Origin of the sequence: Brevibacterium picturae (assembly GCF_900105045.1) — a bacterium.
GTDB classification, from domain to species: Bacteria; Actinomycetota; Actinomycetes; order Actinomycetales; family Brevibacteriaceae; genus Brevibacterium; species Brevibacterium picturae.
Map to the genome: position 1 here is coordinate 3,435,636 of NZ_LT629739.1, position 230,686 is coordinate 3,666,321.

212 protein-coding genes and 3 tRNA genes (2 of these 215 only partly in view) are annotated in these 230,686 nt (G+C 64.4%); 168 read left to right on the top strand and 47 right to left on the bottom strand.

Features of this window, described 5'->3' with window-relative positions; translation table 11 throughout:
* From BLT92_RS15695 to orn, 3 genes are all read right to left on the bottom strand, one after another.
* Positions 1-1,635, bottom strand: partial view of a SulP family inorganic anion transporter gene (locus BLT92_RS15695; RefSeq protein ID WP_092107044.1) — the 5' portion only. Its footprint begins 60 nt before the window's first position; 1,635 of the gene's 1,695 nt are visible here — the first part of the coding sequence; it begins with the start codon at positions 1,633-1,635; the stop codon falls past the left edge of the window.
* On the bottom strand, positions 1,632-2,048 hold the full coding sequence (locus BLT92_RS15700; RefSeq protein ID WP_092107046.1) for an ArsR/SmtB family transcription factor: 417 nt from the start codon (positions 2,046-2,048) through the stop codon (positions 1,632-1,634). The genes BLT92_RS15695 and BLT92_RS15700 overlap by 4 nt, the downstream gene beginning before the upstream one ends.
* A 110-nt stretch (positions 2,049-2,158) precedes the next feature.
* Positions 2,159-2,728 carry an oligoribonuclease gene (gene orn / locus BLT92_RS15705; RefSeq protein WP_231939166.1) on the bottom strand — a complete coding sequence of 190 codons (570 nt, stop codon included), beginning with the start codon at positions 2,726-2,728 and terminating at the stop codon, positions 2,159-2,161.
* Between the two features lie 226 nt (positions 2,729-2,954).
* Between orn and BLT92_RS15710 the strand changes: the two genes are divergently transcribed.
* From BLT92_RS15710 to BLT92_RS15720, 3 genes are all read left to right on the top strand, one after another.
* A complete protein-coding gene (locus BLT92_RS15710) occupies positions 2,955-4,574 on the top strand; it encodes a DUF8094 domain-containing protein (protein WP_092107050.1) in 1,620 nt (539 codons plus the stop codon).
* Positions 4,575-4,725: 151 nt separating this feature from the next.
* Positions 4,726-5,670 carry a tetratricopeptide repeat protein gene (locus BLT92_RS15715; protein ID WP_092107052.1) on the top strand — a complete coding sequence of 315 codons (945 nt, stop codon included), beginning with the start codon at positions 4,726-4,728 and terminating at the stop codon, positions 5,668-5,670.
* 53 nt (positions 5,671-5,723) lie between these two features.
* Positions 5,724-7,457 carry a hypothetical protein gene (locus tag BLT92_RS15720; protein ID WP_092107054.1) on the top strand — a complete coding sequence of 578 codons (1,734 nt, stop codon included), beginning with the start codon at positions 5,724-5,726 and terminating at the stop codon, positions 7,455-7,457.
* Positions 7,458-7,491: 34 nt separating this feature from the next.
* Here BLT92_RS15720 and BLT92_RS15725 read toward each other — a convergent pair whose 3' ends face one another.
* Both BLT92_RS15725 and BLT92_RS15730 read right to left on the bottom strand, forming a co-directional pair.
* The gene (locus BLT92_RS15725; RefSeq protein WP_092107056.1) at positions 7,492-7,959 is read right to left on the bottom strand and encodes a hypothetical protein; all 468 of its coding nucleotides are present in this window, start codon (positions 7,957-7,959) and stop codon (positions 7,492-7,494) included.
* Positions 7,956-8,306 (bottom strand): hypothetical protein, encoded by a 351-nt coding sequence (locus BLT92_RS15730; protein WP_092107058.1) that lies wholly within the window; start codon positions 8,304-8,306, stop codon positions 7,956-7,958. Before BLT92_RS15730 ends, BLT92_RS15725 begins: the two co-directional genes overlap by 4 nt.
* A 124-nt stretch (positions 8,307-8,430) precedes the next feature.
* Between BLT92_RS15730 and BLT92_RS15735 the strand changes: the two genes are divergently transcribed.
* From BLT92_RS15735 to BLT92_RS15780, 10 genes are all read left to right on the top strand, one after another.
* The gene (locus BLT92_RS15735) at positions 8,431-9,642 is read left to right on the top strand and encodes a cysteine desulfurase family protein (RefSeq protein WP_092107060.1); all 1,212 of its coding nucleotides are present in this window, start codon (positions 8,431-8,433) and stop codon (positions 9,640-9,642) included.
* Positions 9,639-10,832: a tRNA 2-thiouridine(34) synthase MnmA gene (mnmA, locus tag BLT92_RS15740; protein ID WP_092107062.1), complete on the top strand. Its 1,194-nt coding sequence runs from the start codon at positions 9,639-9,641 to the stop codon at positions 10,830-10,832. Before BLT92_RS15735 ends, mnmA begins: the two co-directional genes overlap by 4 nt.
* 75 nt (positions 10,833-10,907) lie before the next feature.
* On the top strand, positions 10,908-12,902 hold the full coding sequence (locus BLT92_RS15745; RefSeq protein ID WP_092107064.1) for a prolyl oligopeptidase family serine peptidase: 1,995 nt from the start codon (positions 10,908-10,910) through the stop codon (positions 12,900-12,902).
* Positions 12,895-14,043: a uroporphyrinogen decarboxylase/cobalamine-independent methonine synthase family protein gene (locus BLT92_RS15750; protein ID WP_092107066.1), complete on the top strand. Its 1,149-nt coding sequence runs from the start codon at positions 12,895-12,897 to the stop codon at positions 14,041-14,043. The genes BLT92_RS15745 and BLT92_RS15750 overlap by 8 nt, the downstream gene beginning before the upstream one ends.
* Positions 14,040-16,229, top strand: a complete 2,190-nt coding sequence (ligA, locus tag BLT92_RS15755) for an NAD-dependent DNA ligase LigA (protein ID WP_092107068.1) — start codon at positions 14,040-14,042, stop codon at positions 16,227-16,229. Before BLT92_RS15750 ends, ligA begins: the two co-directional genes overlap by 4 nt.
* A gap of 111 nt (positions 16,230-16,340) precedes the next feature.
* Positions 16,341-16,898 carry a hypothetical protein gene (locus tag BLT92_RS15760; RefSeq protein WP_157691477.1) on the top strand — a complete coding sequence of 186 codons (558 nt, stop codon included), beginning with the start codon at positions 16,341-16,343 and terminating at the stop codon, positions 16,896-16,898.
* A gap of 169 nt (positions 16,899-17,067) precedes the next feature.
* On the top strand, positions 17,068-17,373 hold the full coding sequence (gene gatC, locus BLT92_RS15765) for an Asp-tRNA(Asn)/Glu-tRNA(Gln) amidotransferase subunit GatC (RefSeq protein ID WP_092107072.1): 306 nt from the start codon (positions 17,068-17,070) through the stop codon (positions 17,371-17,373).
* Complete coding sequence (gatA, locus tag BLT92_RS15770; protein ID WP_092107074.1) at positions 17,373-18,875, top strand: Asp-tRNA(Asn)/Glu-tRNA(Gln) amidotransferase subunit GatA; 1,503 nt, start codon at positions 17,373-17,375, stop codon at positions 18,873-18,875. The genes gatC and gatA overlap by 1 nt, the downstream gene beginning before the upstream one ends.
* Complete coding sequence (gatB, locus tag BLT92_RS15775) at positions 18,872-20,353, top strand: Asp-tRNA(Asn)/Glu-tRNA(Gln) amidotransferase subunit GatB (protein ID WP_092107076.1); 1,482 nt, start codon at positions 18,872-18,874, stop codon at positions 20,351-20,353. Before gatA ends, gatB begins: the two co-directional genes overlap by 4 nt.
* 168 nt (positions 20,354-20,521) lie before the next feature.
* A complete protein-coding gene (locus BLT92_RS15780) occupies positions 20,522-21,604 on the top strand; it encodes a hypothetical protein (RefSeq protein ID WP_092107078.1) in 1,083 nt (360 codons plus the stop codon).
* A gap of 25 nt (positions 21,605-21,629) precedes the next feature.
* Here BLT92_RS15780 and def read toward each other — a convergent pair whose 3' ends face one another.
* Complete coding sequence (def, locus tag BLT92_RS15785) at positions 21,630-22,202, bottom strand: peptide deformylase (RefSeq protein WP_092109501.1); 573 nt, start codon at positions 22,200-22,202, stop codon at positions 21,630-21,632.
* 517 nt (positions 22,203-22,719) lie between these two features.
* Between def and cysK the strand changes: the two genes are divergently transcribed.
* From cysK to BLT92_RS15825, 8 genes are all read left to right on the top strand, one after another.
* A complete protein-coding gene (gene cysK, locus BLT92_RS15790; RefSeq protein ID WP_092107080.1) occupies positions 22,720-23,646 on the top strand; it encodes a cysteine synthase A in 927 nt (308 codons plus the stop codon).
* Between the two features lie 125 nt (positions 23,647-23,771).
* The gene (gene epsC / locus BLT92_RS15795) at positions 23,772-24,452 is read left to right on the top strand and encodes a serine O-acetyltransferase EpsC (RefSeq protein ID WP_092107082.1); all 681 of its coding nucleotides are present in this window, start codon (positions 23,772-23,774) and stop codon (positions 24,450-24,452) included.
* A 292-nt stretch (positions 24,453-24,744) separates the two neighbouring features.
* Positions 24,745-25,923 (top strand): LLM class flavin-dependent oxidoreductase, encoded by a 1,179-nt coding sequence (locus tag BLT92_RS15800; protein WP_092107084.1) that lies wholly within the window; start codon positions 24,745-24,747, stop codon positions 25,921-25,923.
* The gene (locus tag BLT92_RS15805) at positions 25,923-26,612 is read left to right on the top strand and encodes an NAD(P)H-dependent oxidoreductase (protein ID WP_092107086.1); all 690 of its coding nucleotides are present in this window, start codon (positions 25,923-25,925) and stop codon (positions 26,610-26,612) included. Before BLT92_RS15800 ends, BLT92_RS15805 begins: the two co-directional genes overlap by 1 nt.
* Positions 26,613-26,614: 2 nt before the next feature.
* Entirely contained in the window at positions 26,615-27,079 is a 465-nt protein-coding gene (locus tag BLT92_RS15810) for a MarR family winged helix-turn-helix transcriptional regulator (protein WP_092107088.1), read from the top strand.
* Between the two features lie 66 nt (positions 27,080-27,145).
* On the top strand, positions 27,146-28,093 hold the full coding sequence (locus BLT92_RS15815) for a 2-hydroxyacid dehydrogenase (RefSeq protein ID WP_092107090.1): 948 nt from the start codon (positions 27,146-27,148) through the stop codon (positions 28,091-28,093).
* A gap of 182 nt (positions 28,094-28,275) precedes the next feature.
* Entirely contained in the window at positions 28,276-29,988 is a 1,713-nt protein-coding gene (ilvD, locus tag BLT92_RS15820; protein WP_092107092.1) for a dihydroxy-acid dehydratase, read from the top strand.
* A 141-nt stretch (positions 29,989-30,129) separates the two neighbouring features.
* Positions 30,130-31,071: a D-2-hydroxyacid dehydrogenase family protein gene (locus tag BLT92_RS15825; protein ID WP_092107094.1), complete on the top strand. Its 942-nt coding sequence runs from the start codon at positions 30,130-30,132 to the stop codon at positions 31,069-31,071.
* 92 nt (positions 31,072-31,163) lie between these two features.
* Here the strand turns inward: BLT92_RS15825 and BLT92_RS15830 are convergent, their stop codons facing one another.
* Together BLT92_RS15830 and BLT92_RS15835 are read right to left on the bottom strand one after the other, a co-directional pair.
* Positions 31,164-31,985, bottom strand: a complete 822-nt coding sequence (locus tag BLT92_RS15830) for an aldo/keto reductase (RefSeq protein ID WP_092107096.1) — start codon at positions 31,983-31,985, stop codon at positions 31,164-31,166.
* A 141-nt stretch (positions 31,986-32,126) separates the two neighbouring features.
* Complete coding sequence (locus BLT92_RS15835) at positions 32,127-33,500, bottom strand: PTS transporter subunit EIIC (protein WP_092107098.1); 1,374 nt, start codon at positions 33,498-33,500, stop codon at positions 32,127-32,129.
* Between the two features lie 173 nt (positions 33,501-33,673).
* Here BLT92_RS15835 and BLT92_RS15840 point away from each other — a divergent pair, with 173 nt between their 5' ends.
* On the top strand, positions 33,674-33,907 hold the full coding sequence (locus tag BLT92_RS15840) for a PTS sugar transporter subunit IIB (RefSeq protein WP_092109505.1): 234 nt from the start codon (positions 33,674-33,676) through the stop codon (positions 33,905-33,907).
* 25 nt (positions 33,908-33,932) lie between these two features.
* Here the strand turns inward: BLT92_RS15840 and BLT92_RS15845 are convergent, their stop codons facing one another.
* Complete coding sequence (locus BLT92_RS15845; RefSeq protein WP_092107100.1) at positions 33,933-35,951, bottom strand: HPr family phosphocarrier protein; 2,019 nt, start codon at positions 35,949-35,951, stop codon at positions 33,933-33,935.
* 122 nt (positions 35,952-36,073) lie between these two features.
* On the opposite strand from BLT92_RS15845, the gene BLT92_RS15850 reads away from it, so the two are divergent.
* Positions 36,074-36,997, top strand: a complete 924-nt coding sequence (locus BLT92_RS15850) for a MurR/RpiR family transcriptional regulator (protein ID WP_197679629.1) — start codon at positions 36,074-36,076, stop codon at positions 36,995-36,997.
* Complete coding sequence (locus tag BLT92_RS15855) at positions 36,994-37,446, top strand: PTS sugar transporter subunit IIA (RefSeq protein ID WP_092107104.1); 453 nt, start codon at positions 36,994-36,996, stop codon at positions 37,444-37,446. Before BLT92_RS15850 ends, BLT92_RS15855 begins: the two co-directional genes overlap by 4 nt.
* A 29-nt stretch (positions 37,447-37,475) precedes the next feature.
* On the opposite strand, the gene BLT92_RS15860 is transcribed toward BLT92_RS15855, so the two are convergent.
* Positions 37,476-37,994 (bottom strand): adenine phosphoribosyltransferase, encoded by a 519-nt coding sequence (locus BLT92_RS15860; RefSeq protein ID WP_092107106.1) that lies wholly within the window; start codon positions 37,992-37,994, stop codon positions 37,476-37,478.
* Between the two features lie 31 nt (positions 37,995-38,025).
* Here BLT92_RS15860 and BLT92_RS15865 point away from each other — a divergent pair, with 31 nt between their 5' ends.
* From BLT92_RS15865 to BLT92_RS15875, 3 genes are all read left to right on the top strand, one after another.
* The gene (locus tag BLT92_RS15865; RefSeq protein WP_331712211.1) at positions 38,026-38,673 is read left to right on the top strand and encodes a protein-L-isoaspartate O-methyltransferase family protein; all 648 of its coding nucleotides are present in this window, start codon (positions 38,026-38,028) and stop codon (positions 38,671-38,673) included.
* Positions 38,674-38,849: 176 nt separating this feature from the next.
* Entirely contained in the window at positions 38,850-39,353 is a 504-nt protein-coding gene (locus tag BLT92_RS15870; RefSeq protein WP_092107108.1) for a GyrI-like domain-containing protein, read from the top strand.
* A gap of 39 nt (positions 39,354-39,392) precedes the next feature.
* Positions 39,393-40,214, top strand: coding sequence for a MerR family transcriptional regulator (locus BLT92_RS15875; protein WP_092107110.1), 822 nt, complete (start codon positions 39,393-39,395; stop codon positions 40,212-40,214).
* 182 nt (positions 40,215-40,396) lie between these two features.
* Here BLT92_RS15875 and BLT92_RS15880 read toward each other — a convergent pair whose 3' ends face one another.
* Together BLT92_RS15880 and BLT92_RS15885 are read right to left on the bottom strand one after the other, a co-directional pair.
* Complete coding sequence (locus tag BLT92_RS15880) at positions 40,397-42,271, bottom strand: ABC transporter ATP-binding protein (RefSeq protein ID WP_092107112.1); 1,875 nt, start codon at positions 42,269-42,271, stop codon at positions 40,397-40,399.
* Positions 42,268-44,058 (bottom strand): ABC transporter ATP-binding protein, encoded by a 1,791-nt coding sequence (locus BLT92_RS15885; RefSeq protein ID WP_231938878.1) that lies wholly within the window; start codon positions 44,056-44,058, stop codon positions 42,268-42,270. Before BLT92_RS15885 ends, BLT92_RS15880 begins: the two co-directional genes overlap by 4 nt.
* A gap of 368 nt (positions 44,059-44,426) precedes the next feature.
* Here BLT92_RS15885 and BLT92_RS15890 point away from each other — a divergent pair, with 368 nt between their 5' ends.
* The 5 genes from BLT92_RS15890 to serA all read left to right on the top strand — a co-directional run bounded on the left by BLT92_RS15890 (position 44,427) and on the right by serA (position 51,297).
* Positions 44,427-46,364, top strand: coding sequence for an acetolactate synthase large subunit (locus tag BLT92_RS15890; protein ID WP_092107114.1), 1,938 nt, complete (start codon positions 44,427-44,429; stop codon positions 46,362-46,364).
* Positions 46,361-46,873 (top strand): acetolactate synthase small subunit, encoded by a 513-nt coding sequence (ilvN, locus tag BLT92_RS15895; protein ID WP_092107116.1) that lies wholly within the window; start codon positions 46,361-46,363, stop codon positions 46,871-46,873. Before BLT92_RS15890 ends, ilvN begins: the two co-directional genes overlap by 4 nt.
* Before the next feature lie 141 nt (positions 46,874-47,014).
* Positions 47,015-48,046, top strand: a complete 1,032-nt coding sequence (gene ilvC, locus BLT92_RS15900) for a ketol-acid reductoisomerase (RefSeq protein ID WP_092107118.1) — start codon at positions 47,015-47,017, stop codon at positions 48,044-48,046.
* 217 nt (positions 48,047-48,263) lie between these two features.
* Positions 48,264-49,556 (top strand): GNAT family N-acetyltransferase, encoded by a 1,293-nt coding sequence (locus BLT92_RS15905; RefSeq protein WP_092107120.1) that lies wholly within the window; start codon positions 48,264-48,266, stop codon positions 49,554-49,556.
* Between the two features lie 148 nt (positions 49,557-49,704).
* Positions 49,705-51,297 carry a phosphoglycerate dehydrogenase gene (serA, locus tag BLT92_RS15910; protein ID WP_092107122.1) on the top strand — a complete coding sequence of 531 codons (1,593 nt, stop codon included), beginning with the start codon at positions 49,705-49,707 and terminating at the stop codon, positions 51,295-51,297.
* Between the two features lie 35 nt (positions 51,298-51,332).
* Here serA and BLT92_RS20515 read toward each other — a convergent pair whose 3' ends face one another.
* Both BLT92_RS20515 and BLT92_RS15920 read right to left on the bottom strand, forming a co-directional pair.
* A complete protein-coding gene (locus BLT92_RS20515) occupies positions 51,333-52,085 on the bottom strand; it encodes a phosphatase PAP2 family protein (RefSeq protein WP_157691479.1) in 753 nt (250 codons plus the stop codon).
* Between the two features lie 10 nt (positions 52,086-52,095).
* Positions 52,096-52,947, bottom strand: coding sequence for an HpcH/HpaI aldolase/citrate lyase family protein (locus BLT92_RS15920; protein WP_092107124.1), 852 nt, complete (start codon positions 52,945-52,947; stop codon positions 52,096-52,098).
* A 188-nt stretch (positions 52,948-53,135) separates the two neighbouring features.
* Here BLT92_RS15920 and BLT92_RS15925 point away from each other — a divergent pair, with 188 nt between their 5' ends.
* From BLT92_RS15925 to BLT92_RS15985, 13 genes are all read left to right on the top strand, one after another.
* Positions 53,136-54,173, top strand: coding sequence for a 3-isopropylmalate dehydrogenase (locus BLT92_RS15925; RefSeq protein ID WP_092107126.1), 1,038 nt, complete (start codon positions 53,136-53,138; stop codon positions 54,171-54,173).
* 151 nt (positions 54,174-54,324) lie between these two features.
* Positions 54,325-55,416: a branched-chain amino acid aminotransferase gene (locus BLT92_RS15930; RefSeq protein ID WP_092107128.1), complete on the top strand. Its 1,092-nt coding sequence runs from the start codon at positions 54,325-54,327 to the stop codon at positions 55,414-55,416.
* Positions 55,417-55,599: 183 nt separating this feature from the next.
* On the top strand, positions 55,600-57,108 hold the full coding sequence (locus BLT92_RS15935; protein ID WP_172802610.1) for an MFS transporter: 1,509 nt from the start codon (positions 55,600-55,602) through the stop codon (positions 57,106-57,108).
* Between the two features lie 168 nt (positions 57,109-57,276).
* Positions 57,277-58,779 carry an HNH endonuclease gene (locus BLT92_RS15940; protein WP_092107130.1) on the top strand — a complete coding sequence of 501 codons (1,503 nt, stop codon included), beginning with the start codon at positions 57,277-57,279 and terminating at the stop codon, positions 58,777-58,779.
* Between the two features lie 132 nt (positions 58,780-58,911).
* Positions 58,912-59,550, top strand: coding sequence for an N-acetyltransferase (locus BLT92_RS15945; protein ID WP_092107132.1), 639 nt, complete (start codon positions 58,912-58,914; stop codon positions 59,548-59,550).
* A 51-nt stretch (positions 59,551-59,601) separates the two neighbouring features.
* Positions 59,602-61,815, top strand: coding sequence for a prolyl oligopeptidase family serine peptidase (locus BLT92_RS15950; RefSeq protein ID WP_092107134.1), 2,214 nt, complete (start codon positions 59,602-59,604; stop codon positions 61,813-61,815).
* Between the two features lie 46 nt (positions 61,816-61,861).
* On the top strand, positions 61,862-62,950 hold the full coding sequence (locus BLT92_RS15955; RefSeq protein ID WP_092107136.1) for a lipoate-protein ligase small subunit: 1,089 nt from the start codon (positions 61,862-61,864) through the stop codon (positions 62,948-62,950).
* Positions 62,929-63,408 (top strand): hypothetical protein, encoded by a 480-nt coding sequence (locus tag BLT92_RS15960; RefSeq protein WP_231938879.1) that lies wholly within the window; start codon positions 62,929-62,931, stop codon positions 63,406-63,408. The genes BLT92_RS15955 and BLT92_RS15960 overlap by 22 nt, the downstream gene beginning before the upstream one ends.
* Before the next feature lie 56 nt (positions 63,409-63,464).
* Entirely contained in the window at positions 63,465-64,205 is a 741-nt protein-coding gene (locus tag BLT92_RS15965) for a Type 1 glutamine amidotransferase-like domain-containing protein (RefSeq protein ID WP_231938880.1), read from the top strand.
* 16 nt (positions 64,206-64,221) lie between these two features.
* Positions 64,222-64,635 carry a hypothetical protein gene (locus BLT92_RS15970; RefSeq protein ID WP_092107142.1) on the top strand — a complete coding sequence of 138 codons (414 nt, stop codon included), beginning with the start codon at positions 64,222-64,224 and terminating at the stop codon, positions 64,633-64,635.
* Positions 64,636-64,735: 100 nt separating this feature from the next.
* Positions 64,736-65,521 (top strand): FAD-dependent thymidylate synthase, encoded by a 786-nt coding sequence (gene thyX / locus BLT92_RS15975; RefSeq protein ID WP_092107144.1) that lies wholly within the window; start codon positions 64,736-64,738, stop codon positions 65,519-65,521.
* Position 65,522: 1 nt separating this feature from the next.
* On the top strand, positions 65,523-66,101 hold the full coding sequence (locus tag BLT92_RS15980) for a maltokinase N-terminal cap-like domain-containing protein (RefSeq protein ID WP_092107146.1): 579 nt from the start codon (positions 65,523-65,525) through the stop codon (positions 66,099-66,101).
* A gap of 7 nt (positions 66,102-66,108) precedes the next feature.
* Entirely contained in the window at positions 66,109-66,543 is a 435-nt protein-coding gene (locus tag BLT92_RS15985) for an HIT family protein (RefSeq protein ID WP_092107148.1), read from the top strand.
* A gap of 9 nt (positions 66,544-66,552) precedes the next feature.
* On the opposite strand, the gene BLT92_RS15990 is transcribed toward BLT92_RS15985, so the two are convergent.
* The 3 genes from BLT92_RS15990 to hrpB are packed head-to-tail and all read right to left on the bottom strand — an operon-like array spanning position 66,553 to position 71,443.
* On the bottom strand, positions 66,553-67,626 hold the full coding sequence (locus BLT92_RS15990; protein WP_092107150.1) for an alcohol dehydrogenase catalytic domain-containing protein: 1,074 nt from the start codon (positions 67,624-67,626) through the stop codon (positions 66,553-66,555).
* Between the two features lie 47 nt (positions 67,627-67,673).
* The gene (locus BLT92_RS15995) at positions 67,674-68,627 is read right to left on the bottom strand and encodes a 3-methyladenine DNA glycosylase (RefSeq protein WP_092107152.1); all 954 of its coding nucleotides are present in this window, start codon (positions 68,625-68,627) and stop codon (positions 67,674-67,676) included.
* Complete coding sequence (gene hrpB / locus BLT92_RS16000) at positions 68,624-71,443, bottom strand: ATP-dependent helicase HrpB (protein WP_092107154.1); 2,820 nt, start codon at positions 71,441-71,443, stop codon at positions 68,624-68,626. The genes BLT92_RS15995 and hrpB overlap by 4 nt, the downstream gene beginning before the upstream one ends.
* 73 nt (positions 71,444-71,516) lie before the next feature.
* On the opposite strand from hrpB, the gene BLT92_RS16005 reads away from it, so the two are divergent.
* The 5 genes from BLT92_RS16005 (at position 71,517) to BLT92_RS16025 (ending at position 75,477) form a co-directional block, all read left to right on the top strand.
* The gene (locus tag BLT92_RS16005) at positions 71,517-72,323 is read left to right on the top strand and encodes a fumarylacetoacetate hydrolase family protein (protein ID WP_092107156.1); all 807 of its coding nucleotides are present in this window, start codon (positions 71,517-71,519) and stop codon (positions 72,321-72,323) included.
* Positions 72,324-72,390: 67 nt separating this feature from the next.
* A complete protein-coding gene (gene gltX / locus BLT92_RS16010; protein ID WP_092107158.1) occupies positions 72,391-73,857 on the top strand; it encodes a glutamate--tRNA ligase in 1,467 nt (488 codons plus the stop codon).
* The gene (locus BLT92_RS16015) at positions 73,854-75,149 is read left to right on the top strand and encodes an alpha/beta fold hydrolase (RefSeq protein ID WP_231938881.1); all 1,296 of its coding nucleotides are present in this window, start codon (positions 73,854-73,856) and stop codon (positions 75,147-75,149) included. Before gltX ends, BLT92_RS16015 begins: the two co-directional genes overlap by 4 nt.
* A 146-nt stretch (positions 75,150-75,295) precedes the next feature.
* Positions 75,296-75,367 (top strand) — tRNA-Gln (locus BLT92_RS16020).
* 37 nt (positions 75,368-75,404) lie between these two features.
* Positions 75,405-75,477: transfer RNA gene (locus BLT92_RS16025), tRNA-Glu, on the top strand.
* A gap of 213 nt (positions 75,478-75,690) precedes the next feature.
* Here the strand turns inward: BLT92_RS16025 and BLT92_RS16030 are convergent.
* Together BLT92_RS16030 and BLT92_RS16035 are read right to left on the bottom strand one after the other, a co-directional pair.
* Positions 75,691-76,554, bottom strand: coding sequence for a DUF4282 domain-containing protein (locus BLT92_RS16030; RefSeq protein WP_092107160.1), 864 nt, complete (start codon positions 76,552-76,554; stop codon positions 75,691-75,693).
* Between the two features lie 86 nt (positions 76,555-76,640).
* The gene (locus BLT92_RS16035) at positions 76,641-77,597 is read right to left on the bottom strand and encodes an aldose 1-epimerase family protein (protein WP_092107162.1); all 957 of its coding nucleotides are present in this window, start codon (positions 77,595-77,597) and stop codon (positions 76,641-76,643) included.
* A gap of 180 nt (positions 77,598-77,777) precedes the next feature.
* Here BLT92_RS16035 and galT point away from each other — a divergent pair, with 180 nt between their 5' ends.
* Positions 77,778-78,914 carry a galactose-1-phosphate uridylyltransferase gene (gene galT, locus BLT92_RS16040; RefSeq protein ID WP_092107164.1) on the top strand — a complete coding sequence of 379 codons (1,137 nt, stop codon included), beginning with the start codon at positions 77,778-77,780 and terminating at the stop codon, positions 78,912-78,914.
* Positions 78,911-80,191, top strand: a complete 1,281-nt coding sequence (galK, locus tag BLT92_RS16045) for a galactokinase (RefSeq protein WP_092107166.1) — start codon at positions 78,911-78,913, stop codon at positions 80,189-80,191. Before galT ends, galK begins: the two co-directional genes overlap by 4 nt.
* An 11-nt stretch (positions 80,192-80,202) precedes the next feature.
* Here the strand turns inward: galK and BLT92_RS16050 are convergent, their stop codons facing one another.
* The 4 genes from BLT92_RS16050 to BLT92_RS16065 all read right to left on the bottom strand — a co-directional run bounded on the left by BLT92_RS16050 (position 80,203) and on the right by BLT92_RS16065 (position 83,874).
* A complete protein-coding gene (locus tag BLT92_RS16050; protein ID WP_197679630.1) occupies positions 80,203-80,511 on the bottom strand; it encodes a hypothetical protein in 309 nt (102 codons plus the stop codon).
* 17 nt (positions 80,512-80,528) lie between these two features.
* Positions 80,529-82,226, bottom strand: a complete 1,698-nt coding sequence (locus tag BLT92_RS16055) for a sodium:solute symporter family protein (protein ID WP_092107168.1) — start codon at positions 82,224-82,226, stop codon at positions 80,529-80,531.
* A gap of 162 nt (positions 82,227-82,388) precedes the next feature.
* Positions 82,389-83,147, bottom strand: coding sequence for a DeoR/GlpR family DNA-binding transcription regulator (locus BLT92_RS16060; RefSeq protein WP_092107170.1), 759 nt, complete (start codon positions 83,145-83,147; stop codon positions 82,389-82,391).
* A gap of 10 nt (positions 83,148-83,157) precedes the next feature.
* Complete coding sequence (locus tag BLT92_RS16065; protein WP_009882470.1) at positions 83,158-83,874, bottom strand: IclR family transcriptional regulator; 717 nt, start codon at positions 83,872-83,874, stop codon at positions 83,158-83,160.
* Positions 83,875-84,087: 213 nt separating this feature from the next.
* Here BLT92_RS16065 and leuC point away from each other — a divergent pair, with 213 nt between their 5' ends.
* The 7 genes from leuC to BLT92_RS16100 all read left to right on the top strand — a co-directional run bounded on the left by leuC (position 84,088) and on the right by BLT92_RS16100 (position 91,161).
* On the top strand, positions 84,088-85,578 hold the full coding sequence (gene leuC / locus BLT92_RS16070; protein ID WP_092107172.1) for a 3-isopropylmalate dehydratase large subunit: 1,491 nt from the start codon (positions 84,088-84,090) through the stop codon (positions 85,576-85,578).
* A gap of 13 nt (positions 85,579-85,591) precedes the next feature.
* Positions 85,592-86,191 carry a 3-isopropylmalate dehydratase small subunit gene (gene leuD, locus BLT92_RS16075; RefSeq protein WP_092107174.1) on the top strand — a complete coding sequence of 200 codons (600 nt, stop codon included), beginning with the start codon at positions 85,592-85,594 and terminating at the stop codon, positions 86,189-86,191.
* A 109-nt stretch (positions 86,192-86,300) separates the two neighbouring features.
* Positions 86,301-87,617, top strand: coding sequence for a UDP-N-acetylglucosamine 1-carboxyvinyltransferase (murA, locus tag BLT92_RS16080; RefSeq protein ID WP_092107176.1), 1,317 nt, complete (start codon positions 86,301-86,303; stop codon positions 87,615-87,617).
* Entirely contained in the window at positions 87,614-88,402 is a 789-nt protein-coding gene (locus BLT92_RS16085; protein WP_092107178.1) for a lysophospholipid acyltransferase family protein, read from the top strand. Before murA ends, BLT92_RS16085 begins: the two co-directional genes overlap by 4 nt.
* The gene (locus tag BLT92_RS16090) at positions 88,399-89,412 is read left to right on the top strand and encodes an NAD(P)H-dependent glycerol-3-phosphate dehydrogenase (protein WP_092107180.1); all 1,014 of its coding nucleotides are present in this window, start codon (positions 88,399-88,401) and stop codon (positions 89,410-89,412) included. The genes BLT92_RS16085 and BLT92_RS16090 overlap by 4 nt, the downstream gene beginning before the upstream one ends.
* Before the next feature lie 45 nt (positions 89,413-89,457).
* Entirely contained in the window at positions 89,458-89,991 is a 534-nt protein-coding gene (locus BLT92_RS16095; protein ID WP_092107182.1) for a YbhB/YbcL family Raf kinase inhibitor-like protein, read from the top strand.
* Between the two features lie 54 nt (positions 89,992-90,045).
* The gene (locus tag BLT92_RS16100) at positions 90,046-91,161 is read left to right on the top strand and encodes a D-alanine--D-alanine ligase family protein (RefSeq protein WP_092107184.1); all 1,116 of its coding nucleotides are present in this window, start codon (positions 90,046-90,048) and stop codon (positions 91,159-91,161) included.
* A gap of 118 nt (positions 91,162-91,279) precedes the next feature.
* Here BLT92_RS16100 and BLT92_RS16105 read toward each other — a convergent pair whose 3' ends face one another.
* Entirely contained in the window at positions 91,280-91,825 is a 546-nt protein-coding gene (locus BLT92_RS16105; RefSeq protein WP_092107186.1) for a DUF3515 domain-containing protein, read from the bottom strand.
* 32 nt (positions 91,826-91,857) lie between these two features.
* Here BLT92_RS16105 and thiL point away from each other — a divergent pair, with 32 nt between their 5' ends.
* From thiL to BLT92_RS16125, 4 genes are all read left to right on the top strand, one after another.
* Positions 91,858-92,898, top strand: a complete 1,041-nt coding sequence (thiL, locus tag BLT92_RS16110) for a thiamine-phosphate kinase (protein WP_092107188.1) — start codon at positions 91,858-91,860, stop codon at positions 92,896-92,898.
* Position 92,899: 1 nt separating this feature from the next.
* Entirely contained in the window at positions 92,900-94,528 is a 1,629-nt protein-coding gene (locus tag BLT92_RS16115) for a DAK2 domain-containing protein (protein ID WP_092107190.1), read from the top strand.
* Positions 94,525-96,672, top strand: a complete 2,148-nt coding sequence (locus BLT92_RS16120) for an ATP-dependent DNA helicase RecG (RefSeq protein WP_092107192.1) — start codon at positions 94,525-94,527, stop codon at positions 96,670-96,672. The genes BLT92_RS16115 and BLT92_RS16120 overlap by 4 nt, the downstream gene beginning before the upstream one ends.
* A 69-nt stretch (positions 96,673-96,741) precedes the next feature.
* Positions 96,742-97,455, top strand: coding sequence for an RsmD family RNA methyltransferase (locus BLT92_RS16125; RefSeq protein ID WP_092107194.1), 714 nt, complete (start codon positions 96,742-96,744; stop codon positions 97,453-97,455).
* A 92-nt stretch (positions 97,456-97,547) separates the two neighbouring features.
* Here BLT92_RS16125 and ehuA read toward each other — a convergent pair whose 3' ends face one another.
* The 4 genes from ehuA to ehuB are packed head-to-tail and all read right to left on the bottom strand — an operon-like array spanning position 97,548 to position 100,693.
* Entirely contained in the window at positions 97,548-98,366 is an 819-nt protein-coding gene (gene ehuA / locus BLT92_RS16130; RefSeq protein ID WP_092107196.1) for an ectoine/hydroxyectoine ABC transporter ATP-binding protein EhuA, read from the bottom strand.
* Positions 98,353-99,012 carry an ectoine/hydroxyectoine ABC transporter permease subunit EhuD gene (gene ehuD, locus BLT92_RS16135; RefSeq protein WP_092107198.1) on the bottom strand — a complete coding sequence of 220 codons (660 nt, stop codon included), beginning with the start codon at positions 99,010-99,012 and terminating at the stop codon, positions 98,353-98,355. The genes ehuA and ehuD overlap by 14 nt, the downstream gene beginning before the upstream one ends.
* Positions 99,009-99,785, bottom strand: a complete 777-nt coding sequence (ehuC, locus tag BLT92_RS16140) for an ectoine/hydroxyectoine ABC transporter permease subunit EhuC (protein ID WP_092107200.1) — start codon at positions 99,783-99,785, stop codon at positions 99,009-99,011. Before ehuC ends, ehuD begins: the two co-directional genes overlap by 4 nt.
* Positions 99,786-99,808: 23 nt before the next feature.
* Positions 99,809-100,693, bottom strand: a complete 885-nt coding sequence (gene ehuB, locus BLT92_RS16145; protein WP_092107202.1) for an ectoine/hydroxyectoine ABC transporter substrate-binding protein EhuB — start codon at positions 100,691-100,693, stop codon at positions 99,809-99,811.
* A 104-nt stretch (positions 100,694-100,797) separates the two neighbouring features.
* Here ehuB and BLT92_RS16150 point away from each other — a divergent pair, with 104 nt between their 5' ends.
* From BLT92_RS16150 to mutM, 8 genes are all read left to right on the top strand, one after another.
* Complete coding sequence (locus BLT92_RS16150) at positions 100,798-101,571, top strand: GntR family transcriptional regulator (protein WP_092107204.1); 774 nt, start codon at positions 100,798-100,800, stop codon at positions 101,569-101,571.
* Positions 101,568-102,056 (top strand): pantetheine-phosphate adenylyltransferase, encoded by a 489-nt coding sequence (gene coaD / locus BLT92_RS16155; RefSeq protein WP_092107206.1) that lies wholly within the window; start codon positions 101,568-101,570, stop codon positions 102,054-102,056. Before BLT92_RS16150 ends, coaD begins: the two co-directional genes overlap by 4 nt.
* Before the next feature lie 3 nt (positions 102,057-102,059).
* Complete coding sequence (locus BLT92_RS16160; protein WP_092107208.1) at positions 102,060-103,247, top strand: MFS transporter; 1,188 nt, start codon at positions 102,060-102,062, stop codon at positions 103,245-103,247.
* A gap of 121 nt (positions 103,248-103,368) precedes the next feature.
* Positions 103,369-103,887 carry a YceD family protein gene (locus tag BLT92_RS16165; protein ID WP_092107210.1) on the top strand — a complete coding sequence of 173 codons (519 nt, stop codon included), beginning with the start codon at positions 103,369-103,371 and terminating at the stop codon, positions 103,885-103,887.
* Between the two features lie 2 nt (positions 103,888-103,889).
* Positions 103,890-104,093, top strand: coding sequence for a 50S ribosomal protein L32 (rpmF, locus tag BLT92_RS16170; RefSeq protein ID WP_092107212.1), 204 nt, complete (start codon positions 103,890-103,892; stop codon positions 104,091-104,093).
* A 3-nt stretch (positions 104,094-104,096) separates the two neighbouring features.
* On the top strand, positions 104,097-104,801 hold the full coding sequence (gene rnc / locus BLT92_RS16175; protein ID WP_092107214.1) for a ribonuclease III: 705 nt from the start codon (positions 104,097-104,099) through the stop codon (positions 104,799-104,801).
* 10 nt (positions 104,802-104,811) lie between these two features.
* On the top strand, positions 104,812-105,807 hold the full coding sequence (locus BLT92_RS16180) for a DNA-formamidopyrimidine glycosylase family protein (protein WP_092107216.1): 996 nt from the start codon (positions 104,812-104,814) through the stop codon (positions 105,805-105,807).
* Positions 105,800-106,639 carry a bifunctional DNA-formamidopyrimidine glycosylase/DNA-(apurinic or apyrimidinic site) lyase gene (mutM, locus tag BLT92_RS16185; RefSeq protein WP_092107218.1) on the top strand — a complete coding sequence of 280 codons (840 nt, stop codon included), beginning with the start codon at positions 105,800-105,802 and terminating at the stop codon, positions 106,637-106,639. The genes BLT92_RS16180 and mutM overlap by 8 nt, the downstream gene beginning before the upstream one ends.
* A gap of 327 nt (positions 106,640-106,966) precedes the next feature.
* Here mutM and BLT92_RS16190 read toward each other — a convergent pair whose 3' ends face one another.
* Complete coding sequence (locus BLT92_RS16190; protein ID WP_092107219.1) at positions 106,967-107,356, bottom strand: heavy metal-responsive transcriptional regulator; 390 nt, start codon at positions 107,354-107,356, stop codon at positions 106,967-106,969.
* A 104-nt stretch (positions 107,357-107,460) separates the two neighbouring features.
* Between BLT92_RS16190 and merA the strand changes: the two genes are divergently transcribed.
* From merA to BLT92_RS21065, 6 genes are all read left to right on the top strand, one after another.
* The gene (gene merA, locus BLT92_RS16195) at positions 107,461-108,882 is read left to right on the top strand and encodes a mercury(II) reductase (RefSeq protein ID WP_092107220.1); all 1,422 of its coding nucleotides are present in this window, start codon (positions 107,461-107,463) and stop codon (positions 108,880-108,882) included.
* 49 nt (positions 108,883-108,931) lie between these two features.
* On the top strand, positions 108,932-109,594 hold the full coding sequence (gene merB / locus BLT92_RS16200) for an organomercurial lyase MerB (RefSeq protein WP_092107222.1): 663 nt from the start codon (positions 108,932-108,934) through the stop codon (positions 109,592-109,594).
* Positions 109,595-109,623: 29 nt separating this feature from the next.
* Positions 109,624-109,920 (top strand): hypothetical protein, encoded by a 297-nt coding sequence (locus BLT92_RS16205; RefSeq protein WP_092107224.1) that lies wholly within the window; start codon positions 109,624-109,626, stop codon positions 109,918-109,920.
* Entirely contained in the window at positions 109,917-110,444 is a 528-nt protein-coding gene (locus BLT92_RS16210) for a TlpA family protein disulfide reductase (RefSeq protein ID WP_092107226.1), read from the top strand. The genes BLT92_RS16205 and BLT92_RS16210 overlap by 4 nt, the downstream gene beginning before the upstream one ends.
* A gap of 3 nt (positions 110,445-110,447) precedes the next feature.
* Positions 110,448-111,341 carry a cytochrome c biogenesis CcdA family protein gene (locus tag BLT92_RS16215; protein WP_092107228.1) on the top strand — a complete coding sequence of 298 codons (894 nt, stop codon included), beginning with the start codon at positions 110,448-110,450 and terminating at the stop codon, positions 111,339-111,341.
* Between the two features lie 546 nt (positions 111,342-111,887).
* On the top strand, positions 111,888-112,136 hold the full coding sequence (locus BLT92_RS21065; protein ID WP_269457372.1) for a zinc finger domain-containing protein: 249 nt from the start codon (positions 111,888-111,890) through the stop codon (positions 112,134-112,136).
* A 42-nt stretch (positions 112,137-112,178) separates the two neighbouring features.
* Here BLT92_RS21065 and BLT92_RS16230 read toward each other — a convergent pair whose 3' ends face one another.
* Positions 112,179-113,096 carry a LysR family transcriptional regulator gene (locus BLT92_RS16230; protein WP_092107234.1) on the bottom strand — a complete coding sequence of 306 codons (918 nt, stop codon included), beginning with the start codon at positions 113,094-113,096 and terminating at the stop codon, positions 112,179-112,181.
* 124 nt (positions 113,097-113,220) lie between these two features.
* On the opposite strand from BLT92_RS16230, the gene BLT92_RS16235 reads away from it, so the two are divergent.
* Positions 113,221-113,913 carry an SDR family oxidoreductase gene (locus BLT92_RS16235; RefSeq protein WP_231938882.1) on the top strand — a complete coding sequence of 231 codons (693 nt, stop codon included), beginning with the start codon at positions 113,221-113,223 and terminating at the stop codon, positions 113,911-113,913.
* Between the two features lie 123 nt (positions 113,914-114,036).
* On the top strand, positions 114,037-114,102 hold the full coding sequence (locus BLT92_RS21300) for a zinc finger domain-containing protein (protein WP_092109520.1): 66 nt from the start codon (positions 114,037-114,039) through the stop codon (positions 114,100-114,102).
* A gap of 40 nt (positions 114,103-114,142) precedes the next feature.
* Here BLT92_RS21300 and BLT92_RS16245 read toward each other — a convergent pair whose 3' ends face one another.
* From BLT92_RS16245 to BLT92_RS16255, 3 genes are all read right to left on the bottom strand, one after another.
* On the bottom strand, positions 114,143-114,778 hold the full coding sequence (locus tag BLT92_RS16245; RefSeq protein ID WP_157691480.1) for a hypothetical protein: 636 nt from the start codon (positions 114,776-114,778) through the stop codon (positions 114,143-114,145).
* Between the two features lie 102 nt (positions 114,779-114,880).
* A complete protein-coding gene (locus tag BLT92_RS16250) occupies positions 114,881-116,719 on the bottom strand; it encodes a BCCT family transporter (RefSeq protein WP_231938883.1) in 1,839 nt (612 codons plus the stop codon).
* 262 nt (positions 116,720-116,981) lie between these two features.
* Positions 116,982-117,054: transfer RNA gene (locus tag BLT92_RS16255), tRNA-Asn, on the bottom strand.
* Positions 117,055-117,140: 86 nt separating this feature from the next.
* Here BLT92_RS16255 and smc point away from each other — a divergent pair.
* The 18 genes from smc to BLT92_RS16345 all read left to right on the top strand — a co-directional run bounded on the left by smc (position 117,141) and on the right by BLT92_RS16345 (position 135,526).
* The gene (gene smc, locus BLT92_RS16260; RefSeq protein ID WP_092107239.1) at positions 117,141-120,722 is read left to right on the top strand and encodes a chromosome segregation protein SMC; all 3,582 of its coding nucleotides are present in this window, start codon (positions 117,141-117,143) and stop codon (positions 120,720-120,722) included.
* 199 nt (positions 120,723-120,921) lie between these two features.
* The gene (locus tag BLT92_RS16265; RefSeq protein WP_092107241.1) at positions 120,922-121,323 is read left to right on the top strand and encodes a hypothetical protein; all 402 of its coding nucleotides are present in this window, start codon (positions 120,922-120,924) and stop codon (positions 121,321-121,323) included.
* 181 nt (positions 121,324-121,504) lie between these two features.
* On the top strand, positions 121,505-122,647 hold the full coding sequence (ftsY, locus tag BLT92_RS16270) for a signal recognition particle-docking protein FtsY (RefSeq protein WP_092107243.1): 1,143 nt from the start codon (positions 121,505-121,507) through the stop codon (positions 122,645-122,647).
* A 131-nt stretch (positions 122,648-122,778) separates the two neighbouring features.
* Positions 122,779-123,999, top strand: a complete 1,221-nt coding sequence (locus BLT92_RS16275) for an ammonium transporter (RefSeq protein WP_092107245.1) — start codon at positions 122,779-122,781, stop codon at positions 123,997-123,999.
* A 165-nt stretch (positions 124,000-124,164) separates the two neighbouring features.
* Positions 124,165-125,763 carry a signal recognition particle protein gene (gene ffh, locus BLT92_RS16280; protein WP_092109526.1) on the top strand — a complete coding sequence of 533 codons (1,599 nt, stop codon included), beginning with the start codon at positions 124,165-124,167 and terminating at the stop codon, positions 125,761-125,763.
* A gap of 160 nt (positions 125,764-125,923) precedes the next feature.
* On the top strand, positions 125,924-126,346 hold the full coding sequence (gene rpsP, locus BLT92_RS16285; RefSeq protein WP_092107247.1) for a 30S ribosomal protein S16: 423 nt from the start codon (positions 125,924-125,926) through the stop codon (positions 126,344-126,346).
* A 1-nt stretch (position 126,347) separates the two neighbouring features.
* Positions 126,348-126,578 (top strand): RNA-binding protein, encoded by a 231-nt coding sequence (locus BLT92_RS16290; protein WP_092107249.1) that lies wholly within the window; start codon positions 126,348-126,350, stop codon positions 126,576-126,578.
* A gap of 237 nt (positions 126,579-126,815) precedes the next feature.
* Complete coding sequence (gene rimM / locus BLT92_RS16295; RefSeq protein ID WP_092107251.1) at positions 126,816-127,316, top strand: ribosome maturation factor RimM; 501 nt, start codon at positions 126,816-126,818, stop codon at positions 127,314-127,316.
* 8 nt (positions 127,317-127,324) lie between these two features.
* Positions 127,325-128,131 carry a tRNA (guanosine(37)-N1)-methyltransferase TrmD gene (gene trmD, locus BLT92_RS16300; RefSeq protein ID WP_092107253.1) on the top strand — a complete coding sequence of 269 codons (807 nt, stop codon included), beginning with the start codon at positions 127,325-127,327 and terminating at the stop codon, positions 128,129-128,131.
* A 175-nt stretch (positions 128,132-128,306) separates the two neighbouring features.
* Positions 128,307-128,648 (top strand): 50S ribosomal protein L19, encoded by a 342-nt coding sequence (rplS, locus tag BLT92_RS16305; RefSeq protein WP_092107255.1) that lies wholly within the window; start codon positions 128,307-128,309, stop codon positions 128,646-128,648.
* A gap of 34 nt (positions 128,649-128,682) precedes the next feature.
* Positions 128,683-129,306: a signal peptidase I gene (gene lepB / locus BLT92_RS16310; protein WP_092107257.1), complete on the top strand. Its 624-nt coding sequence runs from the start codon at positions 128,683-128,685 to the stop codon at positions 129,304-129,306.
* 107 nt (positions 129,307-129,413) lie between these two features.
* Positions 129,414-130,118, top strand: coding sequence for a signal peptidase I (gene lepB / locus BLT92_RS16315; RefSeq protein WP_092107259.1), 705 nt, complete (start codon positions 129,414-129,416; stop codon positions 130,116-130,118).
* Positions 130,118-130,849: a ribonuclease HII gene (locus BLT92_RS16320; protein WP_092107261.1), complete on the top strand. Its 732-nt coding sequence runs from the start codon at positions 130,118-130,120 to the stop codon at positions 130,847-130,849. Before lepB (BLT92_RS16315) ends, BLT92_RS16320 begins: the two co-directional genes overlap by 1 nt.
* On the top strand, positions 130,846-131,163 hold the full coding sequence (locus tag BLT92_RS16325) for a DUF2469 domain-containing protein (RefSeq protein WP_092107263.1): 318 nt from the start codon (positions 130,846-130,848) through the stop codon (positions 131,161-131,163). The genes BLT92_RS16320 and BLT92_RS16325 overlap by 4 nt, the downstream gene beginning before the upstream one ends.
* A gap of 194 nt (positions 131,164-131,357) precedes the next feature.
* Complete coding sequence (locus tag BLT92_RS16330; RefSeq protein WP_092107265.1) at positions 131,358-131,756, top strand: YraN family protein; 399 nt, start codon at positions 131,358-131,360, stop codon at positions 131,754-131,756.
* The gene (locus BLT92_RS16335) at positions 131,753-133,303 is read left to right on the top strand and encodes a YifB family Mg chelatase-like AAA ATPase (protein ID WP_092107267.1); all 1,551 of its coding nucleotides are present in this window, start codon (positions 131,753-131,755) and stop codon (positions 133,301-133,303) included. The genes BLT92_RS16330 and BLT92_RS16335 overlap by 4 nt, the downstream gene beginning before the upstream one ends.
* A complete protein-coding gene (gene dprA, locus BLT92_RS16340) occupies positions 133,300-134,514 on the top strand; it encodes a DNA-processing protein DprA (RefSeq protein WP_092107269.1) in 1,215 nt (404 codons plus the stop codon). Before BLT92_RS16335 ends, dprA begins: the two co-directional genes overlap by 4 nt.
* Positions 134,515-134,566: 52 nt before the next feature.
* Complete coding sequence (locus tag BLT92_RS16345; RefSeq protein ID WP_092107271.1) at positions 134,567-135,526, top strand: tyrosine recombinase XerC; 960 nt, start codon at positions 134,567-134,569, stop codon at positions 135,524-135,526.
* Positions 135,527-135,549: 23 nt separating this feature from the next.
* Here the strand turns inward: BLT92_RS16345 and BLT92_RS16350 are convergent, their stop codons facing one another.
* On the bottom strand, positions 135,550-136,500 hold the full coding sequence (locus BLT92_RS16350) for a D-alanyl-D-alanine carboxypeptidase family protein (protein ID WP_231938884.1): 951 nt from the start codon (positions 136,498-136,500) through the stop codon (positions 135,550-135,552).
* A gap of 700 nt (positions 136,501-137,200) precedes the next feature.
* On the opposite strand from BLT92_RS16350, the gene rpsB reads away from it, so the two are divergent.
* The 9 genes from rpsB (at position 137,201) to BLT92_RS16395 (ending at position 145,369) form a co-directional block, all read left to right on the top strand.
* The gene (rpsB, locus tag BLT92_RS16355) at positions 137,201-138,166 is read left to right on the top strand and encodes a 30S ribosomal protein S2 (RefSeq protein ID WP_092107275.1); all 966 of its coding nucleotides are present in this window, start codon (positions 137,201-137,203) and stop codon (positions 138,164-138,166) included.
* 33 nt (positions 138,167-138,199) lie between these two features.
* Positions 138,200-139,027, top strand: coding sequence for a translation elongation factor Ts (gene tsf, locus BLT92_RS16360; protein ID WP_092107277.1), 828 nt, complete (start codon positions 138,200-138,202; stop codon positions 139,025-139,027).
* A gap of 174 nt (positions 139,028-139,201) precedes the next feature.
* Positions 139,202-139,954 (top strand): UMP kinase, encoded by a 753-nt coding sequence (pyrH, locus tag BLT92_RS16365; protein WP_092107279.1) that lies wholly within the window; start codon positions 139,202-139,204, stop codon positions 139,952-139,954.
* 167 nt (positions 139,955-140,121) lie between these two features.
* Entirely contained in the window at positions 140,122-140,679 is a 558-nt protein-coding gene (frr, locus tag BLT92_RS16370; RefSeq protein WP_092107281.1) for a ribosome recycling factor, read from the top strand.
* A complete protein-coding gene (locus BLT92_RS16375; RefSeq protein ID WP_092107283.1) occupies positions 140,679-141,701 on the top strand; it encodes a phosphatidate cytidylyltransferase in 1,023 nt (340 codons plus the stop codon). Before frr ends, BLT92_RS16375 begins: the two co-directional genes overlap by 1 nt.
* A gap of 122 nt (positions 141,702-141,823) precedes the next feature.
* Entirely contained in the window at positions 141,824-143,131 is a 1,308-nt protein-coding gene (locus tag BLT92_RS16380; RefSeq protein WP_092107285.1) for a radical SAM protein, read from the top strand.
* 82 nt (positions 143,132-143,213) lie between these two features.
* Positions 143,214-143,774, top strand: a complete 561-nt coding sequence (locus BLT92_RS16385) for a DivIVA domain-containing protein (protein ID WP_092107286.1) — start codon at positions 143,214-143,216, stop codon at positions 143,772-143,774.
* Positions 143,767-144,492, top strand: coding sequence for a hypothetical protein (locus BLT92_RS16390; RefSeq protein ID WP_092107288.1), 726 nt, complete (start codon positions 143,767-143,769; stop codon positions 144,490-144,492). The genes BLT92_RS16385 and BLT92_RS16390 overlap by 8 nt, the downstream gene beginning before the upstream one ends.
* A 28-nt stretch (positions 144,493-144,520) precedes the next feature.
* Positions 144,521-145,369 (top strand): methyltransferase, encoded by an 849-nt coding sequence (locus tag BLT92_RS16395; RefSeq protein ID WP_092107290.1) that lies wholly within the window; start codon positions 144,521-144,523, stop codon positions 145,367-145,369.
* Positions 145,370-145,414: 45 nt separating this feature from the next.
* Here BLT92_RS16395 and BLT92_RS16400 read toward each other — a convergent pair whose 3' ends face one another.
* Complete coding sequence (locus BLT92_RS16400; protein ID WP_092107292.1) at positions 145,415-146,614, bottom strand: acyl-CoA dehydrogenase family protein; 1,200 nt, start codon at positions 146,612-146,614, stop codon at positions 145,415-145,417.
* Positions 146,615-146,713: 99 nt separating this feature from the next.
* Here BLT92_RS16400 and dxr point away from each other — a divergent pair, with 99 nt between their 5' ends.
* Together dxr and BLT92_RS16410 are read left to right on the top strand one after the other, a co-directional pair.
* Positions 146,714-147,967, top strand: a complete 1,254-nt coding sequence (gene dxr / locus BLT92_RS16405) for a 1-deoxy-D-xylulose-5-phosphate reductoisomerase (RefSeq protein ID WP_092107294.1) — start codon at positions 146,714-146,716, stop codon at positions 147,965-147,967.
* A gap of 1 nt (position 147,968) precedes the next feature.
* Positions 147,969-149,474, top strand: a complete 1,506-nt coding sequence (locus tag BLT92_RS16410) for a M50 family metallopeptidase (protein ID WP_092107296.1) — start codon at positions 147,969-147,971, stop codon at positions 149,472-149,474.
* A gap of 46 nt (positions 149,475-149,520) precedes the next feature.
* On the opposite strand, the gene BLT92_RS16415 is transcribed toward BLT92_RS16410, so the two are convergent.
* Positions 149,521-150,984 carry a serine hydrolase domain-containing protein gene (locus BLT92_RS16415; protein ID WP_092107298.1) on the bottom strand — a complete coding sequence of 488 codons (1,464 nt, stop codon included), beginning with the start codon at positions 150,982-150,984 and terminating at the stop codon, positions 149,521-149,523.
* Positions 150,985-151,172: 188 nt separating this feature from the next.
* Between BLT92_RS16415 and ispG the strand changes: the two genes are divergently transcribed.
* Both ispG and BLT92_RS16425 read left to right on the top strand, forming a co-directional pair.
* Complete coding sequence (gene ispG / locus BLT92_RS16420) at positions 151,173-152,321, top strand: flavodoxin-dependent (E)-4-hydroxy-3-methylbut-2-enyl-diphosphate synthase (protein WP_092107300.1); 1,149 nt, start codon at positions 151,173-151,175, stop codon at positions 152,319-152,321.
* Positions 152,322-152,378: 57 nt separating this feature from the next.
* The gene (locus BLT92_RS16425) at positions 152,379-153,257 is read left to right on the top strand and encodes a GNAT family N-acetyltransferase (protein WP_092107302.1); all 879 of its coding nucleotides are present in this window, start codon (positions 152,379-152,381) and stop codon (positions 153,255-153,257) included.
* 184 nt (positions 153,258-153,441) lie between these two features.
* Here the strand turns inward: BLT92_RS16425 and BLT92_RS16430 are convergent, their stop codons facing one another.
* Positions 153,442-153,858 carry an RNA-binding S4 domain-containing protein gene (locus BLT92_RS16430; protein ID WP_092107304.1) on the bottom strand — a complete coding sequence of 139 codons (417 nt, stop codon included), beginning with the start codon at positions 153,856-153,858 and terminating at the stop codon, positions 153,442-153,444.
* Between the two features lie 18 nt (positions 153,859-153,876).
* Complete coding sequence (locus BLT92_RS16435) at positions 153,877-154,590, bottom strand: NUDIX hydrolase (RefSeq protein ID WP_092107306.1); 714 nt, start codon at positions 154,588-154,590, stop codon at positions 153,877-153,879.
* Positions 154,591-154,823: 233 nt separating this feature from the next.
* Between BLT92_RS16435 and BLT92_RS16440 the strand changes: the two genes are divergently transcribed.
* Both BLT92_RS16440 and BLT92_RS16445 read left to right on the top strand, forming a co-directional pair.
* Positions 154,824-156,716, top strand: a complete 1,893-nt coding sequence (locus BLT92_RS16440) for a proline--tRNA ligase (protein WP_092107308.1) — start codon at positions 154,824-154,826, stop codon at positions 156,714-156,716.
* A gap of 13 nt (positions 156,717-156,729) precedes the next feature.
* Positions 156,730-157,536 carry a TSUP family transporter gene (locus BLT92_RS16445; protein ID WP_092107310.1) on the top strand — a complete coding sequence of 269 codons (807 nt, stop codon included), beginning with the start codon at positions 156,730-156,732 and terminating at the stop codon, positions 157,534-157,536.
* Between the two features lie 91 nt (positions 157,537-157,627).
* Here the strand turns inward: BLT92_RS16445 and BLT92_RS16450 are convergent, their stop codons facing one another.
* Both BLT92_RS16450 and BLT92_RS16455 read right to left on the bottom strand, forming a co-directional pair.
* Positions 157,628-158,647, bottom strand: a complete 1,020-nt coding sequence (locus BLT92_RS16450; RefSeq protein WP_092107312.1) for an aminoglycoside phosphotransferase family protein — start codon at positions 158,645-158,647, stop codon at positions 157,628-157,630.
* Positions 158,644-159,621, bottom strand: coding sequence for a hypothetical protein (locus BLT92_RS16455; protein WP_092107314.1), 978 nt, complete (start codon positions 159,619-159,621; stop codon positions 158,644-158,646). The genes BLT92_RS16450 and BLT92_RS16455 overlap by 4 nt, the downstream gene beginning before the upstream one ends.
* 130 nt (positions 159,622-159,751) lie before the next feature.
* On the opposite strand from BLT92_RS16455, the gene BLT92_RS16460 reads away from it, so the two are divergent.
* From BLT92_RS16460 to BLT92_RS16565, 22 genes are all read left to right on the top strand, one after another.
* On the top strand, positions 159,752-160,216 hold the full coding sequence (locus BLT92_RS16460; RefSeq protein WP_092107316.1) for a ribosome maturation factor RimP: 465 nt from the start codon (positions 159,752-159,754) through the stop codon (positions 160,214-160,216).
* 83 nt (positions 160,217-160,299) lie between these two features.
* Positions 160,300-161,262, top strand: a complete 963-nt coding sequence (gene nusA / locus BLT92_RS16465; protein ID WP_092107318.1) for a transcription termination factor NusA — start codon at positions 160,300-160,302, stop codon at positions 161,260-161,262.
* A 149-nt stretch (positions 161,263-161,411) separates the two neighbouring features.
* Positions 161,412-161,609 carry a YlxR family protein gene (locus BLT92_RS16470; protein ID WP_231938885.1) on the top strand — a complete coding sequence of 66 codons (198 nt, stop codon included), beginning with the start codon at positions 161,412-161,414 and terminating at the stop codon, positions 161,607-161,609.
* A 133-nt stretch (positions 161,610-161,742) separates the two neighbouring features.
* A complete protein-coding gene (infB, locus tag BLT92_RS16475) occupies positions 161,743-164,793 on the top strand; it encodes a translation initiation factor IF-2 (RefSeq protein ID WP_092107322.1) in 3,051 nt (1,016 codons plus the stop codon).
* A 247-nt stretch (positions 164,794-165,040) separates the two neighbouring features.
* A complete protein-coding gene (gene rbfA / locus BLT92_RS16480) occupies positions 165,041-165,469 on the top strand; it encodes a 30S ribosome-binding factor RbfA (RefSeq protein WP_092109529.1) in 429 nt (142 codons plus the stop codon).
* Positions 165,470-165,670: 201 nt separating this feature from the next.
* Entirely contained in the window at positions 165,671-166,564 is an 894-nt protein-coding gene (locus tag BLT92_RS16485; RefSeq protein ID WP_092107324.1) for a VldE C-terminal domain-containing protein, read from the top strand.
* A gap of 13 nt (positions 166,565-166,577) precedes the next feature.
* Positions 166,578-167,495, top strand: a complete 918-nt coding sequence (gene truB, locus BLT92_RS16490; protein ID WP_092107326.1) for a tRNA pseudouridine(55) synthase TruB — start codon at positions 166,578-166,580, stop codon at positions 167,493-167,495.
* A gap of 80 nt (positions 167,496-167,575) precedes the next feature.
* Positions 167,576-168,169, top strand: a complete 594-nt coding sequence (locus BLT92_RS16495) for a hypothetical protein (RefSeq protein WP_092107328.1) — start codon at positions 167,576-167,578, stop codon at positions 168,167-168,169.
* Positions 168,159-168,530 carry a hypothetical protein gene (locus tag BLT92_RS16500; protein WP_092107330.1) on the top strand — a complete coding sequence of 124 codons (372 nt, stop codon included), beginning with the start codon at positions 168,159-168,161 and terminating at the stop codon, positions 168,528-168,530. Before BLT92_RS16495 ends, BLT92_RS16500 begins: the two co-directional genes overlap by 11 nt.
* A gap of 121 nt (positions 168,531-168,651) precedes the next feature.
* Positions 168,652-169,590 carry a bifunctional riboflavin kinase/FAD synthetase gene (locus tag BLT92_RS16505; protein ID WP_092107332.1) on the top strand — a complete coding sequence of 313 codons (939 nt, stop codon included), beginning with the start codon at positions 168,652-168,654 and terminating at the stop codon, positions 169,588-169,590.
* A 93-nt stretch (positions 169,591-169,683) separates the two neighbouring features.
* Entirely contained in the window at positions 169,684-169,953 is a 270-nt protein-coding gene (rpsO, locus tag BLT92_RS16510; RefSeq protein WP_092107334.1) for a 30S ribosomal protein S15, read from the top strand.
* A 415-nt stretch (positions 169,954-170,368) separates the two neighbouring features.
* A complete protein-coding gene (locus tag BLT92_RS16515; RefSeq protein WP_092107336.1) occupies positions 170,369-172,588 on the top strand; it encodes a polyribonucleotide nucleotidyltransferase in 2,220 nt (739 codons plus the stop codon).
* A gap of 68 nt (positions 172,589-172,656) precedes the next feature.
* On the top strand, positions 172,657-173,949 hold the full coding sequence (locus tag BLT92_RS16520) for a M16 family metallopeptidase (RefSeq protein ID WP_092109533.1): 1,293 nt from the start codon (positions 172,657-172,659) through the stop codon (positions 173,947-173,949).
* A gap of 161 nt (positions 173,950-174,110) precedes the next feature.
* Positions 174,111-174,740, top strand: coding sequence for a TetR/AcrR family transcriptional regulator (locus tag BLT92_RS16525; RefSeq protein WP_092107338.1), 630 nt, complete (start codon positions 174,111-174,113; stop codon positions 174,738-174,740).
* 106 nt (positions 174,741-174,846) lie between these two features.
* Positions 174,847-176,028 carry a Glu/Leu/Phe/Val dehydrogenase dimerization domain-containing protein gene (locus BLT92_RS16530; RefSeq protein WP_092107340.1) on the top strand — a complete coding sequence of 394 codons (1,182 nt, stop codon included), beginning with the start codon at positions 174,847-174,849 and terminating at the stop codon, positions 176,026-176,028.
* A 4-nt stretch (positions 176,029-176,032) separates the two neighbouring features.
* Positions 176,033-178,147 carry an acetate--CoA ligase family protein gene (locus BLT92_RS16535; RefSeq protein WP_092107342.1) on the top strand — a complete coding sequence of 705 codons (2,115 nt, stop codon included), beginning with the start codon at positions 176,033-176,035 and terminating at the stop codon, positions 178,145-178,147.
* Positions 178,144-179,841 (top strand): thiamine pyrophosphate-binding protein, encoded by a 1,698-nt coding sequence (locus tag BLT92_RS16540; protein ID WP_092107344.1) that lies wholly within the window; start codon positions 178,144-178,146, stop codon positions 179,839-179,841. Before BLT92_RS16535 ends, BLT92_RS16540 begins: the two co-directional genes overlap by 4 nt.
* The gene (locus BLT92_RS16545; RefSeq protein ID WP_092107346.1) at positions 179,838-181,004 is read left to right on the top strand and encodes an acyl-CoA dehydrogenase family protein; all 1,167 of its coding nucleotides are present in this window, start codon (positions 179,838-179,840) and stop codon (positions 181,002-181,004) included. The genes BLT92_RS16540 and BLT92_RS16545 overlap by 4 nt, the downstream gene beginning before the upstream one ends.
* Positions 181,005-181,234: 230 nt before the next feature.
* Entirely contained in the window at positions 181,235-181,861 is a 627-nt protein-coding gene (locus BLT92_RS16550; protein ID WP_092107348.1) for a superoxide dismutase, read from the top strand.
* Positions 181,862-182,032: 171 nt separating this feature from the next.
* Complete coding sequence (locus BLT92_RS16555; RefSeq protein WP_092107350.1) at positions 182,033-182,620, top strand: GNAT family N-acetyltransferase; 588 nt, start codon at positions 182,033-182,035, stop codon at positions 182,618-182,620.
* Positions 182,621-182,659: 39 nt separating this feature from the next.
* On the top strand, positions 182,660-183,409 hold the full coding sequence (gene dapB / locus BLT92_RS16560) for a 4-hydroxy-tetrahydrodipicolinate reductase (RefSeq protein WP_092107352.1): 750 nt from the start codon (positions 182,660-182,662) through the stop codon (positions 183,407-183,409).
* A complete protein-coding gene (locus BLT92_RS16565; RefSeq protein ID WP_092107354.1) occupies positions 183,409-183,867 on the top strand; it encodes a hypothetical protein in 459 nt (152 codons plus the stop codon). Before dapB ends, BLT92_RS16565 begins: the two co-directional genes overlap by 1 nt.
* Here BLT92_RS16565 and BLT92_RS16570 read toward each other — a convergent pair.
* Entirely contained in the window at positions 183,864-185,189 is a 1,326-nt protein-coding gene (locus BLT92_RS16570) for a heparan-alpha-glucosaminide N-acetyltransferase domain-containing protein (protein WP_092107356.1), read from the bottom strand. The genes BLT92_RS16565 and BLT92_RS16570 overlap by 4 nt on opposite strands.
* A gap of 126 nt (positions 185,190-185,315) precedes the next feature.
* On the opposite strand from BLT92_RS16570, the gene BLT92_RS16575 reads away from it, so the two are divergent.
* The 4 genes from BLT92_RS16575 (at position 185,316) to BLT92_RS16590 (ending at position 190,840) form a co-directional block, all read left to right on the top strand.
* Positions 185,316-187,316 carry an oxidoreductase gene (locus tag BLT92_RS16575; protein ID WP_092107358.1) on the top strand — a complete coding sequence of 667 codons (2,001 nt, stop codon included), beginning with the start codon at positions 185,316-185,318 and terminating at the stop codon, positions 187,314-187,316.
* Between the two features lie 39 nt (positions 187,317-187,355).
* The gene (locus BLT92_RS16580) at positions 187,356-188,000 is read left to right on the top strand and encodes a TetR/AcrR family transcriptional regulator (RefSeq protein WP_092107360.1); all 645 of its coding nucleotides are present in this window, start codon (positions 187,356-187,358) and stop codon (positions 187,998-188,000) included.
* Between the two features lie 235 nt (positions 188,001-188,235).
* A complete protein-coding gene (gene dapA / locus BLT92_RS16585) occupies positions 188,236-189,159 on the top strand; it encodes a 4-hydroxy-tetrahydrodipicolinate synthase (protein ID WP_092107362.1) in 924 nt (307 codons plus the stop codon).
* Positions 189,160-189,193: 34 nt separating this feature from the next.
* Entirely contained in the window at positions 189,194-190,840 is a 1,647-nt protein-coding gene (locus BLT92_RS16590; RefSeq protein ID WP_092109536.1) for a ribonuclease J, read from the top strand.
* A 394-nt stretch (positions 190,841-191,234) separates the two neighbouring features.
* Here BLT92_RS16590 and BLT92_RS16595 read toward each other — a convergent pair whose 3' ends face one another.
* Entirely contained in the window at positions 191,235-193,076 is a 1,842-nt protein-coding gene (locus BLT92_RS16595) for an L-lactate permease (RefSeq protein ID WP_092107364.1), read from the bottom strand.
* A 316-nt stretch (positions 193,077-193,392) separates the two neighbouring features.
* Here BLT92_RS16595 and aceB point away from each other — a divergent pair, with 316 nt between their 5' ends.
* From aceB to BLT92_RS16615, 4 genes are all read left to right on the top strand, one after another.
* Positions 193,393-194,997: a malate synthase A gene (gene aceB, locus BLT92_RS16600; protein WP_092107366.1), complete on the top strand. Its 1,605-nt coding sequence runs from the start codon at positions 193,393-193,395 to the stop codon at positions 194,995-194,997.
* 160 nt (positions 194,998-195,157) lie between these two features.
* Positions 195,158-196,618 (top strand): FAD-linked oxidase C-terminal domain-containing protein, encoded by a 1,461-nt coding sequence (locus tag BLT92_RS16605; RefSeq protein WP_172802611.1) that lies wholly within the window; start codon positions 195,158-195,160, stop codon positions 196,616-196,618.
* Positions 196,615-197,766 carry an FAD-binding oxidoreductase gene (locus BLT92_RS16610; protein ID WP_157691481.1) on the top strand — a complete coding sequence of 384 codons (1,152 nt, stop codon included), beginning with the start codon at positions 196,615-196,617 and terminating at the stop codon, positions 197,764-197,766. Before BLT92_RS16605 ends, BLT92_RS16610 begins: the two co-directional genes overlap by 4 nt.
* 107 nt (positions 197,767-197,873) lie before the next feature.
* Positions 197,874-199,289, top strand: coding sequence for a heterodisulfide reductase-related iron-sulfur binding cluster (locus BLT92_RS16615; protein WP_231938886.1), 1,416 nt, complete (start codon positions 197,874-197,876; stop codon positions 199,287-199,289).
* A 33-nt stretch (positions 199,290-199,322) separates the two neighbouring features.
* On the opposite strand, the gene BLT92_RS16620 is transcribed toward BLT92_RS16615, so the two are convergent.
* Positions 199,323-199,784: a universal stress protein gene (locus BLT92_RS16620; RefSeq protein ID WP_092107372.1), complete on the bottom strand. Its 462-nt coding sequence runs from the start codon at positions 199,782-199,784 to the stop codon at positions 199,323-199,325.
* Positions 199,785-199,797: 13 nt separating this feature from the next.
* A complete protein-coding gene (locus tag BLT92_RS16625) occupies positions 199,798-201,324 on the bottom strand; it encodes a CitMHS family transporter (protein WP_092107374.1) in 1,527 nt (508 codons plus the stop codon).
* Between the two features lie 142 nt (positions 201,325-201,466).
* Here BLT92_RS16625 and BLT92_RS16630 point away from each other — a divergent pair, with 142 nt between their 5' ends.
* Both BLT92_RS16630 and BLT92_RS16635 read left to right on the top strand, forming a co-directional pair.
* The gene (locus tag BLT92_RS16630; protein WP_092107376.1) at positions 201,467-203,335 is read left to right on the top strand and encodes a sensor histidine kinase; all 1,869 of its coding nucleotides are present in this window, start codon (positions 201,467-201,469) and stop codon (positions 203,333-203,335) included.
* Positions 203,335-203,991, top strand: a complete 657-nt coding sequence (locus BLT92_RS16635) for a response regulator (RefSeq protein WP_092107378.1) — start codon at positions 203,335-203,337, stop codon at positions 203,989-203,991. Before BLT92_RS16630 ends, BLT92_RS16635 begins: the two co-directional genes overlap by 1 nt.
* 398 nt (positions 203,992-204,389) lie before the next feature.
* Here the strand turns inward: BLT92_RS16635 and BLT92_RS16640 are convergent, their stop codons facing one another.
* Positions 204,390-205,748 carry an MFS transporter gene (locus BLT92_RS16640; protein WP_009882954.1) on the bottom strand — a complete coding sequence of 453 codons (1,359 nt, stop codon included), beginning with the start codon at positions 205,746-205,748 and terminating at the stop codon, positions 204,390-204,392.
* Positions 205,749-205,881: 133 nt separating this feature from the next.
* Here BLT92_RS16640 and BLT92_RS16645 point away from each other — a divergent pair, with 133 nt between their 5' ends.
* The 13 genes from BLT92_RS16645 to dapF all read left to right on the top strand — a co-directional run bounded on the left by BLT92_RS16645 (position 205,882) and on the right by dapF (position 218,742).
* Positions 205,882-206,445, top strand: a complete 564-nt coding sequence (locus BLT92_RS16645) for an ArsR/SmtB family transcription factor (protein ID WP_092107380.1) — start codon at positions 205,882-205,884, stop codon at positions 206,443-206,445.
* Positions 206,442-207,197 (top strand): class I SAM-dependent methyltransferase, encoded by a 756-nt coding sequence (locus BLT92_RS16650; protein WP_226829790.1) that lies wholly within the window; start codon positions 206,442-206,444, stop codon positions 207,195-207,197. Before BLT92_RS16645 ends, BLT92_RS16650 begins: the two co-directional genes overlap by 4 nt.
* Positions 207,198-207,455: 258 nt before the next feature.
* A complete protein-coding gene (locus BLT92_RS16655; protein ID WP_092107384.1) occupies positions 207,456-210,212 on the top strand; it encodes a DNA translocase FtsK in 2,757 nt (918 codons plus the stop codon).
* 111 nt (positions 210,213-210,323) lie between these two features.
* Complete coding sequence (gene pgsA / locus BLT92_RS16660; RefSeq protein ID WP_092107386.1) at positions 210,324-211,058, top strand: CDP-diacylglycerol--glycerol-3-phosphate 3-phosphatidyltransferase; 735 nt, start codon at positions 210,324-210,326, stop codon at positions 211,056-211,058.
* Between the two features lie 4 nt (positions 211,059-211,062).
* A complete protein-coding gene (locus tag BLT92_RS16665) occupies positions 211,063-211,584 on the top strand; it encodes a CinA family protein (RefSeq protein WP_231938887.1) in 522 nt (173 codons plus the stop codon).
* A 196-nt stretch (positions 211,585-211,780) separates the two neighbouring features.
* Positions 211,781-212,110: a helix-turn-helix domain-containing protein gene (locus tag BLT92_RS16670; RefSeq protein WP_092107390.1), complete on the top strand. Its 330-nt coding sequence runs from the start codon at positions 211,781-211,783 to the stop codon at positions 212,108-212,110.
* Positions 212,110-212,337, top strand: a complete 228-nt coding sequence (locus BLT92_RS16675) for a DUF3046 domain-containing protein (RefSeq protein ID WP_092107392.1) — start codon at positions 212,110-212,112, stop codon at positions 212,335-212,337. The genes BLT92_RS16670 and BLT92_RS16675 overlap by 1 nt, the downstream gene beginning before the upstream one ends.
* A 391-nt stretch (positions 212,338-212,728) precedes the next feature.
* Positions 212,729-213,835, top strand: a complete 1,107-nt coding sequence (gene recA / locus BLT92_RS16680) for a recombinase RecA (protein ID WP_092107394.1) — start codon at positions 212,729-212,731, stop codon at positions 213,833-213,835.
* Positions 213,816-214,544, top strand: coding sequence for a regulatory protein RecX (locus tag BLT92_RS16685; RefSeq protein ID WP_092107396.1), 729 nt, complete (start codon positions 213,816-213,818; stop codon positions 214,542-214,544). The genes recA and BLT92_RS16685 overlap by 20 nt, the downstream gene beginning before the upstream one ends.
* A 39-nt stretch (positions 214,545-214,583) precedes the next feature.
* Positions 214,584-216,080, top strand: a complete 1,497-nt coding sequence (gene miaB / locus BLT92_RS16690) for a tRNA (N6-isopentenyl adenosine(37)-C2)-methylthiotransferase MiaB (RefSeq protein WP_092107398.1) — start codon at positions 214,584-214,586, stop codon at positions 216,078-216,080.
* A 1-nt stretch (position 216,081) separates the two neighbouring features.
* The gene (locus tag BLT92_RS16695; protein WP_092107400.1) at positions 216,082-216,735 is read left to right on the top strand and encodes a hypothetical protein; all 654 of its coding nucleotides are present in this window, start codon (positions 216,082-216,084) and stop codon (positions 216,733-216,735) included.
* 12 nt (positions 216,736-216,747) lie between these two features.
* Positions 216,748-217,680, top strand: a complete 933-nt coding sequence (gene miaA / locus BLT92_RS16700) for a tRNA (adenosine(37)-N6)-dimethylallyltransferase MiaA (protein WP_092107402.1) — start codon at positions 216,748-216,750, stop codon at positions 217,678-217,680.
* Between the two features lie 66 nt (positions 217,681-217,746).
* Positions 217,747-218,742 carry a diaminopimelate epimerase gene (gene dapF, locus BLT92_RS16705; protein WP_092107404.1) on the top strand — a complete coding sequence of 332 codons (996 nt, stop codon included), beginning with the start codon at positions 217,747-217,749 and terminating at the stop codon, positions 218,740-218,742.
* Positions 218,743-218,763: 21 nt separating this feature from the next.
* Here the strand turns inward: dapF and BLT92_RS16710 are convergent, their stop codons facing one another.
* Positions 218,764-219,378 (bottom strand): class I SAM-dependent methyltransferase, encoded by a 615-nt coding sequence (locus BLT92_RS16710; RefSeq protein WP_092109542.1) that lies wholly within the window; start codon positions 219,376-219,378, stop codon positions 218,764-218,766.
* Positions 219,379-219,490: 112 nt separating this feature from the next.
* Between BLT92_RS16710 and hflX the strand changes: the two genes are divergently transcribed.
* On the top strand, positions 219,491-220,966 hold the full coding sequence (hflX, locus tag BLT92_RS16715) for a GTPase HflX (RefSeq protein ID WP_092107406.1): 1,476 nt from the start codon (positions 219,491-219,493) through the stop codon (positions 220,964-220,966).
* Positions 220,963-222,930: an ATP-dependent DNA helicase gene (locus tag BLT92_RS16720; protein ID WP_092107407.1), complete on the top strand. Its 1,968-nt coding sequence runs from the start codon at positions 220,963-220,965 to the stop codon at positions 222,928-222,930. The genes hflX and BLT92_RS16720 overlap by 4 nt, the downstream gene beginning before the upstream one ends.
* A gap of 108 nt (positions 222,931-223,038) precedes the next feature.
* Here the strand turns inward: BLT92_RS16720 and lexA are convergent, their stop codons facing one another.
* Positions 223,039-223,794 carry a transcriptional repressor LexA gene (gene lexA, locus BLT92_RS16725; protein ID WP_092107409.1) on the bottom strand — a complete coding sequence of 252 codons (756 nt, stop codon included), beginning with the start codon at positions 223,792-223,794 and terminating at the stop codon, positions 223,039-223,041.
* A 234-nt stretch (positions 223,795-224,028) separates the two neighbouring features.
* Between lexA and BLT92_RS16730 the strand changes: the two genes are divergently transcribed.
* From BLT92_RS16730 to BLT92_RS16770, 9 genes are all read left to right on the top strand, one after another.
* Positions 224,029-224,361: a LysM peptidoglycan-binding domain-containing protein gene (locus BLT92_RS16730; RefSeq protein ID WP_092107411.1), complete on the top strand. Its 333-nt coding sequence runs from the start codon at positions 224,029-224,031 to the stop codon at positions 224,359-224,361.
* A 9-nt stretch (positions 224,362-224,370) separates the two neighbouring features.
* The gene (locus BLT92_RS16735; RefSeq protein WP_092107413.1) at positions 224,371-225,504 is read left to right on the top strand and encodes a histidinol-phosphate transaminase; all 1,134 of its coding nucleotides are present in this window, start codon (positions 224,371-224,373) and stop codon (positions 225,502-225,504) included.
* Positions 225,505-225,605: 101 nt separating this feature from the next.
* On the top strand, positions 225,606-226,202 hold the full coding sequence (gene hisB, locus BLT92_RS16740; protein ID WP_092107415.1) for an imidazoleglycerol-phosphate dehydratase HisB: 597 nt from the start codon (positions 225,606-225,608) through the stop codon (positions 226,200-226,202).
* Complete coding sequence (locus tag BLT92_RS16745) at positions 226,199-226,801, top strand: hypothetical protein (RefSeq protein WP_092107417.1); 603 nt, start codon at positions 226,199-226,201, stop codon at positions 226,799-226,801. Before hisB ends, BLT92_RS16745 begins: the two co-directional genes overlap by 4 nt.
* Entirely contained in the window at positions 226,798-227,427 is a 630-nt protein-coding gene (hisH, locus tag BLT92_RS16750; RefSeq protein ID WP_092107419.1) for an imidazole glycerol phosphate synthase subunit HisH, read from the top strand. Before BLT92_RS16745 ends, hisH begins: the two co-directional genes overlap by 4 nt.
* Positions 227,428-227,503: 76 nt before the next feature.
* The gene (priA, locus tag BLT92_RS16755; RefSeq protein WP_092107421.1) at positions 227,504-228,241 is read left to right on the top strand and encodes a bifunctional 1-(5-phosphoribosyl)-5-((5-phosphoribosylamino)methylideneamino)imidazole-4-carboxamide isomerase/phosphoribosylanthranilate isomerase PriA; all 738 of its coding nucleotides are present in this window, start codon (positions 227,504-227,506) and stop codon (positions 228,239-228,241) included.
* A gap of 4 nt (positions 228,242-228,245) precedes the next feature.
* A complete protein-coding gene (locus BLT92_RS16760; RefSeq protein ID WP_092109545.1) occupies positions 228,246-229,028 on the top strand; it encodes an SseB family protein in 783 nt (260 codons plus the stop codon).
* 96 nt (positions 229,029-229,124) lie between these two features.
* Positions 229,125-230,471 carry a M20 family metallopeptidase gene (locus BLT92_RS16765; protein ID WP_092107423.1) on the top strand — a complete coding sequence of 449 codons (1,347 nt, stop codon included), beginning with the start codon at positions 229,125-229,127 and terminating at the stop codon, positions 230,469-230,471.
* 120 nt (positions 230,472-230,591) lie between these two features.
* Positions 230,592-230,686, top strand: the 5' end (the start) of a protein-coding gene (locus BLT92_RS16770) for an AbgT family transporter (protein ID WP_092107425.1). It continues 1,543 nt past the right edge of the window; the window shows 95 of its 1,638 coding nt (coding positions 1-95); its start codon is at positions 230,592-230,594; its stop codon lies off the right edge, out of view.

The following is a 230,686-nucleotide window of genomic DNA, read 5'->3' on the forward strand; positions in this document are numbered from 1 at the left end:
CAGGTCATCGAAGAGATGCCTGTTGTCCCTGAGCGCACCAAGGACGCCGACGTGCCGGAACAGGTCGACGTGGGAGTCCTTGACTCCCTTGATGAGCACCGTGATCCCGCGACGTTCGAAAGCATGCACCACCTCGGCGAGGATGCGGGCACCGGAGGCATCGACGAGTTCAAGCTGGGACATCCGCAGGATCACCACCACGATCCCGTCCAGCTCCATGACTTCGTCGAAGATGCGGTCGGATGAGGCGAAGAACAGCGGCCCATCGAAGCGCACGATCGAGATCGAGTCGTCGCCGGGATGTGCTGACTCTCCGGCGGAGACCTCTTCGATCGTGACTCCGGTCGCCCGGGAGAGGTTGCGCAGAGCAAAAGCGGCGGCCACGACCATTCCGATTCCGACGGCGATGATGAGGTCGAAGGAGATCGTGATCAGAGCGGTGATGATGAAGCCGACGGCATCGGAGCGCGTCGAGCGCATGATGGCACGCACCGTGGTCAGGTGAACCATCCGCACGGCGGTGACGAAGAGGACGCCGCCGAGAGCCGCGAGGGGAATCTGCCCCACCGGCGCGGCTGCGGCGAGGACGATGGCCAACAGGACGAGGGCATGGACAATCGATGCCAGCCGGGTGCGGCCACCGGCACGGATGTTGACCGAGGTGCGGGCGATCGCGCCGGTGGCAGGCATGCCGCCGAAGAGCGAGGAGCCGATGGACGCGACTCCCTGTCCGACGAGCTCCCGGTCAGGACGGTAGGCACCGGAATCCGACATTGAGGAGGCCACCCGTGCAGAGAGCAGCGATTCGATAGCGGCCAGCGCGGCGATGGTTCCCGCAGCCGGCAGCAGCCCGCCGATGGCACCGAGGTCGATGTCGGGGACGCTGGGCACCGGCAGCGAGCGTGGAATCTCTCCGATGGTCGCCAGGGGGTTTGGAACGAGTGCGGCGAGGACCGTGACTATGATGATGCCGACGAGCGATCCGGGGATTGAGGGGTGGATCTTCGGAGCGATGAGCATGCATGCGACGACGATCGCGACCGCCGTGAGCGAGTAGGGCAGATAGGACCAGTCGGCCTCGCCGATGAGCTGACCGGCTGCAACGAGTGCATTGGTGCTGTGCTCACCGGGTGCAGAATCGACCGGTGTGGTCACGAACGGGACCTGCTGCAAGAAGATGATGGCAGCGATTCCCAGGGTGAACCCCTCGAGCACGGGCCAGGGGATGAACGAGACGGCACGCCCCAGACGCAGAAGTCCGTCCGCGACCACGATGAGTCCGGCGATCAGCGTCACTGCCACCACGGCTTCGGCGCCCTGGATGGCGACGATGGGCACGAGCACGACGGCCATGGCGCCGGTGGGTCCCGAGATCTGAACATGCGAACCGCCGAAGACCGCTGCGAGGAGTCCCGCCACGATCGCAGTGATCTGGCCCTGCTCTGCGGTGAGTCCTGAGCTCACACCGAAGCCGAGCGCCAGCGGAAGTGCGACGATGCCGACGGTGGCCCCGGCGAGAAGGTCCTTCGGCCAGGACCGGCGGGTCTCGCTGTAGTCGGCGACGCCAGGCAGCAGTGAGCGTGCCCGTCTCAGGGCACTGAGCATGGCCGCCGAGGTGGTGGGCGACGAACTCATGACGCGGACTCGCCTGCGGACGCGGACCTGTTCGGGCTGCTCGTGGGCGCGGAGCCGCCTGGAATCCGTGGCAGCGTCTGGGCCTCGGCCAGGCGACCTTCGTCGTCTTCGAGCATCGACAGCAGCAGCGACCTGGCCACGGAGAGCAGCTCGGCGGTGCGCCGGTCGGCCAGGCGGTAGTAGACATGGCTGGCCCGACGCTCGGATTCGACCAGGCGATGCTTCCGCAGCACCGCAAGATGCTGGGACAGGTGGGAGGCTTCGAGCTCGGTCTCGGCCTGCAGCTCTGTGACGCTGACCTCAGGAGCCCCGGCGAGAAGTTCGAGAATCCGAATTCGATAGGGATGGGCCAGACCCTTGAACAGGTTTGCTTTGACCTCGTAGAGAGGGCGCTGAAGGTGACTTAACGGCATGATGAAATCATCATTTCACATGAAAGCGAACCTCAGCGATTGAACCTCAGCAAAGAAGATTGCAAATGCGCCCGGCTGCTGGTTCAGGGCGGGCGCCGGACGAAGCAGGCTCAGCGGGAAATGCTTGAGCCCACCTCGGCGGCGATGGACTTCGCCTCGTCGGACGTCGGCCCTTCGGCGGAGAACACGGCCTTGCGGTAGTACTGGAGCTCGATGATCGAGTCGAGGATGTCGCCGAGGGCGCGGTGGCCGCCGTGCTTCTCAGGGGACTGGAAATAGGCGCGGGGGAACCACTGCTTGCTCAGTTCCTTGATCGAGGAGACGTCGATGATCCGGTAGTGGAGGTGATCGACGAGCTCGGGCATCTGCTTGTTCAGGAACACCTTGTCGGTGCCCACCGAATTGCCGCCCAGGGGCGCCTTGCCCGACTCCGGGACGTGCTGCTTGATGTACTCGAGGACCTGCGTCTGCGCATCTGCAACCGTCGTACCGTCATCGAGTTCGGTGATGAGTCCGGAGCTCGTGTGCATCTGGGTGACGAAGTCGTTCATGTTCTCCAGCGCCGCGGCGGAGGGTCTGATGACGATGTCGATGCCCTCGTCGAGGGGGTTGAGGTCGAAGTCGGTGATGACAGCCGCCACTTCGATGAGCTCATCCCTGACCTCGTCGAGGCCGGTCATTTCACAGTCGATCCACACAATTTTGTCGTTGCTCACGGGTCCAGCTTAAGGCAGAGGGGCCGTCCTGAGCATTTCGGTCGGCTGTGCGCACCGACACACGCTGAGTACACGCACAAAACCAATACGCGCGCAGTGACTTAAACTTGGATAGTCCCATGGTTCGATAGGAACCTCCGATGGTTCGACGTGGGACGCGAAGAAGATTTGCTGAGGGAAGGGTTCGTACGTGCGTTACACACTTGCTGTGATTCTCATGGTGGTGGGTCTCGTTGTCGGGGGCCTCGGAATTCTGCAGAAGACTCTGTGGGCGCCGGATGACCAGATCACCGCCACCACGAAGATCGATGCAGAGGCACCGGCCGTCGTCGTCGACCCCGGAATGCTCAATCTCTACGAAACCCCCGCGACTCTCGAGGTCGAGGGATCGGGCGAACTCACAATCGCCCAGGCCCCGATCGAGAACGTCGACGCCTGGGTCGGAAACTCCGCCTCCGCTCGCGTGACCGGTCTGGCCCCCGAAGGGGGACTGACCGTCAAGAAGCAGGACGGCGAGGCCGAGGTTCCCAATCCGGCCGGTGCCGACCTCTGGACGTCCGAGGTCACCGGAACCGACAAGGTCAGCCTCGACTGGACCGATGACGCGAACCGGACAGGGTTCCTCATCGCCGGCAGCGGTGAACCCGGCGACGTCAAGACCGTCACCATCTCCTGGCCCAACCATGCCGACACCCCCTGGGCCATCCCGTTGATGGTCATCGGCGGAGCACTGTTCGTCGGCGGCATCGTCGTTCTGTTCTTCAACCGCAACAGTGCGAAGAAGGAGAAGGACCGGCGCACGGCCCGCCAGGAACGCCGCCGCAAGCTGGCGGAATACGGCACCGCTTTCGCGATCGTCCCGGTTCTGGCGCTGAGCGCCTGTGGACCCGAGGAGCTGCCGAAACCGGAACCATCAGAGGCCCCGAGCTCAGCCGGCGCCGGAGTCAACGGCGATCAGGCCGAGCGGATCCTCGACTCCGTGGCTCAGGGCATCAAGGCCGCTGACAAGGACACCGACGCCTCCGAGCTGAAGAAGCGCGCCACCGGACCTGCCCTGCAGCAGCGCGAGGACGCCTACAAGGTGAAGAAGAAGATCGAGAAGCACAAGCTGCCGCCGGCAGTGGCCAACGAGAAGGTCGTGGTCAACTACACGGCAGCCACCGACTCCTGGCCGCGTATGACCAGCCTCATCACCTCGTCGGGCGATGACACCCAGCTTCTGGTCCTGACTCAGGAAGATCCGCGCGCGGACTACAAGCTGTGGGCACAGACCCAGCTGGTCCCGGGCACCGAACTGCCGGAGATCCCCGACGCCCGGAAGGGTTCAGCGCTGCTCGATCCGAAGACCAAGGACTATGTCGTGACTCCGGAGAAGGCCGTCTCCAACTACGCCAAGGCACTGGAATCGGGCAAGGATTCGAAGGAAGCGAAGAAGTTCGAAGCCGATGACTTCTCGAAGTCGATTTGGAAGAACCAGGCGGCACAGAAGGAGAGCGCAGAAGAAGGCAAGGCCGAGGTCGAGTACAAGTACACGCCGGGCAAGGAGATCGTCGCGCAGGGAACTGCAGGTGACGCCGCCGTCGTGACCGGAGTCGTCGAGGCCGAGTCCACGATCTCTCCACAATCCGTCGACGGCCGTACCGGAACCCTGACGCTGTCCACACCGCAGAAGGAGCTGACCGGATCCGACAGCACCCAGAAGCCGGTGACGACGAAGACGACGCAGGTGATGACTTTCCTCGTGCCCAAGGACGGCAAGGTGCGCCTCATCGGTGGACTGGAGACGCTCAGCGGCGCCGAGCTGGAATAGTTCCGGGCCGACGGTCTGAAATAGTCGCAGGCCGGGCAGCGTTGATACGTTCTAAACTGGATGACATCAGCGCCGTCCGGACCGGAGAGTTCCGCCACGACGACGCACCGAACGTAATCGCACTTCCCGCAACAAAGGAGACCACGTGTCAATGGATCCCTCGCAGGACAACACCCAGCCCAACCAAGGACTCGACTTGTCCGCGGTACGCGGCAGGAACCTGCCTCACGAGGAGCAGAGCAGTGGGCCGGGGCAGGGTGCCGGAGGAGCTGCGGACCCGAATGCGGTTACGGTGCCGGCCCTGGCCTTCGACGTCGATGAGGCCAGTTTCAACGACGTCGTCGCGATCTCAGACCGGGTTCCCGTCGTCATCGACCTGTGGGCGGACTGGAGCGAGCCGGGCAAGCAGCTCTCACCGATCGTCCAACGCGTCGTCGAATCCTTCGCCGGCCGCCTGGTCCTGGCGAAGGTCGACGTCGACGCCAACCCACGACTGCAGCAGGCCTTCGGCGTCGAATCGATCCCGAACGTCATCGCCGTCGTCAAGGGCCAGCCCGTGCCCCTGTTCCAGGGCGCGCTGCCCGAACCGCAGGTGAAGGCCTACTTCGACGAGCTGCTCAAGCTCGCCGGCGAGAACGGCGTCACCGGATATGCCGTCGTCGCCGGTGCCGAGCAGGAACCAACAGGTCCCGCCCACCCGGAGGCCGAAGAGGCCCTGAGTCGGGGAGACTTCGACACCGCCGAATCCCTGTTCAACGCCGCTCTGTCGGCATCTCCGGCCGACGAGGAAGCCAAATTCGGCCTGGCTCGGGCAGGACTGGGACGCCGCCTCATCGACGCCGACCCACAGCAGCTCATCGCCGCCGCCGATGCGAACCCGAAGGACGTCGAGGCGGCCAAGGCAGCCGCCGACGCAGAGGTCGTCGGAGGCAACCCGAGCAGCGCCTTCACCCGATTGATCTCACTGATCCGCGTCAGCGCCGGCGATGAGAAGGAAGCGCTGCGTCTGCGGGTTCTCGAACTCTTCGAAGTCCTGGGTGCGGATGATCCGGCCGTGACCAAGGCGCGCACAGCATTGATGAGGGCCTTGTTCTGATCCAGAGAATCCGTCTCTCCACAGCCATTCTGTTCGCGTTCGCAGCAGTGATCGTGGCAGTTCTGGTTGTCTCCGCTCTGTCCGTCGTCGGCACCGACGAGGTGACCGAGACCGACGCCTTCACCGTCAAGGACGGCGCTCACGCCGTGGTCCTCGATGAAGCGATCGTTCCCTATTCGGGCACGGACGTCACCGTCGAGGCACATAACTCCGACGGCAAGGAACTGTTCGTCGGGACCGCGAACGGTGTCGACACCGACAGCATCCTCGATGGAGTGGCACAGGAGCAGATCAGCAACGTCGAGTTCCCCAACACCCTCGATCATCGGTTCATTCCCGGCGACTCCGCTCCGGAGGCGCCGCTGACGGACATGGACTGGTGGATCAGCCAGGACACGGGGGAGAACGTTGCGAAGACCTTCGACCTCGACGCTGATCCACAGGTGCTCGTCATCGCCGCCGCGAACGAGGGCGAGAATCTCGACGGAACCACCGTCTCGTTGAAGATGCGTGTCGAGGGAGTGCTGGCACTGAGCCTGATCGGCATCGGCTTGGGCATCATCATGGCCGGATTCGCGGCCTATTTCTTCCTGCGATGGTTCAACGGTCGCATCCGACCGGAGAAGAAAAAGAAGAAGTCGGTGGGCAGAGATGCCCGCCGTGGCTCGGGGCCAGGCTCGGGATCGGGCCCCGGCCCCGGTGCCGGCTCGGGCGGTCACCCCGCGGGGACGAACACCGGACGTGTGAGGAGCTCTCGGCTCGTGAAGAAGGGCGACAACGCGAAGGCAGCGCCACCTCGGCGAGGGAACACGTCCGGCAGGCGATCCCTGCGCACGGTCACGGCAGCGACATTGGCCTCCGGTCTGGCCCTGAGCGGGTGCAGCGCGGTGCCGATCGCGCAGCCGGACAGCCCCGACATCACTCCTTATGAACGGACGGCGATGCGCCCGGGCGACGCCGGAGAATTCATGACCAACTACACCGAGTCACTCGATAAGATCCTCGATGACGGGGGCACCGACCTCGAGAAGATTCAGGGCGAGCCCCTGATCGATCGGACCCGCGCACAGATCCAGATCGCGAAGAAGGCGAAGCAGAAGCTGCGCGCACCGAACTTCAGCGAGGTCGTCGCCGGCAGCCCGAGCTTCACCGAGTACCCGATGTGGTTCTACGCCTTCGGCACCTCCAAAGGGGACGCGAAACTCACACAGGTGCAATTGGTGACCCGGGAATCGGCGGCGACCGATCCGATCGTGCGCACTGCTTCCTACATCCCAACCGAACAGATGCCGACGCTGATGGCCGACGGGAACGGGGCAGTCAAGCCCGGCCCGGAGGATTTCAAAGAAGACATGACGACGACAGCGGATCACGTCTCCTCGTTCCTCGTCGACGGCAAGGCCGATAAGGCGGATGCCAAAGGATTGAAGGAGGGCGGGTTCAAGGACTTCAGAGGTTATCTGGGCGACCTGCGCGGCAAGGACTCCGGTTTCGACAAGGTCGACGTCGACTGCAAACCCTATGAGAAGTTCGACTTCACCTCGATGACTCTGAGCACCGAGCACGGCGCCATCGGGATGGGCGAAGTCCGCTGCACCCTGACGATCAAGGTCCCTGGTGACTATTCGGTCGACCTCGGCGACACCATCGAGGCAGTGAAGACCAACGACAAGGACGGAGACACCGTCAAGGTCGACACCGCTCACCCATATGTGCTGATGAAGACCGGAGATGAGCTGAGCGCCGTGGGCACCGACTGGAACGTGCTGTCCTCGCGCATCGAGTGACAGCTGGCCTCACCGAGGCGGTGTGGCAACGGCCTCAGGCGGCGCGGATTCTGCGTCCCACGAGGGCCAGCCACCACAGTCCGACGAGGGGCAGGATGAGCGGGATGAACCCGTAGCCGCTGCCGAAGGACGACCACACGGAGGGGTTCGCGAAGTCCTCCGGGTGAGTGAAGCTGAGGATGCCGACGACGATGACGCCGGCGAACTCGATGAGGCACGAGGCGATCGCGATCCGGTGCGAGGTGCGGTTGCCGATGACCAGGCAGATCGTCGCCACGATGTAGATGACCGCGGCGATCACGGACAGCGAATACGCGACCGGGGCCACGTCGAACTCGCGGATGACCTGGTAGCCGGCCCGTGCTGTCGCCGAGAGCGCGAAGACCCCGTAGACGGCGGTCAGCGCCCGGCCCGGCCCGGTGTGCATCGCCGAGAACGGTGACCGGCTCTTCTTCGCTGCCCGATCCTGCTTCGCCGAGGCGATTTCGTGTCGCTTCTTCACTGCCAAATCTGGTCCAATCTCTCGATCATGACGATCACCGTCAGTCCTGCCGCTGCGAGCACTCCCGGTCCCCATCGGCTCAACTCCGCGAACGCCCAGAAACCGGCGAGGCCGATGACGAGGATCGCGGTGATGACATAACCGAAGTACAGGAGCGGATCGATGCCGTCGGTCGAACCGAATGTGGCGATCGAGAGCACCAGCTGCACGATGAGCAGCAGCAGAAGCAGTGCGGTCGCGCCGAGCAGCATGGTGTTGGCGGGCCGGTTGCGGATGGCCTCGACGATCGACCAGATGACCAGCACGGCGGAGACGGCATAGAGCACGATGGTGAAAACGGTGAACACCCGCCCAGTTTAGTCACCGTCGACGATCACCCCGAACTCGTGCAGGGGTTGACTCCGTCGGGTGCCGGGTGAGATTGGGCACGGATCCTGGCCGAAGCGGCATTCACGGCCTAAAATCGGAAGAGTGCCGATTTACCTTGACCACGCAGCCACCTCGCCGATGCCGGCAGAGGTGCTCGACGTCTACACCGCTGAACTGAGCCGACGGGCCAACCCCTCGGCTCTGCACGCCGTCGGTCAGGCCGCACGAATGCGCATCGAGACCGCCCGTGAGGACATTGCCCGCGGGGTCGGTGCCGCAACCTCGTCCGAGGTCATCTTCACCTCCGGCGGCACCGAAGCCGATAACTTCGCACTCAAGGGCCTCTACCTGTCCCGCAACAACAACACCTTCGAGGCACCCATTCGCCCACGCGTGCTCACCTCGACGGTCGAACACCATGCGATCCTCGACTCGGTCGAATGGCTCGAGAGCCAGGGCGCCGAGGTCGTCTACCTCGACGTCGACGAAGAGGGACACCTCGACCTCGACGCGGCCGGGACCGAGCTGCGTCGGGACCCGGAACGCACGGCACTCATCTCCATCATGGCCGCGAACAACGAAATCGGCACGCTGCAGCCCATCGCCGAGATCGGCTCGGTGGCCAAGGAACTCGGCGTCCCCTTCCACATCGACGCCGTCCAGGCCCTGGGCCAGATCCCACTGGACTTCGCCGAACTCGGGGCGACCGCCATGTCGATCACCGCTCACAAGATCGGCGGACCGGTGGGCATCGGCGCACTGCTGCTCGACCGGGCCGCGGCGCCAGCACCGATCCTCCACGGCGGCGGTCAGGAACGCGGCGTCCGCTCAGGCACACTCGACGTGGCCGGCGCCATGGCCTTCGCCCAGGCCGTCGAGCTCGCCACGTCCGACATCGAGGCACGATCTGCCCGCTTCTCATTCCTGCGCGACCGGCTCATCGCCGGCATCGAGGACACGATCCCGAACGCCACCCTCTCCGGTCGCCGAGGTGGGGGCCGGCTGCCCGCGAACGCGCACTTCACGTTCTCCGGATGTGAAGGCGATTCCCTTCTCTTCGGCCTCGACGCGAGAGGACTGGCGACCTCGACGGGCTCGGCCTGCTCGGCCGGGGTCTCACGTCCCTCCCACGTGCTGCTCGCCTGCGGCATGGACGAGGACGTCGCCAGATCAGCACAACGATTCAGCCTCGGCCACGACTCGACCGAAGACGAAGTCGATCGCCTTCTCGAGGTTCTGCCCGAAGTCGTCGAACAAGCACACCAAGCCGGAATGGTCTCGGCCACTCCACGCTGGATGCAAGGAGCATCATGAAAATTCTCGTCGCCATGTCCGGCGGAGTCGACTCATCAGTCGCCGCAGCACGTGCCGTCGACGCCGGCCACGAAGTCGTCGGCGTCCACCTCGCCCTGTCCCGCATGCCCGGAACCCTGCGCACGGGCTCACGCGGCTGCTGCACCATCGAAGACTCCAGGGACGCCCACCGTGTGGCCGGGATGCTCGACATCCCGTTCTACGTGTGGGACTTCTCCGAGAGGTTCAAAGAGGACATCGTCGATGACTTCATCGCCGAATACGCGGCCGGACGCACACCCAACCCGTGCATGCGCTGCAATGAGCGCATCAAGTTCGCAGCCCTCCTCGACCGGGCCCTGGCGCTGGGCTTCGACGCCATCGCCACAGGCCACTACGCCGAGGTGCTGCGCGACGAAGACGGCCGACCGGAACTCCACCGCGGAGAAGACCTGGCGAAGGACCAGTCCTACGTCCTCGGCGTCCTCTCCGGCGATCAGCTCGAGCACTGCTACTTCCCGATCGGCGCCACCGCATCCAAGGCCGAAGTCCGCGCCGAGGCGGCCGAGCGTGGGTTCTCCGTGGCCAACAAGCCCGACTCCTACGACATCTGCTTCATCCCCGACGGAGACACGAAGGCGTGGCTGGCGGACAAGATCCCCATGCGCCCGGGCCTGATCAAAGACGCCGAGGGCGAGACCCTGGGCGAACACGACGGTGCGATGACCTACACCATCGGCCAGCGCAAGGGGCTGGGCATCCAGAAGCCCGCCCCCGACGGCCAGCCTCGATTCGTCACCGATCTCGACCCGGCGTCGAACACTGTCACGGTGGGTTCCCGTGGTGACCTCGCGGTGTCGCATCTGACCGGGATTCGCACCACCTGGGCCGGTCCGGCACCGGCCGACATCGGCCGCGAACCGGCGACCGCCATCGACTGCGAGGTCCAGATCCGGGCGCACAGCGACCCGGTTCCGGCTCGGGCCTGGCTCGGTGACTTCATCTCCGAGGCACCCGAGCACGAGGTGAACCCGATCGTCGACGAGGTCGAGGTTCCGGCCGCCCGTCCTGCCGGACAGCTCATGCACATCGACGTCGATCAAGAACTCTCCGGGGTCGCTCCCGGGCAGACCATGGTCATCTACCGCGGAACCCGGGTTCTCGGTCAGGCCACGATCGACATGACAGCCAAGGACCGCCTCGGCGTCTGAGGACACGGACCACCTCGGCCTCTGAGGTCCCGGCGTCCGAACTATGCTCCTCGCCCCTGCGTTAACCTGGGGGGTATGAAGGAATTTCCCCAAGATGTCGTCACGGCACCTTTCGGAACCTGGTCGTCACCGCTGAGCGCTGCGGAGGTGGCTGCGGGCTCCGCACCGATCTTCGATGCCGCATTCCGCGGTGAGCACATCTACTTCTCGACGAAGGTTCCGGCGGAGAATTCCCGCACCGGACTGATCCGGACCTCGCTGTCGCATCCGGGGCTGAAGGAGCAGGTGCTGCCCGCGAACTTCAACATCAGGTCCTCCGTTCACGAATACGGGGGAGCAGCATGGGCGCTGGATCCCAGCAGCGAGGTCATCTACTTCGTCAATGCCGCCGACCAGCGGATTTGGCAGATCATCCCGGGCAAGGCTCCCCATGCGCTGACCCCGGACACCTCGGGCCGCATCCGGTACGGCGACCTGACGATGACCCCCTGGGGATTGCTGTGCGTGCGCGAGGACTGCCGGTCCACGCGCAGGGAGCGGGCCATCGTCCTCATCACCCGGCACGGGACGACGAATGTGCTCTCGCGACATTCCTATTTCATGGCCGGGCCCCGGCTGTCCCCGGACGGTTCGACGCTGGCGTTCATCGGCTGGGAACACCCCAACATGCCCTGGGACCAGACGAGTCTGTGGCTCATCGACGTCCGCACCCGCGACATTCCCGCCGCAGCGGTTCTGCACGGACACGAAGTCTCACTCCTGCAGCCCGAATTCACCTCGGACTCCTCGCTGGTCATCAGCTCCGACCACAACGGGCGCTGGTCCCTGTACTCGCTGGACTTCGAACCGATCGACTGCCTGGTTCGCGACAGACGTGCTGCGAAGGATTCCGAGCAGGCGAGTGAGACCGCTGAAAAACTCGAGGTTTCCGACCTGCGACCGGTCCTCGACACCGGAGGTGAGATCGGCGGCCCACTCTGGCAGCTGGGAACCACCTGGCATCTGGGCGATGACGAGGAGATCTGGGCCCACTCCCAGTCCGACACAGCCTCGTTGATCAGGGCGAGACTTCCACAGTCGGAGAACGGCGGCTTCGATAAGATCACACCGCCGGGGGAGAGGTTCGGCAGCCTCGAACTCCACGACCTCAGCCACAGCCATGTTCTCCTGACCGGAAAGTCTGCGGACTCGACCGGTGCCCTCCATGCCGTCGACCGGGCCACCGGCAGCTTCATCGAGATCGCTCAGGAACGTCTCGACGCTCATCACGACTACTATTCGCGCCCCAGCACCCGGGAGTTCGGCGGCGTCCCGGTCGTTCTCCACCCACCGCACAACCCGAGATTCACCGCCGGTGAACATGAACTCCCGCCCTACGTGATCTCCATCCACGGCGGACCGACGGGCCAGGCGACACCCGATATGTCCGCCCGCTCCAGCTACTTCACCTCCAGGGGCATCGGAGTGCTGGAGGTCAACTACGGCGGCTCGACCGGCTACGGCCGAGAATGGCGCAACCGTCTGCGCGGCCAATGGGGGATCGTCGACGTCTCCGACACCCTCGCCGCAGTCGAAGCTCTGGTGGCCGAAGGGCTGGCAGACCCGAGCCGGATTGCGATCTCCGGGGCCTCCTCCGGTGGGTGGACCGTGCTCTCGGCACTGGCCTCGACGGAGGCCTTCGCCTGCGGCACCTCCTATTTCGGGGTCACGGACCTCATGCGCTTCGTCGTCGACACCCACGACTTCGAGAAGCACTACATCGACGGGCTGGTCGGCCCCTGGCCGGAGGCCCAAGACGCCTACATCACCCGTTCACCGATCCGCCGGACGAGTGACATCACCGTCCCCGTGGCCATCATGCAAGGCGACCGCGACCCGATCGTGCCTCCCAGCCAGGCCCAGGAATTCGTCGATACCCTTGAACTGACCGGAGTGGAGTACATTTACCGTCTGTACAAGGGCGAATCTCACGGATTCGTCCGCTCCGAAACCATCATCGATTCCCTGGAAAGCGAGTTCGGGTTCTATGCCGACGTCTTCGGAATCCCACGCAGCGCCACCCATGGATGACCAGGGTGCAGCGCTGTCCACTGGCGAGCCGACCACTCTGACGCCTGCGGGCACGACCACCGGAATCTGGATCCCCGGCCCCAGACATGAGCTCGGATCCGGTTCGGTGACCGGAGCAGCCGGGTACATCGCGAACAGTCCCGTGCGCGAGGCGGCCGCGGCTGCCTTCACCCATCTCGGCGAACAGCTGCCACCGATGCCGCTGATCGCCCATCGTTCCGAGGACCGCTGGGGCACGGACGCGGTCGGACGCGCAGTCGGTCTCCTCACCGAACTCCACGTCGATCGCGCCTCCTTCGGGTGGCGCCTGACGAGTGCAGCGGGCCGCGACGAACGACTCGAGTACTCGGCGCTGAGCGAGGCCTTCGACGCCATCGCCGAATATGGCGACGGATACTCCGGTCCGGTCCAGGTCTCGCTGCCGGGACCGTGGAGCCTGGTGACCGCTCTGAGCCTGAGTTCGGGAGCACCCGTGCTCGGAGACCTCGGCGCCCGCCGTGATGTCATCCAGGCCTATGCGTTCGGTCTGGCCGCCTTCGCCGACAAACTCTCGACACTGGGCATGCAGCCCGTGATCCGGCTCGTCGAGACCCGCCTGCACCGGGTCCTCACCGGCACCTGGCCCACGGTCTCCGGCTGGGCCACCTTGCCCGCGGTCAGCGAAACCCAGGTCTACGCCGCGCTGCAGTCGACTCTGCGCCACCTGCCCCCGGTTCTGCTCAGCCTCCCGGACTTCGACCCCCTGCAGCTGCAGGGCAAGGAGATCACCGCCGCCGAGGTGGTCCGCAATACCGGTGCCACCGCCGTGTCAGTGCCGTTGGCTAGCCTGAAGGCATACGGATGGGAACAGCTCGCCATGATCTCCGAAGCTGGGATCGGGACATGGATGGGCCTGCCGCCGAATGCAGGGTCGAGTCCGAAGGAGGTCAAGCACTGGCTGAACCGGATCATGACGCCGTGGAATCGCATCGGCATGGGTGCGAAGAGTCTGCGCGATTTCGGAGTCCTCGCGGGCGAAGAGCTGCCGATGACCTACCCGCCCCTGCTGTCCTCAGTCGACGAGGACGGTGCCGAGAACATCAGCAAGGGAACGATGATGATCGCCGCCGGTCTGCGGCGTGCCTTTGAGGAGATCGAATGACCGCAACACCCGACAGCACCGGCGAGTCCGACAAATCAGACCTCTCGGACGCCACCGCCCGTGCCCAAGCTCATGCAGAGCTGGTGGAGAAGATCGAAGAGCAGCGTGCAGCCTACTACAAGGACGACTCGCCCCTGGTCGCCGACGCTGAGTACGACGATCTCGTCCACCGCCTCGAAGACCTCGAGGAGAAGTTCCCCGAACTCGTCACCGACTCCTCACCGACCCAGACCGTCGGCGGCAACGTCGACACGTCCACCTTCGATCCTGTCGAGCACATCGGTCGGATGTACAGCCTCGACAACGTCTTCGACTTCGAAGAGCTGAGGGGATGGTACGACCGGGTCCGGGCGGCCACCTCGGCGACGTCGAAGTTCCTGTGCGAACTCAAGATCGACGGACTCGCCGTCAACCTCCTCTACCGCAACGGTGAACTCGTTCGCGCCGCCACCCGCGGCGACGGACGCATCGGTGAGGACATCACCGCCAACGTCCGCACCATCTCCGACATCCCAGACAAACTCGACACAGACTACCCGCCCGCGGAGGTCGAGATCCGCGGCGAAGTCTTCTTCCCGCTCGAGAAGTTCACCGAACTCAATGCTGCCCTGGTCGAGGAGGGCAAGTCCCCGTTTGCTAACCCGCGGAACTCGGCCGCGGGATCCCTGCGCCAGAAGGATCCCGCCGTCACCGCAGTGCGACCGCTGCACATGCTCGTCCACGGCATCGCCGTGTGGACACCGGCCGATGATTCGCATCCCGAGCCGGGGCACCAATCGGAGGTCTACGAACAGTTCCGTTCCTGGGGCCTGCCCATCAGCGAATACTTCAAGGTTCTCGAGACGATCGATGAGATCGAGGACTTCATCACCCACTACGGCGAACACCGCCACGATGTCACCCACGAGATCGACGGCATCGTCATCAAGATCGACGACATCGCCGTCCAGGAGACCCTGGGCTACACCTCGCGCGCGCCGAGGTGGGCGACGGCCTTCAAATATCCGCCCGAAGAGGTCACGACGAAGCTCATCGACATCCAGGTGCAGGTGGGCAGGACAGGACGCGTCACCCCGTTCGCCGTGATGGAACCGGTCACCGTCGCCGGATCCACCGTGGAACGAGCCACCCTGCACAACGGCTACGAAGTCACACGCAAGGGCGTACTCATCGGCGACACGGTGACCCTGCGCAAAGCAGGCGACGTCATTCCTGAGGTGCTCGGACCAGTGGTGGCTGCGCGTGATGGCAGCGAATACGAGTTCGTCATGCCCACTCACTGCCCCTCTTGTGGAACCGAACTCGGCGAGCAGAAAGCCGGTGACAAGGACAAACGCTGCCCGAACTCGCGGTCGTGCCCCGCGCAGCTGGCCAATCGCATCTTCTACCTCGCCTCCCGCGCAGCGTTCGACATCGAGGCACTGGGTGAAGAGGCGGCGCTGGCTCTGACCGCTCCGGCCGAGCCTGAGGCACCGCCGCTGACCTCGGAGGCATTTCTCTTCGACCTCACGGCAGAAGACTTGGCCGATGTGAAGATCTATCGGAACAAGAAGGTCAAAGGGGTGGAGACCGGGGAGCGCGAACTCGTGCCCTATTTCTACACCCGCGCAACCGCGAAGAAGCCGAGCGCCCCGAGCGCGAATACGACAAAGCTCTTCGAGGAACTCGACAAAGCCAAGGACCAGGACCTGTGGCGAGTCCTCGTCGCGCTGTCGATCAGGCACGTCGGCCCGACCGCCGCACGAACCCTGGCCGCACACTTTCGCACGCTCGAAGCAATCCGAGCCGCCGAGCTCGAGGAGCTCTCAGCAGTCGACGGCATCGGTTCGACGATCGCAGCGAGCCTCCGGGACTGGTTCGCCGTCGACTGGCATGTCGAGATCGTCGATGCCTGGGCCGCCGCCGGTGTCCGAATGGAGGATGAGGAACAGGAAACCGGAGCGCAGACCCTGGAAGGCATGACGATCGTGGCCACCGGTTCGCTGAGCACGTTCACCCGCGACGGAATCAAGGAGGCGATCCTCGGCGCCGGGGGCAAGGCATCGAGCTCCGTGTCGAAGAAGACCGACTACCTTGTGGCCGGGGACAACGCCGGGTCGAAGCTGGACAAGGCCGAATCTCTGGGAGTCAGGGTCCTCGACGAGGACACGTTCCGCGCGCTGTTGGACACAGGCAGTCTCGACTGACTCGACCAGTCCAGATCTAGCGCACGGCTTCCACCGATTCGTCATCGAATGTCAAGGATCATCACAGCCGCAATGAAGTGAAGAAACAGCTTGGCCTGGAAGAGTGAAGGCATGAGATCAATTCCCCGGTTGGTCGCCGGCACCGCCGTCGTCCTCGCCGCAGTCCTCACCACCGCACCGGTGACAGCAGGCATCGCTGATTTCGTCCTCAACCCTGGACAGCAGCCGGTCAAACGAGCCGCACCCGCGCTGACAGGCTCCACCACTTCGCCGCTCGCACCGATCAGAACGCGCGACGACGACCGGGCAGCAGGCAGCGAACGCTCCGGCGACGACGAGCGGACCGGCGAAGGCGATCGAACGGGTGACCTCAATCGCTTCCCGGGCAGTCCGAGCGCCCACGCCGGCCCGAGCGCCCACGATGGTCCGAGTACCCAGGACGGATCCGACTCCGCGACCACCGATATCAGCGCGATGGCTGAGCACAGCGCGGGCTTGGTGGCGCACACCGCTGACGACGCCCAATCACGCGTGACGGATCTCGCCAGCGATCTGCAGTCCGGAGTCGACGCGGGGGAGTACTCCCAGGCAGACGCGGACAGGGTGCTTGGGGATCTCTCGAGCTACATCAAGGGCGAACGCACCTGGCCCGAACGCACCGTCGCCTGATCTCCGACGCGGACTGTCTCCGTGCTCGCTCGTAACCGTCGCCCGCCTCACCCGCCTCTGCGAAGCTGAGCAATGCTGCTCGGCGAACCTCACATCGGACTCATCAGAACAGGTCCGGCAAAGAGACTAGACTTGCTCACGAGTAAACAGAGACGATGAAAGGCAGGGAATGACGGAGTCCTCCGCAATCACCCCCGAGCAGGTCGAGCATTTGGCTTCGCTGTCTCGGATCGCCATGGGCGAAGACGAGCTGAAGTCGCTCGCCGGTGACCTGAGCACCATTTTGAGCAACGTCGCCAGGGTCAACGAAGTGGCCGGCGACGACGTACCGGCGACCAGCCACCCGATCGCATTGTCGAACGTGTTGCGCCCCGATGTCGTGGGTGAGACCCTGACCAGCGAGCAGGCTCTGGCCTCGGCCCCGGCCGCGGCCGACGACAAATTCCTCGTCCCGCAGATCCTCGGGGAGGAATGATGAGCGAACTGACGCACAAGAGCGCCCTCGAACTCGCCGCAGGTTTGAAATCCGGCGAGTTCTCCTCCGTCGAGGTGACCCAGGCCCACCTGGATCGCATCCACGCCACCGAGGCCGACTTCGGCTCATTCATCACCGTCACCGATGATCGGGCGCTGGAGACAGCCACAGCAGTCGACGCCAAGCGCAGCGCCGGTGAAGATGTCCATGCCCTGGCCGGAGTGCCCGTGGCGCTGAAGGACCTCGTCGTCACCGAGGGCGTGCGCACGACCGCCGCCTCGAAGATGCTCGAGAACTGGGTACCACCCTACGAATCGACCGTGCACAACAAGGTCAAGGCCGCCGGGCTCCCGGTCCTGGGCAAGACCAATCTCGACGAGTTCGCCATGGGATCGACGACCGAGCACTCGGCCTTCGGCACCACCCGCAACCCCTGGAACCTCGACCACGTGCCCGGCGGCTCCTCCGGCGGTGCCGCTGCGGCGCTGGCCGGATATCAGGCCCCGCTGTCAGTCGGCACAGACACCGGCGGCTCGGTGCGACAGCCCGCCGCGTTCACCGGCACTGTCGGAGTGAAGCCGACCTATGGTTCGATTTCGCGCTTCGGCATCATCGCCATGGCCTCGAGCCTCGACCAGGTCGGCCCGATGGGCCGAAGCGTCGCCGATGCCGCGGCACTGCACGAACTGCTCGCCGGACACGACCCGCTCGACTCGACCTCGCTGCCGGACGAGGTGCCCGGCTTCCTCGCCGCAGCTCAGTCGAGCGATCTGAAGGGCAAGAAACTCGGCGTCATCAAGCAGCTGCGCGGCGAGGGCTACCAGGACGGGGTCCGCGATGCGTTCTCCGCCGCCCTCGACGTGGCCGCCGCAGCGGGTGCCGAGATCGTCGAGGTCGACTGCCCGTCGATCTCCTACGCACTCGATGCCTACTACCTCCTCATGCCCTCCGAGGTGTCCTCGAATCTGGCCCGCTACGACGGTATGCGTTACGGCCTGCGCATCGAACCCGAATCGGGACCGGTCACCGCGGAGACGGTCATGGCAGCGACCCGTGCGGCCGGGTTCGGTGATGAGGTCAAGCGCCGCATCATCCTCGGCACCTACGCTCTGTCGGCCGGCTACTACGACGCCTACTACGGTTCGGCGCAGAAGGTCCGCACCCTGGTGCAGAACGACTTCGCGAAAGCCTTCGCCTCCTGCGACGTCCTCGTCTCTCCGACCGCGCCGACGACGGCACTGAAGTTCGGTGCCGAGGCGGCATCCGACCCGATGGCGCTCTACCTCGGCGATGTTGCGACGATTCCGGCCAACCTCGCCGGCATCCCCGGCCTGTCTCTGCCAGCAGGACTGGCCGACGGACTGCCCGTCGGATTCCAGATCCTCGCCCCGGCACGACAGGACGTGACGATGTACGAGGTGGCAGGCCCGCTCGAGGCCGCCTTGGAAGCCTCCGGGACTCGTGTGCTCGATACTCTCGCGGAAGGACTGACCACCAAGTGAAATACGAAGACGCGATCAGAAAGTACGATCCGGTCATCGGCATCGAGGTCCACGTCGAACTGGGCACCGCGACCAAAATGTTCGACGCCGCTCCAAATACCTTCGGCGGCGGACCGAACACCAACATCACCCCCACCTCCCTGGGGCTGCCCGGCTCCCTTCCCGTCGTCAACGAGAAGGGCGTCGAGTACGCGATCAAGATCGGGCTGGCGCTGGGCTGCGAGATCGCAGAGACCTGCCGCTTCGCCCGGAAGAACTACTTCTACCCGGACGTGCCCAAGGATTTCCAGACCAGTCAGTCCGATGAGCCCATCGCGTCGGAGGGCGCGGTCGAGGTCGAGCTCGGAGACGGAACGATGTTCACCGTCCCCGTCGAGCGCGCTCACATGGAGGAGGACGCCGGCAAGAACACGCATATCGGCGGCTCAGACGGCCGTATCCACGGAGCCGACCATTCCCTGGTCGACTACAACCGTGCCGGAGTGCCGCTGGTCGAGATCGTGACTCACCCGATCACCGGGACAGGGGATCGGGCCGCCGAGGTGGCCTCCACCTACGTGCGTACCCTGCGCGACATCTTCCGCGCCCTCGACGTCTCAGAGGCACGCATGGAACAGGGCAACGTCCGTGCCGACGTCAACGTCTCACTGCGCGAGAGTCCGGACGCACCGCTGGGCACCCGCACGGAGACGAAGAACGTCAACTCCTTCCGCTCGATCGAGCGTGCCGTCCGCTACGAGATCGCTCGGCAGGCGACCCGACTCGAAGCCGGAGAGGCGATCGTGCAGGAGACCCGTCACTTCCACGAAGGTACGGGCGAGACGTCGTCGGGGCGCCCGAAGTCCGACGCCGACGACTACCGGTACTTCCCGGAGCCGGACCTCGTTCCCCTCGTGCCCAGCCGCGATTGGGTCGAGGAGCTGCGAGCGACCCTGCCCGAGCTGCCGCCCCAGAAGCGACGCCGCCTGGCGGGTGTGTGGGAATTCTCCGATCTGGAGATGCGCGACATCGTCAACGCGGGTCTGCTCGAAGCCATCGAGGACACCGTGACCGCCGGCGCGAAGCCCGCAGCGGCACGCAAATGGTGGACCGGTGAGGTGGCCAGACTGGCCAACCAGAAGGACCAGAATCCTGCCGAGCTCGTCACACCGGCTCAGGTCGCTGCCCTGATCGGGCTGATCAACGACGGCAAGCTCAATGACAAGCTCGCCAAGGACGTGCTCACGGCCGTTGCCGACGGCGAAGGCGAACCCGCCGAGGTGATGAGTGCCCGTGGTCTCGAGATCGTCGAAGACACCGGTGCCCTCGAAGCCGCCGTGGAGGAAGCAATCGCTGCGAACCCCGATGTGGTCGAGAAGATCAAGGGCGGAAAGATGCAGGCCATCGGTGCCCTGATGGGACCGATCATGAAGGCCACCCGTGGTCAGGCCGATGCCGGAAAGGCCAAGGATCTGATCCTGGCCAAGATCAACGGCTGAGTGGCCGCTGGGCTGAGGTGAACAGAACTCAGCATTGATCCAGCCACACCCTCTAGACTTAGACACCAAAGAAGTTCGGAGGGTGTGGCTGTTCACATTCTCACGGGCCGGACGTGGAACCGGCGGAAATCGGCGCGAGCGTGTCATCCGTGTGTGGAGGTGAGAGCGGTGTCCCAGTCGTGGAAGTCGTTGTGGAAGAGCGAATGCGGGAAGGCGATCCCGATCTATCGTGTCCTGGTGCCCGAAAGCGTCAACCAGGACATCATGAAGGCCTGGAACGCTCGAGGTTATCGCTACACCGCTGGTGCCCCGAGCGCGATCATGCTCACCGGAGGGATGCGCCGGAACCTCTTCCGCTCCAGCGTCCTGTTCAAGGGTGGCACCGGAACCGGCACCGCCGTCACAGCGGGCTTCGCGGCTCCCGGCGGTCTGGCGCTGCTGTCCGGTTTCGCCGACGCGGCACTGACCTTCGGGGCACTCGGTGGAGTCACAGCCGTGGGCACCGGAGTCTTCGCCGCGGTCACCGGACCGAAGTACTTCCGTGATCCCAAGCGCCTGAGCCGGAAGAACCGGCAGAAGGTGGGCCAGGCGCAGTGGATCACCCCGGCCTCACTGGGATTCCAGCTGGGCCGCAAGGAAGGTCGCGACACCGATGAGCAGCGACTGTTCCACCTGGCGGTGGCCATCGCCAGGAAGATCGTGCGCACACGGGCCTGGACCCACCCGATCCTGCGTGACCACGTCTCACGTGTCGACCTCGATCACGCCGTCGCTTCGATCGGTGTCCGATTGACCGAACTGGTCCGGCTGCGTGAGGAGATCGAGAGCATCAGGGATGCGGGAACCGCGAAGTCGGTTGAGACATACCTGTCGAAACTCTCTGTGGCCTTCACATCGATGGCCAATCGTGTGCTATCGATGCATGAGTACTATGAGCGACTCACCGAACTCGATCAGCAGCTCATGCTGCTTCACAATTCCGAACGTTCACGTGAACTCGGCGACAGAGTCCTCGACGTTCTGTCCCGGACAGCTGCCGATGACTCCGCGGACTGGCAGTTCAGGGAACTGCGGATCGACGCCGAATCACATTCATCGGTCATCTCCGGCCTCGTCGCAGAGCTCGACCAGACTGCAGACGACTTCGACGACTTCGACTCACGCCTGGCGGCGGCCCAGGAATCGATTGACGCGCTGGAACCCACGCCCTCGTCGCCACCTGCTTCGAAGGACGACCGCAGCTTGGAGTGATCCGACTGCAGTCAGCAGTGTCGACTCAGTGGCCGAATGGATCGGGGTCGACGCCCGGCGTCCATGAACGACCGGGAACGTTGTACCCGTTGGCGGTCTGCTCCTTCTTCCACTTCTTCGACCAGCGCCTGTCGAGACGGTCGACATAGAGCGTGCCCTGGAGATGGTCGTACTCGTGCTGCATGATGCGGGCGAACCATCCTTCGGTCGTCAGTGACACAGTCTGGCCGGTTTCGTCGACCCCATTGACCGTGACACGGTCGGCGCGCTTGAGCGGAAAGTCGAGGCTGGGCACCGAGAGGCATCCTTCGGTCTCATCATCGGGATCCGGACGGGTGTCGGGGACCTTCGAGGCAATGAGCAGCGGGTTGATGAAGGTGCCGCGTCGACGGATTCCCGCATCGTCCTCGGCGTGGTAGACGAAGATGCGCTTTCCCACTCCGATCTGCGGAGCGGCAAGACCGACACCGTTGCTGGCATCGAGCGTCTCATGCATATCGGAGACCAGACGTGCGAGCTCCTCGTCGAAGTCGGTGATCTTCTCTGCACGCTGATGCAGCACAGGTTCGCCGTAGATGACAATGGGATGAATAGGCATGGGGACAATCGTATCGGCTTTCCCCGCCGCGTTCCCGCCGAGAACAACCCGCTCATTCGACTCCGCTTCTGACGCTCCCTTCGCGTGGCACTGTCGCTTCGCACTCCACTGGACGACGAGTACGGCCACGGCCACCTCGGCGTCTCAGATTCGCACCTTCACGGCGGGGTCGAGAGCTGGCAGCGGGGCCGAAAGGCTGACGGCAGGGGAGGCGACACCGGCATCCGCACCCGCGATTGTTCAGCGGTTAGCCCGCTTGAAGCCTCCGATGCCGCCGTCAGATGCGGCTGGTTCATTGTTGATGACTCCTATCGGCGTCATATTTCGCCGGAAGCGAACATGGATTGTTGAGCAACCATCTGGGGAACATCCGCGAATGCCGCGTGGTTATGATGGTGATGAACCGTCTCGGTCCACGAGACGAGATCAGCAGCTGAAGCCTTTGGCTGGTGGTGACGTGACATCTTCGTCACAGCCCTCGGTATCAGGCGAACAAATATGCGTGAAAGGACATGTCTTGACCATCTTCAACAATGTTTCCGAACTGGTCGGCCGCACCCCGCTGATTCGTGTGAATAAGGCGAGCGAACGCTCCGGCGCGGAGATCGTCGCCAAGCTCGAATCATACAATCCCGCGAACTCGGTCAAGGACCGCATCGGTGTGGCAATGATCGACGCCGCCGAAGCCTCGGGCGAGCTCAAGTCGGGCGGAACGATCGTCGAAGCGACCTCCGGCAACACCGGCATCGCGTTGGCGATGGTGGGCACCTCGCGTGGGTACAAGGTTCTGCTGACCATGCCGGAATCGATGTCGAAGGAACGTCGTGCACTTCTGCGCGCCTTCGGTGCCGAGCTCGTCCTCACCGATAAGGCCCAGGGTATGAAGGGCGCTGTCGACAAGGCCGAAGAACTTGCGGCCGAGGGTGCAGTCCTGGTCCGTCAGTTCGAGAACCAGGCCAACGCTGACATTCACCGCAGCACCACCGGCCCCGAGATCCTCGCCGACACCGACGGCAAGGTCGACATCTTCGTCTCGGGCATCGGTACCGGCGGAACCATCACCGGTGCCGGAGCTGCCCTGCGTGAGGCGAACCCGGACGTCAAGATCGTTGCCGTGGAGCCCGCAGCCTCCCCGCTGCTCTCCGGTGGAGACGCCGGCCCGCACATGATCCAGGGACTCGGTGCCAACTTCGTCCCCGGCGTTCTCAACACCAAGATCTACGATGAAGTCATCACCATCGAAAACGAGGAATCCTTCACCCGCGCCCGCGAGGTCGCAAAGGAAGAGGGGCTGCTCGTCGGAATCTCGTCCGGCGCCGCACTCATCGCCGCCGAGCAACTGGGCGCACGCCCGGAGAACGCAGGCAAGCGCATCGTCGTCATTCTCCCCGACTTCGGTGAGCGCTACCTGACCACCCCGCTGTTCGCAGAGTACATGGACTGATCAGAGGACATTCGACCGAGCACTGCCTGAGGCAGGGCCCAGTTCCGCGGTGAGGGCGTCAAGCATGTGTTTGGCGCCCTCGCGGCATTGGGGATTGACGATGACGAGCACGAAGGATTGTTGAGATGAAGGCACTGTGGACTGTGGCGGCTGCGGCTATCGGCGCGGCAGCCTATGGGCTGAGTCGACCCGGGGTGCGCGCGACACTGCGCGAAGACCTCGATACCGTTCGCAGGCGCGACCCCGCGGCCACCAACGATTTCGTCTCGCTGGTCTCTTATCCGGGCATGCATGCGATCTGGGCCCACCGCGGCCTGCACCGACTGTGGGGCAACGACACCGCAAAGGTGCCGGCCAGGCTGATGTCACAGGCCGTGCGGACCCTGACCGGCGTCGAGATCCATCCCGGTGCGCAGATAGGGCGACGGTTCTTCATCGACCACGCCAACGGAGTCGTCATCGGCGAAACATCGGAGATCGGCGACGACGTCATGCTCTACCACCAGGTCACCTTGGGCGGGACGTCGATGGAGCAGGCGAAGCGCCACCCGACCATCGGCAACCATGTCCTCGTCGGTGCTGGTGCGAAGATCCTCGGGCCGGTCGTGGTGGGCGACAACTCCTCGGTGGGTGCCAATGCGGTCGTCGTCAAAGACGTCGCCTCCGACTCGAGCGCAGTCGGAATCCCCGCAAAAGTCAGGCCCTACAAGAAGCTCACCAGCGCCGAGGCGGGCGGGCCTAACGCCGATGACACGCGTTCGAAGTACGCCGACTTCGAACTGATCGACCCAGCCATCTGGATCTGAGTAGACCAGGCATCCGGATCTGACCGGACCGTTAGTCTGGAACCAACTGTTCCAAAGACATCATTCGCCGGGCCTGCCGAGCTGACATCCCTGAGGGGATCTCGACTTAGTGGGCCCGGCTTTGTGTTGCCATCACAGCCCTCATTGGGGGCGGGGGAGCTGCCCCGCGACTGCGTCACGGCCCCCGGGAATACTTCCCCTCCAATGTCTGTTAAACTTTCAACTAGTTACTTCAAAACTGAAGCTATTCAGTTCGATGAGAGCTCGCGAGCGACGAGCAGAAGGAGCAGACATGGAATTAGGAATCTTCACTATTGGAGACGTCACCACTGATCCCACCAATGGCACCACAGTGTCTGAGAACCAGCGGATCAAGAACACGGTCGAGATCGCCAAGAAGGCCGAAGAGGTCGGCCTCGACGTCTTCGCCACCGGGCAGCACCACAACCCGCCGTTCGTCGCACCCGCGAACCCACCGGTCCTGCTCTCGCACATCGCGGCACAGACCGAGAAGCTGCATCTGTCAACGGCCACCACGTTGATCACCACCACCGACCCGGTGCGCATCGCCGAGGACTATGCCTATGCACAGCACCTCTCCGACGGGCGCATCAGCCTGGTCATGGGACGCGGCAACACCGGACCCGTCTACCCCTGGTTCGGCAAGGACATCCGCTCGGGCATCCCTCTGGCGGTCGAGAACTACAACCTGCTCTACCGTCTCTGGCGAGAGAAGAACCTCGACTGGGAAGGCAAGTTCCGCACACCCCTCAACGGGTTCACCGTCACACCGACACCACTCGACGATGTCCCGCCCTTCGTGTGGCACGGATCGATCCGCAGCCCCGAAATCGCTGAGCAGGCCGCCTACTACGGCGACGGCTACTTCCACAACAACATCTTCTGGCCCATGTCGCACACCGCCCGCATGGTCCAGCTCTACCGCCAGCGCTACGAATACTACGGACACGGAGCGGCGAACCAGGCGATCGTGGGACTCGGTGGTCAGGTGTTCATGCGCAAGAACTCGCAGGACGCCGTCAACGAGTTCCGCCCGTACTTCGACAACGCACCGGTCTACGGCCACGGGCCCAGCCTCGAGGACTTCTCGACCCAGACCCCGCTGACTGTCGGATCACCCCAACAGGTCATCGAACGCACCCTGAGCTTCCGCGACTGGGCCGGGGACTACCAGCGTCAGCTCTTCCTCATCGACCATGCGGGGCTGCCCCAGAAGACGGTGCTGGAACAGCTCGACCTCCTCGGCGAGGAAGTCGTTCCCGTCCTGCGGAAGGAATTCGCGAAGAATCGTCCCGCCGATGTCCCCGACGCACCGACCCACGAATCACTCGTCATCCGTCACCGCGAAGGCCGGGACCCCATCCCCGGCGGCGGACCCGGATCGCGTGCCTATGCCGACCGTCAGGCCAAGGCCGCAGAGCAGAAAGACACCCAAGGAGCTGATCGTTGATGCGGATACTGAGCATCACCACCTCGCTGAGCGAGGACTCGACCACACTGAAACTGGCGAACAAGATCACTGCGGCTGCCACCTCGGCGGCAGACGATGCGGGCCTGAGCCCGGAGACCGATCACGTCAACGTGCGGAACCTGAGCTCGGACCTCACGGATATGGCCCTGACCGGGTTCTGCTCGGAGAACCTCGAGGCGGCATTTGCCCACGTCGCTGAGTCGGACGTGATCGTCACCGTCGCACCCGTGTACAAGGTCGCACCGGTGGGACTGCACACCCTGTTCTGGCAGCTCATCGACGAGAAGGCACTGGCGAACAAGCCCGTGCTCATCGGCTCCACCGGCGGCACACCACGGCATTCGATGGCAGGAGAGACCGTGCTGCGCCCGATGTTGTCCTACCTCAAGGGCATCGTCGTGCCGACGACGGTCTTCGCCGCCACCGATGACTGGGGCAGCGTCGAGGGCGGTCGCAGCCTCAACGCCCGGATCGCTCAGGCCAGCGAGGAGCTGATCGGTCTGGCGGCGAGCCTGGGCGGTGTCGCTGCTGCTCCGCATGCGGGGGCCGAAGCCTCGTCCGCGTCGACCGGTGAGTTCGGCCGTCCCGGGGCGCGGCGGAATCCGAGCATCGATGATGAGTTCAATCCCGAGTTCATCACCCCGTTCTCTCAGCTTCTCGAGGGCTGACGATGGTTGAGATCAAGCTCGGCCGGAATCGTGACGCCCTCGCGCAGAGGTCGTGGAGGGTGTACTTCGAGACCTCTCAGCGCATCAGACAGAACCTCGAGGGAAACCTCAAGGACCGTGCCGGGCTGACCGTCAGCGATTACAACACGCTGCTGCTGCTGTGGGAAGAGCCGACCCACACGCTGACGATGAGCGTGCTGGCCAGGAAGCTGGTGTTCTCACCGTCACGGCTGAACTATCGGATCAAGGTGCTCGAAGACGCCGGTCTGGTGACGAAGACGGAATGCGCGGACGACAAACGGGCACACAACGTCGACCTCACCGAGGCTGGGGCCCAGGCCTTCCTCAATGCGGGGCGCCAGCACCGGGAGAACATTGACGAGGTCTTCCTCTCCCATGTCGACGATGACGAGCTCGAGGTCATCGAGGCAGTCTTCGCACGGATCGGTAAGGCCCTGCCGGAGTAAGCCTGCCGGGGTCGGCTAACCAGATTGAACCTGCCCGAATGGCTCGGCTCATGGGACAATGTGTCTATGTCGATCAAGACCATTGCCTTTCCAGATTCTGAACTCCGCAACCGCGTCATCGCCCGGATTCCGGCGCATCAGCGCGCCAACGTCGACCTGGTCGTCTACTCGGACGCCGATAAGTCGGCAAAGCTGAGCCGGGACGACGTCGATGTCGTCGTGCTCCCGTACCTCAACTCGGGGCCGACCATCGAACTGCTCGACGAGCTGCCGAATCTGGGACTCGTCATCACCCAGACCACCGGCTACGATCCCGTCGCGCACCTGCCGGAGCGCGGAATCCAAGTCGCGACCGCCTCGGGTGTGCACACCGGCGGCACGGCCGAACTCGCCCTGACCCTGACTCTGGCGAGCCTGCGCGGCATCGACGATGCGGTTCGCGCGCAGGGCGCGAGGATCTGGAACCACAAGCGCAACCGCTCCCTGCAAGACCGCCGCGTCATGATCATCGGCGTCGGCGAGATCGGCTCCGCGATCGCCGACCGGTTCGCACCCTTCGAGGTCGACCTCACGCGGGTCGCGACCACCGCACGCGAAGACGCTCGCGGGAAGATCCACAGTGTCGATGAACTGCCGACGCTCCTTCCCCACACCGAGGTCGTCGTCCTCATCACGCCGCTGACCGAGGCGACGAACAAGCTCGTCGACAAAGACTTCCTCGCCCGGCTGCCCGACAACGCACTCATCGTCAACGTCGCCCGCGGCAAGGTCGTCGACACCGACGCGCTCGTGGCCGAACTGAGCACCGGTCGCCTGCACGCCGCACTCGACGTCATGGACCCCGAGCCGCTACCGGAGAACCATCCGCTGTGGGGGAGTCCGAACACTCTCATCACACCCCATGAGGGAGGCGACACCTCGGCGTTCGAACCTCGGGTGGTGCAGGTTCTGGCCGAGCAGGTGCGCCGACTCAACGATGGCGAACAGCCGCTCAACCTCGTCTCGACGGAGTGACCTGGCCCCGCGCCACTAGGTGATTTGGCCCCGCCACACTCAGTGAACTGACGCAGCTTCACTGAGTGAACCGACGCGACTTCACTCAGTGAACTCAGCGCACTCGGGCGAACTGCTCGAAACAAGTTCCAACATGCGAGAACTTGGCCTATGCAGTGTGGACTCGGGCGTAGAGTGCCTGCATGAGCATTGATACGAACTCCACCACCGCGGACATCAAACCCCGTTCTCGCGACGTCACCGACGGTCTCGAAGCCACAGCGGCACGCGGCATGCTGCGTGCCGTCGGAATGGGCGATGACGATTGGGTCAAGCCACAGATCGCCATCGCGACCTCCTGGAACGAGATCACACCGTGCAACATGTCTCTCCAGCGCCTCGGCCAGGCCGCCAAAGAAGGCGTTCACGAATCAGGCGGATTCCCTCTGGAGTTCGGCACCATCTCGGTCTCCGACGGCATCTCCATGGGCCACGAGGGCATGCACTACTCGCTGGTCTCACGCGAAGTCATCACCGACTCCGTCGAGACCGTGATGAGCGCCGAGCGGCTCGACGGATCCGTTCTCATGGCCGGCTGTGACAAGTCGATCCCGGGCATGCTTATGGCATCGGCCCGTCTCGGCCTCTCCAGCGTCTTCCTCTACAACGGCTCGATCATGCCGGGCACCGCGAAGATGTCTGACGGCACCGAGAAGGAAGTCACCCTCATCGACGCCTTCGAGGCTGTCGGGGCCTGCCGTGCGGGAACCATCACCCAGGGCGACGTCGACGCCATCGAGCGCGCCGTCTGCCCAGGTGAGGGTGCCTGCGGTGGCATGTACACCGCCAACACCATGGCCTCGGCCGCCGAGGCCATGGGTATGTCTCTGCCCGGATCGGCCGCACCCCCGGCCATCCACCGCAACCGCACGATGTTCGCCCGCAAATCCGGTGACGCTGTCGTCAACCTGCTGCGCCAGGGCATCACGACCAAGGACATCATCACCCGCGAATCGCTGCACAACGCGATCGCCGTGGTCATGGCCTTCGGCGGATCGACCAACGCGGTTCTCCACCTCCTGGCCATCGCCCACGAGGCCGGGGTTGAGCTCAAGCTCGATGATTTCAACGAGATCGGCGACAAGGTCCCGCACCTGGGCAACGTCAAGCCCTTCGGCCAGTACGTGATGAACGACGTCTTCAAGATCGGCGGCGTGCCGGTGATCATGAAGGCTCTGCTCGACAACGGCCTGCTCAACGGCGACTGCATGACCGTGACCGGCAAGACCGTGGCCGAGAACCTTGAGAGTATCAACCCGCCGGACCCCGACGGCAAGATCCTGCGCGCGCTCAACAATCCGATCCACGCCACCGGCGGGCTCACCGTGCTCAAGGGCTCGATGGCCCCTGAAGGTGCGGTTGTGAAGTCGGCCGGCTTCGACGCCGATGTCTTCGAGGGCACCGCGCGCGTGTTCAACCAGGAGAAGCCGGCCATGGATGCCGTGCTGAACGGCGAGCTGAAGAAGGGCGACGTCGTCGTCATCCGCTACGAAGGCCCCAAGGGCGGTCCCGGCATGCGCGAGATGCTGGCCATCACCGGCGCGATCAAGGGCGCCGGCATCGGCAAGGACGTCCTGCTCATCACCGACGGACGCTTCTCGGGCGGGTCCACCGGACTGTGCATCGGCCACGTGGCTCCCGAAGCCGTCGACGGCGGTCCGATCGCTCTCGTCGAGGACGGCGACAAGATCACCGTCGACATCGCTGCGCGATCCATCGAACTCCATGTCGATGAGGAGGTCCTCGCCGAGCGTCGCAAGACCTGGACGCTGCCGGAGAACCACCGGCTGACCGGGGTCCTCGGAAAGTACGCGAAGCTCGTGCAGTCGGCCTCCACCGGAGCCGTCTGCTTCTGAGCAGGAATCACCCGATAAACTGATCATCGAATAGCCTCCCCACCGCTGAGCAGGGGAGTGATCCATCGCCGAGGCGGTGCGGACCAACGTCCGCACCGCCTCGGCGAGCATCAGGGACCGACTAAGACGAGAAGGACGAGTATGCGCATTGTTGTGCTCGATGACTACCAGAATGTGGCATCAGGTTATGCGGATTGGCAGGCGCTCGGGGCCGAGGTCCAATTCGTCTCCCGCCCGATCCGCGACACCGTGGATCTCGTGTCGACCTTGGCCAGCGCCGAGGTTGTCGTTGCCATGCGTGAGCGCACCCGCTTCTCTGCCGACTGTCTGAGACAGCTGCCGGACCTGAGGCTGCTGGTGACCACTGGCAGAGTTAACGCCTCCATCGATCTGGACGCCGCGCGAGCGCAGGGGATCACGGTCTGCGGGACAGAATCGACCACCTCGGCGACTCCAGAGCTGACGTGGGGACTCATCCTCTCGGTTCTGCGCAGCATCCCGACGGAAGACTCCGCTGTGCGCTCGGGCGGCTGGCAGTCCACCGTGGGCGGTGACCTCTTCGGGCACCGGCTCGGCGTCATCGGGCTGGGCAGACTGGGCACCCAGGTCGCCCGTGTTGGGGCCGCATTCGGCATGGACGTTGTGGCCTGGAGCCAGAACCTCGATGTCGCGCGGGCAGCCGATGTCGGGGCACATGCGGTAAGTAAGGAGGAGCTCTTCGCCACTTCCGACGTCCTGTCAGTGCACTACAAGCTCAGCGAACGCAGTCGCGGGCTCGTCGCAGCCCGGGAACTGGCACTGATGAAGCCGACGAGTGTTCTCATCAACACCTCGCGGGCGGGTCTCGTCGACACCGATGCGCTGATGGCCGCTTTGCACGGGGGGCGCATCCGCGGAGCCGGAATCGACGTATACGACTCCGAGCCGCTGTCGGCCGACCACCCTCTGCGCAGCACGCCGAGGACCGTGCTGACACCGCATCTGGGCTACGTCACCGAGGACACGTACCGGATCTTCTTCACCCAGGCCGTCGATGACATCGCAGCATGGGCGGCAGGGGAGCCGATCCGCCAGCTCACGTGACGTCAACGGCCCGCCGGAAGCGGAGATGCTCCGCGGCGGGCCCTGAACGCTCAACGTCAGTTCAGTACGGAGTGTCAGGTCAGTTCAGAACGTCAGTTCACATCCGCGGGGTCACCGGATACGCGACCTCCGTTTTCCAGCGCATCGATGGCGGCCACCTCGGCGTCGGTGAGTTCGAAGTCGAAGACATCGAAGTTCTGGGTCATGCGGTCGCGGTTGTTCGACTTCGGGAAGACGACGTGTCCGCGCTGCAGGTGCCAGCGGATGATGGTCTGTGCCCAGGACTTGTCGTGGCCCGAAGCGATCTCACCGATCACCGTGTCGGCGTAGTCGACCTTGCCCTGACCCAGCGGTCCCCAAGCCTCGACCTTGATGTCGTGTTCGGTCAGCAGCGGACGGGTCTCGACCTGCTGGAACTGCGGATGGCACTCGATCTGGTCGACGGCTGGGATGATCCCGGTGTCGAGGATCGCCGGCAGGTAGCGGTGGTCGAAGTTCGACACACCGATCGACGTGGTCAGGCCCTGATCGCGGTAGGAGGGGAAAGCCTCCCAGGTCTCGACCGAGTTGTTGTTCTCCGGTGTCGGCCAGTGGATGAGGTACAGGTCGACATGGTCGAGACCGAGCTTCTCGAGGCTCTCGCCCAGGGCCCGCTTGGACTCCTGCGCACCGTGGCGGTCATTCCACAGCTTCGTCGTGACGAAGAGCTCGTCGCGAGCGATGCCGGACTTGGCGATCGCGCGGCCGACGCCCTCCTCGTTGCCGTAGACAGCGGCTGTATCGATGTGTCGGTAGCCGACTTCGAGGGCATCGGTGACAATGCGTTCGGTCTCCTCGGGATCGACCTTGAAGACGCCGAAGCCCAGCTGAGGAATGGTTCTACCGTCGTTGAGTGTGAGTGTGGGAACCGTCATGGTGCCGCCTTTCGTCACGGGTTGAGGTCTGTCGTGGTGGACTGCCGGGCACCGCTGTGACGGTGCCAAAGCGAGCCTATAACGCCGAGACGGCTCCGCAGTATTCCTGAGTTCGTCGGCACCGCTCGTCGAGGTTGGGGACTAACTTCGTCCTTCGTCGTGAGCTCGTTTCTTGCCGGTGGACTTCTCGGCGGCCTCCTGAGCCTCGTCGAAGACCGAAGGACCGCCGACGCTGGCTTCGTCGTCGTCCTCGCGCCCGGGGGTGTGCAGGTTGAACTTGATGATTGCCCACCGGAAGAGGACGTAGTAGATCACCGCATAGGCAAGGCCTATGACGAGCAGCAGCAGGACCGGTCCGATGCCGCCTGAGAGTTCGGAGGCTCGGCCGAGGTTGAGCACGTAGTCGATGGCTCCAGCCGAGAATCCGAAGCCGGACTTGATTTCCAAGGCATTGACCAGTGCCAATGAAGTGCCGGTGAGGACTGCGTGGACCACGTAGAGCGGGAACGCGACGTAGGCGAAGGCGTACTCGAGCGGTTCGGTGATGCCCGTGATGAAGGCCGTCAGCGCCACCGAGAGCATGATGCCGCCGACGACCTTGCGGCGCTTGGGATGGGCCGTACGGTAGATCGCGAGAGCCGCAGCCGGCAGGGCGAACATCATGATGGGGAAGAACCCGGTCATGAAGGATCCGGTCCAGGCCGCAGTTCCGTCGACTCCGCTGTAGAAGCAGGTGATGTCGCCGTGGAGCGTATCGCCCGCGGCATTCGTGCACGAGCCGAGCTGGAACCACGGCAGGTTGTTGAGCAGGTGGTGCAGACCGAAGGGAATGAGCAAGCGGTTGACCGTGCCGAAGACGAATCCCGTGCCCGGGTTCGAGCCGTGCTCCATGAGGAAACCGCCCACGCCCTTGTTGATGAGCGTGTCGAAGACTGGGTAGACGATGGCCATGACGACTGCGATGAGCATCGCCGCGACCGCCGTGACAATAGGCACGAAGCGTCTGCCGCCGAAGAACCCCAGGTAGGTGGGCAGCTTGATCCGGTGGTAGCGCTGATAGAGCAGAGCGGTGACGATGCCGACGATGATGCCGCCGAGCACACCGTAGTTGATCACCATCTCGCCGTCGCCGCTGTCCGATCCGAAGGTGGGTGCCAGAGCCGTGAACACTCCGTCGAGGACCATATATCCGACCACGGCCGCCAGCGCTGTGGAACCGTCGGCCTTCTTCGCGAAGCCGATCGCCACGCCGACGGCGAAGATCAGCGGCAGGTTGTCGAACAGTGCCGAACCGGCCGCGGCGAGTGTGTCGGCCACCGGTTGGAGCCACGGTGCGAACTGGGCTAAACCGTCGGCGCCGAGCATGTCCGGCTGCCCGAACCGCTGCAGCAGTGCAGCCGCGGGAAGCACCGCGATCGGCAGCATGAGGGAGCGCCCTACGCGCTGCAGCTGCGCGAAGCCGGGGACCGACCGCTTCTTCTTCCTCGGGGCATCATCGGTGGATGCAGTGTTCATCGGATTCCTCCTAATCGAGATGCGCCCGGTGCAGGGGTTGCCCCGCCGACGGTGGATCGTCGGTGCAGCGTGTGCTTCCGGCAATGTCCGTGGGTCGCCGTAGACTTGTGACGAACATCGCAGAACACAACCCCGGCACCGGTACGCGAGTGCGGGAGATCAAGGCAGCTGATATGAGCAAAGCGGAGCAGATCGTCGCCGGACTGGGCGGCGCGGACAACATCGACGAGGTCGAAGCGTGCATCACGCGGCTGCGCGTCGAGGTCGCCGATGGGGACCTCGTCGACGAGCGCGCGCTCAAGGGTGCCGGAGCCTTCGGAGTCCTCGTCCAGGGAAATGGGGTGCAGGTCGTCGTCGGTCCCGAGGCCGACAATCTGGTCGACGACATCGAAGATCTGCTCGACTGACTCGGGGAGCTGGTTCCACGACATGTCATGCCTTTCCGGTAGCCGCCGCTTCCACGGCCGCGACCGCGGCGGCGGCGTCCGGTCCGGACGCGCTGACCTCGACATCGTGTCCCGGGTCGATGCCGAGTCCCAAGATGTCCATGACGCTGGTCGCCGAGGCGGTCGCTTCGTCTTCGGGACGACGCAGGTTGACTTCGGCGTCGAGTGCCTTCACCGCTCGGGCGAGCAGAGCCGCTGGTCGAGAGTGGAGGCCCGTCGGCGCCGTGACGTGTATCGTGCGCTGAATCGTCTCGGTGCCGGAGCCAGGGTCGGGGTCGGAGCCTGCCTCTGGCTCGATGTCGGATGCCGTCTCATCCGCGCCGTCGTTGGTCCAGAGTGTGCCGTCGAGCGCCTGGCGGGCCGATTCCCGAGCCTGTTCGAGGGTGACCTCGGCGAGGCGAGCGGCGACTCGAGGCAGGGAGGGTGCAGACATCGACAGAGTCGAGACCCCCAGGCCGACGAGGATGACGGCCAGTTCAGGATCGGCCGCGGCCTCCCCGCAGACACTGACAGGACGCGGGTTTGCGCGTGCCTCCGCGCTCGATTCGTCACCGGCGGGAGCGTCACCATCGCCGGCGTGCCGGGCGCCCAGTATGACGGCGTCGATGAGGCGGAGGAGCGCGGGCTGCCTCGCCGAGTGCAGGTCCTCATAGTCGCTGAGCTCGCGGTCGAAGGCGAGTGTGTACTGTGCTAGATCGTTCGTGCCTATGCTCGCGAAGGCGACGGGTTCGAGAACCGATTCGGCACACAGGGCCGCGGCCGGGGTTTCGACCATCACACCCGCGGAGTCCAGCCCGGCAGCACGGACGAGGGCGGCGAACCGGACAGCCTCCGTCGGGGTGGTGATCATCGGAGCCATCACCTTCACCTCGGCGGTGGCGGACTTCGCCGCACGCGCGATCGCTTCGATCTGGCGCTCCAGCACTTCGGGTGCGAAGGAATGTGTGCGAAAGCCCCGCATTCCCAGCGCCGGATTGGGTTCGTCGCGGCTGCCCCAAATGAACGGAATGGGCTTGTCTGAACCCGCGTCGAGGGTGCGGACGGTGACCGGGAGGTCGGGGAAATGCGAGAAGATCTCCGCATACACCTCCGTCTGTTCGACCACGGTGGGTTCGTCCTCGCGATCGAGGAAGAGGAACTCTGTGCGCAGCAGCCCGATGCCCTCGGCGCCGGACTCCGCGGCCGCCTTCGCCTCTGTGGCAGAGCCGACGTTGGCCAGCAGGGGGATTCGCGTTCCGCAGGCGAGTTCGCCGTGGCTGGTCAGCACCGGTGCGGCGGAACGCTCTGCGGCGAAGTGCACGGCCCGGTCCCGCTCGTCCTCGGTGGGGTCGTCGCTGAGGATTCCGGTGGATCCGTCGACGAAGAGCTGCGTGCCCTGTTCGATGTCGACCACCTGGGCGTCTGCTCCGACGACGGCGGGAATGCCCAGGGCACGGGCGAGGATAGCCGAATGAGACTGCGCTCCACCGTTGGTTGTGACGATGGCCAGCACGGTGTCAGGGTCGAGCCCAGCGGTGTCGGTCGGCGACAGAGTCTCGCCGACGAGGATCGATGGTGTCGTCGGCAGTGTGATCCCGAGAACGCCGCCGCGCAGGGCGGCGATGATCCGGTCCCGGATGTCATCGACGTCCGCGGCCCGTTCGCCGAGGTAACCGCCGACGGACTCGAGGCGTGCTCGCAGTTCGCCGGTGGCTTCCCACGTCGCACGCTCGGCGGTGAGCTGCCTGTCTTGGATGTGGTGGTTCGCGATGGCCAGGAGCGCTGGATCGGCGGCCATCTCCGCCGTCGCTTCGAGCACATCGCGTGCAGTGGACTGCGCCGTGCGCGCTGCTGCTTCCTGGGAATCGGCGACCGCCGCGGCAGCTGCGTGGAAGCGCTCGAGTTCAGGGCCGGTCTCGGAATCGGACGGACGTGGAGTGGCCGAGGGTTCGTCGACGGTGCGCGTCACGCGATGGACCGGTCCCAGGGCGCAGCCGTGGCTCACACCGATTCCCTGCAACCTCACGTCGTCTCCTCGCCCCGGCCTCGATGCCGGAGCCTGATAGTGATCTTTGACACATCGTCAGTCTAGGTGCAAAACTCCGATTTATGGGATGTGATGCGGAGGAAACCTCCACAGAAGGTGACGTGGGTGCCGTTCGGGGCAGTGCCGGAACGACGGCGGTCTCCTCTGCGGCCCCTGCCTCGGTGCTGGCCCGACTGCGCTCGCTCGTGCCCACGCTCAGCCGCGGTCCGGCGGCGGTGGGACGCGCGGTCCTCGACGATCCCCGTCAGACAGTGCCCATGACAGTCCAGCAGCTCGCCACACACTCTCAGGCCTCTGAAGCCTCGGTGATCCGACTCGCCCAGGCCGCCGGCTGCAGCGGCTACCGGGAGTTTCGTACCCTGCTTGCCGCAGCTGCTGCGCAGGAGGAAGTGAGTCGTCCCAGCGGGCTGCCTGCTGATATCAGTGCCGGTGATGATCCCGTCGTGGTCGTGGCCAAACTCGCGGCCGAGGAGCGGCAGGCACTCGCCGATACCGCGGCCTCCCTCGACATTGCCGCACTTGAAGCTGCAGCCGATGCGATCGTCGCGGCACGGCGGCTCGTCATCGCCGGTATCGGAGCCTCGGGGCTCGTCGCTGAGGATCTGTCGACAAAGCTGGAGCGCATCGGTCTCACCGCCCGTGCCGTCACCGAAGGTCACATGGCGATGACGCTGACCGTACTCATGGAACCAGATGAGCTGCTCGTCGCCATCTCCGCCTCGGGAGAGACCACCGACATCATCGAACCTCTCGCTGCTGCGAGGGAGGCCGGGGTGCCGACCGTGGCTCTGACGGTTCGTCCGCGCAGCACCCTGACGTCGGCCGATCATGTTCTCATCGGCGTCGCCGCCCGGGAGTCGGGTATGCGTTCGGCTGCGATGAGTTCGCGAACGGGTCAGCTCTTCATCGTCGACGTTCTCTTCACTCTTGTATTCCAACGCTGCGGGGCGCGGGCGCGAGATGCCGTCGGCACATCCCATCGCCGCCTGGCACCCCGTCGAAGAAAGGCAGGAAACCCATCATGACGAACACGATCTCCTCACCGGTGAGCGGCACCGTGATTCCGCTCGCAGATGTTCCAGATCCCGTGTTCGCCGAGGCGCTCGTGGGCCCTGGAACGGCGATCGATCCCGAGGGCCCGTCCACCGTCACGGCCCTGGCTCCGGTGTCCGGCACTCTCAGCTCACTCAAGCCTCATGCCTTCGTCATCGCCACCGAGTCCGGTCAGGGGGTGCTCGTCCACCTGGGTATCGACACCGTCGAACTGAAGGGGGAGGGCTTCACCCTGCACGTCGAGGTGGGGCAGACGGTGAACGCGGGAGATCGGCTCATCACCTGGGACACCACGCCCGCCCGTAACTCGGGGCGCTCTCTTGTCGTGCCGGTCGTCGCGCTCGAGGCCGATGTTGAGTCGCTGACGGTGATTGCCGAGGGCGTTGTGAGTGCGGGGGAACAACTTCTCGAGCTGGGATGAGTACCCAGCTGAGGTCGGTGCAACCGATCTCAGCCGGTGAAGACTGTGTGCACATCACCGGTGAGCGACCGACCGCCGAGGTCGACGAGTTCGAGGACCACGGCTGAACCGACCACCTCGGCGCCGAGGTCGGCTACGAGGGCCTGAGCAGCGGTGAGTGTTCCACCGGTGGCCAGGATGTCATCGACGAGGAGGACGCGCTCGCCTTCCTTGAGCACGTCCGGGCCTTCGATCGTCGCGGTCCCGTATTCAAGTGAATAGGACACGGCCGCGGCCGGCTTCGGGAGTTTGCCTGCCTTGCGGATGGGCAGAATCCCGACTCCAGCTATCGCAGCGATTGTTCCGGCGAAGAGGAAGCCGCGAGCCTCCAGTCCACCGACGATGTCGAACTGTCCGTCAAAGGGCGCGATCAGTGCCTCGGTGACGGCACGCAGTGCAGGACCGTCAGCGATGAGTGGTGAGATATCGCGAAAGTTCACCCCCGACTGAGGGTAATCGGGAATCGAGGTGATCAGAGTCTGTGCGCGTTCGAGATCGGTATTCGTCACGGGTCAACGATACTCGGTGGGGAGTAGCGTAGTGGACACCGGATCGGAGGTCACCATGGAGCACAATCGTCACCACGTCTCCCCAGCCGAGGCTTTCGCGCTCGTTCCCCGGGAGCAGTTTCTGCCCGCCGACGAACGGCGTAACGCGAGCAGCAATGTGCCGCTGCAGATCGGCGACGGTCAGACGAACTCGCAACCGAGCACCGTCTCCGACATGCTCGGGCTCCTAGACCCGCAGCCCGGTGATCGCGTTCTCGACCTCGGTTCGGGATCCGGCTGGACGACGGCCCTCCTCGGCGTCCTTGTCGGCTCTCGTGGTCATGTGACAGGAGTGGAACGGTACCGGCGACTCATCGAACAAGCTCGGACGTCATTGCGACAGGCGGGCCTGGGTGACGTGGGCATTGGCAACTCGGGTGACTCAGGCGATGTCGAGTTCATCGTAGCGACCCCCGGAGTTCTGGGTCTGCCCGAAGCCGCACCCTTCGACCGCATTCTCGTTTCGGCCGGAGCACAGACCCTGCCCCGCGAGCTCGTTGCGCAGCTGAGGACCGGCGGAGTCATGGTCATCCCTGTCGACGGTGAAATGCTGAGAGTCGAGCGCACCGGTGCTGAAGATGGTGATGTCGCCGTCACCCGGCACGGCAGGTATCGCTTCGTTCCCTTGATCCGCGACTGACAATGGGGAGCGGAGACGGGCGTCTTCGGACAGCCAGGTGGCGCACAGCAGCCCGTACACCTCGCGAGCTCCGGCACTGTACTCGTCGGCATCTACTTGACTTTGCCCCAAGGGTAAGGCGTCGGGTGAGATCAGGTGGAAAACGCCACCTGATCTCACAACAAGGAGGATTTCCCATGGAACTAGATATTGCGATTCAAGAACGAGAGACCACCCACTACATCGGGATCCCCGTCAGCGCCCGGTTCTCCGAGTTCGGCGCTCCCGGAGGCCCGAATGAGGCGGTTCCGCGCGTCTATCAGTGGCTTGCCGAGCACCAGATTGCGCCACTGGGTGGCCCGCTCTACGTGTACCGTCACATTGGAACTGCCGATGAACCAGTCGACCTCACAGTTGCGGTTCCCGTCGCTGGGCCGATGCAGCCCTCCAACGGTCTCGTGTTGGGAAGCCTGCCTCCGGGCACCTATGTTGTCGGTCGGCATGTGGGAGCCCCGGACGGGATCGCTGTCGCGCAGGCAAAAGTGAATACGTGGGCCGATTCCAGGGGGATTCGATTCGATGTGCTCCGCGACGAGAACGGAGACCTGTGGACGGGGCATGCCGAACACTTCCTCTCCGACCCGACCGAGGTGCCCGACACCTCGAAATGGGTGACCGAGCTCCTGTTCAAGACTGCCTGAATAGGAGCAAACCCCATACAATCGGTTGAAAGGAGGGGGATGGCCGAACTGATGACTATTGGGGAGTTCGCTACGGCGACCTGGCTCTCGCCGAAGGCGCTCCGGCTCTACGATCAGCGAGGCTTGCTCTCTCCTGACGCCGTTGACCCGTTCAACGGCTATCGGAAGTACAGTCCAACCCAGATCCAAACGGCGCGTCTGATCACGATGCTTCGCCGCATGGACATGTCACTCGAGCAGATCGGCGGACTAGTTGACCTCGCTCCCAGCGAGCAAGCTGCACAAATTGGCCGCTATCGCGAACAAGACGTCGAGCTTCACGCTCGTAGGCAGTCGTTGGCGAGATTCCTTGAACATGCTGTGGAGAACGGTTCGATGGATGGAGAGGGCCAGCCAGGAGCGTCACGGTTCGAGGTTGCGATTCGAAGAGTCCCGGCGTTACCGATACTGACCGCGACAAGGAACACCCCCGCTCGAGATCTCCCCGACGTGATTCGGATTAATGCTGAAAGGTTGTTGGCCCTGGCGGAGGATCGCGGCGGCGCAACCAGTGGCCTGATGGTGATCTATCACGGCCAGGTGGGATGGGAGTCAGACGGCCCCATCGAGGTCTGCGTGCCGATCAAGGAACGAAGCCGTGCCCACCGGGTTGAGCCTGAACACAAAGCACTATTCACGAGCGTGCTCGCTGAGGACGTGCAGTTCCCTCAGATTCTCGCTGCGTTCGAAGCAGTGCACATGCGCGCAGTCCAGCTCGGGTTTCTACCGGCAGGTCCTCCGCGCGAAGTCTACTCGGCAGTTAAAGACGGACCGGTACCGCGCTGTGAAGTAGCGCTACCGGTCGCCGAACGAGAAGACTGAGGATTCACAAGCGCGGATCAATCTCCCAACATACTGTGTCAACGCACCGAGAATCACTGCCGTCGGTGCATTGGTCATCAACTGGGTCGAGGGTGACTCCGAGGCCGTGGCGGTGTGGCTGGCCAACGACGGCATCTGGACTCTTGTCGGCAAGCAGACGCCCAGACGTCGAGGACTTGGAACTACACCAACGAGTCCCGCCATGCCTTATGCAGCTGCGCGAACTTGCCCGCCCCGGAGATCAGCTCCTCGGGTGTGCCGTCTTCGATGATTCGCCCGGAGTCCATGACGAGGACGCGGTCGGCGATCTCCACGGTCGACAGGCGGTGGGCGATGATGATCGCTGTGCGTCCCTCGAGCACCGTCGCCAACGCCTTCTGGACGAGGCGCTCGGACGGAATGTCGAGGTGCGCGGTCGCCTCGTCGAGGACGACGATGTCCGGGTTGGCCAGGAACACGCGGGCGAATGAGACCAGCTGGCGCTGTCCCGAGCTGAGGCGACCGCCGCGCTTCTTCACGTCCGTGTCGTAACCGTCGGGCAGATTGCGGATATAGGGGTCCAGCCCGACGGCCGCGGCAGCGGCGAGAACGTCGTCATCGCCGGCATCGGGATTGCCGATCCGGATGTTGTCGGCGATCGTCCCCGCGAACAGGAACGACTCCTGGGTGACCATGACGACGCTCGAACGCAGCTGGGCATCGTCGAGGTCACGCAGGTCCACCTCGTCGATGGTGACTCGCCCTTCGGAAGGATCATAGAACCGGGTGACGAGCTTGGCCAGGGTCGACTTCCCTGCTCCCGTGGCACCGACGAGTGCGACGATCTCACCGGCCGGGATGCGCAGGTCGAACCGGGGGAGGACATCGGGGCCGTCGCCGTAGGAGAAGCGGACATGGGTGAGGTCGATCGAGCGACCGCTCGGCGGTGTGCCCACCGTCGAGGCGTCGTGAGACGCGGAGTCCTTCGCCGAGGCGGTGCCCGAGTTCCGGTGCGCACTGTGGGCAGGCAGGGACCTTGGCTGGGCCGGTTCCACCACCTCGGGGTCGGTGTCGAGGACGGCCGCCATCTTCTCCAGGGCCGCCGAGGCGGATTGGTAGAGGTTGAATGCCTGCACGAGTTCGTCGAGCGGACCGTAGAACCGGCGCAGGTAGAGGATGAACGCGGCGAGCACGCCGATCTGAGTCCAATCTTCGATGACCAGCCACGCGCCGACGATGATGATGACCGTCTGCGTGACATTGCCGACCAGCCGGGTCCAGCCGGCGAACCAGGCGACCCCGCGCAGGGCATCGGTGTTGGCGTCGCGGTAGAGTGTGTCCTCGTCCCTGAGCGTGCCGCGGCGATCCGGTTGCCTGCGGTAGGCCTGGACTGCGCGGATGCCGCCCATGGTCTCGACGAAGTGGACGATGACCTTCGCAATCGAGGTCCGCGTCCGTCGATAGGCGTTGCGCTGGGACCTGTGCGCGGATTTGGTGATGAAGAAGAGCGGAATGAATCCGAGGAAGACCACGAAGGCCAGGGGCACATCGAGGACGATGAGGGTCACAGCGATGAACGTCATCTCGAACAGCGCCAGCGCCGTGTCGAAGAGCGAGTAGCTGAGGAACTGCTGCACCGACTCCATGTCAGAGGTCTGCCGAGACACCAGCCTGCCCGAGGTCGATCGCTCGTGGTAGCCCAGGTCGAGGCGTTGGATGTGAGTGAACAGGCGTGACCGGAGCCGGTACACGACCTTCTGCGCGGTGATGCCGACCAGCCTCGTGGACGTGAATGCGAGCACCGCCGAGGCGATGGTTGAGCCGACGAAGGCCGCCACCGCACGAATCAGCGGCCCCGGATCGCCGTCGACGGCCTTCGGCACACCATTGTCGAGCGCATCGGCGATGAAGACCGGACCGATGACGAGGAACAGCGCGGTGAGCACGACGATGACGAGTAGGAAGATCGCCATCGCCAGATGTGGGCGGACCAGTGAGAGCAGCAGGGCGCGGGCCTTCTTGGCGATATCGGGTGGAAGCTGCTCGACCTCGTCCTCATCGATGCGGGGAATGCTCACTGCGCGCCTCCTCCAGCTGTGCCCCCGCTGGTGGTGCGTCCGGCAGTCCCAGCCGTCACCGCCGCCGCACCCATGAGTTCACGGTAGAGCGGTGAGGACTGCAGCAGCTCATCGTGGGTGCCCAATGCGACAACCCGTCCCTCGTCGAGGACGGCAACGGCATCGGCCAGCGCCGAGGTGGACGGTCGGTGGGCGATGATCAGCGTCGTCGAATCGGGCAGGATCTCCCGCAGCGCCCGTTGCACCCGGTCCTCGGTGTCGACGTCGACAGCGGAGAGCGGATCGTCGAGGACGAGGATGCGGGGTTGGCCGATGACGGCCCGCGCCAGGGCCAGACGCTGCCGCTGACCACCGGACAGGGACAGCCCCTGCTCGCCCACCTGAGTGTCGAGTCCCTCCGGTAGGCGCTCGACGAAGTCCTTCGCGGCCGTGATCTCCAGGGCCTGCCAGATCGCGTCATCGTCGACCCCGGGCGCACCCATGCTCACGTTCTCGGCCACCGAGGTGGAGAACAGGATCGGGTCCTCGAAGGACACGGACACCAGGTTGCGCACCTCGTTGACGGGCAGATCGCGAATGTCGGTGCCGTCGACGCGCACGGATCCGCCGGTGACGTCCTGGAGTCGTGGAACGAGCGAGGCCAGAGTCGTCTTGCCCGATCCGGTGGCTCCGACGATGGCCAGGGTCTGGCCCGGGTCGACGTGCAGATTGAGGTTCTGCAAGGTCTCACGGTCGGTGTCGGCGAAGTGGAAGTCGACATCCTCGAAGTCCAGCTCGCCCTTGTAGCGGCCCACATCGGGAGCATCGGCGATGCGACCATCGGTGTCGGTGATGTCATGCCTGATGTCGATGACCTCCCAGTACCTGGCCGCAGCGGTCAGTGCCATGAGGGCATCGGCGAGGAGGAAGCCGAGCATCTCGATCGGCATCCGCATCACCATCGAGATGGTCACTGCCGCGACCACGGCTCCGATCGACATCCAGCCCTGTACGACGCCCCAGGTGCCGACAGCCACAATGGCGGCCTGGGCGAGCGTGGGCAGGAGGATCAGCACACTCCAGAACCAGGAATCGAGCTTCGCCTTGCGCACTTCGATGCCCTGGAACTTCCGCGACAGGCGGGCGAAGCGTTGTGCGGCCCAGGGAGAGCGGCCGAAGGACTTGAGGATCCGGATCCCCTGGATCGATTCCTCGACCTCTGTGGTGATCTCACCGACCGTGTCCTGAGACCGACGCGAGGCCTCGCGGTACCTCTGCTCGAAGGCCGTCACAGTCGCAATCGTCGGCACGGCCATGATCAGCATGATCAGCCCGAAGACCGGTTGGAGGAACGTGAGGATGATGGTGCCGATGATGATGATCAGCGGCGTGGTCACGAGGAACGGGATTCCGAAGGCGAAGAACCGTCGCAGCTGGGACAGATCGTTGATCGCGCGCGAGAGCAGCTGCCCCGACTCCCAGGAATCGTGGATGGCCACCGAGGTGTATTGGAGTCGGTCGAAGAGACGTGAACGCCAGGTGATCTCCCAGTGGGCGACGACCGGGGCGACCAGAAGTCTGCGTGCCCACAGTGCCACCGCCTCGGCGATGCCGATGACGAGGACCCCGAGCACGGGCAGCCACAGCCCGGAGAGATCACGGCCGGCGATGGGGCCGTCGATGATGTGGCCGGTGATCAGGGGGATGATCAGTTGGATGCCGTTGGCCAGCAGCGTCAGCGCGAGTACTGCGATGTACACGCCGATGCGAGAGCGCAGATCGGGCCAGAAACGTAAGAGGGGACGCACCCTTGAGAGCCTAGTCGGGGCGCGTGTCGGAGTCCATGGTTCGCACAATCGAGCTTTTCCTCCTCACCGGGTGCGGGCTCTGGGGGAGGTACTGGGCTCGGTCTCTGCGCAGACTCCGGCGCCGCCGACCGATCTCACGCCTCAAGCCATGACTGTCCCAAATTTCGAGACGATCGATTGCGACGTTTGACACGCAGATTGCCCGCGGTGAACTATTGAGCCATGACTCACCTTCTTGTCGTCGTTATTACCCAGCGCGCGGATCTTCCGTAGCCTGTCAACACGACACGTTCCGCGCGCCCCTACCGAAACCGGAGGGGCTTTTTTCATGCGGAGACAAGTTGGATCACTAGGAAGGATACGAAACGATGGCAGCCACGCCCTCGGCCCAGTCAGCGGGAACTGGCACTGCGCCCAGCCCAGCCCCGGTGACCGCGACCCCGTCAAGCATTCGACGAAACTCGACCCCTGAGGTCCTCACCGGAGCGCAGGCGATCGTCCGCAGCCTCGAGCTCCTCGAGGTCGAGACGGTCTTCGGCCTTCCCGGCGGCACCATCCTTCCGACCTATGACCCGCTGTTCGAGACGGACAAGATCCGTCACATCCTCGTTCGTCACGAACAGGGCGCCGGGCACGCGGCCGAAGGCTATGCGGCAGCCTCGGGCAAGCTGGGTGTCTGCATCGCGACCTCGGGTCCGGGTGCGACGAACCTCATCACGGCGCTCGCCGACGCCCACATGGATTCCGTCCCGATGCTGGCCATCACCGGTCAGCAGAGCTCGAAGCTGCTGGGCACCGATGCCTTCCAGGAAGCCGACATCGTGGGGATGACGATGCCGGTGACCAAGCACAGCTTCCTCGTCACCAAGGCCGAGGACATTCCATCCGCGATCCTCAACGCCCATCACATCGCAACCACCGGACGGCCCGGACCTGTCCTCGTCGATGTCACCAAGGACGCACAGTCGGGCACCGCTCCCTTCGTCTGGCCAGAGGAGCCGGCGATGCCCGGTTACCGTCCCATCCTCAAGCCCCATGCGAAGCAGATTCGGGAGGCCGCCCGGCTCATCTCGGAGGCCCAGCGTCCCGTGTTCTACATCGGCGGCGGCGTCATTCGCTCACAAGCGGACAAGGAATTGCTCAAGCTCGCCGAGGCGACCAACATTCCCGTGGCCACGACGCTGATGGCCAGGGGAGCGTTCCCCGATTCGCACCAGCTCCACCTCGGAATGCCCGGTATGCACGGCAGCGTGCCCGCCGTGACGGCCTTCCAGAAAGCTGACCTGCTCATCACCATCGGCGCCAGGTTCGATGACCGAGTCACCGGCAACCTCGATTCCTTCGCGCCGAATGCGCAGGTCATCCACGCTGATATCGATCCGGCGGAGATCGGAAAGAACCGTGAGGTCGACGTCGCCATCGTCGGTGACGCACGCGAGGTCCTCGCGGAGATGCTCACCGAGCTGCGTGGCAAGTTCCCCAAGTCTCTCGAGCGTCAGCGTGAACCCTGGTGGCGCTTCCTCAACCGTCTCAAGACGACCTACCCGCTGGGCTACGACCAGCATGGCGAACTCTGCGATCCGCAGTATGTGATCTCGCGGGTCTCAGCGCTGAGCGGGCCCGAGGCCGTCTACACGGCAGGTGTCGGCCAGCACCAGATGTGGGCCGCCCAGTTCGTCGAATTCGAACGCCCCAAATCGTGGCTGAACTCCGGTGGTCTGGGCACCATGGGCTATTCGGTGCCGGCCGCCATGGGCGCGAAGGTCGCCGAGCCGGACCGTGTCGTGTGGGCCATCGACGGTGACGGATGCTTCCAGATGACGAACCAGGAGCTCGCGACCTGCGCACTCAACGACATCCCGATCAAGGTTGCGATCATCAACAACTCGTCGTTGGGTATGGTCCGCCAGTGGCAGACCCTGTTCTATGACGGTCGGTACTCCAACACCGACCTCAACACCGGGCATGAGACGATTCGGATCCCCGACTTCGTCAAGCTCGCCGAGGCGTACGGCTGCCTGGCCCTGCGTGTGGACAGCAACGACGACGTGGATGCCGCGATCAAGACCGCGCTGGAGACCAATGACCGGCCCGTCGTCCTCGACTTCACGGTCCCGCCGGATGCCATGGTGTGGCCGATGGTCGCCGCTGGCGTCTCCAACGATGAGATCGAATACGCCCGCGGCATTCGCCCGGAGTTCGACGGCGAAGGTGACGAGCAGGCCGAGAGTCAGATTGCGGAAGCCGGTACGGAAGAAGACGGCACGGTTCGCTCCGTGGCTCAGATCGAAGGAGGCCTGGAATGAACAACCGGCACACACTCTCAGTCCTGGTCGAGAACAAGCCGGGCGTGCTGACCCGCTTCACCGGACTCATCGCCCGACGCGGCTTCAACATCCACAGCCTCGCCGTCGGCGTGACCGAACACGATGAGCTCTCGCGCATCACCGTCGTCGTCGACGTCAAGGACGTGCCGCTGGAACAGGTGACCAAGCAGCTCAACAAGCTCGTCAACGTCATCAAGATCGTCGAACTCGAGCCGGCCACATCGGTGCGTCGCGCCCACATCATCTACAAGGTCAAGGCCAACTCCACGACCCGTCCCCAGGTTGCCGCGGCGGTGGAGATGTTCCGCGCGAAGATCGTCGACGTGGGTCCCGACTCCGTCAGCGTCGAATCCACCGGTGAGCTGGGCAAGGTCGAGGCCCTGCGCGAAGTCCTCGAGCCATTCGGAATCAAGGAGATCGTCCAGTCGGGCACCGTGGCCATCGGCCGCGGCTCGAAGTCGATCACCGACCGCGCCCTGCGCAGCTGAACCCTGCGCAACTCAACCCTGCACAACCGAGGACTTCACGTTCCACTTCGTGGAACCTCAACCATCTCAATAAATGAACAGCAGTACCGAACTGTGAAACAATGGGGAGTACCCCACACCTGACGAAGGAGCAAGAGAACTATGGCAGCAGAACGCTATTACGACGACAACGCAGATCTGTCCGTCATCCAGGGCACAAAGGTTGCCGTCATCGGCTACGGCAGCCAGGGACACGCGCACTCGCTGAGCCTGCGCGATTCCGGTGCCGAGGTCCGCATCGGCCTCAAGGAAGGCTCCGCCAGCCGCGACAAGGCCGCTGCCGAAGGCCTCGAGGTGGGCACCCCCGCCGAGGTCTCCGAATGGGCCGACCTCGTCGTGATCCTCGCTCCTGACCAGGTTCAGGCCGAGATCTACAACGCCGAGATCGCACCGAATCTCTCGCCCGGCAACGCTCTGCTCTTCGCCCACGGCTTCAACATCCGCTTCGACTACATCCAGCCGCCCGAGGGCGTCGACGTCATTATGGTTGCACCCAAGGGCCCCGGCCACGTTGTGCGCCGCGAATACGTCGACGGCCGTGGTGTGCCGGTCCTCGTGGCCGTCGAGGCCGACGCCACCGGAAAAGCCTGGGACCTCGTGCTCTCCTACGCCAAGGGCATCGGCGGCCTGCGTGCCGGCGGCATCAAGACCACCTTCACCGAGGAGACCGAATCGGATCTCTTCGGCGAGCAGACCGTCCTCTGCGGTGGCACCTCCCACCTCGTGCAGTACGGCTTCGAGGTCCTCACCGAGGCCGGCTACCAGCCCGAGATCGCCTACTTCGAGGTTCTCCACGAGCTCAAGCTCATCGTCGACCTCATGGTCGAGGGCGGAATCGCCAAGCAGCGCTGGTCGATCTCCGACACCGCTGAGTACGGCGACTACGTTTCCGGACCGCGCGTCATCACCCCCGACGTGAAGAAGAACATGGAAGCCGTCCTCGCAGACATCCAGAACGGCAAGTTCGCCGAGCGCTTCATGAACGACCAGAAGAACGGTGCGGCCGAGTTCAAGGAACTGCGTTCGAAAGAAGAGACGCACCCGATCGAGACCACCGGCCGCGAACTGCGCAAGATGTTCGCTTGGCTCAAGGACTCCGACGATGACTACACCGAGGGCACTGCCGCTCGCTGATCATCCTCGAGCTCCAACTCATCGATCTGACGTGATCGAATGATGGAGCGCACGACGAAGCCCCGGACGCCGCTCGGCCGCCGGGGCTTCGTCGTGCCTGGGCGCGCTCTCGTGACCGATGCGCCACGTGGGTCCAGGTGCCGCCCGTCTCTACCCTTCCCCGAATCGCACGTGTTCCGAGATGAGCAGTGATGGTGATGTGAATTACTGTTGGGGTGTGACGAACTACAGATTCGAGAACTTCAAGCCCGCCTTCGACGAGTCGACCGGAGCCCCCGACGAACGCACGCAGGGCTACTTCGCGTCGACGAGTGTGGGATTCCACGACGTCAGATCCACCGAGGACGCCCTGAAGAACCGCGTCGAACGCGCCATCGCCGACGGTCGGAATCTCACCGCCGTCTACGCACAGCAGGAATACGAGCACGCCCTCGACGCCAACGTTCCCGTGGCGACCTTCGCGTGGTTCGAAAAGCTGGTCAATGTGGGCGGCGGTCGTTTGGTGCCCGGTCACCTGATCACATGGGTGACGGTGCGGCCCACCCATCGCCGGCGCGGCCTGCTGCGGTCGCTGATGACGACCGACCTCGCCGAGGCGAAGGCCGACGGATACCCGTTCGCCGCCCTGACAGCGACCGAAGGCGGAATCTACTCGCGCTTCGGCTTCGGCGTCGCCACCTGGGCGCACTCCATCGAGGTCGACACCTCACCGGGATTCAAGATGGTCCACGAACCCGACCGTCGGGTCGAGATGTGTCTGCCCAGCGAACTGCGTGAACTGGCACCGAAGATCTACTCGGAGTTCATGCGCACCTCACCGGGTGCGATGGAGCGCCAGCAGACCTACATCGAACGTGCCACCGGAGCCTTGAACACCGACACCGGGGAGGCCGACCGCGGTGTGCGTGCGGCTCTGCACTTCGACGAGCAGGGCGAAGCCGACGGCTACGTGTCCTATAAGTTCGCCGGCTGGTCGAAGAACCCGCCGACGATCGAGCTCATCGACTTCGTCGCCGTCACCGACGCGGCCTACGCCTCGCTGTGGTCGTTCCTGGCCGCAATCGATCTCTCGACGCGGGTGACCTTCGGCGAATCCGCGGAGGATTCGCCGCTGCCTTGGCTGCTCACCGACTCCCGCCGGGTGCGGACAGTGTCGACCGAAGACAACATCTGGATCCGGATCCTCGACGTCAAGGCGGCCCTGGAAGCCAGACCCTGGTACGTGCCTGGCACGCTGGTCCTCGAGATCGACGACTCACTCGACCTGGCCGGTGGCCGCTACACCATCACCTCAGACGGAGAGAACGCCGTCGTCGAAACCGCATCCGATTCGACCCCTGCCGACCTGAGCCTGGGCATCGCGGAACTCGGATCGCTCTACTTCGGCGGGGCCGATCCGGTGATCCTCGCCCGTGCGGGACGCATCGACGAGAACGTGCCGGGTGCTGCCGTGCACGCCAGCTCGATGTTCAACCTGGGCCGGATGCCGTATTCGCCCAATGGTTTCTGAGGCCCGGGCTTGAGACCCACGCCTAGGGCCACACTTGGGGCCCCGCCTGAGGTGAGCCGAGACTCACTTCCCAGAATTTGAGACCTTGTGAAGACATTCACAAAGTCTCATAAGATGGACGGGTCCCACACGCTTCAGGAGGAACTCAGTGCCCAAGCCCATCGTGCTCATCGCCGAAAATCTGTCACCGGCCACCATCGATGCCCTCGGAGGGGACTTCGAGATCCGTCAGACCGAGGGCGCTGACCGGTCTCAGCTCCTCAACGACATCGTCGATGCCGATGCGATTCTCGTGCGCTCCGCCACGCAGGTTGATGCCGAAGCGATTGCTGCCGCGAAGAAACTCCAGGTCATCGCCCGCGCCGGCGTCGGACTCGACAATGTCGACGTGCCGGCAGCCACCTCGGCGGGCGTCATGGTCGTCAACGCTCCGACCTCGAACATCACCTCCGCGGCCGAACTCACCATGGCCCACATCCTCGGCTCCGCACGCTACTTCGGCGCCGGGAACACCTCACTCAAGGCGGGGGAGTGGAACCGTAAGAAGTACACGGGCGTGGAGCTGTATGAGAAGACCCTGGGCATCGTCGGACTCGGGCGCATCGGCGGCCTCGTCGCCGAGCGCGCGAAGGCCTTCGGCATGCGCCTGGTCGGCTACGACCCCTACATCACACAGGCGCGCGCCGCACAGATGGGCGTCGAGGTCGTCGACCTGCCAGGACTGTTGGCAGTGTCTGATTTCGTCACCGTCCACATGCCCAAGACACCTGAGACGACCGGCATGATCAGCACCGAGGAATTCAAGGCCGCCAAGCCCGGCGCACGGTTTATCAACGTGGCCCGCGGCGGCATCATCGACGAGGAGGCGCTGGCCGAGGCGGTCGCAGCCGGAGAGGTCGGCGGCGCCGGCATCGACGTGTGGAGCACAGAGCCTCCGGAGCACTCGGCGCTCATGGAACTCGACGCCGTCAACGTCACTCCCCACCTCGGCGCCTCGACCGCTGAAGCACAGGAGAAGGCCGGCGTGGCCGTTGCCAAGTCCGTGCGCAAGGCGCTGGCCGGGGAGCTCGTGCCCGATGCGGTCAACGTCGCCGGTGGAGCCATCCACGAGGACGTGCGCCCGGGCATTCCCCTGGCCGAACGGCTGGGACGAGTGGTCAACTCACTGGCCGACTCCTCGGTGACCCACTTCAAGGTCGAGGTCAATGGCGAGATCGCGGACAAGGACGTCTCCGTCCTCAAGCTCTCCGCGCTCAAGGGTCTGTTCAGGGACGTCGTCTCCGACCAGGTCTCCTACGTCAACGCACCGCTGTTGGCAGAGGAACGCAGCATCGGCGTCGAACTTGTCACCGACCCCTACTGCGAATCCTTCCGCAACGTCACACGGTTGACCGCGACGACGAGCGAGGGCCAGCGGATTTCGGTTTCGGGAACCGTGACCGGACCGAAGCTCGTGCAGAAGCTCACCGAGGTCAACGGCTTCGACCTCGAGATCGAGCTCACCGACAATCTGCTCATCTTCCGCTACGAGGACCGTCCCGGTATCATCGGTCAGCTGGGCCAGGCATTGGGCGCCAATGAGATCAACATCGCGGGCATGCAGGTCTCCCCCTCGGCGACCGACAACGATGCACTCTCGGTTCTGGCCGTCGACTCGGCGGTGTCCGAGGAAGTCGTCAAGGCCGTGGCCGGGGCAGTCAATGCCTCTGCCTTCAGCGGAGTCTCACTGAACGAAGACTGACCTCCACTGGAAACAGCTGATTGAACGGGACCCGTTCACCTCTGCAGATGAGGTGAGCGGGTCCTCATCGTCACCCAGGTCCACAGTTCGTCGGCCAGCACCGCCGCCGAGATGCCGATCAGGGCTCCGGCGATCGTGTCGGTCAGCCAATGCACCTGCAGTGCGGTGCGTGACCACATCATGAGCAGAACCCAGGCGAAGGCGAGGATCATCGACCAGTGGAACCGCAGGACCACCGGCTCGAGCGGGGGAGTGATCTCTGTCGGAGCAGCCCCGTCCTCATCTTCGGGCGGGATAGCCAGGGGCGGCACCGCGCCCGCCTCAGCCAGTTTGATCATGTGCGCTCTGGACGCGATGAACGCAAGCGCCATGGCCAGCGCCGCAGCGCCCATCGAATGCCCCGAGGGATAGGAATAGCCCAGGGAGTCATAGAGCTGCTCACTGGGACGGACTCGGATGACGACGGCCTTGAGCAGCTCGGACAGGGCGATGCCGAGAAGCATGGTGGTGACGAGGGCGCCAGCGGCACGGAACCGTCGCAGGAGGACGAAGAACCCGGCCAGCAGGCCGGTGCAGATCACGACACCCGTGCCCCCGCCCACCTCGGCGAGGGCGACCGCCGTCCAATAGGGGACGGTGTCCGGTTCGATCTCGACGAGGGTGAGCCAGCTCTGATCGAGCGAGGTGGGGCCGATGGCATCTGTGCGCAGCCAGATGCCGAAGGCGACGATGAGAAGCACCGCGGGCAGGGTCGACCAGAGGATCCACGTCGGTTGGCGGACGGACACGGAGAAGGGCTCAGGCGTTCCAGAGGCCGTAGGTCGATGCCAGGGAGGCGATCTTCTTCGCACGTGCCAGGCGGGGGAGGTACGAGCCGTCCGTGATCTCGGAGCCGCCCTCGGCCGCTTCGAGCAGCTGACGTGCCCAGTCGCGCTCGTCCTCGCTCGGGCTCATCGATTCGTTGAGCGTCACGACCTGATCGACGTTGAGCACGAGCTTTCCGGTCATGCCCATCATGTGGGTCACCTCGGCGTCCTCACGGACCTGCTCATCGCTCGCTGAGGCCGCGGACGGTCCATCGATGGCGCCGGGCAGTCCGCCCATGCGCGAGGCGATGGTCAGGCGCGACCGGGCGTAGGCCAGGGCCATCGGGTCCCCGGAGAAACCGGTGTCCTTGCGGAAGTCGTTCGTTCCGAAGGCAAGACGGAAGGTGCCGGGCGCCTCGGCGATCTTGGTCGCATTCTCCACGCCCATCGCGGACTCGAGCAAAGCGATGACCGGCAGGCCCGCCTTCGCGCGCATCGCGGTATAGGAGACCTGTTCCGGGCGTTCGGTCTCCGGCAGCATCACACCGCGCAGTCCGGGCAGCATGGCGATGGCGGCGAGGTCGTCGTCCCAGAATTCCGAGTCCATCTTGTTGATCCGGACCCACGCGGACATGCCGCCTTCAAGCGCACGCACAACATTGTCTCGGGCGTCGAGCTTCTTGTCATCGGAGACCGAAGCCTCGAGGTCGAAGATGACGGAATCCGATTCGGAGATCTGCGCCTCAGAGAAGACCTCCCCCTTGGCCGCGTTGACCAGCAACCAGGAGCGGGAGAGTTTGGCGGGGAGGGCGGCTGCTCGGCGATTGCGGATCGTATCTGTCAATGATCGACTTTCTCTGGGGTTCGGGGTGTTCCTCCCATCTTCGGCGTTCATGGCCGGAAATTGTAGTCCGGGACGAAGTTTGAGACATGAAATTGTGGATGACGGGATCGGATGCGGCCGAGGCTTCGCCGATGTCCGGATGGTAGGACGACCTGGTTGCATGGTGAGATGAGATCTAATCTGTGACCATGAAGTTTTCTATTGCAGTCATGCCGGGTGACGGCATCGGCAACGAGGTCGTCCCCGAAGGTCTCAAGGTGCTCAACCGCGCCATCGAGGTGTCCGGCGAACCTGCGGAACTCGAGCTCACGGACTACGACGTCGGCGCCAGCCGCTGGCACGAGACCGGTGAGACGATCACAGACGAGGAGCTCGAATCTCTGCGTAAGCACGACGCCATCTTCTTCGGCGCATGCGGTGACCCGAGCGTGCCCTCGGGCGTGCTCGAGCGCGGTGTGATCCTCAAGATGCGCTTCGGTCTGAGCCACGCAGTGAATCTGCGACCGTCGAAGCTCTTCTCCGGAGTCACCAGCCCGCTGGCGAACCCGGGAAAGATCGATTTCGTCGTCGTCCGCGAGGGCACCGAAGGATCCTACACCGGCATGGGCGGATCCGTCCGCACCGATACGCCCTACGAGGTCGCGACCGAGGTCTCGGTCAACACCTGGTACGGCGTCGAGCGTGCCGTTCGTGACGCGTTCGAGCGTGCGCAGGCGAGGAACAAGAAGCTCACCTACGTCCACAAACACAACGTCATGGTCCACGCCGGTCACCTATGGCGTCGCGTCGTCGAGAAGGTCGGCGCCGAATACCCCGAGGTGGCGGTCAACTACGAGCACACGGACGCGTGCACGATCTTCATGGTCACCGACCCCTCACGCTACGACGTGATCGTCACCGACAACCTCTTCGGTGACATCCTCACCGACCTCGCCGCGGCAGTCACCGGCGGCATCGGACTGGCCGCCTCGGGCAACCTCAACGTCGAAGGAACCGCACCGAGCCTGTTCGAACCCATCCACGGCTCGGCGCCTGATATCGCCGGTCAGCAGATCGCCGATCCGACCGCTTCCATCCTCTCCGGTGCACTCATGGCTTCGCACCTGGGGCTCGAGGTCGTGGCGAAGTCGATCGAGACCGCTGTCGAGTCCGATCTGGCCGATCGTGACGGAACCAAGCGATCCACCGCCGAGGTGGGCGACGCGATCGCGGCCCGCCTGAGCTGACGTGACCTGCAGGGGCCGAGGCTGGGCACGACCACCTCGGCGAGGCGAGAGCCGACTGGACCATTCGTGAGCCATCACCCCGGTGCGACGCGCGCCGGGGTGATGGACTACCCTGACAGTGTCACTCATCACAAATGAGAAAAGAGTTCTTATGACTAAGTTTGCCGTTCTCAAGAATGTCCAGCCGCAACCCGAGCTGGTGCGAGAGAACATCAAGAAGGACCCCGGATTCGGGCTCTACTTCACCGACCACATGGCCCACATCAGATACACCCTTGACGATGGCTGGCACGCTCACGAGGTGAAGCCCTACGGCCCGCTGGTGCTCGATCCTGCTGCTGCAGTGTTCCACTACGCCCAGGAGATCTTCGAAGGCATGAAGGTCTACCGCCATGCAGACGGCTCCGTCTGGACCTTCCGTCCCGAGCGGAACGCTGCGCGCATCAATAAGTCCGCCGAGCGTCTTGCGCTGCCGCAGATCTCGGAATCCGACTTCATCGAATCGCTCAAGGCGCTGGTTTCCCTCGATCAGCAGTGGGTTCCCACCCCGGAGTCCGAAGCCGACGAGTCGAGCCTGTACCTGCGCCCATTCATGATCGCCACCGAGAAGTTCCTGGGTGTGCGCTCAAGCCATGAGGTCGACTACTACGTCATCGCCAGCCCCGCCGGTCCATACTTCTCCGGTGGCATCAAGCCCGTCTCGATCTGGCTGTCGCAGAACTTCAACCGCGCCGGCTCCGGCGGCACCGGATTCGCCAAGTGCGGCGGCAACTATGCGGCCTCGCTGGCGGCACAGAACGAAGCTGCAGCCGAGGGCTGCCAGCAGGTGCTGTTCACGGATGCCGCGGAGAACAAGTACATCGATGAACTCGGTGGTATGAATCTCATGCTCGTGACCAAGGACGGCCGCCTGCTCACTCCGGAGCTCGGCGATTCCATCCTCGACGGTGTCACTCGCCGGTCCCTGCTCGACCTCGCTCCGCAACTGGGGCTGAAGCCGGAAGAGCGCAAGATCACCGTCGACGAATGGCGTGAGGGCGTTGCCAACGGCGACATCGTCGAGGCCTTCGCCTGCGGCACCGCCGCGGTTGTGACACCGATCGGTCGGGTCGTCAGCGGCGACTTCACCATCGATCACGGCGAAGAACCGGGTGCGAAGACCATGGAGTTCCGCAAGACTCTGCTCGACATCCAGTACGGTCGGGCCGAGGACACGAACAACTGGATGGTTCGTCTGGCCTGAGGTCCTGCGGACAACGTGTGTCCGGCGTGTACAGGGGGTCGGGGGCTGCGATATCGATCGCGGCACCCGACCCCCTGACATGTCCTGCTGACTCAGTCATGGGTGGACTCGGCCTCCACGGGTGGGGTCGGCCTTGGTCGTCATCATCAAGGCCGACGAATTTGCGCGCATCTGCGTTAAAAGATGTACTGTGGCCACGTGTCTACATCAGCCTCAACATCCACGCCGACCGCTTCCGAAGTCGTCGCCAACCTTCCGTGGCGCTGGAGGACTCAGGGTGCCATCTTCATCATCGGTGGCCTGGGCTTCATGTTCGACGCCTGGGATGTTGCGCTCAACGGGTTCCTCATCCCACTGCTCAGCGACTACTGGAGCCTGAGCGTCGGCCAGGCCGCTTGGATCGCCACGGCCAACCTCATCGGCATGGCTCTGGGTGCCTTCATCTGGGGCGGCATCGCCGATGTGATCGGACGCAAGAAGGCATTCACCCTCACCCTTCTCGTGTTCTCAGTCTTCACGGTGGCAGGAGCTTTCTCCCCAGCTTTCGGCTGGTTCATCGTCTTCCGATTCCTCGCCGGATTCGGGCTTGGCGGATGCATCCCGGTCGACTATGCCCTCGTCGGGGAATTCACTCCCAAGAAGCATCGCGGTCGCGTCCTGACTGCAATGGACGGTTGGTGGCCGATCGGTGCCTCACTGTGCGCCTTCGTCTCCGCATCGCTGCTGGGCGTGGGGGACTGGCGCCTCATCATGCTTGTCATGATCGTGCCCGCTCTGCTGACAGTGGCCGTGCGCTTCGGAATTCCCGAATCACCTCTCTATCTTGCTTCCGTCGGACGGTACGCCGAAGCCGATGCCATCATCGCCAGGCTCGTCGAGCGCACCGGCGCCGAGGTGACGACGTGGACTCATGATGTTCCCGTCGCGAGCGAGACCAAGGCCACCGGTACCGCCCGATCCGCTGGCACCGCCCAGGACGCCGGCACCGCCCAGGACACCGGCGCTGCCAAGACGCCTCGGCAGGCATCCGACGCGCCTGGAGCGGTCACCTCCGTCAACAGACAGCTGCGCGCCGCCAGCGGTCAATTGCTGCAATTGTGGCAGTACTCAGCCAAGACGACTCTTGTCTCCTGGGCACTGTTCGGATCTGTCCTCCTGGTCTACTATGCGGCCCTGACATGGTTGCCGGATATCCTGAAGAAGCAGGGGTTGGGAGACCAGACAGCATTCATGGTCACCGGATCGATGACGGCAGTGGGCATCCTCGGTGTCATCGTCTCGGCCCTGATCGTCGAACATGTGGGTCGAAAATGGGTGCTCGGCGTGACCGCAATCGTCTCCGCGCTCCTGTTGGTCTGTGCCGCAGTATTCATCGAGGCTTCGGGGACGGAGCTGACCTTGGCCGCCAAGGCCAGCATAATCGGATTCGGATTCGTCGTGCAGATCGCCATTCCCACTCTTTACACCTATGTCTCGGAGCTCTACCCGACCCGGCTGCGCGGTTCGGGATTCGGCTGGGCATCGGCTGCCTCCCGCATTGCGACCGGTGTTGCTCCGCTTGTCTTCGGTGCGTTCATGTGGCCGGTTCTCGGGCTGACACTGACCTTCATACTTACCGGGGTGCTCGTGGTTGTGTCGGTGGTGCTCATGGCTATGCTCGCCAGGGAGACCACGGGCGAAGCGCTCGCTTGAGGTCCCGCGCGATGCGGCCTGAGGGACTGGGCGATGCGGCTTGAGTCGAGGAACTCACCTGCTTGGTGCAGTGCCGTGAATCTGTTGCCAGACGTTCGATTTCGCATCTGACCTGGGCTGATGCTTCGCGAGAATCTCGTGTCAGTGCCGGACGCTAGTGTGTTTGGTATGGAAGCAGAGACGGTTTCAGACGTGATCACCGAGATTCATCGGTGGCGCGAGAAGCTGTCCGACCTGCCGCCAGCGCGGACTGAGCGCGAAGCGATCGACAGAATCACCGCTCTGGAGGAACTGACGTCTGTGAGCGCGGCAGCGCAGGCCAGAGAGACGTTGACCTTCGACATGCACCGCCGGAATCGTGAAGCTGAGGACGGTTTGTCGAGTCGCAAGCAGGGGCAGGGTCTGGGGGCCGAGATCGGATTGGCCCGAAAGGTTTCTCGGGCCAGAGGGTGCAAATTGCTGGGCTTCGCCCGATCCCTGCTGATGGATCTGCCCAAGACGTATGCCGCCCTCAAGAGCGGAGACATCTCAGAAGAGAAGGCACGAGTCGTCGCGAAGGAGACTGATTGGCTCCCCAGAGACAAGCGGCACCAGGTCGATGACCGGATGGCCGATCGCCTCGCCGAGGTGGGTGTCGGTCGGCTGGGCAATGAGGTTCGTGCCCTGGCCCAGCAACTCGACCAGAAGGCAGCCGTCGAACATCTGGACAGGTGCGTGGACGAACGTGCCGTCACAGTGCGTCCAGCGCCTGGAAACATGGCGTATCTGACGGCACTCCTGCCCCTGTCGCAAGCGGTGGCAGCGTATACCAACTTGTCGAAGTCGGCACAGTCGATCATCGGGACAGGTCAGGCCGACGGGCGCACTCAGAGCCAGGTCATGGCCGACCTTCTGGTCGAGAGAACCACAGGTCAAGACAGTGCAGAAGCCATTCCCACCGAAGTCCACGTAGTGATGAATGCCGACAGCCTCTTCGACTCAGGTGAGACCCCAGCGTGGTTCCCCGGCTTCGACCCGATCCCAGCGAAGACAGGCCGAGCATTCATCGCCGAGAACGAAGCCGCAGTCTTCATCCGGCGGTTGTACACACGTCCAACCGACGGTCAGTTGGTCCGAATGGACTCGAAGCGCCGTGAATTCTCCGGTCTGCTCCGGCGCATGGTGGTGATTCGCGATGACGTCTGCCGTTCTCCGTGGTGCGATGCTCAGATCAAACACGCAGACCATTCTCAAGGATTCGCCGCCGGTGGCCAGACCGACTGGGACAACGCCTCAGGACTCTGCGCGGCCTGCAACTTCAATAAGGAACTGCCGGGATGGCGACATGAGGCCACCGCCGAAGAATTAATCGTGCGAACTCCGACCGGACACAGATATCAGATCGGCACCAAGCCGATCGGAACACCGACGACGAAGAACAGTGAACTTCCCCGCTCCAATCTCACCAACTGGCAGTCCTCGGAAGAAGCCAACGACGCCGATCATTTCACCGTGCGAATCCCGCCGCTTCGAAGAGCGAAGGCGCCGCAACTTCGAAGTGCGAAGGCGTCGGCGCTTGAGAGACCATTCGAATCCCTCCAGGTTGATGTTTGGGAACTTCAGGATGAGCCGCCGAGCGTGGTGGAACTGAGCCTGGTGGAGCAACTGGCCGAATTCGCCTCCGCAGAATGACGCCCGCAGCTGTGCCGAGTGCAACCGTGCCGAGAGCGGCAACTCCTCAGCCAGGCAGTCGTTCCTCAGCCCAGAAGGGAGAGTTCTGCCAGAGTTCAATTGCCCGACTGCCGGAGTCGTTATGGTGGGAACATGGATGATCATGCCGAGCTTGAGGTTCTCGGAGCTTCACCTGCGGAGCTCAATGTGGAACTTGTGTGGGGCATACCGGGCGGTCTGGGGCAGAGCTGGGACCCCATAGGCTCAGCAGCTGGAATCCCTGGAGTGCTGCCACCGCCCCATGAGATCGAAGAGCTCTACGCCGCTGCAGCGGCAGAGCCGCCCTTGAACGAGGATCCGAAGCACGCGGCACTGTTCGGGAAACTCTACGACCTTTCGGTCCGAAACGGTCAGGTCCTCATCGCAGCGGCGCGGTCCGATGGGCGCCTGAGGTCAATCGCCTACGGCCACTTCTGGTCCTGGGCGGAACAGGACCACGACTGGGCACATGAACTGGCCTCCACACTCGGAGACGCCGCTGCGGCACTCGAATGGTCGTTCGCCCTCAACCTTTTGGCTCGTGATCCCCATCTGCGCAGTTCCGGGCTCGGACGGACCACGCTCCAGACATGGCTGGCCGGCATCAGCGGATACAGTTGCTGGCTCCAGACCAACGACATCGACAGCCCCGCCCGCAGCCTCTACGAAAGCCTCGGCTTCGTCGCGCTCGGTCATGGGCCCCAAGCGCCCAACGGCCAACCGGGACTCGTCATGTTCAGACCACCAGCCTGAGCGCGCGGTTCCGCGCGATCATGAGAAACCGGTGATCATTAGGATGGTGGCATGCGCAACGAAGCTCCGGCAGACAAACAGACCATCGACACCTCCAGCCCGGCCATGGCATCGCAGGATGCTGCCCCCATGCCACATGATGAGAACCTGTGGCTCGAAGACATCCACGGCGATGACCAGATGGCCTGGGTCAGGGAGCAGAACGCGAAGACCATCGCCAGGTTCCAGGACGATCTGTTCGACTCCATCGCCGGTGATATTCAGACCGCCCTGGACTCCGAGGGCAAGATCCCGATGGTGGCCAAACGCGGTGATCACTATTTCAACTTCTGGCGCGACACCACGAACCCCAAAGGCATGTGGCGGCGAACCACCTGGGACAGCTATGTCTCCGATTCCCCCGAGTGGGAGGTCCTCATCGACCTCGACGAGCTCGGCACCGCGGAAGCAACACCCTGGGTGTGGGCCGGAGCATCGGTGCGTCGTTCGGACAACTCACGTGCACTCGTCTCGCTCTCGCCCGATGGCGGGGACGCTCACAGAGTGCGCGAATTCGATCTGAGAACCAAATCCTTCGTTGCCGGCGGCTTCGACCTCCCTACGGCGAAGACCCGCTTTGCCTGGCTCGACGATGACACGATCATCGTCGCCACCGAGACTGACGAGGCCTCTCTGACCACTTCGTCCTATCCGCGTCAGGCGCGAGTCCTCAGGCGTGGACAGGCCATTGCCGATGCCCCAATTGTCGCCGAGGTGCCACGCGATCACGTCGCCATCTTCGTCGGCAGCGATGTGGGACCGGCAGAGGCCGATTCCACCGACAGGGTCTTCGCCATCGATGCCATCGACTTCTTCAATTCGCGGCCCAGCTTCATCGACCTCGACCTGGTCACCGAGGAATTCGGGGCGGTGAGCACCGACGCCTCGGCGTGGGAGAAGAAATGGACCGTCGTCGATGTGCCGACCGACGTGGAAGTCGGATTCGACAGGGACTTCGTTCTCTTCCGCCCCCAATCCGACTGGAATCACGAGGATTTCTCGGTGCCCGCCGGTGGTCTGGCCATCGCCGATATCGCCGAGGTGCGGGCTGGCACAATCGCACCGACCGTCATCTTCGCCCCCGACGCTCACACCGCCCTGCAGTCGTGGACATGGACGCGGGACTACCTGGTCCTCGAGCTGCTGGCTGACGTACAGTCTCAGCTGGTCGTTCTCGATCCCAACGATCATTTCTCATCGTCTCGGCTGCCCGGAGTCGCGGCCAATCACATGGTCGGGTTGGGAGCAGTCGACAGACACGATGACGCCACCGCCAACGACTATTGGCTGGTGAGCACCGGCTTCCTGACTCCATCGACCCTGGCGTACGGAAGGTTGGGGTCCTCGAGCACCAACAGCTATGCGACCCCCGAAACCATCAAAACGGCACCGGCACTCTTTCCCAGCGAAGGCTTCTGCGTCGAACAGCACTTCGCCACCAGCGAAGACGGCACGAAGATTCCCTACTTCCAGATCGCCGACAGCGCTCTGGTGCTCGATGGGAGCAGTCCGACCCTCCTGGACGGATACGGTGGATTCGAAGTCAGCCGGTCTCCGGTGTACTCCCCGGTCATGGGCATCGGATGGTTGGGGCGCACGACGATTACCGCCGGACGTCGCGGGGTCTATGTCCTGGCCAACATTCGCGGCGGTGGAGAATACGGGCCACGGTGGCACACCTCGGCGATGCGAGAGAACCGGATGCGGGCCTACGAAGACTACGCCGCCGTTGCCCGAGATCTCATCGAACGCGGGGTGACGAGCCCGAAGAGTCTGGCTTGCGCCGGCGGGTCGAACGGGGGACTGCTGGTCGGGAACATGCTCACACAGCACCCTGAACTCTTCGGCGCGATCTCGTGCGGAGTTCCTCTCTTGGATATGCGCCGCTACACCAAACTCAGTGCAGGCTATTCGTGGAAGGCCGAGTACGGCGACCCAGATGTGGCCGAAGACTGGGCATTCATCCAGAAGTTCTCGCCCTATCACCTGCTGGAAGAAGGCGTGGACTATCCACCCGTGCTGTTCTGGACGGCGACCTCTGATGATCGTGTCGGGCCGGTCCAGGCACGCAAGATGGCTGCCCGGATGCAGGATCGGGGCATCGACGATGTGTGGTTCTTCGAAGACACCGAAGGCGGGCACTCGGCAGCCTCGGACAACAAGCAGGCGGCGTTCACCCGGGCCCTGAGCTACCGCTTCCTGTGGAACTCGCTGTCCGGCGAGTGAGCAAGCTCATAGCTTCTGAGCAGAGCCTGAGAGTAGGTTTGGAACCATGACGAACGATACGCACGAACCCCAGCGCTTTCACGCCGAATACAAGGTCATCGGTGGGAAACTCGTGGTCGCCGATGTGGAAACCGACGGGAAGACCATCACCGAGGTCAAGATCTCCGGCGACTTCTTCCTCGAACCCGAAGAAGCCTATTTCGACCTCGCCCCTGCGCTCGTCGGAGCCAGCGTCACCGCGGACAACGCGAACCTGCGCCAACGCCTCGATGACGTACTCGCCAGGTACGGTTCGGAACTGGCGATGCACGGATTCTCGACTTCTGACATCGCCACGGTCGTCAGGCGTGCTCTGGGGTCGGCGGCGAACTTCACCGACTTCGATTGGCAGGTCATCCGCGGCGAGGTCCTGCCCACACAGGTCAATGTCGCCCTCGACCAGGTGCTGTTGGACGAGGTCGCAGCAGGACGTCGGAAACCGACGCTGCGGTTCTGGGAATGGGACGACACCGCCACGGTCATCGGAGCCTTCCAGTCCTACGCCAACGAACTCCGCCCGGAAGGCGTCGAGAAGTACGGGGTGCAGGTCGTGCGCCGCATTTCCGGCGGGGGAGCGATGTTCATGGAAGGCGGCAACTGCATCACCTACTCGATGTTCGTCCCACCCGCGCTGGTCGCCGGCCTCGACTATGAGGAGTCCTACGTCTTCCTCGACCAATGGGTGCTGGCAGCTCTGAAGAGCCTCGGCGTCGAAGCCTTCTACAAACCGATCAACGACATCTCCTCGACCGGCGGCAAAATCGGCGGTGCGGCACAGAAGAGAATGCGCGACGGAACCCTGCTTCACCACGCGACGATGAGCTACGACATCGACGCCGACAAGATGGTCGAAGTCCTGCGCATCGGTGAGGCGAAGATCTCCGACAAGGGCGTCGCCAGCGCGAAGAAGCGCGTCGACCCCCTGCGCAGCCAGACCGGTGAGGCCCGCAAAGACATCATCGACGTCATGGCCGACACCTTCGCCGACAGATATGGCGCCAGCTTCGACACCTTCACCGAAGACGAACTGGAGAAGGCACGTACCCTTGTTGCCGAGAAGTTCGGAACCGAGAAATGGACACACCGAGTGCCGTGAGCATGCCTGAAGATGATCATGGTCCTTGGTGGGAAGCTCAAGCTCTGGCCCTGGCAGCCGAGGCGGAACGCCGTGAGAGACGGCGGGGAATCGCACTCATCATCGGCTCAGCCGTGCTTATGGCAGTCTCACTGCTGTGTATGTTCATCGGCTCTCTCGGCCTGATCGGGCTGGTGTGCCTGGTCTTCTTCGGTGCCTGTCTCTTAGCCGGCATCCTGATGCGTGGGGACCCCAATTCCCGGACCACCTTCGTGCTGTCACTGTGGGCGGCGCTGCTGATGGGGCTCGGCATGGGACTGCTGTTCATCTTCACACTCGTGTCAGCGTTGACCTACGGGGCGAGCGGTAACCAGATCGTGGTGCTCGTCGTCGCCGCAATCGGCTTCTTGTTCTTCGGAGTCGGCTGCGTCGCGGCAATGGTGAAGGCAAGACGACCTCGTGGGCGGACACAGCGATGAGGAGTGAGGAACCGAAACAGTCGACGATCGTTACTCTCGGCGGTGGCGGGTTCTCCATGTCTGAGACAGAGGAATCAGCCATCGATGACTACCTGCTCCAGCTGGCGAGCAGTGTGCGAGGCACACGCAGCACCGAATCTCACCATCGCCGAGGTGGTGGTGAGATTCCGCGCGTGTGCTTCGTCCCGACGGCATCGGGTGACAACCCCGACTACATTCGACGCTTCGAGGCCGCATTCGACGGACGGGCCGAGACGCATGTGCTCTCACTGTTCGGTCAGAGTCCGTGGGACTACCAGGATCCGCAGATGCTTCTGGACATGGATCTCATCTACGTCGGCGGTGGATCCACCGCCAACCTGCTCGCGCTGTGGCGGCGGCACGGCGTGGACGACATCATGCGAAGGGCAGCGAGCGACGGTACGGTCCTCGCCGGAGTCAGTGCCGGGGCCAACTGCTGGTTCGAGGCGTCATCGACCGACTCGTTCGGCTCGCTGGCTGCCCTGGACGAGGGTCTCGGAATCCTCCCCGGCAGCGTCTGCCCGCACTATCATGGTGAGGCCGGCCGGGCCGAGATGTTCCGCACCTGGATCGGGACCGGTCAGCTGCCGGGACCAGGGCTCGCCATCGACGACCATGCCGCCGTCGTCTTCGAGAACGCCACGGCCACCTCGGTGATGGTGGAAAGACCTGAAGCCAACGCCTACCTCGTTGACGGCTGGAGCGAAACGCGGCTCGGCACCGATGACGCAGCCGCCACTCTGCCTCGCCACCTCCCCAGGCGGGTGCTGGAATGAACGACCAGGTACTCGAATGAACGATGGCGAGCTGCAGGCGATCTTCGCTCGCGCGTACCGGAAGCAACGACGGGACGCGCAACTGCTCATCCTCGTCGCCACGCTGTTCGTCGTTGTGGGGTTGATCATGCTCGTCGGCGCAGGTCAGATCGTCGGCCTCTTCATCACGGTGTTCTTCGCCGCCGGCATCATCGCCGGCATCATGCAGCTGATCGGCATGCACACGAGGCGGGCGCTGCTGCTGGGAATCTGCTCCGCACTGCTGCTCACCGCAGCCTGCGCCATCCTCATCGTGCTGACACTGACAGGTGTCATCATCGACGCGCCCGGGCGTTCGCAGATCGTCGCCACGATTGCCGCCTTCGTCGGTCTCGTGTTCTTCGGTGGCGGATCGGTCGTCCTCCTCGTCCGCTACGTTCGGAGGCGTTGATCGCACCTGTGCACGCATTCCTCGCAGGCGATCGACCACCTCGGCGATCTGATCTGTAGGATTGGGAATCAATCAAGCCATACCCTGCACAAGGAGAGCCATGCGCCAGGTCGAACCGTCAGTAGAACTGCTCGCCAAGCCCAGCATCGACTGGGATTCGATGAGGACATATCTCGATGAGGTGGGCGGATCTAACTGGGCGGATCGTGTCGAAGAGGCCGATTCTCCCGACGCCGAGGACATTGTCGAGTTCTCCGGGCGCATGTGCTACCGCTCGTGGGAGCCGGGGCTGAACCCGAACGTGTCCCGTGTGCGCACGGATTCGTCCCAGTACCTGGGCAACGTCATCGCCTCCCAGCACGGTTCGGTGCTCGAGCACGCGAACTTCACCTTCGTCCTCCACAACGTCTCCCGGGTGCTCACCCACGAACTCATCCGCCACCGTGCCGGTTCCGCGTTCTCGCAGGAATCCCTGCGCTACGTGCGGCTGGCCGACATTCCGTTCTGGTTCCCCGAGTGGGCACGTGAGGACTCGGAGCTCATGGAACGCTCCCTCAAAGTCCTCGACACCCTCGAAGAACACCAGAAGTGGATGACCGAGCATTTCGAACTCGACGAAGCCAGCACGAAGTTCTCCCATAAGAAGCACATGACCTCGTTCATGCGCCGCTTCGCACCCGAGGGCTTGGCCACTGGCATCGTCTACACCGCCAACCTCCGCTCCCTGCGCCACGTCATCGAGATGCGCACGGCCAAGGGAGCCGAGGAAGAGATCCGTCTCGTGTTCAATAAGATCGGGGAGGCCATGCTCCAAGAGGCCCCCGCGGTCTTCTCCGACTATGAAGTGGTCGACGGGGCATGGATCCCCGGGACCCGGAAGGCATGACATGGCTGACATCTTCAACGCCCAGATCAACCCCGGAAAACTCGAGATCGTCTCTGCCTGGCTGAGTAAGCAGGAGCGCTCGGCCGGGACCGATGTGACACCGGAGGCACTGACCCAGCTCAGCTCCTACCGGTTCGACGATCCCGCCGGCGAGGTGGGAGCAGAGATCCACATCGTCGCTTCGGGAGACCGCGTCTTCCAAGTGCCGCTGACCTACCGCGGGGAACCGCTGGCCGGTGCCGACGAGCACCTGATCTCGACCATGGAGCATTCCATCCTCGGCAAGCGCTGGGTCTACGCCGGGATGGGTGACCCTCTCTTCCGGCAGCGCCTCGACCACGCGATCGCCACTGCTGATAACTCGGCCCGGCAGTTTCGCGTCGACGACGAGGGCAACAGGGTCGAAGAGATCACCGATGTCGCTCACGCCTGGGGTACGGGGCCGTTGGCCGGTGCCGAAGACGTCGAAATGCTGTATGAGCTCAGCCTCGATTCGCCCGCTGAGGGAACTGAAGCGGGACTGCTCTTGGGCCGCTGGTCGGGTCAGGACTCCCGGGTCGTCCTCGCCGTGATGGTGTGATGATCGGGTGAGCAAGGACTGCCTGTTCTGCGGGATCGTCGCAGGTGATGTGCCGAGTGCGCCGGTCGCGGAGACGGAGACGACCGTCGCGTTCATGGACATCCAGCCAGGCTCCGACGGGCATCTGCTCGTCGTCCCGAAACGGCACAGCACGGATCTGCGAGACATTCCTGCCGCCGATCTCGCAGACGTGGCGATCGAATCGCAGCGTATCGCCAAGCATGTCTTCGACGTGTGGGGTGCCGACGGGGTCAACCTGCTCAACTCCTGCGGCAAAGACGCCTGGCAGTCGGTGTTCCACTTCCATATGCATGTCATTCCGCGCTACCGCGACAAAACCAAGGACCGACTCAGGCTGCCGTTCGAACCCGGCATGCGCGGTGAGGCAGAGCTGATCGAGGAGATGGCAGGCTCGATGAGGTCGGCCCTGGAGGCTGGCTGACCTGACACCTCACCGTCCCAGGTCGATGATCGTCATCCCCGTACCGGTGTTCGCGCCCAGGGCCACCATGGCTGCGGGAGCGTCCTCAAGGCCGATGACATTCGTGACAAGATCCTGCGGGCGGAGCTTCCCGGCGATGACGAGGTCGACCATCTCCGGATACGCGGCTGCGGCCATCCCGTGGGAGCCCAAGACGCTGAGCTCGAGTCCGATGACACGCGACATGTCGAACACCGGCGGTGCGGCCAGCAGGCCGATCTGCACGTGACGTCCCAAGGGTGCCAAGGATGAGATTGCGGCTGCGATTGTGTCCTCGCGGCCGAGGGCGTCCACGCTCACGGCAACCCCGTCCACGCTCACGGCCACCCCGTCCGGGCATTGGTCCGAGGCCTGGGAGACCACCTCGACGGATAGTTCGTCCGGGTTCTTGCCAGAGGCGTTGACCGTGTGTTGCGCACCGTGTTCGCGGGCCCGGTCGAGCGCGGCATCGCTGACGTCGATCGCGACGACCCGGGCACCGATGGCCCGGGCGATCATAATCGCCGACAGCCCCACTCCGCCGCAGCCGAACACGGCGACCGTCTCGCCCGCGTGAAGGTTCGCCCGCACCCGCAGACCGTGGAAGGCAGTGGCGAAGCGGCAACCGAGTCCCACCACCGCCGAGGCGGGAAGCTCCTCAGGGACCGCGATGAGGTTGGCATCGGCGTTGTGGATGACCACCTGATCCGCCCAGGAACCGAAGTGGGTGAACCCGGGCTGCGTCTGGTCCGGGCAGACCTGAGCATTGCCGTCCAGACACCAGCGGCAGCGACCGCAGCCGCACACGAAGGGCACGGTCACACGCTGGCCGGGGCGGAAGTTCGTGACCTTGGGCCCCGCCGAGGCGATGCGACCGACGAGCTCATGACCGGGCACATGCGGCAGAGTGATCGTCGAGTCGTGGCCCGACCACGCATGATGGTCGCTGCGGCAGACGCCGGTGGCTTCGACGTCGATGACGACGCCGGCTGCGGGAACGGATGGTGACTCGATGTCTCTCAGCTGAGGGAGGACAGAGAACTCTTCATAGACGATTGCACGCACACGGTCATTCTATGCAGAGTCGGTCAGCCCGCACGGCGCAGTCCACATCAGTTCGACCTGGCGTGGATCCCGACCGCGGCCAAGGCATCGAGGAGTCGTCGCCGCAGGGCCTGGGCCTGTTCGGAGAAGGCTTGCTGCCGTTGCATGTATTCGGCCTTGCCCTCGGCGGTTTCGATGGCGACGACGCCGTAGCCCCAGCCGCGCAGATCGTAGGGCGAGGCCTCCATGTCGAGGGTGCGGATGTCCAGTGCCAGATCGAAGCAGTCGACGACGAGGTCGGAGGAGGCGACGGGACCGATCTTCATCGCCCATTTGTACAGGTCCATTCCCGCATGCAGGCAGCCGGGCTGCTCAGCGGCCACCATGCCTGCACGGGTCGGCTGGAGGGTGTTGCGAGGGCGTGCGGGCTCGGTGAAGAAACGGAACGCGTCGTGGTGGGAACACTGAATCCGGTGGCCCTCGACGACGGCGTCGGTGGCTTCATGGCTCAGACGCAACGGCACCTGCTGGTGGCGGCGCTGCTCCTCGCTGAGCTTGTAGACCATCGCCCATTCGTGGATGCCGAAGCACCCGAAGTTCGCCTCCCGATGCAGGGTCGACTGGACTAGGGAGGCGATGAACTTCGCACCATCACCCCGATCTCTGCGCCAGGACTCGACGTCGACCTCGGCGATGGTGCCCGCTGAGTTGCTCGTGTACCAGCGCCGGTCGAAATAATTCTGGTCGGCCTCCGTGGTCAACTCGAGTCGCACGTCGGGACCCGGATTCCACTTGGCCAGTTGGCCCGCTTTGAACGGATAGTAGGTGAACAGGAAGTCCTCGACCGGGTGCTTCTCGCCCTTGAGTCGGCGGGCGAGGTGCGCATCCGTTCTCCTTGCGATCCTCGTGGCGTGATCATCACGCAGAGCCCGCCATGTGGGTGCGCTGATCGCGGCACCCCCAGCACCGACAGCACGGGGGAAGTCGGTGCGCTCAGCGGTCAGTGAGGCGGTGGGAGTCATCGCTTCATTGTCCCAGACCGTTTGGTCCCGCGCATCGGGGGTGCCGTGAGCGGATCCTCGGGCCAGGGATGCTTCGGATACCGGCCTCGATTCTCCGCTCTGACGTGGGAATAGGCATTGGCCCAGAACGAAGCGAGGTCGCTGGTGACCGCCAACGGCCGGCGGGCGGGGGAGAGGAGGTGAATCACCACAGGGATTCGGCCATCGCACACCCGCGGTACCGTCTGCCAGCCGAAGCACTCCTGAAGTTTGACCGCAAGGATGGGACTCGGCACCTCAGTCACCGGGCCGCCGTCGACCGACGCCGACTCGTCCTCTGCCTCGGGCGCAGACTCAGATGCCGACTCCGACACCGCATGATCGGGGTCGGGGTAGTCGAGGCGAATCCGTGAACCGCTGGGGACTTCAAGGCTCACCGGCACCAGTTCGTCGAGTCGGGAGGCCTGCGGCCAGGGCAGGAGAGTCCGCAGGGCAGAGACGAGATCGACCTTGCTCGGATCAGACCCTCGTGCGATGCGGTCCAGGGCGGCCGGGCACCACTCGGTCAGCGTCTGCGACAGCCGCGACCACCGCACATCCGGCCACGGCGGTCCATAGATGGCGTGCAGCAGCCCCAGCCGGGACCGCAGCTCTTCGAATGCCTCGCTGGGCCGCAGAATCTCACGCGCACCGCGCTGACGCACCGACGCCGCGATCGCCGAACGGGCCAGTTCCGGGCTCGCCTTGATTGGTGTGGCGGTGAGTTCGATGCCGCCGAGGCGGGTCCGCTGCACCGCGCGCACCTTCCCTTGGTCGAAGGTCGCAGTCTCCTCGGTCGCCATCAGCCCGGCGCCCGCGAGCTCTGCGGTGTCCTCGTCGATGACCACCGCGGCCCTGATGACGGCGCGTCCCCCGGAAAGCCCGACATCGGAGATCGCCAGCCACGGACTGCCTTGCAAAGACGAGTTCCGCGGCAGCGATGCGGCTGTGCCGGAGGCCAGCAGGTATTCCGACGCCGAGGAACTGCGCAGCCGGCCGATCTGCAGCGGATGGGACAGGGCAACGACAAGTCCCAGGTCATCGGGGCGCAGAGAACCGCCCCGAGCCGAACCGGGGGGTGTCGACTCGCGGACCGCTGATTCGCGCCCGGCTGAGCCCGGCGGATCAGAGAACTCCGCGGCCAATCCGGCGAAGCGCTTCACATCGTTGGCGAACCGACGGTCCTTGCTGCGCCGCAGCTCGCGCAGAGTGGCCACGAGATCGGCGCCGGGGGACCGCTGGTCGGACTCGATCACAGCGATCGCCTCGGCTGCCGCGGTCGGGGACAGCAATGCGGCTCCGTCGAAGAGACCTCGCGCCGACCACACGGAGGCCGGAATCCGTGCGATCGCCCGTCCCAGTCGGGTGACTCGGATTGCGTCGTGCTTCACCGAGCCGCCGTCGCCGTCCGAAGCATCCTCGGTCCCCGCCGTCCCGAGCGCCCCGAGCGCCACGAGATTGTCCACGGCCAGGCGGTGCGGGCCTTCCGGCATCGGATCCGGCAACAGGCCCGCGTCGCCGCCCCACACGGCGAGGGTCAGGACCGCCGAGGTGAGATCGGAGGTCGCGATCTCCGCGGGCGTGTGCTCGGGCAGGCTCGCCCAATCCGGTTCGGACAGGCACCGATAGACCGTGCCCGGACCCAACCGTGAGGCACGACCGCCACGCTGCGTCCCCGAGGCCTTGGACTCACGGGTCGTGACCAGGCCGGACATTCCACGCCGCGTATCCAACCGGGGACCCCTGGCGAGCCCCGAGTCGACGACGATGCTCACCCCGGGAACCGTCAGAGCCGACTCCGCGACAGAGGTCGACACGATCACGCGACGATGGCCCACTTCGGCGGGATGGGGTCGCAGGATCGCATCCTGCTCCTGGGCGGGAGTGCGGCCGAGCAGAGTGTGGACCTCGGTCCCTGACCCGGCGGGGAGGGACCGCGTGATCCGGGCGGCGATCTCCTCGACCTCCCGGGCGCCGGGGGCGAAGACGAGCACGTCCCCGCTGATGTGCGTCGACAGAGCTTCAACACTCGTTCGCGCCACATGATCGAGGAAGTCCCAGGTCACGCAGCGTGCGTCCAGAGGACGCTGCTTCGCCGGCGCCCACCTGACATCGAGGGGGTGGACCTTCGCTGCAACCGACAGCAGCGCTGCGGGTGACTCGGCGCCGTCTCCTGAACTCAACCGTCGTGCCCACATCGTGGCATCGAGGGTCGCCGACATGACGACGAGGCCAAGATCCTCACGCAGATCGATCAGTTCCCGGCACAGCGCGAAGGTCAGGTCGGTGTCGAGCTGTCGCTCGTGCACCTCGTCGAGGATGACAGCCGAGACACCTGCCAACTCAGGATCGCGCAGCAGACGGTTGAGCAGCACTCCCGTGGTCACGAACTCGATCCTCGTGCGCGCCGAGGTCCGCGACTCCCCGCGAACCGTGAACCCGATCACCTCGCCGAGGCGGGTCCCGGTCAGCGTCGCCAGTCGCCTGGCCGCGGCCCGAGCGGCCATGCGTCGCGGCTGAGTGACGATGATCCGCCCCGCAGCGGCGGATGGATCAGCAGGCTCGGACGGGTGCTGGTCCGAATCGCCGGCCGAAGACCCGGTGAGGTTCCCGGCCAGATGCTCGGCGATGAGCGGCGGCACCAGGGTGGTCTTGCCGGTTCCGGGTGGGGCCTCGACGACCAGGCGGGGAAACCTGCCGACGGAGGAGTCTGCCAGTTGGTCGATGAGCGCCGCGGCCGGCAGTCCCGCGGCGATGGTCTCCAGGTCGAACGAGTGTGGCGGACGAGAATCGGGCATGTCCCAAGTGTCTCAGCCCAAGCGCAGAATGCCCGTGTGCCAGTGGTCTCGCCGACTGACTAGACTGGGGCACATGCGTATTGCCAGATTTGTGCACCAGGATGAACCCAAATACGGAGTCGTCGAGGGCGACGTGCCGCAGATTGAGGACGGCACGTGGGACACGTCCGGTCTCAGCCTCGCCGTTCTCGACCAGGACCCGTTCTTCGCCCCGGCCCAATCGACGGGGGAGCGGCTGAAGTTCGACGATGTTCGTCTCGTCAGCCCGATCCTGCCGCGGTCGAAGGTCATAGGCGTGGGGCGCAATTTCGCCGACCATGCCGCCGAACTCGGCAATGAGGTGCCCGTCAGTCCGCTGACCTTCTTCAAGCCCAACACCTCGGTCATCGGCCCAGGTGACCCGATCCGCTTGCCCGCCATCAGCGAACACGTCTCCTACGAGGCGGAGCTGGCCGTCATCATCGGCCGTGTCGCCAAGGGCGTGAAAGCCGAGAACGCCTACGACCATGTCCTCGGCTACACCGGCGGCAACGACGTGACCATGCGCGACATCCAGAAGTCCGACAAGCAGTGGTCACGGGCGAAGGGCTTCGACACGTCCTGCCCGCTGGGGCCCTGGATCGAAACGGAACTCGACGTCGACGACCTCGGCATCCGCTCCTGGGTCGACGGGGAGCTGAAGCAGGACGGCAATACCGCCGACTTCATCTTCGACATCCCGACCCTCATCGAACACCTGTCCGAGACCATCACCCTGCTGCCCGGTGACGTCATCCTCACCGGCACTCCCGCCGGCGTCGGACAGATCGTGTCCGGCAACCGCGTCGACATCGCCATCGATGGGCTCGGAGTCCTCAGCAACATGGCCATGGACGCCTGAGACCGACACCACGTCACACAACTCGCAGCACTCAAGACTCGCAGCACCTCAAGACCTAAGGAACATAGTGAGCGTCAAAGTTCGTTTCTGCCCATCACCCACCGGCACTCCGCACGTCGGCATGGTCCGCACCGCCCTGTTCAACTGGGCGTATGCGAAGCACACCGGCGGAAAGTTCGTCTTCCGCATCGAAGACACCGACGCCGCCCGTGACACCGAGGAGAGCTTCGGCCAGGTCCTCGAAGCCATGAAGTGGCTCGGCCTCGACTGGGACGAAGGCATCGACGTGGGCGGACCCGACGGACCCTACCGCCAGTCCCAGCGCGGCGACATCTACGCAGGCGTGATCGACAAACTCAAGGCCGCCGGACACATCTACGAGTCCTACTCGACCAACGACGAGGTCGAGGCCCGACACAAGGCCGCAGGCCGCGACCCTAAGCTCGGCTACGACGGATTCGACCGTGACCTCACCCCCGAACAGATCGCCGGCTTCAGGGCCGAGGGGCGCGAACCGGTCTGGCGCGTGCGCATGCCCGCCGAGGACGTCACCTTCACCGACCTGGTGCGCGGAGAGATCACCTTCCGCGCCGGCACCATCCCCGACTACGTCGTCGTCCGCGCCAACGGGCAACCGCTGTACACCCTGGTCAACCCCGTCGACGACGCGCTCATGGGCATCACCCATGTGCTGCGCGGTGAGGACCTGCTGTCCTCGACCCCGCGCCAGGTCGTGCTCTACGAAGCACTCAAGGACATCGGCGTCGCCGCCGCGACCCCCGAGTTCGGTCACCTGCCCTACGTGATGGGCGCCGGCAACAAGAAGCTGTCCAAGCGCGATCCGGAATCCAACCTGTTCCTCCACCGCGACAACGGGTTCATCCCCGAGGGCATGATCAACTACCTCGGTCTGCTCGGCTGGTCGATCGCACCCGATCGGGACATATTCAGCGTCAAAGAATTCGTCGACGCCTTCGACATCCACGATGTCCTGCCCAACCCCGCCCGATTCGATGTGAAGAAGGCGACGTCGATCAACGCCGACCACATCCGGCTCCTCGAGGCCGACGACTTCCGTGATCGGCTGGTGCCCTATCTCCAGGCCGCCGAGGTGCTCCCGGAACAGCCGTCACAGGCTCAGCTGGTGATCCTCGACCAGGCGGCACCGTTGGTGCAGACGAGGATGAACCTCCTCGGCGAAGCACCTGACCTCCTGGCGTTCCTCTTCACTCCCGATGCCGAGCTGACCATGGCCGAGGACGGACTGAAGACCCTGAAAGACTCCGCCCCCGAGGTGCTGGCGGCCTCGATCGAGGTCCTCGAGGGAGTCGAGGACTGGACGACGGACACACTGCACGAACGCCTGCAGTTCACACTGGTCACCGAAATGGAGATCAAACCGCGGCTGGCCTTCGGCCCCCTGCGCGTGGCCGTATCCGGACGCAAGGTCTCTCCACCTCTGTTCGAGTCGATGGAGATCCTCGGCAAGGAATCCTCGCTGACCCGCCTGCGGGCCCTGGCCGCCCAGCTGTGACTGCAGTCAACCAGTCGAACTGGACGCGCGGGGGACTGCACTTCAGGGACGTGACCGTCGACGTCCCGCTCGATCACTTCGGTGGGGGAGCAGCGGGAGGGGCAGCCGCCTCGGCGAGCATCGAGGTCTTCGCCCGCATCACCGCCACCGAGGCGGAGAGCACGAAGCCCTATCTCGTGTTCCTGCAGGGCGGGCCGGGTGCCGAAGCGCCCCGACCGACCACCCCCGTCGGCCAGTCCACCTGGCTGGCACGAGCACTCGAGGACTTCCAAGTCGTCATGCTCGACCAGCGGGGGACCGGGAAATCGAGCCCCATCAGCTCCGTGGACGGGAGCATCACCGGCCTTGACTGGGCCGGTGAGGCCCCCGCGGATATGGCTGCCGCGCTGCGCTGCTTCCGTGCCGATTCGATCGTCGAAGACGCTGAGATTCTGCGCCAGATCCTCGGCATCGACACCTGGTCGCTGCTGGGTCAGTCCTTCGGCGGGTTCACCGCCCTGCGTTACGTATCCGCACACTCCGAATCGTTGGACGAAGTCTACTTCACCGGTGGTCTGCCGGCCGTCGGCACCGACCCGGCCACCGTGTACTCCACAACGTGGCAGACCATGAAGCGCAAGTCGGAGCAGTTCTACCGCGCATTCCCCGGTGACCGTGACAAGCTCGCCCGCCTCGTCGACATCGCCGAGGTCGAGGGCGGGATCACGCTCCCCGGCGGGGCGCGCGCCACGACGGAGCGCATCCGTCTCCTCGGGCACTACCTCGGGGCCTCCGACGGTCCCGAGAAACTCCACTATCTGCTGGACCTGGACCCCGCCTCGGCGGCCTTTCGTCATGACCTTGCAGCCGCATTGCCGTTCTCGGGTCGAAACCCGCTCTACGCAGTGATCCACGAGTCCTGTTGGGCCGACGGTGCTGTCACCGATTGGGCCGCACGGCGGGCGATGCCGGCCGATGTCGCTGCGGACCCGACTCTGCTGGCCGGTGAGCATGCCGGACCCGAGTCGCTGACCGAGGACCCGGAGCTCGCACCCTTCGCCGAGGTGGCGCAGCTGGTGGCACAGCACGAATGGCCCCGCCTCTACGATGCCGACGCGCTGCGGGCCTCAACCGTGCGCGGCGGCGCGGCGGTGTACTTCGAGGACGCCTACGTCCCTCCGGAGTACTCGCTGGCCACGGCGGAACTCCTCGACGGAGTGAAGCCGTGGGTGACGAACGAGTACGAGCACAACGGATTGCGAGCCGACGGGTATCGGGTGCTCGATCGCCTCATCGCTCTGGCACGAGAGTGATTTCCTCACCGCGGCAGTGAAGGGGGCGATGTTAAGAAGGTCACACAGAAAAAGGCCCTGCAGAATTTGTCGTGGAGCAGGGGGTTTGTGTAGAGTTATATCTCGTTGCTCAGGGAAATTCCTTCGGGGGTGAGCCTGAATAACATTGGGGTATGGTGTAATTGGCAGCACGAGTGTTTCTGGTACATTTAGTCTAGGTTCAAGTCCTGGTACCCCAGCGAACAGCTCTGGAGTATGACTCTGAGCTGTTTATTGGCCCCCGTCGTCTAGTGGCCTAGGACGCTGCCCTCTCAAGGCGGAAACGGCAGTTCGAACCTGCTCGGGGGTACGGTTGAGTCCTGCATCGATTTGTCGGTGCGGGGCTCGCTCTAATTCACAGGGATATTTCTGCGGATGCGTATTCATGACGCGTCTGATGCAGCTCGGTCTGAGTTTCAGAGCTCGACTTCAAAGCCGATCCCTGAAACTCAGAGCGAATACTGACGCGCCGTCACCTGTGCTTCACACAAAGTGTCCAGCATGAGGAGGCTGCGGCGCAGGGTCAGCGTCCGAGGGAATCCGCGATCTTCTTCGTGTTCTCCGCAGTCTTGACGTTGGAGACGAGGAGCTCGAGGGCCAGGCGGACGAAGATCACCCAGAGAGCGGGGATGATCCAGCCGAAGATGATCGCCAGCAGCAGCGGCCACGGGCTGAAGCTCGGGGCTTGGCCGAAGTATGCCGATGCGCTACCGGCGGCAGCGCCCGTGAGAATTCCGCCGATGATGGATCCCAGCCAGGACAGCACGGCCACGACGATGGCGATGATGTAGATGAATCCTGCCCACCGAACGGCGATGAAGTTGTTGAAGCGGAAGTCGAAGAGTGACTTGAAGAAGCCGCTGTTGCTGCCGGCGCTGTGCTCTGGTGCAGGCTGTTGGTACGTGCCCACCGGAGGGTGCTGGGAGCCGACGTAGTTGCCCTGGTCGTAGCCAGCGTAGTCAGCGGCCTGATAGTACTGGCCCTGCTGGGCTGGCTGTCCGTACTGATCCTGAGGGTAGTACTGACCCGTGTGAGCGTACTGGCTCTGCTGGTTGTACAGATCCGACTGATCGTACTGGTTCTGTTGGCCGTACGCGTCCTGCTGGTTGTAGGGGTCCTGCTGGTTGTACTGCTCGGCTTGACTGTACTGCTCGGACGGGCTGAACTGAGAGCCTTGTCCGTACTGTGCCGAGCCGGCCGACTGTGTGGCCTCGGTCTGATCGCCGGCAGCTGGATCCTGCGGCTCGGATTCCTGGCCAACCTGGCCGGATTCCGGGCCGGCCTGATCAGAGTCCCGGCCAACCTGATCGGTTGGCAGGTTCTGATTGTTCTCTGCATCCGAGTTATCTGCATCTGAACCGGAGTACGGGTTCTGTGGTGTCGACATAATCTTCCTTCGTGCGAGTTGAAGCCGATACTCGCAACTTATCAGGGCAAAATGTCTTTGCGCCCAGAACTTTCAGTGCGGAACTTTCAACTCAAGGCGATGGTCCATTCCACACTGAGTTCACCCTCCGGGGCGATGACATCGTGGTCCGAACCGGTGGCGAAGGCGTTGGGCGGACAGGTCATCGGTTCGATGGCGATAGCTCGACGCCGGTGGTCGTGGTCGAGGTCGTCGCCGGTGCAGATCTGCCAGGCCCGGAAGCTCTCATCCATTCCGATGGTGACCGCCTTGTCATCGGCACCTCTCAACCGCACCCGTGACCATCCATCATCGTCGCGCTGCGGAACTCCGAAGGCATCATCGAGCACGGTCGGGCCGAGGGTGCGCAGAGCACGGAAATCCTTGCAGAGGAGGCAGGATGCTTCATCAGGTCCGTGATCGGTGGGGATGAACGATCCTGTGTCGAACGGTTTCATAGCCCGGGGGAGGAGTCTGTTGTCGGTCTCGAACCAGGTTTCGGCGGGGACGAGGAGCTGTGCCCGATCGACGCTTTCGGCCCCGGGGTGGATCCAGGGATGAAAGCCGAAACCGAAGGGAGCCGGCTCCAGCCCGATGTTTCGTGCCAGGGCCAGGACCCGGAGCTCGCCGCTGTCTGCGGGTTCACCCGCGTCGTCACGCGGGACGAGGGAGTACGTCACCTTGAGAGACAGGGTAAAAGGATACCCTGGTGGGTCGGTGATGTCGGTGGTCAAGGTCACGGAGGCGTCGCCGCGTTCGCTCACCGCCCAGTGCGTCTCGGCGACGAGTCCATGCAGGGAAGTGCTGCGTGAGGTTTCGGTGATGGGCAGCTGGTGGGAGCGGCCGTTGAAGTCGTAGCGTCCATCGGCGATTCGGTTGGGCCACGGTGCCAGCACGGCCCCGTCGAAGGCGGACATCTGGGCGACGACAGGACGATCACCGACGGCGTAGTGAAGCAGAGCCGCACCGCGTGTGGACACGACCGCGTTGTCGTCGCCCAGAGTGAGCTCGATGAGATCGGTCATGCGACTCCTGCGCAATTGGTATGCGAATGTTCTGGTGTCCCAGAATTCTACGACAGAACTGTGTTCGGCACCGATCTGGTGTTAGCATTATGATCGAAAATGATCAGTTCTGGGAGGTCGGATGGGTCGGCGTTGTATTTCTTCATTCTGCCGTCGAACCGTTGAATTCGCAGGCGTCCGTTGAGCACGCGCATCCGCAGGAACACGCTTGCCGACGGCAGAGAGATCCTCCTGTTCCAGGACGCCGATTCGCCGACAGCGCCACTTGCCGAGGACGACCGCCCCGCAGAGCCGCGTCCCACCGGCGGACAGCTGCGCTTCGATCTGCTCACCGGCGAGTGGGTGGCCGTGGCCACGCATCGCCAGTCGCGCACGCACCTCCCCGTCGCCGCCGAATGTCCCCTCTGCCCCTCGGCACCGGGGCGACCTACCGAGATTCCTGTCGCCGACTACGACGTCGTGGTCTTCGAGAATCGCTTCCCTTCGCTGGGACCTGCGCTTGGTGAGGTGATTGCCGATCCGAGGCAGCACTTCGCCGAGGCGGCCTCCGAATCCGCCCTGACCGCACCGGCCCATGGGCGCTGTGAGGTCGTCGTCTTCTCCTCCGCGCACAACGGATCCTTCGCCGACCTCGACCCGGGCCGAGCGCGCACCGTTATCGACGCCTGGGCGAACCGGACGAGCGAGCTCGCCGCACGAGAGGGGATCGAGCAGGTCTTCGTATTCGAGAACCGGGGTGAGGAGATCGGCGTGACGATGAACCACCCACACGGCCAGATCTATGCTTATCCGTTCGTGGCTCCACACACCGTGATCACCTCGGCCCGTGCGGTGCAGCATCGACGCGAGACAGGCAGGCCGCTGATGGGTGACGTCCTCGCTTTCGAGCGCAGCTCCGGGGAGCGGATGGTCCTCGAATCTGCACATTTCTCTGCGTTCGTGCCATTCGCCGCCAGGTGGCCGATCGAAGTCCACATCGTCCCGCATCGGCAAGTGTTGGGGATCGACGACCTCGACGACGCCGAACGTGATGACCTCGCGCGCATCTACCCCGAGGTGCTGCGAAGGATCGACGGCCTCTATTCGACTCCCACTCCATACATCGCAGCGTGGCATCAGGCACCGGTCAACTGTGAGGACCGATCGGCAGAGTGGATGCATCTGGAGATCACCAGTCCCAGGCGTGCCGAGAACAAGCTGAAGTTCCTCGCTGGATCCGAAGCGGCCATGGGCGCCTTCGTCGGCGACGTCTCCGCCGAGGAGACCGCGGCGCGACTGCGCGTGGCGACGCTCGCGCACGTGGACGGTCGCCGATGAGTGCGGCCACCACTGAGGCGGGTCCACGCCTGCGCCGCGAGTTCGAAGCGATCTTCGGCTATCCGCCGCTCGAGAGCTTCCGTGCTCCCGGACGCGTCAACCTCATCGGCGAACACACTGATTACAACAACGGGTTCGTCTTGCCCATCGCCATCGACAGAGCTGTTCACGTGGCCATCGGCCGGCGCGCTCAGGGCCGCTCGGGCGCCCGGAACGGTGTTTCGGACGCCCAAAACGGTGTTTCGGACGCCCAGGGCCGTGGAACCGCGGCACCGGCTCGGCGCGAGGAGAGCATCCGGATCGTTTCCGACCATCGAGACGAGCGGGGCGAGCGGCTCGCAGGGCAGTTCACGGCCGAGGAACTGGTACCCGGAGCTCTCCAGGGTTGGCTCAGCCATCCGGCCGGAGTCGTCGATGAGATCGCCAAGACGACGGGCACTGCCGTCGGCGGCATCGACCTCTACATCGAATCGACAGTGCCTGTCGGGGCCGGACTGTCCTCCTCACATGCGCTCGAGGTCGCGGTCCTCATTGCCCTCGACGAGGTCTACGGTCTAGGCCTCGACGAACGGGAGAAGGTGCTGCTCACCCAGCGCGCCGAGAATGACTTCGTCGGCGCTCCAACCGGAATCGTCGATCAGGCGGCCTCCGTCATGACCGAGGCCGGACACGCACTCTTCCTCGACTGCCGAGACCTCCGAACTCGGCAGATCCCATTCGACCTCGATGCCGAAGGGCTGCGGCTGCTCGTCATTGATACCCGCGTGTCCCACTCCCACAGTGAGAGCGGGTACGGTGACCGGCGGCGCACCTGTGAGGAGGCTGCCGGGATCCTCGGAGCCGAGAGTCTGCGCGAACTCGACGAAACCGTCGACCTCGGTCCGCTCACAGGGGAGCAGAGGAAACGGGTGCGGCACGTTCTCAGCGAGAACGCCCGGGTCCGGGCCACGGTCGAACTCTTGGAGGGACATGGCGGCGAGAGCCGCTGCATCCGCGGAATCGGCGAGCTCCTGCTTGCCTCCCACGACTCCCTCGCGCATGACTACGAGGTCTCGTGCCCCGAACTCGACACCGCCGTCGCAGCGGCGACGTCAGGGGGAGCGCTCGGGGCGCGGATGATCGGCGGCGGCTTCGGGGGATCCGCGATCGCCCTCGTCGACTCTACAAGGGTCGACCGAGTCGGCGAGGCCGTCGTGGCTGCGTTCGCCGATCACGGATATCGTGCACCCGATATCTTCGCCGTCAGCGCGGGGGAGGGCGCCGGCAGGATCGACTGACCGCAAGCACGCTAAGCGAGGGTATCGCCGTTGCCGTTGGCTGCGTCGCCGTTCCCGTTGGCGGTCTCGGTCGCCCCGGCGTCGATGATGCGAAGCGGGCGCAGTCTGGCCCAGACGAGGAAGACGACTGCGGTGACGATGAGGCCGATTCCGGTCCAGAGGTTGGCATCGATTCCGCCGGTCCGCTCCGCCTCGTCGGGAGTGTAGCCGACGATGCCGGCGATGGCGAGGATGACTCCGAAGATCCCCAGCAGCACGCCGATGAAGTTGCGGATGTCGAAGGCACCTGCGGTCTTGGTCAGTTCGTTCGCTTTGCTCATTGTTCTCACTTGCTCCTTCACCCGAAGGCCACGTTGAGGATGATGACGAGGATCAGCGCGACTCCCGCGACGGGTACCGGGCGTTTCCAGATCGGGGGCTTCGGTTCGTTCAAGTCTTCGAAGTCGGTCTTCGGGGTCTCCGAATAGACGAGTCCTCGCAGCTCGTGGGCGGGCTTCGGCGTGGTCCGGAAGGTGACGATCACCGAGAGGACGATGTCGACGACGAAGGCAGTGCTGGCAGCGAGGAATGCCGCGCCCTGACCGGGCAGGTCGAATACTCCGGTCTCGCTGAGGACGAAGACGGCGACGGCCGAGAGTGTGCCGCCGACCAGGCCGACCCAGCCGGCAGTCGGGCTCATGCGCTTCCAGAACATACCGAGGATGAATGTGGCGAACAGTGGTGCGTTGAAGAAGCCGAACAGCGTCTGCAGATAGTCCATGAGGTTGGCGAAGTTGCCGGCGATGAGCGCGGTGAAGATCGCAACGATGCAGGCGCCGATTGTGGCGTAGCGGCCCACCTTGAGGTAGTAGGCGTCGTCGCGGTCCTTGACCACGTACTGCTGCCACAGGTCGTAGCTGAAGACAGTGTTGAACGCGGAGATGTTGGCAGCCATTCCGGCCATGAATGCGGCGAGCAGACCGGCGATCGCAACACCGAGGAGGCCGTTGGGCAGAACTTCGCGCATGAGCAGCAGGAGCGCATCGTTATAGGTCACACCGGTTTGGGCCTGAGCGGCCGCCTCGTCGACGCTGGACGCGATCTGCTTGAACTTTGTCAGCTGGGTCACGAGCACTGCCGCGATCATTCCGGGGATGATGACGATGAACGGGATGAGCATCTTCGGGAAGGCACCGAGGATCGGAGTCAGTCGCGCGGCATTGATGCTCTTCGAGGCCATGGCGCGTTGGACCTCGACGAAGTTCGTCGTCCAATAGCCGAAGGAGAGCACGAAGCCGAGCCCGAAGACGATCCCGACCACGGAGAGCACGGGGTTGGCGAACCCGGAGAGCTGTTCTCCCGGCCAGCTGCTCAGCTGCTCGGCGCCGAGCATGCCGTCATTGCTCACCTTCTTAACGAGGCCGTCCCAGCCGCCCACGCGATTGAGGCCGATGATCGTCAGCGGCAGCAGGGCCGCGACGATGACGAAGAACTGGAGCACCTCGTTGTAGATGGCAGCGGTCAGCCCGCCGAGTGTGATGTAGGACAGGACGATGGCGGCCGCGACGACCAGTGCGATCCACAGCGGCCAGCCGAGGAGGCGATTGACGATCGTGCCGAGGAGGAAGAGGTTGACGCCTGCGATGAGGATCTGAGCGACGGCGAAGGACAGCGCATTGACGAGGTGCGCACCGGTGCCGAAGCGTCTGCGCATGAACTCGGGAACGGATCTGACCTTCGAGCCGTAGTAGAAGGGCATCATGACGACGCCGAGGAAGAGCATCGCCGGGACTGCGCCGATCCAGAAGTAGTGCATCGTCGGCATGCCGTACTGGGCACCGGTGGCTGACATGCCCATGATCTCCACGGCACCGAGGTTGGCTGAGACGAACGCCAAGGCCGTCACCCACGCCGGAAGGCTGCGCCCGGAGAGGAGGAACTCGATGCTCGAGGAAACGCCGCGTTTGGCGAACCAGCCGATGCCGAGGACGAACACGAAGTAGATCGCGATCAGCAGATAGTCGATCCACTGGGCGTCCAGGCGGATGTCTTCCAAGGTTCCTCCAACGTCTTCGGTGAATGGCTCCTTGTGATGAAAGCCACCTCAAACGGACACTCTAGAGGACAGTCCCTGTGATCGCTAGTGATCGAACCTGAAAAGTTTTGATTGTTTATGATCGCCCGTGTCAGAGCGGGATTCCGGCTCCCCTTCGGCGTGTCAGGCGACCTCGACGTCGACTCCGGCCGTGCGCAGGGCGTCGAGTTCGCTGCGTTCGCTGCCGGAGTCCGTGATGAGGCGGTCGATCTCCTCGCTGGGGACCGTGAGGACCGAGGAGCGCCGGCCGACCTTCGTGTGGTCGACGAGGGCGGTGACCTTCCCTGCTCCGGCGGCCATGGCGCGGTCGGTGTCGGCGACTGGGAATGCGGGCGTGGAGAGGCCGAAATCCCCGGCCAGCCCGTTTCCCGAGAGGAAGACGGTGTCCGCGCGCAGGCCGAGGAGCTGCGAGACGGTTCCGCCGCCGACGAAGGCGCGGATCGAGTGCCGCAGTATTCCGCCGATGACGATGACTTCGATATCGGGGGAGGAGACCATCGCCTCGGCGACGAGGAGGGAGTTGGTCACGATGCGGATGCCCGAGCGACCGCTGAGCTCCTTGGCCAGGAGCTCGGTCGTGGTGCCGGGGCCCAGCGCCACGACGTCGCCGCTGTGCACGTGCTTGGCCGCGGCACGCGCGATCGCGGACTTCTCGGCCAGGGCCTGCTCGAGCTTCTCCGCATAGGTCGATTCGCGCGCGCTGGAGAAGGGGACCGCCCCTCCATGGGTGCGGGTCAGGCGGCCCGCATCGGCTAACTGATCGAGGTCGCGACGAACCGTCACCGCCGAGGTCTCCAGCCGCTCGGCGAGGGCCGAGATGGAGACCGCACCGTCTCGTTCGAGCGTCTCGATGATCACATTGCGGCGTTGGGCGGCGATCATGGCGTCGTCCTCAGCCCCTGATGAGAGCTTCGCTCAAGGTCCGGGCCGCTTCGATGATGGACTTCGCGTGCAGGCGCCCGGGCTGACGTGTCAGGCGGTCCACGGGGCCGGAGATCGACACGGCGGCCACGACGCGGTTGCTGGGTCCGCGCACGGGGGCGGAGACGGAGGCGACGCCTCGTTCACGTTCGGCAATCGACTGGGCCCAGCCTCGGCGACGGACACCGGAGAGCATGGTCGCGGAGAAGCGGGCGCCGCGCAGACCCGTGTGCAGGCGGTCGGGCTCTTCCCAGGCCAGGAGGACCTGGGCGGCAGATCCGGCGCGCATGCTCAGTGTCGCTCCGATCGGCACCGAATCGCGCAGGCCCACGGGGCGTTCGGCGGCAGCCACGCACAGGCGCAGGTCGCCCTGGCGGCGGAAGAGCTGAGCGGATTCGCCGGTCTGATCGCGCAATTGGCCCAGGACAGGCCCGGCAGCGGCGAGCAGACGGTCCTCGCCGGCGGCCGAGGACAGTTCGGCCAGGCGTGGGCCGAGGACGAAGCGACCCTGCAGATCACGACCGACGATGCGATGGAATTCGAGCGCAACGGCCAGACGGTGAGCAGTGGGGCGGGCCAGTCCGGTCAGTGAGACCAGCTCGGCCAGTGATGCGGGTCCGGCCTCAAGGGCGGAGAGAACCATTGCGGCCTTGTCGATGACTCCGACGCCGCTACCATTGCTTGTCATAGACACCATTGTGCGCGTCTCAGTGGGCGAGATGCAAGTTCGCAATGCGATACGGGGGAGTAAGTTCCCTATACGCACTTGTTGAGTGCACATACTCGTTGAGCGCGCATTGGGCACTCGCCGAATGACCGTAACGAGTCTCACGGGAGCCCGAACACGGGCTGTCACAGTTGTAAGCACGTACAGGCAATCCCTGTACCAGCGGGAGGAACCATGCCACGCACTTTGGCCGAGAAGGTCTGGGCCGATCACGTCGTATCCCTGGGCGAAGACGGTGCGCCCGACCTCATCTACATCGACCTCCACCTCGTCCACGAGGTCACCAGCCCGCAGGCATTCGACGGTCTCCGACTCGCCGGGCGCCCTGTGCGCCGCCCCGACCTGACGATCGCCACGGAGGACCACAACACACCGACCTGGGACATCGACAAGCCCATCGCCGAGCCCACCTCAGCCAAGCAGATCGAGACGCTGCGCAAGAACACCGAGGAATTCGGGGTCCGCCTGCACAGCCTCGGCGATGCCGACCAGGGAATCGTCCACGTCGTGGGCCCCCAGCTGGGCCTGACCCAGCCGGGCACCACCGTCGTCTGCGGCGACTCACACACCTCCACACACGGTGCCTTCGGCGCACTGGCGCTGGGCATCGGCACCTCCGAGGTCGAGCATGTGCTCGCGACCCAGACGCTGAGCCTCAAGGCATTCAAAACGATGTCGATCACCGTCGACGGCGAACTGCCCGAAGGTTCGAGCGCGAAGGACATCATCCTCGCCATCATCGCGAAGATCGGCACCGGCGGCGGTCAGGGCTACGTCCTGGAATACCGCGGCTCGGCGATCCGGGCGCTGTCGATGGAAGCGCGCATGACCATCTGCAACATGTCGATCGAGGCCGGCGCCCGCGCAGGCATGGTCGCACCTGACGAGACCACCTTCGACTACGTCAAGGGCCGTCCGCACGCTCCCGAGGGCGAGGACTGGGACGCTGCAGTCGAATACTGGAAGAGCCTGTACACCGACGAAGGCGCCACGTTCGACCATGAGGTCGTCCTCGAAGCCAAGGACATCGAACCGTTCGTGACCTGGGGAACCAACCCCGGCCAGGGCCTGCCGCTGTCGGCCTCCGTGCCGTCCCCCGACGACTTCGCCGACGAGAACGACAAGGCATCGGCCGCCAACGCCCTGGCCTACATGGGCCTGACTCCCGGTACGCCGCTGCGCGAGATCGAAGTCGACACTGTGTTCCTTGGCTCCTGCACGAACTCACGCATCGAGGACCTGCGCGCCGCCGCCGAGGTGGTCCGTGGCCGGAAGAAGGCCGACAACGTCCGCTTCATGGTCGTTCCCGGATCGGCCAAGGTCCGCCTGCAGGCTGAGGACGAGGGCCTGGACACCATCTTCAAGGACTTCGGAGGAGAGTGGCGCTTCGCCGGCTGCTCGATGTGCCTGGGCATGAACCCGGACCAGCTGGCCGACGGGGAACGCTGCGCCTCGACCTCGAACCGCAACTTCGAAGGCCGCCAGGGCAAGGGCGGGCGCACCCACCTCGTGTCCCCGCTCGTGGCCGCGGCCACCGCCGTACGCGGGACGCTGTCCTCACCCGGTGACGTCACGGACCTGCCCCGCGACGCCGAACCGGTGGCGTGGACCGACGATAAGCCCACCTTGACACTGACACCGACCCCCACCTCGGCGAACGCTTAAGGACTGACGACTGATGGAAGCATTCAGCACACATACCGGCATCGGCGTTCCGCTGCGTCGAGCCAACATCGACACCGACCAGATCATCCCGGCGAAGTTCCTCAAGCGGGTCACCCGCACCGGATTCGAGGATGCACTGTTCTCCCGCTGGCGGTCCGCGGAGGACTTCGTCCTCAACGACCCCGACTTCGCGGCCGGCTCCGTTCTCGTGGCCGGGCCCGACTTCGGCACCGGCTCCTCCCGCGAACACGCGGTGTGGGCGCTGAAGGACTACGGTTTCCGCGTCGTCCTCTCTTCCCGCTTCGGCGACATCTTCCGCGGAAACTCCGGCAAAGAGGGCCTGCTGGCCGCGCAGCTCGAGCAGGACGACATCGAACTGATCTGGAAGATCCTGGAGAACCATCCGGGCACCTCGATCAGCGTCGACCTGACCGAGAAGACAGTGACCTGCGATTCGGTCACCGTGTCCTTCCAGATCGATGACTACACGCGTTGGCGTCTGCTCGAGGGCCATGACGACATCAGCCTGACGCTGGCGAAGGAAGCCGAGATCTCCGATTTCGAATCCAAGCGAGCCACGTTCAAACCCAAGACCCTGCCCGCGAAGGTCTGAGCCTTCCCATAAGGGACCTACGGGGCGTCTGCGCTAGTCTTGGACGAGTCCGGACTAGTCTGGGACACGTCCGGATCCCACCGGGTGCAAGTGTGACGCAGGGAGGAACATGCTCGAAGTTCGCGGCGGTAATCCGCTAGGTGGAACCGTCCAAGTCAGAGGCGCCAAGAACCTGGTGCCCAAGGCCATGGTCGCCTCATTGTTGGGGGAGACACCCTCCATCCTGCGAGGGGTGCCGCAGATCAGGGACGTCGAGATCGTCACCGGTCTGCTCGAACTCCACGGTGTTCGGGTCACACCCGGCCACGACGGCCAGCTGCCCGACGGTGAACTTCACCTCGACCCCTCCGACATGGCACAGGGGTCGATCGTCGACATCGACGCGCATGCCGGATCCTCACGGATCCCGATCCTCTTCTGTGGGCCGCTTCTGCACAGCCTGGGCCAAGCCTTCATTCCGGATCTGGGCGGCTGTCACATCGGCGACCGTCCCATCAACTTCCACCTCGACGTGCTGCGGCAGTTCGGCGCCGAGGTCGACAAAACCTCCGGCGGCATCATGCTCACCACCCGGGGACGCCTCCAGGGCACGAAGGTCGAGCTGCCCTTCCCCTCCGTGGGCGCGACAGAGCAGGTGCTGCTGACCGCGGTCCGCGCCGAAGGCGTGACCGAACTGCGCAATGCGGCCATCGAACCCGAGATCATGGACCTCATCGCGCTGCTGCAGAAGATGGGCGCCATCATCACCGTCGACACCGATCGCGTGGTGCGCATCGAAGGTGTGCAGTCCCTGCGCGGCTTCATCCACCGGGCCCTGCCCGACCGCAACGAGACCGCCTCCTGGGCCTCGGCCGCACTGGCCACCGGGGGAGACATCTTCGTCGAAGGCGCCTCCCAGCCTGAACTCATCACCTTTCTCAACGTCTTCCGTCGCATCGGCGGCGAGTTCGAGGTCGAAGAGACAGGTATCCGATTCCGCCACCCGGGCGGCAAACTCACCTCCTTCGCATTGGAGACCGATGTGCACCCGGGCTTCATGACCGACTGGCAGCAGCCGCTTGTCGTCGCCATGACCCAGGCCGAAGGTCTCTCGATCATCCACGAAACCGTGTATGAGAACCGCTTCGGCTTCACCCAGGCGCTGCGCGAGATGGGTGCCCAGATCCAGCTCTACCGCGAGTGCCTCGGCGGCACTCCCTGCCGCTTCGGACGCCGCAACTATCGGCACTCGGCCGTGGTCTCCGGACCCACCGAACTCACGGGATCACGCATCGACGTGCCCGATCTGCGCGGCGGTTTCAGCCACCTCATCGCTGCTCTGGCCGCGCGCGGCACCAGCGAGGTCCACGGCATCGAACTCATCAACCGCGGATACGAGAACTTCCTCGACAAGCTCATCGGCCTCGGTGCCGAGGTCGCCGCATGAGCGACGAGGACGTGCTGGTCTCCTTCGAACCCTCCGCGGTCAGGTCCCAGCGCAGAGTCGCATTCGTCGTGGCCTCGGCCGCCTACGGACTCTACCGGCTGACCTCGAAGATCAAGGTCGACAACGCCGAGATACTGCCCCCACGGACGCCGCGGATGCAACGCTTGCGGGGGATGCCAGCGAACCAGGGCGGCGGTGCCATCATCGCCGCCTACCATGCCAGCCACCTCGACCCGATTCTCGTCGGGCTCGCATTGTGGCGCAACGGGCACCTGCCGCACTTCCTGGCCAAATCGACCCTGTTCTCCGGTGCCTTGGGTGCTGTCCTGCGCGGACTGGGCCAGATCCCGGTTCTGCGGTCCTCAAACCAGGCCGGCGATTCCCTCGAATACGCGAAAGAGGCGCTGGCGAAGGGCGAATGCGTCGTCATCTACCCGGAGGGGACGCTGACGAAGGACACCGAACTGTGGCCCCAGCACTTCAAATCCGGCACCGCCAGACTCGCCCTCGAGACCGGTGCCCCGATCATTCCCGTCGCGCACTGGGGCCTCCAGGAGATCTTTCCCCAGGGGGCGAAGGTGCCCAAGTTCCGACCTCTGCGACACACATCCGTGGTCCGATTCGGTGACCCCATCGACTACCTGGATCTGTGGCCCCACCGGGAGGAGAAGAGGTCCAAGACGGTGCTCACACACCGTCTGACGAACACCATTGCAACCATGGTCGGCGAGCTCTCGCGCCGAGAGCTGCCGGAGAGATTCCACACCGAGGAGGCAGGCGAATGAGCGTCGAGAAGACCGCAGTGCTGGGCGCTGGATCGTGGGGGACGACCTATGCCGCCGTCGTAGCCGACGCCGGATTCCCCGTCACCCTCTGGGCCCGCCGGTCCGAGGTCGCAGACGAGATCACCACCTCACACACGAATGAACGGTACTTGGGCGAGAGGGTCCTGCCCGAACTGCTCACTGCCACCGATGATGACATCGCCGCCGTCACCGATGCAGAAGTCATCATCCTCGCCGTTCCCGCACAGTCACTGCGGGAGAACCTCGGCCGGTGGAAGCCGCACCTGCGTCCGGGAGTGAAGCTCGTGAGCCTGATGAAGGGCATCGAGGTCGACACGGGCAAGCGCATGTCCGAGGTCATCGCCGAGGTCGCCGAGGTGGACCCGGCCCAGATCGCGGTCGTCTCCGGCCCGAACCTGGCCCGTGAGATCGCCGATCAGCAGCCCACTGCCACCGTCGTGGCTTCGGAGAGCATCGACACCGCCGAGGTGATCGCTGAGATCAGCGCGAACGGGTACTTCCGGCCCTATACGAACACCGACGTCGTCGGCGTCGAAATGGGCGGTGCCGTCAAGAACGTCATCGCCCTGGCAGTCGGCATCGCCGATGGACAGAAGCTCGGCGACAACTCCAAGGCCTCGATCATCACCCGCGGGCTGGCCGAAACCTCCCGCCTGGGCGCTGCCATGGGTGCGCAGCCGCACACCCTGTCCGGGTTGGCGGGACTCGGCGACCTCGTGGCCACCTGTGCCTCGCCGCTGTCACGGAATCGGACATTCGGGCGCCACCTCGGCGAGGGAATGAGCCTCGAGGACGTCATCGCCCACACTTCGCAGACCGCAGAGGGAGTGAAGTCGGCCGCCGCCATCCTCGCGCTGGGCCGAAGGTACGAGGTTGACCTGCCGATCACAGAGGCAGTGTGCGCAGTCCTCGGCGGGCGACTCAGGGTTGACGAACTCGCCGGTTTGCTGTTGTCTCGGAAGCGTAAGCACGAGGGACCGCCAGCCTGAGACCCTCGCACCAGATCGCACCATTTCACACGACAAGGAGCAGACATGAGCGCAAACTCACCGTTCTACAACCTTTCTGATGTTCCGACATTCACTCTCACCAGCACGGACATCGAGAACGGGGCCGAACTGACCGGACCGCAGCTCTCGGGAGCGATGGGTGTCGACGGTGGCCAGGATGCCTCGCCGCAGCTGTCGTGGTCGGGCTTCCCGGCCGAGACCAAGGCCTTCGCCGTGACCTGCTACGATCCTGACGCACCGACCGGATCCGGCTTCTGGCACTGGGTCGTGACGGACCTCGACGCATCGACGACCAGCCTGCCCACGAACGCCGGTGATCCTTCGGCAGATCTGCTGCCGGCCGGGACCGTGACGCTGCGCAATGACGCGGGCGAACCGCGCTTCGTCGGCGCCGCTCCACCACAGGGTCACGGCCCGCACCGCTACTTCTTCATCGTCACGGCGCTGGCGGAGCCTCTGGGTCTCGACGAATCCGCGTCACCGGCCTTCGCCGGGTTCAACATGTTCTTCAAGGGCATCGCGCGTGCATGGCTGGAATGCACGTTCGAGCTCAAGTGAGCTAGAGTTTTCCAGTCCGTACAAACGGTCACGCGCTAACGACCAAGGATATCTATGCCTGAATCTGATCACCGGCCACTCGTCGCCGTCCTCTTCGGCGGACGATCGAGCGAACACGCTGTCAGCTGCGTCACTGCTGCCGGGGTCATTCAGGCCATCGACGACGATGCCTATCGTGTGCTGCCGATCGGCATCACGAAGTCCGGTGTGTGGCGCATCGTCGAGGACTGGTCGACGATGGCCTTCGACCCGGCGAATATGCCCGAGGTCATCGACAACGGAACCGAAGTCATCCCGCCGATCTCCGCCCAGGGCCTGCCCCTGCTGCACCGGGACGCCGAGGGACTCTACACCGAACTCGGGTCCGTCGATGTGTTCTTCCCACTCCTGCACGGCCAGTACGGGGAGGACGGAACCCTGCAGGGCCTGTTCGAACTCAGCGACACCGCGTTCGTCGGCTCCGGAGTCTTCGCCTCGGCGGCGAGCATGGACAAGCACTATACGAAGTCCCTGATGGCTCATGCCGGGATCCCGACGTGCCCGTGGGAGCTCGTGACCGAAACCATGTGGGAGACCGATCAGGCCGACGCCGAGGCTCGGATCCTGGCGCTGAGTCTGCCCGTGTTCGTCAAGCCCGCCCGCGCAGGATCATCGATGGGAGTCAGCCGCGTCGAATCCGCCGCTGGGCTGGATGCGGCGCTGCGTTCGGCATTCGACCATGATTCCAAGGTCATCGTCGAACCGCAGGTCGTCGGGCGCGAGATCGAGTGCGCGGTGCTCGGCTCCGTACACGACCGGGATGTCAGGGTCTCCTACCCCGGAGAGATCGAAGTCTCCGGAGACCACTCGTTCTACGACTTCGAGGCCAAGTACCTCGACCTCGCCGATGCGCAGCTGACCTGCCCGGCGCGCGTCGACGAGGAGACGACGGCACGGATCCAGGAGCTCTCGGCTTCGGTGTTCCGACTCTTCGACTGCACGGGACTCTCCCGTGTCGATACGTTCGTCACAGACTCCGGTGAGGTCCTCATCAACGAGATCAACACTCTTCCGGGGTTCACCCCCACCTCGGCGTATCCATTCATGTGGGCGAACTCGGGCATCGAATACCCGGCGCTCATCTCCGAGCTGATCACCATCGCCTTGGTCGACCACGCCCGCACCCACTGAAGGCAGCTCACGCCCGCTGAGGGCAGACAGCTCACTGAAGGCAGCTCCCTGAAAGCAGCTCACGCCCACTGAGAACAGCGAGCGGGCGCGGGCCTGGCGCGCCAGTTCAGCTGACGAGTCAGCCCTCGAGGTCTTGGGCTCCCACGCACTCGGCCTCGGGCTTGATGGAAGAGGCGAGGGCCGGTGAGATGGCCGCGAGCACGTTGTTGCCCGATTCGGCCTTGCGGTTGACGAGGACTTCGACGGCGGGAGTGCGTCCGTAGCTAGTGAACACCCAGGTGTCGTTCTCGTCGGAGGGCTGCGAGATCCAATCGACACCGCTCACGCTCACGCACCGATCGGTGGTGGGTCCCGGCGGGGTGACGCCACACCGAGCGACCGCGATATTCGGATCTCCCCACGCCTTCGTGCCCTGCGACGATGTCGAGCGCTCCTCCTCGCCCGAGATCACAGCGGGCAGTTGGAGCATGACGTCGGCACATTTGGGATTCTGTGCGTCCTCTGCCGGCTCGACGACGACCGTTCGCTCACACCCTGCCAGGCTCACACCGGCCAGCACAGTGGCGACGGCAGCAAGAGCGAAGGTGCGTGTCTTCCGAGCCGACGTGCGAGGGGACGTGCCAGGAGACGTACGAGTCGACGGGCGGAGGCGGCGGGATCTCATACAACTACCGTATCTCCCGATAACCTTGAACCATGACCCGACTGTCCGAACTTGGCGAATCACACGTCCTCGAACGCATCCTCTCTCACAACCGCAGCGGTTCGCAGGTGATCATCGGCCCCGGCGATGATGCCGCAGTGACCGCGGTGGAGGGCAATCTGGTGTCGACGGCGGACATGCTCGTGGAGAACGAAGACTTCACTCGCTCCTGGCTCGACTGGAGGCGGTTGGGGATCAAAGCCGCAGCACAGAACCTCTCCGACGTGTGCGTCATGGGTGCCAAGCCGCACGGGCTGCTGGTGTCACTGGCCGTGCCGAACTCCACCGAGATCGAGGATCTCGAGGCTCTCTTCGCCGGGATCGTCGCCGAGGCGAACCGTGCCGGTGACGAACTCGGATGCGAGATCCCCATCATCGGCGGCGACCTTTCGTCATCGGGACTCATCGTCATCGCGATCACGGCCTTGGGCACTGTCGGGGATCCCGGAGTCACGTCTGCAGGAAACGGTGGTGTGATCACTCGCGCAGGGGCGAGGCCGGGCGACTCGATCTACCTGGCCGGAACCATCGGTCGCGCGGCCGCCGGATTGGATCTCCTCTTCGCCAGAGCAGACGGCGAGTACGGGAAGGACCCCGACGACCTTGGGGCCGACGCAGACCTGCGAGAACTCATCAACACTCAGCTGGCTCCACAACCTGACTATGCAGCCGTCGCACACTTGGGGACCGCCTCGGCGATGATCGATGTCTCCGATGGACTGAGCACGGATCTGGGCCGAGTCGCTGCGGCGTCTGGAGTGCATGCGGACATCGACCGCGCCTCATTGCAGGAACTCATCGATCCGCTGCTGCCCGCGGCGAGGCACCTGGCCCAAAAGACGGTGACAGCTGAGGAACTGGCGCTGAGCTGGGTGCTGAACGGGGGAGAGGACCATGGCTTCCTCGCGTCGTCGGCGCAGTTCGGTACACCTCCGGTAGGCTGGCGGAGAATCGGAGAGATGAGACCAGGCCACGGCGTCAGTCTCGACGGCGCACCGGTGCCGACGAGCGGCTTCAGCCATTTCGGGAAGTGACATGAGCGGACCCAATCAAGCCATCGGGCTCAACGGCCGCCTGGCCGCCAGGTGGGCTCGGCGTGCGGTTGATCGACTGCGCAAGGAACGCGTCGAGATCGACGAACTCAACGTCTTCCCCGTCCCCGACGGCGACACCGGCACGAACATGTATCACACCCTGCGCAGCGCCTATCTGGCTGTCGAGGAGCTCACCGGCCCCGTCACCCTGCCCCAGGTCGTCGCCGCACTCGCCGAAGGCGCCGGACGTGGTGCTCGCGGAAACTCAGGACTCATCCTCGCCGTCGCACTCCGCGGAGTTGCCGATGCTCTGGACGGCGTGACCGTGGCGACGCCGGAGGCCATGGCCGCAGCCCTCGAGCTTGCCTCGGCCCGCGCTCGGCAGGCGGTCGCCCGACCTGTCGACGGCACCATGCTCACGGTCCTCGACGCCATGGCCACCGAGGCCAGGGAGAAGGCCGAAGCGAGTGTGAACCTCGTCGAACTCATCTCGGCAGTGCGCCTGCGCTCCCGCTCGGCACTGCGGGAGACCACCGGGCAGCTGCCCATGCTCCGCGAAGCCGAGGTCGTCGACGCCGGCTCGACCGGAATCGTCGAACTCTTCGACCTCCTCTATGCCACGGTCACCGGCCGGACACCACAGGATTCGATGCTCGGCGAAATCACCGGGTCCCCGCGGGTCGTCCACCAGGCTGGCACCGATGAACTCGAGATCGTTGCGCTGCTGGTTACGGATCCCGCATCGTCTGATGGCGGAAGGCCCACATCGTCCCTCGCCGAGGCGCTGGATGACCTGGGCGGGACATCGATCGTCATCAACGGCCCCAAGGTACACGTCCACGTCGCCGACGAGGCCACCGCCGTGACCGTCCTCGACCACCTCGCCGGCTTCGGCATCGCCCGCCTGGACATGGAGGATCTGCGCCTGCACGAGGAAGAGGGCGAGACTCACCTGGTGGCCATCGTCTCCGGCACCGGTCTGCTCATGCACTGTGCGCTCAACGGGGCGAGCGCACTGACACCGGACTCCGGTGACGCGGTGCGTCTGACCACGGACATCATCGCCGAGGAGGAGCGCGAAGTCCTCGTCGTCCCCAGCTCCACAACCATGGTGAAATCACTGGGACAGGTCGCCGGGGGACACGTCGTCCGCTCCCGCAATGTCGCCACTCTGCTCTCTGCCGTCGCGGTCTACGACCAGTTCGCCCCGGCAGCGGAGATCTTCGCCGATATGACCGAAGCCGCGGCCGGAACCCGTGTCGGAACCATCGTCTCGGCAGAACAGCTGGCTCTCCACCCGCCCACGGGTGCCCTGCCGGTCATCGGCGACGCCGCAGGTTCGCCGGGGACGCGATCGATCCCGGCCTCCCACCCCTCACAGTTCTACCGGGTCTTCATCGACGGGAAGGTCAAGACCCAGAGCACCGAACTCACAACCCTGGTCGAGAAGCTCGCCGATCGACTGCTGGGAGCCGGGGGAGAGCTCCTCACCGTCGTCCACGGTCCCGGCTGCGCCCCCGATGTCCTCTCCCAACTGCGGGACTGGATCAGCAAATCACACGCTCAGGTGCGATTCCAGGACATCGACTCGCGGGATCGGGCGACACTGCTCATCATGGGAGTCGAATGAGCGCCCGCCTCGACGACTATTTCACCGCACGAGACCGCGGTGCACTCAAGAAGCGCGGGATCACCTCGGTGGCGGATCTCTTCCGCTTCTTCCCCCGCAGATTCCTCGTGCCCGGGGAGAAGACACCGCTGGGTGGCCTCCCGTTGGGCGAGACGGCGATCCTGCAGGCCGAGGTCATCTCCGTCGACACCAGGCGCATGCAGAGGCGGCGTGGAACCATCACCGATGTTCTCGTCCACGATGGGCAGCAATCGATGAAGATCGCCTTCTTCAACCAGCGGTGGCTGGACAAACAGCTGGCCCCCGGACTCACAGTCGTCTTCGCTGGGAAGGTCGAGGAGTACCGCGGGCAGCTGACCCTGAACTCACCCACCTGGCTCAATCGGGACGAACACGACGAGAAGTGGACTCCGGAGGATCTCAACTCCCCGTTCCCCGTCTACCCCCGCGTCAAAGGCATCGCACAGACGCGCCTGTGGAAGGCCATCAAGGTTCTCCTCGATGTCGCCGACCCAGCAGAGTTCGAGGACCCGCTGCCGAGTGCAATGCGAGCCGACCTTGACCTTCCTGAGCTGCGCACCGCGTTCAATGACATGCATCGGCCGAGGTCAGCGACAGCGACGGAGAAGGCCAAACAGCGTTGGAAGTGGGAGGAGGCGCTCGCACTGCAGGCGGAGTTCGTCTCCCGCAAGGCCGACTACGAACAGCTCGAGGCGACCCCGCTGCTCAACGTCGGTGCCAGGAGCGAGAGGTTCGATGAGAGTCTGCCCTTCTATCTCACCGCATCGCAGCTGCGCGTCGGAGCCGAGATCGAAGCAGACATCGGACGGAGAACGGCGATGCACCGTCTGCTCCACGGCGACGTCGGCTCCGGCAAGACCGTCGTGGCACTGCGGGCGATGCTCACGGCCGTCGATTCGGGAGCTCAGGCTGCGATGCTCGCGCCCACAGAGGTGCTCGCCACTCAGCATTTCCGCTCAATCGAGAACCTCCTCGGCGATCAGATGGCGCTGAGCCCGCTGCTGTCGGGCGATGACCAGGTTCGGGTGGCGCTGATGACCGGGTCGATGCCCGCGCGGGAACGCAAACAGCTCGCCCTCGACCTCGCCACAGGTCAGATCGACATCGTCGTCGGGACGCATGCGCTGATGTCGGATACGACCATGTTCGACCGACTGGGCCTCATCGTCGTCGACGAGCAGCACAGGTTCGGCGTTGAACAGCGTGAGGCGCTGCGGGCGAAGGCCGGGCTCAAGGTCCCACACACGCTGGTGATGTCTGCGACCCCGATTCCGCGGACCGTGGCGATGACGGTCTTCGCCGACCTCGATGTCTCCACCCTCGACGAAATGCCCGCGGGCACCAAGAACATCACCACCCACGCCGTGTCACTGGGAGACCATCCCAACTGGTTGGGCCGCGTCCGCCAGCTCATCGACGAGGCGGCTGAGACCGGCAGAGGCACCTTCGTGGTCTTCCCGCGCATCGACCCCTCCGATATCGAGGACCCCGAGACGGGTGAGGTGACCGGCCATCGAGGCGGAATCGAGGACCTGCGCGAGAGGCTGAAGAACTCCGAGGAACTCCAGTCACGTTCGATCGAACTTCTCCATGGCCGGATGTCGACGGCGGAGAAGGATCGGACGATGGCCGCATTCGTCTCCGGCGATATCGACATCCTGGTCTCCACGACCGTCATCGAGGTCGGAGTCGACGTTCCTCGGGCCACCATGATGGTCGTCTTCGAAGCGGAGCGATTCGGTGTGGCTCAGCTCCATCAGCTGCGCGGACGTGTTGGGCGTGATGGCAGTGCGGCCATGTGCTTCCTGCTCACCGAGGCACCCGAGGACGATGAGAGCTTCGAGCGACTCCGTGAAGTGGCAGGAACCCTCGACGGTTTTGCCTTGGCCGAGTATGATCTCGGCAGTCGGGGTGAGGGCGATGTGCTCGGTGCCTCACAGTGGGGAGGATCCTCACTGCAGCACCTGTCGATCCTGCGCGATGCCCCGATCGTCGAAGAGGCGAGGGACATCGCGGAGAAGATCATCTCCGTCGACCCTGATCTGAGTTCGCTGCCGGCTCTGCGGACCTTCATCAACCGAGTCCTGCCCGCGGAATCGGCTCATTTCATCGAGGCGAGCTGAGATGTCGGACGGCGCAGTGGCGCTGTCAGGAGCCGAACCGAGAATGCTGAGTGAGTGGAAGGACGAGCAATGAGGATCATCGCTGGTGCGTTCAAGGGATCCCGGCTCGTCGCACCGGGCGGGTCGAACACCCGCCCGACCTCGGACCGGGTCAAGGAATCCCTCTTCTCCATGCTCGACGGCTACGGGGTCCTGCAGGCCGCGAATGTCCTCGACCTTTTCGCCGGCTCCGGTGGGCTGGGCCTCGAAGCCATGTCCCGGGGAGCGGCCGAAGCAGATTTCGTCGATTCGGCCAGCGCCTCTGCCCGCGCTGTCGAAGCGAACGCTCAGAAGCTGGGAATCGACCATTCGACCAGGATCCATTCCGCGGATGTCGTCTCGTTCCTCAGCAGTCAGCGTGCGCCGAGACAGGTGATGGCTGAAGCGCAGGCGCCCGTGTATCAGGCGTCGGAAGGGCACGCGGCGGAGCCTGTTGAGGTGCTGGAGACCCGCAGCGATCTCGACGACGGTGAGGGGCGCATCTTCGACCTGGTGTTCATGGACCCGCCCTACCCGATGGGTGAGGACGCTGTGACTCAGATCCTCGGCAGACTCGCCGGACTCCTCGACATGGAATCCATCGTCGTGGTCGAACGGGCCTCACGAGCTCCGGAGCCCACGATGCCGGCCGCTCTCGAGGTCTTCCGTTCGAAGACCTTCGGCGAGACGGCACTGTACTTCGTCCAGCTCAGGGGTGAAGCCGACGAATCGGGGGACGCGGCGGAAGCCGACGAACCCGCGTGAGCCGGTCCCACCACGGCAGTTGAGGCCCACCGGAGTTGTACTCCCGTGGGCCTCGAACGGTTCGTGGCGGTTACTGCACGCTGATCAGGAAGCTACTGCACGCTCGAGAGGAACGAACGCGTCCGCTCATGCTGTGGGTTGTTGAAGAGCTGATCCGGTGGACCTTCTTCGAGCACCTGACCACCGTCGAACATCATCACCCGATGCGAGACCTCGCGCGCGAACTGCATCTCGTGGGTGACCAGGAGCATCGTGATGTCGGTCGTCTCCGCGATGTCGCGGAGGACTTCGAGGACATCTCCGACGAGCTCGGGGTCGAGCGCGGAGGTCACCTCGTCGAGGAGGAGGATCTCCGGACTCATCGCCAGAGCCCGTGCGATGGCCACACGCTGCTGCTGTCCGCCCGAGAGGCGAGTGGGATGCTCATCGGCCTTGTCTGCGAGTCCGACCTTGTCCAACAGGGACTTCGCCTCTGCCACGGCATCGGCCTTGGATCTGCCCAGCACATGGACAGGCGCCTCGATGATGTTCTCGAGCACCGTCATGTTGGGGAAGAGATTGAACTGCTGGAAGACCATGCCGATCCGTGTCGTCATGGCACGGGTCGTCTTCGAGGGCAGTTCGACGCGCTTGCCGTTCTTCTCGGTGTGGGTCAGCGGCTTGCCGTCGACGTGAATGTATCCGCCGGTCAGCTCCTCCAAGGTCATGACAAGGCGGAGGATCGTCGTCTTCCCCGAACCGCTGGGCCCGATCAGGGTCACGCGCTCTCCGGGAGCGACAGTGAAGTTGAGGTCCTTGAGGACCGTCGTCTTCCCGAACCGCTTCTCCACGTCTTTGAACTCGATGGCCGGTGAGGCTGAGCCCGGGGTGTTCGCCGGCGGAGTTGATGAGGTGCTCTCAGTAGGTGGCAAGGCGCTTCTCCAATCGTTGGATGAGCAGGGATGTCGGGTAGCTGGCTGCGAGGAAGATGATGCCGGCCAGGGTGAAGGCTTCCGTGTAGGCGAACTTCGCCGCACCGAACTGCTGCGCCGAGGTGACGAGTTCGACCACCGAGATAGCAAACAGGAACGGGGTGTCCTTGAACATTGCCACGGCGTAGTTGCCCAAGGACGGGATCGTAGCGCGCAATGCCTGTGGAAGCACGACTGCGGTGAACTTGCGCACCGGTGGCAGCGACAGCGCGGTTGCTGCCTCGTGCTGCCCCGGCGGCACCGAATCGATGCCCGCACGGTAGCTCTCCGACATGTAGGTCGAGTAGTGGATGCCGATGACGATGAAGCCGATGACGAGCGCGGGTACGTCCACCAGGCCGGGTATCCCGGCGAAGATGAAGTACACGAACATCAGCTGCATGACCAGCGGCGTATTGCGGACGAAGGCGACGAGCAGTCGAATCAGCCAATTGATCCAGCGTGGCAGTGAGCGGATCGCGATGGCGATGATGAGGCCCAGCACCGCGGCGATCAGGGTGCCGACGCCGGTGGCGATGAGCGTGTTGACGAATCCCCGCAGGAGGAGCGGCAGCGCTTCGGCGGCGAATTCCCAATTCCAAATCACAGGCCACCTCCTTGTCCGGCAGCGGCTTCGGAGCCGGGCATCTTCGGTTGGTCTCGGTCATCTCGAGCGTCGCGCCGTGCTGCACGGCGGTCGGCACGAGAATTCGGCCGTCTGCGGCCCAGCTTTGCTGTGGCCCTGCGCTCGAGGTAGTTCATCCCCTCCTGCAGCAGCCAGGCGATGATGAAGTAGATGATGAGCCCGATCGTGAACGAGAAGTAGGTGTCGTTCGTCGACTGTCGCAGCTGATCGATCTTCTCAGTCAGATCCTGCAGGGTGATGAAGGAGACCACTGCTGTGCCCTTGAGGAGCTGGATGAGCAGTGTCGCCAGGGAAGGGATCATCAGAGCCCAACCTTGCGGGAAGATGACGCGGAGCATGCGTCTGGTCGGTGAGAGGCTGAGCGCGATCGCTGCCTCCCACTGGCCGGGCGCGACGGTCTTGATCGAGGAACGGACCACCTCGGCGGAGTAAGCGCCGTAGTTGAGTGCCAGCGCACCGATGCCGCAGGCGATGGGGTCGAGGTCGACCCCGAGGAGGGGGAAGACGTAGAAGAGCCAGAACAGCTGCACGAGCAGAGAGGTGCCGCGGAAGAACTCGACGACGATTCGAGCGGGAATGCGCATCCAGGCGTGCGACGAGGTCATCGAGAGTCCGAGGACGACGGCGACGACGATCGCGCCGATCGATCCCAGGACCGTGAGGATGAGGGTTGTCTGAATTCCCTCCCACAACTGTGGGAGGAAATTCAGCAACGTGGTGAAATTGTCAGTCATGATCGGGAATGCCCCGTGGCCGATCAGGACTCGGCTGTGGGGAGTTCACCCTTGCACAGCTGCTCGGTTGTGATCTCGCCGGTGGGACGCTCTTCCTTCGTGAAGCCGTAGTCGCCGACGACGTCGAGGTATTTCTGCTCGTCGGACACGATCTTCTCGAGCTCCTTGTTCCAAGCATCCTTGAGTTCAGAATCGTCGGTGCGGAACACCGTGGCACCTGCACCGACCTGTGGCACTCCATCGATCTCCTGAACGAAGGACTCACTGACCTCAACGCCGGCGTCCGGGTTGTTCTTGGCCATCCAGTTGAGCGAAATTCCGGTGAGAGCGAAGACATCGGCACGGCCTGTGGTCACGGCATCCATGCCGTCCTGCGGTGTGCCGACTTCCTGAGTGTCGATGCCCAGTTCCTTGGCGTAGACGGTGGTTTCGATTGCGCCGCTCATCGTCGCGAGCTTGAGGCCTTCGTCCTTGACATCCTGCATGTCCTTCAAGCCCTTGCCCTCGCCTTCCTTGGTCATCAGGGCAGTGGTGTACATGAACTCAGGGTTGCCGAAGGAGGCCTGCTCGCAGCGGTCAGGAAGAATCGACATTCCGGCAGAGATGGCACCGAAGCGGTCGGCATTGAGGCCAGGGATCAGGGAGCCGAATTCGGTGTTGACGCCTTCGACGTCCTCGACGCCGAGCTCCTTGAAGATCGTCTTGGCCATTTCGACTGAGGCACCCTGAAGTTCGCCGTCCTTTTCGAAACTGTACGGTGCTTCACCGGCGAAGCCGACGGAGATCGTCCCGGCGTCGATGGCCTTCTGGAGTGTGCTCTTGTCGGAATCGCTTCCGCCGCAGGCCCCCAGGGCGAGTGTCAGGGCGATGATCGAGGTCGCGGCGGCTAGCCCCTTGATGGCTTTCATAGCTGTCCCTTTCTTAGTACGTCGACACATCTTCGTGACATGCGTCTCAAGGACACTATTCAATACTTTTGTTGTCCGGATGTCACACTGTCAGACAACGTTATATGATCGTGATATGCCTCAACCCCCCTACTTCGGAGCTCCCGGTCCTGCGCAAGGTCATCCGATCCTCGACGATCGACCTCATCGCCGACCAGATCCGCAACGCCATCTACAGCGGTTCACTGGACCCCGGGCAGTCCATCAACGAGGTTCGCACGGCCGAACTCCTCGACGTCTCCAGACCATCCCTGCGGGAGGCTCTGCAGCGCCTCGTCAGCGAGGGGGTGATGGCTCATGCACCCGGCCGCGGAGTCAGGGTCAAACGGATGAGACCGAACGACATCGACGACGTCTACGCGGTCAGGGAAGCCATCGAAGCACAGGCGGTGAAGGTCGTCATCCGGTCGGGAAAGCCGATTGTGCGCATCCACCAGTCGCTGGAACGGCTCGAGCATGCGATCGAAGGCAACACTGCGCGCCTCGTCGGCGACGCCGACCTCGACTTCCACCACTCGATCGTCGCCTGTTCCGGCTCGGTCAGGCTCAGCGACCTGATGAAGGTCTCGATGGTCCACACCCGACTGCTTTCACTCTCCGACCCGCGCGGATACGAGGTCAGGTGCGACCTCATCGAAACGCACAGACACCTGCTGGAGGCGATCGCCGACGGGGACGAGGCACGGTCCCTGACCATCGTGGGAAGAGTCATGGCCGGAGCCGCTGCTCGACTGCACCATTCACAGACGGATACCGAGGCCATCATCGTCAAGGCCGCCGCACGTGAGGCCGGCGTCGACGACCAGTGGTCGCAGCTGCGAGATACGATGAAGCCATGAAGGTTGTCTGCCCCGGTTCCTATGACCCGATCACCATGGGTCATCTCGACGTCATCGCCCGCAGTGCCCGCCTGTTCGACGAGGTGGTCGTGGCCGTCGTCCACAATCCCAAGAAGTCCGGTCGCTTCGATCCTCAGGCGCGCGCCGATCTCATCCGCCGCAGCCTGGACGAGGACGAACGGACCCAAGGGGCCGAGAACATCGTTATCGACACCGTCGCCGGCGGTCTCCTCGTCGACTACTGCACGTCCATCGACGCGCCTGCCGTGGTCAAGGGACTGCGCTCGGGCACGGACTTCGCTTATGAACTGCCGATGGCGCTGATGAACAAGCATCTCAGTGAGCTCGAGACGATCTTCGTTCCGGGAAACCCCGAGTTCGAACACGTCTCGTCCTCACTCATCAAGGAAGTCCACGCCGGCGGGGGAGACATCACAGGCCTGGTGCCGAACGCAGTGCTGACCGCGCTGAACGCCGGCGACTGAGGCATGCCGCTTCCCTCCTCCTCATCCCGGGCGTGGTTCCTGGGTCTGATCTTCCACACCGTCATCGCGCACGCGACGTACAACGGTGTGCGCGTCCTCATCTCCTACCGGACGCTGGAGTTGGGCGGCAGCGGAGTCGTCCTCGGTCTCATGACCGCCTGCTATTCCCTCGTCCCGCTGCTCACCGCGCTTCTCGTCGGACGACTCGTCGACCGCGGATACGCCACCGCTGTGCTGTGGACGGGAACAATACTGTCGATCGTGCCCGTCGGCCTCGCGGCGATGGCGCCCAACCTCGGCGTGCTCCTCATCGCCACGATGTGTCTGGGCCTGGGACAGCTGCTGACCACGGTCGCCTCGCAGGCGCTGATCCCGCAGAGCTTCCCGGCCTCGGCCCTGACGTCGAAGTTCGGGTACCTCACCCTCGGCGTCTCGATCGGGCAGACGATCGGTCTGCCCGTGGCCGGTGCCATCGCCGGCGCGACGGACGGTGCACCGCAGATCGTGACCGCCCTGTGGTTCATGACGGCGGTCTCCGCGCTGACGCTGGTCGCGGCGGTCATCGTCATGCTCCGCGGTCGGACCCCTCACGTCTCCCGCGCCGAGGCGGCCAAGGACGCCCGTACGCCGCTGACCCTGCTGTCGATCCGGGGAATGAAACCCGCGATCCTCGCCTCGATGACCACCCTGGCCGCGGTCGACCTCATGACCGCGTATCTGCCGCTCATCGGCCAGCAGAACGGACTGTCGGTGACGACCGTGACCTGGCTGCTCACCCTGCGCACGCTGGCCTCGGTGATCTCGCGCCTGCTCATCGGGATGCTCACACGCAAGTGGCGCAACCTCTCGCTGTTGTGGACCGCCTCGGCGTTGGCCGGTGTCTGCATCATCCTCATCCCCGTCTTCACGCAGCCGTGGATGTTGGCGATCCTGCTCCTCCTGGCCGGATTCTGCTTCGGCCTCACCCAGCCGCTGACGATGACCTGGGTCTCGACCTTGTCGGACCCGGCCAATCGAGCCGCAGTTCTCTCGATCCGCCTTGCCGGCAACCGACTCAGCCAGGTGGCGATCCCCTCGGCAGCGTCGCTGCTGACCCTGATCGCACCCTCGGGTATCGTTTTCACGATCTCCGGGGCACTGCTGCTGGCAGCCGGCGGGGTGACGCTGCGCAATCAGCACGAGAAATGGTGATCAGGAACACCGGCGCGATGTCAGAAGGCCGATTGGTAATGGTGGGCGATGATGACTAGAATGGTGAGTCGCGTGTGAACGTAGGAGTAAGCATCCTCAATCACATAATGGAGGAGTGAGCATGAAGAAGCAGTCTGAGTTCGTCTACGATCTCAGGTCGATGGGATTGCTCGGTCATCCTGGTGAATGGGAACGGGTGAACACCACCCTGTCTGCTCCGGCGGATCTCAAGATCGAAGTGATCGGGGTCGCTGAAGGTTCACCACTGGCACTCGAGCTGATGTTCGAAAGCGTGTCAGAGGGGATCTACGTGTCGGGCACAGTCTCGGCCACGGCCCGCGGCGAGGACGTGAGGACTCTCGACGAAATCGAGTTGCCTATAGATGTCGACATCCGGGAGATGTATGTCTATGAGCAGGCCGAGGGCGACGAGGACTCCTATGTCATCGACCGCGATCAGCTCGACCTCGAGCCGGCGATCAGAGACGCTGTTGTGATGGCTCTGCCCTTCAGTCCGTCAAAGGACCGAAGTGAAGAGTTCAGCTTCACTCTGGGTGAGGACCTGGAGGTCGACGACAGCGAATCGGACTCGCCGTTCGCATCATTGAAGAGTTTGTTGGATGAGAAGAAAGAGAGCTAGACGTGGCTGTTCCAAAGCGTAAATTGTCGCGCAGCAACACCCGCCACCGTCGTTCGCAGTGGAAGGCCCAGGCACCTAACCTGGTCAAGACTGTGGAGAACGGTCGCGTTGTGTACTCGCGCCCTCACCAGGCCAAGGTTGTCGAAGACTCGGCCGGCACCCCGCTGTTCCTTGAATACAAGGGACGCAAGGTCGCTGACGTCTGACCTGTGGACACAGACACCACAGCGCAACTGCAGGAGAGTCTCGGGATCGATATTGATCCCGAGACTTTTCGTCTCGCCCTGACACACCGCTCCTTCGCCTTCGAAGCCGGCGGCATTCCCACGAACGAGCGGCTCGAATTCCTCGGCGACTCCGTCCTGGGGCTCGTGGCCACCGAATCGCTGTACTACGACAATCCCGATCTGGCCGAAGGTTCCTTGGCTAAGATGCGCTCCGCCGTGGTCAACACCCGAGCACTGGCGTCGATCGCGCGCAAGTACGAGATCGGTCCCCACATCCTGCTGGGCAAGGGCGAAGAGCTCACCGGCGGCCGCAACAAGGACTCGATCCTCGCCGACACCGTCGAGGCTCTCATCGGCGCCACCTTCGTCGCCCGTGGACGCGAAGAGGCCTTCGCCTTCGTCCATCGCCTCATCGATGCGATGCTGAACGACGCCGTGAATCTCGGTGCCGGAATGGACTACAAGACGACCCTGCAGGAAGCAGCGGCCGATCTGGACCTGGGCGCCGTGAGCTACGAAATCGTCTCCTCGGGACCCGACCACGCCATGGTCTTCACCGCCACAGCACTCCTGGGCACCAACGGCTGGGGCAGCGGCGACGGATCCTCGAAGAAGAACGCCGAAGCCGCGGCCGCGGAAGTCGCCGTCAAGGCCATCCGCACCATCTACCCGGACTACACGCGCTGAGGCATTCCTGATGCCCGAGCTTCCCGAGGTCGAGAGTGTGCGCCTCGGCGTCCACGAATGGACTGCCGGTACCACCATCACCGGCGCCGAGGTGCTCGACCCCCGGATATTGGGCACGACGTCACAGCGGCGCATCGACGCGTCCGCCGTCGACGGGTTCCTCGCAGCGGTGTCCGGGCGGCGAATCATCGGCGCCGAACGTCGCGGCAAGTTCATGTGGCTGACCCTGGGGGAGGACCTCGAGGCTGGCCCGGCTGCCGAGCCAGATGCCCCGGAACTCAGCCTGCTCGTCCACCTCGGCATGAGCGGACAGCTGCGCGTGCACGATGCCGCTGACGAGATCCACAAACATACCCGGGCGATCCTCCGCCTCGAGCGGGGGAGCGAGAGCCTCCAGCTGCGCTTCGTCGACCAACGGATCTTCGGCCACCTCGGCGTCCAACCTCTGGTGCACGCCTATGGTCGGCTCGTGCCCGCCTCGGCGAATCACATTGCCGCAGACCCGCTCGAACCCTCGTTCGAACCCGGCCTCGTTCTCGAACAGCTCTCGCGCAAGCGGACGGTGGTCAAATCCGCATTGCTCGATCAGTCTCTGGTCAGTGGCATCGGCAACATCTATGCTGATGAAGCTCTCTTCAGGGCTGGAATCCACCCGCTGGCGATCCCTGCTCGTACTCGCAAGTCCCACCTTGCTGCCGTCCTCGACTCTGCGTCGCGGGTGATGAGCGATGCGCTGGCCGTAGGTGGGACCAGCTTCGACGCCCTCTACGTCAACGTCAACGGCGAATCCGGCTACCTCGACATTGACGTAGAGCGAGTCGAAGGAAGCCGTGCACACGAAGGTCGCGATTGTCTGTGCCGGGCATCGGCCATGCGTCGACAAGCGATATTGCGGTCTGACCTGGCACGAAGGGCTCTGGACAAGCAGCTCAACGGTCCAGCCCATTTAGTAGCGCACCGACACAAAGTCGGGTCGCGGAGTCTGCGAGGTGTGGCCTGTGCCTGAATTGCCTGAGGTCGAGGTCGTGCGTCGGGGGATCGACGATCATGTCCGTGGCCGGACGATCGCCTCGGCGACTGTTCTGCATCCGCGTGCGGCGCGACGTCATGTGGGCGGTCCGGCGGATCTCGCAGCACGGATGGTCGGTGCGACGATCACGGGGACTGCGCGCCGCGGCAAGTACCTGTGGCTGATCCTGGACGGTGCAGATGCGTTGCTGATGCATCTGGGGATGAGCGGGCAGATGCTCATTTCGTCCCCTGATGCCGCAGTCGCCGCGCACGAGCGGGCGCGCTTCACCTTCACCGACGGAGGCCACGATCTGCGGTTCGACGACCAGCGCACGTTCGGCCATCTGCTGTACGACGAGGGCGGAGCGGTGCTGCCCTCGCTGATCGCCCACATCGCGAGGGATCCCTTCGACCCGCAGTTCGACCAGCCGGCGGCGGTCGCGCGGATCAAGGCCAGGAGCACCGGGATCAAGCGCGTGTTGCTGGACCAGACGGTGGTGTCCGGCATCGGGAACATCTACGCCGACGAGGCACTGTGGGCTGCCAAGGAGCAGGGGGAGACGGCAGCCTCGTCGTTGAGCAAGCCAAGGATCTCAGCGCTGGTCGATGCGGCGCGGGAGGTCATGGCCGCTGCTCTTGCCCAGGGCGGTACATCGTTCGACTCCCTCTATGTCGACGTGGCCGGCAGCAGCGGCTATTTTGCCCGCAGCCTGAATGCCTACGGTCTTGCTGGCCAGCCTTGCATGCGCTGCGGGACGTCGATCGTGCGGGAGAAGTTCATGAACCGATCGAGTTTCTTCTGCCCTGTCTGCCAGCGGAAACGCTAGTTCGATCGGTCGCCTGCGACGCGATCACAAACAGGGGATCGGGCTACATCGCCATGGCGTCGCCTCGTTTCCCGATACGTCAATGTAGGACGATCACCGTCGCTCCAGAAGCGCTCCGGTCACGGTATTCTCTCGCACCGCGCGTGGGCGTCGATGCGGACACTGCAGTTCCACGGCACGAACCGGCAGTGGTGAGGACAGGGCGATTTGCCCAGTTCGGGGTGGGCACTGACTTGCAGCGGCGGTCCATGAGACCCGTTCAATCGACGAAGCCGTCGAGGCTGACTGACGGTCTTCCTTTCACAACTTTCGACGTCTGACGAGGACCTACAGGTAGCGACACACCTGATCGGCGCTGCAGGTCTCCGGCTCGGGGTGCGCTGCATCGTCCCGGAGGTCCGTGATGGTGTCGCGCAGTGCGGACAGCTGGGAGATCTGCTGCTCGATGTCGTGCAGGCGCGCGTCGAGCAGGTCGCGCACGTGGTCGCACGGGGCACGTCCGGCGTCGCGGATGTCCATGGTCTGGCGGATCTGGGCGAGGGTGAGGCCGGCGGCCTGGCCGCGGTGGACGAAGTCGACACGTGCGATCGCGTCCGGCGGGTAGTCACGGTACCCCGACGACGTCCTGCCGGGCGGCGGTAGCAGCCCCTGCTCCTCGTAGAACCTCAGGGTCTTGGCCGTGGTGCCGGCCGCCTGTGCGAGCTCCCCGATCTTCACGCCGTCCTCCGATCGTGTCGCGGCCGTACTTGACCTTCCCCTGTACTGGAAGGTCCAGCATAGTTGATGACGGAACAGAAGACCAAGGACTGACAGGAGCAGCGATGCCTACGAAGTACGACCTCGCCATCATCGGATCAGGCGGCGGCGCGTTCGCCGCGGCGATCCGAGCGAACACGCTCGGGAAGTCGGTGGTGATGATCGAGCGCGGGACGCTCGGCGGAACCTGCGTGAACACCGGCTGCGTGCCGTCGAAGGCCCTCATCGCCGCCGCCGACGCGCGGCACTCCGCGGCCGACGCCGCCGACCGTTTCCCGGGGATCGAAACGTCGGCGGATCCGGTGGACATGCCCGCACTGATTGCCGGGAAGCAGGCGCTGGTCGAGGGCTTGCGCGGCGAGAAGTATGCCGACGTCGCCGACTCCTACGGGTGGGCCGTCCGCCGCGGCGACGCCACGTTCGCCGGCAGCCCCGACGCGCCGGTCCTCCAGGTGGCCGGGGACGACGGGAGCACCGAGACGATCGAGGCCGAGCACTACCTGGTCGCGACCGGCTCTCGGCCCTGGGCCCCGCCGATCGACGGCCTGGACGAGACCGGGTACCTGACCTCGACCACGGCGATGGAGCTGACTGAAGTCCCTGAGTCTCTGCTCGTGCTCGGCGGCGGCTACGTCGCCCTGGAACAGGCGCAGCTGTTCGCCCGGCTCGGCTCCCAGGTCACCATCCTGGTGCGGTCCCGGCTGGCGTCGAAGGAGGAGCCGGAGGTGTCCAGGACGCTGCAGGAGGTGTTCGCCGACGAGGGCATCCGGGTGGTGCGCCACGCGCTGCCGACGCGGGTGTCCCGCGATATGACCGGGCAGGTCGTGGTGACCGCGGACGTGTCCGGAGGCTCGCAGGAGTTCCGCACCGACCAGGTGCTCGTCGCCCTCGGACGGCGGCCGGTCACCGACGGGCTCGGCCTCGACCGGGTCGGGGTGAAGACCGGGGACCTCGGCGAGGTGGTCGTCTCCGATCGGATGCAGTCGTCCAACCCGCGGATCTGGGCCGCGGGGGACGTGACCGGGCATCCGGAGTTCGTCTACGTCGCCGCCCACCACGGCACCCTCGTCGCCGAGAACGCGTTTATCGACGCAGCTCGGGCCGTGGACTACGCCCGTCTGCCGAGGGTGACGTTCACCGGCCCTGCGATCGGCGCGGTCGGGATGACCGAGAAGCAGGTCCTCGAGGCCGGCATCCGCTGCGACTGCCGCGTCCTGCCGCTGCACCACGTGCCCCGGGCACTGGTCAACCGCGACACCCGCGGCTTCGTCAAGCTCGTCGTCGACGCCGACACCGGGAAGATCCTCGGCATCACCGCCGTCGCCAAGGACGCCGGCGAACTCGCCGCCGCCGGAGTCCACGTGCTCGGCAAGACCATCGCCGAGGTCGCCGACGCCTGGGCTCCGTACCTGACCATGGCCGAGGGCATCCGGATCGCCGCCAAGGCCTTCACCACCGACGTCTCGAAGCTCTCCTGCTGCGCGTGAGAACCCCGCGACAGCACACCGCCCGCATTCAGAACTGGAGGAACCCGCAATGTCCGACCTCAGTAAGCAACTTCCCGAGCGGCTCGGCCGCACCGAGGAGACGGGTCTCGACCCCGGCCTGCTCGTCCCGCTGCTTCGGCTTCTCGCCGACGGCGATCCCGTCACGGTCGAGCAGCTCGCCACGGCCGCGGGCCGCACACCCGAGCAGGTCAGGACCAGGCTGGCAGCGGTGCCCGACACCGAGTACGACGACCTGGGTCGGATCGTCGGCCAGGGCCTCACCCTGCGGCCCACCCCGCACCGGTTCACCGCGTCAGGAGAAGGGCTCTACACCTGGTGCGCGCTGGACACCCTGGTCTTCCCGGCGCTTCTCGGCCGCCCAGCGCGCGTGGAGTCGGTCTCCCCGGCCAGCGGCGAGATGATCCGCGTCGCCGTCGATCCGGTCGCCGGAGCCATAAGCATCGAGCCCGCCACTGCCGTGGTCTCGCTGATGAATCCGGACCAGATCACCTCGATCCGATCGTCGTTCTGCAACCAGGTGCACTACTTCACCTCTGTTGGCGACGCTGCCGAGTGGCTCGCCGAGCATCCCGGGGCCGAGGCGGTGCCGGTGGCCGAGGCGCATCGGATCGGAGCCGAACTCGCCGCGCGCCTGCTCGACCGGTCCCAGGGTGATGTCTCGGCGGCCGACGACTGCCGCCGCTGCTGCTGACCCAAGACTTCGAGAGATTCGAGATACAGATGACATCAGAACACTATGACCGGCCAGGTGGCGGAGGCCTGCTCTTCGGGGCAGGAGCCGTGCTGCTCATGGCCCTCTGCTGCGCACTGCCACTGCTCATAGCCGGGGGAGTGCTCGCCGGCGTCGGAGGCCTCCTCGGCAACCCCTGGGTGATCGGCGCGGGCATCGCGCTCGTCGCGCTCGTCCTGCTGGTCGTCGCCCGTCGCCGAGCCCACCACGGCCGCACCGGACCCGACTGCTGCCCGACCACCGACCCCGCCCAGCCCGCAGACCCGAAGGACGACCAGAACCGATGACGATATCCCTCACCCGCCGCACAACCCTTTCGCTCGCAGGCCTCCTGCTCGCAGGGCCGCTGACCTTGACCGCCTGTGGTAGCGCCGACGAGGACGGGTCCTCCGCGGACGCCGGCTCGCCCGCACCCGTGACCAGTATCGACGGCCAGCAGGTCAGCCTGCCAGCCGCTGGGAAGCCCACCGCCGTGTTCTTCTTCTCCGTCGGCTGCGGCGAATGCGTCGGCGGCGTCCGGTCCCTCGGTGAAGCCGCCGCCAGCGCCGAGGACAACGGCACTGATGCACAGTTCCTCGCCGTCGACATGGATCCGCGCGAGCCCAAGGAGACCATTGAGGGCTTCATGGAGTACGTCGAGGCCGAACACGTCCCCGCCGCCATCGACGAGGGCGCGGTCCTGTCGCAGCGCTTCGACGTCGCCGCGCTGTCCACCCTGATCATCGTCGACGCCGACGGCAAGGTGACATTCCGCGCCACCGACCCCGCCGCCGACACGATCGTCGCCGAGCTCGAGAAGGCCGGGGCCTGAGCCATGGGTGGACTTCTCGCGCTCGCTTTCGCCGCCGGGATGATCGCCCCGGTCAATCCCTGCGGCTTTGCCCTGCTCCCGGCGTGGATCACCCACGCGCTCGGGGACGCCTCCTCCTCCCCGGCACCGGTGCGACTCCTGCGGTCGCTGCGTGCCGGCGTCGCGGTGACCATCGGGTTCGCGGGAACGCTCGCGCTGGCAGGCATCGCTGTGAGCGCCGGAGCGCGGAGCCTGATCCAGGCCGCTCCCGTGCTGGGGCTCGCCGTCGGCGTCGTGCTCGTCCTGTTCGGCGCGGCGATGCTGACAGGCCGGTCTTTCTCGCTCCGACTGCCCAGCATCCCTTCCCGAGTCACGGACCGCCCTCCGAGCACCGCACGCATGGTCCTCTTCGGGGTCGGCTACGCCGTGGCGTCGCTGTCGTGCACCTTCGGCGTACTCCTGGCCGTCATCGCGCAGGCCCAGGCCACAGCCAGCTTCGCAGGGCTGCTCCTCGTGTTCGGCGTGTACGCCGCGGGCTCTGCCACCGTCTTGCTGATCGTCGCCGTTGCCGCCGCCGCAGCAGGTTCGGCGCTGTCGCGACGCATCGCATCGCTGGCGCGCTATGGGCCCAGGATTACTGCCTTCGTCCTCGTACTCACCGGTGCCTATCTGGCCTGGTACTGGTACCCGGCCGCCACCGGCGACGCTGCCGCCTCCAGTCGCACCAACGCCGTCGCCGGAGTCGCCACTGCGGTGTCGGGCTGGGTCCAAGGACACGTCGGTGTCGTCACCGGAGTGTCCGTCGCCGCCGTGATCGTCGTGCTGCTGATCGGGACCCTCAGCCGTCGCCGCCGTGATCGTCGTGCTGCTGATCGGGACCCTCAGCCGTCGCCGCCGCGCCAGCCTCCGGAAGACTGAGGCAGACTGCTGCGCCCCGGAGCCAGCGCGCTCTGCCGACGACCGGCAGAGCGCAGAAACCGAGTGACCACAACCCTGGCCGATGGCCGTGGACGAATGGCTCGACGTCGCCGCCTCGGCAGAGCGCCACGGCTGCAGCAAGAGCAGCTGGCGGCGCGTCTGGCAGGGCAGGCTCCCAGCCCGGACCGAGAAGGTGGACGGACGCGACGGACGCATGGTCATCAAGACGCTGATCCGGGTCTCCGACCTGGACCCGGGCGTTCGGCCTGACCGCGCACGCCGAGCACGTCCGGAAGATCCGGGAGGCCGCGCCGCCGCTGACGCGGGAGCAGACGACGTTCATCGCCAAGGTTTTCACGGACCACCTGCTCGAACAGGACGCCAAGAGAAGAAGAGAAGGGGAGGCCGGGACTGCGTCGTAGGCGGCGCAGTGCCGATCTTCGAGGGCGGAGGCGTCCTGTGCCCACGGTCACGGATGCCCGATTCTTGCTTCGACTGGGCCGTTGACATGTTGAAGTCATGAGGCCGTACTCTGGTGTGTAGGCAGTGCGCGTCCTTCACGCGTCGTCTCACCGTGAAGTATCCTCTGACCAGCGGAAACGCCACCTTCAGAGGCTCCCAGTTTTTCAATGTATCTATCGTGGGAAGTTGGGCTACTTCGACCGAGCCCTGCTCGTCTACGGGCGCGGGGGACAGGAATGCGTTCGCTGCGGGACGGAGATCGAAAAGATGACCATCGGTGGACGTGGCAGCCACTTCTGCCCGAACTGCCAGAAGCCGCCGCGCTATCGCTGAGGCTGCCGCCATGTACGGTAGATCTTTCCCAAGGGTGCTGCGTCACCGTCTGGGAGGCGGACCCCCGGTCTGACCGTCGCGGACACACGAATCGCCGTGGCCCTCTGGGTCTCCCAGGCCGGAGGCGACACGGACGAGTGCGGCGATTGCGGCCGATCGGCTGCCGGCCGGCCACGCTAGGAGCGTTGTGACGCGTGGGGCGTCTGTGACTGTCACGGCCGCATGCTCGGGCCATTGCCATGCGCGACTGGATGCGGGGATGACGAGCAGAGCCTTCCCTAGGGCCACGAGCTGGGCGATCTGAGACTGTGTGCGCACTTCCGGCCCGGGCCCATTGGGATACGTGCCGTCCAGGCGGGGCCATCTGGCCAGCGGCACCGAGTGATCGTTCTGCAACTCGGCGAGTGTGACCTCGTTGCGGCGTGCGAGAGGATGGGCGGCGGGGACGATCACGACCTGGTCTTCTGTGCACAGGTCCACGGTGTCGAACCCGACGAGGTCATCGACAGGTCTGTGCATGATAGCCACGTCTGTGGCCCCAGATCGCAGCAGCTCAGCTTGCTCGCCGACCTCGCACAGTTGCACCTCCATATGCCCAGGGCCGTGTTCGCTCGCCACTGCTTCGAGCAGCCGCTGCAGCAATTCATGCGATGCACCAGCTTTAGTCGCGAGTATGAGCGGCTGACGTGACATTCCAGCACGCCGCGTCAGCTCCGCCGCGGCAGAGACCGCGTCTAGCGCCTTCCGGGCCTCTCCGAGCAGCACCGAACCTGCGTCGGTGAGCCTCACGCCGCGGCGGTTCCTCTCCAAGAGCTGGACGCCGAGGCGGCGCTCTAAGCGAGCGATGGCCCGCGACAACGGAGGTTGCGCCATGCCCAGGCGTTCCGCAGCGCGTCGGAAGTGCAGTTCCTCTGCGATGGTGACGAAGTAGCGCAACTCGCGCGTCTCGAGGTCAAGCATGGATCAACCCTACTCGTAATGCCTGTCAGGTATCACAGACCACCGAATCGATCTTGGACGACTCCGATCACTGGAGGGAACGATAGGTTTCATGAATAGTGATTCGATTAAAAGGACAGCGCTGGTGACGGGAGCGAATAAGGGCATCGGATTTGCAATAGCAGAGGGCCTCGGCAAGCTCGGGTTCGCCGTCGCGGTAGGCGCACGGGACGATACCCGCCGTGCAGAAGCCGTCAACCGCCTACGCGCGTCGGGCGTGGACGCGTTCGGCGTCGCTCTCGACGTCACCTCGGATCACAGCGCGGCGCAGGCGGCCGAAGCCATCGAGAAGAAGGCTGGCCGCCTCGACGTCCTTGTCAACAACGCCGGCATCGGCGGGAGCTATCTGAATGGTGAGCAGGACCCGACCACCCTCGATCTGGATGTCCTGCGATCGGTCCTGGACACCAACGTCTTCGGCGTGGTGCGGGTGACCAACGCCATGCTCCCGCTCCTGCGTCTGTCGCCTTCGCCCCGGATCGTCAACGCCTCGAGCAATATGGGGTCCCTGGCATCGCAGACCGGCCCCCAGCTAGCCGCCTATGCGCCGTCGAAGAGCATGCTCAACAGCATCACCGCCCAGTACAGCCGCAGACTCGCCGATACCGATGTCATCGTCAACGCCTACTGCCCTGGCTACGTCGCGACCGACTTCACCGGCCACGCCTCGGATCGCACTGCAGAGCAGGGGGCCGCTGTCGCGATCAGGCTCGCGACTCTCCCGGACGACGGACCTCGTGGCGGCTTCTTCGATGACGATGGCGTCGTGCCGTGGTGATCCGGTCCCAGTAGCTGCTGACGCATGCGAGAGGCGGCTGGTGACACTCTCATCGAGTCTCGCCAGCCGCCTCTGGCATTCACCGATGTCGCGTGATCAGCACCGCGACAGAGGATTACTTGGATGACCATCGGCGGACGAGGAAGCCACTTCTGCCCGAACTGCCAACGCCCGCCGCGCTATCGCTGATGATGCCAGGTAAGCTGCCTGTGCCCACCCATCCCACGCATCAGCGCTGGTACCCAGTCGAGAAATTCGACCAGGCATGGTGGAAGAGTCGAACGACCTCGTCCTCGCTGAGGCCCTGGACTCCGGGTAGAAGAAGGAACGGCTGGTCGAAGCGCAGGTACGGGCGGGGACCGACTCGCAGCTGCCAATCACCGGTCTGGGTACGCACTCGGGCCTGAGCGCGCTGCGTCAGCGGCATAACGGTGCATCGGCCCCCGATGTCGTTCTTCACCGGCACATAACGGCGTTCGGGGGCGCGAAGATCTGCCCAGGGTATGGGGCCGATGCCGCGCAGGGAAACTCCGAAAGCATCAAGGCGCACGGGCAGGTCTTCGGAGCCGATGCGCTCACGCCAGAGCTGGCCCACGCCAAGGAGGAAGAGTCCGACAAGTAGACCCAGCACGGCGAGGAACCCGCCGAGGATGATGCTGAGAGCCCAGAATCCGACATCGAGCAGAATGATACCGGTGATGATCAGCACCACTCCAGCTCCGGCACCTGCCAACGAGATTCGGATTGCGCTGCTTCTCCTCCGTCGCCATCGAGACAGTGGTTCGGACGGTCGCCCGGGCAGCGTCACGCTGCCCTGGAAGTCCAGGCCTTGCAGAATACCGCTCAGCCCGGTCATCGATTCCATACACACAGAATATATCGATGCCCAGCTACTGACGAAGACGAGGGCCGGGCCCGCCCCCTTGGGAGCAGCGCCCGGCCCTCGGCACCGATCGAATTGTGAAGATCAGCTCTGGGAGCTGTCCTCACCGTCACCGGCAGAATCCTCAGTTTTCACCGACGACTTCGCATCCGCCTCGGCGTCGGTGTCGTCTTCTGTGTCTTCGACGGGAATCTCGGAAGTCTCGAGGCCGAAGACCTCACCGTCGTACTCGTCGACGGCCGTAGCCACCGACTGCTCGAGGATGTGATCGGCCAGCTGACCCTGAATGATCAGCGGATCCCTCGACAGGTCCTTCCATACAGCCACACAGAGCAGCAACATGACGATGACGAACGGCAACGCCGCCACGATCGTGATGTTCTTCAGACCCTCGAGGGCCTCGGCGGGATCCTCGCCCCCTGCCAGGAGCATCACCGCCGCCACAGCACCGGTGGCCACACCCCAGAAGAGCACGAGGCCCCTGCCGGGCTCCTCCCTGCCGTTGGCCGACAGTGTGCCCATGACGATCGATGCGGAATCGGCGCCCGTGACGAAGAAGATCGCGATGAGGATGACCGTGACGACCATGAGGATGATGGCGATGACGTTGGGCAGAGGCAGCGCACCGAGGAGGTCGAACAGGATCGTGTCCATGTTGATGTCCGGTTCTCCGTCAACCATCTTCGCCAAGGCCTTGACCGTGCCTTCGCCGCGCTCAGCGCGTTCCTGGATGCCGATGGCACCGCCGCCGAAGATCGCGAACCAGATGGTCGAGACCACGGAGGGGACGATGAGGACGCCGAGGACGAACTGACGCACGGTGCGGCCGCGGGAGATGCGGGCGATGAAGAGGCCGACGAAGGGCGACCATGAGACCCACCAAGCCCAGTAGAAGACGGTCCACGAGGACAGCCAGGTGTTGACGTCCTGGCCGTTGGCTGCCGTACGGGAGGCCATCTGCGGCAGGTCCTGGATGAACGAGCCGAGTGAGGAGGGAATGACGTTGAGGATGAACAGCGTGGGGCCGCCGATGAACACGATGAGCGCGACGATGATCGCCAGCACCATGTTGATGTTCGACAGCCACTGGATGCCCTTCTCGACACCGGACACGGCCGAAGCGACGAAGGCTGCGGTGAGGATGGCGATGATGATGACGAGGATCGGGGAGGTGACGTCGGACATGACGCCCGCCGATTCGATGCCGCCGCCGATCTGGATCGCGCCGAGGCCGAGTGAGCAGGCCGAGCCGAAGAGAGTGGCGAGGATCGCGAGGATGTTGATGACCTTGCCGCCGGCGCCGTTGACGGCACGTTCGCCGAACAGCGGGGTGAACATCGACGAGAACAGCTGGGACCGACCGAGGCGGAAGGAGCCGTAGGCGACGCCGAGGCCGACGATCGCGTACATCGCCCAGGGGTACAGCGTCCAGTGGAAGAGGGTGGTGCCCATCGACGTGCCCATCGCCTCGGCAGTGGAGCCGTCGACGGTGTTCGGTGGGGGAGACATGTAGAAGAACAGGGGCTCACCGACGGCGGAGAACACCAGACCGATGCCCATGCCGGTGGCGAACATCATCGAGATCCACGATGAGGTCTTGAACTGCGGCTTCTCGTCGTCCCTGCCCAGCGGGATTCGCCCGAACTTGGACATGGCAACGACGATGACGAAGATCGTGAAGATCGTGGCGGCGATGACGAAGAGCCAGCCGAAATTGTTCATGACGCCGTTGAGCAGGGTCCCTGCCACGGATCCGAGGCTCTCCGGGGAGAGGAAGCCCCAGACGACGAATCCGACGGCGAGGACGCCGGCCGTGAAGAACACCACTTTGTCGACGCCCTTGCGGATGAGTGGCCTCTGTCTGGTGGTCGGATTCTTCAGGTGCCGTATCAGCTCCTGAGTCCTAGTGGTTTCACTGCTCATGGGATGCTTGCCGGTCGGTCCGGCCGCAGCTGCTTCGCGGTCGGTCGGGATCGGCGCTCCTTCCTGTACATGGACGGCATTGAATATCATCGGGCGGGACCGGGCACTCACTCCGAAACAACCCGAATCGACAGACTGCTGTCGGTTCAATCCAAGGATATTCTCAGCTGAGATGCGATGCGAGGCTTGATCTCGTCGGCGCGGGGAGGAATCTGCCCGGGCACGGTCAAGGCCCCGTCGCGAACGACGGGGCCCTGATCGGCTCCCCCGGCTGGGCTCGAACCAGCGACCCTTCGATTAACAGTCGAATGCTCTGCCAACTGAGCTACGGAGGAAAGGCACCGATTCCGGCGCACGAGGAGACACTCTATCAAAAGATTCGAGAATTGCAGGAACTGCTTCAGGATATGCTGGGTGGACAATGCATCTCAAAAGCCTGACCCTGCGAGGATTCAAGTCCTTTGCCTCGGCGACGACTCTCCGATTCGAGCCGGGCATCACCTGCGTTGTCGGCCCCAACGGCTCCGGCAAGTCCAATGTCGTCGACGCGCTGTCCTGGGTGATGGGAGAGCAGGGCGCGAAGAATCTGCGCGGCGGAAAGATGGACGATGTCATCTTCGCCGGAACCTCCAAACGACAGGCCCTGGGCCGCGCCGAGGTGACCCTGACCATCGACAACACCGACGGAGCCATCCCCGTCGACTACACCGAGGTCACGATTTCGCGCACCCTGTTCCGTACCGGGGGCAGCGAATACGCCGTCAACGGCACACCAGCCCGACTGCTTGACATCCAAGAGCTGCTCAACGACTCGGGCCTGGGCAAGGAGATGCACGTCATCGTGGGGCAGGGGCGTCTCGACGCAATCCTGCATGCCGATCCGATCGAACGCCGCAGCTTCATCGAAGAGGCCGCCGGCGTCCTCAAGCATCGCAGGCGCAAGGACAAGGCCGTCCGCAAGCTCACCGGTCTGCAGACGAACCTCGACCGCCTCTCCGATCTGAGAACAGAGCTCAACCGCCAGCTGGGCCCTCTCGGGCGCCAGGCCGAGGCCGCACAGAAGGCCGCCACCGTCCAAGCCACTTTGCGCGATGCCACGGCACGACTCCTGGCCGATGACACCGTGCGCGTGCAGGCATCATTGGCAGCGACTGCCGGAGCCGAGGGAGAAGACGGCGCCGACCGCATCGGCGACCTCGAACATCGCCGATCCCGGGCCGAGCAGCGCCTGCAGGAGATCGAGACACGGCTGGGCGCCCTCGATGCCGAGCTTGAGGACCTACGGACTGCGGAATCACGGACGCAGACCCAGATCGTGCGTGCCAAAGGAATCGCCCAGCGCGCTGAGGACAAGCGCTCGCACCTGCTCTCTGAGGTGGCGAGCCTGGGCCGGCGGGAATCGAAGTCTCCGGAGGAGCTGAGGTCCCAGGCAGAGCATCACAAGGAGGAGCTCGGCGTCGCGGAGGAAGCCAAGGACGAGTCCGCGGCAGCACTGGACCGCAGCCAGATGCGCAAGGAAGAGCTCGCCCTGGCGCTGAAGAAAGCCGAAGACGAGGTCAAGGCGGCTCAGCTGGCCATCACCGAGGCGATCAAGAACAGGTCGGCCCTGCAGTCGAAGTCATCCCAGGCGCGCGAGCGCATCAGCGACCTCACCGCCCGGATCGAAGCCAATCGGGCAGAGATCGACACCGCGTCGGACCGCATCGCCGAACGCAGCGAGGAACTGAGCACTGCGGAGGCAGCCGTCGAAGGTGTCGAAGCCGGAGAGAGCGAACTCGACACGAAATACGAATCCGCCAAGGACGCTGAGACCAGGCTGGAGACCGAACTCGAAGAACTCCGAGCGCAGAGGGCACAGACCGCTTCCGAACTCGCCTCGGCCGAGGCCCGGGCGGAGGCGCTGTCTCTCGGCACCGCCTTGGAAGCCGACCTCGAAGACATCGTCAACGCCGATCTGCCGGGTGTCGGCTCGGCCGTGACCGAACGGCTGAACGTGGCCAACGGATTCGAGATGGCTGTGGCGGCAGCCCTGTCGAACACGGTTGCCGGTGTGCTCGTCGACTCCGGGCAGGTGGCATTGGCCGTGCTCGACCACCTCGGCGAGGAGACGAACGTCCACCTCACAATCCCCGCAGGAGCGACCTCCGGTGCAAGTGCAGGCAAGGGCGCGAACTCGTCGACCACGACGGGCGCTGCGACGAGGGCACTGCCCACCCTCGACTCGGCGACCGGGGATGAGTCGAGGGTGCGGTGGCTGACCGATGTCGTCAGCAGCGACGTTCCCGAACTCGAGACGCTGCTGAACTCTGCTCTGAACTCGGTCGTGTGCGTTGACGACGCCGGGAGCGCGCTGTCCCTCATCGGCTCCCATCCCGACCTGACCGCGGTCACCGTCCATGGTGAGATCCTCACCGCAACTCGGGTCAGCCGGGCCCGCACCGCCTCGGGCACCCGCCTGGCCTCACAGACCGCCCTCGAAGACACCCGCTCCTCCATCACCGAACTGCAGACGGCTCTGAGCGACTGCGACTCGAAGATCGACCAGGTGACGGCGAAGCTCGGCGAGGCGAAGACAGCTGCCGCCGCGGCCCTGGAGAAGCTGCACTCCTCGGATGCGGCGATCATGGCCGCTGGGGAAGAGGTCTCGCGGATCACGGGCGACATCACCACAGCCCAGACCCGCCTGCAGAGGGCCAAGGACAATGAGGTGGAACTCGCGGCACGACTGGAGACCGCCGAACGTGAGGCCCGCACGGCCGAATCGGCCCTGGCCGGTGCCGACGACGTCGAAGAGGTCGTCGACACCACCAGCCGGGACGAACTCAGCCGGCAGGTGTCCCAGTCCTCCGAGGACGTCATCGAAACCCGGATCAGCCACAAGGCGGCCACGGACCGGGCACGATTCCTCTCCGACCGGGTCGACTCCCTGCTGCGCCAGGCAACTGCGGAGGAGGCCGCGCGCGAGCAGACCCAGCGGATGATCACTCGGAAGAACCGATCAGCCGCCTCGGCGCTGCTCATCGCAGAAACCGCGCAGACCGCGACCGCAGTCGCGGAGACGACGGTGAGCGAACTCGGCGCCCAGATCCAGGTCCTCGTCGACGAGCGCGGGCAGCTGCGCGCGGAGAAGGGCCACCTCGGCGAGGAACTGGGCACCACCCGCACAGAACTGCAGCGGCTCAAGGACGCCGCGGCCGAAGCCGAACTGGCGAAGGAGCGGTTCCGACTCAAACTCGAGGAGATCGGGAACCGGGCAGAAGAGGAGACCGGACTCGGGCTCGAACGACTCGTCGAGCTCTACGGCCCCCACACTCCCGTTCCCGCATTCGACGACGATGAGGAGGAACGCCCCTATGTACGGGCCGAGGTCGAAAAGCGGCGCAAGCAGGCAAGCGCCGCGCTCAAACGCATCGGAACGGTCAACCCGCTGGCGCTCGAGGAGTACGAGGCGCTCAAGGAGAGGCATCAGTTCCTGGAAAAGCAGATCACCGACATCGAGTCCTCGAGGAAGGATCTGATGAAGCTCGTCGAGGAGGTCGACCGGCACGTCGAACGGGTCTTCTCCGAAGCCTATGCAGACACCGCGAAGGAGTTCGAACACATCTTCTCCCGGCTCTTCCCCGGCGGTGAGGGCTCACTGAGTCTGACCGATCCGGGTGACATGCTGACCACCGGAGTCGACGTCCACGCCCGACCGGCAGGCAAGAAGGTCAAACGCCTGTCCCTGCTCTCCGGTGGGGAGAGGTCACTGGTCGCCGTCGCCATGCTGGTGGCGATCTTCAAGGCCCGCCCCAGCCCGTTCTACGTCATGGACGAGGTCGAAGCGGCACTCGACGATCTCAACCTGTCCCGCCTGCTGACGGTGTTCGAGGAGCTGCAGGACTCGTCCCAGCTCATCGTCATCACCCACCAGAAGCGAACGATGGAGATCGCCGACGCACTCTACGGGGTCACGATGCACGGGGACGGTGTGTCGAAGGTCATTTCGCAGCGGATCCCGTGATCGGATGGCGACTGCGAGAGGCCGATTCGGCAGAGATGTCCAGGGGAGTCCCAGGGAATTCTCCAACAGGCTCACGGCCCCGGAGCACAATTGTCGTGGGTTGGGACTATAGACTTGGGGGCAGGGAAGCATTGTCGAAAAGCTTGAGGAGCGAGACGTCCATGGCCGAGTCGGCTGATTCACGAGGTGACTCGAGAGTATGAATGCAGTACTCGTCGTCATCGTCGGACTCGCCGTTTCGTTCGCGCTCGCCCTCATCGTCGTGCTCCTCGTCGCGTTGCCGGGGCTGAGGGCCGAAGGGCGCCTGAAGTACTCGTCCGATGTGCAGCGGTTTCGACTGCCGGGGCAGTGGACCGGCTACGACGATGAGGTCCACGAATTCTTCGGACACGATGACGGCACCTCCCACTTGGCAACTCGGGAACAGGCTGCCGTCACCGCGATCCGGGACCATTCCTATGTGCTCAGGCCGCAGCCGCGCCGGCACGCCGCGCCCTCGCTGCTGACGGTGAGGCCGCGAACCCGTCATTGGCAGATCCCGGAATCCGGCACCGGGTGGAGGACCACCGCCGGTCTGCTCTTCGGCAGCCGAGGTTCCTGACCGGACTACACAACATCAGCACACGTGCCCCGAGACAGCGGGGCGCATGGGTGCGGGCCGCCGAAGCGCGACAACGGTCTCGAACCGATTCGCGCACCAGAACTGGGACCCCACCCCTGACCAGCGGTCATCGCGTGAGAACGTGGGGCCAGCGAAGGTAATCAAAGGAGAACGTACGTCAATGGATCAGCCGATCGTATTGCTCATCGTTGCGGCCATCGTCTTCATTCTGGTCGTCGGGCTGGGCGTCACCCTGCGCGTCAATGCCAAGAAGAAGGGGCTGAGTGACAAGCGCAGCATCGACGCCGATGTCACCGGCGAGCTCAAGATCGATGACATCTCCGAGGCGGTCGCCGCGGAGAAGACCGCGACGCGTGGCTCCGAGGTTCCCACCGAACCGGCGAACCGGCTTGTGCGCCTGCGCGAGCGCCTGGCGAAGTCCAACTCCGGTCTGGGGCGCGGGCTGCTCAGCCTGCTGTCGCGGGAGACTCTCGACGAATCGACGTGGGAGGAGATCGAGGACACTCTCATCCTCGCCGACGTCGGTGTGGATCCGACCACCGAACTCGTCGACCGGCTGCGCGAACGCGTCAAGGTCCTCGGCACCCGCGAACCCGAAGAGGTCAGGGGACTGCTGCGCGAGGAGCTCATCAAACTCGTCGATCCCTCCATGGATCGTGAACTTGCCACCGCGGGCACCGACGGCGACCCAGCCGTGATGCTCGTCGTCGGAGTCAACGGTGCCGGCAAGACGACGACCGTGGGCAAGATCGCCCGTGTGCTCGTCGCTGAAGATCAGAGTGTGCTGCTGGGTGCTGCCGATACGTTCCGTGCCGCGGCCGCCGAGCAGCTGTCCACCTGGGGCGGCCGGGTCGGCGTGGAGACCGTCCGCGGCGAGGAGGGGGCCGACCCCGCCTCCGTGGCTTACTCCGCCGTCGAACGCGGCAAGGAAGACGGCACCGACGTCGTGCTCATCGATACGGCCGGACGCCTGCAGAACAAGATCGGCTTGATGGACGAACTCGGCAAGGTCAAGCGGGTGGCCACACGCCCTCTGGGCGAAGGACACGAGATCGACGAGGTGCTCCTCGTCCTCGACGCCACGACCGGGCAGAACGGAATGCAGCAGGCCAAGGTCTTCGCCGAGGCGGTCAATATCACCGGCATCGTGCTGACCAAACTCGACGGTACGGCCAAGGGCGGAATCGTCGTCGCCGTCCAGCGTGAGCTCGGGGTTCCGGTCAAGCTCATCGGCCTCGGCGAGGGTGCCGACGATCTGGCGCCGTTCACGGCAGAAGGTTTCGTCGACGCCCTGCTCGACTGACCGTAATTTTCAGCGTGAGAGCGCCTGTGTCACATACTGGAAACATGATCGACTCACCGGTGTGACATCCGTCATGGACACTGTCACTGTTCGGTTCCAACCGGAGCCGACAGAGACGTGAAAGAGACGACATGGAACTCGACGCAGTGAATGTTTGGATGATGGTCGCGGCCGGCCTGGTCCTGCTCATGACCCCCGGTGTGGCCTTCTTCTACGGCGGCATGACCCGAATCACCTCGAGCATCAACATGATGATGATGGTGTTCTCGGCAATGGCGATGGGCGGGCTCGTCTGGGTCCTCTTCGGATACGGACTGAGCTCAGGGGACTCCGTGCTGGGGATCGTCGGCAACCCGCTGTCCCAGATCGGCCTCGCCGACGCAGTCGCCAACGAACCCGAAGCTCTCATCTCCATCGGCTACGGCTCCACCTTCGCGATGATCGCGATCGCACTCATCGCCGGTGCCGTCGCTGATCGGGCGAAGTTCTCCACCTGGCTGGTCTTCGCCGGGCTGTGGGTCACCTTGGTGTACTGCCCTCTGGCCTTCATGGTCTGGGGCGACGGACTGCTCAGCGAGTCGGGTGTGATCGGCAGCGCCTTCGGGCCCGCGATCGACTTCGCCGGCGGAACGGTCGTGCACATCAACGCGGGAATCTCCGCTCTCGTGCTCGTCGTCGTCATGGGCCGCCGGGCCCGCTATTCGACACCGCACAAACCCCACAACATTCCGATCACCGTTCTCGGTGCGGCGCTGCTGTGGTTCGGCTGGTTCGGATTCAACGGTGGAGCCGCCTCGACGATCGAGCAGGCCGGACTGATCTGGGTCAACACTCTGGCCGCCCCTGCCGCCGGAATGATCACCTGGATCGCAACCGAGCGGATACGGGCGACTCGCCCCAGCAGCATCGGCAGCGTCTCCGGCGCGATCGCCGGTCTCGTGGCCATCACCCCCGCCTGTGCGAACGTCGAACCGTACGCGGCGATCATCATCGGAATCGCAGCTGGTGCGGGAGCCGTGCTCGCTGTGGAGGCGAAGAACCGCCTCCGCTACGACGATGCTCTCGACGTCGTCGGCGTCCACCTCGTCGCCGGTGTCATCGGCACCGTGATGATCGGACTCTTCGCGGTCCCGAGTGCAGACTCGGCCGCCGGGCTCTTCCACGGTGGAGGACTCGGGCTCCTCGTGTCGCAGATCGTGGCCACGGTCGTGGCCCTGATCTACGCCGGAGTCGTGACCCTGGTGATCGCTCTCGTCCTGCGGAAGGCCATGGGGCTGCGCATCGACCCCAGAGACGAGCTGGCGGGCATCGATGCCTTCGAACACGCGGAGCAGGCCTATTCGTTCCGCTGAATCCCGAAATCTCTCGCCAAGGGGCCGGCCGGTGTCACCGGCCGCCTCGGTGAGGGGGAGTGCGAGGCGGTTGTGGGCGCATTCCCAGCCTTTTCGGTTTCAGTCGGACACCGGTGAGTTGTTAGGCTAGGGAGTCGACCAATTCATCGTGAAGAAGGCTTGTACGTGTTTAACTCTCTGTCCGACAGGCTCACCGCGACATTCAAGAACTTGCGCGGCAAGGGCCGGCTGTCCGAAGCCGATGTGGATGCCACCATCCGCGAGATCCGGCGTGCTCTTCTGGACGCCGACGTCGCCCTGCCAGTCGTGCGTGCATTCATCGGACGCATTCGTGAGAGGGCACTGTCCGAAGAGGTCTCGGGTGCGCTGAATCCCGGTCAGCAGGTCGTCAAGGTCGTCAATGATGAACTGGTCGGCATCCTCGGCGGTGAGACCCGTCGCCTGAACTATGCCAAACGCCCACCCACGGTCATCATGCTCGCCGGTCTGCAGGGCGCGGGTAAGACCACTTTGGCCGGCAAGCTCGCCCACTGGCTGAAGTCCGAAGGTCACCGCCCGATGCTCGTCGCGGCCGACCTGCAGCGTCCGAACGCGGTCAATCAGCTCGAGATCGTCGGAGAGCGTGCAGGCGCCTTCGTCTATGCACCAGAACCCGGCAACGGCGTCGGCGATCCGGTGCAGGTGGCCACCGACTCACTCGAGGTCGCGAAGTCCAAGCTCCACGATGTCGTCATCGTCGACACCGCCGGTCGTCTCGGCATCGACGAAGAGCTCATGCAGCAGGCCGCTGACATCCGCACCGCGGTCAATCCGGACGAAGTTCTCTTCGTCATCGACGCGATGATCGGGCAGGACGCGGTGAAGACCGCCGAGGCGTTCCTCGAAGGCGTCGACTTCACCGGTGTCGTGCTCTCGAAGCTCGACGGTGACTCTCGCGGTGGTGCCGCGCTGTCCGTCGCCGAGGTGACCGGAAAGCCGATCATGTTCGCATCGACCGGTGAGTCGATGAAGGAATTCGAACAGTTCCATCCCGACCGGATGGCCGATCGGATCCTCGACATGGGTGACATTCTCACCCTCATCGAGCAGGCTGAGAAGAACTTCGACGAGAAGGAGACCGCGAAGCTCCAGAAGAAGGTCGAGGCCGGTGAGGACTTCGACCTCAACGACTTCCTGACTCAGATGTCGGGCCTGAAGAAGATGGGCTCGATGAAGAAGATGCTGGGCATGATGCCGGGCATGAGCCAGTACAAGGACCAGCTGGAGAACTTCGACGAGCGTGAGGTCGATCGTGTCGAAGCCATTGTGAGATCGATGACTCCGGCAGAGCGCACCAACCCGAAGATCCTCAACGGTTCACGCCGGTCGCGCATCGCCAAGGGCGCCGGCACCACAGTGACCGCAGTCAACCAGCTGATGGAACGATTCACTCAGGCACAGAAGATGATGCGCGGGATGACTCGTGGTGGTGGCATGCCCGGCGCCGGCGGAGGCGGCGGAATGCCCGGCATGGGCTCGATGCCCGGCGGTGCCCCGAACCGGAAGAAGAAGGCATCCGGGAAGAAGAAGGGCCGCAAGGGCGGTCAGTCGGGCAACCCGGCCAAACGGGCACAACAGGCTCAGGCGCTTGAGGACAAGAGGGCCGGCAAGACGAAGGACCCGGTCGGTTCGGCCTTCGGGGGAGTCGATCTCGACGGTGAAGAAGAGTTCGATATGAAGAATCTGCCGAAGGGCTTCGGCGGGATGTTCCCAGGTGGAAAGTAGTAGGCCTTTCTGGCACAATTGAGTCTTGTACTTTTGCTTCCGACGCGGGCCCTCTCTTCCGCGTTGTGGTGATAGTCCAGGTCACAGACTCCGACAGGTCAACCCCACGATTCTTCTGGAGCCTCTGTGCAACAAAATGACAAAAGGAGACACCACTAAAGTGGCAGTCAAAATTCGCTTGAAGCGCATGGGTAAGATCCGTGCACCGCACTACCGCGTCGTCGTGGCCGATTCGCGCACCCGTCGCGATGGCAAGGCCATCGAACAGATCGGCATCTACCACCCGACCCGCAACCCTTCGGTCATCGAGATCGATTCGGAGCGCGCTCAGCACTGGCTCTCCGTCGGTGCTCAGCCGACCGATCAGGTTCGCGCTATCCTCAAGCTCACCGGTGACTGGCAGAAGCACACCGGCGTCGGCGAAGCAGTGAACACTGTGCAGCCGCAGTCGGAGAAGGAAGCCTACGTGGCTCCCGCTGCCGGATCTGTGATCAAGGAGGCCATCACTCCTAAGGGTTCGGACAAGGCTGAAGCGGCTGAAGAAGCGGCTCCTGCTGCTTCCGAAGAGAGCGCTGAAGCCTGACATGTTGTCTGATTCGCTCGAACATCTGGTCCGCGGCATCGTCGATCATCCCGACGATGTTGCTGTTCGATCCCGCTCGTCACAGCGCGGGACCACGCTCGAGGTCCGGGTTCATCCGGAAGACCTCGGACGTGTCATCGGTCGCGCGGGGAGAACCGCAAAAGCTCTGCGCACCGTGATCAACTCTCTGGCCGGCCGCGAGTCGGTGCGAGTGGACCTCATCGAGGCGTAACACCTTCATCAGAGAAGGGGGATGCGGCGTGTCATCGCTGCGTCCCCCTTCTCTGTATTCATCGGCCTGGTCCGTCATCGAGACTCGGCTGAGATACGACCGTGAGACGGCGACTAAACTGTGTGCTGGACGTGAATACGGACCCGCACCTTCATCGGCGCCGGTGCCGTCACGAGTACGAGCCTGAGCGGTTTCACGAATACGAGCCCGGGCAGTTTCACGAATACGAGGAGCAGTATGGATACGGTGATCGCCCGGTTGGGCAAACCGCACGGCATCAAAGGCGAATTCACCGTCGAGGTGCGCACCGACCGGCCGGACGAACGGTTCGTGACTGGTCAGACCTATTCCACCGATCCCGACATCGGTGAGCTGACGCTGAAGTCGGCCAGGTGGCACCGGGACCGACTGCTGCTGACCTTCGATGAGGTGCCCGATCGCAACCGGGCCGAACAGATCCGCAACACTCTCCTCCTCAGCGACCAGGAGGAGGACGAGGATGAGGACGACGCCTGGTACCTCGAGGACCTCATCGGGCTGAGGGTCCTCGAAGGTGAGACCCAGGTCGGCGAGATCGTCGACGTCACGAACGGCACTGCCCAGGACCTGCTCCACATGAAGCACGTCGACGGTCACCAGGCGCTCATTCCCTTCGTCACCGAAATCGTGCCCGAGGTCGACGTCGAGGCCGGATGGGTCAGAGTCACACCTCCGGCCGGTCTCTTCGACGCCCCATGAGTTCAGGCATGAAGATCGACGTCGTCTCCATCTTCCCGGAGTATCTCGCCGGGCTGAAGCTCTCACTCATCGGCAAGGCCGTCGAACAGGGACTGCTCGATTTGAATGTGCACGACCTGCGCGATTTCACGTTCGACCGTCACAACACGGTCGACGACTCACCATACGGCGGGGGTGCCGGAATGGTGATGAAGGCCGAGCCCTGGGCGCTGGCATTCGAGCACATCCTCGGCGAGGGGACTGGCGGGACGAGCGGCGAGGGGACTGGCGGGACGAGCGGTGACGTCGAAAAACCGATCCTCATCGTCCCCAGCCCCGCCGGTCCGGTGTTCAACCAGCGCATCGCCGAAGACCTCTCTGGTGCCGAACACCTCGTGTTCGCGTGCGGGCGGTATGAAGGCATCGACCAGCGCGTCATCGACTGGTCGGCCGAGCGCTTCGATCTGCGCCTCATGAGCATCGGAGACTATGTGCTCAACGGGGGAGAGGTCGCCTCAATGGTGATGATCGAAGCCGTCAGCCGTCTCATCCCCGGGGTCATCGGCAACCCGGAATCGCTGACGGAGGAGAGCCACGAGGACGGGCTCCTCGAATACCCGATCTACACGAAGCCCGCCCGTTGGAGGGACCGCGATGTGCCCGAGATCCTGCTCAGCGGAAACCATGGTGCGATCGCGCGCTGGCGCAGGGACCGGAGGCTTGAGCGCACAGCCGCGGTGCGGCCCGATCTGCTCGCAGAGCTCCATGATCTGGACAAGCATGATCGTGCCGTTGTGGAACGGTTTGAGTCCGACGACGAATCCATGACAGAATAGATCGTCGCGTTTGTTGGCATTCACCTGCTTCAGGGGGATGGGTGCCCAAGACCGTTCTCCGGTGTCGACATCGGAGAATTTCGGGGAGCGATCCCGACAGACGATCCAATCACCGGTGCAACCGGTCCGATATGCGTGTCCTCGACCTGAAGCAGGGGACACATGGAGAAGCACAATGCAGAAGCTTGATGTTGTTGATGCAGCCTCGTTGAAGACTGACGTTCCTGATTTCCGCCCGGGTGACACCCTCAACGTTCACGTGCGCGTGATCGAAGGATCCCGTTCGCGTATCCAGGTGTTCAAGGGAATCGTCATCCGCCGCCAGGGCGACGGAGTCCGCGAGACCTTCACCGCTCGTAAGATCAGCTTCGGCGTCGGTGTGGAGCGTACCTTCCCGGTGCACTCGCCCATCGTCGAGAAGCTCGAAGTCCTCGCCCGCGGTGACGTTCGTCGCGCCAAGCTGTACTACCTGCGCGAACTGCGCGGCAAGGCTGCGCGCATCCGCGAAAAGGCCTGATTCATTGCCTGGCACTGTGGGCAATGATCACGCTGTGCCGCAGAATCACGAAAACGCGACCTTCGGGTCGCGTTTTCTGTACTCGAGCCGCTTCTGGAAGATCGTCGCAGTCATCGCGATCCTCATCATCGTCATCGGCGGATCGGTGCGCGGATTCGTCATCCAACGATTCACGATCCCCAGCGCATCGATGGAGCCGACCCTCGACGTCGGCGACGACATCACCGTCTGGCGTCCCGACGCGCTGAGTTCAGACATCCAGCGCGGAGACATCGTCGTCTTCGACGGTCGCGGCTCCTTCGTCGACGATGCCTTGCCGACTCCGCTGCAGAAGGCGGGGTCCTGGATTGGGCTCGGAAGCCGCGACGTCTACTACGTCAAACGCGTCATCGCTCTCGGCGGTGACACGCTCCAATGTTGCGACGAGCAGGGGCGACTGCTGCTCAATGACGAACCACTCGAAGAAGACTACGCGCCGCACCCGGCCTCGAGGTCCGAGTTCTCGATCGAAGTCCCCGCCGACACGATGTGGGTGATGGGCGACAATCGGAACAACTCCGCAGACTCGCGCGCACTGCTGGGCAAACCCGGTGGCGGATTCATCCCCCTCGACCGCGTCATCGGGCCCGTGATCGGACATGGCTCTTCGGTCGACTGAGCGGATCCTTGTGAGTTGATCGCAGCCTGACAGCTGCCGCGGTGAGGTGCTGGTACGCTCATTTCAGTCCCTCTGCGGAACCTGTGGTCCGATGCGAAAGCGAACGAATGTCAGCCGAATCAGAAGCTTCCCCACCTTCAACCTCGAAGAAACTCCTTCGCGGCCTGCTCGAGACCGCAGCGATCATCATCGTCGCCATTCTCATCTCCACCGCGCTGAAGACCTGGGTCGTCCGCTCCTTCTACATCCCCTCGGGGTCGATGATGGACACCCTGCAGATCGACGATCGGGTCCTCGTCAACCAGCTCGCGCCCCGATTCGGGCCTGCCAACCGCGGCGACATCATCGTCTTCGACGACCCCGACCACTGGCTGACGCCTGAAGAGGTCTCGGAATATGAGCCCAACCCCATCCTCGAATTCGTCGGATTGGCTCCCGCTGACGGGGGCAACCAACTGATCAAACGAGTCATCGGGGTCGGAGGAGACACCGTCGAATGCTGTGACGAACAGGGACGCATCCTCGTCAACGGCGAACCCATCGATGAGACATACCTCGACAAGGGAACCGCCCCCTCAGACATGGAATTCGACGTCACCGTCCCGCAGGGTCACTACTGGGTGATGGGCGATAACCGCAGCAACTCCGCAGACTCCCGCTACCACCTCGACACGCAGCCCTATGTGTCCGAAGACAATGTGGTGGGTACCGTCTTCCTCATCAACTGGCCCTTCAAGCACTTCAACTGGATGTCCACCCCGGAGGCGGTCTTCGCGGACGTTCCCGAACCCGAAGGAATCACCGGCAGCTGATGGCACGGACAGGACTGCACGATCTCAGCCTTGAGCGCACCCTGCTGGCAGAAGGCTATGAGTTCGTCATCGGCATCGACGAAGTCGGTCGCGGGGCACTGGCGGGACCGGTCAGCGTGGGCGTTGCCCTCTTCGACCTGACGACCCTGACCGCCGCCGAGGTGCCCGAGGGAATTCATGATTCGAAGCAGTTGAGCGCGCTGTCGCGTCAGTCCGCCACCGACCGTGTGATGGGGTGGGCGCGGGCCACGGCCGTGGGCTCGACGAGCCCGAGTGAGCTCGACGAACTCGGAATGACCATGGCACTGAACCTGGCCGGTCGTCGGGCACTGTGTGACATGCTGCTGCCGCTCGTGGGCTCCACGGTCTTTCCCCCGTCGACGATGGTGCTCCTCGACGGCAAGCATGACTGGCTTTCGGCTCCACTCACGCTCGACTGCCTGGGGATGTTCGGGTCCGCTGCAGACCTCGATCTGCCCCGGGTGAGGACCGTGATCAAAGGCGACGGCAGTGTTCCGGTCATCGCCGCGGCGAGTATCGTCGCCAAAGTCCACCGTGACGAGGCGATGATCGACCTCGCGCAGGCACACCCCCAGTATGGTTGGGAGTCGAATGTCGGATACGGCACCATCAAACACCGTCGGGGCATCGCCGATTTCGGCCCCAGCATTCACCACCGGAGAAGCTTCCGCCTGCACACGGCGCACGATGCGAAGGAGGGATCGTCATGAGCACTGATGATCTGGACGACTACGAGGCCCAGCTGGAGCTCCAGCTCTACAAGGAGTATCGCGATGTTGTGGGACTCTTCGCCTATGTTGTGGAGACCGAACGGCGCTTCTATCTGGCCAATCACGTCGATCTCAAGGCCCACAACGATGCCGGGGACGTCTATTTCGAGCTGACGCTGCGCGATGCCTGGGTGTGGGACAGCTACCGATCAGCGCGATTCATCAAGACCGTGCATGTGCTGACCTTCAAGGACGTCAACATCGAAGAGATCGCCAAGAGCGATCTGGAGCCACCGACGTCGATCAGGGGCTGATATTTGATCAGAGGCTGGCACTCGATCAGGCGCTGATGAACAGGAGTTCCTGACAAGGAGGAACCACTGACACACCGGTCGGCTGTGGACCGGTCCTCGACTTGCACGTGATCGGCCTGTGGACGACGACGCGCCGTCCACAGGCCATTCTTCTGCCCTTGTCACGTCTTCACCGCCGGTGGTGGTCTGTCCCCATGGGACCGACATCTGACAAACGGAGCACAACGACACCGGGAATGCGCCACCGCGCCTTGGGGCAGACAGGGGAGGACCTGGCCGCAGATTTCCTGCAGAGGCAGGGAATGGTCATCATCGAACGCAACTTCAGATGCCCACGGGGAGAGATCGACATCATCGCCCGAGACGGTGAAGCCATCGTCTTCGTCGAGGTGAAGACCCGCAGAACCCTCGCGCTCGGGTCTCCGCTCGAGGCCGTGACCGGGGCGAAGCTGAGACGGATCAGAATGCTCTCGGGCATCTGGCTGCGCGGGCAGAGCGAGTTCTACCCCGCCACCCGCATCGATGCTCTGGGCATCGTGATGGAACCCGAACCCGACTACTCACATCGGCGCAACGTGCAGGTCGACTCGTGAGTGAAGAAGCGAAGCTCAATGTGATCGGGCGTTCTTCGGCCGTCGCCCTCTGGGGACTGGCCGGCAAGATCGTGTCGATCGAAGCCTGCGTCAGTGCCGGTCTGCCGGGAATCGACATCGTCGGTCTGCCCGACGCCTCCGTGAGCGAATCCCGGAAACGACTTCGCGCCGCACTTGCGTATCTGGGGATTCCCGTTGCCACGCAGCATCTGACGATCAATCTCACTCCAGGCTCCGTGCCGAAGATCGGTACCGGATTCGACCTCGGAATCGCTGTGGCTGTGCTCAAAGCCCAAGGAGTCATCAGCCAGACGGACACAGAAGAGATCATCCACTGCGGTGAGCTCGGCCTCGACGGGCGAATCCGGCCGGTCAACGGGGTGCTGCCGAGCCTGCACAGCGGTCTGCAGGCCGGGTTCGAACGGTTCGTCGTACCCGTCGGCAACCGTCAGGAAGCCGACCTGCTCGGCGGCGCCAGAGTCAGAGCCGTCACCTCGTTGGCCGAACTGATCAACATCTATGGGGGACAGCTCAATGTCCCGATGCTGCCGCCGGTCGTTGACGCCGAGACTGCCAACCCCGAAACAACCGAACTCCACGACCTCGCCGAAGTCCAAGGGCAGGCCGAAGCACGGTTCGGACTCGAAGTCGCAGCAGCCGGAGGCCACAACCTGCTGATGCGGGGCACACCGGGAGCCGGGAAGACTCTGCTGGCACAGTGTCTGCCGGGAATACTTCCACCATTGGACGCCCCGCAAGCGGTCGAGGTGGCAGCGGTACGCTCGCTGCGGGGAGAGCTGCGCGGCAGCGAAGGACTCGATCACAGACCGCCGTTCGAGGCGCCCCACCACCGCAGCACCGCCTCGGCGCTGATCGGCGGGCGTAGACCAGGGTCGATAGGAATTCTCAGCAGGGCCCACCGGGGCGTGCTCTTCATGGATGAAGCGCCCGAGTTCTCACGAGACGTTCTCGAAGCACTGCGCCAGCCGATGGAGGCTCGACAGGTCCACATCCACCGGGCATGGGGCTCCATGGTGCTCCCGGCCTCCTTCCAACTGGTGCTGGCGGCGAACCCCTGCCCGTGTGGGGCCGGAATGCGCGGAGCCGAATCCACCTGCCGCTGCACTCCGATGGACAAACGCCGGTACCGCAACCGGCTGTCCGGCCCGCTCCTGGACAGAGTCGACCTGCAGCTCGAACTGTTCCCCGTCTCTCCGGCCGACATCCGCCTCGGAGGGACACAGGAGGACAGCGCAACCGTCGCCGGACGAGTCAGACATGCACGGAAGAGGCAAGCCGATCGGTACGTCGACTGCGAGTGGACGCTGAACTCGAACGCTCCCGGAGCCTGGCTACGTGAACACTTCCGCCTGAACCCGAACAGCCTGCGCGACCTGGACAGGGCACTCGACACCGGAAGGATCACCATGCGCGGCTACGACCGAGTGCTCAGAGTGGCAACGACCCTGGCCGACCTCGAGGGGGCAGAGGCTCCGACTCCGGACAGAATCACGACGGCGCTCGCCCTGAGGACGCAGGACTCATGAGCGAGGTCGGCAGCGGTGAGATTCGAGAGGCCGTGGCCGCGCTGTTGAGGATCGGAGAACCCGGCGACGGGCTGCTCGCCGATCTCGTCGCCGAGCTCGGACCGATCGCAGTGCTCGAACTGATCAGTGCGGTGGCCGCAGGAAAGTCATCAGCAGTCGAAGTCGCCGAAAGCCTGTCGGCGGCCGTGACTGCAGTCTGCGGCAGCGGACAGCTCGGCGCAGCATTCGACCGGTGGGCCGTGCGTGGCGAGGATGCGCAGGGACATCGAGATCTCGAAGCCGTGCACAGACTGGGCGGGCGGCTCGTCATCCCCAGCGACGGCGAATGGCCGTCTGCTCTCACGGACCTGGGACCGGCGGCTCCACTGGGGTTGTGGGTCCGAGGCGAGGCGCGGCTCAACGCAGCTCTGCAGTCGGCGGTCGCCATCGTCGGAGCACGTGCGGCCAGCAACTACGGCACCAAATGTGCCTCGGACCTTGCCTGGGATCTGGCCGCGAAGGGACTGACCATCGTCTCCGGCGGAGCCTTCGGCATCGATGCGGCCGCACACCGGGCAGCCATCGCCCGGGAAGGCACCACGATCGCCTTCATGGCCGGGGGAGTCGACCGCTTCTACCCGGCGGCGAACACCGAGCTGTTCCACCAGGTGCTCGAGCGTGGTGCGATCGTGTCCGAAACCGCTCCCGGGATGACACCGATGCGCCACCGCTTCCTGCTCCGCAACCGGCTGATCGCCGCCTCGGCCCAGGCCACCGTCATCGTCGAAGCCGGCTGGCGCAGCGGAGCCCTCAATACCGCCCGACACGCTCTCGAACTCTCGCGCGAAGTCGCGGCATTCCCCGGTTCCGTGTACTCGGCATCATCGACGGGAACCCACAGGCTCATCCGCTTGCACGAAGCGGAGCTGGTGACCAGCTGCGAGGACGTCGTCGAACTCATAGGCGGGGCAGAACCGACTCTGTTCGACGGCGCGAGCCTGTCATCTGAGCACCCCGGCCGTGCAGCTGCCGATCCGATCGATGACCTCGCCGAGCGGGAGAAGATCTGTGCCAATGTCCTCTCGGCGACCAAGGCACTGGACGTCGGAACCGTGGCAGCACGGGCTGGGCTGACGGTGCCGAACACGCTCTCCGCGCTCGCCGTCCTCGAACTCGCCGGCTTGAGCGCCCGCCGTGAATCAGGCTGGGTCAAGCTGCGCCCACAGACATGAGTCGTGGAGAAAGGTCCCCCGCTGGGCGCAGACGATCGCGTAACCTGGAGCTGTGACCCAACCGATGACCATCGCCGAGGTGGTGTCCGGCTATGCCGACCACCTGAGATCCCGCGATGTCTCCGCCCACACCTCAAGGGCCTACATCGCCGATGTCACAGACTTCTTCGAGCACGCGGCCCACACACCGACCGCCCGTTCCGGTCCCCACGCCGCCGAGTCCGGGGTGGGCGACATCGATCTCAACGACCTGCGTGCGTGGCTCATCACGCTCGACGACGCCGGCGCGGCGAAGTCGACGGTGGCCCGCAAGATCGCGGCCGTGAAGTCCTTCTTCGCCTATTGCGTGAACCATCAGGGGCTGACGAACAATCCGGCGGCGCGGCTGCGGACTCCTAAGAAGGACTCTCGCCTTCCCACCGTGCTCAAACCTCAGCAGGCCGCCGCTCTCGTATCCCCGCAGCGTGCTTCCCACGCCGAGGCCGGCACCAGCGATCCCATCGAGACAGCCAAATGGGCCAGGGACGCGGCCATCCTGGAGATGCTCTATGCCGCGGCAGTGCGCGTATCGGAGCTGACAGGACTGAATCGCAGCGACGTCGACCACCAGCGTTCGATGATCACCGTCCTGGGCAAGGGCGACAAGGAACGGCGGGTCCCATTCGGGAAGCCCGCCCAGTCGGCCCTGCAGCAGTGGCTGAACCTGCGGGAGACGTTCGCGTCGACCACCAGCGGTGATGCACTCTTCCTCGGTGTCAGGGGCGGCCGCATCGGAGCCAGACAGGTGAGGGAGCTCGTTCATCGCCACGGCTCCGATGACCCCAGCGCACCTGATATCGGCCCGCACGGACTTCGACACTCGGCCGCTACACACATGCTCGACGGTGGAGCGGATCTGCGACAGATCCAGGAGCTTCTGGGACACTCGACCATGAGCAGCACACAGATCTACACTCACGTGTCGATGCAGCGGTTGCAGGAGACCTATCGGCAGGCGCACCCGCGAGCCTGATCGCAAAGGGCCCGATCATGCCGTCATGTTCGGAACTCCCAGTGCCACGGCTCGGGCAGTGACCCGGACTGCCGGGCCCAGCCCGGATGGATCCAACCGAACTTCGGAGCATTGGCACGCATCCACTGATGCTCGGCGCTGCCGAAGGAGTTGATCCCGCCGCCCAGGTCGACGGCCAGCGCCCACCCGTGGTTCGAAGTTCCCGGAGTGGCCGCCATACGGCCCTTGCGCTTCTTCAGGATGACCTGGGTGTCGTAGTCCCGGTAGGCATCCGTGATGGAGATCGGAGTCGAAAACCTGGCCTCATAGGCATGGGACATGCGGTCGAACGCCGCCTGAGCATCGCAGCGCAGCATCTGTCCCGGCGCCGAGGTCAGCGAGCACATCGCAGCCGCCGGAATCCGTCCATTGCCATGCCCACCCCAGGCGCCTGCGCCCGAGGTCGTGGAGTCACCGGCATGGTCCTTCGCGGGCTTGCGCGACAGCGGCAAGAGGATCGACTGCTCCTGCCCGAAGAATCCTGCCGGATCGAGGTACTTCTTCTCTCCCTCGGACTTCCAGACACCGATGTGCAGGCACGATTCGTCACAGTGGCCGCCCTCGGCGACCGTTCCGATATTCGCGCCGGCGGCGAACTTCTCACCCTTCTTCAATTCCGACTCCGCAGGTTGGAAGGAGACCACGTATCCGGAGTCCGTCTCGATGCTTACGGTCGAAGTGCCGGCAACAGAGCCGCGGAAGCGAATGGTACCGGCGGCTGGGGCCCGCAGCGGTTCACCACTGATCGTGAGAACATCGATGCCTCGGTGGCCTTTCAACCATGCCTCCGTGGGCGGATCGAAGGCCTCGACGATCTCCATCGCGGGGACAGGAGTGACCCAGCTGGTCTGTTCGTGGGGACCCGGTTCGGCAGATGCCGCCGAGAACGGCGCCCCCACCTCGGCGACGGTGAAGGCGAAGACCATCAGGCTCATGATCGCGATGAGACGCACGCCGCGAGACACAGACGAACGTTGATTCCAGCGAGACGCAGACGAACGTTGATTCCAGGTGGGCCGGAAGGTATTCGGAGAATCGGCGAAGAAGTCCATGAGCCCATGCAAGCCGGGTCGCTGCCGGATGTCAGGCACTCGAACTCGGCCTGTGGACGGTACCCTCACATCCACAGATGAAACGAGCACGAGTCGGGCGGCCATCCACAGGAGAGGACGCGCGAGCAGCTGCCCGGGCTGCCTGATCAGACAGCCCGGGCAGCTGTGAGCGTGAGGAGGCTGGGGCAGAACCGACGATGGTGTATCTGCGCAGCGCGAGGATATCCACACATGATCGGACTCGACTCGGAGGAGACTGCCTCTGCCGAGCAGTCGCAATGTTGTCGAGGACTCGGAATGCTGTCGACGGTGTGATGGTGCTCATTCGGCAGGTGCCCGATCGATTGGAAAAGGCTTGGGCAACCGGGATAGACTGGCCTCAGCAGAAGCGTGTCTTCTGACTACGCGTATTCGATCTCTTCTCCATCCCATGGTGCAAATAGCTTGCAAAGGCGAATTTGTGGGGCGGATGAACCGGATACCAGGAATCAACCGAAAAGGTCACTGTTGCCGACGGCTCATTGCCGGCGGTCAGCACTGACGTAAAAGCGCCTCACGGCGCGAGAGAAAGGAGGGCGTCGGCATGGCCGTCGTCACCATCCGCCAGCTGCTCGACAGCGGCGTTCACTTTGGACACCAGACCCGTCGTTGGAACCCGAAGATGAAGCGCTTCATCTTCACCGAGCGCAACGGCATCTACATCATCGACCTGCAGAAGTCGCTGGGATACATCGACAATGCATTCGAGTTCGTCAAGGAAACCGTCACCCACGGTGGCTCGATCCTCTTCGTCGGCACCAAGAAGCAGGCGCAGGAATCGATCGCCGAACAGGCCAAGCGCGTGGGCCAGCCTTACGTCAACCAGCGTTGGCTCGGCGGTATGCTCACCAACTTCCAGACCATCTCCTTGCGTCTGCGCCGCCTCAAGGAACTCGAAGAGATCGACTTCGACGACGTTGCAGGCTCCTCGCACACCAAGAAGGAACTGCTCATTCTCCGTCGTGAGAAGGACAAGCTGGAGAAGACCCTCGGTGGTATCCGCGACATGCAGCGGACCCCGTCGGCTGTCTGGATCGTTGACACCAAGAAGGAACACCTGGCTGTCGACGAAGCACGCAAGCTGGGCATCCCGGTCATCGCGATCCTCGACACCAACTGCGATCCTGACGACGTCAACTACCCGATCCCGGGCAACGACGACGCCATCCGCTCGGTGTCCCTGCTCACCCGCGTGATCGCCGACGCCGTGGCAGAGGGCCTCATCGCCCGCCACTCCTCGGACGACGACAGCGGAGAGAAGAACGTCTCGGCCGTCGAGCCGATGCCCGAGTGGGAGCGCGAACTCCTCGAGGGCAACGCTCCCGCCTCTGAGGAAGCTGCCGCTCCGGCTGCAGATCCTATTGAGACGCCTGCCGCTGATGCCGCTGCTGCGGCTGAAGAGGCGACCGACGAGCCCCCAGTCGAGGCTGCTGCCGAGGCCGCTGACAAGGCGACCGAAGCGCCCGCCGCTGAAGCCGCTGCAGACTCCACCGAGTCGACCGAGTCCTGATTTTCCATAACTCCACCATCCTGAGGAGAAAGAATGGCAAACTACACTGCCGCTGATATCAAGGCACTGCGCGAGAAGACCGGCGCCGGAATGATGGATGTCAAGAAGGCTCTTGACGAAGCCGACGGCGATCAGGCGAAAGCCATCGAGGTCCTCCGTGTGAAGGGTCTCAAGGGCGCCACCAAGCGTGAAGGTCGCTCCACTTCCGACGGTCTCGTGGCCACACAGGTCGAGGGCGGCGTCGGGACGATGATCGAGCTCAACTCGGAGACCGACTTCGTTGCGAAGTCCGATCCCTTCGTCGCACTCGCCGACGAAGTTCTGGGCCTGGCCGTGTCCAGCAACGCCGATTCGGCCGAGGCTGTCCTCGAGTCCACGAAGGACGGCAAGCCCGTCTCGGAGTTCATCACCGAAAGTGGTGCGACCCTGGGCGAGAAGGTTGCCCTTCGTCGCGTCGGACGTCTCGAAGGCGCAAGCGTCGAGTCCTACCTGCACCGGACCAACAAGGATCTGCCCCCTCAGGTGGGCGTCCTGCTGGCCTACGAAGGTGACGACTCCTCGGTTGCCCACGATGTCGCCGTGCACATCGCTGCGATGAGCCCGAAGTACTTCTCCCGCGAAGAGGTCCCCGCCGACCTCGTGGAGAACGAACGTCGCATCGCTGAGGACACCGCGAAGAACGAAGGCAAGCCTGAGAAGGCTCTGCCCAAGATCATCGAAGGTCGCGTCAACGGCTTCTTCAAGGAGAACTGCCTCTTGGACCAGGGATTCGCCAAGGATCCCAAGCAGTCCGTGAGCAGCGTTCTCGAGGCCGCCGGCGTCAAGGCCACCGGATTCCTGCGCTTCCGCGTCGGAGCCTGAATCATCACTGACCGTTGAGCGAGTCGATCACCGACCCGCACAGCAGTCGTCTCGCTTGAGAGTGAACTCATAAGCGGCAGACGGGGTCGGACCAATCGGTCCGGCCCCGTTTTCGCTACACTGACACCGACGACTCATCCGGGCTCCAACCTGCCCAGACGGAAGAAGGACTAAATGACATCCACCCCGGTTCACGAATCCAGCTACGCCAGCAGACGCGTCCGCACCCATCGCCGCCGCGTGCTCCTCAAACTCTCCGGTGAGGTGTTCGGCGGAGGCAATATCGGAGTCGATCCCGATGTCGTGGCCGCTGTCGCCAGGGAAGTAGCTCCCACCGTCAACGAGGTGGAAGTCAGCATCGTCGTCGGCGGCGGAAACTTCTTCCGAGGAGCAGAGCTGTCCCAGCGGGGAATGGACCGCACACGTGCCGACTACATGGGCATGCTCGGAACCGTGATGAACTGCCTGGCTCTCCAGGACTTCCTCGAACAGACCGGAGTCGACACCCGCGTCCAGACCGCCATCCCCATGTCCCAGGTCGCCGAGTCCTACATTCCGCGCCGAGCCATGCGACACATGGAGAAGAACAGGGTAGTCATCTTCGGCGCCGGAGCCGGACTGCCGTATTTCTCTACCGACACAGTCGCCGCTCAGCGCGCCCTGGAAATCCATGCCGATGAGGTCCTCATCGCCAAGAACGGCGTCGACGGCGTCTACACCGCCGACCCGCACATCGACCCGGCTGCGGAGAAGATCGCTGAGATCACCTATCAGGAAGCGCTCCAGAAGGGCCTCAAGGTCGTTGACGCAACCGCATTCTCCCTGTGCATGGACAACAAGCTGCCGATGCACGTGTTCGGCATGCAAGGCGAAGGGAATCTGCGCAAAGCGATCGTCGGCGACAAGATCGGCACTGTAGTCAAATAGGTCCCCGGGCGCACCGTCTCCGGGACAACAGCACTCCGGGACAGTCGCACGTCGAAACACCCCCTCAAATGAGGTCCAGGACTCTTCCTGGACCAATAGAGTGGGGTATTCGTGACCTATGACCCATAGAATGAACCCGAAGCTCCCATCGACGGAAAGAGTGAGTCGTGATTGAAGAAACACTGGCCGAGGCCAGAGAGAAAATGGACAAAGCCGTGGAGTTCACGCAGGAGGACTTCTCGTCCATCCGCACCGGCCGCGCCAATCCCGCGCTGTTCGCGGCCATCGAGATCGACTACTACGGTGCACCGACACCTCTGCAGCAGCTGGCTTCGTTCCAGACGCCGGAAGCCCGCACGATCCTCGTGACTCCCTACGACCGGGGAGCACTCGGAGACATCGAGACCGCTCTGCGCAATTCGGACATCGGAGCGAACCCGGCCAACGACGGCAACGTCATCCGTGTCGTGCTTCCGGAACTCACCGAGGAGCGTCGCAAGGAATACGTCAAGATCGTCAAGAGCAAGGCCGAAGACGGCAAGGTCTCGATCCGCAACATCCGGCGTCATGCCAAGGAGACCCTGGAACGCATCAAAAAGGACGGCGACGCCGGTGAGGACGAGGTCGCACGCGGAATCTCCGAACTCGACGACCTGACGAAGAGCAAGGTCGACAACGTCGACAAGCTCCTGTCCCAGAAGGAAGCTGAGCTTCTCGAGGTCTGATGATCGCGTTGACCGGGTCAGGCAATCAAGCGTCCGATCCGGCTCCCCTCGGGGGGTCGGATTCGGATCCGCATGCCTCAAGCTCACAGACCCCATTCCCCAAGCGCAGAGATCTGCGTAACTCCGGTAAGGATTATTCGCCGGAAGATTCGGAGACGAACCCTGCCGCTGAGACCGGCCAGGACGTCCCCGAGGAGGCTCCGAAGGACTACGGCAAGGCCGGACGGAATCTGCCCGCAGCGATCGGCATCGGGCTGCTCATCGGCGGCATCGTCCTGGTCTCCCTGATCGTCTTCCCGATCTCCTTCCTCTTCATCATCCTCATCGCCATCGTCGCTGCGATGTGGGAACTGGCCAATGCCCTGTCCCGTTCGGGATCACTCGTGTCACGGTTCCCGACTATGGTGTCCGCAGCCTGCATGGTGGTGGCGACATTCGTCGGCGGTCGTGAAGCACTGTGGGTGACCTTCGCCGCCAGCGCCGGCGCCGTCATGCTCTTCACCATGGTCGAGCGACGCAAGAACGCGGTCAAGGACGTTTCTCTGTCCCTGTTCGCGCTGACCTACGTCGGCCTCATGGCCTGCTTCGTCGTCTATCTGCTGACCCAGCCCGACGGAAACCTCTACGTCATCCTCTTCCTCGCCAGCGTCGTCGCCTCGGATACCGGCGGCTACGTCTTTGGCGTCCTCTGGGGCAAGCACCCGATCGCGCCCAGGATCTCCCCGAAGAAGTCCTGGGAGGGCTACATCGGCTCGGTGATCTTCGCCGCCGCAGTCGCGACCATCCTCGCGCTGACTCTCTTCAACGCCCCATTCTGGACCGGACTGGTCATCGGCGTCGTCATCCCGGCATTCGCCACCCTCGGCGACTTCAGCGAATCGATGATCAAACGCGATCTCGAACTCAAGGACATGGGGACGCTGCTGCCTGGCCACGGCGGCGTCATGGATCGGCTCGATTCGATCCTGCCCACCGCCCCGGTGGCTCTGGTGATGTTCTCGGTCCTGCCCGGCTACCTCTGAGGGGCCGCCCCGGTCGGGCTCACACACGCCGTGGCGCGGTCGTGGCCGGTCGGGGACAGGGTCTCACCTGCCGTGGCTGCACACACATCCCACAAGAATTGCTCTCATGAGACAATGGGCGAGTGAGTTCTCAAGCAGGTAACAGGCAGACACGGCCCGTCGTCGAACACGCAGACGGCACGACATCGAAGACGCCGACGCGCGACGGTCGTCCGCTGCTCAATTTCAAATCACCGCGAGCCAGTCAGCCGAAGCAGCATCTGGCGGATATGACGATGGACGAACGCATCGAAGCGGTCAAGGAGATGGGACTGCCCGCCTTCCGCGCCAAGCAGATCTCGACCCATTACTTCTCGCACTACCAGACCGACGTCGAGTCCATGACGGACCTGCCCAAGGACCTGCGTACCGACCTGCAGGAGCGTTTCTTCCCCCACCTCCTGACCGAGGTCCGCCGCCTGCGGACCGAGAACGGCGACACGATCAAATTCCTGTGGCGCCTCTACGACGGTGCACTCGTCGAATCGGTGCTCATGCGCTACCGCAACCGCGTCACCCTGTGTGTCTCCAGCCAGTGCGGCTGCGGAATGAACTGTCCCTTCTGCGCCACGGGCCAGCAGGGACTGACGCGCAACATGTCCGCGGCCGAGATCGTCGAACAGGTCATCCGCGCCAACCAGGTCATCGCCGACGGCGAGCTTGCCGCGGCGCCCTCGGGGGACATGCCGGCCGAAGGGGAAACAGCTCTCGGTGCCGAAGCCGATGAGGCTCAGGGCGAATCATCTGAGGCCACGGTCGACGATTCGGGAGCGGCCGCCTCGGCGACGGGACCCGAACGTGTTTCCAACATCGTCTTCATGGGAATGGGCGAACCCCTGGCCAACTACAAACGGGTGATGAATGCGGTCCGCCGGTTCGTCGAGCCCGCACCGCAGGGGTTGGGGATGTCGGCCCGCCGAATCACCATCTCCACGGTCGGCCTGGTCCCCGGCATCAACAAACTCGCCGCCGAGGACATCCCGGTCACCTTCGCGCTCAGCCTCCACGCGCCCGATGATGAGCTGCGCGACGAGATGATCCCGGTCAACACCCGGTGGAAGGCCGATGAGGCCATCGACGCCGCATTCAACTACTACCAGGTGACGGGACGTCGGGTGAGCATCGAATACGCGCTCATCAAGGACATGAACGACCACCCCTGGCGCGCAGAGCTGCTGGCGAAGAAACTCAACGCCCGCGGACGCGGCTGGGTGCACGTCAATCCGATCCCGCTCAACCCGACGCCCGGCTCCGTGTGGACGGCATCTGAACCGGCGGTGGCGGACGAATTCGTGCGTCGGCTCATCGACCAGGGGATCCCGACGACCATCCGCGATACCCGCGGTTCGGACATCGACGGAGCCTGCGGACAGCTCGCCGCCGCCGACTGAGAAGTCGCGAACACACATTTTCCGGGTTCGCCATTTATCATGGTGGAAATGACCAATACGGCGATTCTCTTCTGGAGGCAACATGGCGGACACGACTTTCCCCCGAATGTCCGGATGGAAGAACGGCTACGACCCGAAACAGGTCGACAGCTTCTTCAAACGTGCGCGCGAATCCTTCGAACGTCCCACCCCGCAGCCCGGTGACCTCGACTCCCGTGCGGTGCGCACCGTCGGCTTCGACCTGGTGCGCAAGGGCTACCACGTCGCCGTCGTCGATGCCGCCCTCGACCGTCTCGAAGACGCCTTCGCGAAGCAGGCGCGTGATCGCCTCATCGCACAGTCGGGCCAAGACGCCTGGGTGTCCGAGCTGACGCGTGTGGCCGCGTCCCTGCGGGGACGCCTGGTGCGCGAACCCGGCGAGCACTTCGACAACCCGGCTCCCGGTGTCATCGGCTACGACATCGACCAGGTCGATGACATGTGCGAGAAGGTTAACGCCTACTTCACTCAGGGCGTGGCGATGAGCGTCGACCAGGTCCGCCGCGTCCTGTTCAAGACGGCCAAAGGCAACAAAGCCTACGACGAGGACCAGGTGGATGCCTTCATCGACCGCGTCGTCGAAGTGATGGCCTCCGTTGACTGATTTCCACTACTTCGAAGCACCCACAGACACCGCGGCCGGAACTCTTAACCCGGTGTTCGAGCTGCTCGACTTCCCGATCGTCATGGGCGGGGCAGATGACATCGTCCTGACCGGGCCGTCCCCGGACAAACCGATGGTCGACGGCCGCGAAGTCACCGACCCGCGTCTGGTCAAGGCCTTGTCGAAGCCCGTGGAAGTCGATCGCGCCGAGGTGCTCGATCGGAGTGCGAAGCTCGGTGGCATCCTCCGTGCCATGGGCATCATCGGCACAGAGAATGAAAGAATTGTCATCGCCGAGGATGTTCCGCTGATCGCTCGGGCGCTGAGCATCCTCGGAGCCGCCCGCATCGGTGCCAGTGTCGACGTGCGCTCCGGAGCCGCGTCATCCGCATCCTCTGCGGATACGGCGTCCGCTCAACTTTCGGCGCACGGGTCCGACGATGACATCACCTCAGTGCTCGTCCACACGATCGATGCCCCACCGATCAACTCCGGTCGGGCATCGGTGAAGGTCATCCGCTCCCGCTTCGAGGGAGTCGGCATCACCGTCGCAGGGGAGACGGCAAACATCGACCAAGCAATGCGAGACTCCCGAGTCGAATCAGCCGCAGTGGTCCCATTGGCACCGGACCGGGCCCTGATTGTCACAGACTTCGGAGCCCTCGACGCGGAATCCAGCCTGGAGTGGCTGTCCCAGGAGATACTCCCTGAGGCCTGACTCTGTCGGCCCGGATGAGACTGAGCGGATGAGCTGCGCCACTGTGGTTGCTCACCTGCGAAACGCGGGGTGCGTCTTCGCCGAGGACGAGGCCCAGATCCTGCTGCAAGCCGCGCAGGAATCGTTTCGTGACACGGCAGATCACGACATGGCGGACCGCGACATGGCCGACCGCCAGGAATCAACGAGCAGCCACCCCACCTTGGCCGAGCTCCTGGCCCGCCGCGTCGCCGGAGAACCTCTCGAACAGATCGTCGGGTGGGTCGAATTCGCAGGCCAGCGAATCGCCGTCGCTCCAGGCGTTTTTGTGCCCCGGCAGAGAACTCAGCTGCTGGCGACACAATCGGTCCTGGCTCTGAAAGCGGCCAGTGGCACGGCACGTTTCCTGGAGGCATTCTGTGGGGTGGGAGCCGTCGCCACCACGGTGTCTCGAACAGACCCAGGAACGCAGATCCACCTCGGCGACCACGATGAAACGGCACTTGACTGCGCGCGGATGAATGTCGGAGCCGAGGCCCACCCCCATCTGCTCAACACTCTGTCGGGTCTGCCGCAGACTCTGGCCGGCGGCTTCGACGTCATCTCCGCAGTTCCGCCCTACGTCCCGGACTCTGCTGCCGAGTTCCTGCCTCATGAGGCGCTTGACTATGAGGCTCCGACTGCTCTGTTCGGGGGAGCTGACGGGCTGGACCTGGTCCGCCGCCTCATCGGTGAATCACGTCAGTGGTTGGCGCCCAGCGGGGTGCTGCTCATCGAGCTCGGCAGCGAACAGCTGCACAGGGCAGCGGACTTCGCGACAGAGCTGGGCTTCAGCACTCGCAACACCCTCGGCGAGGACGAACAGACAGCGGTGCTCGAACTGCAGCTGCGCGACTGACCGCACGCGTTCAGCGGCGGCCAGCAGCGCCGCACCTGCCGCGAATCAGTTGGCGAAGGCGTTGATTCCTGTGAGACTGCGGCCCAGCGTGAGCTGATGGACCTCGTGGGTGCCCTCGTAGGTGAGCACGGTCTCGAGGTTGACGGCGTGACGCAGCGGTGGGTATTCGCTGGTGATGCCGGAACCGCCGAAGAGTGCGCGCAGGTCACGGCACACGTTCATCGCAGTGTCGACGTTGACCATCTTGCCCAGGCTGATCTGCTCGGGACGCACACCCTGCTCCGAATCCTTGATCTTGCCCAGATGAGCGGCGAGCAGAGTGATCTGCGAGTACTGGCCGAAGGCCTTCGCGAGCTTCTGCTGACTGATCTGGAATGAGGAGAGCGGCCGGTCGAACTGAACACGGGTGCCCGTGTATTCGAGCGCCGACTGGAGAGCATCGCGTGCGGCGCCGGTGACGCCGAAGACGATTCCGTAGCGGGCTTCGGACAGGCAGGACAGCGGCCCCTTGAGACCCTTGGCTTCAGGCAGCATGGCGTCTTCGGGCAACCGGACGTTGTCGAGGACGATCTCGCCGGTGATCGAGGCCCGCAGGGAGATCTTGCGGTGGATCTCGGGAGTCTGGACACCCTCGGTGTCACTGGGGACGACGAAACCGCGGACGACTGGTTCACCCTTGGCGTTGGTCTCCTCGGTCTTGGCCCACACGACCATGACATCGGAGACGGGGGAGTTCGTGATCCACATCTTCGCGCCGTTGAGGATCCAGTCGGATCCGTCCTTCTTCGCCGTCGTCTTCATACCCGAGGGGTCGGAGCCGACATCAGGTTCAGTCAGACCGAAGCAGCCGATGGCCTTGCCTGCCGCCATCTTCGGCAGCCACTCTTCCTTCTGCGCCTCGGAACCGAAGTGGTGAATGGCGAACATGGCAAGGGATCCCTGGACCGAGACGAGAGAGCGCAGACCCGAGTCCACGGCTTCGAGTTCACGGCAGGCGAGACCGTACTGGGTGGCGGTGGACCCGCCGCAGCCGTAGCCGTCGAGGTGCATGCCCAGCAGCCCGAGCTCGCCGAGTCCCTCCGCGAGCTCCCGGGCGGGGATCGTGGCGTCGAGGAAGTAGTCGCCGATCTTGTCGCGGACGTTCTCATCAAGCCATTTCTTCACGATCGACGCGAATTCGAGGTCATCGTCCTCGAAGATCGAATCCAATCCCAGAATGTCGTCGGGGCTCAGCACTGCACTCATAAAAACCTCTCTCGCCATTGATTCGCATTGCATATCTCACGTCGCCGATCACACCGGTGTCGAGTCATTTCTCAGAGAACTTTGGCATTATCGGTAGGCGTGAGTAAACGTAGAATCATTGTAGTCGGCTCGACCGGTTCGGTCGGCGCCCAGGCCCTCGACGTCCTGGCGGAGAACGCAGCAGACTTCGAGGTCATCGGCCTCGCAGCTGGCACCCAACTCGATGCGCTGGTCGTCCAGGCCCTCGAGTTCTCGGTCCCCGTCATCGGCCTCACCACACCGCCGGAGGGTGGCGCGCCCGAGATCCGGCAGCGGCTGGAACTGGCCGCCGGCGAGCGGGGAATCAGCGATCCCGTCCGTGAGATCCACGTGGGTCCCGATGCCGCCGAGGTGGTCGCCGGGCGCTCGTGCGACATCGTCCTCAACGCGGTCACCGGTGCTGCCGGACTCGGCGCAACTCTGGCTGCCCTTGATCGCGGCACCGATGTGGCGTTGGCGAACAAGGAGTCGCTCATCATCGGCGGCTCGATCGTCCTCGACGCCGCAGCCCGCACCGGAGCGGCTCTGATTCCCGTCGACAGTGAGCACTCCGCGATCGCGCAGGCACTGCGCTCGGGCACTCACGGTGAGGTGAGCAAACTCGTCATCACGGCTTCTGGTGGGCCCTTCCGCGGCATGACCCGCGATGCGCTGCGTCGTGTCACCCCGGCTCAGGCGCTGAAACATCCCACCTGGTCGATGGGGTCGATGATCACCATCAACTCGGCGACTCTGGTCAACAAGGGCCTCGAGGTCATCGAGGCCCATCTGCTCTTCGACATCGACTTCGACCACATCGAAGTCGTCGTCCACCCGCAGTCCCAGATCCATTCGATGGTCGAGTTCTCCGACGCCTCGACGATCGCACAGATCTCTCCACCGGATATGAAGCTGCCCATCGCCTACGCTCTCGGCACGCAGTCCGACGGTCAGACTCGTCGACTGGCGTCTGGGGCGGTGGCGAACAACTGGGGACAGCCGATGCACTGGTCGTTCGAACCCGTCAACCACGTCGCCTTCCCGGCGCTGGGGCTGGCTGTCGAAGCCGGGCGGAGGAGAAAGAGCTTCCCCGCGGTATTCAACGCCGCCAACGAGGTCCTCGTCGAAGCCTTCGTGAACGGGGAGATCCCATTCACCGGCATCGACAAGGGCATCGAACGAGCGTTGCAGGCCCACGAGCCCGCCGCCGAACACACGGTCGACACCGTGCTCGCCGCCGATTCCTGGGCACGAGAGTTCGCCCGCCAGGACCTGGCAGCACAGTCCGAGCAGAGCGCTGCGTCTGCACAGGGCAAGGCCTCCGGCGGCTCCTGATATGACAGTCATCCTCTACATCGTCGGGATCGTCCTGTTCCTCATCGGGATCTCGATTTCGATCGCACTGCACGAACTCGGCCACCTGACACCGGCGAAGAAGTTCGGGGTCAAGGTCACCCATTACATGGTCGGCTTCGGGCCGACGGTCTTCTCCTTCCGCCGCGGCGAGACCGAGTACGGAATCAAGGCACTTCCCCTGGGCGGTTTCATCGCCATGCCGGGAATGTACCCACCGATTGAGGCGACGACGCGTCGGGCCGGCAGTTCGAAAGGCGGCGACGCCCAGGACGATGCCAGCGCGGTCGGGGACGAGCGCCTTGGCGATGGCAGAGCCGAAGAATCCACCGACATCGACGGAAATGCCGACGTCGCGACCGAGACACCTCATCGGCCTCGGAAGCAGCGGCGCGGTCGGCTGTTCGAGAACACGATGGCCGATGCCAGGGAGTTCTCGAATCAGGAGATCGAACCGGGGGAGGAGCACCGGACGTTCTACGCCCTGAACGTGCCCAAAAGGCTCGTGGTGATGTTCTCCGGTCCTCTGGTCAATCTTGTCTTGGGGATCATCATCATGGCGATCTCGCTCATCGGCATCGGGGTCATGACCCCGACGACCACGGTCCAGACCGTTGTCGAATGCGCGGTTCCGGCTTCGGAGGCAGCGCAGCGTCCCGCGGATGAGAAGCAGAGCTGCCAGGACGATGATCCGCTCACCCCCGCCTGGGAAGCCGGGATCGAACCCGGCGATGACATCACCTCTGTTGCCGGCGTTCCCACCGAAAGCTGGGACACACTGTCCTCGGTGATCGAGGATCACGCCGGTGAACGAGTCGATGTGGAGTTCACTCGTGACGGCCGCGCTCAGTCCGTCAACGTCCCGATCATCGCCCATGAGAGCGCCCGCGTCGACGATAATGGGCAGCCCATGATGAACGCCGACGGCACACCGCAGACGGTGACCGAGGGCTTCTTCGGCGTCGGTCCCGTCCAAGAGCGTCAGCCGCTGCCGCTGAATGAGTTCCCCGGCGCAGTCTGGGAGCAGGTCAGCGGCGTCTTCCATGCGATCGCGACCCTGCCGGTCAAGCTCATCGACATCGCCGAGGTGGCCACCGGTTCGAAGGAGCGCGACGCCGAGGGCTTGGTCGGGATGGTCGGAGTCGGGCGCATCGCCGGTGAGATCGTGTCGACCGACAGGTTCGAAGTCCTCGAGAAGGCGCAGCTGGGTCTGGGGATGCTCGGTTCGCTCAACATCTTCCTGTTCGCCTTCAACATGATCCCCCTGCTGCCGCTCGACGGCGGTCACATCGCCGTGGGCCTCTACGAGGGCGCGAGGCGCCAAATCAACAAGTTCCGCGGGCGCGGCACGATCGGACCGTTCGATACGGCGCGGCTGCTGCCGCTGACCTATGTCGTCATCGGGCTGATGCTGTGCATGACGGCTCTGCTCGTCTACGTCGATCTCGTCAAACCGGTCACCCTCGACGCGATCTTCAACTCCGGATAGCGGGTGCGCGGTGCTCGAGTCCGGGGCGAGTGCGCATTGCTCGCGGTCAGGGGCTCAGCGTGATCGTCTGCACCGCGCCGAGGTGGTCCAGGCTCACCGTGATCGTCGCCGCCGGCGTCTCGGCTGAGTCTTCGCTGCCGCCGACGTATGAGTCGGGTACCGTCACCGTTCCGAACAGCGGCGTCCTCATCTCGAGGTCGCCGGGCGTGAAGGCCCGCGCCAGTTCCAGATCACGGCCCGAGGCCAGTTCGTCCTTCCACGCGGCGAAGCGCTCGCGGCGCTCGGCCCGGGGCTCATCGAGGTCCATGTTCACGGTGAAGAGTCCGTCGGCGACCGTGTCGTCGAAATCGAGGACGAGGTTCGCCGCACGCAGCACGGTCTCCGACTGCTGCGCCGCAGCGGGGTAGTGGGGCGCGGGAACCGCAGTGGTCGTCCGTGTCAGCTGCCGACCAGGGCTTCCCGTGGCTGCGGCCCACCCGGCGTCGATGACGTTCCTGACGACGCTCTCGGCCGGATAATAGGTCGTGTTGCCGAACACGACGATGCTCAGGCCGAGGTCCGGGAACCAGCGCATGTGCGACCCGTACCCGGGATAGCCGCCGGAATGGCAGACGACGCGACCGAAGCGGGAGTCGAGGCGGGGCTGCAGGCCGAAGCCGTAGTTGATGGATTCGGTGTGGTGGTCGCTGCGCTGGACCTCGATGAGACGATGTGCCTGCTGGTTGTCAGACAGGATCTGCGGCAGTGTTCCCGGGACAGAGGAACCGACGTGGTCGAGGGAGTCGAGGGAACCGACCTGCTCGAGCGCGTCCATATGGGCATTCATCCAGGCACCGATGTCATTGACCGTGGAGATGACTCCGCCGATGGGGGAGAAGACACCGGGACCGGTGAGTTCGGCGGGGTGGCCCCGGCCATTTCGGTCGAGGCGGATGCCGGGGACCAGATCGGGGAAGTCGGCGACATCGAATCCGGTGCGGGACAGACCCAAGGGTGCGAGCACCTCGGCGGTGGCGACGTCGATGAAAGGCCTACCGGTCACAGCTTCGGTCACGACTCCGAGCAGGGCATAACCGAGGTTCGAGTATTCGTAACCGGTGTCGGCCGGTGCGATCGGGATGGCGCCGCGGCGCAGGTGGTCGATGAGTTCGGCACCCGTCATCGACTCCACACGGTCCGCCCACGGATCGTCCTTCGTGTACCCGGTGCCCATGGTCAGTGCCTGACGGCAGGTGCGATCGGCGATCGATGTGTCGTTGAGATCGGGCACAAGGCGGCCCAGCGGCATATCGAGATCCAAGCCATCGGCCGCAAGGACACCGATTGCTGCGGCGGTGAACGACTTCGTCATCGACGCGATCCGGTACGGGACGTCGCCATCGGCTACCGTCTGAGTCCCACCTCGGCGGAAGACGCCCCATGCCAGGGTGCCGCCCTGGGCTCGCAGAGATTCTGCCGACGCCTCAAGCCCGCTGATGATGGCCTCGGTGTCAGGCTGGGTGAACGCCATGCATGCTCCTCTGCGCTTCGGAATGGTGTCTCTTCGATCGGCAAGCTCCCTTCACACTACCTGCGAAATCGCCGTGTGGTGAGCGATCACACCGTGGTCGGGAGGCCCGGACACGGTTTGAAGTCCTACAATATGAATGACTCAAACGATCAGTCTGGTCACCAGTCGTCAATGAAGGGAATGTCTTCGTGACATCGGTCAACCTCGGAATGCCCGCCCCACCGCCTCCTGTGCTCTCACCGCGTCGGAAGACGAGACAGATCCAGGTCGGAAAGGTCGGCGTCGGTTCCGATTTCCCCGTCAGCGTCCAATCGATGACGACGACTCAAACCACTGACATCAACGGGACTCTGCAGCAGATCGCCGAACTCACGGCCTCCGGCTGCGACATCGTTCGAGTGGCCTGCCCCTCGCCCGATGATGCCGCGGCGCTGCCGGCAATCGCGCAGAAGTCGCAGATCCCAGTCATCGCCGACATCCACTTCCAGCCGAAGTACGTCTACGCCGCGATCGACGCCGGCTGCGCTGCGGTGCGCGTCAACCCCGGCAACATCCGCAAATTCGACGATCAGGTCAAGGAGATCTCGAAGGCGGCCAGTGATGCCGGAGCATCGATCAGGATCGGCGTCAACGCAGGATCCTTGGACAAGCGGATCATGGAGAAGTACGGCAAGGCCACCCCGGAGGCACTCGTGGAGTCCGCCGTCTGGGAGGCATCGCTGTTCGAAGAGCACGACTTCCACGACTTCAAGATCTCTGTCAAGCACAACGACCCCGTGGTCATGGTCCGCGCCTACGAGCTGCTCGCCGAACGCGGTGACTGGCCCCTGCACCTGGGCGTGACCGAGGCCGGTCCCGCCTTCCAGGGCACGATCAAGTCCGCCACCGCCTTCGGCACACTGCTGTCGCAGGGCATCGGCGACACCATCCGCGTCTCACTCTCGGCACCTCCCGTCGAGGAGATCAAGGTCGGCAACCAGATCCTCGAGAGCCTCAACCTCAAACCCCGCAAGCTCGAGATCGTCTCCTGCCCGTCGTGCGGACGTGCCCAGGTCGACGTCTACTCACTCGCGGACAAGGTCACAGCCGGCCTCGAAGGCATGGAAGTCCCGCTGCGAGTCGCCGTCATGGGCTGCGTCGTCAACGGCCCCGGCGAAGCCCGCGAGGCCGACCTCGGTGTGGCCAGCGGCAATGGCAAGGGTCAGATCTTCGTCAAGGGCGAGGTCATCAAGACCGTGCCCGAGGACCTGATCGTCGAAACACTCATCGAAGAGGCCAACCGCATCGCCGCAGAGTCCGACACACCGTCTGGATCGCCCGACATCGTCGTCGGCTGAGACCCGACCGAAGCGAGAGTTCCCGGTGGGCGACGATCAGAACAAGGAGGCTCTCTCGTGCTGAGGGTCGCTCGCCTGGGACATCAGCACACCCGTTGGTTGAAGAGTCTGCTCGCACTCAACCCGTGTGAGAACGTCTACCTCATCGCGCTGCTCGAAGTCACGGGCACAGCGCAGATGGGGTCACCGTCCGGTTCCTTGCTGGGCGTCTTCGACGGTGACCGACCGGTCGCGGCCTACTGGGTGGGCGGCAACATCATCCCCGTCGCTGCCACTCCTGGGACCAACCAGGCGCTGGCCGAGAAGCTCAACGCCGATGGACGCTACTCCTGTTCCCTCATCGGTTCCCGCACGATCATCCTCGATCTGCACAGCCGTCTGAACTGGGGCCGTCCCCGTGGGGTCAGGGACCGGCAGCCGCTGCTTGCCATCAGCTCTGACCCCTTAGTCGAACCCGACGAAGCGGTGGAACCGGTGACGGTGGAGCAGCTGCCAGCAGTGTTCTCCGCCAGCGTCGACATGTTCACCAACGAGGTGGGTTTCTCTCCGATCGAAGGCGGACAGTCGAGCTACATGGCCCGAGTCCGCAGCATCATCAGGGGCAAGAACTGCTTCGCGCGCATCTCCGACACTCTGCCCCAAGGTGGAGCGGTGCGGCGGTGGCCGGCGATGAGTCAGGCCGAACAGGTGCTGTTCAAAGCAGACATCGGCATCAGAGCACCGCGCATCGTTCAGATCCAGGGTGTGTGGGTGCACCCCGATGTGCGTCACCAAGGCCTCGGTGCTGCGGGAATGGCGGCAGTCGTGGCGCAGACCCGGGCGGCGGGGCACACCACTGTCAGCCTCTACGCCAACGACTTCAACGAGGTGGCCCTGCGCATGTATGCCCGGGTCGGCTTCGAACAGGTCGGCACCTTCGCCACGGTTATGTACTGAGTGCCCTGCAGACCGGCCCCACGGCCGCCGACAGCATACCGATCAGTGCTCGCACGCCGAAAGCAGTCAGTGCTCTCACGCCGAAAGCAGACCGCAGCGTTGAAGGTCGAGCGCAGGGTGTCTGCTCTCGAGGCTTTCCTCGACCCTCGACCCTCAACGCTCAACGCTCAACGATGTGAGGTGGTCAGGGGTGCCGGCGGTCCCGGTTTCGCGGCTTTGCCATGTCTCCCAGGAACTTCTCCATCTCCCGGCGGTCCTTCTTCGTCGGTCGACCCAGCCCTTTGTCCCTGCGCGGGACGAATCCGCGCAGAGCAGGATCCGGCGGCGGGGTGAGATCCTCGTAGCACTGCACGGCGATCGACGACTGCGGACGCGTGGGGACGAATCCGGTGATCTTCCAGATGAATTCGGTGCCGGCCTTGCGCACTCGCACCTCCTGGCCGATGACGACCTTCTGCGCTGCCTTCACACGCTGACCGTCGACCTGGACGTGCCCGCCACGGCAGGCTTGAGTCGCCAGGTTCCGGGTCTTGAACATGCGGGTCGTCCACAGCCACACGTCCACGCGTACGTGCTTGCCCGGTGTGCGATCAATCTCCACTGTCAGCCTCCACCACAGTCAGGTCTCGCGCCCTTGGTCGCCTTCGCCATCGCTGCGCAGGGCGAGCTCGGAACGGCGGGTGAATGTCTGAGCCGGGCGGCCGCGTCCCTGGGTCAGAGCCCGCCCGGTAGGTGCGAGGAGCGGCAGCATCGTGCGGCGGAACGTGTCTGCCTGCAGATTCTCTCCCGACACGATCTCATGCAGCTCACGCAGCTGTCGGAGCGAGAACTCATCCGGCAGCAGCCCGAACGGGTCTGGTGTGCGCTCATGCAGGGAACGCAGACGGTGCACCGCGACCCGCACGATCTCCTGATGCTCGGCACTGAGCTCACGCACCGAATGCACGGGCGCCAGTTTTCGCCGCCGCGCATCCTGCGGATCCGGTTCGGTCTCCGGGGAGCTTGCGTCACCGAATCCCACATCTCTCGTCGACAGCACGTCGAGGTGGGCCACCGAGATCACCCAGCCACGATCATCTCGATCGGGCTGGTCGAAGACATGGAGCTGGACGGGGGCGCGATCGACGAGCCGCGCCTTTTCGCGCAGACACCGTGCGACAGCCTCGGCGAGTCGTTCCTGGGGACGCAGAATCGAGCCCGGCAGCTGCCAAACTCCGTCGCCGGGATGTGTGAGGAGCACGTGCAGGCCACGTCCGGGAACGGGGCAGAGGACCGCGGTGTCGACCGCGACCGAGGGCCGTGGGAACTGCGTCAGTTGAGTGGAATCAGGCATGCTCTTCGTATCGGTCAGGAAAGTGGTCGGTCGGTGAATCGGCCCGAATGGTGCAGGCCCTGGTGGATGTCTGTGCCCACCAGTCTAATTCGCTTCCACGACCTGACGAATCTGCACTCGGCAGGCGGCGGTTCCGATAGCCAGTCTGATCTGTTTTTCCGCACAGTTGCCGTGCGCATACCCGCGTGCGATAGGGTTCGATCTGAGTCCTGACAAGTTGAGGAGTATCACCCATGGCCCTGCGCATGTCGTCCCTGTTTGTGCGAACCCAAAAGGAGGACCCGGTCGGTGCCGAGGTCGCCAGCCACAAACTGCTGCACCGTGCGGGGTACATCCGCCGATCGGCCCCGGGGATCTACACATGGCTGCCGTTGGGGCTGCAGGTACTGGGCAAGATCGAAGCCATCGTGCGTGAGGAGATGGCCCGAGCCGGCTCACAGGAAGTCCATTTCCCCGGCCTGCTGCCCGCCGACCCGTACCGGAAATCCGGACGCTGGGAGGCCTTCGGACCGGACCTGTTCCACCTCCAGGACCGCAAAGACAACGACTACATCCTGGCCCCCACTCACGAAGAGGTCTTCACCCTCCTCGTCAAGGATCTCTACTCCTCCTACAAGGACCTCCCGCTCTCGATCTACCAGGTCCAGACGAAGTACCGTGACGAGGCCAGGCCGCGCGCGGGTCTGCTGCGCGGACGCGAATTCATCATGAAGGACGCCTACTCCTTCGACATCGACGATGCCGGGCTCGACGCCTCCTATGAGGCGATGCGCGTGGCCTACCTCCGCGCCTTCGCCCGCCTCGGACTTCCGTGCCTGCCGGTCAGGGCCACTCCGGGCGCCATGGGCGGCTCGGGCACCGAGGAGTTCATCTACCCCTCCGAAGTCGGCGAAGACACCTTCGTGCGCTCACCCGGCGGGTACGCGGCCAACGTCGAGGCCGTGACCTCGATCGTGCCCGACGCGATTGAATACTCGCTCTCGCCCGCGGCCCGCGTCGAGGACACCCCCGACACGCCCACGATCGAGACCCTCGTCGACGCCGCGAATGCGAACCACCCGCGCGAAGACCGGGCGTGGACCGCGGCAGACACGCTCAAGAACGTCGTCTGCGCGATCACCCACCCCGACGGCACTCGCGAGATCATCGTCATCGGCCTGCCCGGCGACCGTGAGGTCGATCTCGACCGCGCCGCCGGCACAGGAATGCTGGGCAATGGTGAGGTCGGCCTCGAAGCGGCCACTGCCGAGGATCTCGCCGCCCACCCTGAGCTCGTCAAGGGCTACATCGGACCGGGTCTGAGTCCCGAGACGCAGTTGCTCGGCCTCGAAGGCAGCTCGAAGGTCCGTTTCCTCCTCGATCCTCGTGTCGTCGACGGCACCCGGTGGATCACCGGCGCAAACGAGCCCGGCCGTCACGTCTTCGACCTCGTCGCCGGCCGCGACTTCACCTCCGACGGCACCATCGAAGCCGCCCAGGTGGTCCTCGGCGACCCCGCACCCGACGGTTCCGGTCCGCTCGAGTTGGCCCGTGGCGTCGAGATCGGCCAGATCTTCAAGCTCGGCCGCAAATACGCCGAGTCCCTCGACCTCAAGGTCCTTGACCAGAACGGCAAGGCCACGACCGTGACCATGGGCTCCTACGGCCTCGGCGTCACCCGCGTCATGGCCTGCATCGCGGAGGAATACCACAGCGAAACCGGTCTCCTCTGGCCCCAGCACCTGGCCCCGGCCGACGTGCACATCATCGCCGCCGGCAAGGGCGAGGAGATCGCCGAGGCGGCCGAGACGCTGACATCCGAACTCGAGTCCGAGGGCGTCACCGTCCTCCTCGACGATCGTGGCAAGGTCTCACCCGGCTTCAAATTCGCCGATGCCGAGCTCATCGGCATCCCCACCGTGATCGTCGTCGGTCGCGGCCTGGCCGATGGAGTGGTCGAAGTCCGCAATCGTCTCACCGACGAGAAGCAGGACCAGCCCGTCGCCGAGGTGGTCGCTTCCACCGTGGCCGCGGTCCGCACCGCTTACGCCACGGCAGATGGTGCGGCCGACGCCGCGATCGCCGATGCCGCGGGGGGCGCTGCGGGCGGGGAGGTCGCTGCGGTCGCGGACACATCTGCACTGTGAACTGACGTAGGTGATGGAGGCTCTCACCGCCGGCGTCGATGTCACACTCGGCATGCTTCTGTGGCTGTTGGCCGCGGGCGTGCTGGCCGGGTGGATCGATGCCGTCGTCGGAGGCGGCGGACTGATCCAGCTTCCGGCACTGCTTCTGGTCCCGGGCATGACTCCGGTCCAAGCGGTTGCCACGAACAAAGTGGGATCGATCGCGGGCACGACCGCCTCGGCGGTGACATATCTGCGTAAGATCACGCCCGATCGGTCGGCGACGATCCCTGCCGCGGCCACGGCCTTCCTCGGAGCGGTCCTCGGCGCCAAACTCGCAACACTGGTCCCCGGCGAACTCTTCACTCCGCTCATCCTGGCCGCCCTCATCGGGGTCGGACTCTTCACGGTCATCAACCCCAGCCTCGGCGCCGATGCGACCCTCCGATTCGGAGAGTCCTCGAAACGCCACCACGGTCTGTCATGGCTGATCGGCTTGGTCATCGGCATCTATGACGGTGTGTTGGGCCCAGGCACCGGTTCCTTCCTCGTCATCGCGTTCGTCACGGTCATCGGATTCTCGTTCCTCCAGGCCTCGGCCACGGCGAAGGTCATCAACTGGGCGACGAACTTCGGAGCCCTCGTCTATTTCATCCCCGATGGCCAGGTGGTGTGGGCGCTCGGCCTCGTCGTGGCCGTGGGCAACGTCCTGGGCGGGATCGTCGGGGCGCGCACGGCGCTGAAGCAGGGATCAGGCTTCGTTCGAGTCGTCTTCGTCGTCGTAGTCTCCGCGATGATCCTCAAACTCGGCTACGACGTGATGTCCGGCCTCATCCACTGACGCATCCCATCGCTAAACCTCCCCGACGTCACTAATACCGCATGGCGCTGGGCGCAATTAGTGACGTCGGGGAGGTCTAGCGGGGCGGTGCTCAGCCGATCGGTTTGAGGGCGTGGGCATTGACCCCGGCGACGTCGGCACCCGACAGGGCGCGTGCCACCCACAGCGAACGCGCCGCATCGGCCAAGGCCTCGGTCGACCCGCTGCGGGCCGACCTCAGGTACCAGAACATGTTCGAGATTTCCCGCGCGACGGCCGCACCCATTCCGTACTGCGGATCCATACCTGCGCACAGAGCGAGGTCGGAGGCGAAGCCGCGCAGCCACGCCGCCTGGGCCTGCGGATGCTGGGACGGAATCTCCACGAGGCGATTCCACAGCACCGGCGCCAAAGTGTAGGCGGTCGGCCCCGACAGTGGCTGCGGGTCGATGGCCTTCCACGTCGAGATGCCGGCGGCATCGGGGTTGCCGGCGAGGATGTTGTAATAGTGCAAATCGGCGTGGATGAGCCAATTGTCGTCAGACCCAGCCAGAGTGTGCATCCAATTGCGCGCGAACGAGAGCAGCAGCGAGTCACCCCGGACGGCCTCTGACCAGCCGCTGAGCAGACCGGAATCGGCGTCGAAGGTGCTCAACCATCCGGCGGCCACATCCTGGACCCGCAGGAACTCCGAATCCGCCGGAACCTCCAGGGAGCGTTGCAGGGCTCCCCACACCGGCGGCACATCGGCCAAGGGCAGGACGGAGAGATTGTCCTTCGTCCGCAGTCGTTCCTGCAGCGTCACCCGGAAGCTGTGATCGTCCCTGATCACCCGGACGGCGCCGTGCCCGTTCCACATCTTCAGCGCCCGCAGCGCCTGCGCATGCGCGGCCGTATGCGCCGAGGTGGGGGCCGCAAAGCGCAGAACACCCTGATAGTTCTCCTGGGTCAGGACCGGAATGACGAGGCTCTCGCACCCGGCCCACGGCGCGCCGGGGACCTCGTCGAAGCTCAGCTGCCACCGATCGGCGAGCTCGTTGGCCATGAAATCCAGGGCCGCGACCCAGGACGTGGTGCGGAACTCGCCGATGATGTCGCGTGTGGCGTTGAACAGGACCGGTGGGACCTTCACTTCTGCGCCTCCGCCTCTCCGGAGTCCCCGGAATAGGTATAGCGAAGCACCTGTGGGCTGGCGAAGACCGCGCGCGTCCGGGCCGATTCCCACAGCCGCAGAGCGGCTCGCGTATCGGTCTGCAGCCATGGCAGGAGGGCCGCGGCGATTCCGTCTTCAAGCGACAGCGCCAGCTCCTCGGCGGTCTCCGGGTCGGTGGGGCTGGGATCGAGCTTCCACGAAGGAGCAGCCGGGTCGGCGTTCTTCTCGCCGAGCTTTTCGAGCATCTCTCCGGCCAGTGCTCCCAGGGATTCCAGGCGTGCCACAGCGCGTTGGCGTTCGCGCGACTTCGCATCGAAGTTCACGGCGAGACGCTCGTAGCCGTAGGAGGCCGCCCGGGCTTGGTTGAGGATCGCATTCCACATCGGGGGAGCGGTGGACTCGTCGGCGGTCGGCACCTGTTCGTCGGCGGAGTCCGTGGCCTTCGCCGACTCGGTCTCACCGGAGGCGCCGACGGGACTGGTTGTGCGTGACTTCCGGATCAGGGCATCTGAGCTGCGGATGATTTCGGCGTCCTTCGTCCCGGCGGTCAGGGCAAGGCCGGTCGCCACGTCGACCAGGACGGGATTGAGGCCGGAGCCCAAGTTCGGCAGGTCGGTGAATACGGCAGTGGAGACCACCTCGGCGGCGGCGATGTAGGTGCGCGGCTCCTCAGACGGTGGGGGCTCGGTGGCCATCTCAGTCGGAGGGGACCAGACCGGGCCGATGGCATCCCGGAATTTCTGCAGGGCCTCACCCGCGGTCTCCGGATCGTTGTCCCCCGCAGTAGTGGCGGCGAGGATTCGGGCGATCCGATTGCGCAGCCGGTTCGTCTCATCGAGGGTCGGAACGTCCGGGGGAGTGTCGAGCCTCACGCCGCAGCCCGACAGCAGACCCAGGCTCGCCCCGCTCGCACCGAAGAGGAGAAGTGCGCGGCGGCTGACGGGAAAACGCATAGGCCAATCCTAGCGGATGCTTAACCTCAGCCAGGGAGTCGCTTAGGGTGGGGCTAAGTCAATCAGCAGGGCAGAAACGACGTTTCCGCGCGGGGTTCACCTCGTGATCGGGACGGGGACTGGAGGACACATGGATGAGGACGTGGCGCGGATCGAGGAGATTCTGCGTGAGCCGCTGAAGACCTCCGGGTTCTACCTGGAATCGGTGAAGGCCGTCGCCGCCGGCCAGCGGCGGGCGCTGACGGTCGTCGTCGACCTCGATGAGTCCAGCACGGAACCGATGTCGATGGACAAGATCGCCGAATCCAGCCGACTCGTCGGGGATACCCTCGACGACGTCGAGATCTTCCGTGATAAGCCCTATCAGCTCGAGGTCACCAGCCCGGGCGCGACGCGGAAGCTCGAGTGCCCTCGGCACTTCAAGCGTGTGCTCGGACGCCGGCTCGAAATCAGCACGAAGAAGCACTCCTTCAAGCTCGATCTCGACGATGTGGGCGAGAACTCAATTTCGGGAACCGATCCCGCCAGTCGTGAGAAGCGCACGGTCTCGCTCAGCGACATCGTCAAGGCGCAGGTCGAACTCAAATTTCGGTGAGCGTAATCTGAGATAGAATGTCACGCCTGCATAAATGAAGACAGACAATTCAATGCTCGAGGGAGCCGGAGAGGATATAGGCCATGGATATCGACCTCAGTGTTCTGCGCATTATCGAGCGAGAGCGGGAGATTCCGCTCGACACTCTGATCGAACTCATCGAACAAGCGCTGTTCCTTGCCTATCAGAAGACCGAGGGTGCGTGGCCAGATGCCCGTGCTGAACTCGACAAGGCCTCGGGCGAAGTTCGCATCCTCGCCGTCGAGTTCGACAACGATGACACTCCGATCGGCGAGTTCGATGATACTCCCACCGGCTTCGGACGCATCGCCGCGCAGACGGCTCGCCAGGTCATCCACCAGCGGCTTCGCGATGTCGAGGACGAATCGGTGCTCGGCAGCTTCAAGGGCCGCGAAGGTGAGATCGTCTCCGGCACCATTCAGCAGGGCAGGGATCCGCAGATGGTGCAGGTCGACCTCGGCGATGTCGAGGCAGTGCTGCCGCCCCACGAACAGGTTCCGGGTGAGACCTACCGGCACGGAACACGCATTCGCGTGTACATCGCCGACGTCCACAAGGGGCCGAAAGGCACATCCGTCACCGTTTCGCGCACACACCCGAACCTCGTGCGCAAGCTGTTCGCGCACGAAGCACCGGAGATCGCAGATGGCACCGTCGAAATCGTCTCCCTGGCACGGGAAGCCGGTCACCGGACCAAACTCGCGGTGCGGGCCACGAAGCCCGGCGTGAATGCGAAGGGGTCATGCATCGGCGAGCTCGGTTCCCGCGTTCGCGCCGTGATGAATGAACTGGGCCAGGAGAAGATCGACATCGTCGACTACAGCGACGACCCGGCCAAGTTCATCTCTCACGCACTCTCACCCGCCAAAGCGAGGCAGGTGGACATCCTCGATCCAGATCTGCAGGAATCACGCGCCATGGTCCCTCGAGACCAGCTCTCCCTGGCCATCGGCAAGGAAGGGCAGAATGCGCGCCTGGCAGCCAAGCTCACCGGCTGGAAGATCGACATCATCGCTGTTGAGTAGGCAGCGAGCGTGACCTGAACCACTCGGGGTGTGGCGCGGGTGGGGATTCAAGTGCTGTAGAATTGTGTACTGTGATTGTTGGCGATGCACCCCGAAGGACGTGCATCGCCTGCAGGCAAAAGGCCGATCGGGACGAACTCACGCGATTCGTGATTCGACCCGATCAGCATCCGGCCATCGTCCATGACGTGTCAGCGACACTGCCGGGACGAGGAGCCTGGGTGCACCCGGACGCCGCATGCCTGAAGAAGGCGTTGACGTCCGCATCCTTCGCTCGAGCCTTTCGAACGAAGGTCACCGCCTCGGACCTGCCGAGGATGGATACCGAACCCAAGAAGAGCGGGTAGCTGAGAATGGATGACAAGTTGTGAGTGTCGTGCGATGACACCGCTATCGGAATTCGAGAGAGCAGTGAAATGAGAACTGCTCTTCATTGATGAGGTTCTTTCCTGACCGGGAAAGAACCCGGACAGGAGAACTGTGGCAAAGCCCCGTGTCCATGAGCTCGCGAAAGAGCTCGGCACTACAAGCAAGAACGTCCTCGAAAAACTCCAGGACCTGGGCGAATTCGTTCGCTCCGCTTCCTCGACCCTCGAAGCACCCGTCGTGCGGAAGGTGAAGGAAGCCTACGCCGATTCCGCTCCGGCCGAGTCCAGCGGAGACGCCAAGTCCGGTGGAGACAAGACCTCCGGCGCAGCCGATTCGAAGTCGGCAGCCAAGCCGGGCGCAAAGCCTGCGGCCAAGCCGGGTGCGCCCAAGCCAGGCGCGAAGACCCCGGCCAAGCCGGGAGCTCCCAAGCCCGGAGCCAAGGCAGCATCGGCGCCGACTGAAGCAGCCGAATCCACCCCTGCAGAAGCGAAGCCCGCAGCCAAGTCGACCGGTGCGAAGCCGGGCGCGAAGCCTGCCCCCACACCTGCTGCAGAGACTGAATCCGCTGCAGACGCTAAGTCTGCAGATGCTAAGACTGCTGGCACCGAGTCCGCTGACGCCGACGCAACTGCCGCAGCCGATTCCTCGACTGAGCAGGCCAAGCCGGCGGCGCGGTCGAACGCCCCGAAACCAGGTGCCGCCCCGAAACCAGGTGCCGCTCCCAAGCCGGGTGCCACTCCGAAGCCGGGTGCTGGACCGAAGCCCGGTGCTGCTCCGAAGCCCGGCGGTCGTTCGCCGGCTCGCCCCGGAAACAACCCCTTCGCTCCGGCACAGGGCATGCCCAAACCGGCTGGACGCGGCGGACCCAAATCCGGCAACCGCTCCGGCGGACAGGGTGGACCGGGTGCACGCCCGGGCAACAACCCGTTCGCGAATTCGCAGGGGATGCCCAAGCCAGGTGAGAAGCCTCGTGCGGCTGGCGAGGAAGGCTCAGCAGGTCCACGTCCGGCACCGCGTCCGGGCGCACCTCGCCCCAACCCGTCGATGATGAAGAACTCCGCGCTGAATAAGCCGGCTCCCGGCCGCGGCCGGGGCGGAGGACGCGGAAACGCGCCCGCCGGCGGACCCGGTGGAGCACCGGGCGGCGCGCCAGGTGGCGCACCGGCAGGTCGTCGCGGACCAGGCGGCGGCCCAGGCGGTCGTGGCTCAGGTCGCGGTCGCGGCAGCACTCAGGGTGCATTCGGCCGCGGTGGCGGTCCCCGTCAGAAGGGACGCAAGTCGAAGCGGGCCAAGCGCGCCGAGTTCGAACAGATGCAGACACCGTCGGTCGGCGGCGTCTCGGTTCCACGCGGCAACGGCACGACTCCGGTACGTCTGCGTCGCGGATCCTCACTGGCCGATTTCGCTGAGAAGATCAACACCGATCCGACGAATCTCGTCACGGTGCTCTTCCACCTCGGCGAGATGGCGACCATCACTCAGTCGTTGGACGAGGGCACATTCGAGGTCCTCGGCGAGGAGCTCGGCTACAAGATCGAGATCGTCTCGCCCGAAGACGAGGACCGCGAGCTGCTCGAGACCTTCGACATCGACCTCGACGCGGAAGCCGCGGACGAGGACGACGAGGATCTCGCGGCACGCCCACCGGTCGTCACCGTCATGGGTCACGTCGACCACGGTAAGACCAAGCTCCTCGACGCCATTCGCTCCGCGAACGTGGCGGCCCGCGAGGCCGGCGGAATCACCCAGCACATCGGTGCTTACCAGGCCGAGGTCGAACACGAAGGCGCCGATCGCAAGATCACCTTCCTCGATACTCCGGGTCACGAGGCGTTCACCGCCATGCGTGCCCGTGGTGCGAAGTCGACGGACCTCGCGATCCTCGTGGTCGCGGCCGATGACGGCGTGATGCCGCAGACTGTGGAAGCACTCAACCACGCTCAGGCGGCGGACATTCCGATCGTGGTCGCAGTCAACAAGACCGATAAGGAAGGCGCCAACCCTGCGAAGGTGATGCAGCAGCTGACCGAGTACAACCTGGTTGCCGAGGAATACGGCGGCGAAACCATGTTCGTACCGATCTCTGCGCTCAAGCGCGAAGGCATCGACCAGCTGCTCGAATCCGTGCTGCTGACGACCGACGCCGCACTGGACCTGAGGGCCAACCCGGACAAGTCCGCCCGCGGCATCGCGATCGAGGCGAAGCTCGACAAGGGCCGCGGCGCGGTTGCGACCGTGCTCGTCGATTCCGGCACACTGCGGCAGGGCGATGCGATCGTGTGTGGCACCGCCTACGGCCGTGTCCGTGCGATGTTCGATGAGAACGGCCAGCTCGTCGAGGAGGCGGGACCATCTCGCCCCGTCCAGGTGCTGGGTCTGTCTTCCGTGCCGCGCGCCGGTGACACGTTCATCTCCACCGGGGACGACCGCACCGCACGTCAGATCGCTGAGAAGCGTGATGCCATCGAGCGCAACGCAGCTCAGGCTCGCGGTCGCAAGCGCATCAGCCTCGAGGACTTCACCAAGGCACTGGCCGAGGGCAAGGTCGACATGCTCAACCTCATCCTCAAGGGCGACGTGTCCGGTGCTGTCGAAGCGCTGGAGGATTCGCTGCTCAAGATCGATGTGGGCGACGAAGTCGACCTGCGCATCATCCACCGCGGCGTGGGTGCGATCACCGAGAACGACATCAACCTGGCGACGGTCGACAACGCGATCGTCATCGGCTTCAACGTGCGTCCGGAAGCGAAGGCTCGCGACCTGGGCGAACGCGAAGGCGTCGACGTCAGGTACTACTCGGTCATCTACCAGGCGATCGACGACATCGAGAGCTCGCTCAAGGGCATGCTCAAGCCGGAATACGAAGAGGTCCAGACAGGCACCGCGGAGATCCGCGAAGTCTTCCGGTCCTCCAAGTTCGGCAACATCGCCGGCTCCATCGTGCGCGATGGTCACATCACCAGGAACTCGACCGCTCGCGTCACCCGTGATGGAGTGGTCATCGGGGACAAGGTCAAGATCGAGTCCCTGCGCCGCTTCAAGGACGACGCCACCGAGGTCCGCGAAGGATTCGAGTGCGGCATCGGCCTGGGCAGTTTCAACGATCTGCGTGTCGGTGACATCATCGAGACCGTTGAGATGCGTGAGAAGCCGCGCGACTGATCAGCACATCGCTGTCCACACCGGGTTCTGAACGGGTTGTGTGCGAGCGGGTGGCAAGAGTCCACTCGCCCGCACACCGCCCGGGCAGGACCCGGTCTGCGGTTCACGGCCCGCTGCGGCAGCTCCACCCAGATACAGTTTCAACCAGACACGGCTTCAGCCGGATTTAGCTCCACCCCGCATGCTCACGTGGCAGTTCCGGCAGAACTCGCTGACAGTGACAACTCACACGAAGAAGGAAATCACCATGGCAGATGCAACTCGGGCGCGGAAGATCGCCGACCAGATCAAGGTCATCGTCGCCAGCACGATCGAACGCAGACTCAAGGACCCCCGTCTCGGTTTCGTCACGGTCACCGATGTGCGCGTGACCGGAGACCTGCAGCACGCCTCGATCTTCTATACGGTCTTCGGCGATGGGCAGGATCTCGACGCCACCGGCAAGGCGCTGGAGTCCGCGAAGGGCTTCATCCGGTCAGAGGTGGGCAAAGGTCTGACGATCCGCCTGACTCCCAGTCTCGAGTTCATCGCCGACGCCGTCCCGGAGGCTGCAGCCCATCTGGATGGTCTCCTGGCCCAAGCGGCAGCCGACGACGCTCGGGTTGCCGGACTGGCCAAGGACGCGAAACCCGCCGGTGATGAGGACCCGTACAAGAAGACCGACGACGAGGGCTGACTGCGCGCAACTCCGTCGCGGAAGAATGTAACAGTCTCGTGGGGGAGCGCGGCGATCACGATACGACGCGCGCAATCGCTCAATCGCGATCTCAGTCACTCTCAGGTAAAAACTTCACGTAACAGTTTTGTTATCTTTCATTTCTGGTTTAGACTTTTTCCGGTAACGAAATGATTACGACTCTGTTAAGGGATTTCTGCATTGGGTAAGCACTCTTCGCCAAAGCCTGGCTTTGCTAAGCAGCTGGTCCGGGATCTGACCCCCGCCAGCAAGCGCTCTGCCGGTCGGCACTCCTCGGACGCACCGTCAACCGCCACCTCGGTGTTGGCCACCGTCCGCCAGCGTCCCGTCGTTGCAGCCATCGCGGTTCCGGCCGCAGCCACCGCTGCCGTCGTCGGTTCCACCGTCGTCATGAGCCCGCCTGAGGCCGGCAATGTGACGACCGAGGCCGCTGACACCTCTGCGCAGCAGGAGAAGTCGAGCCCCTCGGCCGTCAGCCAGGATGAGATCGAAGCCCAGCGCGAGAAAGCCGGCGAAGAGTACCTCAAGGACGTCAAGGACGATCCCAAGTACAAGAACAAGACGTCGAAGACGACACTCGACGTCAAGACTCCCAAGCCCAAGCCGTCCGCGACGACGGAGAAGGCCGAGGCGGAGTCCGGCGGTGCGAAGTCATCGGACGAGAAGTCTTCGGGTTCGGATGAGAAGTCCTCCGAGAGTGAGGGCACCCCAGAGGGCATCTCGAACGAGCCCTGCTCGGTCTCATCCTCGATCGAGTCCGGACTGCAGCCCAACGCCGTCAACGGCTACCGTGCCGTGTGCGCGAAGTTCCCCGAAGTCAAAACCTACGGCGGCCGCCGCCCAGGTTCGGGCACCTCGGACCACTACACCGGCGGGGCCGTGGACATCATGATCACCGGTGCCACCGGCGACCGCATTGCAGACTACCTGATCAAGAACTCCGGTGCACTCAACGTCAAGTACGTGATCTGGGAACAGCGCATCTGGAACCCGGGCAGCGGCTGGTCGAGCATGGAAGACCGTGGATCACCCACGGACAACCACTTCGACCACGTGCACGTCTCCTTCAACTGATCGCTCCTGACGCGTGAGCGATACTTCCCCGCAGGGCGTCCTCGTCTGCGACAAGCCCCAGGGTCTGACTTCCCACGGCATAGTCTCACGGATCCGGCGCTGGTACGGCACCCGCAAGGTCGGCCATGCCGGAACCCTCGACCCGATGGCTACGGGCGTACTCGTCCTCGGCCTGGGTCGCGGGACCAAGCTTCTGGGCTACATCACCGGTGTGTCGAAGACCTACCTGGCCACGATCCGCCTCGGCTCTGCCACACCGACCGATGACGCGGATTCCGAACCGGATATCTTCTCCGAGCCTGCGGCCCTGTCGGCTGTCACCGACCGCGGGATCTTCGAGGGTGTCTCGGCATTGACCGGTGTCATCGACCAGGTTCCCAGCGCCGTCTCCGCGATCAAGGTCAACGGCCAGCGCTCCTACGCCCGTGTCCGTGCCGGTGAAGACGTCGAACTCAAGGCACGCAGGGTCGAGATCTCCCAGTTCACCGTCCTCGATACCCGGTTTTCCGTCGCGCAGGGCCACATCGATGTCGACGTCGAAGTCGACTGCTCCTCCGGCACCTACGTTCGTGCTCTGGCACGCGATCTCGGTACCAGCCTCGGCGTCCATGGTCATCTCATCGCCCTGCGGCGCACCCGTGTGGGGGCCTTCGGCATCGACGATGCCGTGACGATTCCCGAGGATCTTGACACCGCAGCGCCCGCGCTGACATCGCTCGCCGAGGTGGCCCGAACGTTGCTTCCGACCGTGCACGTCGATGCCGCCGAGGCCAAGGCACTCATGCAGGGCAAGACCCTCCCCACCGATCGGAGCCCCGAGCAGGGCGATGAGGTCGCCGTGATCTCCGGTGACGAACTCGTCTCGATCGCCGAGGTGCGGGCCGGGGGAGCGCTGAAGTCCCAGACGGCCTTCGCGATCGATCTCGCCTGACAATACAAGCGACACGCTTGTATGTCGTAAATACAACTGAAATGCTTGTTTATTGTGGTGGGGTTTGGTGTACTTGAGTCATGTACGTCATGACCATCGATCAGCGAGGATCTCGTGACCGCACCGACAGGGTGCCCGAGGTGCTCGACATCCTCGACCGCGTTGAGACCCGACTGGGGTTCGAACGCACGATCGGCGATGAGGTACAGGGCGTTCTCGATTCACCCGAGCAGGTGACACTCGCCGTGCGACTGCTGGCCACCCAGACAGGATGGCATATCGGAATCGGAATCGGACCCGTCGACACTCCATTGCCGAGGTCCACCGCCGAAGGCAGGGGGGAGGCGTTCTACGCGGCCAGGCGTGCCGTCGAAGCCGCAAAGGGCGCTCCCGCCCATCTCGTCGTGGACCCGACCACGGGTCACGGGGGTCTGGCTGAGAACGCTCTGCGCCTGATGATCTGGACACTCGAGAACATCCGCCCTCAATCTCGGCGCTACATCGACTACCGACTCGACCAGCCCGAATCCACCCAGAACGACATCGCAGAGCACTTCGACGTCTCCCAGCAGGCGGTCTCCCACGTTCTCTCACCAGGCGGGGTGGAGCTCATCGAGGGCGCCTGCACGCTGTCGACCTTCCACCTCGACAAGGCAGGTGACCATGTGGTTTGACGTACTCATCGCAGTCCTCGCGGCGATCGTGGCCGCGGTGGGCGGCTACCCGCTCGTTCCTCTGTTCCTGCGGATGACCCACGACGGGCCCGGAACGAAGCCGAGCCGCACCGGCAGTGAGGACATCGAGGTGCTGCGCGGCGGACTGTGGATCGGCGTCGTCGAGCGCGCGCTCATTGCCGGCGCCATCGTGCTGGGACGTCCGGAGCTCATGGCCGTCGTCGTCGCGGTCAAAGGGCTCGGTCGCTTCGCAGAGATCAAGTCCTCCGCCGCGGCGGGCGAACGATTCATCATCGGAACGTTCGTCTCCATCACGATCGCTTCTCTCATCGGCGTCATCGGCTGGGCCGTCATCTCCTGACCCGTGCGTGGGTGGATGTGTGGGAGCATCGGTGGGTCAGCACGTGTGACCAGCCGTGGGTTAGCACGTGTGAACATCTCTGCGATAACCTGATTCGGTGCACGGAAGGAGCAAGCGTCGAGTGGAGCTTTATCACGGACTGAATGAGGTCGGGACCGACGATGTCGGCACCGTCGTGACCCTGGGCAACTTCGATGGAGTCCACCGCGGTCACCAAACCGTTCTCCAGGCTGTAGCGGCACTGGCCAGCGCGCGATCCCTGCGCTCCGTGGCCATGACCTTCGACCCGCATCCGCGCACGATCCACCGCCCAGACGAGCCCACGCTGATGATCACGAGCACCGATCAGAAGGCCGACTTCATCGCGGACACCGGCATCGACGACCTGTTCGTCCAGGCCTACGACCTCGACTTCGCAGCCCAGAGCCCTGAAGAGTTCGTCCGCACCTACTTCGTTGAGGCTCTGGCCTGCGAGATCGTCGTCGTCGGCGATGACGTACGCTTCGGCAAAGACAACGAAGGCACCATCGAAACGCTGCGCCGCCTCGGCGAAAAATACGGATTCCGGACCGAGACGATCGATGAAGTCGGACGCGGCGGCCGATACTCCTCGTCGCGGATCCGTGAGCAGATCGTCGCCGGCGATGTCGCCGAGGCTGCCGATCAGCTGGGTCGCTACCACCGGGTCGAAGGCACCGTCGTTCACGGCGACGCCCGCGGACGTGACCTCGGTTTCCCGACCGCGAACCTGTCCGAGGATGCCGAGGGCCTCATCCCCGCCGACGGCGTCTATGCCGGGTGGGCGAGGTTCTCCGGTGAGGATCAGGCGTACCCCGCGGCGATCTCGGTGGGCACCAACCCCACGTTCGAAGGCAGCGTGCGACGGGTCGAGGCGCATGTTCTCGATAAGGAATTCGGCGAATTCGACGTCTACGGCCGGCATATGACTCTCGAATTCGTGTCGCGGATCCGTGGCCAGGTGACGTTCACCGGCATGGACGAACTCGTCGTGAAGATGCACGAGGACATTGCCGATGTGCGCGAGGTGCTCCACACCTGATAAGCTGATCGTTGCCGTTTTCACCGGCCGCGGTTCGATAGTGCTGAGACTGACAGGTCTCGGCGCCGCGCAACGATCATGAAGGAGAAGTCCATGGCTCTCAGTACTGCTGAAAAGCAAGAGATCATCAAGGAATATGCAACTCACGAGGGCGACACCGGTTCTCCCGAGGTCCAGGTTGCGCTGCTCACCCGCCGGATCACCGAGCTCACCGAGCACTTCAAGGATCACAAGCACGACCACCACTCGCGTCGTGGCCTGCTGCTCCTCGTCGGCCAGCGCCGCCGGATGCTCAAGTACCTGCAGCGCGTTGAGATCGAGCGCTACCGCTCGCTCATCAAGCGCCTGGGTCTGCGTCGCTGAGACCAGCGCCCTGACATCGAGTCCGACTCGGGTGAGCTGACACCAGCTCGAACGAGACTGCGCTCAGACGAAGAAGCGCCCTGCATCATGCAGGGCGCTTCTTCGTCTTGTACGCCCAGATCAATTCTCCCCGGCTGGCCTGGGTGTCTGCCCGGCAGACCCGGGTGGCATGCGTCTCGACCGGGAAACAGGGCATCTGCGGTAGACTTCAACGTGGACAACCATGCCATGGACGTTTCGGTCCTCGGTAGTGGCCTCCGGAGGAACGCGCACAATCACGCCGGTTCCGTGGGCCCCGATCGATGACCGGCTTGGATCCATGGGATGTCCAAGTCAATATCCACCGGATTGACGCGGACTTTCCGCCCTCTTCCATCGAGGGTGTCCGCGCACCGGTTACGAACAAGGAGAATACGTGGGACTCAACCCTGAATCCGCCGTAGCGCACATCGACAATGGCAGCTACGGTTCACACACCATCCGCTTCGAAACAGGACGGCTCGCGCAGCAGGCCGCCGGTTCGGCCGTCGCCTACCTCGACGACGAAACCATGCTCTTCTCGGCCACCTCGGCCGGCAAGAACCCCCGTGAGGGCTTCGACTTCTTCCCCCTGACCGTCGACGTCGAAGAGCGCATGTACGCGGCTGGTCGCATCCCTGGATCGTTCTTCCGCCGTGAAGGACGCCCATCGACCGACGCGGTGCTCACCTGCCGACTCATCGACCGCCCGCTGCGCCCCTCCTTCGTGAAGGGACTGCGCAACGAGGTCCAGGTCGTCGTCACAGTGATGTCGATCCACCCCGACCACATCTACGACGCCCTTGCCATCAACGCGGCCTCGATGTCGACTCAGCTCTCCGGACTGCCCTTCTCCGGCCCCATCGGCGCCGTGCGCATCGCACTCATCGACGGCCAGTGGGTGGCCTTCCCGAACCATTCGCAGCTCGACGACGCCGTGTTCAACATGGTCGTCGCCGGCCGTGTCGTCGGTGACGATGTCGCGATCATGATGGTCGAGGCAGAAGCCACCGACAACGCCATGGACCGGATCAAGACCGGCGCCACCGCACCGACCGAAGAGGTCGTGGCCGAGGGCCTCGAAGCCGCTAAGCCCTTCATCAGCGAACTCTGCCGTGCACAGCAGGAGCTGGCCGACACCGCAGCCAAGCCCACCGTCGAATTCCCGGTCTTCAAGGACTACGAAGACGACGTCTACGAGGCCGTGCGCGAACTCGGCGAGGCCAAGCAGACCGAGAACTTCCAGATCGCTGATAAGCAGGAACGCGAAGCCGCAGGCGAAGTTCTCCTCTCGGAGCTCTTCGACAAGCTCGGCGAGCGTTTCGAAGGTCGCGAGAAGGAGATCGCCGGAGCCCTCAACGCTCTGACCAAGCAGGTCGTGCGCAAGCGCATCCTCACCGACCAGATCCGCATCGACGGACGCGGACTCAAGGACATCCGTCCGCTGACCGCAGAGACCAACGTGATCCCACGAGCTCACGGTTCGGCCATCTTCGAGCGCGGAGAGACCCAGATCCTCGGCGTCACCACGCTGAACATGCTCAAGCTCGAACAGCACATCGACTCGCTGTCGCCTGAGACCACGAAGCGCTACATGCACCACTACAACTTCCCGCCCTACTCGGTCGGAGAGACCGGTCGTGTGGGCAGCCCGAAGCGCCGCGAGATCGGACACGGTGCACTGGCAGAACGTGCACTCGTGCCTGTCCTGCCCAAGCGCGAGGACTTCCCGTACGCCATCCGCGAGGTCTCAGAGGCACTCGGATCCAACGGCTCGACCTCGATGGGCTCGGTCTGCGCCTCAACCCTGGCCATGCTTTCGGCCGGTGTGCCGCTACAGGCTCCCGTCGCAGGCATCGCCATGGGCCTCGTCTCCGACGTCATCTCCACCGACACCGGTGACCAGACCGCATACGCGGCACTGACCGACATCCTCGGCGCCGAAGACGCCTTCGGCGACATGGACTTCAAGGTCGCCGGTACGCGTGACTTCATCACCGCGATCCAGCTCGACACCAAGCTCGACGGCCTTCCCGCCTCGGTGCTCGGTGCCGCACTCAAGCAGGCGCACGAAGCACGCATGGTCATCCTCGACGTCATCGCCGAGGCCATCGACACTCCGGCAGAGATGGCTCCGACCGCTCCGCGCATCATCTCCGTGAACATCCCCGTGGACAAGATCGGTGAGGTCATCGGGCCCAAGGGCAAGATGATCAACCAGATGCAGGAAGACACCGGCGCTGACATCAGCATCGAGGACGACGGCACTGTGCTCATCGGTGCCACCGACGGACCGGCCGCCGAGGCCGCCCGCTCGATGATCAACGCGATCGCCAACCCGCAGGTGCCCGAGGTCGGCGAACGCTACCTCGGAACCGTCGTGAAGACGATGAGCTTCGGCGCATTCGTGTCCCTGACGCCGGGCAAGGACGGACTGCTGCACATCTCCGAGCTGCGCAAGCTCAACGACGGCAAGCGCGTCGAGGACGTCGAGGACGTCGTCGGAGTCGGCCAGAAGGTCCAGGTCGAGATCACGAAGATCGACGACCGCGGCAAGTTGTCACTCGCGCCCGTCAGCGACGATGACGAAGAGACAGAAGAGGAATCAGACAACTGATACTCAAAGATTCTCACACCGGGGAGGGCAGCCGAATCGATCGGTCTGTCCTCCCCGGTGGTTTGACGGTGACCACTGAACACATGCCCGGACTGGCCTCGGAGACGATCGGCATCTGGGTCGCGGCAGGATCGCGTGACGAATCGACCGAGACCGCCGGGTCGACCCATTTCCTCGAGCACATGCTCTTCAAGGGAACGGCGACGAAGGACGCGAAGTCGATCGCAGCGGCCTTCGACAGAACCGGGGGAGACTCCAACGCCATCACGGCCAAGGAACTCACCTGCTACTTCTCCCGCTGCCTCGTCACAGACCTGTCAGACATCACTTCTCTGCTCGTCGACATGGTCTCGAACTCGAACCTGGACGCCGAAGATTTCGAACGCGAACGCGGGGTAATCATCGAAGAGCTGGCGATGTCGGCCGATGACCCCGGTGACGTCCTCTTCGACGACTTCGACCAGCTCATCTTCGGCGACCATCCGCTGGCGCGCCCGGTCGGCGCGACCAAGGATCAGATCCGGGTGCTGGGCCATCACACGCTCCTCGAGCACCATGCGACGACCTATGTTCCCCCGCGTCTGGTCATCGCTGCCGCGGGCGGTGCCACCCACGACGAGGTTCTGGGCATGGTCGACGATGCGTTGGCAGGGGCGGGCATCGGTTCCAAGTCCGCCTCTCACGCCTGGGACAGTCCTGCAGGGGGCGGTCGGCCGGTTCTGGCAGCTGGCGTTGGTGATGCCACAGGTGCAAGGGCTCATGGACGTGGCGCTCGTGAGGTTCCTCAGTTCCATTCGGGGCGCTCACACACGGTCAAAGACACCGAACAGCTGGGAATCCTCCTGGGCTGCGAGGGCCTTGAAGAGGGTCATCCGGACCGCTTCGTCTATTCGGTGCTGCTGACGATGCTCGGCGGGGGCATGTCCTCGCGACTCTTCCAGAGCGTGCGGGAAGAACGTGGGCTCGCCTATGCCGTCAACTGCGTGGCAAGCCAGTTCACCGATTTTGGTACGTTCGGCATCTACGCCGGCTGCACCCCGGAGAACGGTCAAGCCGTCGTCGATCTGGCGCTGGCCGAATGGGATCGGTTGGCGCAGGAGGCACCGAGTCGTTCGGAGGTGGACGCGATCGTCTCGCAGCTCTCGGGGTCGATGGTCCTCGGACTCGAATCCTCGGCCGCGCGCATGAACCGCCTGGCCAGATCCGAGATCTTCGGGATCCCACTGGAATCGCCTCTCGACCTCATCGAGCGTGTCCGTTCGGTCACCGCCGAGCAGGTGTCCACGATGGCGGGCGACCTGATGAGCCGGCCGAAGTCGCTGTCCCTCGTCGGACCGCAGACCGACCTCGCGCTGCCGTGAGGCTTCGATGGCTCTGCCGTGAGGTCGAGATGACTCTGTCTTAGGGGCGCAGAGGCGTTTCCTGGGGCGATGGCGCGGAGCCGGATGCCGTGAACATATAGAATGGCTGTACAACAAGAACCGTGTTGTGCAGCCATTTCTGTCTGTGTGGGGAGAGGTTCATGCCCAGAAAGAGCGCATCGGTCCGTCGGGAGGAGATTCTGGCGGCGACTGTGGAGGAGATCGAGAGCACGGGCCTGCGCACCCTCCGAGTCGCCGATGTCGCCGCACGGCTGGGGCTGAGTCCGAGCCTGGTCATCTACCACTTCGTGACGAAGGAGGCGCTCGTCGCCGCAGCCTTCGCGCATGCCGGAGAGAACGATCTCTACCGCGCGCGTCGACTCGCCGCGGCTCGGAAGTCGGCACGAGAGCGGCTGAGCGACGTCGTGCGGTGGTACATGCCGACCGGTTCGACGAGAAGCTGGAAGATCTGGATCGACGGCTGGTCCGCCGGGCTCTTCGACGACGGGGTTCGGTCGACGTTCGCCGCCCTCGACCGTGAGTGGAAGACGATTCTGGCGGGACTCATCGTCGCCGGGTTCGAGGCAGAGGAGTTCCGGTGCTCCGAGACCGGGGAACCGGTGGCAGAGACCGCAGACGCCACTGCCGCCGAGGTGGCCGAGGGCAGTGCCACACGGATTCTTGCCTATCTCGACGGGCTCGCAGTCCAACTCATCTTCAACCCCGAATCCGTCTCCCCGGCCACCCTGGCCGACTGGGTCGACGCCTTCGTCGCGAGCGAATTGGACTGAGCTGCGCACTCACCTGGCATCGCTCTTGACGTGGCAGTCCTCGGGCGGTCAGACTGGTGGTCTCAACCCAACTGAACAGCGATTCAGTTAAACCCTTGGGAGCACCATGTTCATGGACATCACCTGGCAGGATCCGGCCACCGGGGCACACGGATTCGTCGTCATCGACACACTCGTGAGGGGAGCCGCCTCGGGCGGCCTGCGAATGCGCCAGGGATGCACCCTCGAAGAAGTGCGGGGGCTGGCTCAGGGGATGACGCGCAAGGAGGCGATCCACCTTCGTCCTGGCCGCCGCTACGTTCCCGTCGGCGGTGCCAAAGGCGGTATCGACTTCGATCCTCGCGCACCCGGAGCCACAGACATCCTCGAACGGTTCCTCGTCGCCATGAACCCGATCATGCGCACGTACTGGGCACTCGGCGAAGACCTGGGTGTGCGCCAGGGCGACATCGATGACATCCTGACCCGGCGTGACCTCGGAAGCGGGCTGAGCGCCGTCGAGAAGCTGCTGGCCGATCCGAACACGGCCGCAACGCGGGCCGAAACGGCTTTCTCCACGATCATCGACGGCGTGGCCCAAGACGAGCTCGTCGGCGGGCTCGGGGTGGCCACCTCGGTGATTGCAGCACTCGAAGCCGACGGACGGGACCCGTCAGCGGCGAGCGCAGTGATCCAGGGGTTCGGTTCGATGGGCGGGGCGAGCGCCCGATTCCTCGCCGAGGCGGGAGTGCGCATCGTCGGCATCGCCGATGCCGACGGGTTCGTGTCCAACCCGGCCGGCCTCGACGTCGAGACCCTGTTGACGACTCGCGACCCCTTCGGCGGCATCGACCGGGACGCACTGCGACCCGAGGACCAGGACAGTGATCGCGGAGACTGGCTGTCCGCCGACGCCGATGTGCTTGTTCCCGCCGCGGTCAGCTACGCGATCACGAGTGAGAACTGCGGGGACATCCGCGCCGGACTCATCGTCGAGGCCGCGAACATGCCCGTCCTGCCTGATGCCGAAGCCCGACTGTGGGCTCGCGGCGTCACGGTCGTTCCCGACTTCTTGGCGAACTCCGCGACGAATGCCTGGTGGTGGTGGGTGACGTTCGGTGATGTCGACGGCAGTTGGGACGAGAGCAGATCGATCGTGACGACGACTCTGCGCGAGCTGACGCAGGACGTGCTGGGTGCGGCCGCTGGCCAGGGCATCACGCCCCGACAGGCGGCGCAGTCGCGGGTGGACGCGAACCTCGAAGCGCTCCGCAGCGACCAGACGTCCGTCTCAACGGCAGAACGGTAGAGCCATGGACCGGTTCTTCGACCCCGGCAGCATCGCCGTCCTCGGAGCCTCGAACGACCCTGCGAAGTGGGGCTTCTGGCTCTCCGCGGGGGCGCTGAAGGGCACCCACCGGCGCAGGGTCCACCTCATCAACTCCCGCGCCGCCTCGATCCAGGCCCAACCCACCTTCGCACGTCTCGCCGATCTGCCGGAGACCCCGGACCTTCTGGTCATCTCGATTCCAGGCACCGGGGTGCCGGCCGTCGTCGATGAAGCCTTGGCTCTGGGAGTCCGAGCCTTCCTCATCATCTCGGCCCGGGTTCCAGGCGCCGCCGACGTGGCCCAGCGCATCGTCTCCGCGGGCGCACGTCTCATCGGGCCCTCATCCTTGGGCGTCGTCGATTCGAGCAATGAACTCCTGCTGGCCTGGGGCAACTTCACGCCAGGGTCCTTGGCGGTGGTGACCCAGAGCGGGCAGCTGGGAACGGAGATCGCCACCCTCTCCGCACGCAGCGGGCTCGGGATCTCCCGCTTCGCCTCCATCGGCGGACAATCCGACGTCCGGGCAGCAGAGATACTGCGCACCCTCGTCGACGACGCCGACACCGCACAGGTCGTCCTCTACCTCGAGTCCTTCACCGGCGGCAGTGCCCTGGTCTCGGCCATGCAGGCACTGCGGGCGGCCGGAAAGCCCACCATGATCCTCACCACGGGCCAATCCGACGCCGGCGCCAGGCTCGCGCGGTCGCACACCGGGTCGCTCACCTCGGCGATGGACACGGTCGATGCCGCCTGCCGTGCCGCCGGAGCCATCCGACTCTCCACACCCGGTGAAGCCGTCGAACTCGCCGGGGTCCTCGCCACGTCCTGGCTGCCCGCGGGCAGGCGGATCGCCATCATCTCCGACTCCGGCGGGCAGGGAGCGATCGCCGCAGACCGAGCCGAGTCTCACGGACTGCGCGTCGACGTCCTCGACGCCGCCACCCGTGCCCGCGTCGAAGGTCACCTGCCGCAGGCCGGCCATATCGACAACCCGATCGACCTCGACGGGGCGGGGGAGGCGGACCTGTCGGTGCACTCACGCCTGGTCGATGAGCTCCTGGCCGATGAGACGATCGACGCCGTCATTCTCAGCGGGTACTTCGGCTGCTATGGCGAGGACATCCCCGCTCTTCTCGAGGCGGAGCTGACCGAGGTGGACCGGCTGGGACAGACAGTGCGCGGGCACCGCAAGCCCCTCATCGTCCATTCAATGAGCGCCGATTCACGCGCCGTGGCAGCACTGTGGGAGAACTCGATTCCCGTCTACACCTCGATCGAATCGGTCATGCGTGTCGTCGCCAGAGCAGGCTTCTACGCCGCGCACGCCGGGCGCATCACCGAAGCTTTGGAGCAGTCGGGTCCGGTCACGCCCTGGGGGACCGGGTACGGTGCTGCCCGGGACACGATCTCCTCGGCCGGAGTGCCCGTGCCGCGGGCCGTGACCCTGAACCACGGATCCGAACTCGCCGAGGTGCTGGCGGCCTCGGACCTGACACCGCCGTTCGTGCTCAAGGCCGGGTGGCCCGCACACAAGACCGAACTCGGAGCAATTGCCCTCGGGCTGCCCGATGCCGCAGCACTCGAGCACGCCCATGCGGAGATGGTGGCCCGCCTCGGCGAGGGCGAGTACATCGTCGAGGAAATGGACACCCGAGATGACGCCGTCGAGATCCTGGTCGGCGGACGACGCGACGAGAACTTCGGACCCATCGTCATGGTGGGGGCCGGAGGAACCGAGACCGAGCTCTACGGCGACACCTGGTTGGAGCTGGCACCGGTTTCGCATGCGGAAGCCCTCGACATGGTCTCGCGGCTGACCTGCTATCGGCTGCTCACCGGATGGCGGGGACGGTCTGCGGCCGACCTCGACGAGCTGGCCGAGATCATCGTCTCGGTCTCGCGCCTGATTGCGGGCAGCAATGAGATCCAGGAGATCGAGATCAACCCGGTCCGCGTCACACCTGTCGGGGCGCTGGCGGTCGACGCCCTCGTTGTGACCAGCCGGGACGACGACAGCGACAACACTCACGACGGCGTCAGGGAAAGCGGCGACGACGGCAGCGGCAGCGACAGCATTGGCGAGAAGGAGCCACGATGACAGAGGAACAGACAGCGATCACCGGTGGGGCACACCTGGCCAGTGCGCTGAGAGCCGAGGGGATCACCCGCGTCTTCGGGATCCCCGGGACACACAATCTTGAGATCTTCGCACAGCTGGCCGCCGAGGGCATCGACATCGTCTCACCGCGGCACGAGCAGGGCGCCGGATACATGGCCGACGGTGCGGCCCGCGTCACCGGTGACGTGCAGGTCGTCGTCACGACGACGGGACCGGCGGTGTTCAACGCGCTGACCGCGCTGCTGCAGTCATTCACCGACTCGGTCCCGGTCCTGCTCATCAGCCCGGGCATGCCGCTGACCCACCCCGGTCGCGGCAACGGACTGCTCCACGAGGTGCGCAACCAGAGCCAGGCAATCGAAGCGGTCCTCGGTGACAGCCACCGGGTGACGAGCCCCGGTGAGGTGGCCCTGGCTCTCGGACAGGCCCTCTCACACATGCGCACCGGACGCACCCGCCCCGCCTACATCGAGATCCCACTCGACCTCATCGAGGCGACGGGACCCGGATGGCTGCACCCGGCAGTGACCCGGTCCGTGCCGGCTCCGGAACCGTCGGCACTCAGGTCCGCCGCCGAGGCGCTCGCCGGCTCCCAGCGCCCCCTCCTCATCGTCGGGGCCGGGGCACGTCACGCCGGAGCCGAGGTCGCGGAGCTGTCCGAGGCGCTCGGTGCCGGGGTCCTCCTGTCCTCGAATGCCAAGGGCACCATCGATGATTCGTTTGAGAACAACCTCGGCGCCATCGGAGTCCTCGAGGTGCTGCCGGAGGTCCTCGGCGATGTTGATGCCGTCGTCGCCATCGGCACGGAACTGGCTCCCAGCGATTTCTGGCCCGAACCGCTGCCGCTGCCGGACACGGTTGTGCGCATCGACCTCGACGAGGTGCAGATGCTGCGCAACGCCCGTGTCACCCACCCGATCCTCGCCCATGCCAAGAATTCAACGACCGCACTGACGCACCAGCTGCGCCAGACCAGATCGCCCAGCCTCTCAAAGGCGGCAGCCGAGTGGCTGCGCGACTGGCAGGACACGATCACGACCGCGGCGAAGGAGGAGGGCGCACCCTGGGCACAGCTGTGCGGTGCGCTCAACGACTACACCGCCTCGGCGGTCTCACCTGTCGTCGTCGCCGCGGATTCGGCGATGTGCTGCTACTACGGAGTGCAGACCGGATGGACGGCGCGACGAGGCGACCGTTTCCTCTATCCAGCGGGCGCGGGAACCCTGGGATACGGCCTGCCAGCAGGCATCGGTGCGAAACTCGCCGCGCCCGAGGCCAGGGTCGTGGCGATCGAGGGCGACGGGGGAGCGATGTTCACGATCGCCGAACTCTCCGCCGCCGTGCAGGCACGGGTGTGTCTGTCACTCATCATCGTCGACAACGGCGGGTATGGGGAGATCAGGAACGAAATGGCCGATCGCGGCGACACGCCTGCCGGTGTGGCACTGCTGGGACCTGACTTCCCGAGCATGGCGGAGTCGATGGGTGCTCGCGGCCTCCACGTGCAGACACAGGAAGAGTTGGTGACGGCGCTGAAGGAGGCCGAGGAATTCGCCGGTCCGACCCTCATCCACATCACCGAGGACTCACGTGCGGCCGAAGACATGATGGACGCGTTTCGGCCGACCGATACATCGACCGCGACTTCGACCGAGGAGAGGGATCTGACATGAGCTACACACCCTGGCCGCTGAGTGATGAGCAGAACGACATCATCGAACTGTGCGCCACCTTTGCCAAGGACAAGATCCGACCGGCGGGTCGCAGCGTCGACGAGGCGGACACCGAGTCCCCGGTCGAGCTGTTCCGCGAGGCATCGCGCGTGGGCATCACCGACTTCATGATCCCCGAGGACTACGGGGGTGGTGGCTTCACCGACGTATTCACGCAATGTCTGGTCCAAGAGCAGCTGTGCTTCGGCGATCCCGGCATCGGCAACCTCCTGTGCTCGAACGGCTTCTTCGCCGATCCCATCCTGGCGCTGGGAAGCGAGGAGCAGAAGGAGGCATGGCTGCGTCCCCTGACCGGCCCGGATCCGATGTTCACCGCATTGGCGACGACAGAACCGGGCTCCGGATCCGACTCGGCCTCCATCACCACCCGAGCCAGCGCCGTCGAAGGCGGGTACCTGCTCAATGGGCAGAAGGCGTGGATCTCGAATGCCGGCCTGGCCGAAGGCTATGTCGTCTTCGCTAAGACCGACCCGGCGCAGCGCTCACGCGGAGTCACCGCGTTCGTCCTGCCACGCGACACCGAGGGCATGGAATTCGGGGCACCGATGAAGAAGATGGGCCAGCGCGCGATAGTGTGCCGCGAGATCTTCTTCTCCGACTCATTCGTCCCGACCCGAAACCGCCTCGGCGAGGAGGGCCAGGGCTTCTACGGGCTGATGCGGACCTTCGACATCTCCCGCGTCGTCCTCGGTGCGGCTGCTCTGGGCACGGCCAGGGCAGCCTACGAATACGCCCGCGACTATGCACATGAGCGGACCCAGTTCGGCCAGCAGATCATCGAACACCAGGCTGTGGCCTTCCGGCTCGCGGACATGGCCGCGCGAATCGATGCCGCCTGGCTGCAGGTCCTCAATGCGGCCCGGATGATCGATGCCGGTGATGCGGTTCCACGAGAGAAGGTCACCGCCTCGGCGGCGATGGCGAAGCTCAACGCCTCGGAGACCGCGATGTTCTGCACCTGGGCCGGAGTCCAGACCCTGGGCGGGTGGGGGTATTCGCGTGAGCACCCGGTCGAGCAGTGGATGCGCGATGCCAAGCTCGAGGAGATCGAGGAGGGCACCTCAGACATCATGCGGCTGCTCATCTCCCGAAATCTGCCCTGAGCCTGGGACGCCCTGAGACCAGGCCGGTCCTGAGCCTGGGGTACGGAGAACGCGCTCAGGCTCCCGGGGTGAGGAGTCATTTCTGCGTTGAGACGATATTTTCCGAGGTCACATGGCGTCATCTGGAATAGACCCCGCGAATACCGTGTTGTCCGAGATGACACCCTGCTATAGGGTCGAAATGAAGCCACCGATTCTGGTGGACATCAATTCTCTTCAGGAGGAATTTCATGGCTGAGCAGTACGTCCTTCCGGAACTGCCCTACGACTACTCCGCACTTGAGCCGCACATCTCGGCTCGCATCATGGAGCTGCACCACGACAAGCACCACGCAACCTACGTCAAGGGTGCCAACACCGCTGTTGAACAGCTGGCCGAAGCCCGCGAAAGCGGAAACCTTGCCAACGTGCCGAAGCTGACCCGCGATCTCGCGTTCAACCTCGGCGGTCACGTCAACCACTCGATCTTCTGGAACAACATGTCTCCAGACGGCGGCGACAAGCCCGTCGGCGAACTCGCAGCAGCCATCGATGACCAGTTCGGCTCCTTCGACAAGTTCCGTGAGCACTTCACCACGGCAGCCACCACGATCCAGGGCTCCGGCTGGGCCGTGCTCGTCTACGATCAGCTCGGTGGAAACCTCTTCATCGAACAGCTCAAGGACCAGCAGTCGGACATCCAGCTCGGCGGAACCCCGGTTCTCCAGCTCGATATGTGGGAGCACGCCTTCTACCTCGACTACCAGAACGTCAAGCCTGACTACGTCAAGGCTTGGTGGAACATCGTGAACTGGGCAGATGCAGGCGCACGCTTCGACCGCGCCGTGGCTCAGACCAAGGGCCTCCTGCTCGGCTGATAGCCTGACAGACCCCACAGCGGCGGCTCCGGCCCATAGCGGCGGGGCCGCCGTTGTCATGCCTGGACCGACCAGGTGAGCAACCATTCGGGCGTTGGGCAGCCCCGCTAAACGTTGCCCAGCCGCCGGAGGGTTGCTCACCTGAGGCTCAGGCCTCGCTACTCTGGGCACATGACCGCTTTTCTCAGGCGGTGGCACCGCGATGATGCTGCTGCCCTCGCAGAGATCTATGCCCGGGCCGATGAAGATCTTCTCAACAACATCCCTGACGATCCGTCGCTGACCGGCGCGCAGGCTTGGCTCGAAGGAATCCGCACAGCAGAAGCAGACGGGTCCACGGTCGCCCTCGCCATCGTACGCGGTGATCAAACACCCGTCGGCAACGTCATGGCGACAGCCATCGATCGGCGGCATTCGACCGCTTGGATCTCCTATTGGCTCGATTCGAACGCCTGTGGTCAGGGGCTGGCCGCAGCCGGTCTGCGCAGCATCGTCGATCACCTCCACGACGAGCTGGACGTCTATCGCCTCGAGGTGGGCTACCGCGTGAACAATCCGGCATCGGCTGCGGTTGCCGAGAGCGCCGGATTCATCGTCGAAGGTCGTCAGCGGGAGCGATTGCGCTACGACGGAGTCCGTTACGACACGGAAGAATGTGCTCGACTGGTCGGGGATCCACGGTCCCTGCGGCGCAGATTGCCGATCCTTGCGTCCGAGACCGCATCACCTGATGACGATGGCGGCAGCGAGAGTCGTTAGACTGGCCTGCGGAGATCGTCAAGCAAGGAGCCAGAACTTATGAATGCGATTCGAGTAGCCGTCATCGGAGCACAGGGCCGCATGGGCGCCCAAGCTGTCGACGCCATCGGGGAAGCCGAAGGTCTCAAACTAGTCGCAGCTCTGGGCAGCAGCGACTCCTTGGAAATCCTGCGCGAGAGGAACGTCGACGTCGCGGTCGAGCTCACGGTCCCGAAGTCGACCGAAGACAATGTGCGCTGGCTCGTCGAGCATGACATCGACACCGTCGTCGGTACCACCGGGTGGGACAACGAGCGTCTGGCCCGCCTCGAGGAGACGCTTCGCAGCCATCCGAAGACCGGCGTCCTCATTGCCCCGAACTTCTCGATCGGCGCGGTCCTGGCAATGCGGTTCGCGGAACTGGCAGCACCGTACTTCGACTCCGCCGAGGTGGTCGAGATCCACCACACTCGTAAACTTGACGCTCCCTCAGGCACCGCTAACCACACGGCCCAGCGCATCGCCGCCGCCCGCAGTGCGGCCGGCCTGCCGCAGGTCCCCGACTCGACCGAGAGCGATCCCCACGGGGCCCGAGGTGCAGTCATCGACGGTATCCACGTCCACGCCATCCGCCAACAGGGCATGAACGCGCATGAGGAGATCCATCTCGGCTCCAGCGGTGAAGCTCTGACGATCCGCACGGACTCACACTCCACCTCGGCGTTCATGCCGGGAATCGTCACGGCTGTGCGCTCGATCTCCGAGTACACCGGTCTGGTGCACGGTCTCGAGAATATGCTCGACCTCTGATGTCCAAAGGCAAAATCGGGGCGATCGTCGTCTCAGTGGTGCTCGTCTTCTACTTCGTCCTCATGGGGCATCGAGCATGGATACTGGTCAGGGAACCCGATCTGGTTCCTCGACTGATGGGCATCGCCCTCTTCGTCCTGCCCATCATCGGGGCCTGGACGCTGATCGTCGAACTCATGTTCGGTGCACGGACGGAGAAGCTGGCACGCATCCTGAAATCCGAGGGCGGACTGCCGGTCGATGATCTGCCGCGAACCCCAGGTGGGAGAATCATCCGCGAATCCGCCGACGAAGCCTTCGGGCAGTACCAGTCCGAGGCCGAAGCTGCGCCCGAGGACTGGCGGTCGTGGTTCCGTCTCTCCTGCGCCTACGATGCGTGCGGAGATCGCAAGCGCGCCAGGTCGACGATGCGCAAGTCGGTCAATATGTATCGGGCCGTCGCGACTCAGAATTCCTAGCCGACCCGGTTTCCGTTCCCGGTGTCCGATCCTGGTTCGGCCTCCGGTCCGGCTTCAGGCCCGGACTCTGCAGCCGTCTGCCCCGACCTTGCGTCCGGAACGGGTGATGCCGACCGGATGATCGCGGCGATCCCTCCTTCGAGTGGGCCGTGCGCACCGATCGCCAGCTTCCAGATCAGCGCAGATGCAATGAACACGAGAACGTGCAGGCCGAACTCGACGGTCTGGGGTGTCATTGCCTGACCCCCGAGCATCGGGTTGGCCTCGATCCAGGGGCGAGTGATCTCGAGCAGCACGACGTGAGCGGAGTACACGCTCAAGGGCATCGACCCCGGTGCCGTCAGCGGCGACAGCACCCACGTGCGTCGCCCGAGCAGCACCGCCAGGGACTGACAGACGACGATGGTCAACAGCGCAGTCCCGGCCGTGGAGAGTAAGTCGAAGGGCGTGCCCGAATGCGGGCCCGAGATCGCCAGCCACCACCACGACGTCGTCGGCGTCACCCCGTAGCTGCCGGTGAACAGCGCCGCATTGAGATCGGTCCCATACAGTTCAGAGACACGGACCAGAGCGGAACCCCCGCCGGCGATGTTGATGAGCAGCCAGGAGATTCCCTTGCCGACGAGGAACAGTCCGAGACCGGCGGCGAAGAGGGACATGAGGTGCTTGCCGATGTCGATCTTCGCGACAGCCATCCCCAACAGGATGTAGGACAGCCACTGCAGAATCGGGTAGTAGCCGGTGAGCACCAGGTCGTGGAGCATGGTCAGCGGAGTCGCCAGATCGAACCACGACATCGCCGAGTACATCGGCTCCAGCCCGAACTGATTGCGGATGACCATCGACAGCACAGGGCTGAGAACCATCCACACGATCGCGATGATGAAGAGGGACCTGGCCCGCAGGCGCAGGAACAGCATCGCAATGGCGAACATGACCCCATAGTTGACGAGGATGACGGCCAGCAGCGTCGACACCGAGCCCAGGCACAAGCCGATGAAGATGATCGCTCCCGCGCGGATGAGCACACTGGGCACGGCATCGCGCAGACGTCCGGACGCGGACATCCGAGATCGGGTCGAGAGCACCAGCGAACAGCCGGCGAGGACCGCGAACAGGGCCGAGGCGCGCCCCGCGAACACCGCGGCCCAGGTCGGCAGTCCGGCGGGATCGGAGAGGGCGAAGATGTGCGTGACCATCATTGCGAACAGGGCGATCCCGCGTGCGGCGTCGAGACCGAGAAGACGTCCGGCCGGGCTCAGCCGTTTCAGAACCGATTGACCGGTCGCGGTCGCCGAGGCGGGGGAGCGGTGAGTGCTCATGCATCGATTCTTACATGGTCGGGTCCATCCCGGTTGTTCTGCACCGAACAGTGGGGCCTTTCGCCGTTATCAATACCGTGATATGAATAATGGGTCAGCACTCACCCGCATGCATCAAGGACGATCATGTCTTCACTGTTCCCACATCTCTTCGAGCCCATCACGCTGGGCCGGCGGACCATCCGCAACCGCATCGTGTCCTCGGGCCATGACACCGTTCTCGACGATCACGGGATGATCGGCGATGACCTCGTCGCCTACCATGAAGCGCGGGCTCAGGGTGGCTGCGGACTCATCGTTCTGCAGGTCTCCGGCGTCCATGAGACCGCCCGTTATACGAATCATGTGCTCATGGCCACCGACGACTCCTCGGTGCCCGGCTATCGTGCCGTCGCCGAGGCGGTCCACCGTCATGGGACCACCATCTTCGCCCAGCTCTTCCACCCCGGCCGTGAGGTCATGGACGGCGAGCGCGGGATGGCACCGCGGGCCGTGGCTCCCAGCGACGAACCGCAGGAGCGCTTCAAGGTCGTCCCCGAGGCGCTGAGCACCGCCGTGATCAAGGAGATCATCGCCGGATATGCGACTGCGGCCAAGCGCATCGCCGACAGCGGCATCGACGGAGTCGAGATCGTGGCCAGTCACGGCTACCTGCCGATTCAGTTCTTCAATCCGAGGGTGAACACGCGCACCGACGAATACGGCGGCAGCCCGGCCAACCGTCGGCGCTTCCTCACCGAGGTCGTCGCCGGGGTTCGGACAGCCGTCGGTCCCGAGGTCGTGGTGGGATTGCGGATCTCGGGGGAGGAGAAGACGGAGGACGGGCTTGTCGCGACCGAGGTCCTTGACCTCATCGAAGGCCTCGATGCGATGACGACAGGCAGCGGGACCAGCGGCGAGGACGTGGACTGCCTCGACTACTTCTCGATCACGGCCGGGGACTCCTCGACCCTGCAGGGCGCGGTCCACATCGTCCCCTCGATGCAGATCGACCCGGCCTATGCCGCGAGCCTGTCCGAACAGGTCAAGAAGATCACCGACAAACCGGTCATGGTCGCCGGACGGATCAATCAGCCCCACGAGGCGGAGAAGGCCATCGCCGAGGGGCGTACAGACATGGCGATCATGACCCGGGCGATGATCAGCGATCCCGCGATGGCCCGGAAGGCACAGCGCGATGCTGTGGATGAGATCCGTGCCTGCATCGGCTGCAACCAGGCCTGCATCGGACACTTCCAGATGGGTGTGCCCATCTCCTGCATCCAATACCCCGAATCGGGCAGGGAACTGACGTTCCTGCCCCGGCCGAGGGTGAGAACCCGACGTCGTGTGCTCCTCATCGGGGGAGGACCGGCCGGCCTCAAGGCCGCAGCCGTGGCAGCAGAACAGGGAGATGACGTCATTCTCTGTGAACGTGAGCCCCACCTCGGCGGGGCGGTGCTGTTGGCCCAGGAACTGCCATACAGGTCTGAATTCGGGGGAGCCGCAACGAATCTGAGCGCCGAGGCGAGGCGGGCGGGAGTCGATATTCGCACCTCGACGCCGGTGGCCCAGGAGGTCGTCGACCAAGTGGCACCCGATCATGTGATTGTGGCGACCGGTGCCGTCCAGCGCATGCCGCAGCTCGAGGTCGACGACGAGGCCGTTGTATTCGGGGCTCGCGACTATCTGAGTACTCAGCCAGAACTGCCCGCCGGTCGCGTGCTCGTCGCCGATTGGAAGGGCGACTGGATCGGGCTGGGCATCGCCCTGCGCCTGGCCGAGGCCAGGGTGCCGGTGACCTTGGCGACCGCGGCGAACTTCCCCGGGGCAGCGATCCAGCAGTACACGCGCACTCTGCTCATATCCCAGGCCCTGCGGGCAGGAGTCGACTTCGTCAACGACGCCCGCCTGGTTGGGGTCGATGCCGACACCGGGTATCTGCAGTCGACTCTGTGCGAGATCGTCCACGAAGTCGACGGCGTGGCAGCCACGATCGTCTCCGGTGCTCCGCGATCCGTGGTCCCCGATCTCGACTTCGGGTCGGCCAGCGTGCGCACCATCGGCGATGCCCTGGCACCGCGGACCGTGGAGGAAGCGGTCCTCGAAGGACTTGAGGCAGCGAGCAGTTTGGCCGCAGTCTCGTGAGCATCGTGATGGACTCGTGGTCATCGTGACGGAGGCACCGTGAGCCCCCGACCCCAGTACTCCAGCGATGAGGTCGCGTCCCGGAGGGCGATTATCCTCGAGTCGGCGCTTGCACAGATCGCGAAGCGCGGACCGGAGACCGTGCGGATGAAGGACATCGCCGAGGCGGCCGGAGTGTCCGTGGGCACAGTGCAGTATTACTTCGGGTCTCGGGAGGACCTGCTCGTCCGCGCGTTCTCGACCCACAGCGCCTCGGTGGTCAAGGCCATCGCGGGTCTGTCACAGTCTCAGGGTTCAGCGTGGGAGCAGCTGCAGTCCAGCCTGCGGGCCGTCCCGACAATCGGCGATTTCCGGCGACGCTCGCAGGTGTGGATCGAACTCGTCGCCGTCTCGAACCGCAATGGCTATCTGCGAGCCTCGGTCGACGAGGTCTTCGACAATTGGAGTGCACACTTCCGAACGATCATCGACAGGGGCATCCGCGACGGCAGCTTCCGCCCGCAGGCGGGCCCCGACCTCATCGTCGACACACTCATCGCAGCCATCGACGGCTTCGACGTCGCCGTGGTAGCCGGTCGCGCCCCAGCTTCGTCCGACCGGCTCGCGGAGTCCCTCGAACTCATTGCCGCGGGGCTGCTGAGCGTCGACGTGAAAGGCCCACCCGAACGGAAATCGACTCCATAACTCAGTCGAAACCTCATCGGCAGCACCCGAGTCAGGGCCCACACCGTGTGATTCGTCTCTCATGGCTCCGGTCCCATGACTTGCAGACGGTGAACACGCGGCAGGTCGTCGATGCGCCGCATGCCGCCGATGAGCGGCATGCGGCGACGGGCAGCAGTCGGTGAACGGCCAATACACTCGTGGCGCGCGCACGGCCACTGCCGCAGTCGTGGACTGTGCGCGGTATCCTTTTCGTATGGCGATTCTCGGTGATAGCGCAGCAGCCGCTGCGATTGATGCGTTCGGTACTGTCGGCACGGCGATGGTGACGCCGTTCAAGGACGACGGAACCATCGACTATCCTGCCGTGGAGAAGGTCGCGAGTCACCTCGTCGACCTCGGCAACAACATGCTCGTCGTGTCCGGAACCACTGGAGAATCACCGACGACGACCGATGATGAGAAGATCGAACTGCTCAAGGTCGTCCGCGGCGTCGTCGGGCACCGGGCGAAGATCATCGCCGGCACCGGCAACAACGTCACTTCGCACACCATCGATCTGTCCAAGCGCTCGGCGGCAGCGGGCGCCGACGGCATCCTCATCGTCACTCCCTACTACTCCAAGCCGACCCAGCCAGCCATCGCCGCGCACATGAGCGCGGCCGCCGACTCCACCGATCTGCCCGTCATGCTCTACGACATTCCGGGAAGAGCGGGAGTGCCCATCAGGACGGAGACGCTCCTCCGGTTGGCCGATCATCCCAACATCCTCGCGGTCAAGGACGCCAAGGGCGACCTCTTCGCCTCGGCGCAGGTGATGAACCGCAGCTCACTCGTCTACTATTCGGGCGAGGACGCACTCAACCTTCCGCTGCTGGCCCTCGGCGCCCTGGGCGTCGTGTCCGTAGCTGGCCATGTCTGCACCCCGCGTTTCGCCGATATGGTTGCCGCCGTGGCGAACAACGACCTCACCACAGCTCGCGCGATCGCCCTCGACACCGGGGACATGGTCGACGCGCTCATGAATCACATGCCGGGAGTCATCTCGGCCAAGGCCGCATTGCAGGCCCAAGGAATACTCGACAACCGCGGAACTCGAATGCCGCTGCTCCCAGCAGATGAGGAGCAGATGGCACTCGTGGCCGCCCAATTGACCAGGAGTGGTTACCTCAGTGAATAATGCATTGACCCAAGAACTCAAGCTTCCGCCGAAGATGGACCGGGAAGCGGTTCGTATCGTCGCACTCGGCGGCCTCGGCGAAGTCGGACGCAATATGACCGTGTTCGAATACCACGGCAAGCTGCTCATCGTCGACTGCGGCGTCCTCTTCCCCGAAGAGGACCAGCCCGGCGTCGACCTCATCCTCCCCGACTTCTCCTACCTCGACGATCGCCTCGACGACATCGTCGGCCTCGTGCTGACCCACGGCCACGAAGACCACATCGGAGCCGTCCCCTACCTGCTGCGCCGCAAAGCTGATATCCCGATCCTGGGCTCGAAGCTGACGATCGCACTCATCGAGGCCAAGCTCAAAGAACACCGGATCAAGCCGATCACCCGTGAGGTCAAGGAAGACGACCTCGACCAGCTCGGTCCCTTCGACCTCGAGTTCGTCGCCGTCAACCACTCGATCCCTGATGCCCTCGCGGTCTTCATCCGCACCGGGGCCGGCAACATCCTCCACACCGGCGACTTCAAGATGGACCAGCTCCCGCTCGATGGCCGGATCACCGACCTGCGCGCCTTCGCCCGCCTCGGCGAGGAAGGCGTCGACCTGTTCATGACGGACTCGACGAACGCCGAGGTCCCCGGGTTCACCGCCCTGGAGAAAGACATCGGACCGGTTCTCGAGAACCTCTTCGGCCACGCCGAGCGCCGGATCATCGTCGCCTCGTTCTCCTCACACATCCACCGCGTTCAGCAGGTGCTCAACGCCGCAGATGCCCACGGCCGCAAGGTCGCTCTCGTCGGCCGGTCGATGGTGCGCAACATGAAGATCGCTGCGGATCTCGGTTACCTTGAGGTGCCGCGTGGTGCGCTCATCGACATCAAAGAGGTCGAGAAGCTGCCCGATGACCAGGTCGTGCTCATGTGCACCGGTTCGCAGGGTGAGCCGATGGCCGCGCTCTCGCGCATGGCCAACCGCAGCCACCGCGTCGATGTGGGCGACGGCGACACCGTCATCCTCGCCTCCTCGCTCATCCCCGGCAATGAGAACTCCGTGTTCAAGGTCATCAATGGTCTGATGAAGCTGGGCGCCAACGTCATCTCCAAGGCGGACGCCAAGATCCACGTCTCCGGACACGCCTCCGGCGGCGAGCTGCTCTACTGCTACAACATCGTCAAGCCCCGCGGTGTCATGCCCGTCCACGGCGAATGGCGGCACATGCTGGCCAATGCCAGGCACGCCGAGGCGACCGGAGTGAGTCCGGGCGAAATCGTCCTTGCCGACGACGGTTGGGTCGTCGACCTCAAGGACGGCCATGCCGAGGTCGTCGGTGCAGTCGACTGCAACTACGTCTTCGTCGACGGCTCCTCGGTCGGCGAGATCACCGAGGCGGACCTCAAGGACCGTCTTGTGCTCTCGGGCGAAGGCTTCGTCACGATCTTCATGGCCATCAACAGCCAGTCCAAGTCCCTCATCGCCGGCCCCGAGATCCATGCCCGCGGTGTGGCCGAATCCGATTCCGTCTTCGATTCGATCATGCCGAAGGTCACGAAGGCCGTCGAGGATGCGCTCAAGGACGGCACGACCGACCAGTACCAGCTGCAGCAGGTCGTGCGCCGCACGGTGGGACGCTGGGCGTCGTCGAAGCTGCGTCGCAAGCCGATGATCGTCCCCATGGTCGTCATCGTCTGAGTTCGCTCGCCTGAGTTCGCCCCGGCGAGTTCGCACAGATCGCCCGTGGTACACCCTCGAAGGAGGACGCGACACGGGCGATGTGCGTCTCTGGAGTATTTGCTCCCCGGTCTCTGGTCTCCGCGGCCTCGTACAACCAGCGCCGAACAACCAGCGCCGAACAACCAGCCTCGATCAACGCGTCGTCGTGTGCCTGCAGCGCCGATCAATGCGAAGCCCGTGTTCATCGTCACCAGCGACGATGAACACGGGCTTCGCATTGATCGAGGGCGGAACACTCGCTCTGGCGGTCTGCGGGTGCCTCGAGCGCTGTCCTCGGCGAGCTGCCCGCTCATCTGTGCGGCAAGCTCACCCCGATCGTGCACGGAGGCCGCAGGCTCCGTCCTCGACAGGCTCAGTCCTCGGCGGCACTTGTCTTCGCCGACGGTCCGGTCTTTTCCGCCACGAGTTCCTTCCCGGGTGATCTCCGAGCGAGGATGACGGCCACGGTCAGGCCCACGAGCACCGCTCCGAAGACGACGGTCCCGGCGTTGAACCCGAGTCCGTTGATGCCGACGAAGGCCAGGGCACCTGCGGTGAGCGAATAGACGAGCATCGGGATGGAAGTGCGTCTGATCAGCTCCCCCTCGCGTCCGACGAGGCCGACCGTGGCCGAGGCCGCCACGACGTTGTGCACGGCAACCATGTTTCCGGCGGCCCCGCCCACGGCCTGGGCCGCGACGACGGTCTCGGGGCTGGCCGCTCCGATGGCCGTTCCGGTGGAGAACTGGAACTGCGAGAACATGATGTTCGAGACGGTGTTCGATCCTGCGACGAATGCGCCCAGCGCACCGACGAATGGGGCCAGCAGCGGCCAGCCGCTGCCCACCGTGCTGGCGGCGGCTTCGGCCAAGGTCACGGGCATCGAGTCCAGGCCCGAAGTGTTGTAGTCGCCTCCCGAGTTGATGAACACGCGCACCAGCGGCAGCGAACACAGCAGAGCCACGGCGGCCCCGGCGATCTGGCCCCCGGCAATCTTCCACGAGCCGGCGATCTGGCCACCGGTCATTTGGTGGATGAGGTAGGTGAGCAGGCAGGCGATGACGAAGATGAAGCCCGGTGACCACAGAAGGTCCATGTCGGAACTGATCGGAGTGCCGAAGATCTCTTGGATCTTGATGACGGCCGGGCCGGTGAGGAATTCCTTGACCGGGGGCACATTGCGCGTGAACAGCAGGAGCGCGACGACGATGAGGTAGGGCGACCAGGCGCGGATCATCGACATCTTCTTCGTCAGCTCGGCCGCCTCATCGGCCGGGTCCACGGTGCCCATCCAATGTTTGGGCCACATCTCTCGTGGCGCGAAGTCCCAGGTTTTCTTCGGCATGAGGAAGCCGGCCTTGCTCGTCGAGACCACGATCGCGAGGCCGACGAGGCCTCCGATGAGGGAGGGGAACTCAGGTCCGAGGAGGTTGGCCACGAGGAGGTAGGGAACGATCATGGCCAATGCGGCGAAGATGGCGAACGGAGCGATCGCCAAACCGTCGGCGAAGCGTCGATTGCGGCCGAAGAACCCGGTCATCAGGCACGACAGCAGGAGCGGGATGAGGATGCCGCAGACACCGTGCATCAGGGCGACCTGGGCGGCGGTGTGCGCGACGAACTCACTCTGATTGAGTCCGAGCTCGGCGGCCCTGGCGGCCACATCGGAGGACATGCTGCCGTCCTCCTGGGACAGCCCCGTGCCGATTCCGACGACCATGGGCGTGCCCACGGCGCCGAAGCTCACGGGGGTGGATTGGATGATGAGGCCGGCGAGGACTGCTGCGATGGCCGGGAAGCCCAGGGCCAGCAGCAGCGGGGCGACGACCGCAGCGGGAGTGCCGAAGCCTGCCGCACCTTCGATGAAGGAGCCGAAGAGCCAGGCGATGATGATGACCTGGACGCGCCGGTCGGGTGAGATCGAGACGAAGCCGGCGCGGATCGTCTGGATCGCTCCGGAGCGGGTGACCGTAGCCAGGAGCAGGAGTGCGCCGAAGACGATCCACAGCAGTCCGATGGCAGTGAGCAGACCCTGCACCACGGAGGCACCGATCGTCACCCACTCGATCTGCCAGGCGAAGTTCGCAACCAGTGCGGCCGCCACTAGGCCGATCGGCATCGCATACTTCGCCGGCCAACGAAAGCCGATGAGCAGGATTCCTGCCAGGAGGATGGGGGACAGCGCCAAAAGCGCTGCGACAGCGAGGTTGTCCATCGTGATTCCGATCCGCGGCGTCCTTGCCGCTTGGTCGAGGAGTCCGGCCCGGCGACCGCCACCGGATGGTGAGCAGTCGACACGGTTTCGACTCCGCTAACGAAGTACCTGCGATCATCGTGCCTGGCCGGGGGCCATGCCGTCAATAGATTCTCGCGTCTCACCTCGAGGGAAGCGTTTGACGAGATGTGCATCACCTCCTATCCTTTTCGTTGTGTGAACAATTAATTTCACGATGTGAAAGTTTCGCAGGCTAAACCCCGTTGCCAGCGATCAGCGATGCACTAGTGAATGTGCCGACTTAGGAGAACCACCGATGACTGCTCATATCGAGAATCTGGACATTCCAGAAGGCATGGAAATCACCGGCGAACTGCCGGACGGGGCAGAGAAGGTGCTCACCCCGAAGGCCCTCGAACTCATCGTCGAACTCAACCGGAAGTTCAATGGGGTCCGTCTCGAACGACTGGATGCCCGCAAAGAGCGCCAGGCTCAGATCGCCGCCGGCGCCGACCTCGACTTCCTCCCCGAGACCGCCGAGATCCGCAATGATCCGAGCTGGCAGGTCGCACCGCCGGCTCCCGGCCTCGAGGACCGGCGTGTGGAGATGACCGGGCCGACGTACAAGAAGATGACGATCAACGCCCTGAATTCCGGCGCCAAGGTGTGGCTGGCCGACCAGGAGGATGCGAACACCCCGGAGTGGGGCTCGGTCATCGGCGGGCAGCTCAACCTGCTCGACTCGCTCAATCGCGAGATCGACTTCACCTCGCCCGAGGGCAAGTCCTACACCCTGGCCCCCGATGAGGAGCTGCCGACCATCGTCGTCCGCCCCCGCGGCTGGCACATGCCCGAGAAGCACATCCTCGTCGACGGCGAGGAGACCTCGGGGTCCCTCGTGGACTTCGCGCTCTACTTCGCCACTGCCGGGCAGATCCAGATCGAGAAGGGCAAGGGCCCGTACTTCTACCTGCCGAAGATGGAATCGCACCTCGAGGCGCGCCTGTGGAATCAGGTCTTCGACCACGCCGAGGACGCCTTCGATCTGGCCCGGGGCACCATCCGCGCCACCGTGCTCATCGAGACCTACCCCGCGGCCTTCGAAATGGAGGAGATCCTCTACGAACTGCGCGAGCACTCCTCAGGTCTCAACGCCGGCCGCTGGGACTACATCTTCTCTGTGATCAAGAACTTCCGGTCCCGCGGCTCCGACTACCTGCTGCCTGATCGGTCGGATGTCACGATGACGGTGCCGTTCATGCGCGCCTACACCGAACTCCTCGTGCGCACCTGCCACAAGCGCGGCGCGCACGCGATCGGCGGCATGTCCGCCTTCGTCCCATCGAAGGACAAGGACGAGAACGAAGCCGCCTTCAACAAGGTTCGCGAAGACAAGTCACGCGAGGCCGGCAAGGGCTTCGACGGCTCCTGGGTTGCCCATCCCGGCATGGTCGCCCTCTGCAAGGAGGTCTTCACCGAGACTCTGGGTGAGAATGCCAATCAGATCGAGAACAAGCGCGAGGACGTCTCCGTGTCCGCCGCGGACCTCCTCGACGTGAAGTCGACCCCGGGGTCGATGACGGAGAAGGGTCTGCGGACCAACGTCTCCGTGGGCATCCGGTACCTGCGTGCCTGGCTCGAAGGAAACGGTGCTGTTGCCATCAACGGGCTCATGGAAGACGCCGCGACCGCGGAGATCTCACGGTCCCAGGTCTGGCAGTGGATGGACGCCGGAGTCGAGCTCGACACCGGAGTCACGGTCACCGCGGACCTTGTGCGCCAGGTCGTGGCCGAAGAGGTCGCGAAGCTGCCGGGCGAGAAGTCGGACTGGAAGGATGCCACCGACACGTTCCTGTCCGTGGCCGTTGCCGATGAGTACGTCGACTTCCTCACGCTGCCGGCCTACGCCCGCATGCCCTGAGTATGCTCGATGCCCTGAGTCTGGGCCGCATGCCCTGAGTCGGCCCGGTTCATGAGTCTCACCAGGTAAGAACGCCGTCGAAAATGTGCCGCGGAGCACATTTTCGGCGGCTTTCTTCGTTAAGCTCGACACCATCAGCGCAATGGAGGCGGAAGTGGACATGAGCAGAATCGAATCGGTTCTCGGACGGATCGAACCGCATTTGCCACCGCAGGCGATCGTCACCGATGAGAACGAACGCAAGACCTACGAGTGTGACGGTTTAGCCGTGCACCGGACCGTTCCGGCCCTGGTCGTCCGCGTCACCTCCACCGCCGAGGTGGCCCTGGCCGTGCGCGCCTGCCATGAGTTCGACGTCCCCTTCGTCGCCCGCGGATCGGGCACCGGCCTGTCCGGTGGAGCCCAGCCGCATGCAGAGGGCGTGCTCATCGTCATGTCGACGATGCGCGACATCCTCGACATCGATCCTGCCGCCCAGCGTGCCATCGTGCAGCCCGGGGTCATCAACCTCAATCTCTCCAATGAGGCCAACCCTCACGGCTACTACTTCGCGCCGGACCCCTCGAGTCAGAGCGTGTGCTCGATCGGCGGCAACGTCGCCGAGAACTCCGGCGGCGCCCACTGCCTCAAATACGGTTTCACCACCAATCACGTCACCGGGGCCACCCTCGTCACCGCCCAGGGAGACATCGTCGAAATCGGGGGAGACGCCCCCGAATACCCGGGCTACGACCTCCTCGGCGTGCTCTGCGGATCCGAAGGGACGCTGGGGATCGTGACCGAGGTGACCGTACGACTGACCCGGCTTCCCGAAGCGGTCGAGACACTGCTGATCGGATTCGAATCGACCGATGCGGCCGGGGAGGCAGTCAGTGACATCATCTCCGCCGGGATCATGCCCGCCGCCATCGAGATGATGGACGCGCTGGCCATCGAAGCCGCAGAGAAGGCCGTGGCCTGCAACTACCCCGAGGGCGCCGGTGCGGTCCTCGTGGTCGAACTCGACGGACCGGCCGTTGACGTCGAACTCGAGCGGGAGACCGTCATCGCCCGGGCGAGGGACCACGGCGCCGGCGAGATCAGGGTCGCCGTCGACGATGTCGAACGCGGTCTGATCTGGAAGGGCCGGAAATCGGCCTTCGCGGCCGTCGGTCGGATCAGCCCCGACTACATCGTCCAGGACGGAGTCATCCCACGGTCTCGGCTCGGACCGGTGCTCGCCTCCATCTCGACGATCGCTGAGGAATGCGGTGTGCGCGTGGCCAACGTCTTCCATGCCGGAGACGGCAACCTGCATCCGCTCGTGCTCTTCGACGGCAGTGTCGAAGGCCAGACCGATCTTGCCGAGACCGCTTCGGGGCGGATCCTCGACCTGTGCCTGAGCGAAGGCGGTTCGATCACCGGGGAACACGGGGTCGGCTCCGACAAGGCCAAATTCATGCCGCGCATGTTCACGAATGAGGACCTCGACACGATGCAGATCCTGCGGTGCGCATTCGATCCCGACTATCTGTCCAACCCGGGAAAGGTCTTCCCGACACCACGGCTGTGCGGGGAACCACCTCGGCGGACATCGGGGGAGCACCCGTTGCAGGCAGCAGGAAAGGCGGAGCTGTTTTGACCGAGGAACTTCCCCGACTCGCCCGGCCGGACAGCGTTGAGGAGCTGTCCGAACTCGTGACCCGCGCGCACCGCGACTCTCGCCCCATCGGCGTCTACGGCGGCGGGACAGCGCTCGACGATCATCCGCCGGGACGCACTCCGGGCCTCCTGATCGACATGGGAGGACTCGATGAGGTCATCGAACATTCTCCCGGCGACCTCATCCTCGTCGCCGGGGCCGGGGCCACGATCTCCGAACTCAACGACGTCGCCGCCACCGGAGATCAGCAGCTCCTCCCGGATTTTCCCGCCGACCGCACGGACTCAGGGTCGACATTGGGCGGAGCCATCGCCACCCGGGCTGTGGGGCCACGGCGCATCGGCCGCCTGCCTCTGCGCGAAGTCGTCCTCGGAGTCACCGTCGTCCTCGCCGACGGCACGATCGCGAAGGCCGGCGGCAAGGTCGTGAAGAACGTCGCCGGCTACGACCTTGCCAAACTCATGACCGGATCCTGGGGGACGCTGGGAATCATCGCCAGCGCCGCAGTCCGGTTGTACCCGAAACCGAAAACCCAGGGTTACGTCGAGATCCCCGGCGCCGAGGCTGCGCTCGGAGTCCTCGGCTCCCAGGTGGCACCGGCGGCAGTCGACATCGACCGGTCGCCGGGCACAGAGGCCACGACCGTCGTCATGGTCGAAGGACTCCCGGAGTCGGTCGAGTCCCGAACCCGGCAGATCATCGAGGCCAACCCCGGCGCGAAGGCGGGCATCGAGCCGAGCTGGTGGGCACGTCGGGCTCAGGCCCCCGTGACGATACGGGCCTCGGTCTCACCGGCGCTGGTGCCGGAGCTGGTGGCTCAGATCGCCCGCCTCGAGGACACCATCGGGTACCCGATCCAACTGCGCGGGTCCGCCATGGGTGTCTTCGACCTCGGCGTCGGCGGCCTCGACACCGATCCCACGATCGCGACCCGGGTCGTACTCGAGCATCTGCGCACTTGGGGGCAGAAGCAGCTGAGCGCGACCGTTCTGTGTGCCCCCGCCTCGGTGTGGGGCGACGTCGATGCCTGGGGCGAGATCCCCGGGTTCGGACTCATGCGCACCATCAAAGACCAGTTCGATCCGGATGGTCTGCTCTCACCCGGACGTGGAATAGGAGGACTGTGATGTCATGTGATTGCGGTGGCGCAGGAGGCTGCCAGGGCGGCGGTGGCGGCGGCGCGTCCGTCCCCAACGACACGTCCGCCTGGGGCACAACGTCAGCACAGGGTGCAATGTCGGAGCCGACACCTCTGGAGACGACGATGGCGACCGCTGGCCAGGCCACGATGGAGATGGCCCCGCCGACGCTGGACCATTCGGCCTTCGACGTCTTCAACCCACCGGACCCGGGGCTCATCGCCGACTGCGTCCACTGCGGCTTCTGCCTTCCCGCATGTCCGACCTACCAACTCTGGGGAAATGAGGAGGACTCACCGCGCGGACGCATCTACCTCATGGAGAAGGGCCTGGAAGAGGGGCCGATGACCGCCTCCATGGTCGAGCACTTCGACGCTTGTCTTGGCTGCATGGCCTGCGTCAGCGCCTGCCCGTCCGGGGTCCAGTACGACAAGCTCATCGAAGCCACCCGCGGGCAGGTCGAACGCAACGGCAAGGAGCATCGCAGCCGCGGCGAGGTGGCTCTGCGCGAGGCGATCTTCCAACTGTTCCCGTACCCGGACCGTCTCAAGACTATGCTGGCACCGCTCAAGCTCTACCAGCGCACGGGCCTGTCCAATGTCATTCGCAAGTCCAAGATCCTCGAGAAGCTTTCACCGACCCTGGCCACGATGGAGGCCATCGCACCGCCGGTGACGAAGAAGGTCAGCATTCCCGAATCGAACCCGCCGCGCACCGCCGAAGGTGCGAGTGTGCCGGTCAGGGCCCGGGTGGGGATGCTGCTCGGCTGTGTGCAGCGGACCTTCTATCCTCAGGTCAATGCCGCGACGGTGCGTGTGCTCAATATGGAGGGCTGTGAAGTCGTGGTGCCCCAGTCGCAGGGGTGCTGCGGTGCGCTGTCGGTCCATGCCGGGCGCAGCGAGGAAGGGGAGGACTTCGCACGCAGAATCGTGGACACATTCACCTCGGCGGACGTGGACTATCTCGTCGTCAATTCCGCCGGCTGCGGGTCGACGATGAAGGAGTACGCCGACATCCTCGCAGATGACCCTGCCTATGCGGGGCGCGCGAAGGAGCTGTCGGACAAGGTCAGGGACGTGACCGAGATCCTCGTCGAGCTCGGGCCCAGCGCCCCACGGCATCCGGTGGTCGACGGCGGGCTGCGCGTGGCCTATCATGACGCCTGCCACCTCTCCCACGCCCAAGGGGTGCGCAACCCGCCACGCGAACTGCTGGGCCAGATCCCCGGGATCGAACTGGCTGCGATCAAGGACGCCGACACCTGCTGCGGCTCGGCCGGCATCTACAACCTCGTTCGCCCGGAGGCCGCCCGCGAATTGGGGGACAAGAAAGCCACGAACATCGCCGCCACCGGAGCCGAACTCGTCGTCACCGGCAATCCCGGATGCTTGCTGCAGGTCACCGACGCGCTGCGCAGACAGGGAGAGGCGACCCTGCCGACGGGCCACACGATCGAACTCCTCGATGCCTCACTCACCGGAGCGGGAGCCGGGGACCTGCTGGCCCGGTGAAGCATACGGCGCAGCTGCGCAGCCGACGGGACGCTATTTGACGATGAGGACCGGGCACTCGGCTTCGAGGATCACCCTTTGGGCGCTCGAACCCAGAAGCAGCTTGACCACGGGGGAGCGGCGCTTGGACGACATCACTATGAGCTTCGCCTGCCACGCTTCGGCGAGGTCGATGATCTGGGAGCCCACATCGGAGTCGGCGCGTTGGATCTCGAACTGGAGGTCCGCCTCGGCGAGCCGATCGGCAAGCTCCCTCGTCTGGGACAGAGCCCCAACCGAGGGAGCGGTCGTCGTGTCGGACTCGTAGTGGACCGCGCGCACTGCCGCGTTCTCTCGGCGGGCGCCGGCGATCGCCTCATCGAGGACCGACGCCGAGGCATCCGAGCGGTAGGCCAGGATGACCGTGGACCGTGCATCGTCGATGCCGGCCGAGGCCGCCACTCGCAGTGAGGGCGCGGCGAATCTGTGCCGGGGAGCTGAGTAGAAGTCAGTCATGTCTGCCGTATTCCTATCCGATTGCGATGACGCCGACGAGGACGCCGACGGTCAGCATCACCAGGGAGACGATGAGGGCTCGCCACAGAACCTTCTTGTGGTGGTCTCCGAGCTCGACTCCCGAGAGTGAGACGAGGAGCAGGATCGCTGGCACCAGCGGTGACTGCATGTGCACCGGCTGCCCCGTGATGGAAGCACGAGCCATATCGGCCGCGGGGATTCCGAAGTGACCGGCGGTTTCGGCCAACACCGGAAGGATGCCGAAGTAGAAGGCGTCGTTGCTCATGAAGAAGGTCATCGGGATCGAGAGCAGCCCGGTGATGACGGCCATGTAGGGGCCCATGGAAGAGGGGATGACGGCGACGAGCCACTCGGCCATGGCGTCGACCATGCCGGTCCCGCTCATGATGCCGGTGAGTACGCCGGCGGCCATGACCATGGCGACCACGGCGATGATCGCCGAGGCGTGTGAGGCCAATTCCTCCTGCTGTGCCTTGATGTTGGGGAAGTTGACCATGAGCGCGATGACCATGGCGATCATGAACAGGTAGGGCAGGGGCAGCAGGTCCGCGATGAGCATGACCATCACGGCTACGGTCAGGACCAGGTTGAACCAGAAGAGCTTGGGACGCAGCGTTGACCGGTTGGGGTCGAGGGCAGTGCCGGTCAGAGCGGAGCCGGAGCCGGAATCGGCATCGGCGGTCGCGGTGTTCGTCGAGCCCGCCGAGGCGTTGTCCCCGTTCTCGGATCCCGACGCGGCCCCGGTGCTGGATCCGGGGCCCGAGCCTGTTCCAGCGGTGAGCCCAGAGCCGGAGGCCTGCTCGGAACCAGAGGCGGAGTGGGCGGTCGCACCGACGAGGTCGGAGCGTCGTGAGCCCGACTTCCGAGACTCCGACCGAGCCTCATCGGGCCAGGCCACGCCGTTCTTGGCGAGCCGGCGGCGTTCGGAGATGCCGAGGAAGTAGGCGAAGACGAAGCACACCAGCAGGCCAGCGATGAGGGCCGGGACCATGGGGGCGAAGATGTCGTTGGCATCGATCTGCAGGGCCGAGGAGGCACGGGCGGTCGGACCTCCCCAGGGGACGATGTTGAGCGTGCCGTTGATCAGACCCGCGACACAGGTGAGCACCACGGGTGACATCTCCAGGCGCTGGTAGATCGGCAGCATCGCGGCGGTGACGACGATGAAAGTCGTCGACCCGTCACCGTCGAGGGAAACTGCTCCCGTCAGCAGGGCTGTGCCCATGACGACCCTGACGGGGTCGTGGCCGGCGACCCTGAGGATGAACGCGACGAGCTTGTCGAAGAGGCCGACGTCGATCATGATGCCGAAGTAGATGATGGCGAAGAGCAGCAGGGCTGCCGTCGACGACATGTCTGCGATGGCGTCCATGACCATTTCGCCGATTCCCAAGCCTGCGCCGGTGAACAGCCCGAAGACGGTCGGAACGATGATCAGCGCCAGAATCGGCGAGAGGCGTTTCGTCATGATCAGCGTCATGAAGACGATGATCATTGCGAAACCGAGAATTACGAGCACGAACTTCTCCTATGAAGGCGGATGTGATGCCGGATACACACTAGGCCGCGCTCCGCGACGTCGCGCGTTTGTGTGCACTGAACACGTTCTGCCTGTTTGGTACCTTTTGCGCATTTCGCTCACGCGCGGCTAGGGTTGGCGCGTGTCTCGTCCCACCCGATCCTTCTCGCGTCGTGTGCTGCTCAGCCAGCTCGTCGTCGTTGTCGCGATCCTGGCGCTGGTGACGGGGATCTTCGCCTGGATGGGCGCCCGCTCGGTCACCGAGGTGACCGAGACCAAGGCGCTGGCGACCGCTCGAACCCTGGCGATCGATCCCGAGGTGAGGAAGGGCGCCACCCAGGCCTCTGCCGAGCACGCGGAGGTCCCCGATGATGCGATCACCGACCCGCTGCTGGAGATCACCGATGACCTGCGCGCCTCCTCGGGCATCGTGTTCGCGGTCATCACCGACGACCGGGGCATCCGACTGACTCACCCAGATCGGAGCAGAATAGGCAGACATGTGTCGACCTCTCCGGCCGAGGCACTCGCCGGCAGAGAGTCGGTGACCCACGATAGAGGCACTCTCGGGGAGACGGTGCGAGCCAAGGTGCCGATCTATTCCACGTCCGGTGACGGCACCGTTGTCGGCGAGGTCTCGGTGGGCATCTATGCTTCCGTGCTCGATGCCGACGTGCGACGCGAGTTCCTCGCCCTCGGGTCCGTCGCGGTCGTGGCGTTGGCCATCGGGGTGATCGCCTCCCTGGCTCTGGGCCGGCGGCTGCGTCGAGAGACACTGGGTGTGGGACCCGAGGAGCTCGCGGAGATGGCTCGTGATCAAGGCGCTGTTCTGCGCGGCCTCGATGACGGAGTCCTGGCATTCAGCTCCTCTGGCACACCCACGCTGAGCAACTCCACCGCGGAATCTCTGCTCGGGATCGGCCCTGTCAGGAGCGAGGGGGAGGCCGATGCGACTGCCATCGATAAGCATGCCGCCGCCTCGGCGACTACCGACGACCACTCATCCGGCTCGTCGACCGCGGTGCCCGAGCAGATCCGGCGCATGATGGTCGAAGCACCCGTTGACGGAGCCTTGCGGCGTCGGATCCACGTCCGCGACCGGATCCTGTTGGCCACCGCGGTCAGGGTGAGCCGTGACGGGGTGTCGGTCGGCGGCGTCGTCACCCTGCGCGACGAGACGCAGGTGCTGACGATGGCACGTCAACTCGAATCCGTGACCTCGATGGCTCGGGCCCTGCGCACCCAGCGTCACGAGTTCGCCAACCGGCTGCACACCGTGCTCGGCCTCGTCGACACGGGTGCCACCGACGAGGCGAGGACCTATCTCGCGACAATTCTGCGGACCGGGCCGATCGCGACCCCAGTCGAAGGCATCGAGGTGATCTCCGACCCGTACCTCCGTGCCCTTCTCGAGGCCAAAGGCACCACCGCAGCCGAGGCGGGAGTGTCGTTGGCGGTCACCCCGGACTCCTTGGTTCTGGGTCGGGTGAACGAGCCTGAGGACGTCACGCTCATCCTCGGCAACCTCATCGACAATGCCGTGCGAGCGGTCGTGGCGCACTCATACTCCGACTCCGACGGCGATGGTGGCGACCGAGCAGGCTGCAGCGACGACGGCCAGGACGATCGTGACGGCGTTCAGGACGACAGTGACGGCGACCGGAATGACGGCGGTGAGGCCGGCAACGGACGGGGCAACGAGATGTCCGGCAGGATCGAGGTGACGCTGCTGGGCTCCGGGGCGGAGCTGCACGCGGTTGTCGCTGACACCGGTGGGGGAGTGGCGGACGAGGATGCGGAGTCCATCTTCGACGACGGGGTCAGCTCCGCCGAGGACTTCGATGCCGAACACGGTCACGGCATCGGTTTGGCCCTGTGCCGACGAGTCGCACGGCGACACGGCGGCAGGGTGTGGCTGCTGACAAGTCACGACCCCGAGCTCGGCGGTGCAGGATTCGCCATGCGCCTGCCCGAGGTACTCAGCGACGACACGGACGTTAAGGAGAGTTGATGGTCAACGTTCTGGTTCTCGACGACGACTTCTATGTGGGACAGATCCACTGCAGGTACGTCAACGAGGTGGCGGGATTCCATGCACTGGAACCGGTCAGGGATCTGCGCGCGGCGCGCAGGGTACTTGCCGAGGAAGACGTGGATCTGCTGCTGGCCGACTATGTCCTGCCCGAGGGCAATGGAGTCGAACTCATCCGCGAGACCGACGTCGATGCGGTCGTGCTCTCGGCCGTCGCCGAGGCGGAGGTGGTGCGTTCGGCTCTGCGCGCAGGGGCGATGACATACATCCTCAAACCCTTCGCCGCTGAGGAGCTGCAGGATTTCCTCAGGCGCTATGCGCGATTCCGGCGCTACTGGGAACGAGACAAAGTGAGCCAGCCGGAGCTCGAGCGCCAGCTGCGCAGTCTGCACGACGTCGCCGCTCCGGGCAGTGCGCCGTCCCAAGCATCGGTCTCATCGACCAGCGGACGCATCCTCGAGGCACTCGAACATACAGACTCTGCGATGACGGCGATGCAGGTCTCCGAGGCGGTGGGCACCTCCCGTGCGACGGCCCAACGACACCTGGCCAAGCTCGCCGAATCCCGTGCTGTCACCGTCTCACTGCAGTACGGAAGCACCGGGCGGCCCGAGCACCTCTACGGAATGGGCTGAGTGAGCATCGGTCCCGACCGCATGCCCGATTGTTCCGCCGAGGAAAGTTTGAGTATGAATTGCAGAATCAGGATCAAGGCTCATTTGGTCAACAGCTGGTTTCTGAAACTGTTGTCGAAACCCGTTGCCATTGTCGGTCGTGCAGAGTACCCGCTGGTCTGGTCACAGCCCACAGAAATTGAGATTGACCAGGATTCGACGGTCCGGATCGGTGTCGGTGTCCGGTATCTCGGGAGAGGAAAGTTGTTGGGAGTATCTATGACAGATTTTCCAGCACGCAACACCCCCGAATTTAGGTCAGGTGCCATCACGTTTTGCAACGGATTCTGGAATCACGATCCATTCACACCGGTTGAACATTCATAGCTGTGCCTGCGTGCTCCCGCTCGTGCATGCCCTTAATCTTGCCGCGGATCGCAATCTCCGGACCTGTCCCTGCCGTCAGGCTCGTCGCCGTCTCGCGTGCCGTCTTCGAGCAGATTGAGCGCGCCCGGCAAAGTTCTCATCACGGTCAGTGGTGAGAGAAGCACCGGCAAAGACGCCACAATAGCCAGTGCGGCGAAGACCCACAGGGTCTCCACGATGCCGATTGAATGCCCGAACACTCCGCCAAGGAAGGCCCCGATGGGCATCGGACCCCAGACGAGGAATCGGATCGATGCGTTCATTCGCCCGAGCAGAGGTTTGGGACACAGCCGCTGACGAAAACTCACCTGAGTGATGTTGTAGACGACGACCGACGCAGAGAGCAGAAATCCTCCGACCGTCAGAGTCGGCACCGGTGGCAGGACCGATGCCAACGGCAGATTGAGGAAAGTGAGGCCTCCTGCCAGTGCGGACAGGGAGATGGTGCGACCTTCACCGACGATGCGCTGCAGGGCGGGAGCGGCCAGGGCCCCGAGAAGCCCTCCGGCGGCACTGATTGAGAGCACCAGGCCAAGGACGGCTTGAGGCTGATCGAGAGTGCGCAGAATGTATAGGGTCGACAGCGCGAAGATGGCTGAGGAGCTGAAGTTGCTGGTACCGGTGCAGGCGACGATTCTTACCAGAAGAGAATGACTGAAGACGAAGGCCAGTCCAGCCCGAATCTCTTTCAGTAGGGGCTGTCTGCTTGTTGGACTGGGGGCCTGCTCTCGATGTCTGATCCGACTGACGAACAGACTCGAAAGACCCATGCAGACACTGGTGATGCCGACCGTCAGTGGTGATCCGATGAGAGCTACCAGGCCTGCCGCCGCCGAGGGGCCGATGACATTGGCGGTCTGCTGACTGGCCTGGAGCTTCCCATTGCCCTCGGCGATCCGATCGCCGGTGACGATCTCTGGTAGGTACGACTGATTGGCCACATCGAAGAAGACGGTGATGATGCCGACAAGTGCAGCCACGATGCACAGGTGGACAAACGACAGCGCGCCGAGCAGCCAGGCCGCAGGAATGCTCAGCAGCACCAGGGCGCGGAGGACGTCACCGGAGATGAGCACGTGCTTCTTGCGCATCCGATCGACCCAGGCGCCGGCAGGAAGGGCGATGAGGAGGAAGGCAAGAGACTCAAGCGTGGAGAGCACTCCCATCTCGAAAGCGTCCGCGTGGAGAAGCTGCACGGCGATGAGCGGCATAGCAAAGCTGACGAACTGGACCCCGAAGACGGAGACCGTGTCACCCATCCACAGCTGCCGGAAGTCATGATGGCGCCACAGCGACGCTGAACTGGTCACTTCAGTCGGGCTGGTCTTTTCGGGCGGGTCGTGCGCGGTCATAGGCTCCACTCCGAGTCCTGGGCGTCGAGTGATTGAGATCTCTCAATCGCAAGTCTGGCAGGAGTGATTGAGTTAAGTCAATCACGGTGGGGCGACCAATTGACTTCTCCCGATCACTCGTTAGCGTTGAGATATGAATGCTGAGCGCGCCGAGAACACAGCGCGGACCGTCGCGCGAGCCGTTGAACGCCGTGACGCCACCGATGCCGAGGCGAAGGCCTTGGCATCGAGTCTGCGCATTCGCATCCTGCGGCTGTGCCTGGACGAGGCGCTGAGCAATCGCGAGATCGCCGAGGCGACCGACCTTAACCCCGCGACATCGCTGCACCATGTGCGGATGCTTGCCGACACGGGTTTCCTCGAGGCACAGGAAGCCAGGCGAGGCCGCAGAGGTGCGCGAGAGATTCCCTACCTCGCGACCGGTAAGAGCTGGTACATCGATGTCGGCGACGTGACGAACCCGATGATCGAGGCCTTCACCGCCGAGTTCACGGCGGCTCCCTACGAGGAGCGCACGATGGGACGGATGGCGGCAATGCTCACCGAGGATGAGGTCGAGGAGTTCCGAAGCCGCATCGCCGAGCTCTTCGAAGAGTTCGAATCCCGGCGGAGCCGATCAGCCACCCGGCAATGGGGTCTCTTCATCGCTATGCACCCCAGCAGCCGGCACGAGGCAGACGAGCCTGGCGTCGAATGAGCGATATGCAGGGCAGTTCCAGACGAACAGTTGAAGCGTACAGCGACCCCAGGTGTGTCGCCGTCTACGATGCGCTGGAGGGTCTTCAGCGCAGCGATCTGAAGGTCTATGCGGCGATTGTCGAAGAGTTCGACGCGGACTCAGTCCTGGATGTGGGATGCGGGACCGGAACACTTGCACTGATGTTGGCCCGCCAAGGCTGCACGGTGACCGCCGCGGACCCATCCTCGGCGGCACTGGACGTGGCGCAGAAGAAATCAGACGCCGAAGGTGTGAACTGGGTGCACGGCACAGCCCCAGATGTCCTTCCGATTCAGGTGGACATGACGTTGATGACGGCCAACGCGGCTCAAGAGATCTCTGCCGACCGTGACTGGGCCGAGACTGTGAGCGCGATCCACGCGGCGCTGCGGCCCGGCGGGCGCTTTGTCTTCGAATCTCGAGACCCTGCGAAGCGCGCCTGGGAGTCGTGGACCAAGGAGAAGACGCGCCAAGTCGTCGAGGTGGCAGTCGAGGGGCAGGTCGAATCGTGGGTGCAGCTGCGCTCTGTGGACGGAGATACGGTCGTCTTCGACAGCCCCACGATCTTCCAGCGTGATGGAGAGCGTATCGATGCGACGTCGACATTGAGGTTTCGGAGCAGAGAGTCGCTGAGGCAATCACTTGAGTCAGCAGGCTTCTGCGTGGACGAGATCCGGGATGCTCCGGACCGTCCAGGTCGAGAGTTCGTCTTCGTGGCTCGAAAAGTCTGAAACGGCGGATCAGAACGGGGCGCACAACTGCCACCGAGGTGGTGTCTCAGCCCCGCCTCGGCGCGCCGAACCCTGCGGATTTACTGGGCAGGGGCGCATAATCGCCCTAAGATAAGAAGCATGGCGACCAGAACGACTTCCCCCGCTTCTGGTACTGGAAAAGGCTCAGCGCGCAAACCTGCTGGTCGGACCGGGCAAGCGGGGAAAAAAGACCCCGGGACAAACGTTGTCACCGGTGCGTGGAGGGGAGTGTCCCACATGGCCGGAAACCGTGCGCGAAAAGTCCTCAGTGACGAACCGACCGATTCACCGACGAAGAGAGACGGCACTGCCTTCTTCCTGATCGGTCTCTCCATCGTCATCGCAGCCTTCGAATGGTGGAACATTCCCGGCGCGGTCAGCGAAGGCGTCCGCGGCGTCGTCGAAGGCACCTTCGGGCGAGTTGCACTGGCCCTGCCGGCGATCTTCACCTGCTACGCGATTCGCCTGTTCCTCCGTGGCGAGGACAACCGGGGCAACAACCGGATCCTCATCGGCATCATCCTCCTGCTTCTCTCCGCTTCGGGCTTGGCCCACATTGCCGCGGGCAATCCAACATTCACCAATTCCAATGCGGCCATGGCCAATGGCGGCGGTGCACTCGGGTTCGTCATCTCCTCACCTCTCGTCATCGCAACGACCGTCTATGTGGCGGTGCCGCTGCTCGTTCTGCTCGGCATCTTCTCGCTGCTGGTCATCACCGCCACACCGGTGCGTTCGATTCCGAAACGACTGACAGCGCTCTACCTGCGTCTGACCGGGGGAGCGCGCCCAGAAGACAGCAATGAGCCGGATTCGACCGACCTGGTCGCCGACAATGCGCGCACCTCCAGCCTCAAACCCGTCATGGGGTCCAAGCGCCGGACGCGGAAGAAGAAGACCGACCTCCCCGAGGGGGAGCGTGCCGACGAGGACACCGCGACCAAGGCATACGACAAGGCCTATATACATGAAAACGATGTCAGCGATGAAGAGGCCGACACCACGGTCATCGAAAGGCCTCAGTTCAAGCCCGGTGAACGTCGGCCGACGAAGGCCGAGCGGGAGACGGCCGCGCTGAAGAAGACCATCGGCATGGACGATGACGCTGCCACTGCGGCGAACAAGACCACGTCGGGAGCCGCCTCGGCGTCGGTGCCTGTCACGAACAATCCGGCACCCCCAGCAACGGAACAGCTGCCCGAACGCGTCGAGCAGCTCACTCTGGCCGGGGATGTGACCTACACGCTGCCGAACTCGGACAACCTAGTGCCCGGTCCGCCCGCGAAGGAGCGCTCCGAAGCCAACGACCGCGTCGTCGAAGCGCTGCGCGACGTCCTCGAGCAATTCAAGATCGCCGCGGAGGTCACCGGTTTCTCGCGCGGGCCAACGGTCACCCGCTACGAGGTGGAGCTCGGCTCGGGCACCAAGGTGGAGAAGGTCACCGCGCTGAGCAAGAACATTGCCTACGCGGTTGCCAGTGCCGATGTCCGCATCCTCTCGCCGATTCCCGGCAAGAAGGCGATCGGCATCGAGATTCCGAACTCCGACCGTGAGAACGTCGCCCTCGGCGATGTGCTGCGTTCGAAGGCCGCACGCAAGACCGAGAACTCCCTGGTCATGGGCGTGGGCAAGGACGTCGAGGGCGGATTCGTCGTCGCCGACCTGTCGAAGATGCCCCACCTGCTGGTCGCCGGCGCCACCGGTGCCGGTAAGTCGAGCTTCGTGAACTCCATGATCACCTCGATCATGATGCGTGCGACCCCCGACGAGGTGCGCATGATCCTCGTCGACCCCAAGCGCGTGGAACTCACGATCTACGAGGGCATCCCGCACCTGATCACCCCGATCATCACCAACCCCAAGAAGGCCGCCGAGGCGCTCGAGTGGGTTGTGCGCGAAATGGACGCCCGTTACGACGACCTCGCGAACTACGGGTTCAAGCACATCAACGAATTCAACAAAGCTGTGCGCGAAGGTCGGGTCCAGCCGCCGGCCGGGTCCGAAAGGGTCCTGCAGCCTTACCCGTACCTGCTGGTCGTCGTCGACGAGCTCGCCGACCTGATGATGGTCGCCCCGCGTGACGTCGAAGCCTCGATTCAGCGCATCACCCAGCTGGCACGTGCAGCCGGCATCCACCTGGTCCTCGCCACACAGCGACCCAGCGTCGACGTCGTCACCGGTCTGATCAAGGCCAACGTGCCCTCACGTCTGGCATTCGCCACCTCATCCCTGGCCGACTCCCGAGTCGTGCTCGACCAGCCGGGTGCGGAGAAGCTCATCGGACAGGGCGACGCACTGTTCCTGCCCATGGGTGCCGCGAAGCCGATGCGTGTCCAGGGAGCCTGGGTCAACGAGTCGGAGATCGAGAAGGTCGTCGAACACGTCAAGGGTCAGCTCACACCCAACTACCGCGAAGACGTCGCGGTCGAGAAGCCGACGAAGCAGATCGACGAAGAGATCGGCGACGATCTCGAGCTCCTGCTCCAGGCGGCAGAGCAGGTCGTGACCACCCAGTTCGGCTCGACCTCGATGCTGCAGCGCAAACTGCGCGTCGGGTTCGCCAAGGCCGGGCGCCTCATGGACCTCATGGAATCACGAGGCATCGTCGGCCCATCCGAGGGGTCGAAGGCCCGCGACGTGCTCGTCCGACCCGAGGATCTGCCGGGGACGCTGGCGATCATCAAGGGCGAGACCCCGCCGGACGAAGAACCAGAGCCAGTGCCGGGCGGAGACAGCGCAGGCAACGGTTCTACCGGATCTGCTCATAATGCGAGCGAGCAGGCGACTGCGGCAGCGGATTACGACGAGGAATTTGAGGACGTCGGGGCTTCGGGCTCCGGCGCCGCGGCACCATCGGCACAATCAGGCGGCGACCGCTATTCCACAGGCGTCGGTCACTCCGCTGATCTGCGGGTCGGCGAGGTCGACCCCGAGACGGGATTGGAAGTCGTCGAAGCCAGCGGTGAAGACGCCTGGTCATTGACTGGGCGCTGAGTCCGGTCGCTCGACCACGGGCGTGGCAGAGCAAAGTGAGGGGTGGGGCCGAGTGCTGAAACGAGCGCTCGGCTCCACGCCTTTCACATGTCATTCGGATAGGGTTGATGCGTGAATGATCGACCAGAGAACAGCACCCCGGGACACGCACCGGCCGAGCCCAGCCCGTGGAATGTTCCCAATGCGCTGACAGTGCTCCGGATCCTGCTCGTCCCCGTCTTCCTCGTCCTTCTCCTGGCCGACGGAGGCCAGGACGCGAGCATGCAGTGGTGGGCGTTGGTTGTCTTCCTGCTGGCGATGGCCACGGACAAGATCGACGGCGATCTAGCACGCAAATACAACCTCATCACGAACTTCGGAAAGATCGCCGACCCGATCGCCGACAAATCACTCATGGCAGCCGCGCTCATCGGTCTGGCTGTGATCGATGTGCTCCCCTGGTGGGTTCCGATCATCATCCTCATCCGCGAACTCGGCATCACCGTCCTGCGCTTCTTCATGATCCGCATCGCCGTCATGCCCGCGTCCCGAGGCGGCAAGATCAAGACGGTGCTGCAGACCGTCGCGATCGGACTCTTCCTCCTCGTGACTCCGCTCGCCGAGGTTGTTCCCGGGGGCGTACATCTGGCGCTGGTCATATTTGCCTGGGTGGTCATGGCTGCCGCGATCGTGGTCACCGTCGTGACGGGAGTCGACTACTGCGTCCAAGCCGCAAAACTCGCGGGGGACTCGGGTTCCAACGACGGGGGCGCCGGTGACAGTGCTGTGAACGAGGGCCCTGACGACGGTGGGCCCTCCGGTGATGGTCGCGCCGGGGGCGGGCCCTCCGACAGAGACGCGAACTGAGCCAGTGAACTCCACCGAACTCGGCTCCCGAAGTCAGCACCTCATCACCACCTGCACACAGGTGGGGCTCTCGATTGCCGCCGCGGAATCGCTGACCGGCGGCCGTTTCGTCGCGACCCTAGTCGACGTTCCCGGAGCTTCTGCCGTCGTGCGCGGCGGAGTCATCACCTACGCCACCGACCTCAAATCGCGCCTTGTCGGAGTCGACGCCGAGCACTTGGACAAGACGGGCCCCGTCGACGAGGTCGTCGCAGCTCAGATGGCGGCCGGTGCGGCCAGAGAGTGCGTCGCCGACATCGGAGTCGCCTGTACCGGCGTCGCCGGCCCGGAACCTCAGGACGACAAGCCGGTCGGCCTCGTCTACACCGCTATCGCCTTCGCCGGAAAGGCACAGGTCAGCGAGCACCACTTCACCGGTGACCGAGACGCGATCCGCAGCCTGACCGTCGCCGCCATGATGTCCGACCTGGACGACTTCGTCGCACGATTGGCGTTCGGACCCGGAGCGAAGGATGAAGAATCATGATCGCGCCGCCGCGGAATAAGTTGAGCCTCGGTGAAGTTGACCAGGTAATGGCACTTGGACGAACACACACCGGCAGCTTCGAATGGACTGGCAAAATCATCAGGTCACGCACCCAGGTTGGCGCTCGGCAGCGACCGGGCTGTAAAGTTGAGAACACCGTCAAGACGATTCGCGGAGACAAAGGGAGGGACGCGCAATGTTACTGAGAGTTGAAATCGGTGACGCACTGCGTTCCGTTCGCCGGCGCCAGGGGAGGACCCTGCGCGATGTCTCCATGGGAGCCAGCGTCTCGCTGGGGTACCTCAGCGAGATCGAACGCGGACAGAAGGAAGCCTCCTCGGAGCTGCTCTCCGCGATCTGCGAAGCCCTCGATCTGCCCTTGTCGGCCCTGCTGTCATCGGTTTCCGATCGATTCGCGCTCGAAGAGGGCGTCGAGATTCCCGACACCATTCCACAGGAACTCTCCGACAAGATCCTCGGTCGACCGGGTGGATACTCGATGCCGCGACTGGCAGCTAAGCCCTAATGCGTCACACCCTCTACTGGATTCTCATGAATGAGGAATTCGGCGAGGCCCGTGCTGCTTCGCTACATACAGATCTTGCGCTGAGCAGTCTGGGTTCCCGAACGGCCGAAGAGGCGTTTCGCGCAGGCATCGAACCCCGCAACATCTGGATTGCCGTCTGTGATGCCTCCGGCGTACCCGAGTCACGTCGCCTGGGCAAAGAGAAACCGCGCTCACGTCCCTTCTGAGACTGCTCTTCTGCGACCACGTGCTTGCCTCGGGGCGACGAGCTCATAACGATGAGCCTGGCGATGATGGAGCGCAATTGCGCAGGCGTGAATCCCTCACGCATATCCGATGCGGATCGCACAATGACGTCACTGCGCTCCGGCCTCGCGTTCCGGACTCGCGCTCCTGCCCGAAACGGGAGCAGCGTCCTCCAGGTGCCGGGAGCAAAGTGCTGCGACACGCGCCGACATATAGAACACTTGTTCCCATGTCGGTTATGCTGGTAGGGAATCACGGGACCTGTGACCATGAGTGGCTGGTTGTCCACGGGGGAATTCGTTCCTCTGTTGTTATGTCAGTGCCACCTTCTAGCCTTGGTCTCAACGGAAAACGATATTTTTAGGAGAGATCATGGCTCGTACACCGAAGAACCTGCAGATCCCAACCGGCGGCGACAAGTCGAAGGCACTTGACGCCGCGCTGGGACAGATCGACCGCAATTACGGCAAGGGCGCGATCATGCGTCTGGGCGAAGGGGTGCGCGAGCCGATCGCCTGCATCCCCACCGGTTCCATCGCACTCGACATCGCCCTGGGCATCGGTGGACTGCCTCGTGGACGTGTCGTGGAGATCTACGGCCCGGAATCCTCGGGTAAGACCACGGTGGCACTGCACGCTGTTGCCAATGCGCAGAAGACGGGCGGAATCGCAGCATTCATCGATGCTGAGCACGCGCTTGACCCGGAGTACGCGAAGAAGCTCGGCGTCGACACCGACCAGCTCCTCGTGTCTCAGCCGGACACCGGTGAGCAGGCGCTGGAAATCGCCGACATGCTCATCCGCTCCGGAGCACTCGACGTCATCGTCATCGACTCCGTCGCGGCCCTCGTGCCGAAGGCAGAGATCGAAGGCGAGATGGGTGACAGCCACGTGGGGCTCCAGGCGCGTCTGATGTCGCAGGCACTGCGTAAGATCGCGGGCGCGCTGTCGCAGTCGAAGACCACCGCAATCTTCATCAACCAGCTGCGTGAGAAGGTCGGCGTCTTCTTCGGCTCGCCAGAGACCACCTCCGGTGGTAAGGCTCTGAAGTTCTACGCCTCCGTGCGCATCGACGTGCGACGCATTGAGACCCTGAAGGAGGGCCAGGACGCGGTCGGCAACCGCACCCGCGCCAAGATCGTCAAGAACAAGATCGCGCCGCCGTTCAAGCAGGCGGAGTTCGACATCATCTACGGCCAAGGTATCTCCCGTGAGGGCAGCCTCATCGATATGGGCGTCGACAACGGCATCATCCGCAAGTCCGGCTCGTGGTTCACCTACGACGGAGATCAGCTGGGCCAGGGCAAGGAGAACGTGCGGAACTTCCTGCGCGACAACCCAGGTTTGGCTGAGGAGATCGAACTCAAGATCAAACACAAGATGGGGCTGATCAAGGTCGACGAGCCCGAGGAAGAGGGCGACCAGGCAGAGGACACTGCAGCAGAAACCTCGAAGTCGGATGACGTCGAAGTCTCCTGACCCGATCGAACGCGACAGCCAGCTCGCCGAGTCGAGACCCCTCGGGGGCGACTCGGCGAGGTCAGATGCGCCGAGGACGAAGCTGGCCGAACTGCGCGAGGCCATCACCGAAATCGACCAACGCCACGCCGAAGGCGGAACCGGGTACTTCTCCGATGCCGCTTCGGTCGGGGAGTCTCCGTCGTCCACGGATGCGTCTACGTTCGTTGGGGCGCTGTCATTCGATGATGAGGATGAGTCGGAGGATTTCGACGCTTCCTATGCGAAGGCGAAGAAGACAGCCATGAACATGTTGGCCATGCGCGACCATGCCAGCGGAGAACTCCGCGATAAGCTGCTCAAACGCGACTTCCTGCCGGAGGCCGTCGACGAGCTCATTGCCAAACTCCAAAAATCCCGGCTCCTTGACGATGAGGAATTCGCGCACCGCTACGTGCGCGCTCACCGGGAGCGACGAAAGCTGTCTCGCACGGCGCTTAAACGAGAACTGAACAAGAAGGGCCTGTCTGCCGACATCATCTCCGGCGCAGTCGAAGACGTGGACGGTGAAGAGGATCTCGCCCGACAAGTCGCAGAGAAGAAGGCCGCATCGAGTCGCGGACTCGACTACGAAGTCCGCGAACGTCGGATCCTGGGTATGCTCGCGCGACGCGGATTCGCATCCTCGGTCTGCCTCAAAGTGACACGCGAAGTCCTCGCCGAGGGCTGAACACCGCCGAGGACAGACAACAGCTAGAATAGTTGCGCCATGACTGAACTGATTGATGCACCCACCGCCACCGAGAAGTCACCCCGCAGCTACGAGGTGAAGACCTACGGCTGTCAGATGAACGTCCACGATTCCGAACGACTCTCCGGGCTTCTCGATGATGCAGGCTATGTTCCTGCGAATACCGATGACCAAGCCGACGTCATCGTCTTCAACACCTGCGCGGTCCGGGAAAATGCGGACAACCGTCTCTACGGCAACCTCGGTCAGCTGGCCCATGTCAAAGAACGCAACCCGGATTTCCAGATCGCCGTCGGCGGCTGCATGGCACAGAAGGATCGGGACACGATCGTCAAGAAGGCCCCCTGGGTCGACGTCGTCTTCGGCACCCACAACATGGGATCACTGCCGGCCCTGCTGGAACGAGCACGACACAACCAGGAAGCCCAAGTCGAGATCCTTGAGAGCCTCGACGTCTTCCCTTCGACTCTGCCCAGTCGGCGCGAATCACAGCATTCCGGGTGGGTCTCGATCTCGGTCGGATGCAACAACTCCTGCACGTTCTGCATCGTTCCCAGCCTCCGCGGCAAAGAGAAGGACCGCAGGCCCGGAGACATCCTCGCCGAGGTCGAAGCACTCGTCGCCGACGGAGTCGTCGAAGTCACGCTGCTGGGCCAGAATGTGAACTCCTACGGTGCGGAATTCAGAGATAAGGGCGCATTCGCGAAACTGCTGCGCGCTGTCGGCAAGGTCGAGGGCATCGAACGTGTGCGCTTCACCAGCCCGCATCCGGCTTCATTCTCCGATGACGTGATCGACGCGATGGCCGAGACACCGACGGTCATGCCCCAGCTGCACATGCCGCTGCAGTCGGGATCCGACTCGATCCTCAAATCCATGCGCCGCTCGTACCGCACCAGCAGATTCATGCGCATCCTCGACTCTGTGCGTGAGAAGATCCCCCACGCAGCGATCACCACCGACATCATCGTCGGGTTCCCCGGGGAGACAGAAGAAGACTTCCTCGGCACCATGGACATCGTCCGCCGTGCTCGTTTCTCACAGGCCTTCACCTTCCAGTACTCGATCCGTCCCGGCACCCCGGCCGCCACAATGGACGATCAGATACCCAAACACATCGTGCAGGAACGCTTCGAGAGGCTGACCGCGCTCCAGGACGAAATCGCCTGGGAAGAGAACACCGCACAGATCGGCCGTGAGGTCGAAGTCCTCGTCACGAAGAGACCCCATGATGACTCACCACGCCTCAGCGGCCGCTCGGCGGACAACCGGCTTGTTCATGTCGGCATCCCCGAAGGAGCCGAAATGCCGCGTCCCGGTGATTTCGTCACCGCGACCGTGACGGACGCCAAGCCCTACTTCCTCTTGGCCGACTCCGGCTTCGCGGTGCGACCTTCGCGAGCAGGCGATGCCTATGACCGCGCCCAGGCGGACAGCTGCGGTGCCCCGGTGCCGGGCCAGACGGACGGCGGATCCACGAATCTGGGGATGCCGACCATCCGCACCCGCAGCTGAGATGCCCTCATTTGCGATCATCCCGGCGGCTCCGATCCTCCTGGCCGGTGTCGACCTGGCAGAGACCGGGAAAGTCGCCCGATTGCGCGCCGGGGTCGAATCCAGTCTGATGAGCAGGCCGGCATGGGCGCTGCCCGTGCGAGAACTGCCTGCCTTGGCCGGCCTCGGCGGGCTGGGGATCGACCGTGGCATCGACACTCGAACCAACGAGCTGCTCGAAGGCGAGGACTGGGTACAGGCCGTGTCCGAGCTCAGTCCTGCTCAGCGTGCAACCTGTGAGTCCGCGCACCCTGGCATCGCCGTGGCGCTTCTCCATGCGCACTCTGTCGGTGTTCGGATCGGGCCGCTGGGCAGCACTGACGATCTGCTGGTCCCCATCGACCTGTCCGTCGCGGCCTCCGAGAACGCTCCTCTGGCACCCGTGCCAGGTGCTGCGGAGGTCGACGAGCGCATCGTTGATTCGCTCACCGCCGGTGACGTCAGGACGGTTGCCTCCGCGGTCTCAGCCGCCAGTGATGTTCACACTGATCTTGACCTCCTCGCCGCTGCGGCTGCGCACATGCTGGACCAGGAGTCATCCGAGTATTCGTTCGACACCGTCTTCGATGACAGCGTCCACGAGGTTCGTTCGCTGTGTGGGACAGGGACGTATTGAGATGAGTCACCGTTGAGCACAGCCGACCAGCCCACCATCACCATTGCCGGGGCCACAGCCACAGGGAAATCGAATCTCGCCCTCAATCTGGCCGAGCACCTCGGCGGGGAGATCATCAATACGGACTCCATGCAGTTCTATCGGGGCATGGACATTGGCACCGCCAAACTTCCCGTCAGCCAGCGTCGGAGAATCGCCCACCACCTCATCGACATCCTCGATGTGCGTGAAGAAGCCAACGTACAGACTTTTCAACAACAGGCTCGTGATGCGATTGTAGACATCCGCGCCCGGGGGAAGCGGCCCATCCTCGTCGGCGGTTCGGGACTGTACGTGCGAGCGGCGACCGATCAGATGGAATTCCCCGGCACCGACCCCGAGGTGCGCGCACGGATCGAATCCGAGGTCGACGCCGACCGCTGGGACAGGCACCGGCATCTGCAGGAGATCGACCCAGCGGCCGCTGCGAAGATCACGCCCAACGACTCCCGGCGCATCGTTCGCGCCCTTGAGGTGATCGAACTCACCGGTCGACCCTTCAGCGCCCAGCTGCCCGACTACCAGGCGATCGAACCGACCCTCCACCTCGGGCTGAGTGTCGAACGAGCTGTCCTCCACGAGAGGATTGCGGCTCGTGTGGAACTCATGTGGGAGCAGGGGTGGGTCGAGGAGGTCCGCAGTCTCCTCGAGCGCGGCCTGGCCGAAGGCAGAACCGCGTCCCGTGCGATCGGATATGCGCAGATCCAGCAGTACCTGGCAGGCGACATCGACGCTGGCGCGGCTCAGGAACAGACGACCATCAGAACCCGGCAGTTCGCGCGCAGACAGGACACCTGGTTCCGCAGAGACCCGCGTATCGTCTGGATCGACGCAACCACCGGTGACCATGAGGCCAACACGGCCCTCGCCCTCGACGCCATCGCAGACACGAGTTCTGGGAGCTGACGGTCGTTCGCCGGAGCTGGATGCGAACTGTGCCAACAGCTCAACTGTCACCGATAGGATGAGTCCATGAGCTCCTCCCAGTCATCCTTCGCGGATATCGCAGACACCGTCTTCGTCAAAGGCCACGGCACACAGAACGACTTCGTGCTCTTGGCCGATGATGACAGCGCCCTGGAGATGCACCCCGAAACGATCGCACTTCTGGCCGATCGCCGGTCAGGGCTGGGCTGTGACGGTGTCATTCGCATCGTGCGCTCGGCGAGCAGCGGAATTCCCGGGGCAGTCGAACAGGCCGAAGCAGGCGCCGAATGGTTCATGGACTACTACAACCACGACGGCAGCCTCTCCGAGATGTGCGGCAACGGAGTTCGAGTCTTCGCCCACGTGCTCGTCACGTCTGGACGCGTCGCGGCCGATTCCAGAGAGATCCTCATCGGCACACGGGACGGAATCAAGACCGTGCGCACAGTTCTCAACCCGGCTCTGGGCATGCAGGCCGGCGACGCGCCGACGTCCGCGTCTGCGGGGCAGACGCTCCCCGGATCCGCAGATGACGCCTGGTACATGATAGACATGGGCGAGTGGTCCCTCGACGACAGCGACGACGTCCTCGTCACGACCGCAGGCATCGAAGTCCCGCGCCCGGGCATGCGCGTCGAAACAGGCAACCCCCACACCGTGGTCGCTCTCGCAGCGACGGATGAACTCGCAAGTGCCGAGCTGCGAGACGCCCCCGTTCTCGACCCGGTGCCGCCGCAGGGCTCAAATGTCGAATACATCGTCATGGAACCGGCACGCAGCGATGTGGCCGGGGGAGAGGGCGCACTGCGGATGCGAGTGTTCGAACGCGGTGTCGGCGAGACTCGCTCGTGCGGCACAGGAGCCTGCGCTGCAGCCATTGCCGCACACCACTGGGCAGGCCCGGACTCACCTCTGCAATGGCGGGTGGATGTCCCCGGCGGCCAGCTGCGCATCGGCATCACTCCGAACCAGGATGGGACCCGCGGCAGCGTCACCCTCTCGGGACCGGCAGTCCTGGTCGCCAGCGGAACGATCAGCTGAGGTCGTCGACGGTTGAGACCGTCAGTCGCGGTCGATGGTGAGCACCCGGTAGCCCTTGGACGATCCGGTGCGGACGACGCTGAAGCCGTCTCCGAGGGTTGCGATGAGCCACTTGTGGAGCGAATCCGCGCCGAGGTTCTTCGACACGACCAGATCGGCGCGTCCGCCAGGGGCCAAGCGCGGCAGCCAGGTGGTCAGCAGGTCATGCAGAGCGTCCTTGCCGACCCTGATGGGCGGGTTCGAACGGATCGCACTGAATTGCAGGTCGGCCGGGATCTCGTCGGCGGTGACGGGGCGAACCGAATCCAGACCGTGACGCTGCGCGTTCTTCGCCGTGGCATCAAGGGACCGGGAGTTGACGTCGAGGGCCCACACGCGAACATCCACCTCGGCGTCCTTGGCGCTGAGGGCCGCATCCAAGGAGATCGGCCCCCAACCACACCCCAGATCGAGGATGTCGCCGGGTTCGGGCACCGGCAGATGTCGCAGCAGAACCGCGGTTCCCAGATCCAGACGGGTGGGGGAGAAGGTCCCCGAGAGGGTCTCAACCGTGACCTCGCGGCCCGCGAGGTCGAGTGTGAGCTCGCGTGTTCTGGCCTCGCTGCTCGGCGATTGCGTGAAATAGTGCTCTGACACCGTTCCAGTGTAGACGGCTGTGGGAGAATTGATGGACACCTCTTTCATCTGAGAGGAAACTCGTCGTTCGGCGGCAGTGCCGAGCGAGGAGTAGAAGCGAACAAAGGAATGAATGACGTCTACTGACAAAGAACGTCGGGACGCGATGCTCGACCGCGTTCTCGCCCGAGGCGCCCAGGCGCTGGGCACCAACGAAGCACACGTCGACAACGACTCGCAGTTCGACCTGGCAGAGAGAGCCGCGCTCAAACGAGTCGCCGGACTGTCCACCGAACTCGAAGACATCACGGAGGTCGAATACCGTCAGGTCCGCCTGGAGCGGGTGGTCCTCGCGGGACTGTGGAATACGACACAGGCCGAAGCCGAGAACTCGGTCAGGGAACTCGCCGCACTCGCGGAGACCGCTGGCTCCGAGGTCCTCGACGCAATCATCCAACGGCGTGAAACCCCGGACCCCGGCACCTACCTCGGCAAGGGCAAGGCCGCCGAGCTGGCTGAGATCGTCGCCTCGGTGGGGGCCGACACCGTGATCATCGACTCCGAACTCGCACCCAGCCAACGACGCGGACTCGAAGACGTCATCAAGGTCAAGGTCGTTGACCGTGTGGCTCTTATCCTCGACATATTCGCCCAGCATGCCAAGTCGCGAGAGGGCAAGGCACAGGTCGAACTGGCACAGCTCGAATACCTTCTCCCGCGTCTTCGCGGTTGGGGCGAGTCCCTGTCCCGCCAGGCGGGTGGCCGTGTCGCCGGGGGTGCCGGAATCGGCTCGCGCGGTCCCGGCGAGACGAAGATCGAACTCGATCGACGCCGGATCAGGGCCAGAATGACGAAGCTGCGCCGACAGATCGCCGCGATGGCTCCCTCGAGGTCGACGAAGCGGAAGAACCGCGCGCGCAATCACATCCCGTCCGTGGCGATCGTTGGCTACACCAACGCCGGTAAGTCATCACTGCTCAACCAGCTCACCGACGCCGAGGTGATAGTGCAGAATGCGCTGTTCGCCACCCTGGATCCGACCGTCAGACAGTCCCGGACCGCCGACGGCATCACCTTCACCTACACCGACACCGTCGGTTTCGTGAGGAACCTTCCGCACCAATTGGTCGAAGCCTTCCGTTCGACACTGGAGGAGGCCTCCGACTCGGACTTACTCCTCCACATCGTCGATGCCTCGCACCCGGACCCGCACGGACAGATCCACGCAGTCCGGGAAGTCCTCAAGGACGTCGAGACCGGAGACATTCCCGAACTGCTCGTCTTCAACAAGGCTGACCTTGCCGATGAAGCTGTGGTGACCGGCCTCCACGCCGAATACCCGGAGGCCCGCTTCGTCTCTGCCGTGACGAAAGAGGGTGTTCCCGAGCTCGTCGAAGCGATCGAGGCGATGCTGCCGGCGCCGAATATCGAGGTCACGGTGCTCATTCCTTACCAGCGCGGTGACCTCGTGTCGAAGATCTATGCCCTCGGTATGGTCGAACATGAAGAGCACGGCGCCGGTGGAACCGCGATGCAGGCCAAGGTCCCAGCAGAACTGGCCGCCGAGCTCGAAGACTTCCGACGTCCGGACCTGGTCATCGGCGAGTGAGTGCCGTGGAAGACCTGCTCGAGTCCGCCGTAGGGGCCATCGGCGGCTCGACCCGCAAAGGTCAGACAGAGATGGCCGACGCCGTCGCCTCGGCGGTCGACAAGGGCATTCACCTGTTGGTTCAGGCCGGCACCGGGACAGGAAAATCGCTGGCGTACCTGGTTCCCGCGGCCGAGTACTCCAGCCGGACCGGTAACCGCGTCATCGTGTCGACGGCAACCTTGGCTCTGCAGACACAGATCATCCATCGGGATCTGCCCAGGCTGTTCAAGTCGGTGAAGAAGACCCTCGATCCGCTGCCGCGGGCCGCCCTGCTCAAGGGCAGACGCAACTATGTCTGCAAACACAAGCTCGGCGGCGGTTACCCCGATGAGGGCGAGGGGATGCTCTTCGACCTCGGCGCCGATGCGGAGGCCGGTCGCAAGCCCAACGACCGATCGGGGCTGGGCGAGGAGATCCAGCGGATCCGGACCTGGGAGAAGAACACGGACACCGGTGATCGTGACGACCTGCTGCCCGGCGTCAGCGACAGGGCCTGGTCACAGGTCTCCGTCAACGCCTTCGACTGCCTCGGCTCGAACTGTCCCCTCTACACCGAATGCTTCGCCGAGTTGGCACGCAACAATGCGGCCGAGGCCGACATCGTCGTGACCAACCACGCCCTGCTGGCCATCGACGCCTTCGGCGAGAACACCGTGCTGCCCGAACACGACGTCATCATCATCGACGAGGCCCACGAACTCAAGGACCGGGTCACGAACGCGCTGTCTGGCCAGATCAACACGAGCATGCTCTCGGCGGCGACGAGCTCCGTGCGCAAGCACACGATCGTTCAGGACGGCGTCGTCGCGCTGCTCGACTCTGCGGCCGCTGCACTGGAACGGGCTCAGAGCGGCGTCAGCGAGGGCCTGGTCCTGAACATGAGTGAGGCGCTGTCGTTGGCACTGGCTCAGATTCGGGACTCCTCACGGCAGATCATCAACGATATCGGCGGCAAGACCGAGGATTCCGATGCCGGTCGCCAGATGGCCAAGGCTCGCTGCCAGGAGATCTTCGATCTGGCCGAGCGCTTCTGCTCACCGGGCAAGAACGACGTCGTGTGGTTGAGCCGGAGCACCTTCCGCGAGCGTGAGACCACGAATCTCGTCGTCGCCCCGCTGAGTGTCGCCGGCACCATGCGGTCAGGAATCTTCGAGGAGTCAACGGTGGTGGCCACCTCGGCGACCCTGTCACTGGGAGGGAACTTCGACGCGGTCGCGGCATCGTTGGGACTCTTCGGCCCCGACGCCCCCAAGTGGGACAGCCTCGACGTCGGATCGCCCTTCGACTACGGCAAACAGAGCATCCTCTATGTCGCCGCCCATCTCCCGCGTCCTGGCCGCAGCGGATTGAGCGAACAGGCCCTGGACGAGCTCGAGGAACTCGTCACGGCATCCAACGGGGGAGCGCTGGGACTGTTCTCCTCTCGCGCGGCAGCCAATGCCGCTGCCGAACATCTGCGAACGAAGCTCGACGTTCCGATTCTCCTCCAGGGCGACGACGGGCTGCCTTCGCTGGTCTCCCAGTTCACCGCCGATGACGAGGCCTGCCTGTTCGGCACCATGTCACTGTGGCAGGGAGTCGACGTTCCAGGCCGGACCAATCGTCTCGTCATCATCGACAGGCTCCCGTTCCCCCGTCCCGATGACCCGCTGATGCAGGCCAGGTCGAGAGATGCCGACAATCGGGGAGTCAACGGGTTCATGGCTGTCAGCGCCACTCATGCCGCGCTGCGCCTGGCGCAGGGTGCTGGCCGCCTCATCCGTTCGACCTCGGACAGGGGAGTCGTGGCCGTGCTCGACTCACGCCTGCGCTCGGCGCGGTACGGCGGCTATCTGGTGAATTCGATGCCGTCGATGTGGCCGACGACGGATTCGACGCTCGTGAAGAGCAGTCTTGGACGCTTGGCGGCGATGGACGAGTGACAGTCACACACGGCTGATCCATGATCCGGGCGCTCGGATGCACTGTGCCCCGACCGATATCGGTCGGGGCACAGCCGTGGGAACTACAGTGGTCGGGGCCGTCGGTTGTCAGAGGCGGCGAATCACTGACACGACCAGACCCATGATCTGGGCATAGGTGCCGTCGATCGGTTCGTAGTCCTTGTTCTGCGGCAGCAGCCATTGCTGACCGGCCTTGCGCTTGAGGGTCTTCACGGTTGCCTCCCCATCGAGCAGTGCCGCGACGATCTGACCGTTGTCTGCCGTGTGCTGTTTGCGCACGACGACCCAGTCATCGTGACAGATGGCGGCTTCGATCATCGAGTCACCGACGACCTTGAGCAGGAACATGTCGCCCGAGCCGACGACCTGGGTCGGCAGCGAGAAGACGTCATCGACTTCCTGCTCGGCCAGGATGGGCCCGCCTGCGGCGATGCGGCCGACAACAGGGACCTGCACCGTGTTGTTGGCCAGCTCTTCGTACTTGGCGCGCTCTGCTTCTTCCTCTTCGAAGGGATTGACCACCTCTATGGCACGCGGGCGCTTCGGGTCTCGGCGGACATAGCCGAGGCGTTCGAGCTGAGATAGCTGGTGGGCGACGCTGGAAAGTGAGGCGAGCCCGGCTGACTTGCCGATCTCGCGCATGCTCGGCGGGTAGCCGTTGGTCACGACGGCTCGTTCGATGGTCTCGAGGACCAACCGCTGCCGAGGGGTCAGGCGAAAATCGCCCTCGCCGGTGGAGCCTTCCGGAATCGAGACATCCTCGTCGTCAGTGCGTGCGGCTGCGATCTCGCTGGCGACGTCCTCGTTGCGAGGACGACCTCTCCCTCGTTTGTTCTGAACCATTGCCCGTTCCCCTTCGTTCTATTCCCGCCGACCTCACCGCTTAATCCTCTCGTCGAGAACTCTCGTGTCAGTGCCGCCTGAGATGGTTCTTTCAGATCAATCAACAACGCTGGTTCTCTCTCATTGTCGCATAAATGTTCGAGTTGGACTGGACATATGTTCGATTGACATGTTGAATAGAACAGACGTTCTACCTATTACTGGTGGAATCGTACGAAGAGAAGAGGTAAAGCGATGTCTGCACAGATCCAGGAACTGCGTTTGACCACACGCGGACGCCAGGCGATGCGTCTGCTCCGGACTATCGTGTGCGCTTTCGTCATCGTCGGCGGAGCATTCTTCGTCGCCACACAGTCGTTCTCGGCGGCAGCCGGAGCCGAGACAGAGAACATCGGCATCGACGCCGAAGCAGTCGTCGTCGGTGAAGGGGAGTCTCTATGGGCCGTTGCTGTGAATCTCGGACTCGACCGTGACACCCGCGATGTCGTGGCCGACATCGTCGACATCAACCATCTGTCCTCGCCTGTGGTGCACCCGGGTCAGACCCTGGATGTGCCCCGACGATAGACTGATGCGGTGGGAAATAATTCGTCATTGCCAGTGCGTTCGGATCTAGTCGGCCTCAAGCCCTATGGCGCTCCGCACCTCGATGTGCCGGTGCAGCTGAACGTCAATGAGAACGCCTATCCGATTCCGGAAGTGGTCGTCGACAGCATGCGGTCAGCCGTTGACGGACACTTCGCCGGACTCAATCGTTACCCCGATCGGGAGTTCGAGGAACTGCGCGAACACCTGGTCACCTATCTCCAGGGAGTCAATGACCGAGCCGGTCAGACCGTCGGTCTCAGCCCCGAGATGATCTGGGCGGCGAACGGATCGAACGAGGTCCTCTCCCATATCGTGCAGGCATTCGGCGGACCGGGCCGCACGGTCCTCGGTTTCACTCCCAGCTACTCCATGCACCCGCTGATCACCACCGGCACCGGCGCGACGTGGCAGGCCTCTGCGCGCAAGGACGACTTCACCCTTGATGCAGAATCCGTCGCCGCCGAGGTGGCCGAGGTGGATCCCGACATCGTTTTCCTGTGCACACCGAACAATCCCACAGGCACATCGATCGGTCTCGACGTCATCGAAGCCGCATATGACAACTGCTCCGGCATCGTCATCGTCGACGAGGCCTACGCCGAGTTCTCCAGGCCCGCCCAGCCCTCGGCGATGACGCTGTTGGCCAGCCGTCCCCGGTTGGTCGTGTCGCGGACGATGAGCAAGGCGTTCGCCTGCGCGGGCCTGCGCCTGGGCTACGCGATCGCTGCGCCGGAACTCATCGATGTTCTGCGACTGGTGCGCCTGCCCTACCACCTGTCGGAGATCACTCAGGTGCTCGCCTGCACCGCCCTTGAACATGCTGATGTCCTCCTGGAGAACGTCGACAGACTCATCGACTCCCGCGACCGAATTTCCGATCACCTGAGTAAGAGCGGTTTCACCGTCTACCCCAGCGATTCGAACTTCGTCCTCTTCGGCAACATCGCCGCACCGCAGGAACTATGGCAGAAGCTGCTCGATCGCGGAATACTGATCCGCGACATCGGCATCAGCCATCACGCCCGGGTCAACGCCGGCACACAGGAGGAGACCACCGCCTTCCTCGCAGCAGTCGACGAGATCTTGGCAGAGGATTCCGGCATTCTGCAGTCATCGCACTGAGACGTCACCACTGTGATGGACACACCCAGATGCTGCACATCGTTCGGCACAGAGGACAATAGTCCTCAAGCGGCACCCACCCTACCTACGAAAGGCCAGTCATGAGGCAGGCTCAACGCTCCCGCTCGACATCGGAATCTTCGGTCACCGTATCCATCGACCTCGACGGGACCGGCCGGTCGGACATCTCCACCAGTGTTCCCTTCTTCGATCACATGCTCACGGCGGTGTCGAAGCATTCGCTCATCGACATGAGCATCCAGGCCGAAGGCGATACCCATATCGACGTCCACCACACGGTGGAGGACACCTCCATCGTTCTCGGCCAGGCGCTGGGCGAGGCGTTGGGCGACAAAACCGGGATTCGCCGCTACGGGCTGGCTGCCGTCCCACTGGACGAGGCGCTGGCCCGCTGCGTCGTCGACGTGGCCGGTCGCCCGTACTTCGTGCACGAAGGAGAGCCTGAGGGACAGCAGTACCACCTCATCGGCGGTCACTTCACCGGGTCGATGACCTCGCACTCCCTCGAATCGATTGCGTTCCACGCCGGCCTCACGGTGCACCTCGACCTGCTGCGCGGCCGGGACCCGCACCACATTGCAGAGGCCGAGTTCAAAGCCTTCGCCCGCGCTCTGCGCGAGGCCGTCGAGCCGGATGCCCGCAATCATTCGGTGCCCAGCACGAAGGGAGTCCTGTGAGCACCACCGTCATTGTGACTCCTTTCGGGGTCGCCGAGCAGCTGGCTGCTGCCTGCGTGCTGTCGAACATCAGGGGAACCATCGTCCCGATCGGAGACTTCACCGGAATCGTCCTGGCCGACACAGATGTCCAGGCGGGCAACGAGGCAGCTGCGGCGATCTCCAAGCTCTCCGGTAAGCACGAGGTTCTTCTTCTCGTGCGAAGCGAGGAGCAGATCGACGCCGGTCACTTCCGCCACGGTGCCCGGGAATCGGATGTGCCGGCCGGCCTGGCGCTGAAGAACCTGCCGGATGTCCTTGAGCAGCTCCTGCTCGAAGTCGTGTCCGCCGACGATGTCGAGGCCAGCATCGCCACCTCCTCGATGACGAAACTGCAGGCCAGCGCCGCCACGATGTCCCCGGGGCGGGCGGCAGTGGCACGCACTGCGCTGCTCTGGATCGTCGTTGCGATTCTCGCGGGACTCATCACCGCCTTTGGCATCACCATCGGGCTGGGCGGGAACACCGTGGCCTGGGTGGTCGCCGTCTTCGGCGCGATCGTCCTCGGCTTTTCACTGTGGAGGATCTACAACGTCTTGGCCAAGGGGGCAAAGCAATGAGCACGGTTGCTGTCCTCGACTATGGGGCAGGAAACGTCCGGTCGGCCGTGCGAGCGGTTGCTGCCGCCGGTGCCGAGGTCGTGCTGACGGCCGACCGTGACGTCATCGATGCCGCAGACGGTCTGCTCGTCCCCGGCGTCGGCGCCTATTCGGCCGTGATGACCGGACTGAAACGAGTCGGCGGAGACGAACTCATCCGTTCATGGCACGACAACCAACGACCTCTGCTTGGCATCTGCGTCGGACTGCAGGTCTTCTTCGCCCGTGGAGAAGAGCACGGGGAGAAGACGGAGGGGATCGGACTCTGGCCCGGCGCGGTGACAGCACTTGAGGCTCCGGTCGTTCCGCATATGGGGTGGTCACAGGTCAGCGCCCCGAAGACCTCGCGGATGTTCGCCGGCATCGCCGACGAACGCTTCTACTTCGTGCACTCCTATGCGGCAGCCGAAGCACCGTCGAACACCGTGGCGACCACGGCCTCCCACGGCAGCAGCTTCATCGCGGCCGTCGAAGACGGCACCACCTGGGCGGCCCAGTTCCACCCGGAGAAGTCAGCCGAAGCGGGTGCGCGCCTGCTGCGCAACTGGGTCGACTCCTTCTCCCGGGCAGGCCTGACACACCACTAACATTGCCACTACGCTCTAGTCGCATCTGCTCCAATTCACTCAACTCAGTCTCCACAGCCTCTTGAGAAAGGTCACAATGACTCAAACCCCCAGCAAGCTCGTCCTCCTTCCCGCAGTTGACGTCGCCGAGGGCAAAGCCGTCCGCCTCGTCCAGGGCGAAGCCGGCACCGAAACCGACTACGGTTCTCCCATCGACGCGGCCCATGACTTCGAAAGCAGGGGCGCGGAGTGGATCCACCTCGTCGACCTTGATGCCGCATTCGGTCGCGGATCGAACTCGGACCTGCTCAACCAGGTCGTCAAGGCCGTCGGCATCAAGGTCGAACTCTCCGGAGGCATCCGCGACACCGAGAGCCTCGAGCGTGCTCTCGACACTGGGGCAGAGCGAGTGAACATCGGCACTGCGGCCTTGGAGAACCCGGAGTGGACCGCCGACATGATCTCCCGATTCGGTGATCAGGTCGCCATCGGACTCGACGTCCGTGGCACCACACTCGCGGCCCGTGGTTGGACCCAGGAGGGTGGCGATCTCTATGAGGTTCTCGAGACTCTTGAGAAGGCAGGGTGTGCCCGCTATGTCGTCACCGACGTCCGCAAGGACGGCACGCTGCAGGGGCCCAATGTGGAACTGCTGAAGTCGATGGCAGAGAAGACCGAAAAGCCGATCGTGGCATCGGGGGGAGTCTCCAGCCTCGATGACCTGAGGAATCTGCGCGACCTCGTGCCACACGGTGTGGACTCGGCGATCGTGGGCAAGGCCCTGTACGCCGGAAAGTTCACCTTGGAAGAAGCTCTCGAGGTTGCTGGAGGCTGAAGAAGTGACATCGGACTCGGCAGATCGGCCTGCCTCGGCAGATGGTTCCGACTCGGCCGGCCAGTCCTGGGCAGGCCGGGAACTCAAACCCAACCCGTTCTCGGGTGACTCGGGTCTCGCCGACACCGGTCTGCTGGAAGCACTCGGTCGGGTCAACAGAGAACCGCTGGAACCCCAGGCCCACCTCGGCGTCGTTCAGGCGCTGGCGGGCGCGAGGCTCTATGCCCCGATCGTTCCGGTTGCGACCGAACACGAGGTCGGCGAGCACGGGCACATGGTCGACAACGCTTCGGACATGGCGATGGTCCGGCTGCAGGGCGAGGACGGCCGTGAGTGCACCCCCGGCTTCTGCTCGATCCCGCCGCTGACTGCATGGCATAAGGAAGCCCGGCCCGTGCCGATCGAATCCGAGCGCCTCGTGCTCGGCGCGGTCGAAGCCGGATCCCAACTCATCGTCCTCGACCCGGGCACGTCACAGCCCTTCCTGCTCCGTCGTCCCGCCCTGTTCGCCTTCGCCCAGGGACAGCCCTGGACACCGGCCTGGGCCGACGCCGAGGTGGGGCAGGCGCTGGTCACGATCGCCGAGGACTTCCCCTGGCTGGCTCAGATCAGCCTGCGCCCCGGCAGTGCCCGAGTCCATGTCGAAGGACCCGAGGTCGGCATCCGACTCGGGGTGCGCTCTCAGATGCCCGCCGAGGAGATGACACGATTCCAACAGGCGCTGGCCGCCGATGAGACGATCGTCGAGAGAGTGGACTCGCTGGCTCTCCAGCTCGCCGAGTCTTGAGCACGCGTCCAGTCACGAGCCCAAGGTGTCAGGCTGATTCCCGAATAGAGGGAAAGGGCATGTGCACTTGCCTCATTTCTCCTATGCTTGATCTCTATGAGTGAGATTCGTGACCTGAGTCGTCCGACCGTCCCAGATGAGAGCTATCTCGGCCAGATGGCCGCCGAGACTCAATCCCGCAGCGAGCTGGCAGGCGAGTGGAACTCCGAGTTCACCGGGGCGCCCGAGTCTAGCACAGCGGTCCTCGCCGCCGGACTCGCGGCGGCCAGGGAGGATCTCGACGGGTTGCTGCACACCATCCACTCACTGGCGGAGACCGCATTCGTCGAACATGAGTCTGTGCGAGCCATCGCCTCGGTGCTGCGCTCACGGGGCATCGAAGTCGAGACCGGACTGTTCGGCCTCGACACGACCCTGCGTGCAACCACGGGAGCCGGCGGCGGGCGCACGATCGCGATCCTCGCTGAATACGACGCTCTCCCGGAGATCGGTCATGCCTGCGGTCACAACCTCATTGCCGCCTCGGGGGTGGGGGCGTTCCTTGCCCTGCATGCCCTCTGCGAACGGGACCCGAGTGCCGTTCCCGGCACGGTGGTGCTGCTCGGTACTCCCGCGGAGGAGGGCCACTCGGGCAAGGAGGTCATGGCCCGGGGCGGAGCCTTCGACGGCATCGACGCGGCGATCATGGTCCACGGCTACGGGTACGACTGCGCGGATCAGGTGTGGTTGGGCAGGCGCCTGCTCGATGTCACGTACTCCGGGGTCGCCGCCCATGCCTCGGCGCAGCCGTTCATGGGTCGCAATGCCCTCGACGCCGCGAACCTCTTTTACCAGGGTCTCGGGCTGATCCGCCAGCAGATGCCGCCGATCTCCCGCCTGCACGCTGTCATTGCCGATGGCGGGACCCGACCCTCGATCATCACGGAATCCGCGACTGTGCGGTGCTATGTCCGGTCGAAGTTCCCGGAAACACTCAAGGAGCTTTCGGACAGGGTCGAGGACGTGGCGAAGGGTGCGGCGCTGATGACCGGCACTGGTGTGGCGGTGGAATGGGATGAGCATCCGCCTTCGCTTCCGGTGCGCTCGAACTCCGCGCTGACACAGCGCTGGGCCGTGCACGAGGAGACCCAGGGCCACACACCATTGCCGGGTGGGGTGCTCGATGAGTCGATCGCGGCCTCGACCGACTTCGGCAATGTCTCCTACCGGATCCCGGGCATCCACCCGCTCATCAAGGCCGCCGACGCCGAGGTGGCGCTGCACACCCGCGAGTTCGCAGAGGCCTCGATCACGCCTGCCGCCGAAGATGCCGCCCACGATGCCGGGTATGGGCTGGCATGTACGGCGCTGGACTTCCTCGTCGACGATGCCCTGGCCGCCGAGGTGGTGGCCGAATTCGAGCGAGCCGGAGGAGCGATCGACGTGGAGAACTACTTCAACTAGACGCGCACCGCGCGTCTCGAGTACTCGGAGCAATTCGAAATGGCGAATCGAAGAGCGCTGCGAATCCGGCGAGCCCCGAGAGTGCACTCGGACCACGACCACCGAAGAGAAGGACACCACATGTCAACGACGACATCAGCGAAGATCGGTATCGGACAGCGTCTGCTGGACGGGATCGAACGGCTCGGCAACAAACTGCCCGAGCCGTTCACTCT

Bases quoted from the DNA above. Each gene is read 5' to 3' on its own strand.
- BLT92_RS15700 (WP_092107046.1), bottom strand. From the start codon at position 2,048: ATGCCGTTAAGTCACCTTCAGCGCCCTCTCTACGAGGTCAAAGCAAAC.
- orn (WP_231939166.1), bottom strand. From the start codon at position 2,728: ATGACCGGCCTCGACGAGGTCAGGGATGAGCTCATCGAAGTGGCGGCT.
- BLT92_RS15715 (WP_092107052.1), top strand. From the start codon at position 4,726: ATGGATCCCTCGCAGGACAACACCCAGCCCAACCAAGGACTCGACTTG.
- mnmA (WP_092107062.1), top strand. From the start codon at position 9,639: ATGAAAATTCTCGTCGCCATGTCCGGCGGAGTCGACTCATCAGTCGCC.
- BLT92_RS15745 (WP_092107064.1), top strand. From the start codon at position 10,908: ATGAAGGAATTTCCCCAAGATGTCGTCACGGCACCTTTCGGAACCTGG.
- BLT92_RS15750 (WP_092107066.1), top strand. From the start codon at position 12,895: ATGGATGACCAGGGTGCAGCGCTGTCCACTGGCGAGCCGACCACTCTG.
- ligA (WP_092107068.1), top strand. From the start codon at position 14,040: ATGACCGCAACACCCGACAGCACCGGCGAGTCCGACAAATCAGACCTC.
- BLT92_RS15760 (WP_157691477.1), top strand. From the start codon at position 16,341: ATGAGATCAATTCCCCGGTTGGTCGCCGGCACCGCCGTCGTCCTCGCC.
- gatC (WP_092107072.1), top strand. From the start codon at position 17,068: ATGACGGAGTCCTCCGCAATCACCCCCGAGCAGGTCGAGCATTTGGCT.
- gatA (WP_092107074.1), top strand. From the start codon at position 17,373: ATGAGCGAACTGACGCACAAGAGCGCCCTCGAACTCGCCGCAGGTTTG.
- def (WP_092109501.1), bottom strand. From the start codon at position 22,202: ATGCCTATTCATCCCATTGTCATCTACGGCGAACCTGTGCTGCATCAG.
- epsC (WP_092107082.1), top strand. From the start codon at position 23,772: ATGAAGGCACTGTGGACTGTGGCGGCTGCGGCTATCGGCGCGGCAGCC.
- BLT92_RS15800 (WP_092107084.1), top strand. From the start codon at position 24,745: ATGGAATTAGGAATCTTCACTATTGGAGACGTCACCACTGATCCCACC.
- BLT92_RS15805 (WP_092107086.1), top strand. From the start codon at position 25,923: ATGCGGATACTGAGCATCACCACCTCGCTGAGCGAGGACTCGACCACA.
- BLT92_RS15810 (WP_092107088.1), top strand. From the start codon at position 26,615: ATGGTTGAGATCAAGCTCGGCCGGAATCGTGACGCCCTCGCGCAGAGG.
- BLT92_RS15815 (WP_092107090.1), top strand. From the start codon at position 27,146: ATGTCGATCAAGACCATTGCCTTTCCAGATTCTGAACTCCGCAACCGC.
- ilvD (WP_092107092.1), top strand. From the start codon at position 28,276: ATGAGCATTGATACGAACTCCACCACCGCGGACATCAAACCCCGTTCT.
- BLT92_RS15825 (WP_092107094.1), top strand. From the start codon at position 30,130: ATGCGCATTGTTGTGCTCGATGACTACCAGAATGTGGCATCAGGTTAT.
- BLT92_RS15830 (WP_092107096.1), bottom strand. From the start codon at position 31,985: ATGACGGTTCCCACACTCACACTCAACGACGGTAGAACCATTCCTCAG.
- BLT92_RS15835 (WP_092107098.1), bottom strand. From the start codon at position 33,500: ATGAACACTGCATCCACCGATGATGCCCCGAGGAAGAAGAAGCGGTCG.
- BLT92_RS15840 (WP_092109505.1), top strand. From the start codon at position 33,674: ATGAGCAAAGCGGAGCAGATCGTCGCCGGACTGGGCGGCGCGGACAAC.
- BLT92_RS15855 (WP_092107104.1), top strand. From the start codon at position 36,994: ATGACGAACACGATCTCCTCACCGGTGAGCGGCACCGTGATTCCGCTC.
- BLT92_RS15870 (WP_092107108.1), top strand. From the start codon at position 38,850: ATGGAACTAGATATTGCGATTCAAGAACGAGAGACCACCCACTACATC.
- BLT92_RS15875 (WP_092107110.1), top strand. From the start codon at position 39,393: ATGGCCGAACTGATGACTATTGGGGAGTTCGCTACGGCGACCTGGCTC.
- BLT92_RS15890 (WP_092107114.1), top strand. From the start codon at position 44,427: ATGGCAGCCACGCCCTCGGCCCAGTCAGCGGGAACTGGCACTGCGCCC.
- ilvN (WP_092107116.1), top strand. From the start codon at position 46,361: ATGAACAACCGGCACACACTCTCAGTCCTGGTCGAGAACAAGCCGGGC.
- ilvC (WP_092107118.1), top strand. From the start codon at position 47,015: ATGGCAGCAGAACGCTATTACGACGACAACGCAGATCTGTCCGTCATC.
- BLT92_RS15925 (WP_092107126.1), top strand. From the start codon at position 53,136: ATGAAGTTTTCTATTGCAGTCATGCCGGGTGACGGCATCGGCAACGAG.
- BLT92_RS15930 (WP_092107128.1), top strand. From the start codon at position 54,325: ATGACTAAGTTTGCCGTTCTCAAGAATGTCCAGCCGCAACCCGAGCTG.
- BLT92_RS15935 (WP_172802610.1), top strand. From the start codon at position 55,600: ATGTACTGTGGCCACGTGTCTACATCAGCCTCAACATCCACGCCGACC.
- BLT92_RS15940 (WP_092107130.1), top strand. From the start codon at position 57,277: ATGGAAGCAGAGACGGTTTCAGACGTGATCACCGAGATTCATCGGTGG.
- BLT92_RS15945 (WP_092107132.1), top strand. From the start codon at position 58,912: ATGGATGATCATGCCGAGCTTGAGGTTCTCGGAGCTTCACCTGCGGAG.
- BLT92_RS15950 (WP_092107134.1), top strand. From the start codon at position 59,602: ATGCGCAACGAAGCTCCGGCAGACAAACAGACCATCGACACCTCCAGC.
- BLT92_RS15955 (WP_092107136.1), top strand. From the start codon at position 61,862: ATGACGAACGATACGCACGAACCCCAGCGCTTTCACGCCGAATACAAG.
- BLT92_RS15960 (WP_231938879.1), top strand. From the start codon at position 62,929: ATGGACACACCGAGTGCCGTGAGCATGCCTGAAGATGATCATGGTCCT.
- BLT92_RS15965 (WP_231938880.1), top strand. From the start codon at position 63,465: ATGTCTGAGACAGAGGAATCAGCCATCGATGACTACCTGCTCCAGCTG.
- BLT92_RS15970 (WP_092107142.1), top strand. From the start codon at position 64,222: ATGAACGATGGCGAGCTGCAGGCGATCTTCGCTCGCGCGTACCGGAAG.
- thyX (WP_092107144.1), top strand. From the start codon at position 64,736: ATGCGCCAGGTCGAACCGTCAGTAGAACTGCTCGCCAAGCCCAGCATC.
- BLT92_RS15980 (WP_092107146.1), top strand. From the start codon at position 65,523: ATGGCTGACATCTTCAACGCCCAGATCAACCCCGGAAAACTCGAGATC.
- BLT92_RS15995 (WP_092107152.1), bottom strand. From the start codon at position 68,627: ATGACTCCCACCGCCTCACTGACCGCTGAGCGCACCGACTTCCCCCGT.
- hrpB (WP_092107154.1), bottom strand. From the start codon at position 71,443: ATGCCCGATTCTCGTCCGCCACACTCGTTCGACCTGGAGACCATCGCC.
- BLT92_RS16005 (WP_092107156.1), top strand. From the start codon at position 71,517: ATGCGTATTGCCAGATTTGTGCACCAGGATGAACCCAAATACGGAGTC.
- BLT92_RS16030 (WP_092107160.1), bottom strand. From the start codon at position 76,554: ATGTCGACACCACAGAACCCGTACTCCGGTTCAGATGCAGATAACTCG.
- BLT92_RS16035 (WP_092107162.1), bottom strand. From the start codon at position 77,597: ATGACCGATCTCATCGAGCTCACTCTGGGCGACGACAACGCGGTCGTG.
- galK (WP_092107166.1), top strand. From the start codon at position 78,911: ATGAGTGCGGCCACCACTGAGGCGGGTCCACGCCTGCGCCGCGAGTTC.
- BLT92_RS16050 (WP_197679630.1), bottom strand. From the start codon at position 80,511: ATGAGCAAAGCGAACGAACTGACCAAGACCGCAGGTGCCTTCGACATC.
- BLT92_RS16060 (WP_092107170.1), bottom strand. From the start codon at position 83,147: ATGATCGCCGCCCAACGCCGCAATGTGATCATCGAGACGCTCGAACGA.
- BLT92_RS16065 (WP_009882470.1), bottom strand. From the start codon at position 83,874: ATGACAAGCAATGGTAGCGGCGTCGGAGTCATCGACAAGGCCGCAATG.
- leuC (WP_092107172.1), top strand. From the start codon at position 84,088: ATGCCACGCACTTTGGCCGAGAAGGTCTGGGCCGATCACGTCGTATCC.
- leuD (WP_092107174.1), top strand. From the start codon at position 85,592: ATGGAAGCATTCAGCACACATACCGGCATCGGCGTTCCGCTGCGTCGA.
- murA (WP_092107176.1), top strand. From the start codon at position 86,301: ATGCTCGAAGTTCGCGGCGGTAATCCGCTAGGTGGAACCGTCCAAGTC.
- BLT92_RS16085 (WP_092107178.1), top strand. From the start codon at position 87,614: ATGAGCGACGAGGACGTGCTGGTCTCCTTCGAACCCTCCGCGGTCAGG.
- BLT92_RS16090 (WP_092107180.1), top strand. From the start codon at position 88,399: ATGAGCGTCGAGAAGACCGCAGTGCTGGGCGCTGGATCGTGGGGGACG.
- BLT92_RS16095 (WP_092107182.1), top strand. From the start codon at position 89,458: ATGAGCGCAAACTCACCGTTCTACAACCTTTCTGATGTTCCGACATTC.
- BLT92_RS16100 (WP_092107184.1), top strand. From the start codon at position 90,046: ATGCCTGAATCTGATCACCGGCCACTCGTCGCCGTCCTCTTCGGCGGA.
- BLT92_RS16105 (WP_092107186.1), bottom strand. From the start codon at position 91,825: ATGAGATCCCGCCGCCTCCGCCCGTCGACTCGTACGTCTCCTGGCACG.
- thiL (WP_092107188.1), top strand. From the start codon at position 91,858: ATGACCCGACTGTCCGAACTTGGCGAATCACACGTCCTCGAACGCATC.
- BLT92_RS16115 (WP_092107190.1), top strand. From the start codon at position 92,900: ATGAGCGGACCCAATCAAGCCATCGGGCTCAACGGCCGCCTGGCCGCC.
- BLT92_RS16120 (WP_092107192.1), top strand. From the start codon at position 94,525: ATGAGCGCCCGCCTCGACGACTATTTCACCGCACGAGACCGCGGTGCA.
- BLT92_RS16125 (WP_092107194.1), top strand. From the start codon at position 96,742: ATGAGGATCATCGCTGGTGCGTTCAAGGGATCCCGGCTCGTCGCACCG.
- ehuC (WP_092107200.1), bottom strand. From the start codon at position 99,785: ATGACTGACAATTTCACCACGTTGCTGAATTTCCTCCCACAGTTGTGG.
- ehuB (WP_092107202.1), bottom strand. From the start codon at position 100,693: ATGAAAGCCATCAAGGGGCTAGCCGCCGCGACCTCGATCATCGCCCTG.
- BLT92_RS16150 (WP_092107204.1), top strand. From the start codon at position 100,798: ATGATCGTGATATGCCTCAACCCCCCTACTTCGGAGCTCCCGGTCCTG.
- coaD (WP_092107206.1), top strand. From the start codon at position 101,568: ATGAAGGTTGTCTGCCCCGGTTCCTATGACCCGATCACCATGGGTCAT.
- BLT92_RS16160 (WP_092107208.1), top strand. From the start codon at position 102,060: ATGCCGCTTCCCTCCTCCTCATCCCGGGCGTGGTTCCTGGGTCTGATC.
- BLT92_RS16165 (WP_092107210.1), top strand. From the start codon at position 103,369: ATGAAGAAGCAGTCTGAGTTCGTCTACGATCTCAGGTCGATGGGATTG.
- BLT92_RS16180 (WP_092107216.1), top strand. From the start codon at position 104,812: ATGCCCGAGCTTCCCGAGGTCGAGAGTGTGCGCCTCGGCGTCCACGAA.
- merA (WP_092107220.1), top strand. From the start codon at position 107,461: ATGCCTACGAAGTACGACCTCGCCATCATCGGATCAGGCGGCGGCGCG.
- merB (WP_092107222.1), top strand. From the start codon at position 108,932: ATGTCCGACCTCAGTAAGCAACTTCCCGAGCGGCTCGGCCGCACCGAG.
- BLT92_RS16205 (WP_092107224.1), top strand. From the start codon at position 109,624: ATGACATCAGAACACTATGACCGGCCAGGTGGCGGAGGCCTGCTCTTC.
- BLT92_RS16210 (WP_092107226.1), top strand. From the start codon at position 109,917: ATGACGATATCCCTCACCCGCCGCACAACCCTTTCGCTCGCAGGCCTC.
- BLT92_RS16215 (WP_092107228.1), top strand. From the start codon at position 110,448: ATGGGTGGACTTCTCGCGCTCGCTTTCGCCGCCGGGATGATCGCCCCG.
- BLT92_RS16230 (WP_092107234.1), bottom strand. From the start codon at position 113,096: ATGCTTGACCTCGAGACGCGCGAGTTGCGCTACTTCGTCACCATCGCA.
- BLT92_RS16245 (WP_157691480.1), bottom strand. From the start codon at position 114,778: ATGGAATCGATGACCGGGCTGAGCGGTATTCTGCAAGGCCTGGACTTC.
- BLT92_RS16250 (WP_231938883.1), bottom strand. From the start codon at position 116,719: ATGAGCAGTGAAACCACTAGGACTCAGGAGCTGATACGGCACCTGAAG.
- smc (WP_092107239.1), top strand. From the start codon at position 117,141: ATGCATCTCAAAAGCCTGACCCTGCGAGGATTCAAGTCCTTTGCCTCG.
- BLT92_RS16265 (WP_092107241.1), top strand. From the start codon at position 120,922: ATGAATGCAGTACTCGTCGTCATCGTCGGACTCGCCGTTTCGTTCGCG.
- ftsY (WP_092107243.1), top strand. From the start codon at position 121,505: ATGGATCAGCCGATCGTATTGCTCATCGTTGCGGCCATCGTCTTCATT.
- BLT92_RS16275 (WP_092107245.1), top strand. From the start codon at position 122,779: ATGGAACTCGACGCAGTGAATGTTTGGATGATGGTCGCGGCCGGCCTG.
- BLT92_RS16290 (WP_092107249.1), top strand. From the start codon at position 126,348: ATGTTGTCTGATTCGCTCGAACATCTGGTCCGCGGCATCGTCGATCAT.
- rimM (WP_092107251.1), top strand. From the start codon at position 126,816: ATGGATACGGTGATCGCCCGGTTGGGCAAACCGCACGGCATCAAAGGC.
- trmD (WP_092107253.1), top strand. From the start codon at position 127,325: ATGAAGATCGACGTCGTCTCCATCTTCCCGGAGTATCTCGCCGGGCTG.
- rplS (WP_092107255.1), top strand. From the start codon at position 128,307: ATGCAGAAGCTTGATGTTGTTGATGCAGCCTCGTTGAAGACTGACGTT.
- lepB (WP_092107259.1), top strand. From the start codon at position 129,414: ATGTCAGCCGAATCAGAAGCTTCCCCACCTTCAACCTCGAAGAAACTC.
- BLT92_RS16320 (WP_092107261.1), top strand. From the start codon at position 130,118: ATGGCACGGACAGGACTGCACGATCTCAGCCTTGAGCGCACCCTGCTG.
- BLT92_RS16325 (WP_092107263.1), top strand. From the start codon at position 130,846: ATGAGCACTGATGATCTGGACGACTACGAGGCCCAGCTGGAGCTCCAG.
- BLT92_RS16330 (WP_092107265.1), top strand. From the start codon at position 131,358: ATGGGACCGACATCTGACAAACGGAGCACAACGACACCGGGAATGCGC.
- dprA (WP_092107269.1), top strand. From the start codon at position 133,300: ATGAGCGAGGTCGGCAGCGGTGAGATTCGAGAGGCCGTGGCCGCGCTG.
- BLT92_RS16350 (WP_231938884.1), bottom strand. From the start codon at position 136,500: ATGAGCCTGATGGTCTTCGCCTTCACCGTCGCCGAGGTGGGGGCGCCG.
- rpsB (WP_092107275.1), top strand. From the start codon at position 137,201: ATGGCCGTCGTCACCATCCGCCAGCTGCTCGACAGCGGCGTTCACTTT.
- tsf (WP_092107277.1), top strand. From the start codon at position 138,200: ATGGCAAACTACACTGCCGCTGATATCAAGGCACTGCGCGAGAAGACC.
- pyrH (WP_092107279.1), top strand. From the start codon at position 139,202: ATGACATCCACCCCGGTTCACGAATCCAGCTACGCCAGCAGACGCGTC.
- BLT92_RS16375 (WP_092107283.1), top strand. From the start codon at position 140,679: ATGATCGCGTTGACCGGGTCAGGCAATCAAGCGTCCGATCCGGCTCCC.
- BLT92_RS16385 (WP_092107286.1), top strand. From the start codon at position 143,214: ATGGCGGACACGACTTTCCCCCGAATGTCCGGATGGAAGAACGGCTAC.
- BLT92_RS16395 (WP_092107290.1), top strand. From the start codon at position 144,521: ATGAGCTGCGCCACTGTGGTTGCTCACCTGCGAAACGCGGGGTGCGTC.
- BLT92_RS16400 (WP_092107292.1), bottom strand. From the start codon at position 146,614: ATGAGTGCAGTGCTGAGCCCCGACGACATTCTGGGATTGGATTCGATC.
- BLT92_RS16410 (WP_092107296.1), top strand. From the start codon at position 147,969: ATGACAGTCATCCTCTACATCGTCGGGATCGTCCTGTTCCTCATCGGG.
- BLT92_RS16415 (WP_092107298.1), bottom strand. From the start codon at position 150,984: ATGGCGTTCACCCAGCCTGACACCGAGGCCATCATCAGCGGGCTTGAG.
- BLT92_RS16435 (WP_092107306.1), bottom strand. From the start codon at position 154,590: ATGCCTGATTCCACTCAACTGACGCAGTTCCCACGGCCCTCGGTCGCG.
- BLT92_RS16440 (WP_092107308.1), top strand. From the start codon at position 154,824: ATGGCCCTGCGCATGTCGTCCCTGTTTGTGCGAACCCAAAAGGAGGAC.
- BLT92_RS16445 (WP_092107310.1), top strand. From the start codon at position 156,730: ATGGAGGCTCTCACCGCCGGCGTCGATGTCACACTCGGCATGCTTCTG.
- BLT92_RS16455 (WP_092107314.1), bottom strand. From the start codon at position 159,621: ATGCGTTTTCCCGTCAGCCGCCGCGCACTTCTCCTCTTCGGTGCGAGC.
- BLT92_RS16460 (WP_092107316.1), top strand. From the start codon at position 159,752: ATGGATGAGGACGTGGCGCGGATCGAGGAGATTCTGCGTGAGCCGCTG.
- nusA (WP_092107318.1), top strand. From the start codon at position 160,300: ATGGATATCGACCTCAGTGTTCTGCGCATTATCGAGCGAGAGCGGGAG.
- rbfA (WP_092109529.1), top strand. From the start codon at position 165,041: ATGGCAGATGCAACTCGGGCGCGGAAGATCGCCGACCAGATCAAGGTC.
- BLT92_RS16495 (WP_092107328.1), top strand. From the start codon at position 167,576: ATGTACGTCATGACCATCGATCAGCGAGGATCTCGTGACCGCACCGAC.
- BLT92_RS16500 (WP_092107330.1), top strand. From the start codon at position 168,159: ATGTGGTTTGACGTACTCATCGCAGTCCTCGCGGCGATCGTGGCCGCG.
- rpsO (WP_092107334.1), top strand. From the start codon at position 169,684: ATGGCTCTCAGTACTGCTGAAAAGCAAGAGATCATCAAGGAATATGCA.
- BLT92_RS16525 (WP_092107338.1), top strand. From the start codon at position 174,111: ATGCCCAGAAAGAGCGCATCGGTCCGTCGGGAGGAGATTCTGGCGGCG.
- BLT92_RS16530 (WP_092107340.1), top strand. From the start codon at position 174,847: ATGTTCATGGACATCACCTGGCAGGATCCGGCCACCGGGGCACACGGA.
- BLT92_RS16535 (WP_092107342.1), top strand. From the start codon at position 176,033: ATGGACCGGTTCTTCGACCCCGGCAGCATCGCCGTCCTCGGAGCCTCG.
- BLT92_RS16540 (WP_092107344.1), top strand. From the start codon at position 178,144: ATGACAGAGGAACAGACAGCGATCACCGGTGGGGCACACCTGGCCAGT.
- BLT92_RS16545 (WP_092107346.1), top strand. From the start codon at position 179,838: ATGAGCTACACACCCTGGCCGCTGAGTGATGAGCAGAACGACATCATC.
- BLT92_RS16550 (WP_092107348.1), top strand. From the start codon at position 181,235: ATGGCTGAGCAGTACGTCCTTCCGGAACTGCCCTACGACTACTCCGCA.
- BLT92_RS16555 (WP_092107350.1), top strand. From the start codon at position 182,033: ATGACCGCTTTTCTCAGGCGGTGGCACCGCGATGATGCTGCTGCCCTC.
- dapB (WP_092107352.1), top strand. From the start codon at position 182,660: ATGAATGCGATTCGAGTAGCCGTCATCGGAGCACAGGGCCGCATGGGC.
- BLT92_RS16565 (WP_092107354.1), top strand. From the start codon at position 183,409: ATGTCCAAAGGCAAAATCGGGGCGATCGTCGTCTCAGTGGTGCTCGTC.
- BLT92_RS16570 (WP_092107356.1), bottom strand. From the start codon at position 185,189: ATGAGCACTCACCGCTCCCCCGCCTCGGCGACCGCGACCGGTCAATCG.
- BLT92_RS16575 (WP_092107358.1), top strand. From the start codon at position 185,316: ATGTCTTCACTGTTCCCACATCTCTTCGAGCCCATCACGCTGGGCCGG.
- dapA (WP_092107362.1), top strand. From the start codon at position 188,236: ATGGCGATTCTCGGTGATAGCGCAGCAGCCGCTGCGATTGATGCGTTC.
- BLT92_RS16590 (WP_092109536.1), top strand. From the start codon at position 189,194: ATGGACCGGGAAGCGGTTCGTATCGTCGCACTCGGCGGCCTCGGCGAA.
- BLT92_RS16595 (WP_092107364.1), bottom strand. From the start codon at position 193,076: ATGGACAACCTCGCTGTCGCAGCGCTTTTGGCGCTGTCCCCCATCCTC.
- aceB (WP_092107366.1), top strand. From the start codon at position 193,393: ATGACTGCTCATATCGAGAATCTGGACATTCCAGAAGGCATGGAAATC.
- BLT92_RS16605 (WP_172802611.1), top strand. From the start codon at position 195,158: ATGAGCAGAATCGAATCGGTTCTCGGACGGATCGAACCGCATTTGCCA.
- BLT92_RS16615 (WP_231938886.1), top strand. From the start codon at position 197,874: ATGTCGGAGCCGACACCTCTGGAGACGACGATGGCGACCGCTGGCCAG.
- BLT92_RS16620 (WP_092107372.1), bottom strand. From the start codon at position 199,784: ATGACTGACTTCTACTCAGCTCCCCGGCACAGATTCGCCGCGCCCTCA.
- BLT92_RS16635 (WP_092107378.1), top strand. From the start codon at position 203,335: ATGGTCAACGTTCTGGTTCTCGACGACGACTTCTATGTGGGACAGATC.
- BLT92_RS16640 (WP_009882954.1), bottom strand. From the start codon at position 205,748: ATGACCGCGCACGACCCGCCCGAAAAGACCAGCCCGACTGAAGTGACC.
- BLT92_RS16645 (WP_092107380.1), top strand. From the start codon at position 205,882: ATGAATGCTGAGCGCGCCGAGAACACAGCGCGGACCGTCGCGCGAGCC.
- BLT92_RS16650 (WP_226829790.1), top strand. From the start codon at position 206,442: ATGAGCGATATGCAGGGCAGTTCCAGACGAACAGTTGAAGCGTACAGC.
- BLT92_RS16655 (WP_092107384.1), top strand. From the start codon at position 207,456: ATGGCCGGAAACCGTGCGCGAAAAGTCCTCAGTGACGAACCGACCGAT.
- BLT92_RS16670 (WP_092107390.1), top strand. From the start codon at position 211,781: ATGTTACTGAGAGTTGAAATCGGTGACGCACTGCGTTCCGTTCGCCGG.
- BLT92_RS16675 (WP_092107392.1), top strand. From the start codon at position 212,110: ATGCGTCACACCCTCTACTGGATTCTCATGAATGAGGAATTCGGCGAG.
- recA (WP_092107394.1), top strand. From the start codon at position 212,729: ATGGCTCGTACACCGAAGAACCTGCAGATCCCAACCGGCGGCGACAAG.
- BLT92_RS16685 (WP_092107396.1), top strand. From the start codon at position 213,816: ATGACGTCGAAGTCTCCTGACCCGATCGAACGCGACAGCCAGCTCGCC.
- miaB (WP_092107398.1), top strand. From the start codon at position 214,584: ATGACTGAACTGATTGATGCACCCACCGCCACCGAGAAGTCACCCCGC.
- BLT92_RS16695 (WP_092107400.1), top strand. From the start codon at position 216,082: ATGCCCTCATTTGCGATCATCCCGGCGGCTCCGATCCTCCTGGCCGGT.
- dapF (WP_092107404.1), top strand. From the start codon at position 217,747: ATGAGCTCCTCCCAGTCATCCTTCGCGGATATCGCAGACACCGTCTTC.
- hflX (WP_092107406.1), top strand. From the start codon at position 219,491: ATGACGTCTACTGACAAAGAACGTCGGGACGCGATGCTCGACCGCGTT.
- lexA (WP_092107409.1), bottom strand. From the start codon at position 223,794: ATGGTTCAGAACAAACGAGGGAGAGGTCGTCCTCGCAACGAGGACGTC.
- BLT92_RS16730 (WP_092107411.1), top strand. From the start codon at position 224,029: ATGTCTGCACAGATCCAGGAACTGCGTTTGACCACACGCGGACGCCAG.
- hisB (WP_092107415.1), top strand. From the start codon at position 225,606: ATGAGGCAGGCTCAACGCTCCCGCTCGACATCGGAATCTTCGGTCACC.
- hisH (WP_092107419.1), top strand. From the start codon at position 226,798: ATGAGCACGGTTGCTGTCCTCGACTATGGGGCAGGAAACGTCCGGTCG.
- priA (WP_092107421.1), top strand. From the start codon at position 227,504: ATGACTCAAACCCCCAGCAAGCTCGTCCTCCTTCCCGCAGTTGACGTC.
- BLT92_RS16765 (WP_092107423.1), top strand. From the start codon at position 229,125: ATGAGTGAGATTCGTGACCTGAGTCGTCCGACCGTCCCAGATGAGAGC.